Source organism: Kribbella solani (assembly GCF_014205295.1).
In the GTDB taxonomy this organism is placed as follows: Bacteria; Actinomycetota; Actinomycetes; order Propionibacteriales; family Kribbellaceae; genus Kribbella; species Kribbella solani.
Window position 1 is genome coordinate 171734 of the sequence record NZ_JACHNF010000001.1, and the last position, 228055, is coordinate 399788.

The 228055-nt window shown below is 68.6% G+C and carries 211 protein-coding genes, 2 tRNA genes and 1 pseudogene (2 of these 214 cut by a window edge); 136 read left to right on the top strand and 78 right to left on the bottom strand.

Going from position 1 to position 228055, the window contains the following annotated elements; genetic code table 11:
• The 8 genes and pseudogenes from pdxR to HDA44_RS00830 all read right to left on the bottom strand — a co-directional run.
• A protein-coding gene (gene pdxR / locus HDA44_RS00795; protein ID WP_184830477.1) for a MocR-like pyridoxine biosynthesis transcription factor PdxR crosses the window boundary here: on the bottom strand, window positions 1-618 show its 5' end (the start). The gene continues 762 nt to the left of window position 1, outside the view; only the first 618 of its 1380 coding nucleotides appear in the window; its start codon is at window positions 616-618; its stop codon lies beyond the left edge, outside the window.
• Window positions 619-679: 61 nt separating this feature from the next.
• Window positions 680-1621, bottom strand: coding sequence for an FAD-dependent oxidoreductase (locus HDA44_RS00800; protein ID WP_184830478.1), 942 nt, complete (start codon window positions 1619-1621; stop codon window positions 680-682).
• 215 nt (window positions 1622-1836) lie between these two features.
• A pseudogene (locus HDA44_RS37835) lies at window positions 1837-2282 on the bottom strand (M55 family metallopeptidase).
• Complete coding sequence (locus tag HDA44_RS00810) at window positions 2283-3767, bottom strand: enolase C-terminal domain-like protein (RefSeq protein ID WP_238352324.1); 1485 nt, start codon at window positions 3765-3767, stop codon at window positions 2283-2285.
• On the bottom strand, window positions 3764-4678 hold the full coding sequence (gene kdgD / locus HDA44_RS00815; RefSeq protein ID WP_184830479.1) for a 5-dehydro-4-deoxyglucarate dehydratase: 915 nt from the start codon (window positions 4676-4678) through the stop codon (window positions 3764-3766). Before kdgD ends, HDA44_RS00810 begins: the two co-directional genes overlap by 4 nt.
• Window positions 4679-4730: 52 nt before the next feature.
• Complete coding sequence (locus HDA44_RS00820) at window positions 4731-5609, bottom strand: LysR family transcriptional regulator (protein ID WP_184830480.1); 879 nt, start codon at window positions 5607-5609, stop codon at window positions 4731-4733.
• Between the two features lie 115 nt (window positions 5610-5724).
• Window positions 5725-6399 (bottom strand): FadR/GntR family transcriptional regulator, encoded by a 675-nt coding sequence (locus HDA44_RS00825; RefSeq protein ID WP_184830481.1) that lies wholly within the window; start codon window positions 6397-6399, stop codon window positions 5725-5727.
• On the bottom strand, window positions 6396-7511 hold the full coding sequence (locus HDA44_RS00830; protein WP_184830482.1) for an L-talarate/galactarate dehydratase: 1116 nt from the start codon (window positions 7509-7511) through the stop codon (window positions 6396-6398). The genes HDA44_RS00825 and HDA44_RS00830 overlap by 4 nt, the downstream gene beginning before the upstream one ends.
• Window positions 7512-7658: 147 nt before the next feature.
• Between HDA44_RS00830 and glsA the strand changes: the two genes are divergently transcribed.
• The gene (gene glsA, locus HDA44_RS00835; protein WP_184830483.1) at window positions 7659-9128 is read left to right on the top strand and encodes a glutaminase A; all 1470 of its coding nucleotides are present in this window, start codon (window positions 7659-7661) and stop codon (window positions 9126-9128) included.
• Between the two features lie 45 nt (window positions 9129-9173).
• Here glsA and HDA44_RS00840 read toward each other — a convergent pair whose 3' ends face one another.
• The 5 genes from HDA44_RS00840 to nucS form a co-directional block, all read right to left on the bottom strand.
• Window positions 9174-10397: an IS30 family transposase gene (locus HDA44_RS00840; protein ID WP_184830367.1), complete on the bottom strand. Its 1224-nt coding sequence runs from the start codon at window positions 10395-10397 to the stop codon at window positions 9174-9176.
• A gap of 96 nt (window positions 10398-10493) precedes the next feature.
• Complete coding sequence (locus tag HDA44_RS00845) at window positions 10494-11729, bottom strand: IS30 family transposase (RefSeq protein ID WP_184830484.1); 1236 nt, start codon at window positions 11727-11729, stop codon at window positions 10494-10496.
• Window positions 11730-11827: 98 nt separating this feature from the next.
• Window positions 11828-13648 (bottom strand): glutamine--fructose-6-phosphate transaminase (isomerizing), encoded by a 1821-nt coding sequence (gene glmS / locus HDA44_RS00850; protein WP_184830485.1) that lies wholly within the window; start codon window positions 13646-13648, stop codon window positions 11828-11830.
• Between the two features lie 30 nt (window positions 13649-13678).
• On the bottom strand, window positions 13679-13963 hold the full coding sequence (locus HDA44_RS00855) for a hypothetical protein (RefSeq protein ID WP_425553346.1): 285 nt from the start codon (window positions 13961-13963) through the stop codon (window positions 13679-13681).
• Window positions 13964-14074: 111 nt separating this feature from the next.
• Complete coding sequence (gene nucS, locus HDA44_RS00860) at window positions 14075-14734, bottom strand: endonuclease NucS (RefSeq protein ID WP_184830486.1); 660 nt, start codon at window positions 14732-14734, stop codon at window positions 14075-14077.
• Window positions 14735-14808: 74 nt separating this feature from the next.
• Here nucS and HDA44_RS00865 point away from each other — a divergent pair, with 74 nt between their 5' ends.
• The 5 genes from HDA44_RS00865 to HDA44_RS00885 all read left to right on the top strand — a co-directional run bounded on the left by HDA44_RS00865 (window position 14809) and on the right by HDA44_RS00885 (window position 19384).
• On the top strand, window positions 14809-15132 hold the full coding sequence (locus tag HDA44_RS00865) for a hypothetical protein (RefSeq protein WP_184830487.1): 324 nt from the start codon (window positions 14809-14811) through the stop codon (window positions 15130-15132).
• Window positions 15129-16019 carry a class I SAM-dependent methyltransferase gene (locus tag HDA44_RS00870; RefSeq protein ID WP_184830488.1) on the top strand — a complete coding sequence of 297 codons (891 nt, stop codon included), beginning with the start codon at window positions 15129-15131 and terminating at the stop codon, window positions 16017-16019. The genes HDA44_RS00865 and HDA44_RS00870 overlap by 4 nt, the downstream gene beginning before the upstream one ends.
• 72 nt (window positions 16020-16091) lie before the next feature.
• Window positions 16092-17867: a 3-hydroxyacyl-CoA dehydrogenase family protein gene (locus tag HDA44_RS00875; RefSeq protein ID WP_184830489.1), complete on the top strand. Its 1776-nt coding sequence runs from the start codon at window positions 16092-16094 to the stop codon at window positions 17865-17867.
• A gap of 48 nt (window positions 17868-17915) precedes the next feature.
• Complete coding sequence (locus HDA44_RS00880) at window positions 17916-18263, top strand: hypothetical protein (protein WP_184830490.1); 348 nt, start codon at window positions 17916-17918, stop codon at window positions 18261-18263.
• On the top strand, window positions 18260-19384 hold the full coding sequence (locus HDA44_RS00885) for a zeta toxin family protein (RefSeq protein WP_184830491.1): 1125 nt from the start codon (window positions 18260-18262) through the stop codon (window positions 19382-19384). Before HDA44_RS00880 ends, HDA44_RS00885 begins: the two co-directional genes overlap by 4 nt.
• A gap of 23 nt (window positions 19385-19407) precedes the next feature.
• Here the strand turns inward: HDA44_RS00885 and HDA44_RS00890 are convergent, their stop codons facing one another.
• Entirely contained in the window at window positions 19408-20190 is a 783-nt protein-coding gene (locus HDA44_RS00890; RefSeq protein ID WP_184830492.1) for a phytanoyl-CoA dioxygenase family protein, read from the bottom strand.
• A 50-nt stretch (window positions 20191-20240) separates the two neighbouring features.
• Here HDA44_RS00890 and HDA44_RS00895 point away from each other — a divergent pair, with 50 nt between their 5' ends.
• From HDA44_RS00895 to HDA44_RS00910, 4 genes are read left to right on the top strand one after another with little or no spacing between them, the layout of a single operon-like run.
• Window positions 20241-21038 carry a helix-turn-helix domain-containing protein gene (locus HDA44_RS00895; protein ID WP_184830493.1) on the top strand — a complete coding sequence of 266 codons (798 nt, stop codon included), beginning with the start codon at window positions 20241-20243 and terminating at the stop codon, window positions 21036-21038.
• Between the two features lie 10 nt (window positions 21039-21048).
• On the top strand, window positions 21049-21906 hold the full coding sequence (locus HDA44_RS00900; RefSeq protein WP_184830494.1) for an ABC transporter substrate-binding protein: 858 nt from the start codon (window positions 21049-21051) through the stop codon (window positions 21904-21906).
• Window positions 21903-22793, top strand: coding sequence for an amino acid ABC transporter permease (locus HDA44_RS00905; protein WP_337905572.1), 891 nt, complete (start codon window positions 21903-21905; stop codon window positions 22791-22793). The genes HDA44_RS00900 and HDA44_RS00905 overlap by 4 nt, the downstream gene beginning before the upstream one ends.
• Window positions 22790-23551, top strand: coding sequence for an amino acid ABC transporter ATP-binding protein (locus HDA44_RS00910; protein WP_184830495.1), 762 nt, complete (start codon window positions 22790-22792; stop codon window positions 23549-23551). Before HDA44_RS00905 ends, HDA44_RS00910 begins: the two co-directional genes overlap by 4 nt.
• A 1-nt stretch (window position 23552) precedes the next feature.
• On the opposite strand, the gene HDA44_RS00915 is transcribed toward HDA44_RS00910, so the two are convergent.
• Both HDA44_RS00915 and HDA44_RS00920 read right to left on the bottom strand, forming a co-directional pair.
• The gene (locus HDA44_RS00915; protein ID WP_184830496.1) at window positions 23553-24200 is read right to left on the bottom strand and encodes a LuxR C-terminal-related transcriptional regulator; all 648 of its coding nucleotides are present in this window, start codon (window positions 24198-24200) and stop codon (window positions 23553-23555) included.
• Window positions 24152-25450, bottom strand: a complete 1299-nt coding sequence (locus tag HDA44_RS00920) for a sensor histidine kinase (RefSeq protein ID WP_184830497.1) — start codon at window positions 25448-25450, stop codon at window positions 24152-24154. The genes HDA44_RS00915 and HDA44_RS00920 overlap by 49 nt, the downstream gene beginning before the upstream one ends.
• A 189-nt stretch (window positions 25451-25639) precedes the next feature.
• On the opposite strand from HDA44_RS00920, the gene HDA44_RS00925 reads away from it, so the two are divergent.
• From HDA44_RS00925 to HDA44_RS00975, 11 genes are all read left to right on the top strand, one after another.
• Window positions 25640-26665, top strand: coding sequence for a fatty acid desaturase family protein (locus HDA44_RS00925; RefSeq protein ID WP_184830498.1), 1026 nt, complete (start codon window positions 25640-25642; stop codon window positions 26663-26665).
• A 113-nt stretch (window positions 26666-26778) separates the two neighbouring features.
• Window positions 26779-28173 carry a M28 family peptidase gene (locus HDA44_RS00930; RefSeq protein WP_184830499.1) on the top strand — a complete coding sequence of 465 codons (1395 nt, stop codon included), beginning with the start codon at window positions 26779-26781 and terminating at the stop codon, window positions 28171-28173.
• 30 nt (window positions 28174-28203) lie between these two features.
• Window positions 28204-28497, top strand: coding sequence for a hypothetical protein (locus HDA44_RS00935; protein WP_184830500.1), 294 nt, complete (start codon window positions 28204-28206; stop codon window positions 28495-28497).
• A 23-nt stretch (window positions 28498-28520) separates the two neighbouring features.
• Window positions 28521-29312, top strand: a complete 792-nt coding sequence (locus HDA44_RS00940; RefSeq protein WP_184830501.1) for an alpha/beta fold hydrolase — start codon at window positions 28521-28523, stop codon at window positions 29310-29312.
• Window positions 29313-29443: 131 nt separating this feature from the next.
• Window positions 29444-30562 carry an exo-beta-N-acetylmuramidase NamZ family protein gene (locus HDA44_RS00945; protein ID WP_184830502.1) on the top strand — a complete coding sequence of 373 codons (1119 nt, stop codon included), beginning with the start codon at window positions 29444-29446 and terminating at the stop codon, window positions 30560-30562.
• Window positions 30562-31527, top strand: coding sequence for a GNAT family N-acetyltransferase (locus tag HDA44_RS00950; protein WP_184830503.1), 966 nt, complete (start codon window positions 30562-30564; stop codon window positions 31525-31527). Before HDA44_RS00945 ends, HDA44_RS00950 begins: the two co-directional genes overlap by 1 nt.
• A 1-nt stretch (window position 31528) precedes the next feature.
• Window positions 31529-32812 (top strand): ABC transporter substrate-binding protein, encoded by a 1284-nt coding sequence (locus HDA44_RS00955; protein WP_184830504.1) that lies wholly within the window; start codon window positions 31529-31531, stop codon window positions 32810-32812.
• The gene (locus HDA44_RS00960) at window positions 32809-33756 is read left to right on the top strand and encodes a carbohydrate ABC transporter permease (protein WP_184830505.1); all 948 of its coding nucleotides are present in this window, start codon (window positions 32809-32811) and stop codon (window positions 33754-33756) included. The genes HDA44_RS00955 and HDA44_RS00960 overlap by 4 nt, the downstream gene beginning before the upstream one ends.
• Window positions 33753-34631 carry a carbohydrate ABC transporter permease gene (locus tag HDA44_RS00965; RefSeq protein WP_319040256.1) on the top strand — a complete coding sequence of 293 codons (879 nt, stop codon included), beginning with the start codon at window positions 33753-33755 and terminating at the stop codon, window positions 34629-34631. The genes HDA44_RS00960 and HDA44_RS00965 overlap by 4 nt, the downstream gene beginning before the upstream one ends.
• Window positions 34632-34641: 10 nt before the next feature.
• Complete coding sequence (locus tag HDA44_RS00970) at window positions 34642-35388, top strand: PIG-L deacetylase family protein (protein WP_184830506.1); 747 nt, start codon at window positions 34642-34644, stop codon at window positions 35386-35388.
• Window positions 35389-35398: 10 nt separating this feature from the next.
• Window positions 35399-35833: a GNAT family N-acetyltransferase gene (locus HDA44_RS00975; RefSeq protein ID WP_184830507.1), complete on the top strand. Its 435-nt coding sequence runs from the start codon at window positions 35399-35401 to the stop codon at window positions 35831-35833.
• A gap of 813 nt (window positions 35834-36646) precedes the next feature.
• Here the strand turns inward: HDA44_RS00975 and HDA44_RS00980 are convergent.
• The 6 genes from HDA44_RS00980 to mce all read right to left on the bottom strand — a co-directional run bounded on the left by HDA44_RS00980 (window position 36647) and on the right by mce (window position 45975).
• Window positions 36647-38527 carry an HNH endonuclease signature motif containing protein gene (locus HDA44_RS00980; protein WP_184830508.1) on the bottom strand — a complete coding sequence of 627 codons (1881 nt, stop codon included), beginning with the start codon at window positions 38525-38527 and terminating at the stop codon, window positions 36647-36649.
• A gap of 941 nt (window positions 38528-39468) precedes the next feature.
• Window positions 39469-40926, bottom strand: coding sequence for an AI-2E family transporter (locus HDA44_RS00985; RefSeq protein WP_184830509.1), 1458 nt, complete (start codon window positions 40924-40926; stop codon window positions 39469-39471).
• A complete protein-coding gene (locus HDA44_RS36870) occupies window positions 40923-43004 on the bottom strand; it encodes a coiled-coil domain-containing protein (RefSeq protein WP_238352325.1) in 2082 nt (693 codons plus the stop codon). The genes HDA44_RS00985 and HDA44_RS36870 overlap by 4 nt, the downstream gene beginning before the upstream one ends.
• Window positions 43005-43100: 96 nt before the next feature.
• Window positions 43101-44432: a crotonyl-CoA carboxylase/reductase gene (gene ccrA, locus HDA44_RS00995; protein ID WP_184830510.1), complete on the bottom strand. Its 1332-nt coding sequence runs from the start codon at window positions 44430-44432 to the stop codon at window positions 43101-43103.
• A 159-nt stretch (window positions 44433-44591) separates the two neighbouring features.
• Window positions 44592-45491: an anti-sigma factor RsbA family regulatory protein gene (locus tag HDA44_RS01000; protein WP_184830511.1), complete on the bottom strand. Its 900-nt coding sequence runs from the start codon at window positions 45489-45491 to the stop codon at window positions 44592-44594.
• Window positions 45492-45543: 52 nt separating this feature from the next.
• Window positions 45544-45975 carry a methylmalonyl-CoA epimerase gene (gene mce / locus HDA44_RS01005; protein ID WP_184830512.1) on the bottom strand — a complete coding sequence of 144 codons (432 nt, stop codon included), beginning with the start codon at window positions 45973-45975 and terminating at the stop codon, window positions 45544-45546.
• A gap of 125 nt (window positions 45976-46100) precedes the next feature.
• Here mce and HDA44_RS01010 point away from each other — a divergent pair, with 125 nt between their 5' ends.
• From HDA44_RS01010 to HDA44_RS01025, 4 genes are all read left to right on the top strand, one after another.
• The gene (locus HDA44_RS01010) at window positions 46101-47303 is read left to right on the top strand and encodes an acetyl-CoA C-acetyltransferase (protein ID WP_184830513.1); all 1203 of its coding nucleotides are present in this window, start codon (window positions 46101-46103) and stop codon (window positions 47301-47303) included.
• 109 nt (window positions 47304-47412) lie between these two features.
• A complete protein-coding gene (meaB, locus tag HDA44_RS01015) occupies window positions 47413-48369 on the top strand; it encodes a methylmalonyl Co-A mutase-associated GTPase MeaB (RefSeq protein WP_184830514.1) in 957 nt (318 codons plus the stop codon).
• Between the two features lie 454 nt (window positions 48370-48823).
• Window positions 48824-48982 carry a hypothetical protein gene (locus HDA44_RS01020; protein WP_166678426.1) on the top strand — a complete coding sequence of 53 codons (159 nt, stop codon included), beginning with the start codon at window positions 48824-48826 and terminating at the stop codon, window positions 48980-48982.
• An 86-nt stretch (window positions 48983-49068) separates the two neighbouring features.
• Window positions 49069-49782, top strand: coding sequence for a PH domain-containing protein (locus tag HDA44_RS01025; protein ID WP_184830515.1), 714 nt, complete (start codon window positions 49069-49071; stop codon window positions 49780-49782).
• 90 nt (window positions 49783-49872) lie between these two features.
• Here HDA44_RS01025 and HDA44_RS01030 read toward each other — a convergent pair whose 3' ends face one another.
• The 3 genes from HDA44_RS01030 to HDA44_RS01040 all read right to left on the bottom strand — a co-directional run bounded on the left by HDA44_RS01030 (window position 49873) and on the right by HDA44_RS01040 (window position 52512).
• Complete coding sequence (locus tag HDA44_RS01030; protein WP_184830516.1) at window positions 49873-51192, bottom strand: sigma-70 family RNA polymerase sigma factor; 1320 nt, start codon at window positions 51190-51192, stop codon at window positions 49873-49875.
• A gap of 32 nt (window positions 51193-51224) precedes the next feature.
• The gene (locus HDA44_RS01035) at window positions 51225-51572 is read right to left on the bottom strand and encodes a YciI family protein (protein ID WP_184830517.1); all 348 of its coding nucleotides are present in this window, start codon (window positions 51570-51572) and stop codon (window positions 51225-51227) included.
• 76 nt (window positions 51573-51648) lie between these two features.
• Complete coding sequence (locus HDA44_RS01040) at window positions 51649-52512, bottom strand: maleylpyruvate isomerase family mycothiol-dependent enzyme (protein WP_184830518.1); 864 nt, start codon at window positions 52510-52512, stop codon at window positions 51649-51651.
• A gap of 72 nt (window positions 52513-52584) precedes the next feature.
• Between HDA44_RS01040 and HDA44_RS01045 the strand changes: the two genes are divergently transcribed.
• The 13 genes from HDA44_RS01045 to HDA44_RS01105 all read left to right on the top strand — a co-directional run bounded on the left by HDA44_RS01045 (window position 52585) and on the right by HDA44_RS01105 (window position 68578).
• Complete coding sequence (locus HDA44_RS01045; RefSeq protein ID WP_184830519.1) at window positions 52585-53088, top strand: MarR family winged helix-turn-helix transcriptional regulator; 504 nt, start codon at window positions 52585-52587, stop codon at window positions 53086-53088.
• 172 nt (window positions 53089-53260) lie between these two features.
• Window positions 53261-54847: a peptide ABC transporter substrate-binding protein gene (locus HDA44_RS01050; protein WP_184830520.1), complete on the top strand. Its 1587-nt coding sequence runs from the start codon at window positions 53261-53263 to the stop codon at window positions 54845-54847.
• Entirely contained in the window at window positions 54847-56235 is a 1389-nt protein-coding gene (locus tag HDA44_RS01055) for a M14 family zinc carboxypeptidase (protein WP_184830521.1), read from the top strand. The genes HDA44_RS01050 and HDA44_RS01055 overlap by 1 nt, the downstream gene beginning before the upstream one ends.
• Complete coding sequence (locus HDA44_RS01060) at window positions 56235-57161, top strand: ABC transporter permease (protein WP_184830522.1); 927 nt, start codon at window positions 56235-56237, stop codon at window positions 57159-57161. Before HDA44_RS01055 ends, HDA44_RS01060 begins: the two co-directional genes overlap by 1 nt.
• A complete protein-coding gene (locus tag HDA44_RS01065; RefSeq protein WP_184830523.1) occupies window positions 57154-58035 on the top strand; it encodes an ABC transporter permease in 882 nt (293 codons plus the stop codon). Before HDA44_RS01060 ends, HDA44_RS01065 begins: the two co-directional genes overlap by 8 nt.
• 39 nt (window positions 58036-58074) lie before the next feature.
• Complete coding sequence (locus HDA44_RS01070; RefSeq protein WP_184830524.1) at window positions 58075-59520, top strand: serine hydrolase domain-containing protein; 1446 nt, start codon at window positions 58075-58077, stop codon at window positions 59518-59520.
• The gene (locus tag HDA44_RS01075; protein ID WP_184830525.1) at window positions 59520-60038 is read left to right on the top strand and encodes a GbsR/MarR family transcriptional regulator; all 519 of its coding nucleotides are present in this window, start codon (window positions 59520-59522) and stop codon (window positions 60036-60038) included. The genes HDA44_RS01070 and HDA44_RS01075 overlap by 1 nt, the downstream gene beginning before the upstream one ends.
• Window positions 60035-61663, top strand: a complete 1629-nt coding sequence (locus HDA44_RS01080; protein WP_184830526.1) for a dipeptide ABC transporter ATP-binding protein — start codon at window positions 60035-60037, stop codon at window positions 61661-61663. Before HDA44_RS01075 ends, HDA44_RS01080 begins: the two co-directional genes overlap by 4 nt.
• Before the next feature lie 66 nt (window positions 61664-61729).
• Window positions 61730-63403, top strand: a complete 1674-nt coding sequence (locus HDA44_RS01085; protein ID WP_184830527.1) for a coenzyme B12-dependent isobutyryl-CoA mutase large subunit — start codon at window positions 61730-61732, stop codon at window positions 63401-63403.
• Entirely contained in the window at window positions 63324-65102 is a 1779-nt protein-coding gene (locus HDA44_RS38365) for an NAD-binding protein (RefSeq protein WP_184830528.1), read from the top strand. Before HDA44_RS01085 ends, HDA44_RS38365 begins: the two co-directional genes overlap by 80 nt.
• Before the next feature lie 50 nt (window positions 65103-65152).
• A complete protein-coding gene (locus HDA44_RS01095) occupies window positions 65153-66097 on the top strand; it encodes a tetratricopeptide repeat protein (protein ID WP_184830529.1) in 945 nt (314 codons plus the stop codon).
• A 103-nt stretch (window positions 66098-66200) separates the two neighbouring features.
• On the top strand, window positions 66201-67082 hold the full coding sequence (locus tag HDA44_RS01100; RefSeq protein ID WP_184830530.1) for a MurR/RpiR family transcriptional regulator: 882 nt from the start codon (window positions 66201-66203) through the stop codon (window positions 67080-67082).
• Window positions 67083-67114: 32 nt separating this feature from the next.
• Window positions 67115-68578 (top strand): hypothetical protein, encoded by a 1464-nt coding sequence (locus tag HDA44_RS01105; protein WP_238352326.1) that lies wholly within the window; start codon window positions 67115-67117, stop codon window positions 68576-68578.
• Here the strand turns inward: HDA44_RS01105 and HDA44_RS01110 are convergent.
• Window positions 68559-69974, bottom strand: coding sequence for a citrate/2-methylcitrate synthase (locus HDA44_RS01110; protein WP_184830531.1), 1416 nt, complete (start codon window positions 69972-69974; stop codon window positions 68559-68561). The two genes, HDA44_RS01105 and HDA44_RS01110, sit on opposite strands and share 20 nt — an antisense overlap.
• Before the next feature lie 74 nt (window positions 69975-70048).
• Here HDA44_RS01110 and HDA44_RS01115 point away from each other — a divergent pair, with 74 nt between their 5' ends.
• Window positions 70049-71236 carry a citrate/2-methylcitrate synthase gene (locus tag HDA44_RS01115; RefSeq protein ID WP_184830532.1) on the top strand — a complete coding sequence of 396 codons (1188 nt, stop codon included), beginning with the start codon at window positions 70049-70051 and terminating at the stop codon, window positions 71234-71236.
• Here HDA44_RS01115 and HDA44_RS01120 read toward each other — a convergent pair.
• Window positions 71229-72671 carry a flavin-containing monooxygenase gene (locus tag HDA44_RS01120; RefSeq protein ID WP_337905575.1) on the bottom strand — a complete coding sequence of 481 codons (1443 nt, stop codon included), beginning with the start codon at window positions 72669-72671 and terminating at the stop codon, window positions 71229-71231. The two genes, HDA44_RS01115 and HDA44_RS01120, sit on opposite strands and share 8 nt — an antisense overlap.
• 103 nt (window positions 72672-72774) lie before the next feature.
• Between HDA44_RS01120 and HDA44_RS01125 the strand changes: the two genes are divergently transcribed.
• Together HDA44_RS01125 and HDA44_RS01130 are read left to right on the top strand one after the other, a co-directional pair.
• Window positions 72775-73146 (top strand): YciI family protein, encoded by a 372-nt coding sequence (locus tag HDA44_RS01125; RefSeq protein WP_184830534.1) that lies wholly within the window; start codon window positions 72775-72777, stop codon window positions 73144-73146.
• Entirely contained in the window at window positions 73127-74434 is a 1308-nt protein-coding gene (locus HDA44_RS01130; protein WP_238352327.1) for an RNA polymerase sigma factor, read from the top strand. The genes HDA44_RS01125 and HDA44_RS01130 overlap by 20 nt, the downstream gene beginning before the upstream one ends.
• Here HDA44_RS01130 and HDA44_RS01135 read toward each other — a convergent pair.
• Window positions 74410-74826 (bottom strand): MerR family transcriptional regulator, encoded by a 417-nt coding sequence (locus tag HDA44_RS01135; protein ID WP_184830535.1) that lies wholly within the window; start codon window positions 74824-74826, stop codon window positions 74410-74412. The genes HDA44_RS01130 and HDA44_RS01135 overlap by 25 nt on opposite strands.
• Window positions 74827-74850: 24 nt before the next feature.
• On the opposite strand from HDA44_RS01135, the gene HDA44_RS01140 reads away from it, so the two are divergent.
• The 3 genes from HDA44_RS01140 to HDA44_RS01150 are packed head-to-tail and all read left to right on the top strand — an operon-like array spanning window position 74851 to window position 77526.
• Window positions 74851-76284, top strand: a complete 1434-nt coding sequence (locus tag HDA44_RS01140) for an MFS transporter (RefSeq protein WP_184830536.1) — start codon at window positions 74851-74853, stop codon at window positions 76282-76284.
• Between the two features lie 26 nt (window positions 76285-76310).
• Window positions 76311-76700 (top strand): DUF4870 domain-containing protein, encoded by a 390-nt coding sequence (locus HDA44_RS01145; protein WP_238352328.1) that lies wholly within the window; start codon window positions 76311-76313, stop codon window positions 76698-76700.
• Window positions 76701-76710: 10 nt separating this feature from the next.
• Window positions 76711-77526, top strand: a complete 816-nt coding sequence (locus tag HDA44_RS01150) for an aminoglycoside phosphotransferase family protein (RefSeq protein ID WP_184830537.1) — start codon at window positions 76711-76713, stop codon at window positions 77524-77526.
• Here HDA44_RS01150 and HDA44_RS01155 read toward each other — a convergent pair.
• From HDA44_RS01155 to arfA, 7 genes are all read right to left on the bottom strand, one after another.
• Window positions 77507-78421, bottom strand: a complete 915-nt coding sequence (locus HDA44_RS01155; protein WP_337905576.1) for an NUDIX hydrolase — start codon at window positions 78419-78421, stop codon at window positions 77507-77509. The two genes, HDA44_RS01150 and HDA44_RS01155, sit on opposite strands and share 20 nt — an antisense overlap.
• Before the next feature lie 10 nt (window positions 78422-78431).
• The gene (gene glgB, locus HDA44_RS01160; protein WP_184830538.1) at window positions 78432-80660 is read right to left on the bottom strand and encodes a 1,4-alpha-glucan branching protein GlgB; all 2229 of its coding nucleotides are present in this window, start codon (window positions 80658-80660) and stop codon (window positions 78432-78434) included.
• A gap of 13 nt (window positions 80661-80673) precedes the next feature.
• On the bottom strand, window positions 80674-82086 hold the full coding sequence (locus HDA44_RS01165) for a maltokinase N-terminal cap-like domain-containing protein (protein WP_184830539.1): 1413 nt from the start codon (window positions 82084-82086) through the stop codon (window positions 80674-80676).
• Window positions 82087-83808, bottom strand: a complete 1722-nt coding sequence (gene treS / locus HDA44_RS01170) for a maltose alpha-D-glucosyltransferase (protein WP_184830540.1) — start codon at window positions 83806-83808, stop codon at window positions 82087-82089. It lies immediately after the preceding gene.
• A 498-nt stretch (window positions 83809-84306) separates the two neighbouring features.
• Complete coding sequence (locus HDA44_RS01175; RefSeq protein ID WP_184830541.1) at window positions 84307-84516, bottom strand: hypothetical protein; 210 nt, start codon at window positions 84514-84516, stop codon at window positions 84307-84309.
• A gap of 88 nt (window positions 84517-84604) precedes the next feature.
• The gene (locus HDA44_RS38805) at window positions 84605-85144 is read right to left on the bottom strand and encodes a sunset domain-containing protein (protein ID WP_184830542.1); all 540 of its coding nucleotides are present in this window, start codon (window positions 85142-85144) and stop codon (window positions 84605-84607) included.
• 113 nt (window positions 85145-85257) lie between these two features.
• The gene (arfA, locus tag HDA44_RS01185) at window positions 85258-86394 is read right to left on the bottom strand and encodes a channel-forming protein ArfA/OmpATb (protein WP_337905577.1); all 1137 of its coding nucleotides are present in this window, start codon (window positions 86392-86394) and stop codon (window positions 85258-85260) included.
• A gap of 263 nt (window positions 86395-86657) precedes the next feature.
• Between arfA and HDA44_RS01190 the strand changes: the two genes are divergently transcribed.
• Window positions 86658-87215 (top strand): winged helix-turn-helix domain-containing protein, encoded by a 558-nt coding sequence (locus tag HDA44_RS01190; RefSeq protein WP_184830543.1) that lies wholly within the window; start codon window positions 86658-86660, stop codon window positions 87213-87215.
• 72 nt (window positions 87216-87287) lie between these two features.
• Here the strand turns inward: HDA44_RS01190 and HDA44_RS01195 are convergent, their stop codons facing one another.
• Window positions 87288-91652, bottom strand: coding sequence for a S8 family serine peptidase (locus HDA44_RS01195; RefSeq protein ID WP_238352329.1), 4365 nt, complete (start codon window positions 91650-91652; stop codon window positions 87288-87290).
• Between the two features lie 330 nt (window positions 91653-91982).
• On the opposite strand from HDA44_RS01195, the gene HDA44_RS01200 reads away from it, so the two are divergent.
• Window positions 91983-92594, top strand: a complete 612-nt coding sequence (locus tag HDA44_RS01200; RefSeq protein WP_184830545.1) for a winged helix-turn-helix domain-containing protein — start codon at window positions 91983-91985, stop codon at window positions 92592-92594.
• Window positions 92595-92719: 125 nt separating this feature from the next.
• Here the strand turns inward: HDA44_RS01200 and HDA44_RS01205 are convergent, their stop codons facing one another.
• The 3 genes from HDA44_RS01205 to HDA44_RS01215 form a co-directional block, all read right to left on the bottom strand.
• Complete coding sequence (locus HDA44_RS01205) at window positions 92720-93736, bottom strand: HNH endonuclease (protein WP_184830546.1); 1017 nt, start codon at window positions 93734-93736, stop codon at window positions 92720-92722.
• Window positions 93729-93953 (bottom strand): hypothetical protein, encoded by a 225-nt coding sequence (locus HDA44_RS01210; protein WP_184830547.1) that lies wholly within the window; start codon window positions 93951-93953, stop codon window positions 93729-93731. Before HDA44_RS01210 ends, HDA44_RS01205 begins: the two co-directional genes overlap by 8 nt.
• Before the next feature lie 251 nt (window positions 93954-94204).
• A complete protein-coding gene (locus tag HDA44_RS01215) occupies window positions 94205-96193 on the bottom strand; it encodes an alpha-1,4-glucan--maltose-1-phosphate maltosyltransferase (protein WP_184830548.1) in 1989 nt (662 codons plus the stop codon).
• 182 nt (window positions 96194-96375) lie between these two features.
• On the opposite strand from HDA44_RS01215, the gene glgP reads away from it, so the two are divergent.
• The gene (gene glgP, locus HDA44_RS01220; RefSeq protein WP_184830549.1) at window positions 96376-98967 is read left to right on the top strand and encodes an alpha-glucan family phosphorylase; all 2592 of its coding nucleotides are present in this window, start codon (window positions 96376-96378) and stop codon (window positions 98965-98967) included.
• Window positions 98968-99030: 63 nt separating this feature from the next.
• On the opposite strand, the gene HDA44_RS01225 is transcribed toward glgP, so the two are convergent.
• The 4 genes from HDA44_RS01225 to glgX all read right to left on the bottom strand — a co-directional run bounded on the left by HDA44_RS01225 (window position 99031) and on the right by glgX (window position 103671).
• Window positions 99031-99918, bottom strand: coding sequence for a transglutaminase-like domain-containing protein (locus tag HDA44_RS01225; protein ID WP_184830550.1), 888 nt, complete (start codon window positions 99916-99918; stop codon window positions 99031-99033).
• Between the two features lie 3 nt (window positions 99919-99921).
• Window positions 99922-100746, bottom strand: a complete 825-nt coding sequence (locus tag HDA44_RS01230) for a MerR family transcriptional regulator (RefSeq protein WP_184830551.1) — start codon at window positions 100744-100746, stop codon at window positions 99922-99924.
• Between the two features lie 40 nt (window positions 100747-100786).
• Complete coding sequence (locus HDA44_RS01235; RefSeq protein WP_184830552.1) at window positions 100787-101536, bottom strand: SGNH/GDSL hydrolase family protein; 750 nt, start codon at window positions 101534-101536, stop codon at window positions 100787-100789.
• Window positions 101537-101610: 74 nt separating this feature from the next.
• The gene (gene glgX, locus HDA44_RS01240) at window positions 101611-103671 is read right to left on the bottom strand and encodes a glycogen debranching protein GlgX (RefSeq protein WP_202887817.1); all 2061 of its coding nucleotides are present in this window, start codon (window positions 103669-103671) and stop codon (window positions 101611-101613) included.
• A gap of 167 nt (window positions 103672-103838) precedes the next feature.
• Here glgX and HDA44_RS01245 point away from each other — a divergent pair, with 167 nt between their 5' ends.
• From HDA44_RS01245 to HDA44_RS36880, 6 genes are all read left to right on the top strand, one after another.
• Complete coding sequence (locus HDA44_RS01245; protein ID WP_184830553.1) at window positions 103839-104861, top strand: Gfo/Idh/MocA family protein; 1023 nt, start codon at window positions 103839-103841, stop codon at window positions 104859-104861.
• On the top strand, window positions 104858-105901 hold the full coding sequence (locus HDA44_RS01250; protein WP_184830554.1) for a Gfo/Idh/MocA family protein: 1044 nt from the start codon (window positions 104858-104860) through the stop codon (window positions 105899-105901). The genes HDA44_RS01245 and HDA44_RS01250 overlap by 4 nt, the downstream gene beginning before the upstream one ends.
• 297 nt (window positions 105902-106198) lie before the next feature.
• Window positions 106199-106978 carry an enoyl-CoA hydratase/isomerase family protein gene (locus HDA44_RS01255; protein ID WP_184830555.1) on the top strand — a complete coding sequence of 260 codons (780 nt, stop codon included), beginning with the start codon at window positions 106199-106201 and terminating at the stop codon, window positions 106976-106978.
• Window positions 106978-107931 (top strand): class I SAM-dependent methyltransferase, encoded by a 954-nt coding sequence (locus HDA44_RS01260; RefSeq protein WP_184830556.1) that lies wholly within the window; start codon window positions 106978-106980, stop codon window positions 107929-107931. Before HDA44_RS01255 ends, HDA44_RS01260 begins: the two co-directional genes overlap by 1 nt.
• A 9-nt stretch (window positions 107932-107940) precedes the next feature.
• Window positions 107941-108792 carry an acyltransferase gene (locus HDA44_RS01265; protein ID WP_184830557.1) on the top strand — a complete coding sequence of 284 codons (852 nt, stop codon included), beginning with the start codon at window positions 107941-107943 and terminating at the stop codon, window positions 108790-108792.
• Window positions 108789-109880, top strand: coding sequence for a hypothetical protein (locus tag HDA44_RS36880; RefSeq protein WP_184830558.1), 1092 nt, complete (start codon window positions 108789-108791; stop codon window positions 109878-109880). The genes HDA44_RS01265 and HDA44_RS36880 overlap by 4 nt, the downstream gene beginning before the upstream one ends.
• On the opposite strand, the gene HDA44_RS01275 is transcribed toward HDA44_RS36880, so the two are convergent.
• On the bottom strand, window positions 109867-110601 hold the full coding sequence (locus tag HDA44_RS01275; protein ID WP_184830559.1) for a methyltransferase domain-containing protein: 735 nt from the start codon (window positions 110599-110601) through the stop codon (window positions 109867-109869). The two genes, HDA44_RS36880 and HDA44_RS01275, sit on opposite strands and share 14 nt — an antisense overlap.
• A gap of 128 nt (window positions 110602-110729) precedes the next feature.
• Between HDA44_RS01275 and HDA44_RS01280 the strand changes: the two genes are divergently transcribed.
• From HDA44_RS01280 to HDA44_RS01290, 3 genes are all read left to right on the top strand, one after another.
• Window positions 110730-111512: an electron transfer flavoprotein subunit beta/FixA family protein gene (locus tag HDA44_RS01280; RefSeq protein WP_184830561.1), complete on the top strand. Its 783-nt coding sequence runs from the start codon at window positions 110730-110732 to the stop codon at window positions 111510-111512.
• A 34-nt stretch (window positions 111513-111546) separates the two neighbouring features.
• Entirely contained in the window at window positions 111547-112566 is a 1020-nt protein-coding gene (locus HDA44_RS01285) for an electron transfer flavoprotein subunit alpha/FixB family protein (protein WP_184830563.1), read from the top strand.
• Window positions 112567-112735: 169 nt separating this feature from the next.
• Window positions 112736-113587: an NAD-dependent epimerase/dehydratase family protein gene (locus HDA44_RS01290; protein WP_184830565.1), complete on the top strand. Its 852-nt coding sequence runs from the start codon at window positions 112736-112738 to the stop codon at window positions 113585-113587.
• Window positions 113588-113660: 73 nt separating this feature from the next.
• Here HDA44_RS01290 and HDA44_RS01295 read toward each other — a convergent pair whose 3' ends face one another.
• A complete protein-coding gene (locus HDA44_RS01295) occupies window positions 113661-114143 on the bottom strand; it encodes a pyridoxamine 5'-phosphate oxidase family protein (RefSeq protein ID WP_184830567.1) in 483 nt (160 codons plus the stop codon).
• A gap of 57 nt (window positions 114144-114200) precedes the next feature.
• Here HDA44_RS01295 and HDA44_RS01300 point away from each other — a divergent pair, with 57 nt between their 5' ends.
• From HDA44_RS01300 to ligA, 4 genes are all read left to right on the top strand, one after another.
• Window positions 114201-115403, top strand: a complete 1203-nt coding sequence (locus HDA44_RS01300; RefSeq protein WP_184830569.1) for a cysteine desulfurase family protein — start codon at window positions 114201-114203, stop codon at window positions 115401-115403.
• Entirely contained in the window at window positions 115403-116494 is a 1092-nt protein-coding gene (gene mnmA, locus HDA44_RS01305; RefSeq protein WP_184830571.1) for a tRNA 2-thiouridine(34) synthase MnmA, read from the top strand. Before HDA44_RS01300 ends, mnmA begins: the two co-directional genes overlap by 1 nt.
• A complete protein-coding gene (locus HDA44_RS01310; protein ID WP_184830573.1) occupies window positions 116491-117468 on the top strand; it encodes a uroporphyrinogen decarboxylase/cobalamine-independent methonine synthase family protein in 978 nt (325 codons plus the stop codon). Before mnmA ends, HDA44_RS01310 begins: the two co-directional genes overlap by 4 nt.
• 89 nt (window positions 117469-117557) lie before the next feature.
• Entirely contained in the window at window positions 117558-119666 is a 2109-nt protein-coding gene (gene ligA / locus HDA44_RS01315) for an NAD-dependent DNA ligase LigA (RefSeq protein ID WP_184830575.1), read from the top strand.
• 303 nt (window positions 119667-119969) lie between these two features.
• Here ligA and HDA44_RS01320 read toward each other — a convergent pair whose 3' ends face one another.
• Window positions 119970-120374, bottom strand: coding sequence for a hypothetical protein (locus tag HDA44_RS01320; RefSeq protein WP_184844884.1), 405 nt, complete (start codon window positions 120372-120374; stop codon window positions 119970-119972).
• 114 nt (window positions 120375-120488) lie between these two features.
• On the opposite strand from HDA44_RS01320, the gene HDA44_RS01325 reads away from it, so the two are divergent.
• Window positions 120489-121472 (top strand): hypothetical protein, encoded by a 984-nt coding sequence (locus HDA44_RS01325; RefSeq protein ID WP_337905579.1) that lies wholly within the window; start codon window positions 120489-120491, stop codon window positions 121470-121472.
• A 41-nt stretch (window positions 121473-121513) separates the two neighbouring features.
• Window positions 121514-121738, top strand: coding sequence for a hypothetical protein (locus HDA44_RS01330; protein ID WP_184830577.1), 225 nt, complete (start codon window positions 121514-121516; stop codon window positions 121736-121738).
• A gap of 97 nt (window positions 121739-121835) precedes the next feature.
• Here HDA44_RS01330 and HDA44_RS01335 read toward each other — a convergent pair whose 3' ends face one another.
• Window positions 121836-122480 carry an ACT domain-containing protein gene (locus HDA44_RS01335; protein ID WP_184830579.1) on the bottom strand — a complete coding sequence of 215 codons (645 nt, stop codon included), beginning with the start codon at window positions 122478-122480 and terminating at the stop codon, window positions 121836-121838.
• A 224-nt stretch (window positions 122481-122704) separates the two neighbouring features.
• On the opposite strand from HDA44_RS01335, the gene gatC reads away from it, so the two are divergent.
• The 3 genes from gatC to gatB are packed head-to-tail and all read left to right on the top strand — an operon-like array spanning window position 122705 to window position 125999.
• Window positions 122705-123001 carry an Asp-tRNA(Asn)/Glu-tRNA(Gln) amidotransferase subunit GatC gene (gene gatC / locus HDA44_RS01340; protein ID WP_184830581.1) on the top strand — a complete coding sequence of 99 codons (297 nt, stop codon included), beginning with the start codon at window positions 122705-122707 and terminating at the stop codon, window positions 122999-123001.
• Entirely contained in the window at window positions 123001-124506 is a 1506-nt protein-coding gene (gene gatA, locus HDA44_RS01345; protein ID WP_184830583.1) for an Asp-tRNA(Asn)/Glu-tRNA(Gln) amidotransferase subunit GatA, read from the top strand. The genes gatC and gatA overlap by 1 nt, the downstream gene beginning before the upstream one ends.
• Complete coding sequence (gene gatB, locus HDA44_RS01350) at window positions 124503-125999, top strand: Asp-tRNA(Asn)/Glu-tRNA(Gln) amidotransferase subunit GatB (protein WP_184830585.1); 1497 nt, start codon at window positions 124503-124505, stop codon at window positions 125997-125999. The genes gatA and gatB overlap by 4 nt, the downstream gene beginning before the upstream one ends.
• A gap of 51 nt (window positions 126000-126050) precedes the next feature.
• Here the strand turns inward: gatB and HDA44_RS01355 are convergent, their stop codons facing one another.
• The 4 genes from HDA44_RS01355 to HDA44_RS01370 form a co-directional block, all read right to left on the bottom strand.
• Window positions 126051-126488 carry a hypothetical protein gene (locus HDA44_RS01355; protein WP_184830587.1) on the bottom strand — a complete coding sequence of 146 codons (438 nt, stop codon included), beginning with the start codon at window positions 126486-126488 and terminating at the stop codon, window positions 126051-126053.
• A gap of 175 nt (window positions 126489-126663) precedes the next feature.
• A complete protein-coding gene (locus tag HDA44_RS01360; protein WP_337905581.1) occupies window positions 126664-127662 on the bottom strand; it encodes a PQQ-dependent sugar dehydrogenase in 999 nt (332 codons plus the stop codon).
• Window positions 127663-127758: 96 nt separating this feature from the next.
• Window positions 127759-129045 (bottom strand): SAM-dependent methyltransferase, encoded by a 1287-nt coding sequence (locus HDA44_RS01365; protein WP_184830591.1) that lies wholly within the window; start codon window positions 129043-129045, stop codon window positions 127759-127761.
• On the bottom strand, window positions 129042-130421 hold the full coding sequence (locus HDA44_RS01370; RefSeq protein WP_184830593.1) for an FAD-binding protein: 1380 nt from the start codon (window positions 130419-130421) through the stop codon (window positions 129042-129044). The genes HDA44_RS01365 and HDA44_RS01370 overlap by 4 nt, the downstream gene beginning before the upstream one ends.
• Window positions 130422-130496: 75 nt before the next feature.
• On the opposite strand from HDA44_RS01370, the gene HDA44_RS01375 reads away from it, so the two are divergent.
• The 5 genes from HDA44_RS01375 to HDA44_RS01395 all read left to right on the top strand — a co-directional run bounded on the left by HDA44_RS01375 (window position 130497) and on the right by HDA44_RS01395 (window position 135936).
• Window positions 130497-131429 carry a 2-hydroxyacid dehydrogenase gene (locus tag HDA44_RS01375; protein ID WP_184830594.1) on the top strand — a complete coding sequence of 311 codons (933 nt, stop codon included), beginning with the start codon at window positions 130497-130499 and terminating at the stop codon, window positions 131427-131429.
• Window positions 131430-131439: 10 nt separating this feature from the next.
• Window positions 131440-132531, top strand: coding sequence for a WD40/YVTN/BNR-like repeat-containing protein (locus HDA44_RS01380; protein WP_184830596.1), 1092 nt, complete (start codon window positions 131440-131442; stop codon window positions 132529-132531).
• A 100-nt stretch (window positions 132532-132631) separates the two neighbouring features.
• Complete coding sequence (locus HDA44_RS01385) at window positions 132632-132982, top strand: MoaD/ThiS family protein (protein ID WP_337905582.1); 351 nt, start codon at window positions 132632-132634, stop codon at window positions 132980-132982.
• Between the two features lie 122 nt (window positions 132983-133104).
• A complete protein-coding gene (locus tag HDA44_RS01390; RefSeq protein WP_184830598.1) occupies window positions 133105-135357 on the top strand; it encodes an MMPL family transporter in 2253 nt (750 codons plus the stop codon).
• 39 nt (window positions 135358-135396) lie between these two features.
• On the top strand, window positions 135397-135936 hold the full coding sequence (locus HDA44_RS01395) for an AAA family ATPase (RefSeq protein ID WP_184830600.1): 540 nt from the start codon (window positions 135397-135399) through the stop codon (window positions 135934-135936).
• A 137-nt stretch (window positions 135937-136073) separates the two neighbouring features.
• Here HDA44_RS01395 and HDA44_RS01400 read toward each other — a convergent pair whose 3' ends face one another.
• Together HDA44_RS01400 and HDA44_RS01405 are read right to left on the bottom strand one after the other, a co-directional pair.
• A complete protein-coding gene (locus tag HDA44_RS01400; RefSeq protein WP_184830602.1) occupies window positions 136074-136799 on the bottom strand; it encodes a methyltransferase domain-containing protein in 726 nt (241 codons plus the stop codon).
• Window positions 136800-136887: 88 nt separating this feature from the next.
• On the bottom strand, window positions 136888-137445 hold the full coding sequence (locus HDA44_RS01405) for a CHAP domain-containing protein (RefSeq protein ID WP_184830604.1): 558 nt from the start codon (window positions 137443-137445) through the stop codon (window positions 136888-136890).
• Between the two features lie 415 nt (window positions 137446-137860).
• Here HDA44_RS01405 and HDA44_RS01410 point away from each other — a divergent pair, with 415 nt between their 5' ends.
• The 5 genes from HDA44_RS01410 to serA all read left to right on the top strand — a co-directional run bounded on the left by HDA44_RS01410 (window position 137861) and on the right by serA (window position 144347).
• Window positions 137861-139612: an acetolactate synthase large subunit gene (locus tag HDA44_RS01410; protein ID WP_184830606.1), complete on the top strand. Its 1752-nt coding sequence runs from the start codon at window positions 137861-137863 to the stop codon at window positions 139610-139612.
• Entirely contained in the window at window positions 139612-140265 is a 654-nt protein-coding gene (gene ilvN, locus HDA44_RS01415; RefSeq protein WP_184830608.1) for an acetolactate synthase small subunit, read from the top strand. The genes HDA44_RS01410 and ilvN overlap by 1 nt, the downstream gene beginning before the upstream one ends.
• Before the next feature lie 27 nt (window positions 140266-140292).
• On the top strand, window positions 140293-141312 hold the full coding sequence (ilvC, locus tag HDA44_RS01420; RefSeq protein ID WP_184842674.1) for a ketol-acid reductoisomerase: 1020 nt from the start codon (window positions 140293-140295) through the stop codon (window positions 141310-141312).
• Window positions 141313-141424: 112 nt separating this feature from the next.
• Window positions 141425-142621 (top strand): trypsin-like peptidase domain-containing protein, encoded by a 1197-nt coding sequence (locus HDA44_RS01425; protein WP_184830610.1) that lies wholly within the window; start codon window positions 141425-141427, stop codon window positions 142619-142621.
• A gap of 127 nt (window positions 142622-142748) precedes the next feature.
• Window positions 142749-144347 (top strand): phosphoglycerate dehydrogenase, encoded by a 1599-nt coding sequence (gene serA, locus HDA44_RS01430; protein WP_184830612.1) that lies wholly within the window; start codon window positions 142749-142751, stop codon window positions 144345-144347.
• A 193-nt stretch (window positions 144348-144540) separates the two neighbouring features.
• On the opposite strand, the gene HDA44_RS01435 is transcribed toward serA, so the two are convergent.
• Window positions 144541-145107: a class I SAM-dependent methyltransferase gene (locus HDA44_RS01435; protein ID WP_184830614.1), complete on the bottom strand. Its 567-nt coding sequence runs from the start codon at window positions 145105-145107 to the stop codon at window positions 144541-144543.
• Between the two features lie 146 nt (window positions 145108-145253).
• Here HDA44_RS01435 and HDA44_RS01440 point away from each other — a divergent pair, with 146 nt between their 5' ends.
• The 10 genes from HDA44_RS01440 to HDA44_RS01485 all read left to right on the top strand — a co-directional run bounded on the left by HDA44_RS01440 (window position 145254) and on the right by HDA44_RS01485 (window position 154773).
• Window positions 145254-145409 (top strand): hypothetical protein, encoded by a 156-nt coding sequence (locus tag HDA44_RS01440; RefSeq protein ID WP_184830616.1) that lies wholly within the window; start codon window positions 145254-145256, stop codon window positions 145407-145409.
• Entirely contained in the window at window positions 145406-146455 is a 1050-nt protein-coding gene (locus HDA44_RS01445; RefSeq protein WP_184830618.1) for a 3-isopropylmalate dehydrogenase, read from the top strand. The genes HDA44_RS01440 and HDA44_RS01445 overlap by 4 nt, the downstream gene beginning before the upstream one ends.
• A 132-nt stretch (window positions 146456-146587) precedes the next feature.
• Window positions 146588-147676 (top strand): branched-chain amino acid aminotransferase, encoded by a 1089-nt coding sequence (locus tag HDA44_RS01450; protein WP_184830620.1) that lies wholly within the window; start codon window positions 146588-146590, stop codon window positions 147674-147676.
• Window positions 147677-147800: 124 nt separating this feature from the next.
• Window positions 147801-148199 carry a hypothetical protein gene (locus tag HDA44_RS01455; protein WP_184830622.1) on the top strand — a complete coding sequence of 133 codons (399 nt, stop codon included), beginning with the start codon at window positions 147801-147803 and terminating at the stop codon, window positions 148197-148199.
• Window positions 148200-148435: 236 nt separating this feature from the next.
• On the top strand, window positions 148436-150025 hold the full coding sequence (gene cimA, locus HDA44_RS01460; protein ID WP_184830624.1) for a citramalate synthase: 1590 nt from the start codon (window positions 148436-148438) through the stop codon (window positions 150023-150025).
• A complete protein-coding gene (locus tag HDA44_RS01465; protein WP_184830626.1) occupies window positions 150022-150264 on the top strand; it encodes a hypothetical protein in 243 nt (80 codons plus the stop codon). Before cimA ends, HDA44_RS01465 begins: the two co-directional genes overlap by 4 nt.
• A 61-nt stretch (window positions 150265-150325) precedes the next feature.
• A complete protein-coding gene (locus HDA44_RS01470; RefSeq protein WP_202887049.1) occupies window positions 150326-150778 on the top strand; it encodes a MarR family winged helix-turn-helix transcriptional regulator in 453 nt (150 codons plus the stop codon).
• A 77-nt stretch (window positions 150779-150855) separates the two neighbouring features.
• On the top strand, window positions 150856-152166 hold the full coding sequence (locus tag HDA44_RS01475) for an MFS transporter (protein ID WP_184830628.1): 1311 nt from the start codon (window positions 150856-150858) through the stop codon (window positions 152164-152166).
• Between the two features lie 187 nt (window positions 152167-152353).
• Entirely contained in the window at window positions 152354-153442 is a 1089-nt protein-coding gene (locus HDA44_RS01480) for a hypothetical protein (protein ID WP_184830630.1), read from the top strand.
• Between the two features lie 116 nt (window positions 153443-153558).
• Entirely contained in the window at window positions 153559-154773 is a 1215-nt protein-coding gene (locus tag HDA44_RS01485) for a hypothetical protein (protein WP_184830632.1), read from the top strand.
• 59 nt (window positions 154774-154832) lie between these two features.
• Here HDA44_RS01485 and HDA44_RS01490 read toward each other — a convergent pair whose 3' ends face one another.
• From HDA44_RS01490 to HDA44_RS01505, 4 genes are all read right to left on the bottom strand, one after another.
• On the bottom strand, window positions 154833-155897 hold the full coding sequence (locus HDA44_RS01490) for a ribonucleotide-diphosphate reductase subunit beta (RefSeq protein ID WP_319037420.1): 1065 nt from the start codon (window positions 155895-155897) through the stop codon (window positions 154833-154835).
• A complete protein-coding gene (locus HDA44_RS01495; protein ID WP_184830634.1) occupies window positions 155894-158776 on the bottom strand; it encodes a ribonucleoside-diphosphate reductase subunit alpha in 2883 nt (960 codons plus the stop codon). Before HDA44_RS01495 ends, HDA44_RS01490 begins: the two co-directional genes overlap by 4 nt.
• A gap of 271 nt (window positions 158777-159047) precedes the next feature.
• Window positions 159048-159629 (bottom strand): DinB family protein, encoded by a 582-nt coding sequence (locus HDA44_RS01500; protein ID WP_184830636.1) that lies wholly within the window; start codon window positions 159627-159629, stop codon window positions 159048-159050.
• A gap of 78 nt (window positions 159630-159707) precedes the next feature.
• Window positions 159708-160976 (bottom strand): Fic family protein, encoded by a 1269-nt coding sequence (locus tag HDA44_RS01505; RefSeq protein WP_202887051.1) that lies wholly within the window; start codon window positions 160974-160976, stop codon window positions 159708-159710.
• 64 nt (window positions 160977-161040) lie between these two features.
• Between HDA44_RS01505 and HDA44_RS01510 the strand changes: the two genes are divergently transcribed.
• Window positions 161041-161865, top strand: coding sequence for a methyltransferase (locus tag HDA44_RS01510; RefSeq protein ID WP_184830638.1), 825 nt, complete (start codon window positions 161041-161043; stop codon window positions 161863-161865).
• Between the two features lie 5 nt (window positions 161866-161870).
• Here the strand turns inward: HDA44_RS01510 and HDA44_RS01515 are convergent, their stop codons facing one another.
• From HDA44_RS01515 to HDA44_RS01525, 3 genes are read right to left on the bottom strand one after another with little or no spacing between them, the layout of a single operon-like run.
• Entirely contained in the window at window positions 161871-162065 is a 195-nt protein-coding gene (locus tag HDA44_RS01515; RefSeq protein WP_184830640.1) for a hypothetical protein, read from the bottom strand.
• Window positions 162066-162074: 9 nt separating this feature from the next.
• Window positions 162075-162926 carry a 3-methyladenine DNA glycosylase gene (locus HDA44_RS01520; protein WP_184830642.1) on the bottom strand — a complete coding sequence of 284 codons (852 nt, stop codon included), beginning with the start codon at window positions 162924-162926 and terminating at the stop codon, window positions 162075-162077.
• On the bottom strand, window positions 162923-163405 hold the full coding sequence (locus tag HDA44_RS01525; RefSeq protein WP_184830644.1) for a GNAT family N-acetyltransferase: 483 nt from the start codon (window positions 163403-163405) through the stop codon (window positions 162923-162925). The genes HDA44_RS01520 and HDA44_RS01525 overlap by 4 nt, the downstream gene beginning before the upstream one ends.
• Window positions 163406-163446: 41 nt before the next feature.
• On the opposite strand from HDA44_RS01525, the gene HDA44_RS01530 reads away from it, so the two are divergent.
• The 10 genes from HDA44_RS01530 to HDA44_RS01575 all read left to right on the top strand — a co-directional run bounded on the left by HDA44_RS01530 (window position 163447) and on the right by HDA44_RS01575 (window position 172069).
• A complete protein-coding gene (locus HDA44_RS01530) occupies window positions 163447-164235 on the top strand; it encodes a fumarylacetoacetate hydrolase family protein (protein ID WP_184830646.1) in 789 nt (262 codons plus the stop codon).
• Window positions 164228-165745, top strand: a complete 1518-nt coding sequence (gene gltX, locus HDA44_RS01535) for a glutamate--tRNA ligase (RefSeq protein WP_337905583.1) — start codon at window positions 164228-164230, stop codon at window positions 165743-165745. The genes HDA44_RS01530 and gltX overlap by 8 nt, the downstream gene beginning before the upstream one ends.
• A complete protein-coding gene (locus HDA44_RS01540; RefSeq protein ID WP_184830648.1) occupies window positions 165742-166656 on the top strand; it encodes a CPBP family intramembrane glutamic endopeptidase in 915 nt (304 codons plus the stop codon). The genes gltX and HDA44_RS01540 overlap by 4 nt, the downstream gene beginning before the upstream one ends.
• A gap of 118 nt (window positions 166657-166774) precedes the next feature.
• A tRNA-Gln gene (locus tag HDA44_RS01545) sits at window positions 166775-166846 on the top strand.
• 78 nt (window positions 166847-166924) lie between these two features.
• Window positions 166925-167000: transfer RNA gene (locus HDA44_RS01550), tRNA-Glu, on the top strand.
• Between the two features lie 155 nt (window positions 167001-167155).
• Window positions 167156-168457: an extracellular solute-binding protein gene (locus HDA44_RS01555; protein WP_184830650.1), complete on the top strand. Its 1302-nt coding sequence runs from the start codon at window positions 167156-167158 to the stop codon at window positions 168455-168457.
• Window positions 168454-169332, top strand: coding sequence for an ABC transporter permease subunit (locus HDA44_RS01560; protein WP_202887053.1), 879 nt, complete (start codon window positions 168454-168456; stop codon window positions 169330-169332). The genes HDA44_RS01555 and HDA44_RS01560 overlap by 4 nt, the downstream gene beginning before the upstream one ends.
• Window positions 169329-170147, top strand: coding sequence for a carbohydrate ABC transporter permease (locus HDA44_RS36885; protein WP_184830651.1), 819 nt, complete (start codon window positions 169329-169331; stop codon window positions 170145-170147). Before HDA44_RS01560 ends, HDA44_RS36885 begins: the two co-directional genes overlap by 4 nt.
• Window positions 170148-170154: 7 nt before the next feature.
• Window positions 170155-171075 (top strand): nucleoside hydrolase, encoded by a 921-nt coding sequence (locus HDA44_RS01570; protein WP_184830652.1) that lies wholly within the window; start codon window positions 170155-170157, stop codon window positions 171073-171075.
• On the top strand, window positions 171047-172069 hold the full coding sequence (locus HDA44_RS01575) for a LacI family DNA-binding transcriptional regulator (protein WP_184830653.1): 1023 nt from the start codon (window positions 171047-171049) through the stop codon (window positions 172067-172069). The genes HDA44_RS01570 and HDA44_RS01575 overlap by 29 nt, the downstream gene beginning before the upstream one ends.
• Here the strand turns inward: HDA44_RS01575 and HDA44_RS01580 are convergent.
• Window positions 172036-172623 carry an HdeD family acid-resistance protein gene (locus HDA44_RS01580; protein WP_184830654.1) on the bottom strand — a complete coding sequence of 196 codons (588 nt, stop codon included), beginning with the start codon at window positions 172621-172623 and terminating at the stop codon, window positions 172036-172038. The genes HDA44_RS01575 and HDA44_RS01580 overlap by 34 nt on opposite strands.
• Window positions 172624-172799: 176 nt before the next feature.
• Window positions 172800-173519 carry an IclR family transcriptional regulator gene (locus HDA44_RS01585; protein WP_184830655.1) on the bottom strand — a complete coding sequence of 240 codons (720 nt, stop codon included), beginning with the start codon at window positions 173517-173519 and terminating at the stop codon, window positions 172800-172802.
• Window positions 173520-173627: 108 nt separating this feature from the next.
• Here HDA44_RS01585 and leuC point away from each other — a divergent pair, with 108 nt between their 5' ends.
• The 4 genes from leuC to HDA44_RS01605 all read left to right on the top strand — a co-directional run bounded on the left by leuC (window position 173628) and on the right by HDA44_RS01605 (window position 177852).
• Window positions 173628-175052, top strand: a complete 1425-nt coding sequence (leuC, locus tag HDA44_RS01590) for a 3-isopropylmalate dehydratase large subunit (RefSeq protein ID WP_184830656.1) — start codon at window positions 173628-173630, stop codon at window positions 175050-175052.
• Between the two features lie 14 nt (window positions 175053-175066).
• Window positions 175067-175666, top strand: coding sequence for a 3-isopropylmalate dehydratase small subunit (gene leuD, locus HDA44_RS01595; protein ID WP_184830658.1), 600 nt, complete (start codon window positions 175067-175069; stop codon window positions 175664-175666).
• Window positions 175667-175922: 256 nt separating this feature from the next.
• Window positions 175923-177113: a magnesium/cobalt transporter CorA gene (gene corA, locus HDA44_RS01600; protein ID WP_184830660.1), complete on the top strand. Its 1191-nt coding sequence runs from the start codon at window positions 175923-175925 to the stop codon at window positions 177111-177113.
• Window positions 177114-177282: 169 nt separating this feature from the next.
• On the top strand, window positions 177283-177852 hold the full coding sequence (locus HDA44_RS01605; RefSeq protein WP_184830662.1) for an HU family DNA-binding protein: 570 nt from the start codon (window positions 177283-177285) through the stop codon (window positions 177850-177852).
• An 88-nt stretch (window positions 177853-177940) separates the two neighbouring features.
• On the opposite strand, the gene HDA44_RS01610 is transcribed toward HDA44_RS01605, so the two are convergent.
• Together HDA44_RS01610 and cofC are read right to left on the bottom strand one after the other, a co-directional pair.
• Window positions 177941-178147: a hypothetical protein gene (locus HDA44_RS01610; protein ID WP_184830664.1), complete on the bottom strand. Its 207-nt coding sequence runs from the start codon at window positions 178145-178147 to the stop codon at window positions 177941-177943.
• Between the two features lies 1 nt (window position 178148).
• Window positions 178149-178820, bottom strand: a complete 672-nt coding sequence (cofC, locus tag HDA44_RS01615; protein ID WP_184830666.1) for a 2-phospho-L-lactate guanylyltransferase — start codon at window positions 178818-178820, stop codon at window positions 178149-178151.
• Window positions 178821-178836: 16 nt separating this feature from the next.
• On the opposite strand from cofC, the gene HDA44_RS01620 reads away from it, so the two are divergent.
• From HDA44_RS01620 to HDA44_RS01630, 3 genes are read left to right on the top strand one after another with little or no spacing between them, the layout of a single operon-like run.
• Window positions 178837-179625 carry a lysophospholipid acyltransferase family protein gene (locus tag HDA44_RS01620; protein WP_184830668.1) on the top strand — a complete coding sequence of 263 codons (789 nt, stop codon included), beginning with the start codon at window positions 178837-178839 and terminating at the stop codon, window positions 179623-179625.
• The gene (locus tag HDA44_RS01625) at window positions 179622-180623 is read left to right on the top strand and encodes an NAD(P)H-dependent glycerol-3-phosphate dehydrogenase (protein ID WP_184830670.1); all 1002 of its coding nucleotides are present in this window, start codon (window positions 179622-179624) and stop codon (window positions 180621-180623) included. The genes HDA44_RS01620 and HDA44_RS01625 overlap by 4 nt, the downstream gene beginning before the upstream one ends.
• A complete protein-coding gene (locus tag HDA44_RS01630) occupies window positions 180620-181564 on the top strand; it encodes an aminoglycoside phosphotransferase family protein (RefSeq protein ID WP_202887055.1) in 945 nt (314 codons plus the stop codon). The genes HDA44_RS01625 and HDA44_RS01630 overlap by 4 nt, the downstream gene beginning before the upstream one ends.
• A 51-nt stretch (window positions 181565-181615) precedes the next feature.
• Here the strand turns inward: HDA44_RS01630 and HDA44_RS01635 are convergent, their stop codons facing one another.
• Window positions 181616-182731 carry an ROK family transcriptional regulator gene (locus HDA44_RS01635; protein WP_184830672.1) on the bottom strand — a complete coding sequence of 372 codons (1116 nt, stop codon included), beginning with the start codon at window positions 182729-182731 and terminating at the stop codon, window positions 181616-181618.
• Window positions 182732-182806: 75 nt separating this feature from the next.
• Between HDA44_RS01635 and HDA44_RS01640 the strand changes: the two genes are divergently transcribed.
• Together HDA44_RS01640 and HDA44_RS01645 are read left to right on the top strand one after the other, a co-directional pair.
• Complete coding sequence (locus tag HDA44_RS01640; protein ID WP_184830674.1) at window positions 182807-183901, top strand: Gfo/Idh/MocA family oxidoreductase; 1095 nt, start codon at window positions 182807-182809, stop codon at window positions 183899-183901.
• A gap of 11 nt (window positions 183902-183912) precedes the next feature.
• Window positions 183913-184920, top strand: coding sequence for a sugar phosphate isomerase/epimerase family protein (locus HDA44_RS01645; protein WP_184830676.1), 1008 nt, complete (start codon window positions 183913-183915; stop codon window positions 184918-184920).
• Between the two features lie 57 nt (window positions 184921-184977).
• Here the strand turns inward: HDA44_RS01645 and HDA44_RS01650 are convergent, their stop codons facing one another.
• Window positions 184978-186183: a CynX/NimT family MFS transporter gene (locus HDA44_RS01650; RefSeq protein ID WP_202887057.1), complete on the bottom strand. Its 1206-nt coding sequence runs from the start codon at window positions 186181-186183 to the stop codon at window positions 184978-184980.
• Window positions 186184-186290: 107 nt separating this feature from the next.
• On the opposite strand from HDA44_RS01650, the gene HDA44_RS01655 reads away from it, so the two are divergent.
• On the top strand, window positions 186291-186989 hold the full coding sequence (locus HDA44_RS01655) for an FCD domain-containing protein (protein WP_184830680.1): 699 nt from the start codon (window positions 186291-186293) through the stop codon (window positions 186987-186989).
• A 93-nt stretch (window positions 186990-187082) separates the two neighbouring features.
• Here HDA44_RS01655 and HDA44_RS01660 read toward each other — a convergent pair whose 3' ends face one another.
• The gene (locus HDA44_RS01660; protein WP_202887059.1) at window positions 187083-187868 is read right to left on the bottom strand and encodes a MerR family transcriptional regulator; all 786 of its coding nucleotides are present in this window, start codon (window positions 187866-187868) and stop codon (window positions 187083-187085) included.
• A 9-nt stretch (window positions 187869-187877) separates the two neighbouring features.
• Between HDA44_RS01660 and HDA44_RS01665 the strand changes: the two genes are divergently transcribed.
• Window positions 187878-188129: a hypothetical protein gene (locus tag HDA44_RS01665; protein ID WP_184830682.1), complete on the top strand. Its 252-nt coding sequence runs from the start codon at window positions 187878-187880 to the stop codon at window positions 188127-188129.
• 119 nt (window positions 188130-188248) lie between these two features.
• Here HDA44_RS01665 and HDA44_RS01670 read toward each other — a convergent pair whose 3' ends face one another.
• Window positions 188249-189418 (bottom strand): MFS transporter, encoded by a 1170-nt coding sequence (locus HDA44_RS01670; protein ID WP_319037395.1) that lies wholly within the window; start codon window positions 189416-189418, stop codon window positions 188249-188251.
• 76 nt (window positions 189419-189494) lie between these two features.
• On the opposite strand from HDA44_RS01670, the gene HDA44_RS01675 reads away from it, so the two are divergent.
• Both HDA44_RS01675 and HDA44_RS01680 read left to right on the top strand, forming a co-directional pair.
• Window positions 189495-190232 carry a DeoR/GlpR family DNA-binding transcription regulator gene (locus HDA44_RS01675; RefSeq protein WP_238352332.1) on the top strand — a complete coding sequence of 246 codons (738 nt, stop codon included), beginning with the start codon at window positions 189495-189497 and terminating at the stop codon, window positions 190230-190232.
• Window positions 190229-191434, top strand: coding sequence for an MFS transporter (locus tag HDA44_RS01680; protein ID WP_238352333.1), 1206 nt, complete (start codon window positions 190229-190231; stop codon window positions 191432-191434). The genes HDA44_RS01675 and HDA44_RS01680 overlap by 4 nt, the downstream gene beginning before the upstream one ends.
• Before the next feature lie 10 nt (window positions 191435-191444).
• On the opposite strand, the gene HDA44_RS01685 is transcribed toward HDA44_RS01680, so the two are convergent.
• Entirely contained in the window at window positions 191445-192557 is a 1113-nt protein-coding gene (locus HDA44_RS01685) for a trans-sulfuration enzyme family protein (RefSeq protein WP_184830688.1), read from the bottom strand.
• A gap of 115 nt (window positions 192558-192672) precedes the next feature.
• Window positions 192673-193284: a TetR/AcrR family transcriptional regulator gene (locus HDA44_RS01690; RefSeq protein ID WP_184830690.1), complete on the bottom strand. Its 612-nt coding sequence runs from the start codon at window positions 193282-193284 to the stop codon at window positions 192673-192675.
• A 145-nt stretch (window positions 193285-193429) separates the two neighbouring features.
• Here HDA44_RS01690 and HDA44_RS01695 point away from each other — a divergent pair, with 145 nt between their 5' ends.
• Genes HDA44_RS01695 through HDA44_RS01705 form a run of 3 tightly spaced genes read left to right on the top strand, consistent with a single transcriptional unit; the run spans window position 193430 to window position 197386 of the window.
• The gene (locus tag HDA44_RS01695) at window positions 193430-194635 is read left to right on the top strand and encodes a cytochrome P450 (RefSeq protein ID WP_184830692.1); all 1206 of its coding nucleotides are present in this window, start codon (window positions 193430-193432) and stop codon (window positions 194633-194635) included.
• 58 nt (window positions 194636-194693) lie between these two features.
• Entirely contained in the window at window positions 194694-195824 is a 1131-nt protein-coding gene (locus tag HDA44_RS01700) for a D-alanine--D-alanine ligase family protein (protein WP_184830693.1), read from the top strand.
• A gap of 44 nt (window positions 195825-195868) precedes the next feature.
• Window positions 195869-197386 (top strand): carboxylesterase/lipase family protein, encoded by a 1518-nt coding sequence (locus HDA44_RS01705; RefSeq protein WP_184830694.1) that lies wholly within the window; start codon window positions 195869-195871, stop codon window positions 197384-197386.
• A 944-nt stretch (window positions 197387-198330) separates the two neighbouring features.
• Here HDA44_RS01705 and HDA44_RS01710 read toward each other — a convergent pair.
• The 4 genes from HDA44_RS01710 to HDA44_RS01725 all read right to left on the bottom strand — a co-directional run bounded on the left by HDA44_RS01710 (window position 198331) and on the right by HDA44_RS01725 (window position 200817).
• Complete coding sequence (locus tag HDA44_RS01710; RefSeq protein ID WP_184830695.1) at window positions 198331-199530, bottom strand: RNA polymerase sigma factor; 1200 nt, start codon at window positions 199528-199530, stop codon at window positions 198331-198333.
• A gap of 5 nt (window positions 199531-199535) precedes the next feature.
• On the bottom strand, window positions 199536-199952 hold the full coding sequence (locus tag HDA44_RS01715; RefSeq protein WP_184830696.1) for a YciI family protein: 417 nt from the start codon (window positions 199950-199952) through the stop codon (window positions 199536-199538).
• A gap of 140 nt (window positions 199953-200092) precedes the next feature.
• Window positions 200093-200548 carry a DUF3515 domain-containing protein gene (locus HDA44_RS01720; protein ID WP_184830697.1) on the bottom strand — a complete coding sequence of 152 codons (456 nt, stop codon included), beginning with the start codon at window positions 200546-200548 and terminating at the stop codon, window positions 200093-200095.
• A gap of 32 nt (window positions 200549-200580) precedes the next feature.
• Window positions 200581-200817, bottom strand: a complete 237-nt coding sequence (locus HDA44_RS01725) for an Lrp/AsnC family transcriptional regulator (RefSeq protein WP_170990044.1) — start codon at window positions 200815-200817, stop codon at window positions 200581-200583.
• 159 nt (window positions 200818-200976) lie between these two features.
• On the opposite strand from HDA44_RS01725, the gene HDA44_RS01730 reads away from it, so the two are divergent.
• From HDA44_RS01730 to HDA44_RS01740, 3 genes are read left to right on the top strand one after another with little or no spacing between them, the layout of a single operon-like run.
• Window positions 200977-201939, top strand: coding sequence for a thiamine-phosphate kinase (locus HDA44_RS01730; RefSeq protein ID WP_184830698.1), 963 nt, complete (start codon window positions 200977-200979; stop codon window positions 201937-201939).
• A gap of 2 nt (window positions 201940-201941) precedes the next feature.
• Window positions 201942-202748, top strand: coding sequence for a bifunctional hydroxymethylpyrimidine kinase/phosphomethylpyrimidine kinase (gene thiD / locus HDA44_RS01735; protein ID WP_184830700.1), 807 nt, complete (start codon window positions 201942-201944; stop codon window positions 202746-202748).
• Window positions 202745-203425, top strand: coding sequence for a DinB family protein (locus tag HDA44_RS01740; RefSeq protein ID WP_238352334.1), 681 nt, complete (start codon window positions 202745-202747; stop codon window positions 203423-203425). Before thiD ends, HDA44_RS01740 begins: the two co-directional genes overlap by 4 nt.
• Here the strand turns inward: HDA44_RS01740 and HDA44_RS01745 are convergent.
• Window positions 203422-204573 carry an ROK family transcriptional regulator gene (locus HDA44_RS01745; RefSeq protein ID WP_184830704.1) on the bottom strand — a complete coding sequence of 384 codons (1152 nt, stop codon included), beginning with the start codon at window positions 204571-204573 and terminating at the stop codon, window positions 203422-203424. The two genes, HDA44_RS01740 and HDA44_RS01745, sit on opposite strands and share 4 nt — an antisense overlap.
• Window positions 204574-204620: 47 nt before the next feature.
• On the opposite strand from HDA44_RS01745, the gene HDA44_RS01750 reads away from it, so the two are divergent.
• From HDA44_RS01750 to HDA44_RS01765, 4 genes are all read left to right on the top strand, one after another.
• Window positions 204621-205241 carry an HAD-IA family hydrolase gene (locus tag HDA44_RS01750; RefSeq protein ID WP_184830706.1) on the top strand — a complete coding sequence of 207 codons (621 nt, stop codon included), beginning with the start codon at window positions 204621-204623 and terminating at the stop codon, window positions 205239-205241.
• Window positions 205238-206437, top strand: a complete 1200-nt coding sequence (locus HDA44_RS01755) for an MFS transporter (protein ID WP_184830707.1) — start codon at window positions 205238-205240, stop codon at window positions 206435-206437. Before HDA44_RS01750 ends, HDA44_RS01755 begins: the two co-directional genes overlap by 4 nt.
• 35 nt (window positions 206438-206472) lie before the next feature.
• Window positions 206473-207306 (top strand): SMP-30/gluconolactonase/LRE family protein, encoded by an 834-nt coding sequence (locus tag HDA44_RS01760; protein ID WP_184830709.1) that lies wholly within the window; start codon window positions 206473-206475, stop codon window positions 207304-207306.
• 217 nt (window positions 207307-207523) lie between these two features.
• Window positions 207524-208006, top strand: coding sequence for a GNAT family N-acetyltransferase (locus HDA44_RS01765; protein ID WP_184830711.1), 483 nt, complete (start codon window positions 207524-207526; stop codon window positions 208004-208006).
• 13 nt (window positions 208007-208019) lie between these two features.
• Here the strand turns inward: HDA44_RS01765 and HDA44_RS01770 are convergent, their stop codons facing one another.
• Window positions 208020-208625, bottom strand: coding sequence for an HAD family hydrolase (locus HDA44_RS01770; RefSeq protein ID WP_184830713.1), 606 nt, complete (start codon window positions 208623-208625; stop codon window positions 208020-208022).
• 118 nt (window positions 208626-208743) lie between these two features.
• On the opposite strand from HDA44_RS01770, the gene HDA44_RS01775 reads away from it, so the two are divergent.
• The 5 genes from HDA44_RS01775 to rpmB all read left to right on the top strand — a co-directional run bounded on the left by HDA44_RS01775 (window position 208744) and on the right by rpmB (window position 214191).
• Window positions 208744-210018, top strand: coding sequence for an ABC transporter substrate-binding protein (locus HDA44_RS01775; protein WP_184830715.1), 1275 nt, complete (start codon window positions 208744-208746; stop codon window positions 210016-210018).
• Window position 210019: 1 nt separating this feature from the next.
• Window positions 210020-211051, top strand: a complete 1032-nt coding sequence (locus HDA44_RS01780; protein WP_184830717.1) for a carbohydrate ABC transporter permease — start codon at window positions 210020-210022, stop codon at window positions 211049-211051.
• The gene (locus tag HDA44_RS01785) at window positions 211041-211868 is read left to right on the top strand and encodes a carbohydrate ABC transporter permease (protein WP_184830719.1); all 828 of its coding nucleotides are present in this window, start codon (window positions 211041-211043) and stop codon (window positions 211866-211868) included. The genes HDA44_RS01780 and HDA44_RS01785 overlap by 11 nt, the downstream gene beginning before the upstream one ends.
• A 28-nt stretch (window positions 211869-211896) precedes the next feature.
• Entirely contained in the window at window positions 211897-213885 is a 1989-nt protein-coding gene (locus tag HDA44_RS01790) for an aldo/keto reductase (protein ID WP_184830721.1), read from the top strand.
• An 84-nt stretch (window positions 213886-213969) separates the two neighbouring features.
• The gene (gene rpmB, locus HDA44_RS01795; protein ID WP_184830723.1) at window positions 213970-214191 is read left to right on the top strand and encodes a 50S ribosomal protein L28; all 222 of its coding nucleotides are present in this window, start codon (window positions 213970-213972) and stop codon (window positions 214189-214191) included.
• A gap of 151 nt (window positions 214192-214342) precedes the next feature.
• Here rpmB and HDA44_RS01800 read toward each other — a convergent pair whose 3' ends face one another.
• Window positions 214343-215347: an SAM-dependent methyltransferase gene (locus HDA44_RS01800; RefSeq protein WP_184830725.1), complete on the bottom strand. Its 1005-nt coding sequence runs from the start codon at window positions 215345-215347 to the stop codon at window positions 214343-214345.
• Window positions 215348-215382: 35 nt separating this feature from the next.
• Between HDA44_RS01800 and HDA44_RS01805 the strand changes: the two genes are divergently transcribed.
• The 12 genes from HDA44_RS01805 to HDA44_RS01860 form a co-directional block, all read left to right on the top strand.
• Window positions 215383-216981 (top strand): DAK2 domain-containing protein, encoded by a 1599-nt coding sequence (locus HDA44_RS01805; protein WP_337905584.1) that lies wholly within the window; start codon window positions 215383-215385, stop codon window positions 216979-216981.
• A 38-nt stretch (window positions 216982-217019) separates the two neighbouring features.
• On the top strand, window positions 217020-219257 hold the full coding sequence (recG, locus tag HDA44_RS01810; RefSeq protein WP_184830729.1) for an ATP-dependent DNA helicase RecG: 2238 nt from the start codon (window positions 217020-217022) through the stop codon (window positions 219255-219257).
• Window positions 219254-219835 (top strand): 16S rRNA (guanine(966)-N(2))-methyltransferase RsmD, encoded by a 582-nt coding sequence (gene rsmD, locus HDA44_RS01815; RefSeq protein ID WP_184830731.1) that lies wholly within the window; start codon window positions 219254-219256, stop codon window positions 219833-219835. Before recG ends, rsmD begins: the two co-directional genes overlap by 4 nt.
• The gene (gene coaD / locus HDA44_RS01820) at window positions 219832-220302 is read left to right on the top strand and encodes a pantetheine-phosphate adenylyltransferase (protein WP_184830733.1); all 471 of its coding nucleotides are present in this window, start codon (window positions 219832-219834) and stop codon (window positions 220300-220302) included. The genes rsmD and coaD overlap by 4 nt, the downstream gene beginning before the upstream one ends.
• A 161-nt stretch (window positions 220303-220463) precedes the next feature.
• Window positions 220464-220979: a YceD family protein gene (locus tag HDA44_RS01825; protein ID WP_184830735.1), complete on the top strand. Its 516-nt coding sequence runs from the start codon at window positions 220464-220466 to the stop codon at window positions 220977-220979.
• Between the two features lie 52 nt (window positions 220980-221031).
• Window positions 221032-221223 (top strand): 50S ribosomal protein L32, encoded by a 192-nt coding sequence (gene rpmF, locus HDA44_RS01830; protein WP_130387616.1) that lies wholly within the window; start codon window positions 221032-221034, stop codon window positions 221221-221223.
• A 15-nt stretch (window positions 221224-221238) separates the two neighbouring features.
• A complete protein-coding gene (gene rnc, locus HDA44_RS01835; RefSeq protein WP_184830737.1) occupies window positions 221239-221970 on the top strand; it encodes a ribonuclease III in 732 nt (243 codons plus the stop codon).
• Window positions 221971-222825 (top strand): bifunctional DNA-formamidopyrimidine glycosylase/DNA-(apurinic or apyrimidinic site) lyase, encoded by an 855-nt coding sequence (gene mutM / locus HDA44_RS01840; RefSeq protein ID WP_184830739.1) that lies wholly within the window; start codon window positions 221971-221973, stop codon window positions 222823-222825.
• A gap of 200 nt (window positions 222826-223025) precedes the next feature.
• A complete protein-coding gene (locus HDA44_RS01845; RefSeq protein WP_233715190.1) occupies window positions 223026-223181 on the top strand; it encodes a hypothetical protein in 156 nt (51 codons plus the stop codon).
• A 258-nt stretch (window positions 223182-223439) separates the two neighbouring features.
• The gene (smc, locus tag HDA44_RS01850; protein WP_184842703.1) at window positions 223440-226997 is read left to right on the top strand and encodes a chromosome segregation protein SMC; all 3558 of its coding nucleotides are present in this window, start codon (window positions 223440-223442) and stop codon (window positions 226995-226997) included.
• Window positions 226998-227066: 69 nt separating this feature from the next.
• Window positions 227067-227591: a COG4315 family predicted lipoprotein gene (locus tag HDA44_RS01855; RefSeq protein ID WP_184830741.1), complete on the top strand. Its 525-nt coding sequence runs from the start codon at window positions 227067-227069 to the stop codon at window positions 227589-227591.
• Window positions 227592-227658: 67 nt separating this feature from the next.
• Window positions 227659-228055, top strand: the 5' portion of a protein-coding gene (locus HDA44_RS01860; protein ID WP_337905585.1) for a sigma-70 family RNA polymerase sigma factor. It continues 134 nt past the right edge of the window; the window shows 397 of its 531 coding nt (coding positions 1-397); its start codon is at window positions 227659-227661; its stop codon lies off the right edge, out of view.

A 228055-nucleotide genomic window follows, 5' to 3' on the forward strand; every position in this document is an offset into this window, starting at 1 on the left:
GTGCAGCCCGTACCCGAATTCCTCGACCGCCATCGTCGTCCCGCCGAGGGTTTTGATCACTTCGCTCAGCAAACTCAGCGCCTGCACGTACCCGGAACAGATCAGAATCCGCTCCGGATCAGCGCGTACGCCGCGCGCTCGCGCCAGGTAGTCGGCCAGCATCCGCCGCAGCTCGATCCGGCCGCGCGGATCGCCCAGCCCGAACGCCTCGTTCGGCGCCGCGGTCAGCGCCTTCCGCGTTGCTGCCAGCCACTCGGTTCGCGGGAAGGTGGCCAGATCCGGGGCACCGGGCGTCAGGTCATACCGGAAACTGCGGGCCTCCGGCAACGAAACCGCCGGCGCGGGCGGCACGGCGGCGCGATTCGCGACCACCGTCCCGGAGCCCTGCCGCGCGGTCAGCCAGCCTTCCGCGACCAGTTGCCCGTACGCGTCGGCGACCGTGTTCCGCGCGATTCCGAGGTCCTTCGCGAGCGACCGCGACGACGGCAACCGCGTACCGGCGGTGAGCCGACCGCTACGGATCGACGCGTGCAACGCCTGCACGAGATCGCCCCGCCCGCGCGTCGCGGAGAGCTCCAGGTGCAGGTCCGCGCCCGCCGAAGTCGGTCGATCCTCCATGGAACTGGACCTTATGCCCTTTCGACCCGAAGCGACGGTCGGTGAGCGGTTTCGCCGAACGTTACGGGGTGTCCGCCGCGACCGTGCCGACCAGCTGGAAGACCTCGTCGGCGCAGCCCCAGGAGAGCGTCACGCCGGAGCCGCCGTGGCCGTAGCAGTGGATGATGGGGTGGCCGGTTCGGGTGCGGACCAGTTCGCAGCGGATCGTGGGACGCGCGGGGCGGAGGCCGACGCGTTGGCGGATGATCTTGGCCTTCCGCAGTTGCGGTACGAGCTCCGCCGCGCGGGTGAGGATCTGGCGGCTGGTTTCGGGGTCGACGGCCAGGTTCCAATCGCCGGGCTGACTGGTGCCGCCGACGATCACATCGTGCTCGCGCGGCACCACGTACGTCAGCTCGTCCGGTGAACGGTCCGCGAGCAACCATTCGCTCAGGCCGCACGGTTCGACGCTCATCACCTGGCCGCGTACCGGTGTGACCGTCGGGTCGCCCGCGGTCAGACGGGCGCCCAGGCCGGTGCAGTTCACCACCAGGTCGGCGCCGGTCGGCAGCGCGGACAGGGCCGCGCGGGTGAGCGTACCGCCGGCCTGTTCGAGGCGTTTCACCAACGCCGGCAGGTACATCGGCATGTCGATCACCGGCGAGGTGAACGACCAGCCGTCCACGAAGCCGGCCGGCGGTGACCCGACGCGGGTGAGGTCGGGGAGTACGTCCGCCCAGCGCGGGTCCGGCGTACGCTCCGTCAGGAACTCGCGCCCGTGCCGCAGCCGCACCGACGGCTCGTGCTCGGCCAGTTTCGCGAACTCCTCGTACGTCGACCGCGACCAGGCGGCGACGCGATCCTCGGGCGCGGACAGGTACGGATACCAGACCGCTGCCGCTACCGAGGACGTCGTCTCCAGGGGCAGATCGCGGGCGAGCACCGCGACGTCGTACCCGCCTTCGGCGAGCCGGATGGCGCAGCTCAGCCCGATCACGCCTGCACCCACCACGATCACGCGCATTCACACAGTGTTACCCACCACCCCCGATCACGCCAGCAGAGGGGGTGGCGCGGGCCGGCAAACGGGGTGGCGCGTGGATGTCATTCGGTCACGCCGCGGCTGAGTAGCACCAGGGCGATGAAGGTTTGGTATACCACCAGCGGGTCATCATTGCGCAAGGCAACGACCTTCTCCTCCCGGCGTTCGACGCCGCGCAGCCGGCAGGCCAGTTCGGCCTACGCCCCGTTGCGGAACCGGACCGTCAGTTCGGCCGGGAGGGCGATACTCGGCGGCCGGATGCCGGTCAGCCGGACCTCCGCGATCGCGCGCGGGTTGTACGTGTGGTGCAGCACCGACGACGTCGAGCCGGCCGAACCGTGGTACGACACGAAGAACACCGCGTCGTACGAGGCGTCGAGGCCCTGCATCATGTACATCGGCTTGTGCTTGCCGGACAGGTAACTCGCGCGGCCGTGCAGTTCGTCCGGGCGCAGGTTCTGCATCGTCGAGTGCGAGTCGTTGACCAGGAACTCGGTCCCGCCAGCGCGCCGTCGATCGCCGCGTTCACCTCGGCCTGCAGCTGGCCGCGGTAGTACTCGTACTCGACGCTCGGCCCGCGACACTGACTCCAGTCGACGACGCCCGCCGTACCTTCCATGTCGGTGGACAAGAAGACCTTCATTCACCGCACCATACAAGGCCGCTTCGGGTCGAACTCCCAGTCCTCGATCAGGTACCGCATCGCGATCGCGTCGTTCCGCGCGCCGAGCCCGTGCTCCAGATAGAGCTCGTGCGCCGCGGCCAGCGCGTCCCGGTCCAGCTCGACGCCGAGCCCGGGCCGATCCGGTACGGCGATCGCGCCGTCAGTGATCCGGAGTGGATTCCTGGTCAGCGCCTGCCCGTCCTGCCAGATCCAGTGCGTGTCGAGCGCCGTGATCTCGCCGGGCGCGGCCGCGCCGACGTGCGTGAACATCGCCAGCGAGATGTCGAAGTGGTTGTTCGAGTGCGAACCCCAGGTCAGCCCGAAGTCGTGACACAACTGGGCGACCCGGACCGAACCGGCCATCGTCCAGAAGTGCGGATCGGCGAGCGGGATGTCGACCGCGTTCGACCGGATCGCGTGCGCCAGCTCGCGCCAGTCGGTCGCGATCATGTTCGTCGCCGTCCGCAGGCCGGTATACCGTTTGAACTCGGCCATCGTCTCGCGGCCGGAGAACCCGGGCTCGGCACCACACGGATCCTCGACGTACGCGAGTACGTCGTCCAGGCCCGAGCAGACCGCGACGGCTTCGCGGACCAGCCAGGCGCCGTTCGGATCGACGGTGATCCGCGCCGACGGGAACCGCTCGTGCAACGCCCGGACCGTGTCGATCTCGACGTGCGGATCGAAGACGCCGCCCTTGAGCTTGAAATCCGTGAACCCGTACCGGTCCTGCGCCGCCTCGGCCAGCGCGACAACCGCCTCGGCCGTCAGCGCCGGTTTCCGCCTGAGCCGCGTCCATCGGTCGTCGTCGCGCGACGACCTGGCGTCGCCGGCATCCAGCACGTACGGCAGGTCGGTGCGTGCCGGATCGCCCACATAGAAGAGATAACCGAGGACGGGAACCGCGGCACGTTGTTGCCCTTCGCCCAGCAACTCGGCGACTGGTATACCAAAATGCCGGCCGAGCAGATCGAGCATCGCCGACTCGAGCCCGGTGACGGCATGCACCGTCGTCCGTAGGTCGAACGTCTGCAGACCACGCCCACCGGCGTCCCGACCGGCGAACCTGGTGGCGATGGATCGGAGCAGACTTCGGTACCGGCTGAGTGGTTGACCGACGAGGAACGGCGCGGCGTCACGGATGGTGGCCGCGATCTTCTCGCCGCCGGGCACCTCGCCGAGACCGGTGTTCCCCGCGCTGTCGGTCATGATCACGACGTTCCGCGTGAAGAACGGACCATGCGCGCCGCTCAGATTGAGCAGCATGCTGTCGTACCCGGCAACCGGCACGACCTCCACAGCCTCGACGGTCGGAACAGCCCCTGCAGTCCCGGCAGTCCCGGCGACTCCGGCAGCTCCGGCGACCCCGGCGACCCCGGCAGCCCCGGCGGCTCCGACGGCCCCGGCGCGGGCGGTGGACGCGGCGGCCCCGGTGCGGGCGGCGGGTCCGGTGGGCGGGGTCATTGGAGCTTTCCGATCAGGGTGGCCAGTTCGGTTCGTTCGTCGGGAGTGAGGTCCTGCAGTGGTGGCCGGACCGGTCCGGCGTCGGGTCCGATCGCGGTCACCCCCGCCTTCACGATCGAAACGGCATACCCTTTCACCCGGTCGCGAAGGTCCAGGTACGGCAGCACGAACTCGTTCAACTTTTGGTATACCACCGCCCGGTCCTGCGCCAGCACGTCCGCGTAGAAGCCGAGCGCGAACTCCGGCACGAAATTGAAGATCGCCGACGAGTACGTGCTGTACCCGAGCTGCAGCAGCGGGAGCGCGAACGTCTCCGCGGTCGGCAGCCCGCCGATGTACGTGAGCCGGTCGCCGACCCGGGCGTACGTCCGGGTCATCATCTCGATGTTGCCGACGCCGTCCTTGAGGCAGACCAGGTTCGGGTTCCGGTCGGCCACCTCGGCGACCGTGACGTCGGTCAGGATCGCGTTCGCGCGGCTGTACACGGTCACGCCGAGGCTCGTGCTTCGGCATACCGCCGAGATGTGCTCGGCCAGCCCACGTTGCCCGGCCTCGGTCAGATACGGCGGCAGCAGCAGGACTCCGTCCGCGCCGGCGGCCTCGGCCGCTTGCGCACCGGCGATCGCCGACGCGGTCCCGCCGGTGGCCGGCGCGATCACCGGGACCCGCCCGTTCACCTCGCCGACGGCCGCGCGGACCACGGCGCCGATCTCGTCCGGGGTGAGCGAGAACCCCTCGCCGGTACCGCCCGCGGCGAACAGCCCGGCCACGTCGTACTGGCTGAGCCAGGACAAGTGCTCGCGGTACCCGGCCTCGTTGAAGCTGAGATCCGGGTGAAAATGCGTGACGGGGAACGAAAGCAGCCCGGTCTTGAGGTGCGCGGCCAGCTCGGTGGGGGAGTAGTTGGTCACGCTGGTCAGCGTAAGAACGCCGATGGATACCTGTCCAAGATCGTTTTTGGATCTAGTGATGCTCTGGGAGCATCGTGAGCACCCGCTGCAGGACCGGACTGGTCGAGTCCCGGCGCCAGATCGCGTGCAGCTCGACCGGTTCGCCGGCGCCGTCCAGTTCGCAGTACGTGACGCCGTCGACGCCGAAGCCGCGCGCCGACGCCGGCACCAGGGCGACGCCGCGCCCGGCCGCGACGAGCAGGATCACCGTCAGGATCTGCTGCACCCGCTGCTCGATCCGTGGATGCGCGTCGGCCAGGAACCGGACGGTCAGCTCGTGGAAGTACCGGGCCTGGGTCGGTGCGTAGCTGATCACCGGTTCGTCCGCGAAGTCGGCGGCTCGCAGTGGCCGGTCCAGGGTGCCGAGCCGATGGTTGCCGGCGACAACGGCACACAGCGGCTCTTGGTATACCACCCGGGAGTCGAGGGCGGCGGTGTCGAACGGCGGGCGGCCGAGGCCGAGATCCAGCTCGCCACGCAGCAGTCCGTCGATCTGCGCCGGGGTGACCCGCTCGTGCAGGATCACGTCGACGTCGGGCAACTCGACGGCCAGCCGCTGGAGCAACGGCCCGAGGGTACGGATCGCCGACGTCGCGGTGAAGCCGAGTCGCAGGGTTCCCGCGGCGCCCTGGTCCACTCGGCGGGCGAGGTCGCCGGCGGTCTCGACCAGCGCGAGCAGCCGGCGCGCTTCGGTGAGGAACGCCCGCCCGGCCTCGGTCAGCTCGACCTTGCGGTTGTCGCGGTCCAGCAGCCGCGCGCCGACGGCCCGCTCCAGCTTCTGCACCTGGCGGCTCAGTGGTGGTTGGGTCATGTTCAGCCGTTCCGCGGCGCGGCCGAAGTGCAGTTCCTCGGCGACCGCGACGAACGCGCTCAACTGATCGAGCGAAAACATGATTCCCGAAAGGTATCACTCGATGCCCAATCAGGACCGAACGGGCATCATCGCTCCTCCCAGCGCCTGCCTGTCCAGCGCGTCACGCCCGGCAACTGCCCCAGCGATTGAGGGGTCAGTTGCTGGTGAGGCGGTGGCGGGTGTTCGAGAGGTGGACGCGGGTTGCGGATCGGGCGGTCTCGGGGTCGGAGCGGGCGATGGCGGCGTGGATGTTCTCGTGTTCGTGGACGACGCGGGTGAGGTGGTCCGGATCGTCCATTTGGTATACCGGGTTCAGCCGGGTCCGGGGCAGCATGATCATCATCGGGCCCAGGTCGGTGATCAGGTCAGTGTAGAAACGGTTGCCTGAGGCAACGGCGACTTTGAGGTGGAAGGTGAAGTCGGCTGCCACCGAACGCGCCGGGTCGGCGCCGACGCGGCGGAAGTCGTCGAGTGCCCGTTCGATCCCCTTCAGCTGGTGGGCGGTCCGGCGGCTCGCGGCCAGGGCGGCCGCTTCGCTTTCCACGCCGATCCGGAAGTCCATCAGCTCCAGTACGTCCCGATGCGAGCGCACTTCGCGCAGTCCGGGCGTACGCTCCGGGAGTTCGAGGACGTACGAGCCACGGCCCTGGAATGTCTCGACCAGGCCGGCGGCCTGCAATTGGGATACCGCTTCGCGGACGACGGTCCGGCTGACCCCGAACTCCTCGACCAGGCTGAACTCCGTCGGCAGCTTCGCGCCAGGCTCGATCGCGCCGCTGAGGATTCGTTGCTTCAGCTCCTCGACAATTTGGTATGCCAAACCGCTCATCGGAACTCGCAGCGGTCGACGGTCCAGCGCGCGCACTGCTCACTGGTGGTGAAGCCGAGGCCAGGCCGGTCGGGTACGAGCATCCGGCCGTCGACTGTTTCCAGGCGCTCGTTGAACAACGGGTTCAGCCATTCGAAGTGTTCGACCCACGGCTCGCGCGGGTACGCGGCGGCGAGGTGCAGGTGGATCTCCATCGCGAAGTGCGGTGCCAACTGCAGACCGTTGTGGTCGGCAAGCGTCGCCAGTTTCAGGAACGGGGTGATGCCGCCGATCCGCGGCGCGTCCGGCTGGATGATGTCCGCCGCCCGTGCATCGATCAGCCGCACGTGTTCGCCGACACTGGACAGCATTTCGCCGGTCGCGATCGGGGTGTCGAGGGCCGCTGCCAATTGAGCGTGGCCCTCCGCGTCGTACGCGTCCAGTGGCTCCTCGATCCAGACCAGGTCGAACTGTTCGAGCACGCGCCCGAAGCGCAGTGCCGTCGGACGGTCCCATTGCTGGTTCGCGTCGACCATGAGCGGTACGTCGGGCCCGAGGTGTTCGCGGACGGCCTGTACGCGCGCCAGGTCGATGCTCGTGTCCGGCTGGCCGACCTTGATCTTGATCCCGCCGATCCCGGCCGCGAGCGACTTCGACGCGCGTTCCTTGACCTCCTCGATCGGCGCGTGCAGAAACCCGCCGGAGGTGTTGTACGCGCGGACCGAATCGCGGTGCGCGCCGAGAAGCTTGGCGAGCGGGAGCTCGGCGCGCTTGGCCTTCAGATCCCACAACGCGATGTCGATCGCTGCGATCGCCTGGGTCGCGACACCCGAACGGCCGACGGACGCCCCGGCCCAGAGGAGCTTGTCGTAGATCTTCGCGATGTCGGACGGATCCTCGCCGATCAGGTTCGCGGCCACTTCCTTGGCATGCGCGTACTGGGCTGGTCCGCCGGCGCGTTTGGAGTAGCTGAACCCGATTCCGTGCTGGTCGTCCGCGGTGTCCACCGAGGCGAACAGGAAGACGATCTCGGTCATCGGCCGCTGCCGGCCGGTCAGCACCTTGGCGTCGCTGATCGGCTGATCAAGCGGCAGAACAACTGACGAAAGCCGCACGCGGCGGATGCGATCCATGCGAAGTGATCGTACAAGTAGACATGTTGTCCGACAATAGAGCGAACATGCTGACGAAGCAGTTGACGCCGACGTAACAGGGGGGTACCTGCTCGGTAACACCAGTTTGGCAGACTGCGGCCGCCAGATCTGGGGAAAGGGAAATCGTTGACGGAATTGGCGGAGTTGGCCGAGACGCGGTTGCGGTTGTTTGCGGAGTTGGACAAGGACGGTGATGGGCGGGTTTGGCTCTGGGACTTGCTCGCCCGGCTTGGGCAGGCGGGGATTCTGCCGGAAGATCCGCGGGTACTCGCCGCGCTCGAGGGGGTTCGGGACTCGTCCGGGCGGCCCGCGATGGCGCCCGGAGCGCGGCCGGTGCAGATCGACGTGCACGCGTTCGCGGGCATCGCGCAGTACGGCGACCGGATCGTGGAGCGGGCGCTGAGTGGTGAGCTGGCGGTACCCGCGGACGAGTTCCGGGAGTTCGCGCGCGGGGTCGAGGCGGCGTACGACGAGCTGCTGGCGAATGCGGACGGGCACGTCGCGGACTACATTCCGACGTTGCGGGACGCCGATCCGGACAAGTTCGGGATCGCGATCTGTACGGCTGACGGGCAGCTGTTCTCGATCGGGGACGCGAAGGCCGGGTTCAGCGTGCAGTCGACGTCGAAGCCGTTCAACTACGCGATGGCGCTCGAGGAGTTCGGGGCCGAGGAGGTGCATCGGTGGGTCGGGCAGGAGCAGAGCGGCGGTACGTTCAACGATCCGCGGCTTTCACTGGATCATGACGGGAAACCGCAGAACCCGATGATCAACGCCGGCGCGATGGCGACGCTCGCGCTGGTCGAGCCGGGGTTGTCCGAGGACGGCCGGCAAGTGGCGATCGATCACACCTGGACGCGGATGATGGGCGCGGAGCCGGGACACGACCACGCGACCTTTCTGGCCGAGCGGGACACCGGGCACGGGAACCGCGGGCTGGCCGGGCTGATGGCGGCCAAGGGGATGCTGCGGGTCGATCCGCGGGATCGTGACGCGCCGCAGAAGGCGGCCGAGTTCTACTTCGGGGTCTGCTCGATGCAGGTCGATGCGGAGCGGCTCGCTGCCGCGGGCGCGACGTTGGCGAGCGGGGGCATCGCGCCGTACTCGGGAGAGCGGGTGTTCGGGCAGGAGACGGTCGGGCGGGTGCTTTCGGTGATGGGGCACAGCGGCATGTACAACGACTCCGGGCGGTTCTCCGAACAGGTCGGGCTGCCCGCGAAGAGCGGCGTGTCCGGGAACGTGATGATGGTGGTGCCGTCGAAGCAGCTTGCGGTGGTGGTGTTCTCGCCGCGGCTGGACGAGGCGGGGAACTCGGTGCGCGGTGTGGAGGTGTGCCGGCGGCTGGTGAACGAGTTCGGCCTGCATCCGTACAAGGGCCTGGGCGCCGACCGGGGTCGCGTGGCCGGCGCGGTGAGCCGGCCCGCGGTGGGTCTGGGCCCGGCGGACCGTAAGGCGGAGACCGCGGGCGCGATGCAGCACGCCCTCGACGGCGTGAGCGGCCCCGTGGCCAGCGGTCCCGCCACCAGCACCACGGCAACCCAAAGCACCACCCCGTCCACCGAACGCACCACCTCACGTCCGGGCCACCAGCTCTAACCAGCCGGGGTTCTCCATCCGTGTTGGGGGGCGGGGTCCAGTGGTCTAAGCAACGAGTAGTTCGGCCAGTGCTTGGGCTGGGGTTTTGAGGTTGAGTGTAGGGCGGGGTCGTTGGTTGAGGGTGGTGGCGATCTGGTCGAGGCTGGCGGCGGTGTGGGTGGACAGGTCTGTGCCTTTGGTGAGCCAGAACCGCAGGAGCCGGTTGGTGTTCTCGTTGGTGCCGCGTTGCCAGGGGGAGTGGGGGTCGCAGAAGTAGACAGGCATGTTCAGATCGAGCTGGATGCGCCGGTAGGCGGCTAGTTCGCGTCCGCGGTCCCAGGTCAGGGAGCGGCGCAGGTGGTCGGGCAGGGTGCGCATCTGGGTGATCATGGTCTCGGCCACGGTGTCGGCGTCGTGCTGGCCGGGCAGGTGCAGCAAGATGGTGAACCGGGTGGTGCGCTCGACGAGTGTGCCGACCGCGGAGCGGTTGCCGGTGCCGATGATCAGGTCGCCTTCCCAATGTCCGGGCACGGCACGGTCGGTGGCCTCGGCGGGGCGTTGACTGATCGTGAACGCTTCCCGGTACGGGTTTCGGGCCTGGCGATGGTCGCCGCCGCGGGGTTTGCGGGCCGTGCGGCGCAGGCTCAACTGCCGGTGCAGGTCTTGTCGCAGCTGGCCGCGGGTCTGCACATACAGCGCTTGGTAGATGGTTTCGTGCGACACACGAGCCATCCTCTCCTGCGCGCTGTCGCCGGGGTGATCACGGCGCAGTACTGCCGCGATCAGGCCCGGGGACCAGCCGGTGTCCATCCAGCCGGTGATCCGGGCGCACAGCCCCGGATCGGCGGCCAGCTTGAACTCCTTGGGCCGGCGCCGCCGCTCATGAGCGGCACGGTGAGCCACCGGCGCCCAATAGGACCCGTCCCGGCCGCGATTGCGGGCCACCTCACGCCAGATCACCGACTTGTCCCGCCCGATCGCCTCACCGATCCCGGCATACGACAACCCCTGCCGTAACAGCACAGCGATCACCGCCCGGTCCTCACTGGTCAACGGCCGCCGAGCTCGCGTCCCCGCGACCCCACCCGGGACTGCTGCTGGCACGCTGCCCGGCAACCCACCAGCTCTGTTCTGCCGCAACGATGGCTCCACAAGCCCCGATGTTCGCCACCACAACGAACCCGTATCCCACGACACGCCGACCGCCGACGCCGCTGACTGCACCGACCACCCACCACCCACCAGCGCGAAAAACTCATCCCGCACTCCGTACGGATACCTCATCGGCATACACAACACCTTCCATCAGGCGTTGCTTCGACCACTGGACCCCGCCGGGGTTCTCCACCGGTACACGGGTGGAGAACCCCGGCGGGGTCCAGTGGTCTAAGCAACGAGTAGTTCGGCCAGTGCTTGGGCTGGGGTTTTGAGGTTGAGTGTAGGGCGGGGTCGTTGGTTGAGGGTGGTGGCGATCTGGTCGAGGCTGGCGGCGGTGTGGGTGGACAGGTCTGTGCCTTTGGTGAGCCAGAACCGCAGGAGCCGGTTGGTGTTCTCGTTGGTGCCGCGTTGCCAGGGGGAGTGGGGGTCGCAGAAGTAGACAGGCATGTTCAGATCGAGCTGGATGCGCCGGTAGGCGGCTAGTTCGCGTCCGCGGTCCCAGGTCAGGGAGCGGCGCAGGTGGTCGGGCAGGGTGCGCATCTGGGTGATCATGGTCTCGGCCACGGTGTCGGCGTCGTGCTGGCCGGGCAGGTGCAGCAAGATGGTGAACCGGGTGGTGCGCTCGACGAGCGTGCCGACCGCGGAGCGGTTGCCGGTGCCGATGATCAGGTCGCCTTCCCAATGTCCGGGCACGGCACGGTCGGTGGCCTCGGCGGGGCGTTGACTGATCGTGAACGCTTCCCGGTACGGGTTTCGGGCCTGGCGATGGTCGCCGCCGCGGGGTTTGCGGGCCGTGCGGCGCAGGCTCAACTGCCGGTGCAGGTCTTGTCGCAGCTGGCCGCGGGTCTGCACATACAGCGCTTGGTAGATGGTTTCGTGCGACACACGAGCCATCCTCTCCTGCGCGCTGTCGCCGGGGTGATCACGGCGCAGTACTGCCGCGATCAGGCCCGGGGACCAGCCGGTGTCCATCCAGCCGGTGATCCGGGCGCACAGCCCCGGATCGGCGGCCAGCTTGAACTCCTTGGGCCGGCGCCGCCGCTCATGAGCGGCACGGTGAGCCACCGGCGCCCAATAGGACCCGTCCCGGCCGCGATTGCGGGCCACCTCACGCCAGATCACCGACTTGTCCCGCCCGATCGCCTCACCGATCCCGGCATACGACAACCCCTGCCGTAACAGCACAGCGATCACCGCCCGGTCCTCACTGGTCAACGGCCGCCGAGCTCGCGTCCCCGCGACCCCACCCGCGACCCCACCCGGGACTGCTGCCGGCACGCTGCCCGGCAACCCACCAGCTCTGTTCTGCCGCAACGATGGCTCCACAAGCCCCGATGTTCGCCACCACAACGAACCCGTATCCCACGACACGCCGACCGCCGACGCCGCTGACTGCACCGACCACCCACCACCCACCAGCGCGAAAAACTCATCCCGCACTCCGTACGGATACCTCATCGGCATACACAACACCCTCCATCAGGCGTTGCTTCGACCGGTGGACTCCGCCCCCCAACAGGAGTGGATATCCACTCCTGTTCGAAGGCGGGGGCGACAGGGCTCTACTCGACGGTTACCGACTTGGCCAGGTTGCGGGGCTTGTCGACGTCGTGGCCGAGAGCGACGGCCGCGTAGTACGCGATGATCTGCAGCGGGATGGTCAGCAGGATCGGGTCCAGTTCGGCTTCGTTCTTCGGGACCACGATCTTGGCCGCGACGCCGTCCGGGACGTCCACGCCCCGGTGCGTGACCACGTACAGCGGCCCGGACCGCGCGCCGATCTCGTGCAGCGCGCCGATGTTGCGGTCCAGCAGTTCGTCGTCCGGCACGATCGCCACGCTCGGTACGTCCGGCGAGATCAGCGCCAGCGGACCGTGCTTCAGCTCGGACGTCTGGTACGCCTCCGCGTGCCGGTACGAGATCTCCTTCAGCTTCTGCGCGCCCTCCCGCGCCACCGGGTAACCGCGGGTACGGCCAACGAAGAAGAGCGACTCGTGCTGGGCGAGCCGGCCGGCGATCTTGGCCAGTTCCTCTTCCTGGGCGACGATCGCGGCGATGTCCTCGGGCAGCTTCTTCAGGCCGTCGATCAGCCGCCGGCCGTCGGCGGGGGAGACGTCCCGGATCCGGCCGAGGTGGATGCCGAGCATCGCGAACCCGACCGCCATGTTGGTCAGCGCCTTGGTGGACGCGACCGAAACCTCCGGTCCGGCGTGCAGGTACACGCCGCCGTCGACCTCGCGGGCGATGCTGGAGCCGACCGCGTTCACCAGGCCGATCACCCGGCCGCCCTTGCGCTTCAGCTCCTGTACCGCGACCAGCGTGTCGAGGGTTTCGCCGGACTGCGACACCGCCACGTACAGCGTGTCCCGCTCGACCACCGGGTTGCGGTACCGGAACTCCGACGCCGGCTCGGCGTCGGCGGGAATCCGGGCCACTTCCTCGATGAACTGCGCGCCCATCTGGCCCGCGTAGTACGCCGAGCCGCAGCCGAGGATCTTGACCCGCTTGATCTCCCGCGCCTCACGGGCGTCCATGTTCAGGCCGCCGAGGTGCACGGTGTGGAAGCGTTCGTCCAGCCGGCCGCGGATGGCCCGGCCGACGGCGTCCGGCTGCTCGTGGATCTCCTTCATCATGAAGTGCTCGTGCAGGCCGCGCTCGTACTCGTCGGCCTCCCACTCGACCGTCTTCGCGGTCTTGGTGGTCGGCGACGCGTCCTGGGTGAAGGTGCGATACCCGTCGGCGCGTACGGTGGCCAGCTCGCCGTCGTCCAGGTACACGACCTGACGGGTGTACCGGATCAGCGCGGCCGCGTCCGACGCGACGTGCATCTCGCCGTCACCGATGCCGAGGATCAGCGGGCTGCCGTTGCGGGCGACGACGATCCGGTCCGGGAACTCCAGATCGATCACCGCGATCCCGTACGTGCCGTCGATCCGGCGCAGGCTGGCCAGCACCTTCTCCTCGAGGGTGTCGCCGGCGGCCTGCTCGATCAGGTGCGCGAGCACCTCGGTGTCGGTGTCCGAGCGGAGCTTCACGCCGGACTCCTCGAGCTGCGAACGCAGCGCGCCGGCGTTGTCGAAGATGCCGTTGTGGACGACCGCGATCCGCTCGTTGCCGCTCATGTGCGGGTGCGCGTTGTCCTTGCTCGGACCGCCGTGGGTGGCCCAGCGGGTGTGGCCGATGCCGAGCTTGCCGCCGAACCGCTTCGGCAGCGAGGCTTCCAGCTCACGGACCCGGCCGGCGTCCTTGTGCACCTTGAGCTCGCTGGCGCCGAGAACCGCGACGCCCGCCGAGTCGTAGCCCCGGTACTCGAGGCGGGCCAGTCCGTCCACCAGGATGGGCGCGGCCGGCTTGGGGCCGACGTACCCGACGATTCCGCACATGTAATGGTGCCTTTCGGAAGGTTGTGGAGGTCAGCCGTAGACGATCCGTCGTAGCTGCCGGGCGGAGAGTTCGGGCGAGCGGACCGGCCAGTGCCGGAGCTCGGTGCCGAGCCGGGCGAAGATCTCGTCGTTGCGGGCGCCGTAGGTCTGCAGCTCACGGTGCCGGCGCCGGACGTACTCCTCGGTCGTCTCGGTGAAATAGGCAAGGACGTCGGCGACCACGCGTCGCGACACGTCCGCCGACAGGCCGGTCGTCCGGCTGACCTGCTCGGCCAGTTCGTCCACCGGCTCGACGGCCGCTGCCTCACTGATCACCCGTCAACTCTGCAGGTTCCAGCGGTCCAAGACAAAGGATCTGCCCGAAATCGGGCAAATTCCCTGCTTTGTCAGGAGTTGAACGGCCGTTTAGAACAGCCCCAGTACTTCTTAGAACAGGCGCAGGACGTCCGACTCCATCCCGCGGAGCGCGTCGTAGTCCACGGTCAGGCACTCCAGCCCGCGATCCGTGGCCAGGAACTGTGCCTGCGGCTTGATCAGCTGCGCCGCGAAGATCCCGCGGACCGGCGCCAGCAGCGGGTCGCGGTTGAGCAGTTCCACGTACCGGGTCAGCTGCTCGACGCCGTCGATCTCGCCGCGGCGCTTGATCTCCACCGCGACATGCTTGCCGTCGGCATCACGCAGCAGCAGGTCGACCGGCCCGATCGCGGTCGGGTACTCACGGCGTACCAGCGTCCAGCCGTCGCCGAACGTGTGTACGTGCTCCGCGAGCAGCTCCTGCAGGTGCGCCTCGACCCCGTCCTTGATCAGACCAGGGTCCGTACCCAACTCGTACACGGTGTCGCCGTGCACCTCCTGGAGCGTGATCCGCAGCTCCTCACCGGCCTTGTTGGTGACGCTCCAGACGCCGTCCTCCTCGGTGAGTTTGCACGGCGGCGACATCCAGTTCAGCGGTTTGTACGACCCGCCGTCGGCGTGGATCAGGACCGACCCGTCCGCCTTCACCATCAGCAGCCTCGGCGCCATCGGCAGATGAGCCGTCAGCCGCCCCGAATAGTCGACAGAACACGTAGCAATGACCAAGCGCACGAGAAAGCACCGTAGTGCACATCGTGGCCGGAACCTATGTCGCCCGGCCGGGGTGAGGTGGCAGGGTGGTGATCATGATGCCGAAGGTGAGCGAGGCGGCGATCGCCGAGTACGACCTGGTCGCGGCCGGGCTGGCGGCCGCCGGGGTGGTGCGCGGCTCGATGATGGGGATGCCGTGCCTGAAGATCGGCCGGAAGATGCTCGCCGGGATGTTCGGTGACGCGATGACGTTCAAGCTGCCACCGGAGCCGCGGGCGCGGGCGCTCGCGCTGCCCGGCGCGGAGTTGTTCGACCCGGGGATGGGCAGGCAGATGAAGGAGTGGGTAGTGATCCCGCTCGCGGAGTCCGGCGTCTGGCCCGAGTACGCGGAGGCCGCCTTGGAGTACGTGGCGCCATGAACCTGATGTGCCCGGCCCGGATTCTGCTGCTGCCCGGTGACATCCAGGACGCGACGATCGGTGAGCGGGTCGCGCAGGTGTACGCCGGGCCGTTCGAGGCGGCGGCGGGATCGCGGCTGGCGGACGTGCTCGGCGTCAAGCTGACCGTCGTACCCGAGCTGACCCAGCGGCCCGACGCCGAGCTGCAGGCGATCGCTGACCTGCACCGCGGCGAGACGGTGGTGGTGCTCGGGCTGGATCTCGGCCTCAAACTCCCCGCCACCGTCGAACACACCGGCGACGGCTGGAGCCGCGTACCCACCGACAACGAGCTGACCCTCGCCTCGTACGAGCAGGCGGCGACCAAGTTCCGCGACTCGATCCCGAAGCAGCCGAGCCCGGCGCTCGCGCACCTGATGGACCTGCTCGCCGAACGGGCCGGCGCGGGCGCGCGGGTGCTCGAGCTCGGCAGCGGCACCGGCGCCGGCGCACTCGAACTGGAGCGGCGTGGTCTACAGGTACGACGTACCGATGCCGCCGCGTCGTTCGTCGACATGATGCACGCCGATGGTCAGGCCGCGGATCGGCTGGACGCACTCGCGGACGAGTTGGGCGGTCCGTACGCGGCCGTGTACGCGAGCGCGGTCTTCCTGCATTTCGATCGCGCGCAGCTGGCCGGCGTACTGAAGAAGGCCGTGCGGGCGGCGCCGATCCTGGCGTTCACGACCCGCGAGGGCACCGGCGAGGAGTGGTCGAACCGCGTCCTGGACCTGCCGCGGCACTTCGTTCTGTGGCAGGAGGAGCCGCTGCGCGCGCTGCTCGCCGAGACCGGCTGGCGGGTCGACCACCTGACCCGGGCGGACGGCAGCCGCGGTACCTGGTTCCAGGTACTGGCGGTCCGTGGTTGATGGGTGTGAGGTTGGCCTCGGCGGTGACACAGCTCATGGGCGGACCACCGCCCGGACTGGCATAGTGCGAGCATGGCTCGGGAACTGACGACGGTGGGTGTGGTGGGTCTCGGCACGATGGGCGCCGGGATCGCCGAGGTGTTCGCGCGGCACGGGCTGACCGTGGTCGGCGTCGAGCGGGACGAGGAAGCCGTGGCCCGCGGCCGCGGACACATCCAGCACTCGACCGACCGGGCGGTGAAGCGCGGCAAGCTGTCGGTCGAGGACCAGGACGCGCTGTTCGGCCGGGTCACGTTCGCGACCTCGATGGAGGCGCTCGCGGACTGCGACCTGGTGATCGAGGCGGTGGTCGAGCGGCTCGAGCTGAAGCGCGAGATCTTCGGCGCGCTGGACAAGATCGTCCGCGCGGACGCGATCCTGGCCACGAACACGTCGTCGTTGTCGGTGACCGAGATCTCGGTCGCCACGCAGCGGCCGCGGCGCGTGGTCGGCATGCACTTCTTCAACCCGGCTCCGGTGCAGGAGTTCGTCGAGGTGATCAAGACCGTCGTCACCGAGCCGGACGTGGTCGACGACGTCCAGGCGCTGGCGCGCCGGCTCGACAAGGTACCGGTGGTGGCCGCCGACCGGGCCGGGTTCATCGCGAACGCGCTGCTCTTCGGGTACCTGAACCACGCGGTGTCGATGGTCGAGTCCCGGTACGCCACCCGCGAGGACGTCGACGCGGCGATGCGGCTCGGCTGTGGGTACCCGATGGGTCCGTTGGCGTTGCTCGACCTGATCGGGCTGGACACGACGTACGAGATCCTGGACACGATGTACAAGCAGGGCCGGAACCGGTTGCACGCGCCGGCGCCGATCCTCAAGCAGATGGTCACCGCGGGGCTGCTCGGGCGGAAGACCGGTCGCGGCTTCTACACGTACGAAGCGCCGGATTCGCCGGTCGTGGTGGACGACGAGAACACGCCGTCGGTACCGGCCGAGGCGCCGGCCGTACGCCCGGTCAAGCAGGTCGGCGTGGTCGGCTCCGGGACGATGGCGGTCGGCATCGTCGAGGTGTGCGCGAAGGCCGGGTACGACGTGCTGTACGTTGCCCGCGGCACCGAGAAGGTGGATCGGGTCCGGGCCACGCTGGAGCGCTCGCTGGAGAAGGGCGTACAGCGCGGCAAGCTGTCCAGCGAGGAGCGGGACGCCGCGCTGCGCCGCGTGACCGGTACGGCCAAACTGGACGATCTTGCCTCCGTCGACCTGGTGATCGAGGCCGTGGTCGAGGAGCTGAGCGTCAAGCAGGCGCTGTTCGAGAGCTTCGACGAGATCTGCAAGCCGGGCGCGATTCTGGCCACGACCACTTCGTCGTTGCCGGTGATCGACCTGGCGATGGCGACGAAGCGGCCGGCCGACGTGATCGGGCTGCACTTCTTCAACCCGGCGCCGGTGATGCAGCTGGTCGAGGTGGTCAGTACGGTCGCCACCGCGCCGGACGTCGCGGACACCGCCGCTGCCGTGGCAGTTGCCGCAGGCAAGCATCCGGTACGGTGCGGGGACCGGGCCGGGTTCATCGTGAACGCGCTGCTGTTCCCGTACCTGAACGACGCGGTCCGGATGCTGGAGGCGCACTACGCCGGGGTCGACGACATCGACGCCGCGATGAAGCTCGGTTGCCGGCTGCCGATGGGTCCGTTCGAGCTGCTGGACGTGGTCGGGCTGGACGTGTCGCTCGCGATCCAGCGCACCCTGTACCTGGAGTTCCGCGAGCCCGGTTTCGCGCCCGCGCCGCTCCTCGAGCATCTCGTCACCGCCGGCTACCTGGGTCGCAAGACCAGCAGAGGCTTCCGCGACTACGCCTGATCCAGGTAGGTTTTGCTGCTCACTCAGTAACATTGGGAGGGAGCGGCGTTGCCTGGTGACGCGGAGGGGCGCAAGCACATCACGGCGGCGCTCGGTGGGCGGGCACTCGCGCCGCTGAGCGCCGAGGAACGGATCGAGCGGGAACAGGTCCGCGACCTGATCCAGGCCGTTGCCTCCTGCTACAACAGTCTGGTCAGCCGGGCCGCCGGCCGCGAAGTGACGAATCCGGACGCCGAGGGCGCCGGGGACCGGGACGATGAGGCGCTGGCGGCGCGGCTCGCGTTCTACGACGGCGAGTTCCGGCGCCGGGACTCGATGACCGCGTTCGAGCGAGCCGAGGTGATCCGCCGCTACCCGGACCTGCTGGCCGAACTGCGCGCCGAGCTGGACCGATGAGCGCCGGACCTTCGGGCCGAAGCTCCGGAACAGGCCACGATCCAGCCCTGACCCTGGCCGAGGAGGCGGCGGTCCGTAACCGGCGGCTCAGCCAGATCACCCCACGGGTGGTGCCGATCCGGCTGCCCGGGCAGCGCCCGTTCCTGCTCGTGATCGGCGGTCAGCCGGCGGCCGGCAAGTCGACCATCCAGGAGCTGATCCAGGCCGCGCTGGGCAGCGACCGGGTGGCGGTGTACGACCGCGACGACGATCCGCCGGCGCATCCACGCTTCGACGCGAACATGCGCGCGAACGGGCTCGGCGGCAATCTCGTGATCGCGCAGAGCCTGCCGGAGGACCTGCGCGACCACCTGCTGGACAATCTTCGGGCCCAGCAGTGCGACGTGATCGCCAGCAGTCCGCTGCAGTCGGAAGCGGCCACCGACTTCTGGGTGGACGGCTTCCGCCCGCACGGGTACCGGATGGCGGCCGTGTTCATCGCCACCAACGAGGCCAACAGCCTGCTCGGGATGGCGGACCGGTATCAGCGGTCGAAGGACACGGTCGGGTTCGGGCGGTGGCTGGCGAAGCAACTTCATGACAACGCCTTCGCCGGGATGCCCGACGCGGCACACGCGGCCGAGATCTTCGCCAAGTTCGACGACATCTACGTGGTCGACCGCGACGGCAACGTGCTGTACGAGAACCATCGCGACGACCTCGGCCTGATGCCGCCACCGCACGGTGCCCGGCAGACGATCCTCGACGAACGCGACCGCCCACCGACGCCCGCCGAGAACGAGTACTTCCTCAGCACCGCCACGCCGCTGCTCAACCGCACCGATCTGGAACCTCCGGTGCGGCACGTGGTCGAGACCGCGATGCGGTTGCACAGTGCCCGGCCGGCGCCGCAAACCCTGAACCGGGGGCAGGAGAACCGGCTTGATCGCCGCCTGATGGAGCTGCACCGGATGACCAATTCGGGGCTGCTCGTCCCGACCAGCATCCCGCGCCAACCGAACCCGAACAGCCCCGGCAGCACTGGTCAGGCGCCAGGCCCGGACGGCGGGCGCACCCGCCCGGTGCCGGGCAATGAGTCGCAGGTCCGGGGGACGCCGGGCCACGAGCCCCGGGGTCGCTGACGCGAGCCTTCGGCTGCCGGTGGTTACGGCTCCATTTGTGCGTAGTCGCCGCAGGGGCCGCCGCCGATGGCTTCGGGGAGGACGGTTTCGCGGCGGTCGGGGCGGATCAGGGGGTTGTAGAAGGCGGCGATCTCGACGCTGTCCTCGGGGATGTAGTGGAAGATCAGGGCGCGGCGGAAGCGGTCCGCGGTGGTGTTCGGGCGGGAGCCGTGGACGACGCTGCCGTGGAAGAACAGCACGTCGCCGGCCTTCATCTTGGTCTGCACCCGGCTCAGGCCGGCCGGTACCGGGACCTCCGCGTTGGTGAAGGACTCAGTCAGGTCGGCCGGCTCCGGGCAGAGCAGGTCGGTGCGGTGCGAGCCGGGTACGACCGCGAGCCCGCCGTTGTCCGCGTCCACGTCGTCGACGGCGATCCACGCCGCCAGGCAGGTCTCGGGATCGGCGCGCAGGAACGTGTTGTCCTGGTGCAGCGCCTGGCCGCGGGCGCCCGGCGGCTTGAAGTAGAACATCGACTGGGCCCCGAGCGCGGGCCCGATCAGGGCCTGGACGACATCGAGGATCCGGCTGTCGAGCATCAGCTCCAGCGCGACCTTCCCGGCGTCGGTGTCGGTCCGCCGGTGCGGGTGTACGAACCGCGGGTACTTGGCCAGCGGATCGTCGTCGGGTACGCCGTCGTCGATCGCGAGCGAATGGTCCACCGCGACCTGCTCCATGAAGACGGTCCGGACCCGCTCGACCTCGGCCGGATCGAGCAGCTGGGGAACCTGGACGATGCCGTCCTGCTGGTAAACGTCGACAACTGTCATGCCTTCAGGATGCGGCGTACCGCGGCCGGCGAACGATAGTCTATCGAGCTGTGAACCTTCGATATCCTGCTGAGTCGCCACACCCGGCCGTACGCCGGCTGGTGACCGGTGAGTTCGACGAAGGGCCTGAGTACGCGACCTATCGGCACCGCGGTACGACCGACTGGCTGCTCGTTCACACGCTCGCCGGACAGGGAAGATTCGGTCAGATCCCCGCGCCGCCCGGCAGCGTCACGCTGACCCGTCCGGGCGTTCTGCACGACTACGCCACGGTCGGTGACCGCTGGCAGTTCCTGTACGCGCATGTGAACCCGAAACCGGACTGGCTGCCACTGCTGGACTGGCCGGAAGTTGCTCCGGGCATCGTTCAACTGCATCCGGCCAGGCCCACTTTCGATCGCATCACCGAGCACCTGCGCGACGCCGTACGCCACCAGCACAGCGTGCTCCCGCAGGCCGAGCAGCTGAGCGCGAACTCGCTCGAGGCCGCGCTGCTCTGGTGCGACACGCAGAACCCGAAGGCGGTCCAGATCGACGACCGGCTGTTGCGGGCGATCGAGCTGATCGACCAGGACCTGACCGCGACGCTGGACGTCCCGCGGCTGGCCCGCGCGGTCAATCTCTCCGTCTCCCGGTTCGCGCACCTGTTCCGCGAGCAGCTCGGCGTGGGCCCGCAGCAGTTCGTCGAACGCCGCCGCCTCGACGCCGCCGCCCGCCTACTGGAACTCACGAGCCGCTCAGTCGCCTCAGTCGCCACTGCCGTCGGGTACGCCGATCCGCTGTACTTCTCGACGCGCTTCCGTCTGCACACTGGATCGAGCCCCACCGCGTACCGGCGGAGGACTTAGCATTCTCCGCATGAGAACGCGTGCGGTGGTGGGCCTGGCGGTGGTGGCTCTGGTGGGGTTGGGTGCGTGCGCACCGGAGGAAAGCTCGTCCGGTTCGGCGGCGACGCCTTCGGGCGCGGCGGATTGTGCCAAGGACAAGCTGGCGGTCAAGACGGCCGGGGCGTTGACGGTCGGAACCGACAAGCCGGCGTACGAGCCGTGGTTCAGCGGGAATGACCCGAGTAACGGCAAGGGGTACGAGTCGGCCGTCACCTATGCGGTGGCGAAGAAGCTCGGGTTCGAGGCGGCCGACGTGAAGTGGCTGACGGTCCAGTTCAACACTGCCTTCGCGCCTGGACCGAAGGCGTTCGACCTGGACGTGAACCAGGTCTCGATCTCGGCGGATCGGGGCAAGGCGGTCGACTTCTCGTCCGGGTACTACGACGTCCGCCAGACCGTGATCACCACCGCGGGCAGCAAGATCGCGAACGCCAAGACCGTGGCCGAGCTGGCGGACGCGAAACTCGGTGCTCAGGTGGGTACGACGAGTTACACCGATCTTCGTGACATCGTGAAGCCGAAGCAGACCCCGGCCGTTTTCGACACCAACGACCTGGCCGTGCAGGCGCTGAAGAACAAGCAGATCGACGGCATCGTGGTGGACCTGCCGACCGCGTTCTACATGACCGGGGCGCAGCTCGACAACGGCAAGATCGTCGGCCAGCTGCCGTCCAGCGGTAAGGCGGAGCAGTTCGGCTTCGTGCTGGCGAAGGGCTCGAAGCTGACCGGTTGTGTTTCGCAGGCGGTCGACGCGCTGAAGTCGGACGGCACGCTGGCCAACCTGCAGAAGCAGTACCTGACCGGGTCCGGCGCACCCGAACTCTCGTGACCGAGCAAACGAGGCCGGCCAAGCAAACCGGGCCAAGCAGCGAGTGGCAACCGTCGGCGCTTCAGCGGGAGCGGATCGCGTACCGCGGCCGGCAGGCGCGGCGATCGACCCTGATCGCCGCGGTCAGCTCGGTGATCCTGCTCGCGCTGGTCGTCGTCGGCGTCACCTCGACGCCCGGCTGGCCACGGGTCCGGGAGACGTTCTTCGACGTCCATCGCGGCTGGGAAGCACTCCCGGTAGTTGCCCAGGGCCTCTGGCTGAACGTCCGGGTGATGCTGGTCTGCGCGGTCCTGATCGTGGTGATCGGGATGACGCTGGCCATCATGCGTACGCTGCGCGGCCCGATCTTCTTCCCGCTGCGGGTGTTCGCGGCGGCGTACACGGATGTGTTTCGCGGCCTGCCGCTCTTGCTGGTGATCTTCCTGCTCGGTTTCGGCGTACCGGCACTGCAGTTGCGGGGGCTGCCCAACCAGGCGGTGATCTGGGGCGGCGCGGCGCTCGTGCTGACGTACTCCTCGTACGTCGCCGAGGTGTTCCGGGCCGGGATCGAGTCGGTGCATCCGTCCCAACGGGCCGCGGCGCGCTCACTCGGCCTGACGTACCGGCAGACCCTGCGCTTCGTCGTCCTGCCGCAGGCCGTACGCCGGGTACTTCCGCCGCTACTGAACGATTTCGTCAGCCTGCAAAAGGACTCCGGCCTGATCGCCGTACTGGGCGTGATCGACGCGATCCGGGCGGCCCAGCTGGAAACGGCGATCGACTTCAACTTCACACCGTACGTAGTGGCCGGACTGCTCTTTGTCGCGCTGACGATCCCGTTGACGCGACTGACCGATTACGTGGCCCGCAAACAAGGCTGGTACGGCGGGGGAGGCGGACCGGTATGACCAACTTGCTGAGCATCCGCGGCGTACGCAAGGCGTACGGCGACAACCTGGTTCTTGACGGTTTCGACCTGGAAGTCGCGGCGGGGGAGTGCGTCGTCCTGATCGGGGCGTCCGGCTCCGGGAAGTCGACGCTGTTGCGCTGCGTGAACCTGCTCGAAACCGTCGACGACGGCGTGGTCGAGCTGGCCGGCGACGACATCACCGATCCGCGCGTCGACGCGGACAAGGTACGGTCCGGGATCGGGATCGTCTTCCAGTCGTACAACCTGTTTCCGCATCTGAGTGTGCTGGACAACATCACGCTGGCTCCGATCCGCGTACACAAGGTGCCGCGGGACACCGCACGGGCCCGCGCGCTGCAGATGCTGGAGCGGGTCGGCCTCGCGAACAAGGCGGCGGCGCGGCCGGACGAGTTGTCCGGCGGTCAGCAGCAGCGGGCCGCGATCGCCCGCGCGATGGTCAACTCACCGCAGCTGTTGCTGCTCGACGAGGTCACCTCGGCGCTCGACCCGGAGCTCGTCGGCGAGGTGCTCGATCTGCTCCGCGAGCTGAAGTCCGAGGGGATGACGATGCTCGTCTGTACCCACGAGATGGGCTTCGCCCGCGACGTCGCCGATCAGGTCTGCTTCCTGCACCGCGGCCGCCCGCTGGAAATCGGTCCGCCCGCGCAGGTCCTGGAGAACCCACGCGAGCCGCGGACCCGCGAGTTCCTGAGCCGGATCCGGACCGGCACCTTCGCGCGGCGCGACGACAGGTAGGTCAGCGGGACGACAGGTAGGTAAGGACCGCCATCACGCGGCGGTTGTCGTCCTCGGACGGCGGCAGGTCGAGCTTGGCGAAGATGTTGTTGGTGTGCTTGCTGACCGCCTTCTCGGTGACGAACAGCGCGGCGGCGATGGCCGCGTTCGACCTGCCTTCGGCCATCAGGCCGAGCACCTCGGACTCGCGTGGCGTGAGCCGGCTGACCGGTGAGTCCTTGGTGTTGCGGGCGAGCAGCTGACCGATCACGTCCGGGTCCATCGCGGTACCACCACCGGCGACGCGGCGGACGGCGTCCAGGAACTCGGCGACGTTCGAGACCCGGTCCTTGAGCAGGTACCCGACGCCGCCACCGCCGCCGGTGAGCAACTCCCGGGCGTACAGCTGCTCGACGTACTGGGAAAGGACCAGGATCGGCAGGCCGGGGACCTGGCCGCGGGCGTCGATGGCGGCCCGCAGGCCCTCGTCGGTGAACGTCGGTGGCAGCCGGACGTCCACCACCGCGACGTCCGGCCGGTGCTCCACCAGCGCGGGCACCAGCCGGGGTCCGTTGTCGACCGCCTCGACGACCTCGAAGTCGTGCGCCTCCAGCAGGCGGATCAGGCCGTCCCGGAGGAGGGCGTGGTCTTCAGCGATGAGGACTCGCAAGGCAGCTCCATGATCACGGTGGTCGGCCCGGCGTTCGGGCTCACCACGGTCAACGTACCGTCGAAGGCGGCCAGCCGCCGTTCGATACCGTACAGACCGCCACCGGGCTTGATCGAGGCACCTCCCACGCCGTCGTCGCCGACGATCATGTGCAGCTTCTCGTCCTCGTGCGTGATCTGGATCCAGGCGTTCGTCGCGGCCGAGTACTTGACCGCGTTCGCGAGGCATTCGGCGACCGCGAAGTACGCCGCCGACTCGACCGGAGCGGCCGGCCGGCCGGGTACGTCGAAGGTGACGTCGACCTTGAACGGGCAGGTCAGCGCGAGCGCCTTGACCGCACCCTCGAGCCCGCGGTCGGCGAGCACCGGCGGGTGGATGCCGCGGACCAGGTCACGCAGCTCGGACAGCGCTGTGCTGGCCGACTCCCGCGCCTCGGTCAGCAGCGCCGCCGCCTGGGCCGGGTCGCGGGCCACCATCTCCTCGGCCATCCCGAGGTTCATGCTCAGGGCCGCCAGCCGGGCCTGGGCGCCGTCGTGCAGGTCCCGCTCGATCCGGCGCAGCTCGGCCGCCTGGGTGTCGACCGTCTCGGCCCGGGACTCGGCCAGCTCCTGGACCCGCATCGCCAGCTTGGCGCTCTCGGTCGGGCCGAGCAGCGAGCGGGCCATGAACGCGTTCGCCTTCAGCAGCCGCTCGCCGGCCGCCTGCCAGATCAGGAACGCGAGGAGCGCCACCGGCATCAGCAGGAAGCTGGTGCCGAAGTTCACCGTGAACAGGCCGCCGAACGGCTCGGTGAACACGCCCTCCGGGGTGACCCCGACCAGCAGCGGGTAGACCAGGTAGAACAGCGTGGCCAGGAACAGCACCGCGCTCAGCAGGCAGAGCGTGAAGCCGAAGACCGCGTTCACCAGTAGCCAGATCAGGTCCCGCCAGGTCTGCGGGTCGGTCATGATGGTCCGGATCCGCATCAGCATGCCGGGCATCGGTGGCTGCTTGTACGGCCGCGGGATCCGCTCGCCGAGGAAGCCGGCCAGCATCGTCCGGTGGCAGTTCGCGTACCAGCGGGTGGTCGGCACGACCACGAGCAGTAGCGGGATGCCGACCCAGACCGCGATCAGCGGCACGGACACCACGCCGAGCACGAACAGCGCGATCCCGAGCTCGGCCAGGATGGCGAGGAACAGCGCGATCCAGGGCTGCGCGAGCCGCGGGTACCGCATCGGCGGTGCCTCGGTGAGGGCGACGGTTGTCATGCCTCCATCATGACCCAGGGCCGTCCCGGGCTCAGGGGAGTTAACTCCACCGCGGCCCGGGCCTCAGCTCCCCGATCACTCCGGGTAGTAGCACTCATGTAATCGACGGTTATGGCGACGAGGCTTGATGCCGTACGCTGGCCGCGGCTGTACGCCTAGGCCCCCCACCGAACCCGAGACGAGGACCTGATGGCTCAGCCACCTGTGTTAGCTCCCCCTGCCCGCGGCAGTGATTTCTCGCCGCTGCTGCGCGAGATCAAGTCAGCCGGTTTGCTGGAGCGACGCACGGCCGCGTACGCGATGGCGATCGGGATCAACGTCGCCCTGATGGCTCTCACCTGGGCCGGGATCGCCGCGATCGGCGCCTCCTGGTGGGTACTGCTGCTCGCGCTTCCGCTGGGTGTCCTGACCACCCGCGCGGCGTTCTTCGGGCACGACGCGGGGCACCAGCAGATCGCCAGCTCGCGCAAGCTGCACGACTGGATCGGGATGCTGCATGGCAACCTGGTACTGGGCATGAGCTACGCCTGGTGGAACGACAAGCACAACCGGCACCACGCCAACCCGAACCACACCGACAAGGACCCGGACGTCGGCGAGGGCGTACTGGTCTGGACCCTTGAGCAGGCGTCCGGCCGGAAGGGCCTGGAGGGCTGGCTGACCCGGAACCAGGCGCGGATCTTCTTCCCGCTGCTGACCTTGGAGGGTTTCAACCTGAAGGTGTCGAGCATCCGCTTCCTGCTGGCCCGCAAGCGTGAGCAGAAGGTCGAGCTCGGGCTGATGGCGGCGCACTTGGTGCTGTACTTCACCGCGCTGTTCCTGATCCTGTCGCCGGCCCAGGCGCTGGTGTTCGCGCTGGTCCACCACATGATCTTCGGGCTGCACCTCGGCAGCGTGTTCGCGCCGAACCACAAGGGCATGGAGATGCCGGCCGACGACGTCAACTGGGGTCACCTGGAGAAGCAGGTGCTGACGTCCCGGAACGTGAACGGCGGTCTGGTGATCGACTGGATGATGGGCGGGCTGAACTACCAGATCGAGCACCACCTGTTCCCGAGCATGCCGCGGGCCAACCTGCGGTTCGCCCAGCCGATGGTCAAGGCGTACTGCGAGAAGATCGGAATGCCCTATCTTTCAACGGGTTTGATCGATTCGTACCGAATGGGGTTGCGCCACATGCACGAGGTCGGCGCCGAACTTCGCGCCCAGGCGTAGCAATTACCGGGTAACCCCTCGCAATCATGGGTTACCCCTAGGCGACTCAGTCGCACGTCGGTTACGGTCTGGGCCTCTCGGGGCCCGCCTACCTCTCTTGTGAGGAGACCTACATGACCGAACGATCCGGTCTGAGTCGCCGGGGACTGCTCGGCGCTGCCGCCGGCGTCACCGCCGCCACCGCACTGACCGCCGCCACGCCTGCCTGGGGTGTCGACGACCTTCGGCCCGGGGCGGTGAACAAGCCGAAGCTGGACAGGTACGACCGGGAGATCGTGTCCGGCCTGTCCTCCGACCGCGCGCTGCAGCACCTCCAGGTACTGTCCGAGCGGATCGGCCCGCGGATCGGCGGTACGGCGAGCGAGAAGCGCGCCGCCGACTACATCGCCGGGCAGCTGGACAAGTTCGGGTACCGGACCCGGCTCGAACCGTTCCCGGTGGCCGACAAGTTCCTGGCCCAGATCACCGACGTCCGCGGCATGCTGCCGGACGACATCTGCTGGCAGGCCGGCGCCGCGCCCGGCGGCAAGCTGGACGTGACCGTGGAAGGGCCGGTACGGGACGCCGGCCCGGCGAGCGCCCCGGTCTGGCCGGCCGACGTACGTGGCGCGATCGTGATCGCGGACGACACCGCGGCCGCGCGGCCGGCGTTCGTCGCGGACGCGGCCGCGCGTGGTGCGGTCGGCGTGATCCTGCTGCCGGCCGACCAGGTGTACCCGCGGCGCGCGTCGGCGTTCTCGCCGGCCGGGCTGACCGACGCGCCGATCCCGGTGATCGGCGTCGCGCAGGTGCAGAAGCGCCTGATCCGCGAGGCACTCGCCGTCGTCACCTCGCTGCCGTTGAAGATCAGTACCGCGGCGCACCGTGGCCTGATCTCGAACAACGTGATCGGCGAGCGGCGCGGCAAGTCGGGTACGAACGGCCCGATCGTGATGGTGAGCGGCCACTACGACTCGGTGATCGGCGCGCCGGGCGCGAACGACGACGGTTCCGGCACCGTGCTGACGATGGAACTGGCCCGCGTGTTCAGCCGCATCCCGACGAACGCGACGCTGCGGTTCGCGCTCTGGGGTTCGGAGGAGCAAGGCCTGATCGGCTCGCGGTATCACGTGGCGCAGCTCGCCCAGGACCAGCGCGACCGGTACCGGGCGGTGTTCCAGAACGACATGGTCGCGACCAGCTGGGACCCCGCGGTGACGTACTGGCTGCTGTCCTTCACCGGCCTCGCCAACGCCGCGACCGACTCGGTTCGGGGCGCCGGGCAACGACTCGGGTACGACGCGCAGCTGGTCGGCCCGGTGCAGCGTGGCGCGTCCGACCACCAGTCCTTCCAGGAGGTCGGGATCGCGTCGGCGAACTTCTCCTGGCGGGGCGAGATCGCGCCGTCGTACCTGGAACCGCCGTACCACTCGCCGGAGGACACGATCGCGAAGAACGTCAGCCTGGAACGTCTCCAGGTGTCGATGGAGCTGATCGGATGCGCCGCGTACGCGGTCGCCCGGCAGTGAGTTAACCGGTGCGGCTAGCCTTGAGGGGCTATGTCGCGCCGAAAGCCTTCCAAGTGGCAGCGGCCGGTCAGTGACCGGCCGCTGCTCGGTGGTACCCAGAACCGGGAGCGGAAGGCCGGTGGCGAGTGGATCGTCCGCCGCGTCTCCGGATCGGCGTCGGCGAAGTCGTACCGCTGTCCGGGATGTGACCAGCAGATCCTGCCCGGTACGCCGCATGTGGTGGTGTGGCCGGAGAACCCGAGTCTGCTCGGCGCGATCTCCGGCGGTCAGTCGCTGGACGAGCGCCGGCACTGGCATTCGGCTTGCTGGCAACGTAGTCACTGACTCGGTACTTGGAAGGTGTTTGGATGAAGCTCCCGGTGACTTCGTACGGCGAGTCCGGTACGCCGGTCGTGGTGATGCACGGCCTGTTCGGCTCCGGCCGGAACTGGATGACGGCCGCTCGCCGGCTCGCGGACCAGCACCGGGTGTACGCGTTCGACCTGCGTAATCACGGCGGTTCACCACACGTACCGACGATGAGTTACCCGGAGCTCGCCGACGATGTCCGCGAGACGATCGAGTCACTCGGTACCGGGCCGGTCGCGCTGGTCGGGCATTCGATGGGCGGCAAGACAGCGATGTACACGGCGCTGCGGTACCCGGCCGTGGTCGAGCGCTTGATCGTGGTCGACGCGGCACCGGTCGCGTACCCGCCGGCGTTCGTCGAGTACGCGAAGGCGATGCGCGCTGCGGACCTGTCCTCGGTCACTCGGCGCGCCGATGTCGACGCGCAGCTGGTCGAGGCCGTGCCGACGCCTGGTACGCGGGCGTTTCTGCTGCAGAACCTGATCATGGATGCCGACGGCGCGCGCTGGCGGCCGAACCTGCCGGTGATCGAATCGGCACTGCCAGCGATCTCCGGCTGGCCGGCCGAGGCGGCCGGGCTGACGTACGCCGGGCCGACGTTGTTCATCTACGGCGGCAAGTCGGACTACGTACGGCCGGTGCATCGTGCAACGATCGCCGAGTACTTCCCGAACGTCACGTACGCGGAGGTGCCGGAGGCCGGTCATTGGGTGCATGCGGAACGGCTTGATGACTTTCTTGCGGCGCTGAGACCCTTCCTCCCACGAAGTGGACAAGACAGCCTTCCATGATGTGGACAACGATGTCTTCCAGGACTTGGGCCAAACCGTGACCGTAATCCATTGACCTTCTGCCGATCGCGTCGGTAAGTTTTCAACCTAGTTCCTGCACGATCCTTGAACTGGGTTGGTTGGTGGTAGCAATGATGGTCCGGACCGGCGCACAGCGTCTGGCCGAGGACCGGGGGCTGGTGCCCGACGGGCGCCTCGGACTGATCACGAACTTCACCGGCGTACTGCCGGATCTCACCCCGACGCCGGTGGCGTTGCGGGCGGCCGGTCTGCCGTTGACCGCGCTGTTCGGCCCCGAGCACGGTCTGCGCGGCACCGCGCAGGCGGGGGCGAGTGAAGCCGAAGGGATCGATCCCGACACCGGCCTCCCGGTGTTCGACACGTACTTGAAAGAAGGACAGCAGCTCGACGAGCTGTTCGCGGACGTGGACGTGCTGCTGTTCGACATCCAGGACATCGGTGCGCGGTTCTACACCTACGTCTGGACGATGTACGACTGTCAGCAGGCGGCGGCGCGGCTCGGCAAGCCGTTCGTCGTGCTGGACCGGCCGAACCCGCTCGGCGGGATGAAGGTCGAAGGGCCGCTGCTGCAGCCCGGGTTCGAGAGCTTCGTCGGCCGGGCGCCGATCCCGCTCCGGCACGGGCTGACCGTCGGCGAGCTGGCCCGGCAGTTGGGTGAGGCAACGGTCGTCACGGTCGACGGCTGGCAGCGGGAGTCGACCGGCACCGGGTTGCCGTGGGTGCCGCCGTCGCCGAACATGCCGACGCCGGACACCGCGCTGGTCTATCCCGGTACCGGGCTGTTCGAAGGCACGAACCTGAGCGAAGGACGCGGTACGACGCGGCCGTTCGAGACGATCGGCGCGCCGTACGTGGACGACCGTTTCGTCCCGGCGCTGCAGGCCTGCGACCTGCCGGGCGTGATCTTCCGGCGGACCTGGTTCGAGCCGGTGTTCAGCAAACACGCCGGTACGCCGGTGTCCGGGGTCCAGTTGCACCTGGTCGATCGCGAGGCGTTCGAGCCGGTACGGACCGCGCTGGTGATGCTCCGGGTACTGAACGAGCTGTATCCGGATGACTTCGGGCTGTTGCCGTCGTTGGACAAGCTGTGGGGATCGGACTCGCTGACCAAGGCACTCGAGGCCGGCGACGACCCCCTCGATCTCTTGCCTTCGGCAACCACACCGGCGGACTGGGTCCGGCCCGGCGTGTTGCTCTACGAAGGATTGCTCGATGAAGGGACCGTGTGATGATCCGTTCGTTCCAGGTCGGTGACGGGCCGGCGCTGGCGGCTGCCTGGACGGCAGCGGCACCGGCCGATCCGATCGGCTACCAGCGGCTCCGCGACCTGTTCCTGCTGGACCGGAACTTCGACCCGGCCGGCCTTCAGGTTGCCGTGATCAATGATCAGATCGTCGGCGCGGCGCTGGCGATCCGGCGGCTGATCGCGGTCGACGCCGACGACCTCGAACCGGCCTCGGGCTGGATTCCGTTCTTCTTCGTGCACCCGGACCACCAGGGCCAGGGGATCGGCCGGGAGCTGCTGACCGCGGCGACCGACTGGCTCCGCTCGCACGGGCGGACCGAGGTGTTCTTCTCCTCGTACACGCCGAACTACTTCCTCCCCGGCCTGGACGCCGCGCGCTACCCGGCCGCGGCGAAGCTGCTGGCCGGCCTCGGGTTCGCGAAGCAGTACGACGCGGTCGCGATGGACCGGAGCCTGGTCGGGTACGCCATCCCGGACGATGTCCGCAAGCGCATCGACGCCCTGATCGCGGACGGGTACACGTTTGGTACACCATCCGGTGACGAGCTGACCGAGCTGATCTCGATCGCCGGCGGCGAGTTCAACCCGGACTGGTCGCGGGCGATCCGCGAAGGTGTCGTGTCCGGTCTGCCGCTGGAACGGATCGTGGTGGCCCGCGAACCCGGTGGCCGGATTCTCGGCTGGGCGATGCACGGCACGTACGAGAGTGTGATCGACCGGTTCGGGCCGTTCGGGGTGCTGCCGGCATCCCGCGGCACCGGGCTCGGCAAGGTGCTGCTGCACCTGACGCTGGAACGGATGGTTGCCGCGGGGGCACATTCCGCCTGGTTCCTGTGGACCGGCGAGAAGTCGGCGGCCGGACAGCTCTATCTGAAGACGGGTTTCGACATCACCCGCACGTTCACCATCCTCCGGGCGCAGCTGCTCCCGGCCGACGGGAAGGAATGAGATGCGCATCTCGAGAGGACTGGGTCTTGCCGTTGCTGCCGGGTTACTGGCGACGGTCGCGGCCTGTGGCGGCGGCTCCAGCAGCGGCGGTGGTGGTGACAAGGTCGAGCTGACCCTGCTCAGCCACTACAGCGACGGGCCGTCCAAGGAAGGCCTGGACAAGATGATCCAGGAGTGGAACAAGGACAACCCGAAGATCCAGGTGAAGGCACAGGTGGTCAAGTTCGACGACCTGCTCACCACGATGACCGTCCGGCAGACCGGCGGCCGGGGCGCGGACATCGTCAGCGCGTACGGGCTGTGGGGCGGCCAGCTGATGAAGGCGAACGTGGTCGCGAAGGTACCCGACGACATCGCCAAGAAGATCAAGGCCGAGTACAGCCCGGCCGCGCTCGGCGCGGTCACCACCGGCGACACCCTGCTCGGGTACCCGACCGAGCTGAACACGTACGTGTTGTTCTACAACAAGAAGATCCTCGCCGCGGCCGGTATCACCAAGCCGCCGACCACCTGGGCCGAGCTCGCCGACGCCGCCAAGAAGACGGTCAAGCGTGATGCCAAGGGCAACATCCAGGTCGAGGGCCTGAGCCTGATCCAGGACGGCGACAACAAGTCCGTACACCCGTTCCTGTCGCTGCTGAACTCGGCCGGCGGCAAGTTCCTCGGTCCGGACGGGTCGCCGCAGTTCGACAACGACCAGGGCAAGGCGGCGCTCAAGTTCGAGGCCGACCTGGCGGCGGCGAAGGCGACCAACCCGTCGATCTCGCCGACCAAGCAGTTCCGCAGCGGCGGCGTCGCGATGGCGATCCAGGCCGGCTGGTGGATCGGCAGCCTGAAGACCCAGATGAAGGACAAGTACGGCACCGATGTCGGCGTGGCCGCGATCCCCGGCCCGACCCCGGGCAGCAAGGGCTCGCTGGCGTACGGCTTCTTCATGGGCGTGAACGAGCGCAGCAAGCACGCCGCCGAGGCGTGGAAGTTCCTCACCTGGATGAACGAGCACAAGGCCTCCAGCGGCAACGTCACGGAGACCGGCAAGTGGCTCGCCGACCAGGGCCTGATCCCGCCGCGGACCGCGGACCAGGAGGAGTACAAGAAGTCGCTGGCCGACCCGAACATGGCGCCGATCTACGAGGCCGCCACGTACGCGATGGCCGAGCCGAACCAGCCCGGCGCGTACGAGGCGAAGACGGCACTGCACAACGCGATCATGGGCGTACTGACCAACGGTGCCAGCCCCGATGACGCGCTGGCGCAGGCGGCGAAGGCGGTCAAGCCGCAATGACGACCGCGGTCAGCAAGGCCGGCGCCGGCCACACCGTGGCGGCGCCGGTCTCGCGGCCCGGCAAGCTGCACCGGGAAGGGCGCGCGGCGTACCTGTTCCTGTCGCCGGCGCTGCTCTTCTTCTGCATCTTCCTGATCCTGCCGTTCATGTTCGCGATCGTGCTCGCGTTCTCGAACTGGGGCGGCTTCGACCTGGGCACGATGAAGTGGTCCGGGATCGCGAACTTCAAGGAAGTGCTCAGCTTCGACGGCACCTTCGTGAAGCCGATCCTGGTGAACACGCTGCTGTTCGCGTTCGGCGCGGTGTTCATGGCCACCTTCGGTTCCGTACTGGTTGCCTACTGCATCGACCGGCTGTCCTTCCAGGGCTTCTGGCGGGTGCTGTACTTCCTGCCGGTGGTCGCCACGGTGGTTGCCATCGGCAACGTCTGGAAGATGATGTACCAGCCGGCCGGGCTGATCAACGCGGTGCTGAACAAGCTCGGCGTGAACAGCGTCGGCTTCCTGTCCGACGCGTCGTACGCGCTGCCGTCGGTGACCGTCGTCCACGCCTGGGCGTCGATCGGCGGCGCGGTACTGATCCTGACCGCCGGCCTGAAGGCGATCCCGGACATGTACTACGAGGCGGCCGAGATGGACGGTGCCAACTCGTGGCACATGTTCTGGTCGATCACGCTGCCGTTGCTGCGGCCGGCGCTGCTGTTCGTACTGATCACGCAGTTCATCGGCGGGTTGCAGTCGTTCGCGCTGATCATCGTGATGACCGGTGACGGCGGACCGGTGAACGCCACCAACGTGGCCGCGTTCGAGATGTACCAGCGCGCGTTCAAGTACGGCGCGTGGGGTACGGCGAGCGCGATGGCGATGGTGCTGTTCGTGATCATCCTGGCGATCACGCTGCTGCAGCTGTGGGTGGCCCGGCGGCGTGGAGAGGAGACGTCGTGAAACGGCGGCGCGGCAAGTTCCCGTGGTTCGCGTACCTGGTGGTGATCCTCGGCGCGGTGGCGATGGTGATGCCGTTCCTGGACATGGTGATGAGCTCGTTCAAGGGCGCGGGCGAGTACGGCGTGATCCCGTACAAACTGCTGCCCGAGTCGTTCAACCTGGACAACTACAAGGAGGCGTTCTCCCAGCTGGAGCTGCCCCGGTTGTTCAAGAACAGCGTGATCGTCACGGTCAGCGTCACCATTTCCGTACTGGTGACGTCGTCGATGGCCGGGTACGCGCTGGCGAAGCTGCGGTTCCGCGGCCGGGCAGTGATCTTCCGGTTCATCCTGGCGACGATGATGCTGCCGCCGTTCCTGCTGCTGATCCCGACCTTCCTGATCATGCTGAACTGGCCGCTCGCCGGCGGCAACGACATCCTCGGCCGCGGCGGCGACGGCGGGCTGACCACCAGCCTGATCTCGCTGATCCTGCCGTTCACGGTGTCCGGCTTCGGGATCTTCCTGATGCGGCAGTTCATGGTGTCGCTGCCGGACGAGATGCTCGAGGCGGCCAAGATCGACGGCGCCAACCAGTGGCAGACCTGGCGGCTGATCGTGCTCCCGCAGACCAAACCGGTGGCGATCACGCTCGGGCTGATCACCTTCATCGGCACCTGGAACGAGTACATCTGGACGCTGCTGATCTCGTCCTCCGACCCCGACCTGCAGACGCTGCCCGTCGGCATCCAGCTGCTGCAGAGCTTCCTCGACCCGGACCGGACGATGCCCATCGTGATGGCCGGCCTGGTGATCAGCACGCTGCCGGTGCTGGTCGTGTTCCTGATCTTCCAGAAGTACTACGTGCGCGGCGTCGTACTCAGTGGCCTGAAATGAGGAGTTACCTATGAGCAACAGCGTGCTCGCCATCGGCGGACACATCGGCGACATGGACCTGACCGCCGGACCGACGCTCGCCAAGCTCGTGCTGGAGGGCGCGTCGGCGACGATCGTCGCGCTCACCCCCGGCGAGCGCGGTCACCCGCGGCTGTCGCCGGCCGAGTACAAGAAGCAGAAGATCTCCGAGGGCAGCGCGTTCGCGGAGGCGATCGGCGCCGACTTCCAGGTGCTCGACAACAGCGACGGTTTCCTGCCCGACACCGACGACGTGGCGCTGCAGCTGGCCCGGATCATCCGCGAGAAGCAGCCGGACACGATCATCACGCACTGGAAGCACTCGATTCACCGCGACCACGAGCACACCGCCGTACTCGCCGAACGGGCCCGCTTCCTGGCCGGCCTCCCGGTCGTACCCGAGGACGACTTCGCGGCGATCTCGCCGTACCCCGAGCTGGCCGCGAAGCTCGCCGAACTCCCGCGGCACGGCGTCCGCTCCTTCCTGCACGCCGAGAACTGGGAGGACATGGAAGGCTTCACCCCCTCCCTGTACGTCCCCATCCCCGAGGAGGCCTTCTACCGCTGGGTCTCCGCCATCCGCCACCAGGCCTTCGCCCGCGGCGAAACCTACGGCTTCCGCTACATCGACTACTACACCGCCCTGATGACCACCCGAGGCTGCCTCGCCTCGTACCCCCGAGCCTGCGCCTTCCAAACCAACCAATCCCCCGAGGTCACCAAACTCGCCGGCCCGTAATCTGTCCGCCATGCTCACCATTGGCCGGTTGGACGGTACTGATCGCGGTGCCTGGCAGGAATTGTTTGCCGGGTACAACGAGTTTTACGGGCGCACGATGCCGGACGAGTTCTTCGCCCAGGCCTGGGAACGGTTCGGGCGGGACGAGGAAGTGCATGCGTTGGGGGCGCGGCTGGACGGACAGCTGGTCGGGATCGCGCATTTCCTGACGCATGCCAGTACGACCGCGCCGGACGCCTGTTACCTGCAGGACCTGTTCACGGCGCCGGAGGCCCGCGGGCAGGGGGTGGCGCGCGCCTTGCTCGAAGCCGTCACCGCCTGGGCACGGGAGCGTGAATGCGGCCGGGTGTACTGGTCCACCCACGAATCCAACACCACCGCCCGCCGCCTCTACGACCAGGTAGCCGAAAACCGCGGCTTCATCCTCTACGTGATCCCACTCTGAAGAGCAGACACATCTGAAGAGCAGGGCACACCTGAAGCGCAGGGCACATCTGAAGAGCAGGGCAGCGAACCGGCTTCGTCGGCGGCCACTCGGTGAGCCCGCCGAAACCACGCCCGAGCACCTCCGGCAGCCGGACGATCCGCGACGATGGACACCGCCGGGCAGGACGTCCGCGCGCGATCGTCGAGAAGACGGTCGCGGCCGGGCAGTACCGCGATCTCGCCCCAGGTGAAAACCTTGAGATACCGGCCAGCCGGCGCAACTCGGGCCGGACACCCGCGTCGGCCGCGGCGGCTCTCAGCAGATGCTGCTGCCACGGGTGCGATCCCGGAGCGGGATGCAGGTCAGGCCGACGCGGGGGTACAGGCAGCGCCTTCTTGATCCGCCGGGCCCTGGATGTCATCTCACACCGGCCTCGGCTGGGCGCTTCGGTGGCTCAGATGGTTGCGAAGGATGGCGGGCCGGTTGCGGGCTCGGTGGGCGTGCGGTGACCCCAGACAGCGAACCGGACCGCCGCGGTGGAAGCGGACCGCCGCGGTGAGGGTCGCTTCGTCGACCTTCCAGCAACTGGTTCGCGGGACGGCCCGGTCCAGGTAGCCCCGCGGGCCAGGCGCCGGGGTGTGGCGGGGACGGGCAGGTCCAGGTGGCCCGACGGGTCAGGCGCCGAGGGCGTCGCCGGGAGGAGCGGGTCGAGGTGGCCCGGCGGGGTGAAGTGCCGGAGGCGTGGCGGGGACGGGCGGGTCCAGGTCGCCCGACGGGTCAGGCGCCCAGGGGTACAGGCAGCTCGGTCTTGATCCTCCGGGCTTCGGTGGCTCAGATGGTTGCGAAGGACGGCGGTCCGGTTGCGGGCTCAGTGCGCGTGCGGTGACCCCAGACAGCGAACCGGACCGCCGCGGTGAGGGTCGCTTCGTCCGCCTTCCAGCGGCTGGCTCGCGGGACGGGCGGGACCAGGTGGCTCCACGGGTCAGGCGCCGAGGGCGTGGCCGGGACAGACGGGTCTAGGTGGCCCGACGGGTCGGGCGACGGGGGTGTGGTCGGGACGGGTGGGTCCGGGTGGCTCCACGGGTCAGGTGCCGGGGGTGTGGCGGGGATGCCTTCGGGATGGTGGGTTCTTACGCCGGCCTGGTTGAGCGCATGCTGATCAGGGCGGGCAGGGGTGGTGCCTGAAAGCACGGGTGTGGGCACCTTGTCGCGCTCGGTTGGGCGCCGGCGGGGACGGCCCCCCTCGGCCTCTGGGGACGTGATCCGCCGGTTGCCGCGCAGCTGGTCCGCGCCCGGTGGTGTGGTCCAGCTGGGGCGGTTGACCGGGCGCCGGCGGGGACGCCCCGGGCCTGGTGGAGTGGCCCAGTTGGGGCGGGTGACGTTGGGTATGCCGTTGGTGATGGTCACGTGCCAGCGGCCGGCGTGGAGGTCTACGTGGTGGCGGCGGCAGAGCAACGCGAGGTTGTCGACCGTCGTCGCGCCACCGTCGAGCCAGGAGATCAGGTGATGGGCGTCGCACCTGAGTGGAGGAGCCGCGCAGACGACGCAGCCACGGTCGCGGGCGTTCAGGGCGCGGCGGATGGATTTGGTGACGAGACGTTCACGGCGGCCGACATCCAGCGGCTCTGAGTTGGAGCCCAGGACCAGTGGGATGACGTTCGCATCGCAGGCCAGGCGGCGGATGGTGGTCGCGGACAGTTCGTCGCCGTAGGCCGTCTGACCAGTGGCGTTCGCGGTGGCTGACCTGAGGTCGTCCAGGTCGATCGTCACGGTGATGTTCGCCTTGGCCCCGTACCCCGGCACTGGTGCACCAGGCGTACGTATGCCGGTGTCCTTGGCGCCCCAGGCGTTGGTGGTCGTGTCCCGGCCGTTGGCGTTGGTGTGCCAGGTTTTGGCGGTCGTGTCCCGGGCGTTGGCGTTGGTGTCCCAGGTGTTGGCGGCGACGGTCAGGGCGGTGCTGAGGGCGTCGGCCTGGCGCTTGTCGCGGGCGCGGGGATCGAGCTCGCCGTCGGCGGTCTTGTGCGGGCGGGCACCGGCGTGGATGACCGCACGCAGGAGTTCGGCGTTCTCGTTGGCGAGGTACCCCTTGAACTTGACGCCGTTATCGGCAGTCGTGAGGGTCAGGGACTCGCGGTCGTAGGCCCGCTGTTCCTCGGGCTCGGGCCCGTCGGAGTCGAGGAGGTTGCAGAGCTGTTTCGCCGCGGCGCGGAGCTCACCCGGAGCAAGATGGGCGGCGAGCAACACCAGCTGGTTCTCGGCGACATCGAGGTCTTCCACCGGGACCCGGGTCCGAACTCGTTCGAGCTCGGAGACGATCGCAGCCGCGTGGGCGGTCTGCATCGCCCGGAACGTGCCATCGGAGTCGCCGTCCTGGGAGCTGCCGCCTTCGATCCCGTCGGAGTCGCTGGCTTGGGTGCTGCCGACCTTGATCCCGTCGGCGAGGGCGGCGTCTACGGCCGCGTACCTCGGCAATGCCCGCGCCAGCCGGACGTCTCGCCAGACCTCTGACCGGTCTCGGCGGTGCCGGAAGGCGAGCAGATCGACGGTGTCGCGCGCGCCGAGCTCCTGGGCGTAGCCCGTTTCCTCCATCCGCGCGACGACCTGCAAACGCAGCCCTTGCAGCCGGATGATCTCGGCGTCCAGCTCGTCGAGCACGGGCAGGAGCTCATGGTTGCCCAACGCAACAACCGAGCGCCCACCGAGAACATCCATGCCGATAACTATACCCTCCGGCTCGGACAGTTCTTCGCGAAATCCCCTTATTTTTCAGGGCATTTCGACGACCTTCACCCCTGCCGACGTACCACTCTCGACCGACCGTCGCCGTCGAGACCAGCCACTCGTCCGATGTGCCGAACGAGCTCACCCGGGACGTAGCCGCGTGGCTTATCGACGCGACCGCTCCAGTGCGGGATATGAGCAGCGTGCTCGCGCTCCGGTGCGGGACGTGAGTAGCGTGCTCGCGCTCCCGGCGCGGGACGTGAGTTGCGGAGCTGTCTCCGGGCGTACGCCGCCTGATCGGCGTGCTCGCGCTCCGGTCCCGGGAGAGAGCCTGGAGCTCGGCGTATCCCACCAGCGGGTTCCAGTGAGCCCGCGAAGCCCTGACCAAGATGTGTACGTTGCCTTGGCTGTCAGCGATGCGGTCAGGGTGCCTGGTACGGCCTGCGCAGCGACAGCCGCACCGCCCGGTTGAACACGATCCACGTTTCTGCCGGTGGCGAGGAGGGGCCGTCGGCCGAGGCGATGCGACGAGCGCGCAAGGAGTTCGCATCGGATCTCGTCATCCACCTGGACGACGGACGACCACCACAACTGGTCGACGTTCCCCACACGAAGGCCCGCAACCGCGAGCAGGTTCATCCACCCGGTACGAGCTTGAGCCCGTCAGCGCAAGCCACACCCCGAGCCCGAGGCGCCAAGCGAGCCAACGCCCGCGCCACCCCCAGATAGCAGCCGGTCTAGCACCGGCCCAATCGTCGGCCTAGCGCCGACTCACCGGTCGACGCGATGGACGGGCGGTCGGTCCGGCGGATCGCATGTCCCTGAGGCGCTGAGTGGGCCAGCGTCCGCGTTGGCTCAAGTGTCGGTTTGGCTTGGGCGTGAGTGTCGGCTCAAGTGCGGGCTTGAGGGTTGGTCTGGGGTGGGTGGGGTTGTCAGGAGGCGTCGGCTTTGCGGACCCAGACTTCTCGGATGATCAGGAGGATGGCGGCGGCGGAGGGGATGGCGAGGAGGGCGCCTACTACGCCGAGGAGGGCGCCGCCGAGGAGGGCGGCGATGACGGTGACGGCGCCGGGGATGTCCACGGCGCGGCGCATGATGCGGGGCGCGATGATGTAGTTCTCGATCTGCTGGTAGATGACGCCGTAGATCAGGCAGGCGACACCCGTCCAGAGACCGCCGGTGAAGCCGATCAGAGAGACCGCGACGACCCCGATCAGGCCGCCGACCATCGGGATGAAGCCGCAGAACATCACCACGATCGCCAGCGCCACCGCGTAGTCACGGATGCCGACGATCTCCAGGAAGATGAACATCGACGTACCGGCGCAGAGCGCGACCATGAACTGACCGCTGACGTACCCGCCGACCCGGCCGAGTACCTCGTCGCCGAGGATCGCGACGCGGCGCCGGCGGGTCTTCGGGACCAGGCTGTACGCGGCCCGCTTCACCGACGGCAGCGACGCCAGGAAGTACAACGTCAGGATCATGATCGTGAACGTGTTGAACAGCGCGTTCGCGACCACCTTGCCGACGCCGAGGATGCCGCCGAACGCGCGCTGGGCGAGCGCCGGGTCCTGGATGTACTCCTGGGCCTTCTGGATGAAGTGGTACTTGTCGTTCAGGTTCGTCAGGGTCTTCGACTTCTCCAGCAGATCGAGGTACCCCGGGGCGTTCTTGATCAGACTGTCGATCTGGTCGGTGACGACCGGAACGATCGCGAACCCGACGCCGACGACCGCGAGAATCATCAGCAGGAACACCACACCGACCGACAGCCCACGTTTCAGGCCACGGCGCATGAACCACTCGACCAGCGGGTTCAGCCCGACCGCGATGAAGATCGAAACCAGGAGCAGGATCAGTACGGAGCGGGCCTGGCCGAGCGCGTTCCACAGTCCCCAGGCGAAAAGTACACCGAGCGCCGCGAAGAAGCCGAAGGTGAACGGGTTGCCCCGGCGCAGCGGCGGGCCGGGCAGACCCATCCCTTCACTCGGATGCCGCGCGTCCATCAACAACTCGCCGGCAATGTCCACATCCTCATCCACCACTCGCGCAGCCGCCCCCACCTCAGCAGCCTCTGCTTTTACCTCAGCAGCGTCCGCTTTTACCTCAGCTGCGTCCGCTTTCGCCTCAGCCGCGTCGGCCTTCGCGTTCGTCGCAGCCGTACCCGCCTCGGCGGCAGCCGCATCCGCTTCAGCCGCCGAGCGAGCAGCCTCGTCAGCGGACGTACGTGCGGTGTCGGCTGACGTGTTTGCAGAGCCTGCCGGGGTTTTTGCGGTGTCGGTGGGGTGGGCTGCTGCCTTGGCCTCGGTGGGTTGGGTTTCGTCGGAGGCTTCGGTGCGGTCCGCGTCGGTGGTTGTCGTGGAGGTGTCGTCGCCGGCTGGCGTCACATCTTGTCCTTCGGGGGTCGCGCGGTCGAGGAGGCCGCGTCGGCGTCCTTGCCGTCCACCCGAGTCTGCTCGGTCGTGAGGTCATTCAGCCGGAACTCGTCAACCATCGTCGAATCCTTCGGCTCGTCCTCATCCGAACCAGCACCCCGGCCGGTCGCGGACACACCCGCACCCGCCGATCCACCGGAAGCCGACCCGCCGGAGCGCGCGGCGCCGGGGGAGTCGGTGCCGGTGGAGCTCGAGGTGCCGGAGGTGCCGGTGGTGGTGTTGCCGAAGCTGGAGGTGGTGGACGGGGAGGTGGTGGGGCCGCCTGCGGTTTTGCTGGGGGTGTACGAAGTCGGGTCGGGGGTTTTGCCGGCGAGGGTGCTGGTGTCCTTCGCGTCGACGCGGAGGTTGGTGTCGATGCGGGTTTCGTCGACGCGGGCGTCACCAGCGGCGGAACCCACGAACGGGCTGGCGCCGGTGAACGGTCCGCCGTCATCCCCGGACGAGCTGCCCTTCGCACCGGTCGACCCCGAGCCGGTACCGCTCGAGCCCGCACCGGTCGACCCGAGGCCCGCGGAGGAGCCCGCGGCCGCGGAGGAGCCTGCGCCGGTGGAACCGAGGCCCGGGGAGGTACCCGCGCCCGCGCCAGTCGCCCCGGCGCCTGTGGAGGAGCCGGTGCCTGTGGAGCCGGTGCCTGCGGAGTCGATGCCGCTGGTTCCGCTGGTGCTGGTGCTGGTGCCTGTGGAGATATTGCTGGCGGAGGTGGTGCTGGTGGGGGTGGGGGTTGTGGCGAAGGGGCTGGCTGGGGTGGGGGAGAACGGGCTGGTAGATGCCGGGCGTGGGCTGCCGTGGCGGTCTGTTGGTGACGCGGTGCCGGTCAGCCCGGACGCGCCGCTCACGCCGGACCCACCACTCAGGCCGGACCCACCACTCAGGCCGGACGCGCCGCTCACGCCGGACCCGCTGCTTGCTTCCGGGCTGACACCGGGGCCGGGGCCGGTGTCAGGTTTGGCGAAAGGGTTCGTGTAGGGACCTGCTGCCGTTTCGGAGTCGAGTTCGCCGGCTTGGCGGGCGATGTTGCTGGCGATTTCGTTGAGGCCGGCGATCTGGGTGAGGATGCCGTCGCGGCGCTTGGCCAGGCGTTCGGTTTCGCGGGCGACGACGGTACGGGAGCGCTCGGCCTCGTCGGCGGAGTTGGCGAGCTCGGCCTCGGCGCGGGTACGGGCGGTGGTGAGCAGCTGCTCGGCCTCGCGGCGGGCGCGGGACAGGGTCCGCTCGGCGGATTCCTCGGCCTCGGCGCGGATCTTGCGGGCCTGTTCGGTCGCCTCTGCCACCCGGCGCTCGGATGCCTCGGCGGCCTCCTTCATCTGGGTGGTCAGGCTGTCGGTGTCGGCGGCGATCTGCTGGTGCTTGTCGGCCAGCTCCTTGGCTTGCTGCTCGCGCTCGTCGGCGAGCCGGGCCCGGAGCGCCGCGGACTCGCGCTGGATCGCGGTCCGGATCTTCTCCGCCTCGTGCAGCGCGCCGTTCTTCAGCGTGCTCGCCTGCGACTCGGCGGTCAGCTGCAGCTGCTCCGCCTTCCGCTGGGCGGCCTGCAGCACCTCGGCCGCCTCGGTGTCGGCGGTCCGGCGCGACTCGGCCGCGTCGCCCTCGGCGGTCCGGCGCATGCTGTCCGCCTCGTTCAGCGCGACGGTGCGGATGTCCTCGGCCTCGCGGTCGCCGGTGGCACGCGCGGCGGCGGCTTCCTTGGCCGCGTTGGTACGCAGCTCGTCGGCTTCCCGCTTGGCCTCCTCGAGCGCCTCGGACGCCTGGTCCTGGGCGAGCCGGAGGATCTGCGCGGCCCGGTCGCCGAGCCCGGCGTACGACGGGTTGGCGCTGGCTTCGAGCTGGCGCCGGGTCTCCTCCAGCTGGAGCTGCATCGGCGCGACGCTCTGCTGCAGCTGCTCGGCGTGGTTGCGGGTCTCGGCCAGCTGCATTTCCAGCGCGCGGACGTAGTCGTCCACCGCCTGCTTGTCGTACCCACGACGACTGACCGGGAAGCCCCCGGCCGCAGTCGCCGTACGGTCGAAGAACGGCAGGCTCGACTCGTCAGGCATTACCGGATGTCCCTTCTGGCGGCTCAGCGGGTGAATTCCCCACGATAAGCCTGTCAGAACCCACCACAAACCGGCGAATCGGCTACCTGTGCACAACTACCTGTCGCGGAAGCGGTTGATCGCGCTCAAATGCTGCTCCCGCAAGGCGGTGTCACGGACCCCGAGGCCCTCGCCCGGCGCGAGCGTGAGGACGCCGACCTTCCCCTGGTGCAGATTGCGGTGTACGTCGTACGCCGCCTGCGCGGTCGCCTCCAGCGGGTACACCTTGCTGACCGTGGGATGGACCATGCCCTTCGCGATCAGCCGGTTCGCCTCCCACGCCTCGCGGTAGTTGGCGAAATGGGAGCCGATGATCCGTTTCAGGTTCATCCACAGGTACCGGTTGTCGTACTCGTGCATGAATCCGGAGGTCGAGGCGCAGGTGACGATCGTGCCGCCGCGCCGGGCGACGTACACCGAGGCGCCGAAGGTCTCCCGGCCCGGATGCTCGAACACGATGTCCGGGTCGTCACCGCCGGTCAGTTCGCGAATCCGCGCCCCGAACCGCTTCCACTCCTTCGGGTCCTGGGTCACCGGGTCCTTCCAGAACCGGTACCCCTCGGCCGACCGATCGATGATCAGCGACGCGCCCATCGCCCGGCAGATCTCGGCCTTCTCCGGCGAGGACACCACACAGACCGGAATCGCGCCGCCGTTCAGCGCGAACTGGGTCGCGTACGACCCGAGTCCACCGGACGCGCCCCACACCAGTACGACGTCGCCCTGCTTCATGTTCGCGCCGTTGGCCGACACCAGCTGCCGGTACGCCGTGCTGTTCACCAGCCCAGGGGATGCCGCTTCCTCCCAGGTGAGATGGGCCGGCTTGGGCATCAACTGGTTCGATTTCACCAGCGCCAGCTCGGCGAGACCGCCGAAGTTCGTCTCGAAACCCCAGATCCGCTGCTCGGAGTCGAGCATCGTGTCGTTGTGGCCGTCCGGTGACTCCAGCTCGACCGACAGGCAGTGCGCGACCACCTCGTCGCCCGGTTTCCACGCGTTCACGCCCGGCCCGGTGCGCAGTACGACGCCGGCCAGATCGGAGCCGACCACGTGGTACGGCAGGTCGTGCCGCGCGGTCAGCGGCGACAACTTCCCGTACCGCTTGAGGAACGAGAACGTCGACACCGGCTCGAAGATCGACGTCCAGACGGTGTTGTAGTTGATCGCGCTCGCCATCACCGCGACCAGCGCCTCACCCGGCCCGAGCTCAGGCGTTGGTACGTCGTCCAGGTGCAGGCTCTTCCGTGGGTCCTTGTCCTTGCTGTCCAGCCCGTCGAACATCGTCGCGTCGTCGGCGTGCACGGTGATCCCGCGATAGTGCTCCGGTACGTCGAGCCCGCCGACGGCGGCGTTGTCGCCGGAGAGGATCGCTTCGAGGATCTGCTTCACGGAAGTACCTCCTGCAGAGGCGGTTCTGGGTGAGCGGAACTTACCGCTGAGTATGCGCTCCTGGCTGTGCCTTGTGACACAGCGAGGGACGGTTGAGACGACCGTCACTTTTGCAGTCCACCGTTGTCAGTGGTCTTATCCGATCGCCAGTGCTTCCGGTCAGCGCAGGCGGGTGTGCAGCCTGACCTGGGTGAAGTCGTCGCCGGACCGCAGCTGGGCCAGGTCGCACAGCTGGTTCGCCAGCCAGACGCCGCGGCCACCGAGCCCGTCCAGCGGCGGCAGCACCCGGCCGACCAGCAGGTTGTCGATCCGGCCGCGGTCGGTCACGTCGCAGATCAGCGCGCCGGATGCGATCCAAACCGCGAGCGTGCCGCGACCACCGCCGAAGCGGATGCTGTTCGTGCAGACCTCGTGCAGGGCCAGCGACAGGTCCTCCAGCCGGTCCCGGGAAACGCCGTGCGACGACGCCTGACCGCTCAGCCACTGCCGCACCTGGGACAGCTCGCCGGGCCCGAACTCCCACCGCTCGGCCCGGTCCGGTACGTCGTCCAGCGCGGTCCGGAACGCCTTCTCCGCAAGGGCTTCCGCGCCCGCGTGGGTGGCAGTCGGATCGATCCCGACCGACGCTTCGTACACGCATTGCAGCCGGAACGACGGGTCGGTTGCGAAAGCGATGTCGGAGAGCGCCTCGTGCAGCTCGACCTCGGCGTACTCGGCGTCGCTCCGGCCCGCGTACGCCGCCTCGCTGAGCGCGCGGACCGGCCGCGCCGCCTGCTCCAGAACGGCACGCCAGAACGGGATCAGTCGCGCCGGGTTGCCTCCGGCAACGGTCATGTCGGCGAAGCGCACCTGGTCCTGGTCCGGACCGAGCGCGTCCCGCAGGTCCGCGGTCCGCCCGGGTGACAGCACGGCCACGATCTCTTCCCCCGCCGCCAGACCCACCCGTACGAACGTCGCCGCGCGCCGCACGAACTCCTCGTCCGACCCGTGGACGAAGGCGTCGTGCTCGAACCCGGCCGGCGCTCCGTACAAGGAATCGGTGGCGCTGTCCTTCAGCACTCGAACAGAGTAGACCGCCGCAAGGTACTCCGGAGAGTCCTTTCGCGCGCCGTCACCCGGTGTGGGAGGCCGATGGCTCCACGAGTTCGACCAGTACGCCGCCGGCCGACTTCGGGTGCACGAAATTGACCCGGGAGCCGGCGGTACCGCGTTTCGGCTCGTCGTACAGCAACCGGGCGCCGCGTTCGCGCAAGGTGGCGCAGACCGCGTCCAGATCGCGCACCCGGTACGCGAGCTGCTGGATGCCGGGACCGCGCTGGTCCAGGAACTTGGCGATCGGCGACGCGTCCGACAGCGGCGCCAGCAACTGGATCGACGAACCCGAGTCGCCGACCGACAGCATCGCCTCGCGGACACCCTGCTCGGTGTTGATCTCCTCATGCGCCACGGTCATGCCGAACATGTCGGCGTAGTACTGGACGGCTTCGTCGAAGTCGGCGACCGCGATGCCGACGTGGTCGATCGCGTCGAAGAGTTGATCCATCTCGTCAGCCTGGCGCAGACCTCCCGCGGAGGCCATCGAAAGTGGCTCAGCTGACATGATCCGTGTGACCGGTCTGACGTGCGCGAGCAGCGGCGTACCAGTGTCCTCGCAGGTATCGTGACAGCATGGCTGACACGCGAAACCGAAGCGTCATCGTCGCCGGTGCGCGGACCCCGATCGGGCGGCTGCTGGGTGGCCTCAAAGGCTTCACCGGCGCCGAACTCGGTGGGTTCGCGATCCAGGGCGCACTGCGGAAGGCCGGCGTCGCGCCGGACCAGGTCGAGTACGTGATCATGGGCCAGGTGCTGCAGGCCGGCGGCGGTCAGATCACCGCTCGCCAGGCCGCGGTCAAGGGCGGCATCCCGATGGACGTGCCGGCGATCACGATCAACAAGGTCTGCCTGTCCGGGCTGAACGCGATCGCGCTCGCCGACCAGCTGATCCGCGCCGGTGAGTACGACATCGTCGTGGCCGGCGGGATGGAGTCGATGACGAACGCGCCGCACCTGCTGCCCAAATCGCGCGAGGGCTTCAAGTACGGCGACACCACGCTGGTCGACTCGATGGCGTACGACGGGTTGTGGGACGCGTTCACCGACCAGGCGATGGGCGCGCTGACCGATCAGGCCAACAACAGCGGGCTGAAGCTGAGCCGTGAAGAGCAGGACGAGTTCAGCGCTCGTTCGCACCAGCGGGCCGCGGAGGCGTGGAAGAACGGCGTGTTCGCCGACGAGGTGGTTCCGGTCGAAGTGCCGCAGCGCAAGGGCGATCCGCTCGTCGTCGACAGTGACGAAGGCGTCCGCGGTGACACGTCGGTGGAGGCGCTTGCCAAGTTGCGGCCGGCGTTCGGCAAGGACGGGACGATCACCGCGGGGTCGGCGTCGCAGATCTCCGACGGTGGCTGCGCGGTCGTGGTGATGAGCCAGGCGAAGGCCGAGGAGCTCGGGCTTTCGTGGATCGCCGAGATCGGCGCGCACGGGTCGGTCGCCGGGCCGGACTCGACGCTGCAGAGCCAGCCGGCGAACGCGATCGCCAAGGCGTGTACGAAGGAAGGCATCGCGCCGGCCGAGCTCGACCTGGTGGAGATCAACGAGGCGTTCGCGGCGGTCGGGATCGCGTCCGCGCGCGAGCTGAAGCTCGGCGACGACAAGGTGAACGTGAACGGCGGCGCGATCGCGGTCGGGCACCCGATCGGGATGTCCGGCGCGCGGCTCGTACTGCACCTCGCCCTCGAACTCGGCCGCCGCGGCGGCGGTGTCGGTGCCGCGGCTCTCTGCGGAGGCGGCGGCCAGGGCGACGCCCTCATCATCCGAGTCCCGAAGCCCTGATGCCAACCCCACCCACCCCCGCGGCCCCACCCGCCACCCCGCGCCCGCACACCGCACAACACTCGCGTGTTGTGGACCGGGTGGCGAGTGTGTTGGGGCGGGTGGGGTGATGGGGCGTCGGACCGCGCCGGTGGGGGAGTTGGTGGCGAAGGCTCGCGAGGGGGACTCGCGGGCGGTGGCTCGGCTGATTTCGCTGGTGGAGGACGAGTCGCCGTTGCTCCGGGAGGTGATGGCGGCGCTCGCGCCGCATGCGGGGCACGCGCACATCGTCGGCATCACCGGATCACCCGGCGTCGGGAAATCCACCTCGACCTCGGCGCTGGTTTCCGCGTACCGCGAGACCGGTAAACGGGTCGGCGTACTCGCGGTCGACCCGTCCTCCCCGTTCTCCGGCGGCGCACTGCTCGGCGACCGGGTACGCATGCAGGACCACGCGACCGACCGCGGCGTGTTCATCCGGTCGATGGCGTCCCGCGGGCATCTCGGCGGACTCTCCTGGTCGACCCCGCAGGCGCTGCGGGTCCTGGACGCGGCCGGGTTCGACGTCGTCCTGGTCGAGACGGTCGGCGTCGGGCAGTCCGAGGTGGAGATCGCCGGGATGGCGGACACCACCCTCGTACTGCTCGCTCCCGGCATGGGTGACGGCATCCAGGCGGCCAAGGCCGGCATTCTTGAGGTCGGCGACATCTACGTGGTGAACAAGGCCGACCGGGACGGCGTCCAGACCGTCACCCGGGACCTGCGGGCGATGCTCGCGCTGGCCGACCGGGCCGAGGGCGCCTGGCTGCCGCCGATCCTGAAGACGGTCGCGTCCCGCGCCGAAGGGGTCGCCGAGGTGGTGCAGGCGATCGAGGACCGGCTGACCTGGATGCGCGGCAACGGCGTACTCACCGAGCGCCGCCGAACGCGTGCCCGGGACGAGATCGAGGCGATCGCGACGACGGCGCTGCGGGCCCGATTCGCGCACCTGCACGGCGACGCCCGCCTGGACGTCCTCGCGGCCAAGGTCGCGGACGGCGGCACCGACCCGTACGCGGCAGCAGACGAGCTGATCGCCGCGCTGTGAATCGGCAGCTCGACAGGAGGTGTCCAGCCGGTTCAACCGGTCGCACGCGTGAACCACCCGCCAAATGCCCGGCCGGGCCGGACACCTCCTGCCGAGCTGCCGATAATCACCGCCTTGGCGAAAGAGCGGCTTGGTGAGGGTTGTTCGGATTGTGATACTGGTCTCGCTCGTGGAACATTCGACCACGTAGTGTCACAGGAAATCTTCGCCTGGTGTTCGGGAAAAGTTGTTCCGGAATCGGGCAAAGTCCGCGGGATTTACCGGGTTCGGAGCGACGTACGTCTCATGGCGGCGCGCCGATGGGTGCCGTGCCCCCGAATCCGTTACAGAATGGGGCTTGTAGCTGGTGAGCATTGTGCGGTGGGCTGTGTTCAGTCAGTGACAATTGGTGACGGTCCGTGATACAAACTCAAACACAGTCGACCGAGTGGGTTAGGAACAAGGGAGTGGCGACATGCCGAAGAAGCTGCTGATCTGGTCGCTCATCGCCTTTGCCGGCTTCTATCTGTTCACTCAGCCGGCGAACGCCGCGAACGCCGTCGGAGGCGCGTTCTCGGCGGTCGGCGACGCGTTCGGAAGTGTGATCACCTTCTTGACCGCGCTGTTCAGCTGATCTGCCGCCGGGTGTCCCGTCGCGAGGCATCGTGCGGGACACTTGGACGTACGGGGTCACAACAGGCGTGACAGGGGAGTGAGTGGATGGCCGGCATTGGCCTGTTCCGGATCTTCGACCCGAAGGTCCGGCGGCATTTGATCTCGGACGAGGGCGAAGTCGTCATCGACGAGGTGCGGCACCACTGGATCGTGTTCGCGGTGCCGATGCTGGAGATCCTGCTCGCCACCGTGCTGCTGGTCGTGATGGTGCTGACCAAGCTCGGGGCGAACGTGGACCTGGTGCTGCTGGTGCTGGTCTTCGTACTGCTCGCGCATGCGTTCTGGAAGTTCCTGACCGAGCACCGGGACCGGTTCGTGGTCACCAACATGCGGGTGATGCGGATCCGCGGCGTGTTCTCGCAGACCGTCGCGACCACCCCGATCGCGCGGATTCTTGACATCACGCTGGCCCGGCCGTGGCTGGGCCGGATTCTCGGCTACGGCCACTTCATCTTCGAGTCCGCCGCTCAGGACCAGGGTTTCCGGGAGATCAAGTTCGTCAGCCGGGCCTCCGACCGGGACCTGACCATCCAGCGCGTCATCCAGCGCACCGGGCTGCGGGCGTCCGCGAGCGTCGACGTGGTCCAGGGCGACGAGGACACCGACGACGACGGCACCGGCCCGATCGGCATGGACTCGACGCAGGAAGTGACCATCTCCACCCCCGCGCCGTCCTCTGCCCCCGGCGCCCACCAGTCCCGTCCCGCCGCCTCCAAGTCGATCTTCAACAGCGACCGCGGCAACTGGACCGACGACTGACCGAACGCGCTGACCGAGGTTGCCCCCTCAGTCACCGGGTTGCCCCCTGAAAATACGACGGGGCAACCCCGCGCTTGAGGGGATGCCCCCTCAGCTGGAGGGTTCGGCCGGCGCGCCGGGCGGACGGGGGTGGGTTGGGGGGTGGGTGATGGATAGGTGTTGGAAGTGGGATTGGCGGTGTTCTCGGTGGGGGCGTTCGGGGTGGTTGAGGGGGGACGTGGCCAGGGCTTTGGTTAGTTCTGTGACGGCTTCGGGGTAGCGGGATTGGCGAGCGAGTAGTTCGGCGCGGATTGCGTGCCAGCGGGAGTTCTTGGGGATCTCGGTCAGCAGGTCTAGGGCTGTGGTGACCTGGCCGGTTTCGGCGATGGCTACGACTCGGGCCAGTTCGGCGGCGGGGTTGGGGGAGACCTCCAGCAGCAGGTCGTACAGCCGGACGATCTCGCGCCAGTCGGTCGCCGGGTAGCTCGGGACGCGGGCGTGTTCGGCGGCGATCGCGGCCTGCAGCTGGTACGCGTCGGCCTGCCGATCAGACCGTTCCAGCGAGTCGTTGAGCAGCGCCACGCCACGGGCGATCAGCTCCTGATCCCACCGCGAACGGTCCTGCCGATCGAGCGTCACCACCGCACCCGCCGCGTCGACCCGGGCCGGCCGCCGCGCCTCGGTCAGCAGCAGCAGTGCGAGCACCGCGGTCGGCGTCGCCTGATCAGGCAGCAGCGTATGCAGAAGCTCAGCTAGCCGAATCGCCTCAGTACAAAGATCGAGGTCGTACGCCGCGGAGCCCTCCGCCGGCGCATGCCCCGCCGTGTACAGACTGTGGATCACCGCGCACACCGCCGGCAGCCGATCGGGCAACTCAGGCTCGGCGGGCACCCGGTACGGGATCCGTGCGGCCGCGATCTTCTGCCGGGCACGCACCAGTCGTTTGGTGGTGGCGACCTCGGTACTCAGCAGAACGCCGGCGATCTGCGCCGGCGAGAGCCCACACAGCGTACGAAGCGCCAGCGCGACCCGGGTCGGCGGTGACAGTGACGGATGGCAGCAGGTGAAGATCAGCCGGAGCAGGTCGTCCTGCACCACTTCCTCGGGCTCGACGACGCGCTCGAGGATGGCGTCCTGGTCGAGCTCCCGGCGGTTGAGTTCGAGCAGCTCGGAGCCGTCCCGTTCCTTGTCGGTACGGCGCTGCTCGCGGCGGATGATGTCGATCGCCTTCCGGCGGGCCGTGACGGTCAGCCAGGCGCGCGGCTCCGGCGGTACGCCGGTGACCGGCCAGGCGCCGAGCGCCGCCAGCGCGGCTTCCTGGACGGCGTCCTCGGCGAGCTGGACGTCGCCGACGGTCCGGATCAGGGTGGCGAGAATCCGCGTTCCCTCGATCCGGATCGTCTCGGCGATCACGTCGTAGCGCTGATCCACCGGTCCGCTACTCCATCGACCTCGTCCGCCCGCTACTTGGCCAGAATCACTGGGCGCACCTCGACGGCACCGCCCCAGGCCGCCGGGATCTCGGCCGCGATCTTCACCGCTGCCTCCAGGTCATCGGCCTCGATCAGGTAGTAGCCGGTCAGCGCTTCCTTGGTCTCGGCGTACGGGCCGTCGGTGGTCACCACCGGCCCGCCGCGGGCGCCCTCCACCCGGACGACGGTCGCCGTCGCGGTCGGGTGCAGGACGGCGCTCGCCTTGACCTGTTCGGCGTACTCCACGCCGAACCGCCGGTACTCGGCGAGCTCGTCGGCCTGCTCGGGCGCCCACCAGTCGACGTCGGCGGTGTAGGTCAGTGCAAGGTACTGCGCCATCGGAATCCTCCTTCGCGATGAAACCACTGTGGTCTCTCGGGAAAGGAACGAACAGCCGGACGCGCGGAGGACATCGTCACTGGGTCGCCTCCGAAACCCGGCCACGGAAGGCGCGGAGGACGTCGAGGTCGCCGCTTGCTTGAACCACTTCGTCCCCGGCCCGCCCCCACAACCAGAGATAAACCTGCGCAGGCTCCCCAAAAACCACCACCGCGGCATCACCGGCAACCACCGGATCGCCGGTTGTGGATGGATGGTGGGGAGACGCGGCATCGCCGGTAGTGGGTGGTTGGTGGGTTGGTGCGGCATCACCGGTCGGGGATGGGTGGTGGGGAGGGGCTGAGGTGGGTGGGGTTAGCTGGCTGGGGGTGTCTTGTTGCACGGTGATGGTGGTTGCGGTGGCTTGGAGGGTCCAGGCGTGGGTGGGGGTGGTGATGCGGACAGTGGCGTCGACCGGGAACTTGGTGTCGCCTTCTTCCCACCATGGGCCGGCGACGGTGGGGTAGAGCACCTCGTCGATCCCGTCCAGGGCCAGCTCCGGGTCGATCGGGGTGACCGCGTCGTGTGCCTGCTCGACGTCGATCCGATGGATCACCGTCTCGTGTGCCATCCGCCGGTACCAGAACCCCGACGTACTGTCGCGCGGGCTGAACGTCCAGGTCGGCAGCTCCGTACCGGCCTGTTCGAGCGCGGCGACGATCGCGGCGCGGGTCTCGTCGTACCACTCCATGGTCTTCAGGCCGGAGAAGTCCAGCGGCCACGGATCCGGGAGCGCGCCGTGTTTCAGCACCTCGATCTTGTGTACGTAAACCTGCGCCACGTGCCGGACCGCGTCGTCGACCGTCCACCCCGGACAGCTGGGCACCGGCGCGTCCAGCCCGCGCCGCGCCACCGCGCCCAGCCGCGCGCTGTCGGCGCGAACATGCTCCAGATAATCCATCTCCGCACCCTCGCAGAGCCCACCGACAGTTTCTCCCGCCCGGCGGATGGCGCAACGGCTAATGTTCCGCACATGGTGAGGAAGAGGGCGTTGCCGTTCGATCCGATCGACGAGGCGTCGCGGCAGTGGGGGCGGCGGTGGGGCGCGGTCGAGCAGATGCGGGCCGTGACGTCGCTGATGCGCGCGCAGCAGATCGTGATCAACGAACTGGACGACATCCTCCGCAAGCACGGGCTGACCTTCGCGCGGTTCGAGGCGCTGGTACTGCTCACGTTCTCCCGGCGCGGGTCGTTGCCGCTGGGGAAGATGGGCGAGCGGCTGCAGGTACATCCCACGTCCGTGACGTCGATCGTCCGCCGGCTGGAGGCGGCCGGCCTGGTCACTCGTACGCCGCACCCGGACGACGGCCGCGCCATTCTCTGCGAGATCACCCCGGACGGCCGCGAGCTGGTCGAGCGCGCCACCGCCGACCTGGTCGCCGCCGACTTCGCCCTCCGCGGCCTCAGCGACGACCAGCTGGCCATGCTCTGGTCGGTCCTGGAACCCCTCCGGCACAACGCCGGCGACTTCACCTGACCCACCCACGACCCCGTTCCCGGCCGGGTTCGGGTGTTACGCGCGTGCTAAAAGTTCATTTCCTACTGAAACTTCCCAAGTTTCGCTATTGACCTGCATCGGGCCAGCCCTCAAGATCGGGGATCAAAGCCGGCCCGCCCCCTGCTGGGCCGGGATTCAGTTGGAGGACCTCATGAAGCGTGCCGCGGCCGTTCTCCTCGCCGGTGCCCTCGCTCTGACCGGCTGTTCCGGTGGTGGTTCCGGGTCGTCGGACGCCGGCGGGACGAAGTCGGTCTCGTTCGCCGTGTCCGATCCGGTGACCCTCAACCCGGGCCGCCAGACGGTGGCGTTCACGCAGGTCAAGGAGCTGTTCGCGAGCCTGACGTTCGTGAAGGCCGACGGGTCCGTGACCTACCTGAACGCCGAGTCGGTGAAGTCGTCCGACGCCGTGCACTGGACCGTGAAGCTGCGCCCGGGCTGGACCTTCCACAACGGCGAGAAGGTGACCGCCGAGAGCTACGTGCGGGCGTGGAACACGGTCGCGTACGGCCCGAACGCCTGGGAGAACAGCGGTCAGCTGGTGAACATCGCCGGGTACGACGCGCTGAACCCGGCGAAGGGCAAGCCGGCCACCACGCAAATGTCCGGCCTGAAGGTGGTCGACGACCTGACCTTCACGGTGACGCTGAAGAGCCCGGACGGTCAGTTCCCGGTGCAGTTGTCGCAGGCGCAGTCCGGGTTCTTCGCGCTGCCCGAGGTGGCGTACAAGGACTTCGACGCGTTCGCGAAGCAGCCGGTCGGCAACGGCCCGTTCGAGATGGTCGGCAGTTACACCGAGAACGAGCCGATGACGGTCAAGCGGTTCGGCGCGTACCAGGGCCCGAAGCCGACCGTCGACGAGATCGTGTTCAAGCCGTACACCGACATGACGACCGCGTACACCGACGTCCAGGCGGGAAACACCGACATCCTGTTTGTACCGGCGGCCCGGATGGCGCAGGTGAAGAAGGACTTCGGCGACCGGGCGTACGTGTTCCAGGGCCTCGGGATGAACTATCTCGGGCTGCCGCTGTGGGACAAGCGCTACCAGGACGTACGGGTTCGGCAGGCGATCTCGATGGCGATCGACCGGCAGGCCGTCAGCAACGTGATCTACGGCGGCATCTGGGAGCCGGCCACCGCGCTGACCCCGCCGGGTGAGCCGGGTACGCCGAAGGGGCTGTGCGGCGAGCTCTGCACGTTCAACCCGGCGAAGGCGAAGCAGTTGCTGGCCGAGGCCGGTGGGTTCGATGGCAAGATGGAGATCCGGTACCCGGGTGGTTCCGGCCTGGACGATCTCTACAACGCGTACGCGAACCAGCTTCGGCAGAATCTCGGCATCAAGGACGTGACCGCGACGCCGACCACCGACTTCCCCGAGTTCCAGAAGCTGCGCAACGAGCGGAAGCTGAGCGGCCCGTACTTCTCCCGCTGGGGCGCCCTGTACGCGAGCCAGCAGAACACGCTGCGCTCCTTCTACACGAAGTCCGGCGGCTGCGTGAACTGCATCCCGCACTACACCCCGCAGATCGACCAGCTGCTGGCGAAGGCGGACGGCCAGGTCGACCCGCAGAAGGCGATCGAGGGGTACGTCGACGTGCAGAAGGCGATCATGAAGGACTTCCCGGCGCCGCCGATGTTCTTCGAGAAGTACACGTACGCGACCTCGGACCGGGTCGCCAAGCTGGTCGAGGGCGCCGGCGCCTTCGAACTCGAGAACACCGTCATGGCGGACAACTGATGCCTGCTGTTCCCAATGTTCCCGCCGGTGCCCCGCTCCAGGTCATCCTGGAGCGGGCGCACCGCGTCCCGGACCTCGACCACTTCCCGGGCGTCGACGAGATCAACACCCGCCTCGACGCGCTCGCCGCGAAACACCCCGACCTGGTCACCAGGCGACGGATCGGTACGTCCCGGCTGGGCGACCCGATCACGATGTACTCGATCGGCGACGGCCCCGACCAGGCGCTGATGTACGCCGGGGTGCACCCGAACGAGCCGATCGGTTTCTGGACCGCGATCCATCTCGCGGAGGAGCTCTGCGCCGACCCGGACCTGCGTGCGTCCTGCCGGTGGAACATCATCGGCTGTATCGACCCGGACGGCACCCGCCTGAACGAAGGCTGGTTCGACGGCCCGTTCAACCGGGTGCACTACAGCGCGCACTTCCACCGCCCGGCGCCCGCGGAGCAGGTCGAGTGGTCGTTCCCGTTCCAGTACAAGGACGCGTACTTCGACCGCGTGATGCCGGAGACGCTCGCCCTGATGCGGGTGATCGACGAGCTGAAGCCGGTGGTCGCGGTCTCGCTGCACAACACCGAGCTCGGCGGCGTGTACTACTACGTCACCGCCGAGCTCGACGGCTTCGTCGAGGAACTACACGCGATCGCCGCGTCGTTCGGGCTGCCGCTCGACTTGGGCGAGGCGGAGACCCCGGCCGTACGGCAGCTCGGTCCGGCCGTCTTCGAGATGATCTCGGCCCAGGCGAACTACGACTACGCCGAGAAGCTCGGCGTGCCGACCCCGGATCAGTCCGGCGACTCGTCGGCCGCGTACGCGGGACGGCACGGCACGATCAGCCTGGTCGCCGAGTTGCCGTACTGGACGCACCCCTCGGCGGACGACCAGTCCGAGACGGACGCGTCGTACGGCAAGCTGCTGGACGATGCCGCCGATGAGCTCGACGGCAATCTCCAGGCGATGAACGAGATCTTCGAGCAGGCCCGCCCGTACCTGTCGGACGATTCCCAGCTGGTCCGCGGGATCGCCGCCTTCCTGCCGTACCTGCTCCGCCGCCCGGAGCGGGACCGGCGGCGGGCGGCCGAGGTCGACGCGAACCGGCCGGCCACCGTCGCGGAGGCGTTCGGTCTGCCCGACACGAACCGCATGTACCGGCTCCGCTTCGGCGGGATGCTGCTGCGCGCTATCGAGGGTGAGATCGCCCGCGGCAGCGCGTCGGCCGCGCTGCATCCGCCCGCCCGGCGGATGCGTGCGCTGTACAGCGATTGGCAGGACGAGGCCGCGACGCTGGACGCCCAGCTGCGCACGATCCCGATCAAGGACCTGGTCGGAGTGCAGTACGCCGCGGCGCTCGCGTTGCTGGATGCCGTCCGGAGAAGGGCGGACTGATGCTGCGCTTCACCATCCGGCGTTTGATCGAGCTCGTGCTGGTGTTCTTCGGGGTCACGTTCGCCATCTACGCGGCGGTGTTCGCGCTGCCTGGTGACCCGATCTCCAGTCTGGGCGGCGATCAGCCGCTGTCCCCGGCCGTGGTCGAACGCATCCGGGACCTGTACCACTTGAACGATCCGCTCTGGTCGCAGTACCTGCGCTATCTCGGCAATCTGGTCACCGGCGACCTCGGCGTCGACTTCCGCGGCCGCTCGGTGGCCGAGCGGCTGGCGACGCGCTGGCCGGTGACGATCCGGCTGGCGCTGACGGCGTGGGTGATCCAGGTCGTGATCGGTGTCGGCCTCGGCCTGGTCGCCGGGCTGCGGAAGAACACCTGGATCGACCGTGGCGTGCTGATCCTGACCATCCTGATCGCGTCCGTGCCGATCTTCGTGATGGCGGTGACGGCGCAGCTGGTGTTCGGCGTGAAGCTGTCGATCCTGCCGATCGCGGGCGTGAGCGACGGCTGGCCGACGTCTTACTTGCTGCCGGCAACGGTTCTGGCGATCTACGGTCTGGCCGCGGTCGCCCGGCTGACGCGGGGGAGCGTGGTCGACACGATGAGCTCCGACTTCGTCCGCGCGCTGTGGGCCAAGGGCCTGTCCCGGCGCCGGGTGATCGGCGTGCACGTACTGCGCAACTCCTCGATCCCGGTGCTGACCTATCTCGCGATCGACCTCGGCGCGCTGCTCGGCGGCGCCGTCGTGACGGAAGGCATCTTCAACCTGCCCGGCGTCGGTCAGCTGCTGTTCGAGTCGATCCGGGTACACGAGGGGCCGACCGTGGTCGGCATCGCGACAGCGCTGATCCTGATCTTCCTGCTGACGAGCGTGGTCGTCGACCTGCTCAACTCCCTCCTCGACCCGAGGATTCGCCATGACTGATCAGGTGCTCGCGCAATCCGTCGAGGACGACGTACTCGCGCGCCGCGGCGTCTGGGCAACCGTGCGCCGGCGCGTACTGTTCTGGCTGCCGCTCGGCGTACTCGCCGTCCTGGTCGTGATGGCGGTCTTCCCGCAACTGTTCACCAGCGTCGATCCACGCGCCTGCGACATCTCCGCCAGCGCGCGGTCGTCCTCGTCAGGTCATCCGTTCGGCCAGGATCTGCAGGGCTGCGACGTGTACTCGAGCGTCGTCCACGGCGCCCGCGCCTCGTTGTCCGTCGGCCTGGTGTGTACGTTGATCGCGCTCGTCATCGCCGTCCTGGTCGGCACGATCGCCGGGTACGTCGGCGGCTGGGCCGATTCCGTACTGGCCCGGTTGACCGACGTCTTCCTCGGCTTCCCGTTCCTGCTGGGCGCGATCGTCGTACTGAACAGTCTCGGCGAACGTTCGGTGCTGTCGGTGTCGCTCGTACTCGCAGTGTTCTCCTGGCCGGCGCTCGCCCGGATGGTGCGTACGACGGTCCGCTCGACCCGGGACGCGGAGTACGTGCAGGCCGCGAAGGCGATGGGCTTCCCGACCACGCGCATCCTCACGCACTACGTCCTGCCGAACTCGATCGGCCCGGTTCTGGCCGTCGCGACGTTGACCGTCGGCGGCGTGATCGTGGCCGAGTCGACGCTGACCTTCCTCGGCCTCGGCCTGCGGGCGCCGTCGATCTCCTGGGGCCTGCAGCTCGCCACCGCGCAGTCACGCTTCCAGCAAGCGCCGCACACTTTGATCTACCCCGGTGCTTTCCTCGCCGCGACCGTACTGAGCCTGATCACCCTCGGCGACGTACTCCGTGACGCGGTGAACCCGAAGGGACGCTCCTGAATGACCACCCACGTCAGCCCCTACAGAACGGATGCCGTCATGTCTCCCGCTACCCGCCCCGCCGCCCCGGCCGGGTTCGACGTCAGCATCGCCCTGGAAGCCGTTCCGGCGATCGAGCGCTGGCTGGAGTACCAGCGCCGCTATCTGCGTACGCCCGGGGTGCAGGTGGCGATCCGGGTGGGCGAGGAGCTGGTCTGGTCGGCCGCGCTCGGGTACAGCGACGAGGTGGCCGGCACACCGCTGCGTACTGATCACCTGTTCCGGATCGCCTCGCACAGCAAGACGTTCACCGCGACCGCGATCCTGCAGCTGGTCGAGCAGGGCAAGGTGCGGCTGGACGATCCCGTCGACCAGTACGTGCCTGAGCTCGCCGGGACCACGCTGGCCGCGATCACGGTGCGGGAGCTGCTCGGTCACCAGGGTGGCGTGATCCGCGATGGCGTGGACAAGGACTACTGGCAGTTGATGGACCCGTTCCCGGACCGGGACGCGTTGATCGAGTTGTGCCAGTCGGACGGTCAGGTGTTCGAGCGCAACGAGTACTTCAAGTACACGAACATCGGGTACTCGCTGCTCGGCCTGGTGATCGAGTCCGCGAGTGGATCGTCGTACGGCGAGTACGTCGGAACGCACATCGTGGACCGGTTGGGTCTGAAGAAGACCGGTGCGGAACTGGATGTACGCCGAGCCGACGAGTACGCGGGCGGTCACACCGGACTGCTGGACGGGAGCGACGTACGCGAGCTGATCCCGCACGTCGACACGCGCGCGATGGCCGCCGCGACCGGGTTCTACTCGACCGCGGAGGACCTGACCGTGTACGGCGCCGCGCACTTCTTCGGTGACGACCAACTGGTCAGCGACGTGAGCAAGCGGCTGATGCAGCGCGACGAAAGCGTGGTCGTCACGCACGGCCGCGAGGCGGGCCGGTACGGGCTGGGCATGATCATCTCGAAGGTCGGCGAGCGGCGGCTGGTCGGTCACAGCGGTGGGTACCCGGGCCACATCACCCGGACGTTCATCGACCCGGTCGATCAGTTGGTGGTGTCGGTACTGACCAACTGCGTCGGTGGCCCGGCCGAGTCGCTGGCGACCGGTGTGGTGAAGCTGCTCAACCTGGCCGCGGACGCGCCGGCCGGGACGCAGGTGCCGAGTGACATCGATGCTCAGCGGTTCTGCGGTAACTTCGCGAACCTGATGGGTGTGTTGAGCATTTCGCTGCTCGGCGGGCGGCTGGTCGCGTACTTCCCGGCGGCGCCGGACCCGGCCGACAGCTACGAAGAGCTGCAGGTGATCGACGAGAACACGCTGGCGATCGTGCCGGCCGCCGGGTACGGGTCGATCGGCGAGAAGGTCGAGTACACCTGGGACGCGGACGGCCAGCCGTCCCTGGTCCGCTACGGCGGCAGCTCCCGCTGGCCGGTCGAAACCTTCCGGGCCCGCCGCACCCAGCAGATCACGGACGCAGCCCTGGAGCGCCCCTGATGCCGGAAGAAAACACGATCGATGACGATGCGTGGGAGGACGACCCGCGGCGGGTCGAGTTCGTCGAGCAGTTCGCGCTGATCCGGGAGCTGGCCGGGTCGGCGCGAATGGAGGGCCGGGTGCTGGGCTATCTGATGGTGTGCAACCGGCCGTACGTGTCGTCGGCCGAGCTGGCCCGGGCACTGTCCGCGAGCGCCGGGTCGATCTCCAGCACGACCCGGCGGCTGATCGACCTCGGCTTCATCGCGCGGCACGCCGTACCCGGCGACCGCAACCACTACTTCAAGGTCGACGACGACGTCTGGGGCAGTTTCCTGGCCGGCGAGCGGCGCTCGCTGAACAAACAGCAGCAGATCTTCGAGCAGATGCTCGCGGAGCTGCCGGAAGGCATGCCCGGTCCGGCCAAGCGGCTCCGGAACGCGCGCAACTACTTCGAGTGGCTGGCGTCCTACCACCGGAAGATGCTGGCCGACTGGCAGGAGTACCGCGACAAGCTCGACAAGGAGGACGGCGAGTGAGCGATGAGGTGCTGCGGTTCGAAGAGCTGACCATCGACTTCTCCGTCGGCGGCAGCACCCAGCGCGCGGTGGATCAGGTCAGCTTCGCGGTTCGCGCCGGCGAGGTGCTCGCGGTCGTGGGCGAGTCCGGCTCCGGCAAGAGTGTCACCGCCCTGGCCGCGCTCGGCCTGCTGCCGGACAACGCCCGCGCCGGTGGCCGGATCATGTTCGGCGGTACGGACGTCCTGGCGATGTCCCGCGCCGAGCTGACCGCGCTTCGCGGCCGGCGGATCGCGATGATCTTCCAGGACCCGTCCGGCGCGCTGGATCCGGTGTTCACGATCGGCGCGCAACTGGTCGAGATGATCCGTACGCATCGGCCGGAGCTGTCCCGGAGCGCGGCCCGCGAGCGCGCGGTCGAGCTGCTGAGGATGGTCGAGTTGCCCGAGGGCCGGCTGAAGTACTACCCGCATCAGCTGTCCGGCGGGCAGTGCCAGCGCGTGATGATCGCGATCGCGCTCGCCTGCGATCCGGAGCTCCTGATCGCGGACGAGCCGACCACGGCGCTCGACGTGACCGTGCAGCAGGAGGTCCTCGACGTACTGCTCGCGCTCCGGACCCGGATCTCCGGCGCGATCATGATCATCACCCACGACATGGGCGTGGTCGCGGACGTGGCCGACCGGGTCGTGGTGATGCGCAAGGGCTCCGTGGTCGAGACGGCCGAAGTGCATGAGCTGTTCGATCACCCCACCCAGGAGTACACGAAGGCGCTGCTGGACGCGGTGCCGCGCGGTGGTCTGCGGGAGTCCGCGGAGATCCCGGCCGGTCCGGACGAGGCGGCGTTGCGGATCGACGAGCTCGTGGTCGAGTACCGCGGCCGCCGGGGCCGGACGGTCCGCGCGGTCGACAACGTGAGCCTCGTACTGCGGGACGGCGAAATCACCGGTCTGGTCGGGGAGTCCGGTTCCGGCAAGTCCACGATCGGCAAGGCCGTACTCGGTCTCGCACCGATCACGTCCGGCCAGGTACACGTCGCCGGGCAGGCGCTCACCAGCGCGTCGTCGTCGGTGCTCCGGCAGACCCGGTCGCGGATCGGTGTCGTGTTCCAGAACCCGGCCGGTTCGCTGAACCCGCGAGCCACAATCGGCCAGTCCGTCGGCGAACCACTCGCGGTCCATCGGGGCGTACGCGGAACCGAGTTGCGCCGACGGGTGGAGGAACTGCTGGAGAGCGTCGAGCTTCCGCGGGCCTGGGCCGGCCGGTACCCGCACGAGCTGTCCGGCGGTCAGCGTCAGCGGGTGTCGATCGCGCGGGCGATCTCGCTCGATCCCGGATTGCTGATCGCGGACGAGCCCACGTCCGCGCTGGACGTTTCGGTGCAGGCGACCGTACTCGAGCTGCTTCGCGCGTTGCAGGACCGCCTGCACTTCGCCTGCCTGTTCATCAGCCACGACCTCGCCGTGGTTGATCAGGTGTGCGACCAGGTGGCGGTGCTCAGCGGCGGCAAGCTGGTCGAGTACGGCGATCGCGAATCGGTGTTGCGCGGTCCGCAGGACCCGTACACGATCCGTCTGCTTGCCGCCGCGCCCGTCCCCGACCCGCGTGAGCAGACCCGGCGGCGGGAGGCCCGGCTCGCTGGTTAGCCAGTCCAGGTGGAATTTAGTTGGACGTCCTAGTACTTTGGGAGCAGTCCCGAGGAGGTCTGACTGATGGATGCCGAGCAGATCGCGGCCGGCCGGAGCCGGTGGCAGCAGCGCTACGACGCGGCCCGGAAGCGGGAGGCGGACTTCAGCACGCTGTCCGGCACCGAGGTCGCCCCGGTGTACGGGCCGCCGGACGGGGTCGACGACCCGCGGATGGAGCGGATCGGCTGGCCGGGCGAGTTCCCGTTCACCCGCGGGCTGTACGCGACCGGGTACCGCGGCCGGACCTGGACGATCCGGCAGTTCGCCGGGTTCGGGAACGCCGAGCAGACCAACGAGCGGTACAAGATGATCCTGAACGGCGGTGGCGGCGGCCTGTCGGTCGCGTTCGACATGCCGACGCTGATGGGCCGCGACTCCGACGAACCGAAGTCGCTCGGCGAGGTCGGGCACTGCGGCGTCGCGATCGACTCGGCCGTCGACATGGACCGGCTGTTCAAGGACATCCCGCTGCAGGACGTCACCACCTCGATGACGATCTCCGGCCCGGCGGTGCCGGCCTTCTGCATGTACCTGGTCGCCGCCGAGCGGCAGGGCGCGGACATCTCCAAGCTGAACGGGACGCTGCAGACCGACATCTTCAAGGAGTACATCGCCCAGAAGGAGTGGCTGTTCCCGCCGGAGCCACATCTGCGCCTGATCGGCGACCTGATGGAGTACTGCGCGACCAAGATCCCCGCGTACAAGCCGCTCAGCGTCTCCGGGTACCACATCCGTGAGGCCGGATCGACGGCGGCGCAGGAGCTCGCGTACACGCTCGCCGACGGATTCGGGTACGTGGAGCTCGGGCTGTCCCGCGGCCTGGACGTGGACGTGTTCGCGCCCGGACTGTCGTTCTTCTTCGACAGCCACCTGGACTTCTTCGAGGAGATCGCCAAGTTCCGCGCGGCCCGCCGGATCTGGGCCCGCTGGCTGCGCGACGTGTACGGCGCGAAGACCGAGAAGGCGCAGTGGCTGCGGTTCCACACCCAGACCGCCGGCGTTTCACTGACCGCGCAGCAGCCGTACAACAACGTCGTACGCACCGCGGTCGAGGCGCTGGCCGCGATCCTCGGCGGGACGAACTCGCTGCACACGAACGCGCTCGACGAGACGCTCGCGCTGCCGAGCGAGGAATCGGCCGAGATCGCGCTCCGGACCCAGTCGGTACTGATGGAGGAGATCGGCGTCACCAACGTCGCCGACCCGCTCGGCGGCTCCTGGTACCTGGAGGCACTCACCGACGAGATCGAGGCGGAAGCCGAGCAGATCTTCGCGCGGATCAAGGAGATGAGCCCGGACGAGTCGATCACCGGCGGGATTCTGCGCGGAATCGAGGACGGCTGGTTCATGGCCGAGATCGCCGACGCCGCGTTCGAGTACCAGCAGAAACTGGAGAAGGGCGAGAAGAAGATCGTCGGGGTGAACACCCTCACCGACACGGTGTCCGGCGAGCTGGAGATCCTCCGGGTCTCGCACGAGGTCGAGATCGAGCAGTGCCGGGTGCTCGCGGAACGCAAGGCGCACCGCGACGAGGACCTGGTCCGGCGTACGCTGTCGGCTCTGGTGGAGGCGGCCAGCGGCACTGGCAACCTGATCGAGCCCATGCTGGAGGCAGTGCGTGCGGAGGCCACGATGGGGGAAATCTGTCACGTTCTTCGGGAACAGTGGGGCGAGTACCGGGAGCCCGCCCGCTTCTGAGGAACTCTTACCGGCGGCAGCGGGCCGGGAAGCCGGGCGGCGGGTGGTGGTCTGCGGTTCGGACCGGACGATGCTGCGGGTGGTCACCGAGCTGGTGAGCTCCGGCGAGCGGGTGACCGCGATCGTGAACCCTGCTTCCCGGCACTACGACCGGATCGGCGAGCTGGGCGCGACCGTCATGGGCGCGCGGGTGGTCAGCGAGTCGCTGCTGCGCCGCGCGGGTGTCGACGCCGACGACGACGGGACGCCGTCGACCGCGCGGGCACTCGTGCTGCTGGACAACGACGACGTCCACAACGTGCACACCGCGCTGACCGCTCGCGACATGGACCCCGACCTGCGGATCATCGTCCAGATGGTGAACCCGCGGCTGGGCAAGCAGCTGATCAGCCTGCTCGGCGACTGCGTGGTGATCAACGGTCCCTGGCTGGCCGCGCCGGCGTTCGTGTCGGACGCGCTGGAGGACGACGAGCTGACTTGGCTCGATCTCGGTGGCCGGCGGCTGGTCGTCGGCCAGGCCGATCTGATCGCCGAACCACATCTGACCGTGCTCGCGGACACCACCTCGTCGGCGACGCCCGAGTTGTTGCCGGTGACAAGCGCCGACCCGGAGGGCGACATCGTGCTCGGCACCGGCGTACGTACGCTGTGGCGGGCGCGGGACGTCCGCCCGGCTGGGTGGCTGATGGCGATGCGGGACATCTTCGACAGCCGGGTCCGCAAGATCGCCGCCGTGATGGCGTTCCTGGTCGCGGCCGGTACGGGCGTGGTGCACTTCTTCGGGAACATCGAGTGGTGGCGCGCGCTGTACCTGGCCGCCGGGGTGGTGACGTCGGCGGGGATCGACGACGACAAGTTCAACGACGCCGCGCCGTGGGTGAAGGTCAGCGCGGTACTGGTCCAGCTGACCGGGATCGTGCTGATGGCGCTGCTGACCGCGGTCGTGGTCGACTCGCTGGTGGGTGCCCGGCTCTCCCGGATCATCGGCGGCGTCCGCGGGCGGCCGCGCAATCACGTCGTCGTCTGCGGGCTCGGTACGGTCGGCGCGCGCGTACTGGAGATCCTGACCGAGCGTGGTGTCGCGGTGGTCGGGGTCGACCAGGACGAGGACGCGCCGGGCGTACAGGTCGCGCACCGGTTGAAGATCCCGGTCGTGATCGGGGACAGCAGCAACGAGGAAACGCTGCGCTCGGCCGGTGTCCAGCGGTGTCAGTCGGTGCTCGCGATCACCGACGGGGACATCACCAACCTGGAGTCGGCGATGGTGGCCGGGGACCTGAACCCGGAGGCCCGGATCACGATGCGGATGTTCGACCACGACCTGGCCCAGCGGGTCGAGCGACGGCTCGGCCTCGGCCACAGCCGGTCGGTGTCGATGCTGGTCGCGCCGGCGATCGCCGCCGCGGTCGCGAACCGGCGCAGCCAGGTGACCGTACCGGCCGGTCGGCGGGTGCTGCTGCTGACCGAGGTGACCGTCGAGGACGGCTCGGTCGCGGTCGGCCGGCGGCTCGGCGAACTGGACGAAGCCGGCGGTCTGCGGGTGCTCGCCCGGCAGGACCTGGGCGGCTCGTGGGACTGGACCCCGGCGTACGAACGGCCGCTCCGCGCGGGCGACCGGCTGGCGGTCGCCGGCACCCGCAGCGGCCTGGCCCGCCTCCTGATGACGACCCGGCCGCAACAGACCCCAGCCGCGTCGTAGAAGATGGACCCTGTGAACGTTCGTAGCACGTACGGAATGCGAGGACAGTGGTGAGCCAGTCCAACTTCTCCCGTCCCGGGGCGATCGACTTGTCGTCCCTGCGCAAGCCGGCCGGTGCACCCGCCGGCGCGGGCGCGCCAGGTGGTGCCGCGCCCGGTGACCCGGCGGCCGCCGGCGCGTACGTGCTGAACGTGTCCGAGCCGACCTTCCAGAGCGACGTGATCGAGCGTTCGCTGCAGGTCCCGGTCGTGGTCGAGTTCTGGTCGCCGCGATCGCAGGCGTCGGTCGCGCTCGGGCCGATGCTGGCCAAGCTGTCCACCGAGTACGCCGGGAAGTTCCTGCTGGCCCGGATCGACATCGACGCGAACCCGCAGCTGGCGCAGGCCGTCGGCGTGCAGACGATTCCGCTGGTGATCGCGGTGCTGCGCGGTCAGGTGGTCCCGCTGTTCCAGGGGCCGGTCGGCGAGCCGGAGGCCAGGCAGTTCCTGGACCAGCTGCTCACCGTCGCGGTCGCGAACGGCATCACCGGGCGCGCGGAGCCCGTCGGTGCGCCGGCGCCCACGGAGGAGGTCGAAGAGGACGCGCCGAACCCGCGGTACGAGAAGGCCGAGAACGCCGTCGGCGCGGGCGATCTCGACGGCGCGATCGCGGCGTACGAGGAACTGCTCAAGGAAACGCCGAACGACGCCGAGGCGAAGTCCGGGCTGGCCCGGGTGCAGCTGGTGAAGCGTACTCAGGAGGTGCCGGCGGACATCCGGACGCGGGCGGCGGACAACCCGGCCGACGTCGAGGCGCAGCTGCTGGTCGCCGACGTGGACCTGATGGGCGGGCACGTCGACGACGCGTTCGCGCGGCTGATCAGCACGGTCCAGACCACCGCGGGCGACGAGCGGAACGCGGTCCGGCTGCATCTGCTGGAGCTGTTCGAGGTCGTCGGCGCGGATGACGAGCGGGTGATCAAGGCGCGGCGGCGGTTGATGTCGGCGCTGTTCTGATCTGGTTCTGCTCCGGTTTTGGGTGGGCCCGGTTTCGGGGTGACCGGATCCGGTCACTGTGAATTGTTGTAAATGACGGTGTGGTGCTCTGAGAATTTCTAACATGAGCGCTGCTGCCGAGACCCCGCCGCCGAGTCTGGAGGCGCGAATCCACGGTCTGCTGCCGGTGCTGAGCCCGGCACAGACCCGGATCGCCGCCGAGGTACTGCGCGACCCGGCGGCGGTGGCGGGATCGACGATCGGTCAGCTCGCGGTCCGGTGCGGTACGTCGCTGCCGAGTGTCACGCGGTTCTGCATCGCGCTCGGGTTGTCCGGGTACGCCGAGCTGCGGCTGACGCTGGCGGCCGAGAGCGGCCGGAACAGTCCGGGCTGGGTACGGGGGAGCGGTGCCTCGGTGCAGCCGGACGACTCGCTGGACGACATCCTCCAGACGTTGTTGCGGGCCGATTCGCTCGCGTTGGAGGACACGGTCGCGGCGCTCGACGTACGCGAGCTGAGCCGTGCGGTGCACGCGATCTCCGACGCACGGCGGATCGATCTGTACGCGGTCGCGGGGTCGGCGTCCGTCGCGGAGGACCTGCGATTGCGGCTGCACCGGATCGGGCGCGGGGCGAGCACCTGGAACGACGTACACACCGCGCTGGCCAGCTCCGTGCTGCTCGGTGCCGGGGATGTGGCAGTCGGGATCTCGCACAGCGGCGAGACCGTCGAGGTGGTCGAACCGCTGACGCGAGCCGGGCTGCAGGGCGCGACGACTGTTGCCGTCACCAACTATCCACGCTCGCCGCTCGCGGAGATCGCTGATGTCGTACTGGTCACCGCGGCGCGGGACATCACGTTCCGTACCGGAGGACTGTCCGGCCGGCACGCCCAGCTGATCGTGCTCGACGCCCTGTACCTGGGCGTCGCCCAACGCGACTACACCCTCGCCGAACAGTCCTTCAACGCCACCGCCGACGCAGTAGCCCACCACCGAACCCGCTAGCCCTTCTCTCCACCCGCCCGAAGGAGCAAGCCATGAAAACCCCACACCAGTCCCTCAACCAGGCGGCCTCCGCCCCCGCCTCCGCCGCCGGCACCGCTGGCCAGGCGGGCGCCGCTCCCGGCGACTCCGGTCGGCCGAGTCGGCGGAGTTTGCTTGTCGGTGCGGGTGCTACCGCACTCACCGGCGCGACCGCCCTCTCCGCGGCAACTGCCGCGTCTGCCGGTGCGACCTCCGCTGTCTCCGCGGCGCCGGCTGATGTTGTCGTGCCGTCGCCCGATCAGCTGCCGCTGACTGGTGGACCTGAGTTTCCGGTGGGTTTGTTCTGGCCGCCACACCCCTACGCCAGCACCAAGGAGCGGTTCGCCGAGATCAAGGGTGCCGGGTTCGACTTCGTCATCTCCGGCAACTACGCCGGCGACGGCAACATCTTCAAGTACCAGCTCGGCCTCGCCCGCGACACCGGCCTGCAACTGCTGATCTCCGACGACATCCAGATCCGCAACATGTCCCGCTGGTTCTCGATCTCCGACACCCCCACCGACTTCCTCAGCATCACCCCGGCCGAGGCCCGCGCTCTGTACACCCGCGCCCGAAACGCCTACGGCCCGTACTCCTCCCTGGCCGGATTCAACCTCTACGACGAACCAGGCGCCGGCTGGTTCACCACTCTCGCGAAAGCGCTGGCGATCTCCCGCGAACTGGCACCCCAGCTCCTCCCGTACGTCAACCTCCTCCCGTCCGACGACCCGGCGTACTACCGCAACTTCGTCGACACCGTGAAACCGTCGCTGATCTCGTTCGACCGTTACCCCCTGCTGTCCGCGGGCCGCGAGGACGCGAACTACTTCCACAACTGGGCGATCGTCCGCGACGCCGCGCTCCGTGGTGACGTACCGGCCTGGGTGTTCATCCAGACCCTTGCCTACAACAACCATCGCGAACCGACCGCGGCCGAGTTGCGCTGGCAGATCAACGTCAGCCTCGCGTACGGCGCGAAGGGCATCCAGTACTTCACGTACTGGACGCCGGAACCGGCGCGCGGCGAAGGCTTCGGCCCGGCGCTGATCACGGTCGAGGGGCGGCGTACGTCGCGGTACTACGCCGCCCAGCAGATCAACAACGGCTGGCTGCACCCGGTCGGGCGCGAGCTGAAACCGCTGGTGTCGGAGAGCGTGGTGCACGCGAACGAGACCCCACTGCCGAACGGCGCGGTCGGGTTCACGCCGACCGATCTGGTGCCCGGGATCTCCGGAAGCCCGGTCGTGGTCGGTACGTTCCGCTCCCGCGACGCGGCCTCGGGGGACCGGTGGTTGCTGGTCGCGAACCGGTCCCACAGCGCGCCGGCGAAGGCGGTCGTCGCGGTCGATCAGCAGAAGGTGGGTTCGGTCGGCGTGTTCCAGGCTGGGCGGCAGAAGTACCTACCGCAGCGCGTCGGGCCGGTGCGCGTCTCGCTGGCTCCGGGCGCGGCGACGCTGATCAAGCTTGGGGTGAAGTAGGGCCGGTGTAGACGCCGAGCGCCCGGAACCGAAGGGCCGGGGCCGCGTACTCCTCGAGGGCGTGCGCGGTCCAGCCGATCATCCGCGCGAGCGCGAACAGGGCTTCGCCCGCGTCAGGGCGGAAGTTGTACGCGTGCGTGATCGCGGCGATGGCGAGATCGCTGTTCGGGAAGGACGTTGTCCGGTCGGCGATCGCGGTCACGGTCTCCATGATCGGGTGGTCGCCGAGCATGCCGAGCAGGACTTCGGCGCGGGGATCGCGCTGCTGGTAGATCTTGTGACCAAAGCCGGGGATGGGTTCACCGGAGCGGAGCTGGTCCGAGAGTGCCTTCAGCGGGTCCTGCCGGGCTCGCCTCAGGAACTCGTACGCAAGGGTCGGCGCGGCGCCGTGGTACTGGCCGTCCAGCGCGCCGAGGCCCGCGGAGATCACCGCGTACAGGTTGGCGCGCGCACTCGCGGCCACCCGGGCCGCGATCGTCGACACGGCCAGCCCATGATCGGCCAGCAAGATGAGCGCCGCATCCAACACCTCCGGCCGCGGCGCATCCAACACCTCCGGCCGCGGCGCATCCAACACCTCCGGCCGCGGCGCATCCAACACCTCCGGCCGCGGTGCGTCTGCGCTCGCGGCGGTGTTCGGGTGAGTGCCGGCCACGGTGTTGGGGTGGGTGGTTCGGGACGGTGGGTTGTTGGCCAGTTTGGGCCAGAGCCGGCCGCCCAGCGTCGTATTGATGGCGATCGGGCCGGGGAGCGCCGCGATCAAGTTCCCGATCAGCTGTCCCGCGGCTCCGGTCACCGAACCCGTCGACAAATCGAACCGCAACGGATCAGCCGCCCCCAGCACAGCCACTCCCACCCGCAACAAATCAGTCAACCGCCCGTCCGCCACCACCTCCATCCCACCCCGAGCCAACCCCACCCGCCCGCGATCCCCCCCAAACACCCGCACGCCACCAGCACCGTGCGCCCCCGTGGGAGCGTGCAGTCCGGGGGCACCCAGCGCCCCCGCGCTAGGCTGGGGTCCCTGCCCCATTGCGCCCGCCCCCTCAGGTGCAGCTTGGTTCGGGGGTTCGCCGGTCCAGAGGAGGTGGGCGACTTCTTCAACTGTGTTGGTGGTGGCGAGGCGTCGGGCTGGGTGGCCTCGGTAGTAGAGCTCGTCGTCCTGGAGCAGCGTGAGTTGGGACTCGATCCGTTCGACGACCCCGGCGTGCTCAACCGATCGACCTGCCAACCGCTCCACCTCGGCCGCCGCGAACAGGCTCCCGCGCCGCCCCCGGGCCCGCACGCTGGTCAGCATCCCGCGGCTGACATACGCGTACACAGTGGCCGGCTTCACTTGCAGCCGCCGCGCCACCTCCGCGGTGGTCAGGTAATTCTCGTCACCTTCACCGGCCATCGCACGCTCACCACACCCTTCATATTGACTGGATCAATATTGACAATAGTTGATTGCCTGTCAACTCTGAATCTATGTCAACCACGATCACTGTCCCGCCTGGTCTCCGCAACGTCGTCGTCACCGAGACGACCCTCGGCGACGTCCGCGGCGATGAAGGGTTCTACCACTACCGCCAGTACTCGGCGATCGAGCTCGCCAAGTCGAAGACGCTCGAAGACGTCTGGTACCTGATGTTCGAGGGCCACCTGCCGACCCCCGCCGAACGGGACCGCTTCATCGCCGAACTGGCACCGCTGCGAGTACTACCGGCGGAGGTCCGCGCGGTCCTACCCGCCATCGCAACCGCCGGCGCGACCTCCAACCCACTCGCCGGCGCCGAGTCCAACCCGGTCGCCGGCGCGGCCTTCAACCCGCTTGCTGGGCTGCGTACCGCGCTGTCGTTGCTGGCTGCGGTCCGCGGTCTCCCGCCGTTGTGGGACGCAGACCCGGCCCGCCGTAAGGCCGACGCCATGCTCGTCTGCGCGGCGACCCCGACCATCCTCGCGGCCCTCTACCGCCTCCGCGAAGGCCAAGAACCGCTGGAGCCGCGCGCCGACCTCTCCGCCGCCGCGAACTGGCTGTACCTGATCACCGGCGCCGAGCCCAGCGCCGTACACGCGACCGCGATCGAGCACTATCTGGTCTCGACCGTCGACCACGGCTTCAACGCGTCCACGTTCACCGCCCGGGTGATCGCCTCCACCGGCGCCGATGTCGTCTCGGCGGTCGCGGGCGCGATCGGCGCGTTCTCGGGTCCGCTGCACGGCGGTGCCCCGGACCGCGCGCTGGCCAGCCTTGACGAGATCGGTACGCCGGACCGGATCGACGCCTGGGTCCGCGCGAAGGTGTCGGCCGGGGATCGGATCATGGGCTTCGGCCACGCCGTGTACCGCACCGAGGATCCGCGTTCGCTGATGCTGCGTGACCTCGCCCGCGGGATCGGTGGCGAGCTGGTCGACTTCGCCACCACCGTCGAGCAGCGCATCGTCGACGTACTCGCCGAGCTCAAACCAGGCCGCAACCTGTTCGCGAACGTCGAGTTCTACGCCGGCGTGGTGATGGAGCTGTGCGGTGTCCCGAGAGCGATGTTCACCCCGACGTTCGCCGTCAGCCGCATCATCGGCTGGTCCGCGAACATCCTCGAACAAGCCACCGACCCCAAAATCATCCGCCCGATCGCCACGTACGTCGGCCCACGGCCGCCAGCTCCCATCAGCTGAAGTGGAGGGTGCCGTCGGCTACTGGGGTGTAGCGGAGGGTGAGGAGGTCTCGGGGGTAGTTCTGGCGGAGGCGCCAGGGGCCTTGGGTGCCTTGGTGGGGGAGGATGGCGGCGGCGCGGCGGATGTAGCCGGAGGTCAGGTCGACGACCGGGCGGGGTGGGGCGGTGTACTCGGCGGGGTCGATCTCGGGGACGCAGGTCCTGGTGCCGGTGGTGGTGAGGTGGTTGAGGATCCGGGTGACGTACTGCGACGTGAGGTCGGAGCGCAACGTCCAGGAGTTGTTGGTGTACCCGATGCACCAGGCGAGGTTCGGTACGCCGCTGAGCATCATGCCCTTGTACACAAAGGTGTCGTGCGGCTGGACGGAGCGCCCGTCGACCGTCAGCGCGATGTTGCCGAGCGCAACCATTCGCAGGCCGGTCGCGGTGACGACCAGGTCGGCGTCCAGCTCGCGGCCGGACCGTAGTCGCAGGCCGGTCGGGGTGAACCGGTCGATCTCGTCGGTGACCACGGACGCCGACCCGTCGCGCAGTACCTTGAACAGGTCGGCGTCCGGCACCAGGCAGATCCGCTGGTCCCACGGCTTGTACCGCGGGGTGAAATGCGGATCGACCGGGATCGAATCCGGGAGCTGCTTCGCCACGGTGCTGTTGAGCAACCACGCCGCATGCGCCGGCCACCTGCGAAACGCGCTGTAGATCGCAGTACTGGCAACAACGTTCTTGCCACGGATCACCCGATGTGCAAGCCGCTCCGGCAGCACGGCACGTAGCCGGTCCGACAGAGCATCGCGCGCCGGGCGGGACGCCACGTAGCTGGGTGACCGCTGCAGCATCGTCACCTGTGCCGCCGCACCAGCCATGGCAGGTACTAGTGTCACGGCGGTTGCTCCGCTGCCGATGACCACCACCCGCTGGCCCGTGTAGTCCAGATCGTCAGGCCAGTGCTGCGGATGCACGATCCGCCCGGTGAAGTCGCTCTGCCCTGGGAAGTCGACCACGTACCCCGAGTCGTAGTCGTAATACCCGCTGCAGACGTACAAGAACGAGCAGGTGTACGAGGCGTTGGCCGTCTCAACTGTCCACATCGCATCAGCGGAGGACCAGGACGCGCTGGCGACCCGCTGGCCGTACCGGATGTGCTTGTCGATCCCGTACACCGATGCTGTCTCGTGCAGGTAGTCCAGGATCGCCGGTCCGTCCGCGATCGCCTTCGCCGCCTTCCACGGGTGGAACGGGAAGCCCAGCGTGAACATGTCCGAGTCGGAGCGCACCCCTGGGTACCGGAACAGGTCCCAGGTACCGCCGAGCGCGTCGCGGCTCTCCAGGATCGCGTACGTACGCTCCGGGCAGCGCGTCTGCAACCGGTACGCCGCACCGATCCCGGACAGGCCCGCACCGACGATCAGTACGTCGAAATGCTCCACTCCGGCCACGTACTCAACAGTAATGAAGATTGCTCGCCTGTGTTGTCGATTCCGTGTGGCGCCGTTCGTCAGCAAGATGTTCAGAGCAGTACCCAACCGAGGGAGCGTTGACATGGCGCAGTACTTGTTCCTGCTGTACGACACGGAAGACTGGTACGACAACCTGACCGCGGAGTCTTTCGAGGCGGCAATGAAGTTGCACGGGGAGTTCTCGGCGGCGGTGGAGAAGGCCGGCGCGCGAATTCTCGGTGGGGAGGCGCTGGAGCGGACCACCACGGCCAGTACGGTCCGGCAGCGCGAGGGGGCGGAACCGATGGTCACCGACGGTCCGTTCATCGAGACCAAGGAGGCACTGGGTGGGTACTACGTCATCGACGCCCGTGACCTGGACCAGGCGCTGGAGCTGGCGAAGCTCTGCCCGTCGGCCAATGTCGAGGTGCGACCGGTGATGGACACCTCATCGGATGCCACGCCGCCGGCCTGACATGTCCTCCGACCAGCCGGGTGCGCCCGCGGACAGCTGTCCGCCGGAGCACCCGGCTGCGGCGGTAGAGGTCGCGCGGGTAGTCGAACAGGCGCACCGGGAGAGCTGGTCGACCGTACTGGCCTCGGTGGTCCGTCTGACCCGTGACCTCGACCTGGCCGAAGACTGTACGCAGGATGCGTTCGTTCAGGCGCTCCGGACCTGGCCGGATGGCATCCCGGCCAATCCGGGTGGCTGGTTGAGCACAGTGGCCCGACGGGTCGCGCTGGACCGGCTCCGGCGGGAGACGACGCTGCGGCGCAAGCTGCCACTGCTGGTAGAGGAGTCCGGCGCGGAGGAGGAGCAGCCGACCGACCTGCTCCGACTGGTGTTCACGTGCTGCCACCCGGCCCTCGCACGGGACTCGCAGGTCGCGCTGACCCTGCGCCTGATCTGTGGGCTGACCACACGGGAGGTGGCCGCGGTTCTGTTGGTCAGTGAGCCAACAGCGGCCGCGCGGATCACCAGAGCCAAGAAGAAGATCGCGGCGGCAGGCATCCCGTACCGCATCCCGGCTGACCAGGAGCTGGCGGCACGCCTGGATGCGGTGCTGACCGTCGTGCACCTGGCGTACACGGCTGGGCACGTCGCGGCCGGTACGGAGCTGACGCGAACCGATCTGACCGGTAGGGCTGTCCAGCTGGCGCGGATGCTGGTGCGGCTGATGCCACGCGAGGCGGAGCCACAGGCGCTGCTGGGGCTGTTGCTGATGACTGAGGCGCGTGGTGACGCGCGAGTGAGTGCGGACGGCGAGCTGGTTCTGCTGGCTGACCAGGACCGGTCCCGGTGGGACTCAGCACTGCTCGCGGAAGGCGTGTCGCGGGCCACGCTCGCGCTGGAGCATGGCCAGGGCCGGTTCGCGCTGCAGGCGGCAGTGGCCGGGCTACACATGACCGCACCGTCCTGGGAGAAGACGAACTGGGTCCAGGTGGTACGGATGTACGACGCGATGCTGATCAGCTGGCCGACTCCGATCGTCGCGCTGAACCGCGCAGCGGCACACAGTCTCGTACCGGGCGCCGACCTGGTCGCCGTACTCGAAGAACTGGATGCCCTCACCAAAGAGACCGCACTGACCAGCTACGCGTACCTACCAGCGACCCGCGCCGACGTACTGACCCGGCTGAGCCGCCACGCGCAGGCGGCCGAGGCGTACGAGCAGGCGATCGCACTGACCGCGAACGAGACCGAGCGGCGCTTCCTGAGCAACCGGCTGGCGGAGCTTCAGGCCCGCGGCGCCCAGAGCTGATCCGCGTCCCCGGCCTCGAGCCGGCCCCGGTACACGTCGATCTTGTGGTCGATCAGCTCCAGGCTCTCCTGAAGCTCTGCTAGCTGCGTGAGCACGTCGGACCGGTGCGACTCGAGCAGCTCCAGCCGGTCCTTCTCGTTGCCACGCCCGGCCCTCACCAGCTCGGCGTACTGGCGGATGGTCCGGATCGGCATCCCGGTCGCCCGGAACCGCGTACAGATCCGGATCCAGTCCAGGTCGAGCTGCTGGTACCGGCGGCGGCCGCCCGCGGTCCGGTCGACGGTGGTGACGACGAGCCCGGCGCGTTCGTAGTACCGCAGCGTGTGGACGCTGACGCCGGTGCGTTCGGCGGCTTCGGCGATGCTGATCCCGCGATGATTGACTTCGAGCACGCTCTAAATCCTAGCGTTGCCGGTATGACCCTTCCAGCGCTCGAGATCGGCACCCCCGGCCCGACCAGCTCCCGGCGGTACGCGGTGCTGGCGATCTGCTGCGCGAGCATCCTGATCTCGGTGATGGACATCTCGATCGTCAACATGGCGCTGCCCGCGATCCGGGACGGTCTGGGCGCGTCGACGGCCGGCCTGCAATGGACGGTCGACGCGTACACGCTGGTGCTGGCGAGCTTCCTGCTGCTGGCCGGGTCCACCGCCGACCGGTACGGGCGGAAGCGGATGTTCCGGCTCGGGCTGATCGTGTTCGGCCTTGGCTCCTTGTGCTGCAGCCTGGCGCCGGGGATCGGCTGGCTGATCGCGGCGCGCGCCCTGCAGGCGGTCGGCGGCACGATGCTGAACCCGGTGGCGATGGCGATCGTGGTGACGGTGTTCCCGGATCGCGCCGAGCGGGCGCGGGCGATCGGCATCTTCGGAGCGACCGCCGGCCTGTCGCTGGTCCTCGGCCCGATCCTCGGCGGCGCGCTCGTCGACGGTCTCGGCTGGCGATCGATCTTCTGGGTGAACCTGCCGATCGTGGTCCTCGCGGTCGTCTTCACCAGCGTGTATGTGCCGGAGTCCCGCGCCGCGCACGGTCGCCGGTTCGACCCGGTCGGTCAGCTGCTGGTCATCCTCGTACTGGGTGGGGTCGTGTCGGCGATCATCGAGTCCGCGAAACACGGTTGGCGTACGCCGCTGGTTCTTGGCCTGCTCGCCCTTGCCGCGGTCGCTGCGGTCACACTGATCGGGTACGAACGACGTCGGCGGGAACCGCTTCTTGAGCTGCGGTTGTTCCGCAGTGTGCCGTTCAGTTCGGCCGTGCTGATCGCGATGTTCGCCTACACCGGATTCGGCGCGTTCCTGTTCATCACGACGCTCTACCTGCAAAGTGTGCGCAAGCTGTCCGCGCTCGACGCCGGCCTGTGCCTGCTGCCGGTCGGCTTGCTGATCTGCGTCCTGTCGCCGCTCACCGGCCGGGCGGTCGGCTCGCGCGGCCCACGCCTCCCACTGGTCGTCGCCGGCACGGCACTCACGGCCGGCGCGGCCGCGTCGATCACGATCAAGGCGGCCACGCCACTCCCGGTTGTCCTGGCGATCTTCCTGCTCTTCGGCGTCTTCCTCGGCACGATCAACCCGCCGATCGCGAATTCGGCGGTCGCCGGGATGCCCGCGTCGATGGCCGGCCTGGCCGCGTCCCTGGCCTCAGTGGGACGGCAGACCGGTACGTCGCTCGGCGTCGCGGTCGCCGGCTCGATCGTCGGCGCGACCGCGACCACCGATCCGGAACGCTTCGTCCGCGCCGAACACCTGGTCTGGTGGCCGACCGTCGCGATGGGGCTAGTCGTCCTCGCGCTGGCCCTGGTGAGCACGAGCCGTCGGTCCCGCCTCACAGCGCAGGAGATAGACCGAACCGCGTAACCAGCCCCGGCGTGCTTGACTGGAGTATGGCTAGCTCGGAATCCGGTTCCGGGGTGCCGTTGTCGGCCTCGGAGGAGCGTACGTGGGCGATGGTCGCGCACGTGGGGGTGTTCGTCGCGGCCTGGTTCGCGATGGGTTTCCTGTGTCCGTTGATCGTCTGGCTGGTGTTCCGGGGACGTTCGGAGTTCGTCCGCCGGCATGCGGTCGAGTCACTGAACTTCCAGATCTCGCTGCTGATCTACACCGCGGTCGCGGTCCTGCTGATCCTGATCACCTTCGGTCTCGGGGTGCTGGTGATCGTGCCGCTGATCCTGATCGGCGCGGTCGCCGCGGTGGTGGTGATCGTCCTCGCGACGGTCGCCGCGTCCGACGGCCGCGAGTACACCTATCCGCTGACCATCCGCCTGGTGCACTAGGGTCGGCTCGGTGGAGCTGATCGGGCAGGGGATGGAAGGCGCCGTCTACGACCTCGGTGACGGCACGGTGCGGAAAGTCTGGTTCGACCGGCGGCCGGAGGACGTCCGTCCGCTGCAGGAGTTCCTCGACGAGCTGCCGGAGTTGCCGTTCCGGACGCCACGGATCCGTTCGATCAGCGCCGGTGAGAACGGTCTGGCAGTCAGCGTGGAGGACAAGCTGACCGGCGTGCCACTGCACGAGGCCGGGTTGCCCGAAGAGCAGGCGCTCGACGCGTTCGTAGCAGTAGTAGAAGCACTGCGAACCGTACGACCAGGTGTCGCGAGCAAAGCCCTCCCAATGGTCGGTCAGCCGTTCTGGACAGAGTCCTGGGGCCAGAGCCTCGCCAGTCTGGTACGGCAGCGTGCCGCGACCTCAAAGGTGCATTTCGAACGTGACGTACCTGCCTTCGCCGAGCTACTCGACAATGTGGTCAGTCAGCTCACCGCACTGCCAACAGCCGACCTCAGTGTGGTGCACGGCGACGTGTGCCCGCCCAACCTCCTGATGGACGGCCACCAGGTTGCTGCCGTCCTGGACTGGGGATTCACGTCCGCGGCCGGCGACAACACCTTCGAGGCATCGCTGGCCGCCGGCTTCTTCGACATGTACGGGCCGGATGCCCGGCGGCTGGACGACCTCCTGCTCGACCGGTTCGTCCAACTGGGCCACGACCGCGAGCGCATGCACCTGTACCGGCAGGCGTACGCGATCATCACCGCCACCATCTACGACGAGAACGCCGGCGACGGCCACTACACCTGGTGCGTCAACCAGCTGACGAGGTGATCGGCGAACCGTTGCTCAGGTTGTGCAGCTGATCCGGCGTGGCCAGGATCATCGGCAACCGACGGGCATTCAGCGGCGACACCAGCGCGGCCAGCTCATCCGGTGCATGCCAACGTACGTCCTTGATCTCAAAGCCATCCGGTTGCAGCTGGTCGATCAGCGACGGGTCGTGCACCCCACCGTCGTACAGGATCTCGACTGCGTCACCCCAGCCCTCCCAGCGGGGCAGCCAGTCGATGGCCAGTACGCCCAGCAGCGGCAGCGCCGTACCGAGCTCTTCTTCCATCTCCCGGGTCGCACCGGTTGCCGGGTCCTCATCCGGCTCGACCACACCACCCGGTAGCTCCAGATCCTTCTTGTAGCTCACCTGGCAGAGCAGTACGCGGCCGCCGGTGTCTCGTACGACCACGTGGGCGATCACGCGCTTCTTTGGCAACACTGAGTCCATCAGTGCGGTCCAGCCGGTCACTGTGTCCGGGCGCGGGTCGCCGGGGCGCATTCCGTACACCGCCACGTCGCGGCGCTCGCCGTCCACCAGCGCGGCGCCGCGCAGTACACCCTCCCGGCGGAAACCGGACCGGATCGCCACACGGGCGGACGAGTGCAGCTCCGGGTCCACTTCTACCTGCAGCCGCTCCAGGCCGAGCTGACCGAACGCGTACTCCGCTACCAGCCGCAGTGCTTGCTGGGCGGCCCCTGGACCGCCCTCGAGCGCCCAGGTGACCAGCCCGGTACCGGGCGACGTCCGGCGTACCTCAACCGTGCCGATCGACTCGCGTAGCCCAGTCGAGTCGACCACCTCGTGGTGCTCCACGGAGAAGCTCGTCACTTGCCCGTTCGGCTGCGAAGGCTGCAGCGTCAGTTCACCATCTGACAGCGGTTGTGCGGCGGTCACGCCGTGAACGCTACCCGGTGAAGCGCAGGTACACCGTCGCCAGGGGTGGCACGGACAACTCGGCACTGGTCTCCATGCCGTGCCACGCCGGTCCGTCAGCCTCCACGGCGCCGTAGTTGCCCACCCCGGAGCCGCCGTACGTGTCGGCGTCGGTGTTGACCGCCTCCTCCCAGCTTCCCGCGTACGGCAGGCCGAGCCGGTAGCCGTGGTGGGGGAGCGCGGAGAAGTTCGTGACGCAGGCGACGGCCGGTGCGCCGTCGTCGCCGTACCGGACGAAGGAGAACACGTTGTTGCCGGCGTCGTTCGCGTCGATCCAGCTGAACTTGTCCGCGTCGTGATCAGTACGCCAGAACGCCGGATTGTCCTTGTAGACCGTGTTCAGGTCGCGGACCAGCTGCTGCAGACCCTGGTGGTCGCTGTGGTCCAGCAGCCACCAGTCCAGCTCGCCCTTCTCCGACCACTCCGACTCCTGGCCGAACTCACAGCCCATGAACAGCAGCTGCTTACCCGGATGCGCCCACATCATCGCCAGGTAGGCACGCAGGTTCGCCAGCTGCTGCCAGCGGTCACCGGGCATCTTGCGCAGCAGTGAGCCCTTGCCGTGCACCACCTCGTCATGCGACAGCGGCAGCACGAAGTTCTCCGAGTACGCGTACATCATCGAGAACGTCAGCTCGTGGTGGTGGAACTGCCGATGCACCGGCTCGTGCTCCAAATAGCGGAGCGAGTCGTTCATCCAGCCCATGTTCCACTTGAAGCCGAAGCCGAGACCGCCCAGATGCGTGGCCCGGGTGACGCCCGGCCAGGACGTCGACTCCTCGGCCACCGTGATCACGCCCGGGACGCGCTTGTAGAGCGTCGCGTTCATCTCCTGCAGGAACGAGACGGCCTCCAGGTTCTCCCGGCCGCCGTACTGGTTCGGCACCCACTGGCCGTCCGGACGGGAGTAGTCCAGGTACAGCATCGAGGCGACCGCGTCCACGCGCAGACCGTCGATGTGGAACTCCTCGGCCCAGTAGATCGCGTTCGCGACCAGGAAGTTCCGCACCTGCGGACGGCCGAAGTCGAACACCAGCGTGCCCCAGTCCGGCTGCTCGCCGCGGCGCGGGTCCGGGTGCTCGTACAGCGGGGTGCCGTCGAAGCGGGCCAGCGCCCAGGCGTCCTTCGGGAAGTGCGCCGGCACCCAGTCGACGATCACGCCGATCCCGGCCTGGTGCAGCCGGTCGACCAGGTACCGGAAGTCGTCCGGGTCGCCGAAGCGGGACGTCGGCGCGAAGTACGACGTCACCTGGTACCCCCAGGAGCCGCCGAACGGGTGCTCCATCACCGGCATCAGCTCGACGTGCGTGAAGCCAAGATCGTTGACGTACGCAACGAGTTCGCCGGCCAGCTCGCGATAGGTCCGGCCCTTCCGCCAGGACCCGAGATGCACTTCGTACACGCTCATCGGTTCGGCGTACGCCTGCGCCTCGGCCCGGTGCTCCAGCCAGGCGGCGTCGTCCCACGCGTACGTGGACTCGTGCACCACCGAAGCGTTCGCCGGGGGAGTCTCCGCCAGGTTGGCCATCGGGTCGGCCTTCTGCCGCCAGACGCCGTCCCGGCCGCAGATGTCGAACTTGTACCGGGTTCCCGGCCCGACGCCGGGCACGAACAGCTCCCACACGCCGGAGCCGCCGAGCGAACGCATCGGATGCGCGCGGCCGTCCCAGAAGTTGAAGTCGGCGGTCAGCCGGATACCCTGCGCGTTCGGCGCCCAGACCGCGAACGACGTCCCGGTGACGAGGCCGGCCGGGCCGTCGTAACGCCGCACGTGCGCGCCGAGCACGGTCCACAGCTGCTCGTGCCGGCCCTCGCCGATCAGGTGCAGGTCGACCTCGCCGAGGGACGGAAGATAGCGGTACGGGTCGTCGAGCTCGGCCGCCGGCCCGTCGGTGTACGTCACCTCGAGGCGATAGTCGGGCACCTTGTCGAGGTCCAGCACACCGACCCAGACACCCTCGTACTCGTGCCGCAGGTCCAGCCGGCCACCGTCGTACAGCACCGTGACCGACTTCGCGAACGGCCGCAGCACCCGCACCGTCACGCCGTGCTCGCCCAGATGCGGCCCGAGCACCTGGTGCGGATCGTGGAACGTGCCGGCCACCAACCGCTCCAGCGCCGTCCGGTCCACCGGGACCGCGGTCACCACCGGCTCGTCGGCGGGCACCGGCGGCGCCTCGAAAGCTTCGCGCTCACCCATCGAAAACCTCCTGCTACTGCTCGGCCAGCTGTGCGGCGGCGGACAGCGGAATCGGTAGCCAACTGGGCCGGTTGCGGGCCTCGTACAGCACCTCGTAGATCACCTTGTCGGCAAGGAACGCGTTCATCAGTACCTGCTGCCGCCGCGGATCGCTGCCCGCGACCTCGGCGTACCCGTCCAGGAACGCACGCTGATTGCGGGCCGCCCACTCGGCCGCGCGGTAGGCGATCTGCTGATCGCCCAGGTGATCCGCGAGCAGTGACCGGGCCGCGTAGTCGAACGACCGGAGCATGCCGGCCAGGTCCTTCACCGGGGTGTCCAGCGCGCGCCGCTCGATCAGCGGCTTGGCCGGCTCACCCTCGAAGTCGATCAGCTTCCAGCCTTCGATCGTGCGCAGCACCTGACCGAGGTGGAAGTCACCGTGAATCCGCTGCACCGTGACCGGCTGCCCGTACCCGGCGAGCGCGTCGAACGCCCGCGCCAGCCCGGCCGCGTACGGACCGAGCTCCGGGATCGCGGCCGACGCGGCGTCGAGCCGGCGGCGCATCGCGTTCGCGTGCTCGACCAGCTTGGCCGGCTCCCAGATGTCGGTACCGAGTGCCTTCGCCAGCTCCGAGTGCACCTGCGCGGTGCTCGCGCCCAGCCGGTGCGACTCGGCGGCGAAATCACCGCCGACCTCCTCGGCATGCAGATCCGCCTCGGCGTACAGGTCACGTACCGAAGAAGTGGCGAACGACCAGCCGTCGGTCGCGTTCCGCTGAAAGGCGGTGAGCATCGCCAGCTCGCCCTGATCGGTGCCACCGCCCGCGCGCGGCCACCTGCCGCGCGCGGAACCCAGCACCTCCGGGACCAGCTCGGACCCCGCCTCGGTGAGCGCCGACTCGATCTCGACCCCCGGGTTGCTCCCGGGCTCGAGCCGGCGGAACACCTTGAGCAGCGCCACGTCGCCGAACACCAGCGACGTGTTGCTCTGCTCGACCGTCAGCACCAGGGACTGCGCGTCCTCCGGTACCTCGACGGACCGATCCGGCGCCTGGACCGGCTGGAACTCCAGCCCGTCCAGCTGCCGGCCGTTCGTGATCGCGTCCAGCCAGTACGGCGTCGCTTCCTTGTCGTGCAGCGCGTCGTACACCCAGACCTCGGTGTCGCCGAGGTCCGGTTCGATCCATTCGCCGACCAGCGCGTGGCCGAGGTTTTCGACCGGCGCGCGGTGGTAGCTGATCGGCAGTTGGTACACCCGGATCGGGGAATCCGCCCCGGGTGGACCCGAACAGTAGACGAACCCGATCCGGACCGCCGGCCAGGCGTCCGCGTCCGACAGCCACACCGAGGTGGCCACCGCTTCGACGTGGACGTCGTGTCCCTTCTCCCCGAACCACCTCTGGCTCGCGCAGAAGGACTGGACCTGGTCCAGATGGGAAGTCACTTAAATGCTCTCCTCGTGGTCTTCCGGCTTCGCCACCGGGAGCCGGAACCAGTAGAAACCGTGGGCGCCGAGGGTCAGAAGGTAGGGCAACTCACCGATGGTGGGGAAGTGCACGCCGCCGAGCAGTTCGACCGGCTCGACGCCCTGCCACTGCCGCAGATCCAGCTCGATCGGCTGCGGGAAGCGGGACAGGTTGTTGACGCACAGCACCACGTCGTCGCCGAACTCACGGACGTACGACAGGACGCTCGGGTTGGAGCCGCCCAGATCGGTGAAGGTGCCCATCCCGAAGCAGGGGTGCTGCTTGCGGGTCTGGATCATCCGCCGGGTCCAGTGCAGCAACGACGAGGCGTTCTCCATCTCGGCCTCGACATTGACCGCCTGGTACCCGTACACCGGGTCCATGATCACCGGCAGGCTGAGCTTGCCGGGGGTGGCGGTCGAGAACGACGCGTTCCGGTCCGGCGACCACTGCATCGGCGTCCGGACCCCGTCCCGGTCACCGAGCCAGATGTTGTCGCCCATTCCGATCTCGTCGCCGTAGTACAGGATCGGGGAGCCGGGCAGGCTGAGCAGCAGCGCGGTGAACAGCTCCATCTTGTTCACGTCGTTGTCCAGCAGCGGTGCCAGCCGGCGGCGGATGCCGATGTTCGCCTTCATCCGCGGGTCCTGCGCGTACTCGCCCCACATGTAGTCGCGGTCCTCGTCGCTGACCATCTCGAGGGTGAGCTCGTCGTGGTTGCGCAGGAAGATGCCCCACTGACAGGTGTCCGGGATCGCCGGGGTCTGGGCCAGGATCTCCGAGATCGGGAAGCGCGACTCCCGGCGGACGCCCATGAAGATGCGCGGCATCACCGGGAAGTGGAACGCCATCTGGCACTCGTCACCACCGGAGTCGCGGTCGCCGAAGTACTCGACCACGTCGGCCGGCCACTGGTTCGCCTCGCAGAGCAGGACGCGGTCCTCGTAGTTCGCGTCCACCTCCTTGCGGACCCGCTTCAGGAACTCGTGCGTCCGCGGCAGGTTCTCGCAGTTCGTCCCGTCGGTCTCGAACAGGTACGGGACCGCGTCCAGCCGGAAACCGTCCACGCCGAGATCCAGCCAGAACTTCAGCGCCTCGACGATCGCGTCGCCGACGGCCGGGTTCTCGAAGTTCAGGTCCGGCTGGTTGGAGTAGAACCGGTGCCAGAAGTACTGACCGCGAACCGGATCCCAGGTCCAGTTCGAGGCCTCGGTGTCGACGAAGATGATCCGGGCGTCGGAGTACTGGTCGTCGGTGTCGGACCAGACGTAGAAGTCGCCGTACGGCCCCTCGGGATCTTCCCGGGACGCCTGGAACCAGGGGTGCTGGTCGGACGTGTGGTTCATCACGAAGTCGACGATGATCCGGATGCCACGCGCGTGCGCGGCTTCCATCAGCGCGGCGAAGTCGGCGATCGTGCCGACCTCGGTCATCACGCCGGTGTAGTCGGAGATGTCGTAGCCACCGTCACGCAGCGGTGACGGCTGGAACGGCGGCAACCAGAGGCAGTCGACCCCCAGCCACTCGAGATAGTCGAGTTTCTCCGTCAGGCCTTGCAGGTCGCCGATGCCGTCGGCGTTCGAGTCCTTGAAGGACCGCACGAGGACCTCGTAGAAGACGGCCCGCTTGAACCACAGCGGGTCACTCTTCGTCAGTCCGTGGTGCTGCTCCGGCAGCATGTCGGTCACGCTCACCTCCATCGGTGTCTCCAAACCTAGCGGTACTGCGGCTTGTTCAACGGCTCGCCGCCACGACGTGACGACGGGTGGGATGGACCCGCCGGACCCCTGCGGCTTCAGGTACCCCGTTGCGGCGTACTCAAAAGAAGCCCGGGCCGGCCCGATCGGCTCCGGTACGTGATGACGCCGTGCGATGGACGGTCCGCGACGGCGTTCGGACAAAGTGTGACGGGACTTCACCTGTACAAGCAAATAGGGGCCGGATCGCCCTATCCGGCAGGGGTCACGGGGCAGTCACCGGCGCGTTCGCTCGTCTCTGTCCCGGCTCGGTTGTTGTCCGTTCGTGCGTCTTCCACCGGCGCGTCGCCTGGCCCTGCGCGGATCGACCGCTCCTCTGGCATCAGCTTGGCCGGCGGTCACCTCTTTCGGGGTGAGTTCCTTCGGCACCTCGTTCGCCGGGATGATCCGGTCCGGTACCAGGGGCTTCGGGTCGCCCTGCTCGTCGTCGGTGGCCACGGTTTACGGGGCCTCGACGGTGACCACGAGCTGTTCCGGCACGCCCACCTCGGCCGCGAGGGTGACGATCGCGGCGCGCAGGTCCTCGAGCGCGGCCTCGCGGGTCTCGCCCTCGCCGTTGGCGAAGGCGTCCGGGGTGAGGGCCGCCTCGGCGGTCCAGACGCCGTCCTCGTCCTGCTCGACGAGGAAGGGAACATGAATCTCGCGTCGCACTCCGCCTCCGGGTGTTTGCGTCGGTCCCGCGATCGTAGAACCCGGACTGGGTCATCACCGTGGCCCGACCACGGGATGGACCAGGGATCTAGTCGCGCGGGTTCGCGGACTTGCGCGGGCGGCGGGTGTACTTGGTGAAACCGGCGCGTTCGGCGTCGGCCTCGGTGCGGAACCAGACCTCGGGTTTGGTCCGGCCGTAGTACGGCGAGTCGGGGGTGTGGAACAGCATCGACTGCGCGTTGCCCTTGATGGTGAAGCCGTCCGGCGGTCCCTGATGCGGCACCGCGTCGGCCGAGCCCTCACCGTACCGTCCAGGCGGCACCGCGGCCGGTACCTCCACCTCACTGCGTGGCGGTGTCGCGTCCCCGTCGTACTCGAACAGCGTCGGCTCGACCGCGTCCGTTCTGACGTCCATCACCCGCGAGAACACCGGACCAGGTTCCGCCGGGTGTTCATGGTGTTGTTCGGTAGTGCCGGCGCCTACCAGTACTGGCTCGCGTACTTCTTCTTCCACCGGCGGTGCAGCGAGTGCCGGGCGGCGGCGGTCCAGCAAGAACCACGTGATCGCCGCGCCGAGTGCGAAGGCGAGCAGGGACCACGGCCAGTTGTTTCGTAGCAGCCAGCTCATCAGCGCGCTCCTCCCGGCGTCCGTACGAGTCTGTGTACCAGCCACGCGGCCGCACTGCCCAGCACGAACGCGGCGAGCAGCAGAATCCAGGTCTGGGCGATCAGCCAGCTCATTCAGTTCCCCTGCACTACTCGGAGCTCGGCGCGGCGGTTGGCGATCCGCCCGGCGCCGGTGTCGTTGGTTGCGATCGGGAACGACTCGCCGTACCCGTGTGGGAGGAGCCGGTTCGCGCCGACCCCCAGCCGGACCAGCTCCGCCTTCACCGCGGCGGCTCGGCGTTCGGACAGCGGCAGGCTGGTAGCCGGTGAACCGAGGTCATCGGTGTGACCGGCGATCTCGACCCGTACTGTCCCGCATGACTTCAGCAACGCGGCGGCCTTCACTACGGCCGGTTTCGACGCCTCGTTCACGATCGACGTACCGGACAGGAAGTTGATCTTGTACTCCCGGCCGAACGTGGCCAGCCGGCTCTGGAACGTACGGCACGGTTCGCTCACCGCCGTCTTGGCCGGCGCGGGCAGTTGCAGCTCGTCCGCGAGGACAGCGCCCGGCACCGCCTTCGCCGCGGCCCGGCCGACGGTCGCCTTGGTGGCCTGGTCGGGTACCTGACCGGACAGCGTCACGGTGTCGCCGTCGTACCGCACCGAGGCGTCGCCGCCGCCGATCGCGAGCGCCCGCAGCAGCGCGGACAGCGTGGTCGCGTCGGTGAGACCGTTGGCCGGGTCGATCGTGGTGCGGTCGTCGTACTCGCGGTCCGGACCGAGTACGCCGTCGACCTCCGCGGCGAGCGCGTCCTTCACCGCCTGACTCCGCACCGGCACCTGCACCCGGATGGCCCGATCGGTCCGCCCGACCTCGAACCCAGGAACCCCGGACCCGGCCGGCGCCGTGCTGCCTGTGGTCGCTTCGGCGGTCGGTGTCGGTGTGACCCCGGCTGTCGGCGTGCCAGTTGCTGTTGCGACGACTCCGCCGTCGATCTGCACTGATCGCACCCCGTCGACGCCGGTGACGATCGACCGGACAGTGCCTTCGTCCACACCCGCCGGGACGACGATCCGCGCGTCGCGCCCGTCGAAGTCGATCCGATTGGTCTCGATACCCCGGGCCTTCAACGCGGCCGCGGTCCGGTCACGCAGATCGTCCTCGGTGGTACCCGCGCGCGCCGGGATCAGCACGGCAGTCAGTAGTACTGGCACCGCGACGACCGCGAGTAGCCAGACGACGAGCGGCCGCCGTACGAGACCGGGCACTGTTCCTCCGTGGATGCGGGCCAGAGGTATCCGGCCAGAGTGACCGTGCGCGAGGAGACTACTCCGCTTCGCACGCGGAGCGCACGCTCGGCGGGGGAGCGTCGCCAGGTTCAGGCAGGATTTCCTGTCCGGTTCCGCTGTCCGGTCTCGGACAGGACGCACATGTGCCAGCCCGCTCCGCGTGGAATCCCTTGACTTAGTCGGGGCCGTGAACCGTACTTGTGGCTGGCCGGTTCAACTGGGAGGGGCTTGCCATGATGTCGATGGAGAGGGTGTCCGACTCGTCGCTGATCATCGGCGTGGCCGCGTCCGCGGCTGAACGAGTACAGCTCGCGCGGTTGCTCGGTACCGCGGACGCACTGCTACTGGTGTCCAGTGCTGATCAGGCCCGCGCGTTTCTGGCCCACGCGTTTCTGGAAGGCACGGGCGTCACGTCGTCGTCGGTCGCCGTACCGGAGGTCGCTCCGGCCGTACGGGTGGTGCAGGCTGCCGCCCAGATCGCCGCGGTACCGCAGCAGGCACCAGCTCCGGTAGCTGGTCTGCACCTCGACGTGGATCGCCGCGTGATGCGCTGGAAGGACCGTGAGCTGCCGCTGACCCGGTTGGAGCATGACTTCCTGCACTGCCTGGTAGAGGAACCCGGTCGGGTCTGGACGTACCAGCGGCTGCACCACGCTGTCTGGGGCAACGAGCACCTCGGTCACGGCTCGCACATCCACTCGGTGGTGAAACGCCTCCGCCAGAAGCTGGTCAACCTTGGCGCCAGTGTCACCATCCAGGCGGTCCGCGGCGTCGGCTTCCACTTACTACCCACCAGCTGACTACTACCCAACCAGCTGCCAAGGGCTCGGCCCCGGACCGGTGTGGTCCGGGGCCGAGCTGTCAGTACCTGACTACTTGATCGACTTCAGCGCGAAGTCCTCGGTGACCGGCGTGCCGGCGACCAGCTTGGTGGTACGGGTCTGTGGCTTGTAGCCGTCCTTGGCGGCGATCAGGGTGAGCGGGTTGTTCCGGCGGTCCAGCCAGTACGCGTAGTTGCCGGACTGGTCGGTGATGAAGGTGTACGACTGCGCCCACGAGTCCACCTGGACGATGGCACCCGGCAGCGGAGCGGACGCGCCGGACGAGCTGACGCCCGTGACCGTGCCCATCAGCTTGCTCCAGGTGGTGGGCGGGGTGACGTTCATCGTCACCGCGACCGGAGCCACCGTGTACGGGGTGTTCTCGCCGATCGTCACGGCGCCGCTGAAGGTACCGGGCTGGTCGACACTCGCGGTGAGCGTGACCTTGACCGTCGTCGACGCGCCCGGGGCCAGCGTGGCCTCGGTCTTGTCCAGCGACAGCCAGCTCACGTCCGCCGACGACTCGGTGCAGTCGCCGAGACCGGGCAGCGACTCACTGTCCGCGGTGGCGTTGAAGCCACCGGACGAGCCACCGACCTTGTAGAAGCCGCAAGCCGCGCCACCGCGGTACCGCGGCAGGTTGGCGTTCGGCAGCGCGGACCAGGCCTCGGTGGCCGGGTCGTACGCGAATCCGGCGTTGGTGACCGCACCGGCCTGGACACCGCCGACGACCAGCAGCTTGCCACCGGCGACGGCGTAGGACGCCGCCCAGTGGTCCGCCGGAGCGTCCGCGATCGCGGTCCAGGAGTCAGCTCCCGGGTCGTACACGTACGCCTTCTTGAGTGAGTTCGTGCCGTCGTTACCGCCGGCGCAGTACAGCTTGCCGTCGATCGCACCGCAGGACGCGAACGCGACCGACTGCGGGTAGTTCGCCAGCGTCTGCCAGGTGTTCGCACCGGCGTCGTAGCGCACCACGGTGTTGCTCATCGGGGTGCAGTTGGCGGTAGTGCAGCCACCGACGGCGTACAGCTTGCCGTCCAGTACTGCCTGACCAGCCGCGGCCCGGGGCGCCGGGTTGGCCGCTACCGCTGTCCAGGCGTTGGTGGCCGGGTCGTACGACCAGGTGTCCGCCGCCGGGCCGGACGATCCCCAGCCGGAGCTGGCGATGATCTTGCCGCCGGTGACCCCCACGGTGATGGCGTTGCGGGCACCCGGCAGCGGGGCGATCGCGGTCCAGGCGAGCGTCGCCGGGTCGTACACGTAGCTGTTCGCGGTGGAGGCGCTGCCGTCACCACCGGCGATCGAGTACGTCTTGCCCTCCAGGCTGACGACCCGGTTGTCCATCACCGTCGACGGGTAGTCGGCGATGTCGGTCCACGGCGCCGCCTGCGGCTTCGCGGCCACCGGCGCGGCATCGGTCTTACCGGACAGCATCCGGGCGAACGAGGTGCTGACGGCGATCCGCTGCAGCGGGGCGCCGGCGCTGTTCTCGACCTGTGCCTTGGTGGTCTTGGTGCCGTTCGCGTTCTGCAGGACGAAACCGCCGTCCTTCTCACCGAACTTCACGTCGACCGGTGCACCGCCGGTGTTCTTGACGGTGAACGACTTGGTCACCTTGCCGGTCGGCAGCTTCAGGTTGCCGGTGATCGCACCCGGCGTGACGGACAGCTGCCCGGCCTGCAGGGTGTAGTCAGCGGTAGTGGCCCAGTCGGCCTCGACCGGTACGGTCGCGGTCGAGCTGACGTAGTTGCCGGCCTTGGCGGTGAAGCCCTGGTCGCCGTCGGCCGAGGAGTACAGCCAGTAGAAGCCGTCGTTCAGACCGGTGTCCTCCGGCGTTGCCACCGTCGTACCGGACTCGCCGCTGCCGTCACGGGTGACGACCGCGCCGTTCACGAACCCGTTGGTGTTGCCGTCCTTGACGTTGCCGACGACGATGCCGCCGCCGGTCGGCTGACAGGTGATCTGGCTGCCGATCAGGACGTTGTCGACCTGCCACCACCAGGCGTACTTCGCCTCGTAGTAGTGGAACCGCACCTGCACGTTGGCCTTACCGGCCGCCTGCGGGATCGCGATCTCCTTCAGACCGCTGACAGTGGCCGTCTGCTGCAGCACGTTGGTCCAGGTGGCACCACCGTCGATGGACAGGTCCACGTCGGCCTTGTCGCTCAGTCGCTTGTAGTTCTGGTTGAACCGGATCACCGGAGCAGTGACCGAGCTCAGGTCCACAACCGGGCTGACCAGTGCGGTGTTCTGCGTACCGCCACTGCCGTACTTGTCGCTGTCGACGGTCGCGAACTTGCCAGTACCGCCGGTCTGGTTGCCCCGGTTGCCCGGGTCGTCGAACTTCCACACCTGGCCGTTGCCGGCGTTGTCGACCACGGTCCAGCCATTCGGTACGGCGCCGCCGTCGAACGTCTCGTACACGCCGTCGGAGCCCCACGTGTAACCAGGAGCAGTCGCACAGCTGTCCGTACGCACCGGAACCGCGACGTTCTTCGTCAGGTTGCCGCTGCCGACCGTGATCGGCTGGCTTACCGTCTGGTAGCCCGGGTACTGCGACTCGATCTTGAGTGAGTACGCCGCACCGGCCGGGACCTTCAGGCTGTAGCGGCCGTTGCTGGGCGTGGTGTAGTCGAACACTCCACCCGGGCCCTCGACGCTCACCTTCGCGTACAGCGGCCAGCCGTGACCGGAGCCGTCCGAGATGGTGCCGCCCACACTCACCTGCGGTGAGCTGACCAGAGCGAAGTCCTTGGTGGTTGTCTGACCAGTGGTGATGTCAGCAGTGGTGGTCTGCGTCTTGTAGCCAAAGGACGCGATGGTGAGGCTGTAGCTACCAGCAGGCAGAACAGACGAGTAAGTTCCGTTGCTGCCGGTGGTCAGTACCTTGTCCGGCGTACCGTCCTGGTGCACGGTGACGCTTGCGCCAGCCAGCGCGGCACCACCGGTGGCTGCAGTGACCTTGCCGGCCAGCGTGCCGGTGTCACCGATCGGCGCGGCAGCTACCAGAGCCAGCGCGTCCAAGCGGCCCTGACCGAACACGTTGTTGTTGTCAGCAGTGCCACCGCACTGGCTGTCCGGTGTGTCGATCGCGGTCTGGTTCAGCAGCGCGCGTGTAGCGGCCACATCGCCCTTCAGTGCCGGCGAGGCGGCCCACAGCAGTGCGATCGCAGCCGTCAGGTGCGGTGTCGCCATCGACGTTCCGTTGTACGAGCCGTACGCGTTGCCGGGCAGGCTGGAACGGACATTGACACCCGGAGCCGAGATGTTCGGCTTGATGGTGCCGTTCTGACCCACGCCACGACCGGAGAAGGACGCCGGGTTGTTGTTGATGTCGTACGCGCCTGATGAGTAGTTGCTGGTCAGGCTGCCCGGGGAGCCGCTGCTGTTGCAGCCCAGGTCGCCGCTGTTGCCGTTGGCGAACGTGCCGAAGATCCCGGACGCCGTCCAGGCCAGGCTGATGTCCTCCATGAACGGGTCGTTCGACGGCAGCGTCGAACCCCAGGAGTTGTTGATCACGTTCGGCCGCTTGCTCGCGTCCGGGTTCTGCCCGGCGAGGTCGGTCGGCTCCAGCATCCACTGGCCGGAGGAGATCAGCGCCTCGTCACTCGGGCAGCAGCCGTTCGCGGCGATCCACTTCACGCCCGGCGCGACGCCGATCTGGTTGCCGGCGCCGTCGTCGCCGACCATGGTGCCCATCGTGTGGGTGCCGTGGCCGTTGCCGTCGGACGGCTTGGTCGGCGAGGTGCCGGCCGCGTCGAACCAGTTGTAGTTGTGGTTGAAGGTGCCGTCGCCGTTGTTGCCGCGGTACTGCTTCACCAGCGCCGGGTGGTCGTACTGCACCCCGGTGTCGATGCTCGCGACGACGATGCCCTCACCCTTGTCGCCGTACTGCGACCAGACCTGGTTGGCCTTGATGTTGGCGATACCCCACTCGACCGCCTGCACCTCTTTCTCGGCCTGGCCGGCGGTGACCTTCGGTACCTCCACCTGGGTCGGCGCGTACAGGCCCTGCACCTCCGCGTACGCGGCCAGGTTCTGCGCCAGGGCGAGTGATCCGTTCTCGATCCGGATCGCGTTCGTACCCCAGAACGACCGGTACTTCACGTGCTGCGCGTCCAGCTCGGCGCGGACCTTCGCCTGGCTGTCCGCCGCGGCCTTCTTCAGCGCGGCGGCCACGGCGGTACCGCGCTCGTTCCAGTTGGTGATCTTGCTCGCGGCGGACAGGTCGGCCTTCGTACCGAACCGGACCCAGTAGTCCGTCGCGGCCTTGGCGTCCTTCCCGTCCAGCTTCGCCAGCAGCTCCGGCTTGATCTTGGCGGCGGGCGATGGCGTGGCCTCCGGCTTCGTCGGCGCTGACGCCTGGGCCTGGCCGGCGGCGGCCATCCCGGTCGCGACGACGGCCAGCGCCGCCAAGGTACTGACGAGCGACCTGGCCAGTGATCTGGCCGGCCCCCTTCGTGGTTGATGTGACATCTCTGCAGCCCCTCACTTGGAACGACCCCGAGTCGACTCCCCCGAGTCATCTGCTGCTTGGAGGCCCGAACACGCTGCGTGCCTCCCGGGCCGCGGCATGTGACACCGCAAGCTTGACGTGGACCTTATGTGTCAGAACAACGTGGTAACAAGCACACTTCGTGAGCAACATGTGACTAGCCGTCGCGCCGATCGGAGCAACCCTGAGCAATCTGGGCAAACGTTGTCATTCCGTTGACGATCCAAGGCAGCTATTGACATCGTGATCAGATGGTCACCGCCCGTGTCCCCGCCCCAGTGGACGTCGACCTGACCAGCACCGAACCCGAGCCGTTCCCGCTCCTGATCGCGGTCGCGGCATCACCAGAACAGCGGGTCCGGCTGGCTGAACTCGTCGACGACGTCGCACCGCTGCTCCTCGTCTCCAGCCTCGACGAGCTACGCAAGCTGCTCGTACCCGCCCAGCAGCCACCACCGGCCGCACCCGAAAATCCCGAACCACCCGAACCCGACGCCGCCGACACGTACCCCGACGCCACCCCCGGCCGGAACGACGGCACCGACGACGTACTCACCATCGACCGAACCCGCGCCGTAGCCCGCTGGCGCGGCCGCGAAATCCAACTGACCGAACTCGAACGCGACCTGCTCACCCAACTGATGTCATCGCCGCTACGGGTCTGGTCGTACAAGTCGCTGCACCAAACCGTCTGGCGAGCCCGAAACGTCCGCGGCACCGCCGACGTCCACTCGGTCGTCAAACGCCTGCGCCGAAAACTCGACGCCCTCGGAACAACCGTAACCATCGACGCCGTCCGCGGAATCGGCTTCCGCCTGACCGACCACCAACGCCCCACCATCACAGACCTCCGAGCCGGCTGAACCGCCACCCGGGGGAGTGGTCGTCGTGCTCCGCGCGGCTGTCCGTACGAACTCGGCTTTGAGAACTCACCGCGCATTTCCGGGCAATGAGGATGCGCGGTGACTTCTCAAAGTCGTGGTCGGCTTCAGTAGTCGATCCAGGTTTTCAGTTCGTTGTAGGTCAGCGTGGGTTCGCCGACGATGATCTCCACGTCGCCGTCGCTGGGATCCCATTCGGCCGGGAAGCTGAACTCGCCGTCGGCGAACGCCTCGCCGGCCCCCTCCTCAAGCGTGCCCGGGTCCACCGAGTCATGGAGCAGAGTGACCGGGAACTGCCCCTGGAACGTCCCCTCGAACGTGAACTCGAAGTACGTCCCACTGCGATCAAGCGACACCGACCGGACGGCGACGTCGAGCCAACCAGACTCGACCGACCCGGGGTACGCCGCACCGCCGGGAATGTGCTTGTTCTCGAAAGCACTGAAGACATCCTTGTGGAGGATTCTCTCGAGCGCGATCACCGGCTCTTCAAGTACAGCCGGCAACTCCCCGCCGCAAGCATCTTCGAGTACGCCCAATGCCCGCCGGCTGACCGCGCCGAGCGTGACCTCGACCTCGAGTGGTCCGTCCTCACCGCGCTCGACGTCGACGACGGAGTACGCGGAGTAGTCCAGGTCGACGCCGGCGTTCGCCATCGCCTGGATGAACCCGGGCGCGTGCTCGTTCAGCGTTCGCCGGGCATCCGCATCCGACAGATCCGCCGCCTTCGCCCGCAGCAACGCCGCCGCGATGGCCTTTGTGTCGTGGAATGTGCGGACGAGGCGGATGACCCGCGGCCGGAGATTCTCCGCCTTGCGCAGCTTGCTGACGATTCGTGGGACCTTCGTGAAATCAGTGCTGGCCTTCTCCTTGTTGCAGCCCGGGCAGATCGGACCGAGGTTCCTCGGGTCATGAACGTCGAAGTCGCCGTCGAGCCCCAGCTCCTGAGCAAGCTCGGCCACTCGTTCAGGCGACGCGGACCTGGGCAGCAGATGATCGATCTCCGCGTCCGGGAACGGCATCGCCCGGCCGCACCACCAACACTTGCCCTTGTAGGCGTCATAAAGCGCCGACGACAAGACGTTGTTGTCCTTACCTTCCTGATAACGCACAGGTTCAGTCACGGTCCGCTCCGGTAGGTCCGGCTTGGTGGATCAACAGCAGCGAGTCCAGGAGGTTTGCCGTCGCAGTTGGATCGGTCGTGTGGTGCACGGTCCGGATGCCGAGCACCTCAGCAGGTACGAGGTTGGCGGCCCGCTCGAACGCCTCACCGTTCAACCGCATCCGCGTGGTCAGCACCCCACCGAAGTCCAGAATCAACCCACGGTACGAGCCCGCCAACGTCCCTCCCACACACAATGCATCCCGGCGTACCCACGCGCGGTACGTCCGAAGCCGAGTAGTGCAGTAAGCGTGACCCGCACGTTCACCACCCGCAACTCAAACCGCCGGCCCACCGCACGGAACCGGACGCGCCGAGCAGCCGAACCCCCCCGTTTGAAGGGTCATCCCCGCAAGCGGAGGGTTGCCCCCTCGAATTTTCAGGGGCAACCCTCCACCCAAGCAGGCAAGCCCCAGAACGACTGATGTACCTAGGCCTGCCCTCGGCGTACGGCGAGGATGTGGGCGGGTTCGCCGTTGGGGTCGAGTTTGATGTAGTTCTGTTGGCCCCAGCGCCAGGTCGCGCCGGTGATTTCGTCGTAGACGGTGAAGGTGTCTTCGGGGCGCATGCCGAGGGCGGCCATGTCGAGGTGGACCATGGATTCGCGGACGGAGTGCGGGTCGGTGTTCACCACGACGATGATCGTGTCGCTGTGGCCGTCGGGGGCGGTGGAGCGTTTCGAGAAGCACATGATGGCTTCGTCGTCGACGGAGTGCAGGGACAGGTTACGGAGTTGCTGCAGTGACGGGTGCCGCCGCCGGATGTTGTTGAGCAGCGTCAGGTACGGCGCCAGCGAACGGCCTTCGGCCTCGGCGGTTGCCCAGTCCCGCGGCCGGAGCTGGAACTTCTCGGTGTCGAGGTACTCCTCGGAGCCGGGCCGCAGCGCGACGTGTTCGAAGAGTTCGTACCCGGCGTACACGCCCCAGGCGGGTGATGAGGTCGCCGCGATCGCCGCGCGGATCTTGAACGCGCCCGGCCCGCCGTACTGCAGGTAGGCGGTCAGGATGTCCGGGGTGTTGACGAAGAAGTTCGGCCGCAGGAAATGCCCGGTCTCCGAGGTCAGCTCGGTCAGGTACTCCTCCAGCTCCCACTTCTCGTTGCGCCAGGTGAAGTACGTGTACGACTGGTGGAAACCGACCTTCGCGAGCTCCTGCATCATCGGCCGCCGGGTGAACGCCTCGGACAGGAACACCACGTCCGGGTCGGTCTTGCGGATCTCGCCGAGCAGGTACTCCCAGAAGTTGACCGGCTTGGTGTGCGGGTTGTCGACCCGGAACACCGTGACGCCCTTGGCGATCCACAGCCGCACGATCCGCAGTACTTCGGCGTAGATGCCTTCGGGGTCGTTGTCGAAGTTGATCGGGTAGATGTCCTGGTACTTCTTCGGCGGGTTCTCGGCGTACGCGATGGAGCCGTCGGCGCGAATCGAGAACCACTTCGGGTGGTCCTTCACCCACGGGTGGTCCGGCGAGGCCTGCAGGGCCAGGTCGATCGCGACTTCGAGGCCGACCTCGCGGGCGCGGCCGACGAAGTACTCGAAGTCCTCGAAGGTGCCGAGTTCGGGGTGGATGGCGTCGTGGCCGCCGTCCTCGGAGCCGATCGCCCACGGCGAACCCGGGTCGCCGGGTTTCGGGTCGAGGGTGTTGTTCGGGCCTTTGCGGAACGAGTGGCCGACCGGGTGGATCGGCGGTACGTACAGGATGTCGAAGCCCATCTTGGCGACCGCTTCGAGGCGTTGCGCGGCGGTCCGGAACGTACCCGACTTCCAGGTGTCGGTCGCGTCGTCGTACGTCGCGCCCTCGGAGCGCGGGAAGAACTCGTACCAGCTGCCGTACAACGCGCGGGTCCGGTCCACCCACACCGGGTACGTCTCGGAGGACGTGATCAGTTCGCGCACCGGATACCGGCCGAGGGCGGCGCGAACCTGCGGGGAGGTGCCGGCCGCGAGCCGTGCTTCCGGTGGCAGTGCGCCGTTCGCCAGCGCGTGCGCGGCGTCGCTCAGGGTGCCGCGATCGGCCCGGACCGCGGGCGGTACGCCGGCCGCGGCGCGGTCGAAGAAGGCAGCGCCCTCGGCGAACATCAGGTCGACGTCGAGCCCGGCCGGGACCTTGATCTCGGCGTTGTGCCGCCACGTCCCGTACGGGTCGCTCCAGCCTTCGACCGCGAACGTCCACGCGCCCTGCTCCTGCAGCGTCACGTCGACGGTCCAGCGGTCGCTGCCCTGGCCGGCGGGCGTCATCAGCATCCGTCTGGTCTGTCCCGACGGCGAGGTCAGAACGACGTTCGCGTTCACCGCGTCATGGCCTTCGCGGAAGACCGTGGCCGCGATGGTGAAGGTCTCACCGACCGAGGCCTTCGCCGGATAGGCGCCGGCGTCGACGGTCGGCGTGACATCGGTGATCGGGATGCGCCCAGTCATGGCGTAGACGAACCTTCGCTTTCCGAAGTAGGAGATCCTGCAACCACGTAGTTCCTGCAACACTGACCGTATCGGTTCCCGGTACCCACCGGTGACACGCGGACCTGCAAAATCTTGCTCGCGTTGCAAGATCGATGCATGCCGAGGGTGTTCTCCGCCCCTTTGGCCGGTACGGTGTCCCGGTGCGAGCGATACGACGATTCTCCGTCCGCCCTGTCCTGCCCGAGCCGTTGACCGGCCTGGGCACCCTGGTGAACAACCTCCGCTGGGCCTGGCACCCGGAGACGCAGGACGTCTTCGAGGCCGTCGACCCGCAGTTGTGGCGGAGCACCGGCGGTGACCCGGTCAAACTGCTCGGTGAGGTACCGGCGGCCCGGCTCGACGAGCTGGCCAACGACCACGCTTTCCTGCGCCGGCTGGAACTGGCAGTCACCGACCTGGACGGCTACGTAACCGACGGCAAGTGGTTCCAGACCTCCGGGCAGCCGCTCAGCGCGGTCGCCTACTTCTCCCCGGAGTTCGGCATCACGCACGTGCTGCCGCAGTACTCCGGCGGTCTCGGCATCCTCGCCGGTGACCACCTGAAGGCGGCCAGCGACCTGGGCGTACCGCTGATCGGTGTCGGCCTGCTGTACCGGCACGGTTACTTCGCGCAGTCGCTGAACCGTGAGGGCTGGCAGCAGGAGCGGTACCCGCTGGTCGACCCGGACGGGCTGCCGATCAGCCTGCTCCGCGACGGCGACGCGCCGGCCACGGTCACCCTGACCCTGCCCGGCAACCGCGAGCTGCACGCGCAGATCTGGGTCGCCCAGGTCGGCCGGGTGCCGCTGCTGATGCTCGACTCCGACATCGAGGAGAACGAGCCGTCCGAGCGCGAGGTGACCGACCGGCTGTACGGCGGTTCGACCGAGCACCGGTTGCTGCAGGAGCTGCTGCTCGGCGTCGGCGGTGTCCGCGCCGTGCGGACGTACTGCCGGATCACCGGGCACGCGGCGCCGGAGGTGTTCCACACCAACGAGGGCCACGCCGGATTCCTCGGCATCGAGCGGATCCGCGAGCTGGCCACCGAGAAGGACCTGGACTTCGACACCGCGCTCGAGGTCAACCGTGGCGGCACCGTGTTCACCACGCACACGCCGGTCCCGGCCGGTATCGACCGGTTCCCGGTCGAGCTGATCCAGCAGCACTTCTCCGCCGACGTGTTCGGCCCGGAGGTCCCGATCGAGCGCATCCTCGAGCTCGGTGCCGAGGACTTCGAGGGCGGCGACCCGGCGCTGTTCAACATGGCGATCATGGGGCTGCGGCTGGCCCAGCGCGCGAACGGCGTGTCCAAGCTGCACGGCGTGGTCAGCCGGGGGATGTTCTCCGGGCTGTGGCCGAGCTTCGACCCGGTCGACGTGCCGATCACCTCGATCACCAACGGTGTCCACGCGCCGACCTGGGTCGCCCGTGAGGTGCACGACCTGACCTACGCGACGTACACGGCCGAGGGTGACTCGGTGTTCGAGGGACTGGACAAGTCCACCGACGCGCAGATCTGGGAGACGAAGCGACTCCTCCGGCAGCGCTTCATCGACGACACCCGCGCCCGGGTCCGCCAGTCCTGGCTGAACCGCGGCGCCAGCGACGCCGAGCTCGGCTGGGTCGACTCGATCCTGGACCCGGACGTACTGACGATGGGCTTCGCGCGGCGGGTCCCGTCGTACAAGCGGCTGACCCTGATGCTGCGTGACCCGGAGCGGCTGAAGTCGATGCTGCTGCACCCGGAGCGTCCGGTGCAGATCGTCATCGCCGGCAAGGCACACCCGCACGACGAGGGTGGCAAGAAGCTGATCCAGGAGATGGTCCGCTTCGCCGACGACCCGGAGGTACGGCACCGGATCGTGTTCGTGCCGGACTACGACATCGCGCTGGCGCAGCCGATGTACCCCGGGTGTGACGTCTGGCTGAACAACCCGCTCCGCCCGTACGAGGCGTGTGGCACGTCCGGGATGAAGGCGGCGCTGAACGGCGCGCTGAACCTGTCCATCCGGGACGGCTGGTGGGACGAGTGGTACGACGACGAGTTCGGCTGGGCGATCCCGTCCGCCGAAGGGATCGAGGACACCGACCGGCGTGACGACCTCGAGGCGCACGCGCTGTACGACCTGATCGAGAAGCAGGTCGCGCCGCGGTTCTACGACGGCGAGGTGCCGGGCCGCTGGATCGAGATGCTCCGGCACACGATCAAGGAGCTCGGCCCGAAGGTGCTCGCCACCCGGATGGTGCGGGACTACGTCGAGCAGCTGTACGTACCGGCGGCGCGGTCGTCGCGTTCGCTGAACTCGACGTACGACGGCGCCCGCGAGCTGGCCGCCTGGAAGCAGAAGGTCCGCGCCGCGTGGCCGTCGATCCGCGTCGACCACGTGGAGCTGCAGGGCCTCGGCGACGTACCGCAGCTGGGGACCACGGTCGGTATCCGGGCGTTCGCCGCGATCGGTGACCTGACTCCGTCGGACCTCTGCGTAGAGGTTCTGCACGGCCGGGTCGACGCCAACGACGAGATCACCGACCCGGTCCGGGCGGTGCTGTCGCTGGCGGAGACGTACGAGGGCAACCGGCACCGCTACGAGGGTGAGCTGAAGCTGGACCGCACCGGCCCGTTCGGCTACACCGTCCGCGTGGTCCCGAACCACACCGGTCTGGCCAGCGTCGCCGAGCTCGGCCTGGCCGCCGGCCCGTCCGACCCGGAGGACCCCGAAACCCCGGACCTCCCCGCCGGCTCGGAGTTCTGAGCCAACCACCACAAAAGACACGACCCCGCCTGCCTCACCAGGCGGGGTCGTTTTGGTGCCGGGCTAGACCTCGATCAGCCGGTACGGTCCGCCGGCGGGTGAGGTGATGAAGGAGCGGCCCGCGAAGGTGAGGGCCGGGTTGGTGCGGTAGAGGTTGTTGACCTGCTTGGTGGCCGCGGCGTCACCGTTGCCGGAGGCAAGCAACAGATCGGCGACCTGGTCGGTCAGGGCGAGGTCGGCGCCTTCGAGAGTGTCGGACATGTCACCCCAGTTGTCCCAGAGCAGAAGCTCGTCGCCGTTCAGGTGGGCGAGTTCGTAGTGCACGTAGTTGCGGACGAACCAGCCGCCGCCGATCGGCTGACCGGGACCGATGCCGTAGTTGTCCGGGTCGAGGTCGCCGGCGCGGACGCCCAGCCAGACCTCCGCGGCCGACGGGAACGGGCCGGCAGGCATGTCCTGGACGTCGAACGAGCGTTCGCCCGGCTCCAGCTCGGCGTCGATCATCACCCAGCGATCACCGTTCCAGTACTCGGCGACCACGTGGTCGTGGTTGTACCCAGGGGTGAAGTAGTCGGCGAATCCGATCCGGCTGCGGGCCGGAACGCCCTGGTGGCGCAGGATCGAGACGAACAGCAACGTGTAGTCACGGCAGCAGCCGACGATCCGGTCGAACGGTTCGCGCGGCTCGGCCAGCGGCCGTCCGTTGCGTTTCTGGTCGGTGCTGAGCATCGCGGACACCGACCGGTGGTCGATCTCGGCCAGCCGCTCGCCGGTGAACTCGATCCCGCCGCCGCGGTAGTGCACCAGCAGATTACGAACCACGGCCGCGATCCCGGGTACGTCGGTCGGCAGCGCGTCGTACAGTCCGGCATGGGCACCGGGGTCGCTGAACCAGGTCTGGATCGCGTAGTCCGCGGGGGACAGGTACGTCGGTGCATCGTTCTTGTTCATCGGTCAGGGCTTTCTGTTGTGAACGGGCAGAGCGATGTCGACGGCCGGTTCGTCACGGGGGATCGACTGGCAGTTCGCGAAGTACACCTCGCGCGGCGGTCCCGCGTCGGGGATGCCGTTGGCCCGGACCCAGTCGAAGACGAGGTCGTACGCGAGCATGATCCGCGGGTACGCGCACTCGTCCATCGTGATCGTGCAGTACGCCTCGTGGTGCGCCGGTTCGACCCGGATACCGATCCGGCCGTCCGGGTCGACCAGACCGCCGAACGGTACGCACACCTCGACGGTCGCCTGCGCGTCCGGTGTCACCGCGCCGTGGTAGATCACCCACGACCCCGCGGTCACGGTCGCGCCTGCCTTGTGCAGGTACGTCATGATCTCGTCGGTGCACGACACGATCACCCCGATCAGCTGTTGCTGGTCGGTCTCGGCCCGGATCGACGCGATCTTGGTCGCGGGCACGTCCCGGGTGTGTACCGGGCGTGGTGTCAGCCCGGACGTACCGGTCCGGGCCAGCCGGTCCCGCAGGTACTGCAGCGTCGCCCGGCGCGCGGCCGTGGTCGCCTCCTCGGCGGCCCACCACCGGTCCAGCCGGATCAGCGCCTCCTCGTCGGTCCCCGCCAGTACTTCGGTGATCGTCGCGAGCGGCATGTCCAACTGCCGCAACACACTGATCCGCCGAGCACGCTCCAACTGCTCCTCGGTGTACCAGCGGTACCCGTTGGCCGGGTCCACCTGAGCCGGCGTAAGCAGCCCAGACACGTCGTACAGCCGCAAGGCCTTGTGCGACAGCCCGGTCCGCCGCCCGAACTCACTGATCGTCAACACACCATCATCAAACCCTCTGCCCCAGGGGCAAGGTAAACCCTCACATCTGTTTGGGCGTTAGGACGTGGGTCGGTAGTGCGGCGAGTAGGGCGTCTGCGTGGCGGCGGTAGCCCAGGTTGTTGGGGTGGAACGCGTCTGGTGCGAGCATGCCGCGCCACGGTGGACGTGCGTGCCGGGAGACCTCGGCAACCGGCAGGCCGCGGGAGCCGGCCGTGCTGCTGATCCACTGGTTGATTCCGGACACGTACGGGCTGACTGCTCCGCCGACGCGCCACAGCCGGTCCGGAACGGTCAGGTCCATCACGACCGACGACGACGGGAGCCGGTCGATCACCTGGCGTAGGTGGTCGCGGAAGCGCTTTGGTGGGGTAGCGAGGATGTCGTTGTTGCCGATGCCACAGGTGACCAGTGCGGGATTCAGTCCGTCCAGCAAGGGCAGCTGGTCTTCCAGTACGTGCCGGGTCTGCGCACCGGATCTGGACAGGTTCAGTACGCGCCAGGGTGTTCCCTTGCGGCGTAGTGCGTTGAGGACTTGGCCGACGTACCCGTGCAGTGGTGACGACGCACCCAGTCCTTGTGCGGTCGAGTCGCCCAGTACGACCCAGAGCGGACCGTTGGCTGTCAGTACATCCGCGTTCTGTCTGGTCCAGTAGTCCGCGTACGTGCGCGCCTGCACGTCTACGTACGCCACGCCGTCCAGCCACCGCTGGATGGTCAGCCGCGAGCTGGTCCGCTCCGCCTCCCCCCAGCGCATGATGGCGCGGTGCAGCGCACCGATCGGTGTGGTCAACGTCGGTCCCCCAGAGGTGAACAACAGGTGACCGACGAATGTACAGGCGGAAGGTTAACGACCCCGTCGACCGCTCAGAGCGCGCGCAGCAGCACCAGACAGCGCGGTGCGAGCGGCACCGTCGCACCGGCTTCCACCTCGGTCACCATGCTGTTGCTGGTGTCCAGCACGACCTCGTACGCCGGTGCCCAGGACGCGTCCGGTACGACGACGTTCTGTGTCTCCGGTGTCGCGTTGAGAGCCATCAGGAACGAGCTGTCGGTCAGCGCGTTGCCCTCCGCGTCGGTCGCGCGCAACGCATCACCCGCCAGGAACATCCCGATGGTCCGCAGGTTGCCGTCCGACCAGTCCGCGTCCGTCATCTCACCACCGTGCGGCGCGATCCAGGACAGGTCCTTCCGGCCACCGGAGACGACCGGTTGTCCGGAGAAGTAGTGCCACTGCCGCAGCGCGGGGTGTGCGGCCCGAAGCGCCAGCAGCTTCTTCGTCAGTGCGAGGTGATCGGACCAGCTCTCCGGCAGCGACCAGTCGAACCAGGAGATCTCGCTGTCCTGGCAGTACGCGTTGTTGTTGCCGTGCTGCGTCCGGCCGCACTCGTCGCCGGCAGTGATCATCGGCACACCGGTGGACAGGATCAGCGTGGCCATCAGGTTCGCCATCTGGCGTTTGCGCAGCACGGTCACGCGCCAGTCGTCGGTCTCGCCTTCGACGCCGCAGTTCCAGGAGCGGTTGTCGTCGGTGCCGTCGCGGTTGTCCTCGTGGTTCGCCTCGTTGTGCTTCTGCTCGTAGCTGACCAGGTCGCGCAGGGTGAACCCGTCATGCGCGGTGACGAAGTTGATCGACGCGTACGGGTAGCGGCCGTCGTCGCCGTACAGATCACTGGAGCCGGACAGCCGGTACGCGAGGTCCTTCACGCCGTCGGACGTGTTCCGCCAGACGTCCCGGACACTGTCGCGGAACTTACCGTTCCACTCCGACCACGGCGGCCCGAAGTTGCCCACCTGGTACCCGAACGGGCCGACGTCCCACGGCTCGGCGATCAGCTTCACCCGGCCGAGCACCGGATCGGCCGCGACCTCGGCCAGGAACGGGTGACCGGGGATGTCGACCTCGTGCCGCTCGTTACGGACCAGCGTCACGGCCAGGTCGAACCGGAACCCGTCGACGCCCATCTCCTCGACCCAGTAGCGCAGCGAGTCCATCACCAGTCGGCGTACCTGCGGGTGTGACGTGTCGACCGAGTTGCCGGTGCCGGTCACGTCGTACATCGCCGCGCCCTGACCGAGCCGGTAGTACGCCCGGTTGTCGATGCCGCGGAAGCTCAGCGTCGGTCCGTCGAAACCGCCCTCCGCGGTGTGGTTGTAGACCACGTCCAGGATCACTTCGATGCCGGCGGCATGGAACGCGGCGACCATCGACTTGAACTCGGCCACCTGCTCGCCGAGCGACCCGGACGACGAGTACGGCGCGTGCGGCGCGAAGAACCCGAGCGTGTTGTAACCCCAGTAGTTCGGCAGGCCGCGGGCCGCGATCGACGGCTCGGTGAGGAAGTGGTGGATCGGCAGCAGCTCGACCGACGTCACACCGAGATCGGTCAGGTACCGGATCACGGACGGATGCGCCAGCCCGGCGTACGTACCGCGCTGATGCTCCGGAACGTCCGGATGCAGTTTGGTGAAGCCATTGGTGTGCAGCTCGTAGACGACCGTCTCGCCCCAGTGCACCGGCTTGCTGATCGGTGGCGGCGGCGGGGAGTCCGCGACGACGACGCCGACCGGCACATGCCCGGCCGAGTCGCCCTCGGAGGAGTCGTAGATCCGCGGGCTGTCGTAGTCGAGCTCGCCGTCGACGGCCCGCGCGTACGGGTCGAGGAGCAGCTTCGACGGGTCGAACCGCAGCCCGTGCGACGGGTCGAACGGGCCGTGCACCCGGTACCCGTACCGCTGGCCGGCACCGACGCCCGGTACGAAACCGGTCCAGAACTCACCGGTATGGGCCAGATCGAGATTCCGCTGGCTGCCGTCGGCGTCGATCAGGGCCAGCTCGACCCGCTCGGCGGCCGGCGCCCAGAGCGTGAAGGTGGTGCCATCGGTCTGGACCACCGCGCCCGGACGCGGTCCGGTGCCGACGGACAGGCCGGGAGCACTCGGGGCATCGGTCGCTTCTTTCACCGGCACATTCTGCACAAGCCGTCCGACATTCACGATAGTGAGGTGGTTGTGTTCGTGAGACGGTAGTTGCGAACGGCTCTGCGCAATGATACGCAAGGACCGTTATTAATTCACCCACCCCAGGGGAACACATGTCGGAACAGCTTGCCGGTCTGACCGTGGGTCTGATCGGCGCGGGCAACATCGCCCACATCCACGCCCAGTCGTGGCAGGGCCTCGGGGCCCGCGTCCTGGTGTACTCCGTCGACGGCGCGCAGGAGCTGGCGGAGCGGTACGGGCTGGAGGTCGCCCCGTCGCTGGACGGTCTGCTGGCCGAAGCCGAGTTCGTCGACATCGTCACGCCGTCGGCGACGCACAAGGAGATCACGCTGGCCGCGATCAAGGCCGGCAAGAACGTGATCTGCGAGAAGCCGCTGACGCTCACCGCGGCCGACTCGCACGAGGTGATCGACGCGGCCCAGGCGGCCGGCGTCCGGCTGTACCCGGCGCACGTGGTCCGGTACTTCCCGGCGTACAAGGCGGCGTACGACGCGATCCAGGCCGGCCGGATCGGCGACGTCGCGGTGGCGCGGTTCTACCGGCAGGCGTCGTCGCCGGCCGGCGCCGGGTGGTACCGGGACGTGGCCCGGTCCGGCGGCGTGATCATGGACCTGATGGTGCACGACCTGGACCAGGCCCGCTGGCTGTGCGGCGAGGTCAGCACCGTGTACGCGGTGCAGAACCCGCCGACCGTCGACGGAGTCAGCCCGGTCAACGTGGCGGCCCATGTCACCCTCACGCACGAGAGCGGCGCGATCAGCCACTGCCGTGCGACCTGGGGCGCGACCGGTACTACGTTCCAGACCGGCTTCCAGGTGGCCGGTTCGGCCGGAGTACTGAAGTTCAGTTCGGACGGCGACACCGGGTACAAGGAAGAGCTGCAGGACGGTACGTCCGGTGGTGACCTGCTGATCCCCGCGTCAGCGCTGGGGGAGAGCCCGTACCTGGTGCAGCTGCGGGAGCTGGCGATCGGTCTGCGCGGCGGACCGGAGCCGCGGGTGCTCGCGTCCGACGGCGCGACCGCGGTGTACCTGGCCGAGGCCGCGCGGGCGTCGATGGAGTCCGGTCAGCCGATCGACATGAAGAGCTTTGTCTCGACGGGAGCAGTGGCATGACGCTGAAGGTCGCGATCGCTTCGTTCGCGCACGTGCACGCCGGCGGGTACGCGCATCTGCTTGCGTCGATGCCGGAGATCGAGTTGCTGGCCGCCGACCCGGACGGCGCCGCCGCGCCGGACGCCGGTCCGCGGGGAGCAGAGTTCGCCGCGCAGTTCGGGATCCGGCACGTCGACACGTACGACGAACTGTTCGCCTGGGGACCGGATGCAGTCGTCGTCACCTCGGAGAACGCCGGCCACCGCGCACTGGTCGAGCGGGCCGCCGCGGTTGGCGCGCACGTACTGTGCGAGAAGCCGTTGGCCACCGAGGTTGCCGATGGTGAGGCGATGCTGGCTGCTTGTGAGGCGGCCGGGACGATTCTGATGGTCGCGTACCCGGTGCGGTTCGCGCCGTCGTACGCGCGGCTGCGGGCGAACGTCGAGGCGGGGCGGCTCGGCGAGGTGTTCGCGATCCTGGGGACCAACAACGGGAAGATCCCGTACGACGCGCGCCAGTGGTTCACCGACGCCAAGCAGGCCGGTGGGGGCGCGCTGGTCGACCACACCGTGCACTGCGCGGACCTGATCGACGGGTTGACCGGCGGGGCGAACGCTACCCGCGTGTACGCCGCGGCGAACCGGATTCTGCACCAGGACAAGGATGTCGAGGTGGAGACCGGCGGGCTGGTCACAATCAACTACGACAACGGGTTGCTCGCCACGATCGACTGCTCGTGGAGCGTGCCGGACAACAGCGCGACCTGGGGCGGGGTGTCGCTGCAGGTGACCGGTACCAACGGTTCGGTGGAGATCGAGCCGTTCGTGGAGCACGTCGGCGGTACGGACCGGTCCGGCGAGGTGTTCCTGGGCATCGGCGGCAACCTGGACGAGTCCCTGCTCGACACGTTCCTGGACGCCGTCCGCACCACCGGCCCAGCCAAGCCAGGCCAGCCGCCCGCGGTAGTCCCCCAACCCGACGGCGCGGTCGGCCTCCGTACCCTCCGCATAGTCGACGCCGCCCGCCGCTCAGCCGCATCTGGCCGAGCAGTAGACGTCTAAACCGCCCACCGGGTGCGCCCCCAGCGCACCCGCCAGTGCGTGGACGCTCAGTCGCTGCACGGTGGGTAGCCACCACCGGCCACCACCACCGGCGACCGGCCGACACCACGACCGGCCGACACCACGACCGGCCGACACCACGACCGGTCGCTGCGGCGGTCGGCTCCGCCGGTGCTGGTTGGCTCTTCTTCTCTCGCCGCCTCCGCTGCCGTCAGGCAGCGGAGGCGGCGTGCGTTTGGTTGCTGCGGTCCGGTACCGTTCCCGGGAATGTGACCGGCGGGTAAAGGAGCTTCGGGTATGGGCGAGTTCGTCAATCTCTCGGTGCGTGACGGTGTCGGCACCATCCGGCTGGATCGGCCGAAGATGAACGCGCTGAACATCCAGGTCCAGGAGGAGATCCGGACCGCCGCCCTGGAGGCGGCCGCGAACGACGACGTCCGCGCGGTGGTCATCTACGGCGGCGAGCGCGTCTTCGCGGCCGGCGCGGACATCAAGGAAATGGCGGACATGTCGTACGCCGACATGGTGAAACGCTCCGGCCCGCTGCAGTCCTCGCTGTCCGCCGTCGCCGCCATCCCGAAACCGACGGTCGCCGCCATCACCGGGTATGCGCTCGGTGGCGGTTGTGAGCTCGCGCTCTGCGCCGACTACCGGATCGCCGCCGACGACGCCAAGCTCGGTCAGCCCGAAATCCTGCTCGGCATCATCCCCGGCGCCGGCGGTACGCAGCGACTGTCCCGCCTGGTCGGCCCGTCCAAGGCGAAGGACCTGATCTACACCGGCCGCTTCGTCGACGCCGAGGAGTCACTCGCGATCGGCCTGGTCGACAAGGTAGTCCCGCCCGCCGAGGTGTACGACGCCGCGGTCGCCTGGGCGTCGCGGTTCTCCCGCGGCGCGGCGATGGCACTGCGCGCGGCGAAGGAATCGATCGACTCCGGTCTCGGCGTCGACCTGGCCACCGGGCTGGAGATCGAGCGGCAGCAGTTCGCCGCCCTGTTCGCCACCGAGGACCGCACGACCGGGATGAAGTCCTTCGTCGAGAACGGCCCCGGAAAAGCCGAATTCGAGGGAAAGTGATGTCTGCAACCGAGAAGCCGGCCGCTACTGCCGAAGAGGTCGAGGCGGCCTGGAACGACAACAAACTCGCCCAGGTCCTGTACCACGACTGGGAAGCCTCGACGTACGACGAGAAGTGGTCGATCTCGTACGACGAACGCTGCGTGGAGTACGCCCGCGACCGGTTCACCGCGGTCGCCGGAACGGACGGCTGGCCGTACGGCAAGAGCCTTGAGATCGGCGCCGGCACCGGCTTCTTCACGCTGAACCTCAAGCTGGCCGGCGTACTCGACGAGGCGCATGTCACGGACCTTTCGCCGGGCATGGTCGAGGCGGCGAAGAAGAACGCGAAGACGCTCGGGTTCGCGGTCGAGGGCAAGGTCGCGGACGCCGAGCAGTTGCCGTACGACGACGACACCTTCGACCTGGTGATCGGGCACGCGGTCATTCATCACATCCCGGACGTCGAGCTGGCGTTCCGCGAGATGCTCCGCGTACTCAAGCCCGGCGGCCGGTTCGTGATCTGCGGCGAGCCGACCCGGTACGGCGACTTCGTGGCCCGGCGGCTGTCCCGGTTCACCTGGTGGGCGACCACGAACGTGACCAAGCTGCCGGCGCTCACGCACTGGCGGCGCCCGCAGGAGGAGCTGGACGAGTCCTCCCGCGCGGCCGCGCTGGAAGCAGTCGTGGACCTGCACACGTTCGACCCGGACACGCTGGCGCGGATGGCGTCCCGTGCCGGCGCGGTCGACGTCAGCACAGTCACCGAGGAACTGCTCGCCGCGTGGCTCGGCTGGCCGATCCGTACGTTCGAGGCGGCCGTACCGGAGCAGAAACTCGGGTTCGGCTGGCGGATGTTCGCGTACAAGTCGTGGCTGCAGCTGTCCAAGGTGGACAAGGCCCTGTCCTCGATCGTCCCGGACGAGCTGTACTACAACGTCTCGATCACCGGTGTGGCTCCCGTGCGGCAGTAAGGTGTGTTGATGCGCTTGCTGTCCGTGCCGAATCTGCGCTGGGTGGTACGCCATCGGGCGTGGTCGCCGTACTATCTGAAGCGGTACTGGCGGTTCGCCTGGTTCAAGCTGCGCCACCCGCAGGTGATCACCGAGGGGTTCGTGTTCCTCGGAAAGCACCTGGAGATCGTGGCGCGGCCCGGGCACGGCCGGATCGTTCTCGGCAAGTGGGTGCATCTCGGTGACGAGACCCGGCTGCGCGCGCACGAGGGCACGCTGCGGATCGGTGACAAGGTCGTGTTCGCCCGCGACGTCACCGTGAACTGCTACCTGGACATCGAGATCGGCGCGTCCACACTGATCGCGGACTGGACGTACATCTGCGACTTCGACCACAAGACCGAGGATCTGGACCTGCCGATCAAGGACCAGGGCCTGGTGAAATCACCGGTCCGGATCGGGCCGGACTGCTGGCTGGCCACCAAAGTCACGATCACCCGCGGTACCGACATCGGCCGTGGTGCGGTGATCGGCGCCAACAGCGTTGCCCGCGGCAACATCCCCGCGTACGCGATCGCGGCCGGCGTCCCCGCCAAGGTGCTGGCCGATCGGGCCACCCGGTATGAGGCGAACGCCGAACGGCGAAAGTACCTCTCCGACCTGACTGAGACGAACGACCGAACCACCAGTCTTCTCCACGCCGGCAGCACTCCGACGCCCGCGCCGGTGGAAGTTCCGGGCACCCGGAGCGTGGTGCCGACGGATGCGGCTGGTGATGGGGTAGAAGCAGATGGTGAAAAAGAGAACCCTGAGGGGTTCTCAAGTTACTCACCAGTCGGGCACTATGGCCCACAGAAACGAACGAATCAGACTTGGGCGTGAACACCAGCGTGAAGCCAGAAGCCGTGAACTTGGAAGCCGCGAAGCCGGAGAGCGCGCTCGGCGCCGAACCGGACGGCAGCGGGACGGACAGCAGTGCGGTGGCTCCGGTCGCGGGTGCGCGGCGCCGGCTGTCACCGCGGCCGGTCCCGGTCAGCCGGCGCCGGAGGCCGCCGGCTGAGCAGGAGCAGCTGACCGGCGCGGTCACGGACGAGGAACGGACCCCGGCTGAGGAGATGGACGACGTGGGTACGCAGGACGAGAAGGCGACGGCCGCCGAAGCCGCCGGCACCACCCCGAACACCGACCCGGCCACCGAGTCCGGAGTCGGCGCTGCTGGTACTGCTGGTGCCGGGGCGGCCGCTGGTAGTGGGACTGGCGCTGGTGCTGGGGACGCGGCTGGCGCTGGGGCGACGACGGCGACCAGGGCCGGGCGTCCGAAGACTGCCGCGGAGATTGTCGCCGAGCAGCGTGCCCGGGAGCAGGCGGCGGAGAACGCGGCGTCGGATGCGGCCGTCTCGGAGGATGCCGCATCCGCTCAGCCGCCCGCCGCTAACGATGCCACCGGCAACAATCACGCCACGGGTGGTGCCGGCAATTCCGGGTCCGGTGGGAACGCTGGTGGTGCCGGGAACGCCGGTGCCGGTGGGAATGCCGGTGGGGCCGGGGATGCTGGTGGTTCGGGCAAGGTGGGTGCGGTCGCGCGGGCGAAGGCGGCTGGCGGGAGTGGTGCCGGAGGCAACAAAACCACCGGGTCGCGCGGCGGGTCCGGCAAGGGTAAGCAGGCGCTGGGCTCGGTCGGCTCCGGCGTTCGCAAGGTGCGGAACCTGATCGCCTCACTGGTTTGGCTGATCGCGGTGCTCGCGGCGGCCGTGCTTGCGCTGGGCGCTCTGTTCACCGCGCTCGACCAGACCAACCAGAGCAACGAGATCGTGCGCTGGATTCTGGAGCGCGGACACGATCTGGTCGGCCCGTTCAAGGACCTGTTCCGGCTGCAGACCGCGAAGAACACTCTCCTGGTGAACTGGGGTATCGCCGCCCTCGTCTACCTGATCGCCGGCAAGCTCGTCGAGCGCATCATCCGCCCGTAGGCGTCGCCACCAGCAGCAGATCGAGAGATTCGTCCAGGTCGCCTGGGCGGATCTCGAAGTCCGTGTACGTCGTGCCGCGCACCAGGTCGGCCAGCTCGTCATCCCAGTCGGCGTACCCGGTCGCCAACTGTGCATCCACGCACGACCCGTACCGCTCCTCCCACGACGTCAGCCGTACGCCGTGATGCAGCCCGAGTGTGTACGTGATCTCGAAATGTGGTTCGAGCAGCTCGGCGAACTCGGCGCCGGTGAGTTCGCGGGTGTGGTACCAGTTCCCGCTCGGGAAGGTCAGCCGATTGGGCGTACTGACCGCGAGCGTCCCGCCCGGCCGGAGGATCCGCGCGCACTCGGATACGAAGCGCGGCTGCTCCCACAGGTGCTCGATCGTCTGCAAGGACGTGACCATCGTGAACGCGTCGTCGGCGAACGGCGTCTGCACCAGATTGCCCCGGACCGTATTGGTCTGTGGATAAACCCGGCGGACGTGCCGCAACGTCGTATCTTCATAGTCGAGACCGGTCACGGAGCTCGCCCCCGCCAGGCGCAGCAGCTCCGCGCCGTACCCCTCGCCGCAGCCGGCGTCGAGGATCCGGCCGGTTCGTTCGATCGGTAGTTGGGCCGTGATCCAGCGATAGGCAGCCTCGTGGCGCGCGAACCAGTAGTTCTCGTGCCAGATCCCGGGCGCGGTCCTCTCGCCGGTCAGCGGTAACGTCTCGGTCACCTGAGTCAGCCTAGTCAGACCTACGGTGCCCGGGACTGTGATGGGACTCGCACGCCACTCATGTTTCTCGCGAGTAACATCCATGCAAGGCTTGGAGCGACCGTTAACCAGAAGGGGTCTCACACGCTATGAAGATCGTCGTCTGCGCGAAGTTCGTGCCGGATGCTACCGCGGATCGTCGTTTCCGTTCGGAGGACAACACGGTGGATCGTGCTGGTGTTGACGGGTTGTTGTCGGAGTTGGACGAGTATGCCGTCGAGACCGCGTTGACTGTGAAGGAGGCCGGGGATGCGGAGGTGACGGTGCTCACGGTGGGCCCGGAGCAGGCCGCGGATGCGGTGAAGAAGGGTCTGCAGATGGGCGCGGACGCGGGTGTTCATGTGGTGGATGAGGCGATTCATGGGTCGGATGCGGTGGCGACGTCGCTGATTTTGGCGAAGGCGCTGGGCCGGCTTGAGGCTGATCTGGTGGTGTTCGGGATGGGTTCGACCGATGGCGGGATGGGGGTTGTGCCGGCGATGGTGTCGGAGCGGCTCGGTCTGCCGGCGGTGACGTTGGGTTCGGAGGTGTCGGTGGACGGGCAGACGGTCCGGATTCGGCGTGATGGTGACACGGCGAGTGACACGGTGGAGGGCACGTTGCCGTTGGTGCTGAGTGTTTCGGATCAGGCGAACGAGCCGCGGTATCCGTCGTTCAAGGGCATCATGGCGGCGAAGAAGAAGCCGGTCGAGTCGTGGTCGCTGGCCGACCTCGGGCTGACCGCTGAGCAGGTCGGTGGTTCGGGTGCGTGGACCGAGGTGGTCGAGGTGACCGCCCGTCCGGCCCGCACGGCCGGCACGATCGTCACCGACGAGGATGGCAGTGGTGCTGCCGAGCTGGTCGGGTTCCTGTCCACGAACAAGTTCCTCTGAGACCTGAGAAGGGACAGCTGAAGTTATGTCTGGGATGTCGAAGGTTCTGGTTCTGGTTGACCACTCCGCGGGTGTGGTCCGTAAGACGACCGCCGAGCTCCTCACCATCGCCCGCCGGCTCGGCGACCCGGTCGCCGTGTTCATCAGCGACAGCGCCGCCGACAGCGCCACGCAGGTGCAGGGGGCGCTGCCGGTGTTGGGGCAGTACGGCGCGACCAAGGTGATCGCGCTGACCAACCCCGACCTCACGCAGTACCTGGTGGCTCCGAAGGCCGAGGCGTTGCAGCAGGTCGCGGCCAAGGTCGAACCGGCCGCGATCCTGATCTCCTCCAACGCCGAGGGCAAAGAGATCGCGGCCCGGCTCGCGATCAAGCTGGACTCGGGCCTGATCACCGACGCCGTCGACGTCCAACCAGCCGACGCCGGTGACGCTAGTGGTGCTGGTGCTGGTGCTGGTGGTGCTGGTGGTGCGGTGGCGACGCAGTCGGTGTTCGCGGGGAACTTCACCGTCCGGTCGAAGGTCACCCACGGCACCGCGATCATCACCGTCAAACCCAACGCCGCGACCCCGGAAGCCGCCGAGACGTCACCGGAGGTGGAGGAGTTCGACGTGACGATCTCCGACACCGCGAAGACCGCGCGGATCACCGACTCCAAACCACGCGAGGCCACCGGCCGGCCCGAACTGACCGAGGCCGCGATCATCGTGTCCGGCGGCCGCGGCACCGGTGGTGACTTCGCCCCGATCGAGGCCTTCGCGGACTCGCTCGGCGCCGCGGTCGGCGCCTCCCGCGCCGCCGTCGACTCCGGCTGGTACCCGCACGCCTACCAAGTCGGCCAAACCGGCAAAACCGTATCACCGCAGCTGTACGTCGCGGCCGGTATCTCCGGCGCGATCCAGCACCGCGCCGGCATGCAAACCTCCAAAACCATCATCGCGGTCAACAAAGACCCCGAAGCCCCCATCTTCGAACTCGTCGACTTCGGCGTCGTCGGCGACCTCCACAAAGTCCTCCCCACCGCCACCGAAGAAGTCACCAAACGCAAGTCCTAACCCAGCCAACCGGACCCGGCAATCCACGCCGGCCGCGTAGTTCCCACCCGGCAGCCCGACCCGATCCACGATCGGGCCGGGCTGCCTTTCCACCTCCCAGTGCGCGCGACACTCGGCTCAGTGCGCGTGCCGCTCGGCGGTGGGTGAGGTGGGCACTAGCATGCGGTGGGTGCGGATTTGGGTGAGTGGGGCGCGGGGGAAGTTGGGGGCGGAGGTGTGCCGGCAGCTGGTGGCTGCCGGGCATCAGGTGGTCGAGGCGGACCGCATCGGGCCCGACCCGGTCGACCTGATGGACCGTGAAGCGGTCGCCCGCTCGATGGCCGGATCAGCAGCTGAGTCGACCACTGGGGCGATGGCTGAGCCTGCTGTGGATGCAGTTGTGCATTGTGCGGGGGTTGCCAGTCCGGAGGGCATCGAGCCGGTTGAGTTGTTCGAGGCGAATGGGATCAGTACGTTCAACGCGCTTGAGGAAGCGTGGAAGCTGGGTGTGCGGACGGTGGTGCTCGCGTCCAGTGGTTCGATCTACGGGACCGCGTGGTCGCCCGAGGAGATCGGTACGCCGTCGGTGCCGGTCGACGAGGACACTGAGCTGCGGTACGTCGACCCGTACGCGCTGACCAAGGATGTGCTCGAACGGATGGGCCAGATGTACGCGCGTCGTGGCGTGCAGGTCACCGCGTTGCGCTTCCACTGGATTCTCACGCCGGCCGAAGTCCGTGAGTACATCGCCGACGCGCCGCCGGAGGAGAACCGCCGCAACCTCTGGGGGTACGTCGACCTCGCCGAGGCAGCCCGGGCGTGTGTGCTGTCGCTCCAGCCGCGTACCCACGCCCGCTACGCCGCGCTCCTGATCGCCGCCGAGGACACCGGCCGCCACGAGCCGACCCTCGAACTCCTGGCCCGCCACGCACCCGAAACCCAACTCCGCACCGATCTCCCCGCCCACGCCTCCCTCTACAACTGCACCCAAGCCGCCAAAACCATCACCTGGACCCACCACTCCACCTGGCGCCACCCCTAACGCCCATCCCACTGCGGCTGGCGGGTTGTTTCACCACTGGCGTGTTGCAACCTGCCAGCGATCACATAACCCGTCAGCCGCGGGGCCAGACTGGGTGGCGGGAGTCGGTGCCGGTGCCGTAGTCGGGGTCGCTGCCGCGGACCATCAGCCAGTGTTCGGTGGGCTTGGCCTGGTACAGGCGGAGTTCTGACGCGCCGGACAGTTCGGCCGCCGTATACGAGCGCAGTTCCGGGAAGCGTGCCGCGAAGACCGAGGCGCATCGCTCCAGTTCGTCCGCCGGTACTTCGGTCGCGTACGCCCTGAAGTAGACGGCTGATCCGCCGCCGATCGGCACGCTGGAGTCGAAGATCGCGATGCTGACGTCAGGCCGCGCGGTCAGGTTGCGTGAGTGGGCGGCGTCCGGCGACGACGCCCAGTAGAACGCGTCGTGCCCGTCGGGGGTGAAGTACACCGGTGTCACCCACGGGAGGCCGGCCGCGTCGACCGTACCGAGGGTGAGGTACTTGTTGGCTTCGATGACTGCCGCGGCGCGCTGGTCGAGGATTTCCTGTGTCATCCGCCCAGCATCCCCGACTGCGGGAACATCCGGGCCGGACATACCCTTGAAACCGTTATGACTTCCTCTGACCGTCGCCCGGTGTACCTGGACCATGCCGCGACGACGCCGATGCTCCCGGCCGCGATCGAGGCGATGACTCGTCACCTCGGCCGGACCGGCAACGCGTCGTCCCTGCACGGTTCCGGCCGGGCGGCCCGGCGGACCGTCGAGGAAGCACGCGAGTCGATCGCCGCGGCGCTGGGGGCGCAGCCGAGCGAGGTCGTGTTCACCTCCGGGGGTACGGAGGCGGACAACCTAGCGCTGAAGGGCCTGTGGTGGTCCCGGCTGGCCGAGGACCCGCGCCGCCGCCGGATTCTGCTCAGCGGCATCGAGCACCACGCGGTCCTGGACCCGGCGGTCTGGCTGGCGGGGCATGAGCAGGCCGAGCTGGAGTGGCTTCCGGTCGACGAGCTCGGGCGCGTACGTCCGGACGACGTCCGCCGGGCGATCGAGAGCGACCCGGAGAGCGTGTCATTCGTCACACTCATGATGGCGAACAACGAGGTAGGTACGCTCCAGCCGGTCCGCGAGGTGGCTGCGATCGCGGCCGAGTACGCGATCCCTGTGCACACCGACGCGGTCCAGGCGGTCGGGCAGGTGCCGGTGGACTTCGGTGCGCTCGGGGTGGACGCGATGACGGTGTCGGCGCACAAGGTCGGCGGCCCGTACGGCATCGGCGCGCTGGTCGTCCACAAGGAGACGAAGCTGACGCCGATCCTGCACGGCGGGGGACAGGAGCGCGACGTCCGCTCCGGCACTCTGGACGCACCGGCGACGGCTGGGTTCGCTGTGGCCGTGGAGCATGCGGTGAAGCATCAGGAGGACGAGGGGCGCCGGCTGGCCGAGCTGCGGGACAGCCTGATCAGCGGCATCATCAGTACGGTCCCAGGCGCCAAGCTGTCGGGCGATCCGGTCGGGCGCTTGCCTGGTAACGCACACTTGTCCTTCAGCGGCTGTGAGGGCGACTCACTGCTGCTGTTGCTTGACGCACGGTGCATCGAGGTCTCGACCGGGTCAGCGTGCAACGCGGGAGTCGCCGAGCCGAGCCATGTCCTGCTGGCGATGGGCTACGACGACCAGCGGGCGCGTGGCTCGTTGCGGTTCAGCCTCGGGCACACGAGTACGCGCGCGGACATCGACGCCGTACTGGACAGCATCGGATCGGTAGTGGAGCGGGCGAAGTCCGCCGGTTTGCAGAACGTAGGAAGGAACAGCTGATGCGGGTACTCGCAGCCATGTCCGGTGGAGTGGACTCTGCCGTGGCGGCCGCGCGGATGGCCGAGGCCGGGCACGACGTGACCGGAGTGCACCTGGCACTCAGCCGGAACCCGCAGTCGTACCGTAGCGGCGCACGTGGCTGCTGCACGATCGAGGACTCCCGGGACGCGCGCCGGGCGGCGGACGTGATCGGCATCCCGTTCTACATCTGGGACCTGGCCGAGCGGTTCCACGCCGATGTGGTCGAGGACTTCGTCAGCGAGTACGCGGCCGGGCGTACGCCGAACCCGTGTCTGCGCTGCAACGAGAAGGTCAAGTTCAGTGCCGTACTGGAGCGGGCGCTGGCGCTCGGTTTCGACGCGGTCGCGACCGGGCACTACGCGCGCATCGTGGACACCCCGTCAGGTACGCGTGAGTTGCACCGGGCGGTGGACCCGGCGAAGGACCAGTCGTACGTACTCGGGGTGCTGACGCAGGAGCAGCTGGCGCACGCCTACTTCCCGCTCGGCGACACGGTGAAGACGGAGATCCGGGCGGAGGCCGAGCGGCGCGGGCTGTCGGTGGCTGCCAAGCCGGACAGTCACGACATCTGCTTCATTGCCGACGGCAACACGCCGGGGTTCCTCAGCGAGCAGCTGGGCGAGGCGCCGGGTGACATCGTCGACGCGCAGGGCAACAAGCTCGGTGAGCACCAGGGCACGCATGGGTTCACCATTGGGCAGCGGAAGGGCCTGCGGATCGGTACGCCGGCTGCGGATGGCAAGCCGCGGTTCGTGCTGGACATCAGCCCGGTGGATCGTACGGTGACGGTCGGTTCGCGTGCTGAGCTTGCAGTGGAGCGGTTGACCGCGTCGAAGCCGCGCTGGTGCGGTCCGGCGCCGACAGGCCGGCTGGACGCCAAGGCGCAGCTGCGTGCGCACGGTGATGAAGTGTCGGTGGCTGCTTGGCTGGATGGCGATCTGGTGCAGGTGGAGTTTACGGAGCCGACGTCGGCGGTCGCGCCCGGGCAGGCGGTCGTGCTGTACGACGGCACGCGTGTGGTGGGCTCCGCCACGATTGACTCGGTTCAGCGCGTTACTGCTGCCGTATGACGACCACTGGTCTTGGGTCCGTTCCTGGCGATGACATCCGGGAGTGGATGCGCGCCGTACTCGAGTTGGTGGACATCCCCTTCCTCCCGGAGCTGCCGGCGCGCCCGTACGGGGACATGCTGAGTCGGAGCGTTGCTGTGCTCACTGAGCTGGCGGCTGACCTGCAGCCGGTTGGGTGGCGGCTGACCGGTGGTGGTGATGCACGGGCGAGTCTGGACCAGCGGCGGGCTCGGGCGTTGCTCAAGGAAGACCTGGATGTACTGGAGGAGTACTGCGACGGGTACGAGGGGCCGCTGAAGGTACAGGTCGCTGGTCCGTGGACGCTGGCTGCGACGGTGGAGCGGCCGCGTGGCGACAAGGTGCTGGCTGATCACGGTGCGCGGCGTGACCTGGCGCAGGCGTTGGCGGCTGGGGTGGAAGAGCATCTGGCTGAGGTACGCAAGCGCGTACCGGGTGCTGAGGTGCTGTTGCAGGTGGATGAGCCTGCACTGCCCGCTGTACTTGCTGGTGCGGTGCCGACTGCATCTGGGTGGAGTAAGCATCGGTCCGTTGATGGGCCTGGTGCGGTGGAGCTGTTGAGTCTGTTGACGTCTGCTGCGCCTACTGTCGTGCACTGCTGTGCTGCTCGGCCGCCGATCGAGGTGTTCACCAAGGCTGGTGCCGGTGGGGTTGCAGTGGATGTTTCGTTGCTCAACAACGCGGCGTGGGATCAGATAGCTGTTGCTGTTGAGGCTGGGACGACGGTCTATGCCGGGCTGGTTGCTACGACTGGTGCGGTGCCTGACAAAGAACAGGCGGCTCGGCCACTCATTCAGCGTTGGCGGGAGCTCGGGCTGGACCCTGAGCTGATGAAACAGGTAGTAATCACCCCCGCCTGCGGCCTGGCCGCCGCTCCGTCACCCCGCGATGCCAGAACCCGCCTGAACCTCCTCCGCGCCGTCGCGGACGTCATCGGCGACGCCGCCGAAGCCTGAACCGCGCACGAGCGGCACCCGCCACTCCCGCCGCCGTAGGCGGCGTTCTGTTCGTCGGAAATGTCGGTGGGCGGCGGTAAGTTCTTCCTATGAGTACGGAGGAAACCGCGGGTGCGCCGCCGGAGGTGCGGGAGCGCCACGCCGCGCTGAGCCAGGAGATCGAGGACCACCGCGCGCGGTACTACCTGTCGACTCCGATCATCTCGGACGCCGACTTCGACGCGCTGATGCACGAACTGCAGGGCCTCGAAGAGCAGTACCCGGAGCTTCGTACGCCCGACTCGCCGACGCAGAAGGTCGGCGCGCCGATCTCCACCCTGTTCACGCCGGTGCAGCACCCGATGCGGATGGAGAGCCTCGGGAACGCGTTCTCCGCCGAGCAGATGGAGGCCTGGGCGAAGCGCCTGGAGCGTGAAGTCACCGTCCAGCAGATCCACGACAGCGGCTTCCTCTGCGAGCTCAAGGTGGACGGCCTGGCGCTCGACCTGGTGTACGAGAACGGCAAGCTGGTCAGCGGCGCGACCCGTGGTGACGGCCGGACCGGCGAGGACGTCACGCCGAACGTCCGCACGATCAAAAGCATCCCGAACGAGCTGACCGGCACCGATCTCCCGGCATTCCTTGAGGTACGCGGCGAGGTGTACTTCCGGGTCGAGGACTTCGAGGAGCTGAACGCCCAGCTGGTCGAGGCCGGCAAGGACGTCTTCTCGAACCCGCGGAACAGCGCCGCCGGATCCCTGCGCCAGAAAGATCCACGCGTGTCGGCCGGCCGCCCGTTGCGCTTCGTCGTGCACGGGCTCGGCAAGGTCGAGGGTCACCAGCTCGGCCGGCTCTCCGCGGCGTACGACCAGCTGAAGGCCTGGGGCCTGCCGGTCAGCGACCGCGCCCGCCGGGTCGGCACGCTCGACGAGGTGAACGAGTTCATCGCGTACTACGGCGAGAACCGGCATTCGGTGGATCACGAGATCGACGGCGTCGTGGTGAAGGTCGACGAGGTCGATCTGCAGCGGGCGCTCGGTTCGACGTCGAGCGCGCCGCGCTGGGCGATCGCGTACAAGTACCCGCCGGAAGAGGTGAACACCAAGCTGATCGAGATCGAGGTGAACGTCGGCCGGACCGGCCGGGTCACCCCGTTCGCGCATCTGGAGCCGGTCCGAGTGGCCGGGTCCACGGTCGAGTACGCGACGCTCCACAACGCCAAGGAAGTCGCCCGCAAGGATGTCCGCCCGGGCGACACCGTGGTGCTGCGGAAGGCGGGCGACGTCATCCCCGAAGTGCTCGGCCCGGTGGTCGACCTGCGGCCGGAAGGGCTGCCGGCCTGGGAGATGCCGACGCGCTGCCCGTGGTGCGACACGCGGCTCGCGCCCGCGAAGGAGTCCGATGTCGACATCCGCTGCCCGAACTCGCAGTACTGCCAGGGTCAGCTGCGGGAGCGGTTGTTCTACCTGGCCGGGCGGTCCGCGTTCGACATCGAAGGGCTCGGGTTCAAGGCGGCCGACGCGCTGATCCGGGACGGGCTGATCGCCGACGAGGGCGACCTGTTCGCGCTGACGGAGGAGCAACTGGCCGGGAGCGCGTTCTTCACCACCAAGGCCGGTGCTCTGTCCGCGAACGCGCGGAAGCTGGTGGCGAACCTCGAAGAAGCCAAGGCCAAACCATTGTCGCGGGCGCTGGTGGCGCTCTCGATCCGGCATGTCGGGCCGACCGCGGCGATCGCGCTGACCGAGGCGTACGGCAACATCGACGACGTCCGGGCGGCAAGCGAGGAGCAGCTGGCCGAGATCGAAGGCGTCGGGCCGACCATCGCGCAGGCGATAATCGAGTGGTTCCAGGTGCCGTGGCATCAGGCGATCGTGGACAAGTGGCAGGCGTCCGGGGTGGTGATGCGCGAGGAGCGTACCGGGCCGACGCTGCCGCAGACCCTGGTCGGGCAGTCGGTGGTGGTGACCGGGACCGTCGAGGGATTCAGCCGGGACGAGGCGACCGAGGCGATCGTCGGGCGTGGCGGGAAGGTAGCCGGGTCGGTGTCGAAGAAGACGTCGTTCGTGGTGGTCGGTGACTCGCCAGGGTCGAAGTACGACAAGGCGGTGCAGCTCGGCGTACCGATCCTGGATGCCGCCGGATTCCGGGTGCTGCTGGCGGACGGGCCGGAGGCGGCGGCCGCGGTGGCGACCACGCCGGCGGCCGGTGACGCCTGACGAATTCGGGGCCGACTTGGGGCTGGACGGATCCGGCGGCAACCCTGAGCCGTCGGACTGTTAACTTTTGCACGTCGAGACGTGGGTCAGAAGGAGCAAGCTATGACGACGCCGCCGCAGGGACCATGGGGTCCTGGGCAGCCGGGGGGCCAGCCAGGCGGGCAGCACGGGGGACAGGGCGGCCAGCCGCCCCAAGGCGGTGGACAATCGCCTGAAGCCGGTAGCCAGTCACCGCAAGCCGGTGGGCAGCCCCCTCAGGGTGGGCAGCCCCCTCAGGGTGGGCAGTCACCGCAGGGCGGGCACTCACCCCAGGGCGGCGGGCAGCCGGCTCAGGGCGGGCAGCCGCCTCACGGTGGTGGGCAGCCGCAGCAGGGTGGGCAGGCGCCGCAGCAGGGTGGGTGGCAGCAGCCGCCGGCTCAGGGTGGGTGGGGACAGCCGCCGCAGCAGGGGCAGCCTCAGCACGGGCAGCCGTCGCATGGGCAGCCGCAGCAGCAGGGCGGTTGGGGGCAGCCGTCGCCTACCCAGGACCAGCCGAGCCAGCAGGGCTACCAGCCCGGTCAGTCCGGCCAGCCGGGTCAGCATGGCCAGCCTGGTCAGCAGCAGCCCGGTCAGCAGGGTGGGCAGCAGGGTGGTTGGGGGCAGCCGCCGCAGGGTGGTGCGTACCAGCAGCAGGGCTGGGGTCAGCGTCAGCAGCAGAGCGGTTGGCATCAGCAGCAGGGTCAGCCCAGCCAGCAGCCTTGGCAGCAGGCCGGCCTCGGCGGTCCAGGCGGTCCGGGCGGCTCCAAGGGCCCCGGCGGCATCCCCAAGGACAAGCTCCCGCTGGTGATCGGCGGTGGCGTCGCGGGCATCGTGGTGATCGCACTCCTGGTCTTCCTCGGCATCCGCGCGTTCGGCGGTGACGACACCCCGACCTCCGGGCCGAGCACCACCACGACCGCTCAGCCGACGGACGGCCCGTCCAGCAGTGGCGGCGGTCAGAACGGCGAGCTCGGCAACGCGACCGGTCAGGCCAAGACCGCGACCGAGAAGCTGCAGAGCAACGGCTTCGGCTGTAGTGACCTGTTCAACACGAGTCAGGGCGCGCACCGCGGCTGTTTCAAGTACGACAACAGCACGAAGGCCGAGGCGGTCTTCCAGTTCCAGTCCGACGGCACCATTCTCGCGATCCGGTTCGAGTCGCAGAACGCCGACAACATCAACAACGCCCAGGTCGTCTTCGACCAGATCCTGCAGGCGGTCGGCAACGACACGTTCGGCGGGGATCAGGTGAAGAAGGTCCAGGACGCGGTGAAGTCCGGCCAGAAGTCGGAGAAGGTCGGCAGTACCTGGGGCGAGTTCGAGCTCCGGAACGACGGCGACACGGTCCGGCTGTCGGGGGCGAAGTCCGGTGAGGACTCGCTGGACATCCCGCCGAAGCAGTTCGACACCCAGAAGCCGCAGCTGGTCGCGGCCCTGAAGGGCAAGGGGTACGTCTGTACGAGCTCCTGCACCAAGGAGACGGGCGACTCGAACTACCAGCGGGTGTACTTCTACGCCAGCGACGGCCAGGGCATCAAGGTGCTGCAGATGAGCGCGTCGGGTAGCCCGGGTGACGTGAAGCGGGCGATGCCGACGGTGATGAACGACGCGTTCGGGGCGCTCAAGGGCGGTGACGTCGCGGCGCTGAAGTCGTACATCCAGGCGCACGGTGACGGGAAGTCGTACGCTTCTTACGTGGCCGGCTGGCGGGTCGAGATCCGCGGCAACAACTCGGACAGCTACTCGTCGCAGCAGATCGAGATCACGTACGAGTCGTTCTACGTCTGACCGGTACGGTGACAGGTACGGGCGCAGGGACGGAGGACCGGATGAAGTTCCCCCGGGAGAAGCGGGAGCAGCGGACGGTGGTGACGCCACCGCCCGAGGCGGTCCAGCGCGTCGACGGTGGTGGGGCCTGGGGCCCCACCCAGTTCGACCTCCCGGATCAGAACGGCAGCAACAGCCAGGCGATCCTGATCGTCGTGCTGGTCGGCGTCGTGGTGCTGCTGATCATCGCCGCGCTGTGGGCGTTCGCCTACTTCCAGTTCACCTGATCACGAACAGCCAAGGCCCCCGCTCGATCGACGCGATCGGACGGGGGCTCGCTGTTTTCAGCCAAGCAACCGGTCAGCCAGGCAACCGGTTGAGCTGTCAGGCGGTGGCGCGGATGGTGACCGCGAGTGAGGCCAGGTACGAAAGCCGGGCCACCTCGGAGCCGAGGAATTCGGGTCCACCGCGGCGGCCGATGACCAGGATGCGTTGGTCGGAATCGAGCGGCGCGGCGACCAGTACCGACTCGGAGAGACCCTTGTGCTCGGGCGCTTCCAGCGTGCTCGCCTTCTGCATCGGTATCCACCGGCCGGCCACATCGCCGAACTCAGGTGTCGCGCTGGTCTCGAGCGCGACCTTCACCTCGCTGCCGGTCCCGTCGAGCAAGGCGGCCCAGTCCGCGTGCAGTACGGCGGGTGACTGCTCGACCAGGATGTCGATCGCGTCCGCGGGAGCCGATGTCATCTGCTCGACGGCTTCCAGGTCCATGTGCAGTCCGCCGCCGGCGCCGTACCGGGAGAACCAGATGACCTCGACGTCGTCCACCCCGTTGCAGGCGGAGACGAGCCGGTCGGGCAGTACGCCGGGTGGCAGGTCGACCACGATGTCGTCGACGGCGGTGCCGTTCTCTCGCCGGTGTTCGACGATTTCGATCGCGTGGATGTCGGCATTCACCTCACCGAGGGCGGTGGCGACCGTACCCAGCGATCCGGGCCGGTCCGGGATGATCAAGCGCAGCAGGAACACCGAACGATCATCTCCCAGCCGATCACCTTGCGCGTAACGCCCTGTCGCCGCCCATGTTACAGAGCGGTAGGGACAGACACGCCCGCCCATCTCATCGGGTAGTTGTCCACAGCTTCGGGGACGGGAAATACAGCTGTCACATCCGGCCCACTAAGCTGACGTGCATCACACCGAGAACCTCTTGGTGTTTGCGCTTCCAGCTACTGCACGCATTGGATCAGTTCATGCCATCGATTACCCGCGAAGAGGTCGCGCACCTGGCGCGACTGGCGCGGATCGAGCTCTCCGACTCCGAGCTCGACCACCTCGCGCCGCAGCTCGACCAGATCATCTCCCTGGTCGGGCAGGTCAGCCAGGTGGCGGCGGACGACATTCCGCCGACCTCGCACGCCCTGCCGCTGACCAACGTGATGCGCGCGGACGAGAACGTCCCGTGCCTCAGCCCCGAGCAGGCGCTCTCCGGCGCGCCGGCCGCGGAGGAGCAGCGTTTCCGGGTGCCGCGGATCCTGGAGGAGGACTGATGACCGACCTGACCAGGAAGACCGCCGCCGAGCTGGCGGAGCTGATGACGTCCGGGCAGGCCAGTTCGGTCGAGGTGACCCAGGCCCACCTGGACCGGATCGCCGCCGTCGACGGTGACGTCCACGCGTTCCTGCACGTGGATTCCGAAGGCGCGCTGGCGCAGGCGAAGGCCGTCGACGCGAAGCGGGCGGCCGGCGAGCAGCTGGCGCCGCTGGCCGGGGTGCCGCTGGCGCTGAAGGACGTGCTGACCCAGGAGGGCGTGCCGACCACGGCCGGCTCGAAGATCCTCGAGGGCTGGAAACCGCCGTACGACTCGACGGTCGTCAAGCGGCTGAAGGCGGCCGGGATCGTCATCCTCGGCAAGACCAACATGGACGAGTTCGCGATGGGCTCCTCCACCGAGAACTCGGCGTACGGCACCACGCACAACCCGTGGGACCTGGGCCGCATCCCCGGCGGTTCCGGCGGCGGTTCGTCGGCGGCGATCGCGGCGTACGAGGCACCGCTCGCGATCGGCACCGACACCGGCGGCTCGATCCGTCAGCCGGGGGCCTTCACCGGCACCGTCGGCGTCAAGCCGACGTACGGCGGCACCTCGCGGTACGGACTGATCGCGCTGGCGTCCTCGCTGGACACGCCGGGCCCGTGCGCGCGGACGACGCTCGACGCGGCGCTGCTGCACGAGGCGATCGCCGGGTACGACCCGATGGACTCCACGTCGATCAATCAGGACGTCCCGCCGGTGGTCGCGGCGGCCCGCAACGGTGACGTCGCCGGGCTGCGGATCGGCGTCGTCAAGGAGCTCGGCGGTGAGGGGTACCAGCCGGGTGTCGAGGCCCGTTTCCACGAAGCGGTCGAGCTGCTCACCAAGCTCGGCGCCGAAGTGGTCGAGGTCTCCTGCCCCCACTTCGAGTACGCCCTGCCGGCGTACTACCTGATCCTGCCGAGCGAGGCGTCGTCCAACCTGGCCAAGTTCGACGCGATGCGGTACGGGCTGCGGGTCGGCGACGACGGCGAGAACAGTGCGGAGCGGGTGACCAGCCTGAGCCGCGAAGCCGGGTTCGGCGCCGAGGTGAAGCGCCGCATCATCCTCGGTACGCACGCCCTCTCCAGCGGGTACTACGACGCGTACTACGGTCAGGCCCAGAAGGTCCGTACGCTGATCGCCCGCGATTTCGCGAACGCGTACGAGCAGGTCGACGTGCTCGTGTCGCCGGCCACGCCGACGACCGCGTTCCCGATCGGTGACCGGATCAACGACCCGATCGCCATGTACAAGAACGACCTGTGCACGATCCCGTCCAACCTGGCCGGTAACGCGGCCGCGTCGTTCCCGTGCGGCCTCGCCGACGAGGACGGTCTGCCGGTCGGCTTCCACGTGATGGCGCCGGTGCTGCGCGACGACCTGTGCTACCAGGTCGGTGCCGCGCTCGAGTCGGCGCTGGCCGACCAGTGGGGCGGCGTGCTGATGACCAAGGCTCCGGAGCTGGGGGTGACCCGATGACTGCTGCTGTACTCGAAATCGATGACGCGCTGGCCACCTACGACCCGGTGCTGGGGCTCGAGGTGCACGTCGAGCTGAACACCAGGTCGAAGATGTTCTGCGGCTGCCCGACCGAGTTCGGCGCGCCGCCGAACACCCAGACCTGCCCGGTCTGCCTCGGTCTGCCCGGCGCGCTGCCGGTGGTGAACGCGCGCGCGGTCGAGTCCGCGATCAAGATCGGCCTCGCGCTGAACTGCGAGATCGCCGAGTGGTGCCGGTTCGCCCGGAAGAACTACTTCTACCCGGACATGCCGAAGAACTTCCAGACCTCGCAGTACGACGAGCCGATCGCGTACAACGGCTGGACCGAGGTCGTCGTCGACGGTGAGACGTACCGGATCGAGATCGAGCGCGCGCACATGGAGGAGGACACCGGCAAGTCCACCCACATCGGTGGCGCGACCGGCCGGATCCACGGCGCCTCGCACTCGCTGGTCGACTACAACCGGGCCGGGATCCCGCTGATCGAGATCGTCACCAAGACGATCGAGGTCCCGGGGGAGAAGGCCGCGGCGGTCGCCCGGGCGTACGTGAGCATGCTCCGCGACCTGCTGTTCTCGCTCGGCGTCTCCGACGTCCGGATGGACCAGGGGTCGCTGCGCTGCGACGCGAACGTTTCGCTGAAGCCGAGTGGTTCGACGACTCTTGGTACCCGGACCGAGACGAAGAACGTGAACTCGTTCCGCTCGGTCGAGCGCGCGGTGACGTACGAGATCACCCGGCAGGCGGCGGTGCTGTCGTCCGGCGGCAAGGTTCTGCAGGAGACCCGGCACTGGCACGAGGATACCGGCATCACCACGTCCGGCCGGGAGAAGTCCGACGCCGACGACTACCGGTACTTCCCGGAGCCCGACCTGGTGCCGGTGGCGCCGTCGCGGGAGTGGGTCGAGGAAGTGCGCGCGACCCTGCCCGAGGCGCCGTCGCTGCGACGAGCGCGACTGCAGCAGGAGTGGGGTTTCACCGACCTCGAGATGCGTGACGTGGTGAACGGCAACGCGCTCGAGCCGATCGTCGCGACCGTCGAGCTCGGGGTGACGGCGGCCGCCGCGAAGAAGTGGTGGCTGGGTGAGCTGGCCCGCGCGGCGAACGAGTCCGGTCAGGAGCTGGACGCGCTCGGGGTCGGCGCGGCCGAGGTCGCCGAGGTACAGAAGCTGGTCGACGAAGGCACGCTGAACGACAAGCTCGCGCGGCAGGTGTTCGAGGGTCTGCTCGCCGGTGAGGGTACGCCGGCGGAGATCATCGAGAAGCGCGGGCTGGCGCTGGTGTCGGACGACTCGGCGCTGATCGCGGCGATCGAGCGCGCGATCGCGGCGAACCCGGACGTCGTCGAGAAGGTCAATTCCGGCAAGCCGGCCGCGGCCGGCGCGCTGATCGGCGCGGTGATGAAAGACATGCGCGGCCAGGCCGACGCCGCCAAGGTCCGCCAACTCCTGAACGAAAAACTCGGGATCTGACGTTTGATCTGTTGAGATGCCGGCCCTCGTCTGAGGGCCGGCATCTTCTGTTCAGGCGGCTTTGCGGTGGTCAGCCTCGGGATCGGGGTGTGGGGCGTCGGCTATGACCGTGCGTTCTACCCGGCCGTCGTCCACGTCGGCGGCGTCCGCGAGGAGGGTTTGGGCTACTGAGAGTTCGTCGGCGGGGCAGCGGACCTCGTAGTACGTGGGGACGGTTTCGGTGCTGAACAGTTCCGGGCGGTTGCGGTTCAGGCCGCGGAACAGGCTCCAGAGCGTGCCGACGATGGCCCCGTACACGAACCCCCACAGCAGGACCGCGAAGCTGGTCAAGGTGGTCGCGGCGACCAGCGTGACAAAGACCGCCGCGAGTACGCCGATCAGCGCGCCTTGCAGTGCACCGACGGCCGTGAGCCGCACCACCGGAACAACCCTGCGTCTGCTGGCCTGCCGGAGTCCGGCGCCGACGATGTCCAGGCTCGTCGCGTCCATCCCGTAGCTCCTCAAATACTCAACTGTTCGCTCAGCATCGGGGTAGCTGTTCACTGCTGCGATCACGCTGCTGGGGACGCCAGACGCCTGGCCGGTCGGCATACCGATCTCCTCCTTGGGTCGTGGGGTTCCTTCCACATGTACCAGACGACCGAAGTCCCGAAACGGTTGACTGTCAGGAGGTGCTGAGTGTCACGCGCAGAATCCGGTCGTCGCCGGTCCGCGGCTGACCGCGCCCGTCGGTGTTCGACGTGGTCACCCACAACGAGCCGTCCGGTGCGGGTTCGACCGTCCGCAACCGCCCGTACTGGTTCGCGAAAAACGACCGCGGCTCACCAATTCGCTTGCCATTGGCAACGGGTATCACCCACAGCCGCTGACCGCGCAACGCCGCCATCACGACGTACCCCTTGCTGATCGCGATCCCGGACGGCGACGCGTCGGCGGTCTTCCACTGCGCGATCGGGTCGGTCATCCCGTCCAGGTGGCTGATCCCTTCGGCGGCCGGCCAGCCGTAGTTCGCGCCCGGAGTGATCGCGTTCAGTTCGTCCCAGGTGCTCTGGCCGAACTCCGCCGCGTACAACTGACTCCCGTCGAACGCCAGCCCTTGCACGTTCCGGTGGCCCTTGGTGATCCACACCCGCCCGTCCGGGTTCCCCGGCGCGGCCTTCCCGTCGGTGGTGATGCGCAGGATCTTCCCACCGAGCGACCCGTCATCCTGCGAGTTCGGCCGCTCGGCGCCGTCACCCGTACCCGCGTACAGATATCCGTCCGGCCCGAACCGCAGTCGCCCACCGTTGTGAATCGCCGCCGCTGGAATCCCGTCCAGTATCACCTGCTGATCCGACAGTTTCCCGTCCTGGTACGTGATCCGCGCGATCCGGTTGGCATCCGATCCCGAGTAGTACACATACACGTACGGCCGCTTCGGGTACCCCGGATCCACCGCCAGCCCCAGCAAGCCACCTTCCGACGAGGTCTTCACCCCGTCGACCTTCCCCACCTCACTGGCTCGCCCGCCGACGACCCGCAGCACCCGCGCCGAGTCCCGCTCAGTCACCAGCGCGCTCTTGTCCGGCAAGAACCCAAGCCCCCAAGGCACCTGCAGCCCCGAAACCACCGTCCCTGCCACCGCCAACGTCACGTCCCGAGCCGGCGTAGCGACAGTCGACACGCCCGGCGAAGGCTCTGAACCACGAGGGGTCGCTTCCGAGCAGCCACTCACCAACGCCAACGCCGTCACCACGACCGCCGCACGTCCCTTGGCCATTCAGCTGCCCCAGGTCGGGCGGAGGGGGAAGTGGGAGTCGCCGCGGGCGTCGGGTTTGGTGGCCAGGACCTGGTGTAGCTGGATGGTGTTGTGTTCGAAGCCGGCTCGGCTGGCGGAGAGGTAGAGGCCCCAGATCTTGGCGGTCGGGTGGCCCACTTCGGCGACCGCTTCGTCCCAGTGGGCGACCAGGTTCTCGTTCCAGGCGGCCAGGGTGAGGGCGTAGTGTTCGCGCAGGTTCTCCTCGTGGCGGACCTCGAAGCCGGCGTCCTGGGCTTCGGTGATGATGCGCCCGGAGCCGATCAGTTCGCCGTCGGGGAAGATGTAGCGGTCGATGAAGGCGCCGGTGTTGCGGAACCGGTTGTCCGGGCGGGTGATGCAGTGGTTGAGCAGTCGGCCACCGGGTTTCAGCCGGTCGTGCAGGAAGCCGAAGTACGCCGGGTAGTTGCGTACGCCGATGTGTTCGGTCAGGCCGATCGAGCTGATCGCGTCGAAATCGCGTTCGGGTACGTCGCGGTAGTCCAGGTAGCGCACTTCGGCGAGATCTTGGAGGCCTTCGCGTTTGATCGCCGCCGTGGCCCATTCGGCCTGCGCCGCGGACAGTGTCACGCCGAGCGCGGTCACGCCGTACTCGCGAGCCGCATGCCGGACCATGCCACCCCAGCCGCAGCCGACGTCGAGCAGCCGCATCCCCGGTTTCAGGTCGAGCTTCCGCGCGACCAGGTCGTACTTCTCGAACTGCGCCTCCTCCAGCGACGCGCCGGCGTGCGGATAGACCGCGCAGGTGTACGTCATCGACGGCCCGAGCACCCACTCGTAGAACGTGTTCGACACGTCGTAGTGGTGGTGGATCGCGGATTTGTCCCGGGCCTTCGAGTGCCGCAGTCCTTCGAACGTACGCCGCCATTTCGGCAGGTGCTCCTGCGGCGGCGGTGGCGGCGGCTTCAGGTGGTTCCAGCCGAGGCCGCGGATGATCCGCAGCGCCTCGGCCGCGCGCGGCCGGTGGAAATGGAACTGGTCCAGGATCAGCCGCATCAGCTCGTACGGGTTGCCGGGGTGGACGCCGGTGATCTCCAGATCACCCATCACGTACGCGCGCACCATGCCGAGATCGCCCGGCGCGGTCAGGACGTACGACAGGCCGCGCTCGGAGGCCAGATGCATATGGATCGCCGAATCTTCCGGTCCGGCCGCACTGCCGTCGTACGCCGTGAATCGAAACGGCAGACCGTCCGGAAGCACGGTCGTCAGAGCTTCGGCAATTGATACCTGAGTCGCCAGCGTCGTCATCGGCGCGTTACCGCCTTTTCGTAGAGCCCGGTCAGCCGGGTGTTTGGGTCGTAGCGTTGTTTTACCGCGGTCAGAGCCGGGACGTTGTAGAGGCGGTCGAAGGTTCCGCGGTCGTAGTACGCGTCGGAGTAGAGCGACTTGTGGCCGCCGAACTCCGCTACCGCCGCCTCGATCCGTCGGTTCACGTCTCCGTCCGCCGCTCCGGGGGCGATCGGTACGGTGCCCCAGAAGCCGACGTTCACGTAGGTTTCGCCGGGCGCCAGCGGGTACAGCGGCCACGACTCGGCGCCGCGCAGCCGCAGCGGGCAGAGCCAGACCGGGCGCATCCCGACGTCGGTGTCGAACCAGCGCAGGAAGTCCGCCAGCCGGCCGACCGGGATTTCCACATCCTGGACGACGCGTTCACGATCCGGCCGGCCACGGCGGCGGTTCAGCCGGGCCGCGTACTGGTGCCGGTTCTCGAAGCCGACGATCTTGTGGAAGACATCGCTGCGCCGCCACCGGCTCGGCCACAGCCTGCGGACCAGCGGCTGCTGCGCGCCGAACGCGGCCGAGCACCAGAACCAGTCGGTGTCCCAGCGCCAGAGATAGTCGTGCGCGGTGAGGAAGTCCCGCGGCCGTTGCTGGATCGACCGGTAGTAGATCTGCTGACCCGTGTACTTGCTGGTCCGCACGGCGGCGTCACTGTTCCGGCCGAGCGTCAGGTACGCCTCCGAAGGGCTGAACGCGACGCCGTCGACGAAGTGCACCGGCTCACCGTCGTACGTGCCGTCGGCAACGATCGTGTCGATGGCGGGCGCCAGCTCGTCCAGTCCGAGGCGTACGTGCCGCAACGCCACGTACGGCGAGATCTTGTCCAGCTCGATCCGCAGCCGGGTCGCGTACCCGAGGGTGCCGTACGAGTTGGGGAACATCCGGAACAGATCGGCGTACTCGCCGGTCGGCCGCGCCGTGACCAGCTCACCGGCGCCGGTGAGGATGTCGAGCTCCAGAACCGACTCGTGCGGCAGTCCGGCGCGGAACGAGGACGATTCGATGCCGAGACCGGTCACCGCGCCGCCGAGCGTGATCGTCTTCAGTTGCGGCACGACCATCGGGGTCAGCCCGTACGGCAGGGTGGCGGCGACCAGGTCCTCGTACGTGCACATGCCCTGCACGTCGGCGGTCCGCGCGACCGGGTCGACGGCGATCACGCCGGTCAGCCCCGACACGTCCAGGCCCGGGGTGTCGACGGCCGCGCGTGGACGGAACAGGTTCGAGCTGCGCTTCGCGAGCCGTACGGGGGCACCTGGCGGGATGCGCTGATACGACTCCCGCAGCCGGCCGACGGCCTGATCGTGGGCGAGCGTGGCCGCAACATCCGATGTCGAAGGCACCGATCCAGAGTACGACGGTGCTCACGGTCTGGCACGGGAGTTCAAACTGTCGGAGCGGCCGAGTAGGTTCGTTTCATGGCTGATGTGGTGAAGGCATGGCTCCCCTGGGCGGACCCGGACGGGTTCCTCGGCGGCGTCCCCGCGGGTTTCGACGTGGACGTGTACTCGGGCGCCGAGCGGCCGAAGTCGCTCGCCGAAGTGGAGTTCTACGTGCCCAGCTACATGGGTGGCGGTGACGTGTTCGACATCGTCCGGGAGATGCCCGCGCTGAAGGTCGTCCAGCTGCAGACGGCCGGGTACGAGAACGTTCAGTCCCGGGTCGCCGAGGATGTGACGCTGTGCAACGCGCGGGGCGTCCACGACGCGTCCACCGCTGAGCTGGCGGTCGGGCTGATCCTCGCCTCGTACCGGCGGCTCCCGCGGGCCGTCCGCGACCAGGAGCGACAGGTCTGGCCGGGGTCGTACGACCAGGTCGACGACTCGCTGGCGGACCGGACGGTGCTGATCCTCGGGTACGGCGCGATCGGCGAAGCGCTCGAGCGCCGGCTGACCGGGTTCGAGTGCGAGGTGATCCGGGTCGCGCGGCGGGCGCGGGACGGCGTACACCCCTTCACCGAGCTGCCGGAGCTGCTGCCGCGGGCGGACGTGGTGGTGCTGCTGACCCCGGCGACACCGGAGACGACGCGGATGGTCGACGCGAAGTTCCTGGCCCAGCTGAAGGACGGCGCGCTGCTGGTGAACGTCGCGCGCGGTGTCGTCGTGGACACGCAGGCGTTGCTGGCCGAGCTGGGTACCGGACGGATCAGCGCCGCGCTGGACGTGACCGATCCCGAGCCGTTGCCGACCGGACATCCGCTGTGGTCTGCTCCGAACGTACTGATCAATCCGCATCGCGGTGGTGCCTCGACGGCGTTCGCGCCGCGGGTGGCACGGCTGGTGCGAGCGCAGCTGGCGCGGTACGCGTCGGGGGAACCGTTGATCAATGTAGTCGCCGGGCCGCCAAGGTAGGAGGACAAAGATGTCCGAGGCAGTGTTGCTGATCGGGACCAAGAAGGGCCTGTGGATCGGCCGGAGCGATGCCGGCCGCCGGGACTGGCGGCTGGACGGGCCGGTGCCGGAGTTCGAGATGCAGGGTGTGTACGCGGTCGGCGTCGACACCCGCGGCGAGCGACCACGGCTGTTCGTCGGCGGCACGAGTGAGCACTGGGGGCCGGCGGTCTTCCACTCCGACGACCTCGGCGCGACCTGGGCCGAGCCGCCGGAGGGCTCGATCGGCTTCCCGGCCGACGCCGGCGCGTCCCTCGAGCGAGTCTGGCAGATCCAGCCCGCGCCGGCCGACCAGCCAGGCGTCGTGTACGCCGGGTCGCAGCCGTCCGCGTTGTGGAAATCCACCGACGGGGGAGTGACGTTCGAGCTGGTCCGCGGGCTGTGGGACCACCCGCACCGGACCGAATGGGACGCCGGTTTCGGTGGGCAGGCCGTACACACCGTGCTACCGCATGCGACCGATCCGCACCGGATCAGCGTGGCGATGTCGACCGGTGGCGTCTACCAGACCAGCGACGGCGGTGCGACCTGGTCACCGGCGAACCATGGCATCAAGGCGTACTTCATGCCCGACCCGGACCCGGAGTTCGGCCAGTGCGTGCACAAGCTGGCGGGGCATCCGGACGTACCCGAACGGATGTTCGCGCAGAACCACCACGGCGTGTACCGGTCGGACGACGGCGGGGCGATCTGGAAGTCGATCGCGGACGGGCTGCCGTCGGACTTCGGGTTCCCGATCGTCGTACATCCGCACGAGCCCGAGACCGTGTACGTGTTCCCGCTGATCGCGGACGGGAATCGGATCCCGGCCGGCGCCCAGTGCCGGGTGTACCGGTCGCGGGACGCCGGTTCGACCTGGGAGCCGTTGACGTCCGGGCTGCCCGACGTTTCGTACGTGCCGGTGTTGCGGGATGCGATGACTACGGACACTGCTGATCCGGCGGGGGTGTACGTGGGGACGCGGGACGGCTGCGTGTACGCGAGCGCGAACGCCGGCGACACGTGGACCGAGGTCGCGCGACACCTACCCGACATCCTCACCGTCCGCTCCGCGGTCGTGTGATGACGGTCGTTGGATGGCGGTCGCGTGATGACGGCGGCGGTGTGACGGCGGCGGTGGCGGTGGTGCGGGTGGTGTGGCGGTGGTGGTCTGGTGATGGTGGGTGGCTGATGGGAGTGGCGTGATGGGTGTGGAGCGGGCGGCGCCGCGGGTGGTGGTGCGGCTGCCTACCGTGCTGCGGCCGTTCGCGGGCGGCGTGGAGCAGGTTGAGGTCGAGGTCCCGGGTGATGGTCGCGGTGACGGTGCGAGTGGGGTGACTGTTGCCGGGGTGTTCGCGGCGTTGGAGTTGCAGCATCCGGCCTTGCGGCGGCGGCTGACCGATGAGCAGGGTGCGGTCCGGCGGCATGTGAACATCTACCTCGGCAACGACAACATCCGCGACCTGTCCGGCCTACAGACCCCGCTGTCGGAAGGCGACGAGCTCCTCATCCTCCCGAGCGTGGCCGGCGGCTGACAACACAGAGCGGCGGCCGGACTGAGGGGTTGTCGGCTGGGGGTGGCGGTCTTACCGTCGTGGGGAAGGGGGCCGGCGGCTGGGCGCCGTCGCCTGGGGGGTGCCCGGGGGAGGGGCACCCTATGCACGCGTTTCTGGAACGGCTCGGGCGGGCGGCGGCGCGGCGGCACTGGTATGTGATCGCCGGCTGGCTGGTGATCGTGGTCGGGTTGTTCGTGCTGCGGTCCGCGTTCGGCGGCACGTTCGTGAACAACTACACGGTCCCGGGCAGTGAATCGTCCGCCGGTGTGAACATCCTGAACAAGGACTTCGCGAGCGCCGGCGGGTACTCGGGCTCGATCGTCTTCCACGCCCAGTCCGGCACCGTCGCCGAGCACGCGGACGTGGTCAAGTCGACGATGGACGCCGTCGGGAAGCTGCCTGACGTGGTCACGGCCGTCGACCCGCTGACCACGTCACAGAGCGCGTACATCTCGAAGGACGGCACGATCGTCAACGCGCCGGTCTCGTTCTCGGTGGTGCCGGCGTCGCTCGACAAGTCGTACGTCGGCAAGCTGGACGCGGCGGTCCAGCCGGCCCGGGCAGCCGGGCTGCAGGTCGAGTACGGCGGCGGCGCGGGACAGATCGGCAAGCAGGCGAACGACGGCCCGTCGGAGGCGATCGGGCTCGCGCTCGCGTTGCTGCTGCTGTTTCTGATGTTCCGGTCCGTGGTCGCGTCCGGTCTGCCGCTGGTGGCGGCGGTCTTCAGTGTCGGCGGTGGGCTGGCGATCCTCGGCCTGCTCGCCGCGGTCAAGGACTTCCCGGTATCGGCGCCGACCGTGGCGACGCTGCTCGGTCTCGGCGTCGCGATCGACTACGGGCTCTTCCTGGTCTCGCGGCACCGGGAGCAACTGGACGACGGGATGGACGTCGAACAGTCCGCCGGGCATGCCGAATCGACGTCCGGCGCGGCGATCCTGGTCGCGGGCGGCACCGTGGTGATCGCGATCCTCGGGCTGTACGTGTCCGGCGTACCGTTCGTCGGCGCGCTCGGGTTGTCGTCGGCGATCGTGGTCGCGGTCACCGTACTCGCGGCGCTGACGCTGATCCCGGCCTTGCTCGGTCTCGCGAAACTGACCGTGCTGAACCGCAACGATCGCAACCACCTCGTACACGAACGTGAGCTCGAGGCGGAGCTCACGGACGACGCGGCCGTCGCGGCGCATCGCGCGCAGGAGCGGGAGCGGCGGGACAGCAAACACGAACAGAGCGCGTTCGCGCGGTGGGGCCGCAAAGTGAGCGACCGCCCGTGGCCGTACGGTATCGCCGCGACGCTGGTGCTTCTCGTACTCGCTATCCCGTTGCTGTCGATGACGCTCGGGCAGTTGGACGCGGGTACCGATCCGGCGAAAGACTCCAGCCGGAAGGCGTACGACCTGGTGGCGCAGGGATTCGGTCCGGGCGCGAACGGTCCGTTGACGGTCGTCGTCCAACTCCAGTCGGTGAGTCAGGGCGATCGGCAGTCCGTACTGAACGGGCTCGCGTCCACGTTGCAGAAGACATCCGGCGTGGCGGCGGTGCAGCCGCCGAGTACGAACAGCGCGGGGACGACCGCGATCATCAACGTGATCCCGACGACCTCGCCGTCGGCGGCCGCGACCGAGGACCTGGTGAACCGCGTCCGCTCCGACGTGCTCGCGGGGCAGAAAGAGCCGACGTACGTGGTCGGGACCACCGCGGGGTACGTGGACTTCACCGAGAAGGTCGGCAGCCGGATGCCGTGGCTGATCGGCGCGGTCGTGCTGCTCGCGTTCCTGCTGCTCACCGTCGCGTTCCGGTCGCTGCTGATCGGCGTGAAGGCGGCGGTGCTGAACCTGTTGTCGGTCGGCGCCGCGTACGGCGTGATCGTCGCGGTCTTCCAGTGGGGCTGGGGATCGTCGCTGGTAGGGATCGACGAGAAGGTGCCGATCCCGTCGTTCGTGCCGATGCTGATGTTCGCGATCGTGTTCGGGCTGTCGATGGACTACGAGGTGTTCCTGCTGTCGCGCGTGCACGAGGCCTGGATCGCGACCCGCGACAGTCACCGCGCCGTCGCGATCGGGATCGGCGCGACGGCTCGGGTGATCACCACCGCGGCCGCGATCATGATCGTCGTCTTCCTCAGCTTCGTCCTCGACGACGACCCGACGGTGAAGATGCTCGCGGTCGGGATGGCGGTCGCGGTACTGATCGACGCCAGCATCGTCCGGATGATCCTGGTGCCGTCGGTGATGACACTGCTCGGCGAACACGCCTGGTGGCTGCCGCGCTGGCTCGACCGCGTCATCCCGAACATCCAGCTCGAAGGCGGTACGCCTCCGGCGCCGCGGGAGAAGGTTCTCACCGGCAACAAATAGGGGTGTGATCCGGAGCCGGCCCGGCTAGCGTCTGGTCACATGAGTGACGTGCTGCTGCTGACTGGTCCGTCCGGTTCCGGAAAGACGACCGTGGGCCGGCTGCTGGCGACCGGGGCAGCGCGGCCGACGGTACACGTGACCACGGACGAGTTCTTCCGCGCGATCCGCACCGGTTTCGTGGAGCCGTACCTCCCGGGCGCCGAGCGTCAGAACGAGATCGTCGTCGATGCGATCGTCGCGGCCGTCGCGGTGTACGCACGCGGCGGGTACGACGTGGTCGTCGACGGTGTCATCGGCCCGTGGTTCCTCGCCCCCTACCGCCGCGCGGCCGCCGAAGGCCAGTGGACGATGTCGTACGTCGTACTCCGCCCCGACCTGGCCACCACCCTCCACCGCGGCCAGGCCCGCGGCGGCGTCGAACTGACAGACGCCGAAGCACTCACCGGCCTCCACGGCCAGTTCGCCGACCTCGGCCCACTCGAGCCGCACGCCTTCGACACCACCACACAAGACGCCCCCCAAACCGCCGCAACCCTCCGCAAAGAGGTTGCCTCAGGCGCCTACCTCCTCAAGCCCTGACCGCGCCAACCCCTCAATGCCTGAAATGATGTACGAGGGCTCGCCCGCGAGCACCTTTGAACGGGGGACTGTCGACGGGTGCGAAGGAAGCAGCTTGATGGGGATTCTTCTGGGGGCTACCGCAGCCGATCGGGTGGTTACTTCTGGGCGCGTATGACCAGGAGGGGGGACTTGGCTGTCGGTGGTTGGTTGTGCCAGTCGCCGTGGATTGTGATGTTTCGGAAGCCGGCGTGCTGGAGGTCGGCGGTTATTTCGGCGGGGGAGCGGAAGTGCAGGACGTTGCGGTAGACGGCGTCGGTGCCATCAGGGAAGACGTTATGGGCGTCGAAGACCACCCGGCCGTCGGCGGCCTCGATCAGGTCGATCCATTCGCGGAGTCGCCCGACCGACGTGTCGCGTTCGCCGTACGTTGCCTCTCGGGTCCACTGTTCCCACGCCCGCGCAGCCGGGTTCCGCGTCTCGAAGGCGATCGTCCCGCCGGACCGCAGCGCCCCCGCAAGCGCGCTCAGCGCCGGTACATGGTCCGCGTCACTCACATGCATCATCGTGTTCCCGCTACTGACGACCAGATCCGCATCCCCGGACGGCTCGATCGCGCGATAGTCACCGTCGATCCAGCGGACCGCATCCGCGCCCGGCTGGCGACGCGCGTACCCGAGCATCGTCGGGCTCGGATCAACCCCGACCACCACCCGCCCGGGCGCCACCAGCGAACGCGTCAGCAGTCCAGTGCCACACCCGAAGTCGAGAACCTTCCGCGTACCAACCGCGAGCGCCCGGTAGTACGCATGGTCCTCCCCATCAGGGTTGTCCAAGTCATACAGCTCAACCAGCCGCTCATCACCGTACGGGTCCGTGCTCACGCCTGAACCCTATGCCGGGGAATGAGCGGGCATGGGTGAGCCGATGTGGGCGGGGCGAGTGCCCACATCGGCTCGGTGGATGGATGGGTCAGAGGGCGGAGACCCAGCCGTAGATGTTGCCGGGGCGGCCGGCGTTCTTGGCTCGCTTGGGGTCGAACGGGCCGTACTTCGAGACCTGGTTGTTCGCGTTGCCTTCGACCGTGGTGATGTTGCCGTTGGACGCGACGGCGACGACTACGCCGGTGTGGACGCTGGTGTCGGTGTTCTGCGGACCGGTGCCGTACAGGACGATGTCGCCGGGCTGCATGCCGGTGTTGGTGGAGTGGGCGCGGCCGCGGGCCTGGCCCCAGGTGTAGATGTCGCCGGTGAAGCCGTAGTTCGGGATGTTGATGCCGGCCTGGCGCCAGGTCCAGGTGGCGAAGTGCGCGCACCAGGGCTCGCACGGGCCGTACGGGTTGCAGTTGCTGCCGGGCGGCGTTTCCTGCTGACCGACCTCGCCGTTGGCGGCGTTGACGATCGTGGTCCGGGTGTCCGCGGCGCTGGCGGTCAGCGTCATGGAACCGAGCAGGGCGATCAGTACGGCGGCGAGCAGCAGCCGTAGTGACAACAGGGACGGACGGGGGCGGGAGAACTTGAGCAGTCGCATGGGTCACTCCGATCCGGAGAGGGGGCGGTATAAAATTTTCAAGCGATCTCTCCAAACCAGTATGTGACTAACAAACGACGAACCACCATCACAGTGGTATTAATTCGCCGAGCCCTCACCCGTAAGACAGTGGTCTCAAAGTACGAGACGCTGAGCCGCTGAACTTGACCAGATCGCCGTCCGTCGGCGAATAATGCCTACATGCGATCGATTCTTCTCGTACTTGTGCGGCGCGCCGACTGACGCGACCACTGAGTCGAGCGCGCCCCTTCAGCCAACCCGGCGGAAGGGGTTTTTTGTTGCCAATGCGACTATCTGAGACCCAGTAGCGCGGCGGGAACGGCCACAGGCGAGGATGGATCGGTCGCGAAAAAGCCATAAGGCCACATCGTGACAGGACTGAGGGAAGGCACTCATGAGTGAGCAGCTGACCGGGGCACAGGCTCTGATCCGCGCACTGGAACATGCCGGAGTCGACACCGTCTTCGGCATCCCGGGTGGCGCGATCCTCCCGGCGTACGACCCGATGCTCGACTCGACCCAGATCCGCCACATCCTGGTACGTCACGAGCAGGGCGCCGGTCACGCCGCCCAGGGGTACGCCGCCGCGTCCGGCAAGGTCGGCGTCTGCATGGCGACCTCGGGCCCGGGCGCGACGAACCTGGTGACGCCGATCGCGGACGCGTACATGGACTCGGTGCCGATGGTCGCGATCACCGGACAGGTGGCCGGTGCCGCGATCGGTACCGACGCCTTCCAGGAGGCGGACATCCGCGGCATCACGATGCCGATCACCAAGCACAACTTCCTGGTCACCGACCCGAACGAGATCGCCACCACGATCGCCGAGGCGTTCCACATCGCCTCCACCGGCCGGCCCGGCCCGGTGCTGGTGGACGTGACCAAGGACGCGATGCAGACCACGGGCGTCGACTTCCAGTGGCCGACCGAGCTGTCGCTGCCGGGGTACCGGCCGGTGACCCGCCCACACCCGAAGCAGGTGCGCGAGGCGGCCCGGCTGATCGCCGCGGCCGAGAAGCCGGTGCTGTACATCGGCGGTGGCGTGATCCGGGCGCGGGCCAGCGCCGAGCTGAAGGAACTCGCGGAGCTGCTCGGCATCCCCGTCGTCACCACCTTGATGGCCCGCGGCGCGCTGCCGGACACGCACGAGCTGCACTTCGGGATGCCCGGCATGCACGGCTCGGTGTCCGCGGTCGGCGCGCTGCAGCGTTCCGATCTGCTGATCACGCTGGGCGCGCGGTTCGACGACCGGGTGACCGGCAAGCTCGACTCGTTCGCGCCCGAGGCGAAGGTCATCCACGCCGACATCGACCCGGCGGAGATCGGCAAGAACCGGGCCGCCGACGTGCCGATCGTGGGTGACTGCAAGGAGGTCATCACCGACCTGATCGCCGCGCTCCGGACCGAGATCGCGAACGCCGGCCACACCCCGTCGTACGAGGCCTGGCGCAAGCAGCTCGAAGGCGTCCGCGCCCGGTACCCGCTCGGCTTCGACGAGCCGGAGGACGGCACGCTGTCACCGCAGCACGTGATCCAGCGGATCGGCCAGATCGCCGGCCCGGACGCCGTGTACACCGCGGGCGTCGGCCAGCACCAGATGTGGTCCGCGCACTTCCTGCCGTTCGAGAAGCCGGGTCACTGGCTGAACTCCGGCGGCCTCGGCACGATGGGGTACTCGGTGCCGGCCGCGATGGGCGCGAAGGTCGCCCGCCCGGACAAGACGGTCTGGGCGATCGACGGCGACGGCTGCTTCCAGATGACGAACCAGGAGCTCGTCACCTGCGCGCTGGAGGGCATCCCGATCAAGGTTGCCGTGATCAACAACCAGTCGCTGGGCATGGTCCGGCAGTGGCAGACGCTGTTCTACGACAAGCGGTACTCGAACACCGACCTGCACTCGACCCGGATTCCGGACTTCGCCAAGCTGGCCGAGGCGATGGGCGGCGTCGGGCTGCGCTGCTCGGACAAGGACTCGCTGGACGCGACGATCGAGAAGGCGATGGCGGTCACCGACGCGCCGGTCGTGGTCGACTTCGTCGTGCACCGGGACGCGATGGTGTGGCCGATGGTCGCGGCCGGCGTCAGCAACGACGAGATCCAGATCGCCCGCGACATGGCACCCGCGTGGGAAGGCGAGGAACTCTGATGAGCAAACACACGCTCAGCATTCTGGTCGAGAACAAGCACGGTGTACTCGCCCGGGTGGCGGCGCTGATCTCGCGGCGCGGGTTCAACATCGACTCGCTCGCGGTCGGTCCGACCGAGCACCCCGAGGTGTCCCGGATGACGATCGCGGTCACCGTTGACGAGCAGCCGCTGGAGCAGATCACCAAGCAGCTGAACAAGCTGGTGAACGTGATCAAGATCGTCGAGCTCGAACCGACCCAGACCGTACAGCGGGAGCTGTTGCTGGTGAAGGTGAAGGCGGACACCCTGACCCGCGGGCAGGTGCTGGAGACCGTCCAGCTGTTCCGTGCCAAGGTGGTCGACGTGGCCCCGGACGCGATCACGATCGAGGCGACCGGCAATCCGGAGAAGCTCGAGGCGATGCTCCGGGTGCTGGAACCCTTCGGTGTCCGCGAGCTGGTGCAGTCCGGGATGGTGGCGATCGGGCGGGGCAGCCGCTCGATCTCCGACCGGAACCTGCGGCCGGTCCCGGTGCCGCCGCCGCACGTCGCGTCCGGTCCGCCGAACGTCCAGGCCCGGCCGCCGGCCGAGCGCCCGCATCCGCAACCGCATCATCCGGTTCCGGCGCCGCCGCCGGGCCGGACCGCTGCCGCCGTACCGAATCAACACTAAGGAGAAGTGCCCGAAGTGGCTGCTGAAATGTTCTACGACGACAACGCCGACCTGTCGGTGATCCAGGGCCGCCACGTGGCCGTTCTCGGCTACGGCTCGCAGGGCCACGCGCACGCGCTGTCGCTGCGCGACTCCGGCGTCGACGTCCGGGTCGGGCTGCCCGAGGGCTCGAAGAGCCGGGCCAAGGCCGAGGCCCAGGGCCTGCGGGTCGTCACCCCGGCCGAGGCCTGCGAGGAGGCCGACGTGATCGTCGTCCTCGCTCCGGACCCGGCGCAGCGCAAGCTGTACAAGGAGGCCATCGAGCCGAACCTGGTCGACGGCGACGCGCTGGTCTTCGGGCACGGCTTCAACATCCGGTTCGGCTACATCAAGCCGCCGGCCGGCGTGGACGTCTTCATGGTCGCGCCGAAGGGCCCGGGACACCTGGTCCGGCGCGAGTACTCCGAGGGCCGCGGCGTACCGGTGCTGGTGGCCGTCGAGCAGGACGCGACCGGCAAGGCGTGGGACCTCGCGCTCGCGTACGCGAAGGGGATCGGCGGCCTCCGCGCCGGCGGTATCAAGACCACCTTCACCGAGGAGACCGAGACCGACCTGTTCGGTGAGCAGGCGGTTCTCTGTGGTGGCGTGTCGGCGCTGATCCAGGCCGGGTTCGAGACGCTGACCGAGGCCGGGTACCAGCCCGAGGTCGCGTACTTCGAGTGCCTGCACGAGCTGAAGCTGATCGTCGACCTGATCTACGAAGGCGGCATCGCCAAGCAGCGCTGGTCGGTCTCCGACACGGCCGAGTACGGCGACTACGTGTCCGGCCCGCGGATCATCGACGCGTCGGTGAAGGCGCGGATGAAGGAGGTCCTCGGTGACATCACCGACGGCACCTTCGCGGCCCGCTTCATCGCCGACCAGGACGCCGGCGCGCCGGAGTTCGCCGAGTTCCGCAAGCAGAGCGAGGTACACCCGATCGAGGCGGTCGGCAAGGACCTCCGCGGCCTGATGGCCTGGGTGAAGTCCCACGACGAGGACTACGTCGAGGGCAGCGCCGCGCGCTGACCCCGCACTCCCAACCGGACCCCGGACAGGCTCTGCTTGTCCGGGGTCCGGTTTTGTCACCAGGGTTTGACACAATGTGTTGCGGTCTGGACTGGTGAGCTGGGGGTGAGCGGTGGTGGAGGACGGTGGTGGGGGACTGCCGCGGCCGCCGCGGCGTGTCCCCGCGGGGGCTGGGGCGCTGACTCAGCTGGAGGCGCCGGCCCGCTCGTCCGGTGCGCCGCCGCCGCGCGGGCCGTGGATCTTCGGGCGGTTCCTGGCCGGCCTGGTCGTCCTTCTGGTTGTCGTCGCGGGCGGCGCGGGCGCGGGCTGGTACGTCCGGGCGCAGACGTTGCGGATCGACACCAGTCAGGTACTGAAGAACGTGCGGCCGGCCGTCGTACGCGTCCTGGCGACCACCTGCGCGGGGACCGGCGAAGGCTCCGGCGTACTCATCGACGGCGGCCGCGTCCTGACCGCGACGTCCGCGATCAATCAGCCGTTGTCGATCGTGGTGATCAGCCCGGACGGCCGGATTCACCGGGCGAACCTGCTCGGTACGAGCGCCGACGGCGTCGCCGTACTGCAGCCGATCGGGCAGTTCGACGGTACGCCGGTGCAGCTCGCGCCGGCCGATCCCGAACCGAAGGCGGAGCGCGCGCTGATCGGGTACACCGCCGCAGGCAAGGCGACGATCCAGTCGATCGGATCGGCCGCCGAGCCGAAGGCGCTCGAATCGGTGCTGAACGCCGCCAAACTCGGCGGGCCGGTCGTGGACAAGTCCGGTCGCCTGGCCGGCCTGGTCGTCGGCGACACCGTGCAGACCAGCACGATCGTCCCGCTCGGCACCCTGCGTGGGTACGCGGCGACCGTGCCGACCGGGATCAGCGCGGCGGCCGGTGGATCGTGCGACCGGTCCCGCGGCCCGCAGAGCGCGGTCGCGCCGGAGCTCCAGGTCGCGCGTACCGGACTGGCCACGGAAGCGCAGCGCCTGCTCGGCAACTACCTGACCCTGGAGAACCAGCACGACTTCGCCGGCCTGCAGTCGCTGTACTCGGACCGGCTGGCCAAGACCCTGACCGAGGCCCGCGACCGGCAGAGCCACCAGACGTCGTACTTCTTCGGCCCCAATCTCACCGAGGTGAGCGCCGACGGCGACGGCGCGTACGCGCGACTGGCCTACAACGTGCTGTTCTCGCCGACGGCGGCGGGCGCCAGCGGGCGGACCTGCAACCGGCTGGACGTGCGCTACAAGCTGGTCCGGGCGGACGGGAAACTCGTCATCGACGAGGCCCGGCAGATGACCGACCCGGTCGCCTGCGACAGCCGATGAACAGCCGGTGACCGGATGGTGGGTCCACCCGCGCGCCGAAATCCGGACGGGGTACCATCGACTCAGCGGGCACAGCGCGGTGCTCTGAAAATCATGAGCCCCTACCGCTTCTGCAGGAGATTCCTCCATGACTGACGTAACCCGGCCCGTCGTCCTGATCGCCGAAGAGCTCAGCCCGGCCACCGTCGAGGCGCTCGGCCCCGACTTCGAGATCCGCCACGCCAACGGCGCCGACCGCGCCGAACTGATCCCGGCCATCGCCGACGTCGACGCCATCCTGATCCGCAGCGCCACCAAGGTGGACGCCGAGGCGCTCGCCGCCGCGAAGAAGCTGAAGGTCGTCGCCCGCGCCGGCGTCGGCCTGGACAACGTGGACGTGAAGGCCGCCACCCAGGCCGGGGTGATGGTCGTGAACGCGCCGACCTCCAACATCACCAGCGCCGCCGAGCTCGCCGTCGCCCTGCTGCTCGCCTCCGCGCGGCGAGTCCCGGCCGCGAACGAGTCGCTCAAGAAGGGCGAGTGGAAGCGCAGCAAGTACTCCGGTGTCGAGCTGTTCGAGAAGACCGTCGGCATCGTCGGCCTCGGCAAGATCGGCGTACTGGTCGCGCAGCGGCTGGCCGCTTTCGGCATGAACGTGATCGCCTACGACCCGTACGTACAGGCCGGCCGGGCCGCGCAGATGGGTGTCCGGCTCGCCTCGCTGGACGAGCTGCTGGCGGCCAGTGACTTCATCTCGGTGCACCTGCCGAAGACCCCGGAGACCATCGGCCTGATCGGTGACGAGCAGCTGCACAAGGTCAAGCCCGAGGTCATCATCGTGAACGCGGCCCGCGGCGGCATCGTCGACGAGCAGGCGCTGTACAGCGCGCTCAAGGAGGGCCGGGTGGCCGGCGCCGGGCTGGACGTGTTCGCGTCCGAGCCGTGCACCGACTCGCCGCTGTTCGAGTTCGAGAACGTCGTCGTCACGCCGCACCTCGGCGCGTCCACCGACGAGGCGCAGGAGAAGGCGGGCATCGCGGTCGCGAAGTCGGTCCGGCTGGCGCTGTCGGGTGAGCTCGTACCGGACGCGGTGAACGTCCAGGGTGGCGTGATCGCCGAGGACGTCCGCCCGGGTATCGGGCTGACCGAGAAGCTGGGCCGGATCTTCACCGCGCTCGCCGGTGGCGTCGCGCAGCAGCTCGACGTCGAGGTCCGCGGCGAGATCACCCAGTACGACGTGAAGGTGCTCGAACTTGCCGCCCTCAAGGGTGTCTTCGCGGACGTGGTCGAGGACAACGTCTCGTACGTGAACGCGCCGCTGCTGGCGGCCGAGCGGGGCCTCGAAGTACGCCTCGTCACCGACCACGACAGCCCCGAGCACCGGAACCTGATCACCCTGCGCGGCACGCTCGCCGACGGCGTACAGGTGTCGGTGTCGGGCACGCTGGTCGGCGTCCGGCAGTCGGAGCGGCTGGTCGAGATCGACGGGTTCGACGTCGAGATCGAGCTCGCCGCGCACCTCGCGTTCCTCACCTACGAGGACCGGCCGGGCGCGGTCGGTCAGATCGGCCGGATTCTCGGTGACGCCGACGTGAACATCGCCGGCATGCAGGTCAGCCGGGACCGCAAGGGCGGCAAGGCGCTGGTGGCGCTCTCGGTCGACTCGAAGATCGAGCCGGCGGTGCTGGACGACATCACCGGCGCGGTGCAGGCGGCGACCGCCCGTACGGTGGACCTCGAGGCCTGACGCGATCGAACAACTGCTTTACTGAAAGCGGTCTGCCGCCCGCAGGCGCATGGCGGCAGACAAGGGCCCGAGCTCAATAGCTCGGGCCCGCTTTCTTTCCACCCCATTTCAGTGGTTAACGTCTGAGATGGGCCCTTCGCCAGCAGCATGCGTAGCAGTAACGGGCTGTTTCGGACGTTCACCACTCAAATGGTCAGCGGCGGGTGGCCAGGAGGACGGCGGCGTCGGGGGCGACCATTACCTCGGCGGTGGTGAAGCGGTTGTCCATCAGCCATTCCTGGCGAAGCGTGTCGACCCGGCCCTCGTACATGGGTGGCCAGACCGCCGACGGGGTGAAGTCGTCGAGGACCACGAACCCGCCGGGCTCGACGACGTCGGCGATCACGTCGCGGGCGGACAGCTTCGCCTCGCGCGCGTCCACGAACAGCAGCGCGAACGGCCCGCGCTCGATCAGCGCCGTCCAGTCCGCCGAGACGACCTCGATCCGCTCGTCGTCGGCGAACAGTTCCGCGACCGCCTTCGCCAGCTGCGGGTCGCTCTCCGCGGTGACGATGGTGGTCCGGTCGCCGGCGCCGCTGCGCAGCCAGGCCGAGCCGACGCCGCAGCCGGTGCCGAGCTCGCCGAGCAGGCCGGTCTTGGACGCGGCCAGGGTGGCCAGCAGGCGGCCGGTTTCGTTCCGGGTGGAGCTGACGAAGCCGCGCCGGCCGGACAGGCTGAGGGCCGCGGAGACCAGCGGCGGCAGTTCTGGAGGAGCACTCACGGGCTGAGACTGGCACAGGTCGGGGCCGGTACCAGCACTGTCATCTCACATGATGGGATGTCGTGCCCGCATTGTGGTGAAATAGTCGGACGCCAGAGTAAATTCGTGCGCACCCTGCCGCCCACGTCGTCTTTGGGAGGAGCAGCATGTACGACATGTATCCAGCCAACTGGCCGGCGATCGACGCCCGCGAACGGAAGGCGACCCGCCGTCGCCGGACCGCGCGCCCGGCGAGCGACGAGGTCAGGGCTGTCCAAGAGGCCATGAACCGCCGTGACAATGGGGGAGAACCCAAGAAGTGAGCGAGACGAAGAACTTCACGCTGGCAGTCGTCCCGGGTGACGGGATCGGGCCCGAGGTGACCACCGAGGCGCTCAAGGTCCTGGACGCGGTAGCGGCACGGCACGGCGTGACGTTCGACCGGACCGAGTACGGCCTGGGCGCGAAGCGCTGGCACGCCACCGGCGAGACGCTGCCGGACGCGGAGCTGGCCGAGATCCGCAAGCACGACGCGATCCTGCTCGGCGCGGTCGGTGACCCGAGCGTCCCGTCCGGCGTCCTCGAGCGCGGTCTGCTGCTCAAGCTCCGGTTCACCCTCGACCACTACGTGAACCTGCGGCCGTCGAAGATCTACCCGTCGGTCGGCTCCCCGCTGGCGAACCCGGGCACCGTCGACTTCGTCGTCGTCCGCGAAGGCACCGAGGGCCCGTACGTCGGCAACGGCGGCGCGCTCCGGGTCGGTACGCCGGCCGAGATCGCCACCGAGGTGTCGGTGAACACCGCGTACGGCGTCGAGCGCGTCGTCCGCGATGCGTTCGCCCGGGCGCAGGCACGGCCGCGGAAGAAGCTCACCCTCGTACACAAGAACAACGTGCTGGTGCATGCCGGCCACCTGTGGAAGCGGACCGTCGACGCGGTCGCGACCGAGTTCCCGGAGATCACCGTCGACTACCTGCACGTGGACGCGGCGACGATCTTCCTGGTCACCGACCCGGCCCGGTTCGACGTGATCGTCACCGACAACCTGTTCGGCGACATCATCACCGACCTGGCCGCGGCGATCAGCGGCGGGATCGGGCTGGCCGCGAGCGGGAACATCAACCCGGACCGGACCGCGCCGAGCATGTTCGAGCCGGTGCACGGCTCCGCGCCGGACATCGCCGGCCAGCAGAAGGCCGACCCGACCGCGGCGATCCTGTCCGCAGGCCTGCTCTGCGAGCACCTCGGCCTGACCGAGGCGGCCCGGGCGATCGAGGCGGCCGTCGAGGCCGACATCGAGGAGCGCACCGGCAGCATCCGGAGCACCGCCGAGATCGGTGACGCGATCACCAAGCGCGCGGCGGGCTGACCCGATGCCGAACGGTGTGCCTACGGATGACGCCGCCGGAAGTTCTGTCAGGGGCGCTGCCGGCCCTGGCGGCAGGTGTGCCGCCCGCCGGCACGCTCGCCTGACCAGTTGGTCGAGAGGTACGGTGCGGCTATGAGCAGCGAGCTGCAGTTCACCGTTGAGCCAACCACCCATCCGGCCAGCGACGACCAGCGCGCCCAGATCCTGGCGAACCCGGGATTCGGGCAGTACTTCTCCGACCACATGGCGATCGCCACCTGGACGGCCGAGAAGGGCTGGCACGACGCTCGGATCACCGCCTTCGGGCCGCTGGAGCTGTCTCCGGCGACCTCGGTGTTCCACTACGCCCAGACCATTTTCGAAGGGATGAAGGCGTACCGGCATCCCGACGACTCGATCCACCTGTTCCGCCCGGAGGCGAACGCGGCCCGGTTCCAGCGGTCCGCGCACCGGCTCGCGCTGCCGGAGTTGCCGACCGAGGTGTTCGTCGACTCCCTGCACAAGCTGGTGGAGCTCGACAAGGCCTGGGTGCCCGGCGGTGGCGAGACCTCGCTGTACCTGCGTCCGTTCATGTTCGGTTCGGACCCGTTCCTCGGCGTCCGCCCGTCGGCCCACGTCACGTACTGCGTGATCGCGTCGCCGGCCGGCTCGTACTTCGCCAAGGGCGTGAAGCCGGTCCGGATCTGGCTGAGCGAGGAGTACACGCGCGCTGCCCCCGGCGGCACCGGCGCGGCGAAGACCGGCGGCAACTACGCCTCCTCGCTGCTCGCGCAGGCCGAGGCGATCGAGCAGGGCTGCGACCAGGTCGCGTTCCTGGACGCGGTCGAGAAGAAGTGGGTCGAAGAGCTCGGCGGCATGAACCTGTACTTCGTCCTGGACGACAACTCGGTGGTCACGCCGGAGCTGTCCGGCACGATCCTCGAGGGCGTCACCCGGGACTCGATCCTGAAGCTGGTCACCGACCTCGGCTACCACGTCACCGAGCGGAAGGTCTCGGTCGACGAGTGGCGCGAGGGTGCCGCCTCCGGCAAGGTGCGTGAGGTCTTCGCGTGCGGTACGGCCGCGGTGGTGACCCCGGTCGCCTCGCTGAAGGCGAAGGACGGCGAGGTCCAGATCGGCGACGGCAACGGCGGCCCGGTCACGGCGGCTGTCCGTAGCGCGTTGCTGGACGTGCAGTACGGCCGTACGCCCGACCCGCATGGCTGGATGACCAAGATCTGACCGCGTAATGCGCAACGGCCCGGCGGCTCCCCGCCGGGCCTTGTTGTTTCACAGCATCTTTTCAGGTCCTGGGTGTGGACGGATGGTCGCTGACTGTCGCTGTGACCCGATAGGGTCGGGCGCCATGAGCAGCTTCCCGGACGAGGTCGAGGGCTACTACGCGGAGCTGGCAGAGCGGCGTGGCTGGCCGGCCGAAACCGTCGCGGCGATCCGGTCCACGGTCGAGCTGATCCGCGACCTGGACCGCGGCACCGCCTCCCGGACGTACGGCGCGGCCGTCGACGACTACGGCACGGACTGGCTGTACGAGGCGGTCTGGCACGAGCGTGAGTGGGTGGTCATCCGCCAGCTCGGCGTCGGCGAGGACGGCGAGCTGACCCGGTACTGGTGGCAGCGGCTCGAGGACGACGAGGGCATCCTCACCGACCAGGCCCTGGACCGCGAGAACTGGGGCCTTCGGCCCCTGTCCCGCGAAGACTTCTACACCGCCTGGGACGACCCGGGCTGGTCCCTCACCGCATGACGGCGGTCTGAACTCCAGTACGGGTCGGCGTACTGAATGTTCGTGATGCGAGACGTCCGCGTCATCGGGCGGACATTGTGTGGCAGACTGCAAAACGTCATGAAGCACTATCGGGTGATTATTACCTAAGCGCGCTCAGCATGCCGTACCTGAGCGCGCAGACCTCTCGCACCTTGCGGGAGGTTTTTTGTTTGCCTCAAATTTCTGCACCGCACCCCTCCGGAAGGCCGACCCCCATGACTATCTCGGACGAGTTCCACGTCTACGACACGACTCTGCGCGATGGCGCGCAGCAGGAGGGTCTGGCGCTGTCGGTGGCCGACAAGATCGCCATCGCGCAGTACCTGGACGAGTTGGGGGTCGGCTTCATCGAGGGTGGCTGGCCGGGCGCGGTACCCAAGGACACCGAGTTCTTCGAGCGGGCGAAGACCGAGCTGCACCTGCGGAACGCGACCTTCGCGGCCTTCGGCGCGACCTGCAAGCCGGGTAGGGCGGCCGCGGACGATCCGCAGGTCGCCGCCTTGCGGGAGTCCGGCGCCGACGTCGTCACACTGGTTGCCAAGAGCCACGATGCGCATGTGGAGCGAGCGCTCCGGACCAGCCTGGACGAGAACCTGCGGATGGTCACGGACACCGTTTCGCATCTGCGCGCGAACGGGCAGCGGGTGTTCCTGGACACCGAGCACTTCTTCGACGGGTACCGCGGGAATCGCGCGTACGCGCTCGAGGTCGTCCGAGCAGCGGCCGAGGCGGGCGCGGACGTGGTCGCGTTGTGCGACACGAACGGCGGGACGCTGCCGCGGGAACTTCAGGAGATCGTCCGGGACGTACTCGAATCCACCGGGGCCCGGCTCGGCATCCACTGTCACAACGACGCCGGCTGCGCGGTGGCGAACTCGATCGCCGCCGTCGAAGCCGGCGTCACGCATGTTCAGGGCACGGTCAACGGGTACGGCGAACGTACCGGCAACGCCGATCTGCTGGCGATCGTCGCCAACCTGGAGCTGAAGCGCGGCCTGAAACTGCTGCCGCCGGGCAACCTGGCCGAGTCGTTCCGGACCGCGCACGCGATCGCCGAGGTCACGAACGTGCCGCCGTCGGCGCGGCAGCCGTACGTCGGGGTGTCCGCGTTCGCGCACAAGGCCGGGCTGCACGCCAGCGCGATCAAGGTCGACCCCGATCTGTACCAGCACACCGATCCGGGTCTGGTCGGCAACGACATGCGGATGCTGGTGTCGGAGATGGCCGGCCGGGCGAGCATCGAGCTGAAGGGCCGCGAGCTCGGCTTCGACCTCGGCAACGACCGCGAACTGGTCAGCCGGGTCGCGGACCGGGTGAAGGAGCTGGAGGCGCGCGGGTACACGTTCGAGGCGGCGGACGCGTCGTTCGAGCTGCTGCTGACCGAGGAGGTCGAGGGCAAGCGGCCGTGCTACTTCGACGTCGAGTCGTGGCGGGTGATCACCGAGTCGCGCGCCGACGGTGAGGCGGTCTCGGAGTCGACCGTGAAACTGGTCGCGGGCGGCGAGCGGGAGATCGTCACCGGCGAGGGCAACGGCCCGGTGAACGCGCTGGACCACGCGCTGCGGGTCGCGATCGAGCGCGCGTACCCGGTGGTGAACAAGTTCGATCTGGTCGACTACAAGGTCCGCATCCTCGACCAGGGCCACGGCACCGACGCCGTGATCAGAGTGCTGATCGAGACCGCTGACGGCGAAGGCTCCTGGGTGACGGTCGGCGTCGGGCACAACATCGTCGAGGCTTCGTGGGAGGCGCTGGTCGACGGTTTCACCTTCGGTCTGCTGCGCCACAAGGAGGTCGTGCGATGAGCCTCCTCGCCGTCGAACGCACGCTGACCGTTTTCACTGCCCGGGTCGTGGAAGTGGACGGGCTGCTGGCGCGGGTCGCCGTACTGCTCAACCCGTACGACGTCCGTGAACTGGAAGTCTCGCTGGACCGCGGCGAACTCCGGGTAGCCGTCGAAGGCAACGGCTTCGACGCCGGCCGGGTAGCAGCCCGCTTGGCAAAGGTGATCGGCGTCCTGGACGTGACCGTCGGCTCGAATTGATCAGCTAAGACTGATCAGTTGGGGCTGGACAGTTTGGGCTGTCTGGTTTTACGCTCGGGTGGTGAGCGAACGGTTGTCGGCGTCGGCGGGGCAGGCGGCGTCGCAGGTGCGTGTGGTGTTCGGGCGGGTCAAGCGGCGGTTGAACGAACTGGCCGAGACCGATGACCTGACGCCGTCGCAGTCGTCGGTGCTGAGCCGGATCGACAAGGACGGGCCCGCGTCCGCGAGTGAACTGGCCGCGGCGGAGCGGATCCGGCCGCAGTCGATCGCGGCGATCCTGACCGCGCTACGGGAGGCCGATCTGATTCAACGGCATCCTGATCCGGCGGACGGTCGCCGGCAGGTCGTGTCCCTCACGACCAGCGGCCGCCGTCGCCTGCAGGGCGACCGCAAGGTCCGCCAGGAGTGGCTGACCCGAACCCTCCAAGACCACTGCACCGAAGCCGAACGCCAAACAATCATCAAGGCGCTGGCCCTTCTGGACCACGCCATCGAGGCGGCAACTCCGCGGTGATCCACTGCCGCGAAGCTCGCCATCACCGACGGGTGGTGACGGAGGTGGGGCGGTTTGATCGGCGGTTGATTGCGCCGATGCTGTTTGGGTCGGTGCTGAATCCGATCAACTCGTCGATGCTTGCGGTGGCGTTGATCCCGATCGGAGCGGCGTTCGGCGTACCTCCTTCGCGGACCGCCTGGCTGGTCACCGGGCTGTACCTGGCGACCGCGGTCGGACAGCCGGTGATGGGTCGATTGGTAGACCTGTTCGGTCCGCGACCCCTCTATCTGATCGCCGCCTCACTAGTCGGCATCGCCGGCCTGCTCGGCGCGCTGGCACCGAACCTCGGCGTACTGATCGCCTCGCGAGTCCTCCTAGGCTTCGGCACCTCAGCGGCGTACCCAGCGGCAATGTCCTTGATCCGCAGCGAAGCCGACCGCACCGGAATGGACACGCCGGCGGTGATCCTCGGCAGCCTCTCGATCGCGAACCAGGTGATCGCGGTGATCGGCCCAACCCTCGGCGGTCTGCTGATCGGCCTCGGCGGCTGGCACCTCATCTTCACCATCAACGTGCCACTCTCGATCATCTGCGTAATCCTCGGGTCACTCTGGCTGCCCCGCACCGCGCGCGTACGCGGGACTGGCCGTTCGGATCGGCTGGACTATCCAGGCGCCGCCCTCTTCGCCGCCACGCTGGTCTCACTGATGCTCTTCCTGATGCGACCACAGCTGTCGACGTGGTACCTGCTCGTACTCGCGCTCGCGCTCGGTGTCGCGTTCGTGATCACCCAACTGCGCGTCGCCGAGCCGTTCATCGACCTCCGCGTACTGGGCGGCAACCGGCCGCTGATACTCACGTACGCCCGCCAAGTGCTCGCTTACGTCGGCGCGTACTCGTTCCTCTACGGTTTCACCCAATGGCTGGAGGAGTCGCGCGGTCTGAACGCATCCTCGGCCGGCTTGCTACTGCTGCCGCTGTCCCTCGCAGCTGTGTTGGTTACCGCATTGACCGGGCGGAGTGCACTGATCCGCGGCAAGCTACTGGCGGGCTGCCTGTTCCTGGTGATGGCTGCTGCGGCGCAACTGCTGGTTGGTCCGAGTACGCCGATCTGGTTGCTGGCTGTTGTCGGTGTGATCGCAGGCGTTCCGCAGGGCTTGAACAACCTCGCGAACCAGACCGCCTTGTACCAGCAGGCCGATCCGGCGCGGATCGGTTCGTCCGCCGGACTGCTACGTACCTGCGTGTACGTCGGCGCGCTCATCTCCGCCGCGGCGAACGCCCACTTCTTCCAGCACGGCGCGACAACAGCCGGCCTGCACGCCATGGCGATCTTCCTGCTCGTCGTATCCGGCCTGCTCGTGCTGGTGGTGGTTGGTAGCATCGAGCATGGGTGGACCGCGTGAGGGTGTTGACCCGGCTGAGGCGGGGTGGCGGGGGAGCGGTGCCGGCGTTGACTGGCTCGACGCGACGGCTCGGTCTACGGGAGTTGCCGGGGTTGAGCGGGTTCACCTGGAGGCGGCTCGGTTGGTTGCCGGGCGCACGGGGAGTCCGGCGCCTGCGGAGTCACCGGGGCCGGTTGCGGCGGATCGGTTGTTCGAGCTTCGGGCGGGCGAGCAGCCGTTTGCCGGGCTGGAGCTGAACTTCCGGGCCCGAGGCAACGAGCAGCTTGTGTACACGGCCGATCAGTACCCGGGTGTGGCCGTCAAGGTGCACTGGTTCGACACGAAGCTGATCCTTGAGAGCCTCGGCGCCGAGGCAGCCGCGCACTGGCTCGACGGGACGATCGGCGCCGCCGGCCGGGGCGCCTTGCGGTCGCACGGCGCGGACATGTCCCGGCGGCTCGACAATCTGCGGGCCGCGTTCGGCGACGGGCATTCGATCCCGCGGAGCTGCGGCACGATCGACTTCCCGTTCCCCGGCCGCGTACTGCGTGAACTGGGGTTCCCCGAGGCGATCGACTCCGAGGCGACGTACGTCATCCCGGCTCCGGTCACCGTCCAGGACTGGCGATCCCTGACGGGCGGCCGCGATCTCGCGATCGGCAAGGCACTCCCGGACCGGCCGTCCGCAGCCGACGTCACCCGGATGGGGCAGCAATGGCTAGAACATTCGCTGCCACCAGGTTTCGAGCCCGAGCTGCTGACTCGGCTGTCTCCGGACAGCACAGTGCCCGAGTTCATCACCGCGACCCGGGATCACCCTGAGCTGGCGGCGTCCACGCGGGCGTTCATCGACTCGGCCCGCCAGTACACCCACGACACCGGCGAACTGTTCGCGCTCCGAGGCCGTGACAACCTGTACTTCGACGCGGCCGGCGAATTCCACCTGATCGACACCCTGGGTCGCCCGGCCTGGCAGCTGTCGATCGGCCATGTCCAGGACAAGCTGGAGTGGATCAAAGACCACGGCGAGCCACCGCCCGGTCCCGGCTCGTTGGCGCCGATCGTCACCACCATCGCCTCGCTGAACGCCCTCGCCGACGAGGTGGGCACCGAACCGTACTGGGAACTGCCCACCGACCTCCGCCCCTACCCGTGGGACACGTACCACGCCTGCATCAACTGGCAAACCGACGGCCTGCCGCACGAACAACAAACCCAGGCCCAACGCCAAGCCATCGCCGAAGCCACCCGAGCCCGCCCCACCAACCCCCACCGAGGCAACAACCGCTCCATCTAGCCCCAGTTGGCGACCGAGCTGCGTTGGTAGCATCCGGCATGGATCGAACGAGTTCGGGTGACCGCACGGTTGGAGTGGGTGGGCTGGGAGCTGGCGCGGGCGTCGAGTGGAGTGCCGTGGATACGGCTCGGTGGGCGAGCGCGGTCGGGGTAGACCGGGTTCATGTGGAGGCGGCCCGGGTGGTTGCCGGGCGGACGAGTCCAGCGCCGGCGGAGCTACCGGCGCCGGTGGCGGCGGATCGCTTGTTCGAGCTGCGGGAAGGGGAGCAGCCGTTCGCCGGGATGCGGCTGACCTTCCGGGGGCGCGGCAACGAACAACTCGTGTACACGGCGGATGAGTACCCGGGTGTGGCTTTCAAAGTGCGCTGGGAGAACGTGAAATTCGTACTGGAAGGCCTGGGTGTCGATGCCTTGCCGCACTGGGCGAACGGGACGATCGCCGAGGCCGGCCGTGCTCAACTGGCCGCACACTCGATCTCGACCACGGGGCGGCTGGAGCGGATGCGGTCGATGTTCGGCGCCGGCCATTCGGTCCCACGCGGCTGCGGTGTGGTCGAGTTCCCTTTTCCCGGCCGGGTGCTGCGCGAACTCGGGTTCCCGGAGGTGATCGATCCCGAGGCGCGGTACGCGATGACGACGCCCGTCGCGGTGCAGGAGTGGAGGACCCTCGAGGGTGGTCTTGACCTCGCCACCGGGGTACAGCGACCGGGCCAGGTGTCTGTGGCCGGCGTCACTCGGATGGGGCAGAAGTGGGTCGAGCGGTCGCTGCCGCCGGGTTTCGAGCCGGAACTGCTGACCGCGATGGCCCCGGACAGCACCGTGCCGGCGTTCATCGACGCGGTGCGTAGCCGCCCGGAGCTGGCCGCCTCCGCACGGGAATTTCTTGATTCGGCCCGCGAGTACACCCGGAGTACCGGCGAGCTTCTCGCGCTCCGGGGCCGGAAGAACCTGTACTTCGACGCCGAGGGGACCTTCCACCTGATCGACACGCTCGGGGTTCACGCCCGGCTGAACTCGATCACGAAGGTGGAGGACAAGTTGCGGCAGATCCGGGACACCGGCCAACGGCCACCTGGCATCGCGACGCTGGGACCGACCGTCACCACGATCGCCTCGATGAACGCGCTGGCCGACGAAGTGGGTACGGAGCCGTACTGGGAATTGCCCGAACAGCTCAAGCCGTACCCGTGGGACACCTACTTCGGCTGTATCGACTGGCAGTCCGACGGCCAGCGGCACGAACCACAGCCGGTCGAGAAGCAGCAGGTGGTTGACGAGACGCTCCGCGCCCGCCCGGGCGCTCCGGGCCGTTCCGAAGGGTTGACAAAGTAGACCGGGTAGGTGGAAGGCCCGCGCTGCGGCGAGTTGCGGCGCGGGCCTTCCGGATCGGGTCAGTCCCAGGTCAGGCCGCCGGCGGACTGGTACTCGATCACGCGGGTCTCGAAGAAGTTCTTCTCCTTCTTGAGATCCATTACCTCTGACATCCATCCGAAGGGGTTCCGCGTTTCACCGAAAATCGGATTCAGACCAATTTGTTCCGCTCTGCGGTCGGTGATGAAGTGCATGTACTGCTCGCAGAGGTCGGCGGTCAGGCCGAGCATGCCGTTCGGCAGGGTGGCGCGGCCGTACGCGACCTCGAGCTCGCAGGCCTCGGTCAGCATCTGCCGGACCTCGGCCTGGAACTCGGTGGTCCACAGGTGCGGGTTCTCCTGCTTGATCTGGTTGATGCAGTCGATGCCGAAGTTCAGATGGATCGACTCGTCGCGCAGGATGTACTGGTACTGCTCGGCGATGCCGACCATCTTGTTCCGCCGGCCGAGCGACAGGATCTGGGCGAAACCGGTATAGAACCACATCCCCTCGAACACCACGTAGAACGCGATCAGGTCGCGCAGGAACGCGGTGTCGGTCTCCGGCGTGCCGGTGCGGAAGTCCGGGTCCTCTAGGTGCTGGGTGTACTTCAACGCCCACGCGTCCTTGTCGGAGATCGACGGCACCTCGCGGTACATGTTGAACAGCTCGCCCTCGTCCAGCCCGAGCGAGGTGCAGATGTACTGGAAGGTGTGCGTGTGCACCGCCTCCTCGAACGCCTGGCGGAGCAGGTACTGCCGGCATTCGGGGTTGCTGAGCTGGCGGTACACCGCGAGCACGATGTTGTTCGCGACCAGGGACTCGGCGGTGGCGAAGAAGCCGAGGTTGCGCTTCAGCATCAGCCGCTCATCGTCGGTCAGCCCGTCGCGAGCCCCTGATGGACGCCGCCACAGCGAGATGTCGGCCTGCATGGACACCTCGGTCGGCATCCAGTGGTTGTTGCAGGCGGCCAGGTACTTCTCCCAGGCCCAGGTGTACTTCAGCGGCAGCAGCTGGTTCACGTCCGCGCGTGAGTTGATCATCGCCTTGTCGGTGACCTGGACGCGGGATGCGCCGACGTTGATCTCGTTCAGTCCGGTGGTCACTGGCAGGCCTCGCAGTCGGGATCGTCGATGGAGCAGACCGCTCCGGTGGGTTCGGGCAGCGGCAGGTCATCAGGTACGGGCACCGGCGCTGGCATCGCGGCCGCCGGGGCCGTGACGGCGACCGCGTTCAGCCGGCCGTCGGTGCCCTTCAGCGTGGACTTCTCCACATGGGTCGCTGACTGGGAACGCAGGTAGTACGTCGTCTTGAGGCCGTACCGCCAGGCTGACCGGTACAGCTCGTCAAGCGCGCGACCGGACGGCTTCGCCATGTACAGGTTCAGCGACTGCGCCTGGTCGATCCACTTCTGCCGGCGCGACGCCGCCTTCACCAGCCACCGCGGGTCGATCTCGAAGGCGGTCGCGTACTGCTCACGGACGTCCGCCGGGATGCGCTCGATACCGGCCAGGACGCCGTCGTGGTACTTCAGGTCGGACACCATCACCTGGTCCCACAACCCGCGGGCCTTCAGCTCGGCGACCAGGTACGGGTTGGCGACGGTGAACTCACCGGACATGTTCGACTTCACGAACAGGTTGCTGTACGTCGGCTCGATCGACTGGCTGACGCCACAGATGTTGGAGATCGTCGCGGTCGGAGCGATCGCCATCACGTTCGAGTTCCGCATGCCGTCGCGCTGGACCTTGACGCGCAGGGCGTCCCAGTCCAGCCGCGTCGTCCGGTCGATGATCACGTCACCGTCGCGCGCGGCGTGCAGCAGCTCGAGCGAGTCGATCGGCAGGATCCCCTGGCTCCAGAGCGATCCCTCGTACGTCGAGTAGGGCCCGCGCTCGGCGGCGAGCTCACTGGATGCTTCGATCGCGTGGTAGCTGATCTGCTCCATCGACGTGTCCGCGAACTCGACCGCGGCATCCGACGCGTACGGGATCCGCAGCGCGGACAGCGCGTCCGCGAACCCCATCAGCCCGAGGCCGACCGGGCGGTGCCGCTGGTTCGCGCGCTCGGACTCCGGGGTGGTGTAGAAGTTCACGTCGATGACGTTGTCGAGCATCCGGATCGCGGTCTGCACCGTGTCCCGGAGCAGCTCGGCGTCCAGGCCGTCGGCGGTGAGGTGCGCGACCAGGTTGACCGAGCCGAGGTTGCAGACGGCGGTCTCGTCGACGGTCGTGTTCAGCGTGATCTCGGTGCACAGGTTCGACGAGTGGACAACGCCGTCGTGCTGCTGCGGCGAACGCAGGTTGCAGGCGTCCTTGAAGGTGATCCATGGATGCCCGGTCTCGAACAGCACGGTCAGCATCCGCCGCCAGAGCTCAACGGCCTTGATCCGCTTGAACACCTTGATCTCACCACGATCAGCCGCCGCCTCGTACCCGGCATACGCCGCCGCGAACGCCGCGCCGTACAGGTCATGCAGCTCCGGCACCTCGTCCGGCGAGAACAACGTCCAGTCACCACCGGCCTCGACCCGCTGCAGGAACAGGTCGGGCACCCAGTTCGCCGTGTTCATGTCATGCGTACGCCGCCGCTCGTCCCCGGTGTTCTTCCGCAGCTCAAGGAACTCCTCGACGTCGATGTGCCACGTCTCCAAGTACGCACAAACCGCGCCCTTCCGCCGGCCACCCTGATTGACCGCGACGGCGGTGTCGTTGGCCACCTTCAGGAAGGGGACGACGCCTTGGGATTCGCCGTTGGTGCCGTGGATTTTGGCGCCGATGCCGCGGACGGGGGTCCAGTCGTTGCCTAGGCCGCCGGAGTACTTGGCTAGGAGGGCGTTGTTACGGATGCCGGTGAAGATGCCGGAGAGGTCGTCCTGGACGGTGGTGAGGAAGCAGGACGACAGCTGTGGGCGGGTGGTGCCGGCGTTGAACAGGGTGGGGGTGGAGGACATGAAGCGGAACGAGCTGAGCAACTCGTAGAACTGGATTGCTCGGGCCTCGCGGTCGTCCTCACGTAGGGCCATCCCCATCGCGACTCGGAGGAAGAACGCCTGCGGCAGCTCGTAGCGAACCTTGTCCAGGTGCAGCAGATAACGGTCGTAGAGGGTCTGCAGGCCGAGGAAGGTGAAGTTCAGGTCGGCGTCGGGGTTGATCGCGGCGGCCAGCCGATCCAGGTCGAACGCGGCCAGCTCGGGGTCGAGCTGCCCGGCGTCGATCCCGGTCCGGATGTACGCCGGGAAATAGGTCCGGTACGCCTCGGTCATGTCGGCCTGGCTGGCCTGCCGGGGCTCGCCGTGGACGCGGCCGAGTGCCTCGCGGCGGATCTGGTCCAGCAGCAGCCGGGACGCGGCGAAGCTGTACTGCGGCTCGGTCTCGACGTACGACCGGGCGGCCATCACCAGCGCCAGCTCGACCTCGTGCTGGGCGATGCCGTCGTAGCAGGCGCCGAGCGTCTCGTTCAGGATCAGCTCCGGGTCGACCGCGTCCAGCCCGGCGGCCGCCTCCGCGACCACCACCCGGAGGCGGTCGACATCCAGCGGTGACCGGCTGCCGTCCGCGGCGCGTACGGTCAGCACCGGCGCATCGGTGACACCGCCAGGATCAGCAGGCGTACGGGCCTTGGTGCGCTCTTCGCGATACAGCACGTACGCCCGGGCGACCTGGTGTTCGCCGGCTCGCATCAGCGCCAGCTCGACCTGGTCCTGGATGTCCTCGACCTGGACGCTCCGCCGGGCGGTGTGGTGACGGCCGCGGCTGGTCAGCGCATCGACGACCCGGCCGGTCAGGTCGGTGACCAGGTCGCGGACCCGGTGGGTGGCGCCGGCCTCGGCGCCCTCGACGGCGAGGAACGCCTTGGTCACGGCGACGGAGATCTTGGTGGCGTCGAACGGCGTGCTGCTGCCGTCCCGACGGATGACGGTGAGCTCGGTCGGCTGGTCGGTCGGCACGGACGACGACGCAGCCGGTGAGGAAGCAAGTGTCACAGGTGTGCTCTCCACGGGAGTTCGGAGGGCCGGGACCACGCGCGTGGGCGCATGACGGGACCGGGCAGCACCGGCCGGGAACACTGCCGTCACGCCCTGCGATCCACGCCGCGAGGTCTCGAACCGCGTGCACCGGCGGTACACGCGCCGGTGGCAGGAATCCCACATCTTGTGGTGTAGGCCGCTTCGAACCACCAGCATCAGCGATGCTAGGCGTCGAGAACTAGATCTTGTGGTAGCGCCACGCCGCACGTCATACATGTTGTGATCCTCACGCCGCGACCGCATAGAGATCTTGGAGCGTCATGATCTCGGAGCCGTGGTGGATCAGCTCGCGGTTCAGCCGCAGCACGACGTGGCCGAACGGTTCGCTCGCGTCCAGCTCGTTCGCCTGGCTGAGCCCGACGGTCATCGCCTCGTCCTCGTCCAGGGCGGCGATCGCCTGTTGCCAGGTCTCGACCCAGTACGTCAGCCAGGCGACCGCGTCCTGCGCGTTGCCGTGCAGGGTGATGTCGCCGCGGCCCTGCCGGCTCGGGCCGAAGGTCCACTCCCAGCGCTCGAAGAAGGTTTCGGTCAGGTGAGCGATCAGCCAGGCGATCGTCCGTGGACCGCGATGATCCGGCTCGTCCGGCCACTGCGCGACCCATTCGCCGGAGCCGAGCGACCGGAACCGCCCGGTGTAGTGCCGCCGGACCACGGTCAGGGCTTCGCTGCTCGGTCGCCAGAAGTACTGCTCGTCGGTCAACCGGGCGAGCCGGCCGGACAGCACCATCCAGCTGAACCCGAGCTGGCCACGGACCATCGCCATCGCCGACGGCCGGTGCAGGATGTCCCAGTCGAACGCCTCCGACATCACAAACTCCCCTGTACGATCGAACATGTGTTCGAATCATTGCTCGCGCCAGGGCGGAAAGTCAAACCAAGATTCGAGCTATCCGCGTGTCGGTCCTGGCCTTGCCGGAACAGGTCTGATAGGCGGCGAAATCCGGGTATCGGCGGCCGGGCTCGCGAAGCGGCGTTCGAGCAAGGTGAAGGCATCGATCAGCTCGGGTGCCTCGTACACCCGATTACGGCGGCCGTCGGTGACCTCGCGGAGGACGCGGGCTTCGACCAGGCGGGTGAGGGCCTGGTTCGCGGCCTGCTGCGAGCGGTCGATCAGGCGCGCCGCGGCGGCCAAGGTGAGCACGGGCGCGGCCGGCAGCGCCTCGATCAGCCGCTCGGTCGCCGAGCCCGCGCGGACCGGGTCGGCGCGCTCCCGCCAGGCCTCCTTGAGCTCGGTCGCGTTCTGTTCGAAGCGGGCCGCCTCGGCGGTCGCCTGCGTGCACGCCATCGCGAACATCCGCAGCCACGGGTTGGCCGCCGCGCGCGCCTTCGCCGTCGTCGCGCGGCCGACGTACCGGAAGGTGGTCAGCGCGTTCACGTACTCCGCGGCGTGAGTCGCGAGCGCGAGCGACACTGGCGGCACGGTCCGGGAGACCAGGCCTTCGGCGCGCAGGATCAGGTGGATCAGCGCCCGCCCGGTCCGCCCGTTCCCGTCGGCGAAGGGATGGATGGTCTCGAACTGCGCGTGCGCGATCGCCGTCTTGGCCAGCACGGGCAGCGGCGACTCGCGGACGAACGTCATCAGATCGGCGAGCAGTTCGGGCACGAGTTGCGCGGGCGGCGGCACGTAGTACGCCTCGGCGGGGGAGCGGCCGCCGATCCAGTTCTGCAGGTAGCGGATCTCGCCGCCGTACTCCGGGTTCGGCGACTGCGCCATCAGTTGCCGGTGCGCCTCGAGTACGTGGCCGACCTCCAGTTTGTCGCCGGCCTGGACGGATTCGGTCACCCAGGTCATCGCGTCGACCGCGCCGAGCACTTCCTCGGCGGTGACGTCGCGGGCCCGATCGCGGAGTACGTCGGCCTTCAGCAACCGTCGCGCGCCGACGACGAGCCCTTCGATGTGCGACGACCCGACCGCCTCGGCCCGGAGCAGGGGGCGGGCCAGCGCCTCGCTGTTCGTCAGTACGGCCGCCGTCGCGTCCAGGCGGGCGAGATCTCCGGCGGCGTCCTCCAGTACGGCGAGCACGTCGTCGCTCAGGTCGAACGCGCGGCCGGTCAACGGGTCGGGAAAGTACAGCTCGTACGACCCGCCGAGCCGCTCCGCGCGAGTGAACCCGTCCGGATGCCCGGGCCACCGGTGCAACTCAACACGCGCCATACCTATATTCAAGCTTATCCACAAACCTTGAACAAGGGTCGTGCGTACGGGCAGACTGTTGTACGTGAGCCTGGACGAGCAGACACTGCAGCAAGTAGCCGCCAACGAAGCCGACTGGAACGCCCGGGCACCACTGCATGCGGCGAGCGACTTCTACGACCGCCCGGCCGAGTACTGGTTCGCCGACTACGAGTGGACCGATCTCGGCGAGCTCGACGGTCGCGACGTACTGCATCTGCAATGTCATCTCGGCACGGAGACGATCGCCTTCGCGGAGCGCGGCGCGCGGACCACCGGGCTCGACCTGTCCGCCGCGTCCCTGGCGGAGGCACGGCGGATCGCTGCCGACGCGAAGGTGGCCATCGAGTACGTACACGCCAATGTGTACGACGCGGTGGATGTGCTTCCGGGCAAGCAGTTCGACGTCGTGTACACGGGCAAGGGCGCACTGTGCTACCTGCCGGATCTGCAGCAGTGGGCCGAGGTCGTACGCGACCTGCTCAAGCCCGGCGGGATGCTCTACATCGTGGAGTTCCACCCGTTGCTGAACGCGCTCCGCGAGGTGTCACTGCCCGGTGAGACCGACGAGTTGATCCTCCGCGCCGACTACCTGGAAGGGCGCGGACCGATCGCGCACGAGTCCACTGTCACGTACACCGGCGACGAGGTCCCCGGCCGCCAGACCAGCTACGAGTGGCGGCACGGCCTGGGCGAACTCACCACCACACTGGCGGCCGCCGGTCTCCAGATCACCAGCTTGCGTGAGTCTGAAGTCCTCCCGTGGCCGCGTTGGTCCAGCATGCGGCAGACCCCCGACGGCTGGTGGCGCCTGCCCGACGAGGCCCCGCGAATCCCACTTCTGTTCGCGCTGAAAGCCCAGAAGCAGTAGTACCTTCAGCGTTTCTTCGGCCCCCGGAACGCCACATAGATCAGCGCCACCCCGAACGCCGCCACGATCGGCCCGACCGTCGCCCACAGGGTGCTGCCGGTCATCGAGCTGCCCTTGAGATACCCCAACCCCTGGAACGTCCAGACGCCACCGATCGCGATCAGCAGCGCGGCAAAAGCGATGGCGACGATCTTTCCCATACCGAAAGGCTAGCCGAGAAGGTGATCGCAGAGTTCCACGAGTTGCCGGCGTAGTGGTCGGGCGCGGTCGGCGAACCCACGCTGCGCCGCCGTGTACTCTGCCTTGCCCTCAACAGTCTCGATCCGCACCGGCGCGTACCCCAGGTCCGCGAGGTCGTACGGCGACGCGCGCATGTCCAGCGTACGGATGTCTCGCGCGAGCTCGAAGCAGTCCAGCAGCAACGCGCTGGGGGTGAACGGCATCAGCTTGCCGGCCCACTTGTAGAGGTCCATGTTCGCGTGCAAACAGCCGCCCTGCTCAAGTTGCGGCTGTGATCCCCGCGTCGGCTGCAGTGTGTTGCGAGGGCGCGCCGCGTCCGTGAAGAAGCGGAACGCGTCGAAGTGCGAGCAGCCGATCTTGTGCGACTCGACTACCTGATCGGTGCCTTCGGCTCCCAACCGCAACGGCCAGGCGGCGTGGCGTACGTCAGGCGTGCGGTAAACCATCGCCCATTCGTGCAAACCGAAACAGCCGAACTGTGGTTGCCGATCGAGCGTGGCAGCGAGCAGTCGTCGAATCCACGTGATGCTGTCGGTACGACGGGTGATCTCCGCACTGTCCAGTGCCGCAACGCCATCGACCACCTGGTAGCCGCGCCGCTCCGAGTAGGACGCCGCGTCGAGCAGCCGTACGCCCGGACCGGGATGCCAGACGCGCAGCTGGTTCGGGCGGATCGGGTAGTAGGTGAACAGGAAGTCCTCGACCGGATGAGCTTCCCGGCGACGCCGGCGCTCCAGATGACCGGACAGCAAGGCGTCCACACGGGCAGTGTGCGAGGCGGCGTACGACGACCACTCGCCCGACGTGAGAGTGATGGTCATAGCTCGAGAGTGAACGCGTACAGGTTGAGACCTGGAATCGGGGACCAGTCGCGTTCTGGCAGGCGCGTGAAGCCGAGGCGTTCGTACAGGCGGTGGGCGGTGGTCATGTACTCGGCGCTGCACATCACGATCCGGTGCTGCCCGAGTTCCCGCGTACGCGCGATGCAGCGCTCGGTCAGCGCCGTACCGATGCCGAGTCCACGCGCGCGGCCGGCCACGCCGAGCATCCGGAACTCGCCCTCGTCGTCGCGCCCGATCTCGCGGTAGACGGAGCCGGCCGGACAGTAAGTAACAGTGCCCAGCAGCCCGGACTTGTCGGCCGCGACCCACAGCTCTGCTTTGGCAGCACGATCAGCGGCGGCACGCAGCGTCAGCACGTAGTCACCACGAACGAAACCGTCATGGGCGTACGCGTCGACGGTCAGCTCACCGACGGCGTCGTACTCGGCCGCAAGCGCCAAGCGGATCTCATACGTCACCGCACAACTGTCTCATCACCTACCACCGGTAGGCTCGGCCCGTGCGTATCGCCAGATTCTCCGTGGACGACGAGCCCAAGTACGGCGTCGTCGAGACCGACGACCCCGAGGGACTCGTCGGTACAGTCAACGTTCTCGACTCGGACCCGCTCTACCGGTCGGCGCAGTTCACCGGGGAGAAGCTGCAGCTCGCGGACGTGCGGCTGCTCGCGCCGGTGATCCCGCGCAGCAAGGTGGTCTGCGTCGGCCGGAACTACGCGGCCCATGCCGCCGAGCTGGGCAACGACGTGCCGGACCAGCCGATGATCTTCCTGAAGCCGAACACCAGCGTGATCGGCCCGCGGGACGGCATCGTGTACCCGGAGCAGACGAACGACCTGCACTTCGAGGGCGAGCTGGCGATCGTGATCGGCCGGATCTGCCGGGACCTGCCCAAGGAGCGGGTGAACGAGGTGATCTTCGGTTACACGATCGCGAACGACGTGACCGCGCGCGACCTGCAGAAGTCCGACGGGCAATGGGCCCGGGCCAAGGGGTACGACACGTTCTGCCCGCTCGGCCCGTGGATCAGCACCGAGCTGGACGTGTCCGACCTGCGGGTCAGCACCGAGCTGAACGGTGAGCCCAAGCAGGACGGGCGGACGTCGCAGTTCATCTTCGACATCCCCGAGGTGCTCGCCTACATCACCTCCTTCACCACGCTGCTGCCCGGCGACGTGGTGCTCACCGGTACGCCGGCGGGGGTCGGCCCGATGTTGCCCGGTGACGAGGTGTCGGTCAGCGTCGAAGGAATCGGAACTCTGACGAACAAGGTGATCGTGCGTGACTGACCGCGCCGGCAGCGAGGTGCTGGGCGAGCTGGAGCCGAGCCAGGTCCGGGTGCGGTTCCCACCGTCGCCGACCGGCCTGCTGACCGTCGGCAACATCCGCAGCGCGCTGTTCAACTGGGCGTTCGCACGGCACTACGGCGGCAAGCTGGTGCTGCGGATCGAGGACACCGACACCGCACGCAACACCGAAGAGAGCTACCGCTACACGTACGACGCGCTGCGCTGGCTCGGCCTGAACTGGGACGAAGGACCGGAGGTCGGCGGCGACCTCGGGCCGTACCTGCAGTCCGAGCGGATGGACATCTACACGGACATCGTGACGAAGCTGCTCGCGGCCGGCAAGGCGTACCACTGCTACTGCTCGCAGGAGGAGCTGGACCAGCGCCGCGAGGCAGCCCGTACGGCCGGTCAGCACAGTGGGTACGACGGGCATTGCCGCGATCTTCCACCCGAGCAACTCCAGGCGTACGTCGACGAGGGCCGGCGTCCCGTGGTCCGGCTGCGGATGCCTGACCATCCGATCGTCTTCGACGACCTCGTGCGCGGCGAGATCACCTTCCTGCCGGAGAACCTCGGCGACTACGTACTCGTGCGCGCGAACGGCTACCCGCTGTACCCGCTGGTGAACCCGGTCGACGATGCGCTGATGGAGATCACCCACGTACTGCGTGGTGAGGACCTGTTGTCGTCGACGCCGCGGCAGATCGCCCTGTACGAGGCGCTCGCCGAGATCGGTGTCGGCAGCGGCCGGACGCCGCGGTTCGGCCATCTGCCGTTCGTGATGGGCGAGGGCAACAAGCGGCTGTCGAAGCGTGACAAGGGTTCCGGCCTGACCGAGTACGTCGAGCGTGGTTTTCTGCCCGAGGGTCTGCTGAACTACCTGGCTCTGCTCGGCTGGTCGATCGCCGAGGACCGGGACGTGTTCACGATGGCGGAGATGGTCGAGGCGTTCGACATCCGCAAGGTGAACTCGAATTCGGCCCGGTTCGATCCGAAGAAGTGCGAGGCGATCAACGCGGCGCACATGCGGATGCTGCCGCGGGACGAGTTCGCCGAGCGGACGATCCCGTTCCTGGTGGGCGCCGGCCTGTTGCCGGAGCAGCCGGCGGAAGCACAGCTGGCCGTACTGCATGCCGCCGTCCCGCTGGTGCAGGAGCGGATGAACATGCTGTCCGAGTCGGTCGGCATGCTCGGTTTCCTGTTCGTCGACGATGCCGCGTTCACGATCGATCCGGACGCGGCCGCGAAGGTGCTGACCGGGGACGCGGGCACTGTCCTGGACGCGTCCGCCAAGGCGCTCGCGGGCGTCGAGTGGACCACCGAAGCGATCGAGGCCGCGTTACGGGCCGCGCTGATCGAAGGGCTCGGCCTGAAACCGAAGAACGCGTTCGGTCCGGTCCGGGTGGCGATCTCGGGCCGCCGGATCTCGCCGCCGCTGTTCGAGTCGATGGAGCTGCTCGGCCGGGAGAAATCCCTGCACCGGCTCGAGCTGGCACGGCGTACGTCATGACGATGCCGACGCCGGAGAAGGCCCGCGACGTCACCCCGGGCCGGACGCGCTACCAGGACCTGCTCCGGGTACCGGAGGCGCCGCGCGGGTACGTGGTGCTCGGCGCGCTGACGATCCTGGTCGGCTGGATGCTCGCGAGCGTCGTCATCCTGACCATCCAGGTGTCGATCAAGAAGGACCCGGAGGGCACGATCTCCTGGTTCGGGCTGCTGGCCACGAACCTGACGCTGATCGTGCTGATCCCGCTCAGCATGCTGGTCGCCCAGAAGCTGAACCGCCAGCGACCGGGGCTGCTGTCCTCGGTGGTCGGCAGCCTGCGCTGGAAGCCGCTGGCCTGGTTCGCGCTGGCCGCGATCGTGATCGAGCTGCTGGCGCTGCTGGTCGTCCAGCTCGGTGACATCGAGCTCGCGACCGGTGAACGGCACGGCGGCGGCATGGCGCCGGACGTGATCGCGGTGATCGTCGTCACGCTGCTCACCTCGACGTTCCAGGCAGCGGGGGAGGAGTACTACTTCCGCGGCTACATGCTGCAGGCGATGGGCGCGCTGGTCCGGAGCACGGTCGTCGTCGTACTGACGACCTCGATCCTGTTCACGATGGCGCACGGGATCTGGCCGTGGCAGAGTCCGGCTTTGTTCGTCGACCGGCTCGCGTTCGGCCTGGTCGCCGCGATCCTGGTCGTCCGGACCGGCGGGCTGGAGGCCGGCATCGCCGGGCACGCGGCGAACAACGTGGTCACGTTCGTGTTCGCGGCGCTGACGAACACCGTCGGCGCGAGCCTCGGCGTGAAGGACGCGCCGTGGTCGCTGGTGACCGTCGACGTGCTGAAGTTCGCCGCCTTCGGCGCCGCCGCGCTGTGGATCGCGGGCCGGCTGAACCTGACCGCGACGGGGGTCAGGAGTCAGGTGTGACGGGAGTGACAACTCGCGGGCGGGGGCCCGTTTTGCTCCTCGGTCCCTGCCTCGGGTAAGCTCTCCGAGCCGGGTTGATGAGGGCGGAAACAAACTCCCAGCACGGTGAAAATGCCTTTGGGGTATGGGGTAATTGGCAGCCCGTCTGATTCTGGTTCAGTTAGTCTAGGTTCGAGTCCTAGTACCCCAGCGGATTGGACCGCACCGGTGAAAATCGGTAGAGTTCAACCTCGTTGCCCGGGCCGAAAAGCCCGGTTGACACACCTCTGGCCCCGTTGTGTAGCGGCCTAGCACGCCGCCCTCTCAAGGCGGTAGCGCGGGTTCGAATCCCGTCGGGGCTACCAGAGAAGAAGACCCTCGTCCTTCTGGACGGGGGTCTTCGTGCGTTTCGGCACGGGTTGGTAACGGCTGCTGGACACCTTCTTGTCTAAGCGCTTAGAGTCTAACCGCTTAGACCTTCGAGGCCGGCTCTCCGGCCGTTCGTGGAAAGGGGAGCGCCGTGCGGCGAAACCTCTTTGCTGTACCGGCCGCCCTGGTGGCCACCGCGCTGCTGGTGGCCGGATGTGGTGGCTCGTCCGAGACCCCGGCCGCGACCGACTCCGGTCCGGCCACCGGGACCGTCAACTTCGCCGGCACCGACAACGCCGAGACGTACCAGCCGGTGATCAAGGCCTTCGAGGCGAAGAACCCCGGGATCACGGTCAACTACACCCAGATCCCGTTCGACCAGTTCAACGCGACCATGCAGCAGCGGCTGAGCGCGAAGGACACCGGCATCGACGTGTACACGGTCGACGAGCCGCGGGTGTCCCAGCTGGCCGCGAAGGGGTTCCTGGTCGATCTCAGTGAGCTCGACGCGAAGGTGAAGTCGTCGTTCAGCGCGGCGGCGTACAAGACCAACCACTTCCGCGACAAGCTCTGGTCGCTGCCGATGTGGAACTCCACCCAGTACCTCTTCTACAACAAGACCGCGCTGGCCAAGGCGAAGGTGACGCCGCCGACCGCCGACCCACAGCAGCGCTGGACCTGGGAGCAGGTCGAGGCCGCCGGTCGCAAGGCGATGCAGTCCGGTGGCACCAAGTACGGCCTGTTCATGGAGCAGCCGGAGGCGTACTACCAGCTGCAGCCGCTGGCCGAGTCGCTCGGCGGCGGATCGGGTATCGAGGGCGACGACGCGCTCACCCCGGCGGTCGAGACGGACGGCTGGAAGAAGGCCATGCAGTGGTACGGCAACACGTACGCGAGCGGACTGTCGCCGCGCGGGATCGGCGGCTTCCAGACCGGACCGGTGTTCGCGAACGGTGGCGTCGCGTTCTTCGTCGGCGGTCCGTGGGACCTGAAGATCTTCGGCAGCTCGAAGGTCGACTGGGGCGTCGCTCCGCTGCCGTACTTCCAGGGCGGCAAGCCGGTCAGCCCGACCGGGTCCTGGTCGCTCGGTCTGAACCCGGCGTCCAAGCAGCTGGGGATGGCCCGCAAGTTCCTCGAGTTCGCCACCCTCGATCCGGCCGGCAACCTGGCCACCACGAGCGCGACGACGATCATTCCGGCGAACCTGGACGCGCGGAAGCAGTACACCCCGAAGATGGACAGCTTCTCCGGCGCGAAGACGGTCGGCGCCGCGGCGATCACGACGTACGAGAGTGAGCACACCGCGGTGTCGCGGCCGGTGAGCGTCGGGTACATCCAGTTCGAGGAAGTGATGGGCAAGGCGTTCGCGGACATCCGCAACGGCAGCAACCCGGACGCGCGGTTGCAGGAGGCGACCCGGCAGCTGACCGAGGCCTGGAAGTCGATCAAGTGAGCAGTCGCCAGGAACGCAAGGGCCGGCAGGGGCTGATCGCCCTTGCCTTCCTGGCGCCCGCGTTGCTCTGCCTCGCGGTGCTGCGGATCGTGCCGGCGATCTCGGCAGTGGTCGAGAGCTTCTACTCCGAGAGCCTGCTGCGCGGTGGCCGGGTGTTCGCCGGGCTGAGCAACTACGGCGACCTGCTGGCCAGCAAGGACTTCCGGCAGTCGGTCGGCGTCACCCTGCTCTTCACCGTGCTGGTCAACCCGATCCAGGTCGTGGTGTCGTTCCTGCTGGCTGTTCTGTTCACGCAGAAGGCAGCCGGGTCGCGTCTCTGGCGTACGTTGGTGATCCTGCCGATCGCCACCCCACCTGCTGTCTCCGCGGTGATCTGGAGTGTCATCTACCGACCGGACGGCCTGGCGAACGGCGTACTCGACCGGCTCGGCATCTCCGCCCAGCCGTTCCTCACGTCGCCGAGTCAGGTACTGCCGTCGCTGATCGTCCTGCTGTCGTGGATCGGCGTCGGGTACTGGATGCTCTTCCTGATCGCGGGCATCCAGGAAGTACCGGAAGAGGTACGCGAAGCCGCACTGCTCGACGGTGCAGGTGCCTGGCGCCGGATGATCTCAGTCACCCTGCCGCTCGTACGCCGCCCACTGGCCTTCGTACTGGTAGCCGACACCGTCTCGAACCTGCTGGTGTTCGCACCGGTCCAGATCCTCACCAAGGGCGGACCGAACGGAAACAGCAACCTCCTGATGTACGACGTGTACAACCGGGCGTACGCGCTTGGTGACATCCATGTCGCGCAGGCCGAGGTGGTCATCCTGGTCGCGCTCACGCTGGCGATCGTCGCCGGCCAGTTCCGGCTGTTGCGAGGTGACCAGTGAGGCGCGTCAGCCTGTCGGTGCTCGGCGGTGTCGTCGGCATCCTGTTCTTCCTGCCGCTGCTCTGGGTTGTCACCAACTCACTGCGCCCGGGCTCGGAGACGTTCGCACACCTCAACCCGCTGTCCTGGTCGACGTTCTTCGAGCTGCGGCCGACACTGCGGAACTACTCGGCCCTGCTGAGCAGTGAGATCGGCCGCGCGACGCTCAACTCGATCCTGGTCAGTGTCGCGACGGTAGCGATCGGCCTGGCGGTCTGTGCGTCAGCTGCCTTCGGACTGTCCGCGTTCCAGTTCCGGGGGCGCGGGCTGGTGTTCGGCGTGGTGGTGCTGAGCTTCCTGGTGCCGTTCGACGCGATCGCTATCCCGCTGTCGACCATGTTCCGGGACTGGCACCTCACCAACACGTTCACCGGCCTGGTACTACCCGGGATCGGCAACGGGATGGCGATCTTCCTGCTCCGGCAGTTCTTCCTCGGCATCCCGACCGAGCTGGTAGAAGCGGGTCGGCTGGACGGGCTGAACTGGTTCGGTGTCTTCCGCTGGATCTATCTGCCGTTGTCGAAGCCGGCACTGATCGGCGCCGGGCTGATGCTGTTCCTGTTCCAGTGGCAGTCGTACGTCTGGCCGCTGCTGATCGGCACCGACGCCAAGCACATCCTCGGTCCGGTCGCGCTGTCCAACCTGCAGGGCCAGAACTTCGCCGACTACGGTCTCGTCTTCGCGGGTGCCGTCGTCCTCACCGTCATCCCGCTGGTGGTCATCGCCGGTTTCCAGCGGTACTTCGTCCAGTCCGTGTCGAGTAGCGGACTCAAGTAGGGAGACCATGCGATCCATCATTCTGGACACCGATATCGGTTCCGACGTCGACGACGCGATGGCGCTCGCCCAGCTGATGGGCAGCCCGGAGCTCGAGCTCGTCGAGGTGCACACGGTGTACGGCGACACCCGCCTGCGCGCCCAGCTGGCCCGCCGGTACGCCGCACTCGCCGGGCGTGACGTGGACGTCGTACCGGGCGTGGTGGAGCCGATCTCCGGACGTGAGGTCTGGTGGGCCGGGCACGAGGGCACGCTGCACGCTGACCTGGACGCCGAGACCATCAGCGCGGACAGCGCGCCGGAGCGGCTCGTCGCCCGGCTGCGCGCGCGGCCGGGGGGGCTCGACGTGGCAGCGATCGGGCCGCTGACCAACCTGGCGGCCGCGTTCGCCCTCGAACCGCAAGCGGCCGGCTGGATTCGGCACCTGTGGGTTATGGGCGGCGGGTTCGGTGCTGCCGAGGACGCGGAGCACAACTTCAGGTCCGATGACGTCGCGGCCCAGGCCGTACTGAACGCGGGGGTTCCGACCACGATCACCGGCCTGGAGATCACCCGTCAGGTCACCATCGAGGCCGCGCGGCTGGAACGCATCCGCGCCGCCGGTCCGCTCGGTGCCGCGCTCGGGGCGGACATCGAGCAGTGGTGGGCGTTCTGGAACGAGACCTGGAACGTGCCGCACGACCCAGTTGCCCTGCTCGCGCTGAGCCGGCCGGAGCTGTTCACCTTCTCCGAGACCGGACGGGTGACGATCGCCATCGGTGGTGAGGCCGCCGGGCACAGCACCTTCACGCCGGACCCCACCGGCAGCGTGCGGATCGTCACCGGCGTCGACGGCGAGCAGGTGGCCGAGGAAATCACCAGCCGCATCGTGACAGCCGGGACGGCTTACCCTGCTCGCCATGAGGGGATCGATGACGACCGCGCGTGACGTCGCGGAGCGGGCCGGTACGTCCACCGCGGTAGTCAGCTACGTCTTCAACAACGGCCCGCGGCCAGTGTCGGCGGAGACCCGCCGGCGGGTGCTGGAGGCCGCGGCGGAGCTGGACTACCGGCCGAACATTCTCGCCCGCGCGCTCAGTGCCGGGCGTACGTACTCGCTCGGGTTGCTGATCCCGCAGATCCGCAACCCGTACTTCGCGACCCTGGCCGAGCACCTGGAGAGTTTCGCCCGGCAGCACGACCATCTGCTGCTGATCGGTGACTCGGCCGGTGATCCGGAGCAGGAGTCGGCGCACATCGGCTCGTTCATCGAGCGGAAGGTCGACGGCGTCGTACTCGTCTCGCTGCTGGTGGAACCGGCGATCCAGCGCTTCGCGGCGGCCAACGTACCGGTCGTCGCGCTGCATCCGGTGCCGGACGGGGTAACTGTCTCCACGTTGTCGATCGACTACGTCGCGGCGGCCGCGGCGTCGACCGAGCACCTGCTGTCGCACGGCTACCGCACGATCGGCGTCGTCACCGGGCCGGCGGATTCACCGGGTACGGCGGAGCACCGGCGCGGTATCGAGCAGGCACTGGAAGCACACCCGCGGGCCTCGGCGCGCTACGTCGCGTCGCCGGTTTCGCGGTTCGCGGCGCGGGACGCCGTACGCCCGTGGTTCCGGCAGAAGCGCCCACCGCGGGCGATCTACTGCTCCACCGACGAGCAGGCGTTCGGCGTCCTGTACGCGGCCTGGGAAGCCGGATTGCGCGTACCGGACGATGTCGCGGTGATGGGATTCGACGGCACCAGCGAATGCACGGTGACTGTGCCTCCGTTGGCCAGCGTGCGGCAACCGATCGAGGACACCGCACGCCAAGCAGTCGAACTCCTGCTGGACCGCTCGAACCGCACGGCGACGCGCCATGTCCTCGACTACGGGTTGGTTCCCAGCGCCTCGTGCGGCTGTCAGGCCGGTGACGGGCTACCGGTGTCGGACTGAGCCGGGCCGGACGCGGCGCGCCGTACCGACAGGCCGACACCGATGAGTACGGCACCCCAGATCAATGCGGTGATGCCGAGCAGTACGGCGATCTTGACCGCACTGGGACCGGGCCGGGCCGCGAACAGGATGCCGAGGAGCAGCGACAGTACGCCGTTCAGCACCAGCAGCCAGCGCGGTACGAAGAGCTGGCTGCTGAACGCGCCGGCCAGCTCGAAGATGCCGCGGACGATCAGCCAGATGCCGAGGATCCAGGTCAGTGTCACCGCCGTCATGCCCGGGTGGACGATCGCGAAGAACCCCGCCAGCAGCGCGATCACGCCGAGCACGATCAGGTAGACCCGGCTACCGCCGCGCGTCTCGGGCTGGAACGCCTGGGCGAGCGAGCCGATCCCGTCGGTGAGCGCCCAGATGCCCCAGAGCACCGCGAGCGCGATCGCCGTGGAGATCGGCCAGGCGATCGCCATGATTCCGAACACGATGCCGATCGCGCCCCGGACGAGCAGCATCTTCCAACCGAGTGTCAGCCAGTCCCGCTCCATGCCAGACCACATGCCAGACCTCCTCGAGGGATGTACTCCTCATGGTGATCTCAGCAACGCTGTGTGACAACAACCGACGCGATCCCGCCTCCCCAAACCGGTTTGGGGAGCGTGACTGCCCGATTTGGGTGGGTAGCGCTCCCCGAACCGGTTTGGGGCGGGCCGGGGTGGGGGAGCGGAGTGAGGGGTTATTCCGAAGCGCGTCGCAATGCCTCGGACAAACGCTCCGCGGCGGCCATCACGGCCGGGGCGTGCATCCGGCCGGGCTGGCGGGACAGTCGCTCGATCGGGCCGGAGACCGACACGGCGGCGATCACTTTGCCGCTGGGGGAGCGGACCGGCGCGGACACCGACGCGACGCCCTGCTCGCGTTCGCCGACCGAGTGCGCCCAGCCACGGCGGCGTACGCCGGCCAGCGCGGCCGCGTTGAAGGTGGAGCTGTGCAGACCGCGGTGCATCCGCTCCGGGTCCTCCCAGGCGAGCAGGATCTGCGCGGCGGACCCGGCCGCCATGGTCAGCTGGCTGCCGACCGGAACCGTGTCCCGGAGGCCGGACGGACGCTCGGCGGCGGCGACACAGACCCGGTACTCACCCTGGCGCCGGAACAGCTGTGCCGACTCGCCGGTGATGTCGCGCAGTCGCGCCAGCACGGGGCCGGCCGTCGCGAGCAACCGGTCCTCACCGGCGGCGGAGGCCAACTCACTGAGTCGCGGGCCGAGCACGAAGCGTCCCTGCATGTCGCGACCGACCAGCCGGTGGTGCTCGAGCGCGACCGCCAGCCGGTGGGCCGTCGGGCGGGCCAGCCCCGTGGCCGCCACCAGACCGGCCAGGGTCGCCGGCCCGGACTCGAGGGCGGACAGAACGAGAGCTGCTTTGTCGAGAACGCCGACTCCGCTAGAGTTGTCCATGGGACGATATTGCCGTCTCGAATCGTGGAACGCAAGTGGCTTCCGTGACCTGTACCGGAGCACTGTGAGCGAGAGCACTCAACTGTACGTATCTCAAAGGAGAGTCTGATGGGCAGGACGTTGTCGGAAAAGGTCTGGGATGCGCACGTCGTGCGCCATGCCGACGGAGAACCCGACCTCCTTTACATCGACCTCCACCTGGTCCACGAGGTGACCAGCCCGCAGGCCTTCGACGGCCTCCGGCTGGCCGGCCGCGCGGTCCGGCGCCCGGAGCTGACCATCGCCACCGAGGACCACAACGTCCCGACCTTCGACGTGGACAAGCCGATCGCCGACCCGGTGTCGCGGACCCAGGTGGACACGCTGCGGAAGAACGCCGAGGAGTTCGGCATCCGGATCCACACCCTCGGCGACCCGGACCAGGGCGTCGTGCACGTGATCGGCCCGCAGCTCGGCCTGACCCAGCCCGGGATGACCGTGGTCTGCGGTGACAGCCACACCTCCACCCACGGCGCGTTCGGGGCGATTGCCTTCGGCATCGGTACCAGCGAGGTCGAGCACGTGCTGGCCACCCAGACGCTGATGCAGGCCCGGCCGAAGACGATGGCCGTCACCGTCGACGGCGTCCTGCCGGACGGCGTCTCGGCCAAGGACCTGGTGCTGGCACTGATCGCCAAGGTCGGTACCGGCGGTGGCCAGGGGTACATCGTCGAGTACCGCGGCGAAGCGATCCGGGCGCTCAGCATGGAAGCCCGGATGACGATCTGCAACATGTCGATCGAGTGGGGCGCGAAGGCCGGCCTGATCGCGCCGGACGAGACCACCTTCGAGTACCTGAAGGGCAAGCCGCACGCGCCCGAGGGTGTCGACTGGGAAGCCGCGGTCGAGTACTGGAAGAGCCTGGCCACCGACGCGGACGCGACCTTCGACCGTGAGGTCGTGCTGCGCGCCGAGGACATCACGCCGTTCGTCACCTGGGGTACGAACCCCGGCCAGGGCGTGCCGCTGGCGGCCACCGTGCCGTCGCCGGACGACTTCGACAACGAGAACGACAAGGTCGCCGCCGAGCGCGCGCTGGAGTACATGGGCCTCACCGCGGGTACGCCGCTGCGCGAGATCCACGTCGACACGGTGTTCCTGGGCTCCTGCACCAACGGCCGGATCGAGGACCTGCGGGCCGCGGCCGGCGTGCTGGCCGGGCGGAAGGTTGCCGAGGGCACCCGGATGCTGGTGGTGCCGGGTTCCGGCCGGGTCCGGCTGCAGGCCGAGGCCGAGGGGCTGGACGCGATCTTCAAGGACGCCGGCGCCGAGTGGCGGGGCGCCGGGTGCTCGATGTGCCTGGGGATGAACCCGGACCAGCTGGCTCCGGGGGAGCGCAGCGCCTCCACCTCGAACCGGAACTTCGAAGGCCGGCAGGGCAAGGGCGGACGGACCCACCTGGTGTCGCCGCTGGTCGCCGCCGCCACCGCGGTGACCGGAACCCTGGCCGCGCCGGCCGACCTGCCGCCCGTCGCCGTCCCCGCGAACGCCTGAGGAGCAAGGGAATCATGGAAGCCTTCACCCAGCACATCGGTACCGCGGCCCCGCTGCGCCGCAGCAACGTCGACACCGACCAGATCATCCCGGCCGTGTACCTGAAGCGGGTCACCCGGACCGGCTTCGAGGACGGGCTGTTCGCGGCCTGGCGCAACGATTCTTCCTTCGTCCTCAACCAGCCCGAGTACGAGGGCGTCTCGGTACTGGTCGCCGGACCGGACTTCGGCACCGGATCGTCGCGTGAGCACGCGGTCTGGGCCCTGCTCGACTACGGGTTCCGGGTCGTCGTGTCGTCGCGGTTCGGCGACATCTTCCGTGGCAACTCCGGCAAGGCCGGTCTGCTCGCGGCGCTGGTCACCCAGGATGTCGTCGAGCAGCTGTGGTCCACGATCGAGTCCGACCCGGGGACGAAGGTCACGGTCGACCTGGAGAACAAGACGATCTCGGCCGGTGACCTCTCGGCGCCGTTCGAGATCGACGACTACACCCGCTACCGGTTGCTGAACGGCCTCGACGACGTCGGCATCACCCTGTCGCACGCCGACGACATCACCGCGTACGAAGCAACCCGGCCGTCCTTCAAGCCCGCCACGCTACCGGCGAAGGCCTGAAACTCCCACCAGAGTTATCGCTGCCGTAACGCTCCGGGCGGCGGCAACGATAACTCTGGTGTTACCCTCTACGGGTTGTCAGAACAAGGCTTGCGAGACCGAGGAGGTGAGGCGCTGATGAACAGCGATCCCTCCAGACATACCGGTCTCGCTCGACCTTCGAAGGGCTGACTCTCTCTCAGCTTTCCTTCAGCAGTTGCGGGTCGGGCAGACGTGCGTCCATCACTCACCCTGTTCCACCGCATCTGGAGGACTCATGTCCGACCTGCGCCTTCGCTCGTTCCGGGCGTTCAGCCGTACCCCGTCCCTGCGCGCCGCCGCCCGTAAGAGCGCCGCTGCCCGCAAGCACGCGGCCGCCGCCGCTGCCGCCACCGGCGCGCTCGAGCCGGCCGAGAAGCAGGGCCGCGATCCGCAGAAACCCAAGGGGCACAGCGTCGTCGACAGCGCGATCTACTGCGACGGCCGCCGGGTCTCGTCGCCGGTGTCGCTCGCGGAGACGTACGGCGCGCTGCACGAAGCGCCGCACAGCCTGGCCTGGATCGGCCTGTACCGGCCGGACCGGCGCGAGCTGGCCTCGCTGGCGGACGAGTTCGACCTGCACGAGCTGGCGATCGAGGACGCGAACGAAGCGCATCAGCGGCCGAAGCTGGAGCGCTACGGCGACACGTTGTTCGTGGTGCTGAAGGCCGCGCGGTACCGGGACGCGACCGAGCAGGTCGAGTTCGGTGAGGTGCACGTGTTCGTCGGACCGGACTTCGTGGTCACCGTCCGGCACGCCGAAGCGCCCAACCTGGCAGCGGTTCGGCGCCGGGTCGAACGCGATCCGGAGCTGCTCAGCCGCGGCGCCGAAGCTGTTCTGTACGCGATCATGGACAAGGTCGTCGACGGGTACGCGCCGGTGGTGGCCGGCCTGGAGAACGACATCGACGAGATCGAGACCGAGGTGTTCCGCGGCGACCCGAAGGTGTCCCGGCGGATCTACGAACTGTCCCGCGAGGTGATCGAGTTCCAGCGCGCCACCCGGCCGTTGATCGGCATCCTGGAGCAACTCCGCGGCGGCTTCGAGAAGTACGGCGTGGACGAGGAACTGCAACGTTCACTGCGGGACGTGGCCGACCACGTCACCGAAGTGGTGGAGAAGGTGGACGGCTTCCGCGAACTGCTCCGCGACATCCTGACCGTGAACGCGACCCTGGTGGCCCAGCAGCAGAACGAGGAGATGAAGAGCCTCACCATCGCCAGCAGTGAGCAGAACGAAGAGGTGAAGCGGATCTCTGCCTGGGCGGCGATCCTGTTCGCGCCGACCCTGATCGGCACCGTCTACGGGATGAACTTCGACAACATGCCGGAGCTGCACTGGCAGCTCGGATACCCGTTCGCGATCGGCCTGATGGCCTTGGTGTGTGTCGGTCTGCACCAGATCTTCAAACGCCGCGGCTGGCTCTGAAACTGCCGTCACAGCCCCGAATCGGGGCGATTCGGCCCGATTTGTGGGCCGAATCGCCTAAAACAAGGCCAAATTGCCGCGTTGGTGTTTGTGCACGGCCGTGTGAGTCCATAACGTTCCTGTGAGATCGAGCGCTGTGCTCGACGCCTAGTGTTCACGGAGGGAAGCAGTGAACAAGAGCCAGTTGGTCGAAGCGCTCGCAGTGCACTTCGACGGAAACCGCCGCCAGGCCCAGCACGCGTTGGAATCGGTGATCGACACCGTCCAGCGTGAGCTGACCAAAAAGGGTGGCAAGGTCGCCATCACCGGTTTCGGTGCCTTCGAGGCCATCGAGCGTGGCGCGCGCATCGTGCGCAACCCGCGGACCGGTGAGACCAAGCGCGCCAAGAAGACCACGGTGCCGAAGTTCCGCGCGGGTGCGGAGCTGAAGGCCGTCGTCTCCGGCGCGAAGAAGCTGCCGAAGCTGGTGGCCCCGAAGCCGGCCGCGACCGCCACCAAGGCGGCTGCCCCGGCGAAGAAGGCCGCGCCGGCCAAGGCCGCCGCGACCAAGACCGCCGCAGCGAAGAAGACGGTCGCCAAGAAGGCCCCGGCCAAGGCGGTAGCCAAGAAGGCGCCGGCCAAGACCGTTGCCAAGAAGGCCCCGGCGAAGAAGGCCCCGGCCAAGAAGGTCGTCGCGAAGAAGGCGCCGGCCAAGAAGGCCCCCGCCAAGAAGACCGCGGCGAAGCGTACCGCGCGCTGACTTCAGGCACTGCGGCACCAGTAGTACAGCGAAGGCCGGTCACCCCACACCAGGGTTGACCGGCCTTCGCCGTTGTTGCTGACGGCAGCTACAGGTGGGTACCGAACTCGACCTTGGTGACCGTTGCCGTCGCGCCGGAACCGGTCGTCTCGATCCTTACCCGCTGGCCGACGCGCAGGTGCCGGACAGGAGTGTCGGCGACCGCGTGCACGGTGAACGGAAGCTCGATCCCGGTATCGGTCAGCACCGCACCGGAGAACGTCTCGGTGTCGTACGCGCTCACGGTTGCCTGCATGTCAGCAGGCTAGCCCTTCGGTACCCGTCGCGGCACCGAGTACGAGAGACATCACGTCCGCGGTGGCCGGGCCGACGCCGAGCTGTACCGCGTGGGCGAGATCGGCGGCCGTGTCGACATCGCGACGTACCGACTCGATGCCGGTCAGCTCGATCGGTGCCGCGCCGGACGCCTGATGCGCGAGCGCGGAACCTACGCCGAAACGCGGATCCAGCGGTACGCCAGGGGCTGCCGCGAGCAACGTCGTCCCGGTGCCGGGAAGATCGATGACGAACGAACGTGGTGCCGTACACGCCGCCAGGACCGCGGTCAGCTCGGCCGGCCGCAGTGCGGGCAGATCCGCCGACAGGGCAGCGACGCCGTGTGCCGGGGACTCCGCGGCGGCCACGGTCGCGCCGTGCAGGAGGGCCTCGTTCAGCCCGGTGGCCGGGAGATCCGGGACCACCAGCGCACCGGCCGCGGTGACGTCGGCGGCCACCAGCGGATCGTCGGTGACGACCAGAACGGCACGCACCAGCGGGGAGGCGAGGGCGGCCGCAGTAGTGTCGACAGCGAAGGCCCGGGCGAGCTCAGGGCGGTGCTGAGGGTAGGCCGGAGCAAGCCGGCTCTTCGCGATCGCCGTACGCTTCACCGGGATCACCAGGGTCCAGGGAGCGACCTGTAGGTCTGCCATCAGGCAGGATTCTCCCATGACGGATGGCCGGAACGAGCACCAGGAGGCAGCTGTGGACGCGAGGCAGGCGGATCCACGGCCGCCGCGTGGATTCTGGTTCGGGGTGATCGTCGCGATCGTCAAACCGTTCATGATCGTGTTCACCAAGTGCCGGTTCACCGGCCGCGAGAACATGCCCCGGACCGGCGGCGTGGTGTACGTACCGAATCACCTCTCGCACTTCGACCCGGTGCTGCTCGGGTACTTCATCTGGGAATGCCGGCGGATTCCGCGCTTCCTGGGGAAGGCGTCGCTGTTCAAGCTGCCGGTGCTCGGCAAGATCATCACCAGCGCCGGGCAGATCCCCGTGTACCGGGATTCCACCCAGGCCGCGGACGCGTTCCGGGACGCGGTGGCAGCGGTCGAACGCGGTGAGTGCGTGGGCGTTTACCCAGAGGGCACGATCACCCGCGACCCGGAGATGTGGCCGATGACCGGCAAGACAGGCGCGGCCCGGATCGCGTTGATGACCGGCTGCCCGGTGGTCCCGGTGGCGAACTGGGGTGCCCAGGAGATCATCAAGTCGTACTCCGGCAAGCGGATCCGGATTCGGTTGCTGCCACGCAAGACCCTGCTGGTACGCGCCGGCGCGCCGGTCGACCTGAGCGCGTTCGCGGGCAAGCCGCTGACCAACGAGCTGTTGCACGAGGCAACCGAGGTGATCATGACCCGGCTCGCCGAAACCCTCGGCGAGCTCCGCGGCGAGACCCCGCCGAAGGAACTCTACGATCTCCGCAAGGCCCGCAAAGGTGAGGACAAAGCATGACGAAGGTAGCCGTCTTCGGTGCCGGTTCGTGGGGTACGGCGTTCGCGATGGTGCTGGCGAACGCCGGGAACCAGGTGTCGGTGTGGGCGCGGCGCGAGTCGCTGTGCGAGGTGATCAACAGCGAGCATGCGAACCCGGACTACCTGCCCGGGCTGCGGTTGCCGGATGCGATCAGCGCGACCCACGACCCGGCGGCCGCCGCTGACGGAGCGGAGGCGATCGTACTCGCGGTGCCATCGCAGTCGTTGCGGGCGAACCTGACCGAGTGGGCCGGCGTACTGCCGAACGCGGTACCGCTGGTCAGCCTGATGAAGGGCGTCGAGCTCGGTACCACGAAGCGGATGAGCGAGGTGATCGCCGAGCTCACCGGCGCCGGACCGGAACGGATCGCGGTCGTCTCCGGGCCGAACCTGGCGCGCGAGATCGCCGAAGGACAGCCGGCCGCGGCCGTGGTCGCGTGTACGGACGAAGGCACTGCGGCGCGGTTGCAGAAGTTGTGTCATTCGCCGACGTTCCGCCCGTACACGAACACCGACGTGATCGGGTGCGAGGTCGGTGGCGCCTGCAAGAACGTGATCGGGCTCGCGGTCGGGATGGCGGTCGGGCTCGGGTTCGGCGACAACGCCCGCGCCTCGGTCATCACCCGCGGGCTGGTCGAGATCGCCCGGCTGGGCCGGGCGCTCGGCGCGGACGAGCACACGTTCTCCGGGCTGGCCGGGCTGGGCGATCTGGTCGCGACCTGTTCGTCGCCGCTGTCGCGGAACCGGACGTTCGGCGAGAAGCTCGGTCAGGGCTTGTCGGTCGCGGAGATCTCCGGCGGGACGCGACAGGTCGCCGAGGGCGTGAAGTCGTGCGAGTCGGTCACCCAGCTGGCCCATCAGCACGACGTGGAGATGCCGATCGCCGAACACGTCACGAAGGTGGTGGCGGGCGAGATGACGCCGAAGGACATGCTGTTCGGGCTGGTCTCCAGGTCAGCGAAGTCGGAACGCTGGTGATCCCGGCCGCCTTCGCGAAGGCGACCGTCGATCGGGAAGGCGCGGCGGGGGCGGCCTGGCTCGCGGAGCTGCCGTCGCTTGCCGGCGAGCTGCTGACGCGGTGGAAGTGCGAGCGTGACGGCGAGGTCATGCATGGTGAGGTCGGCGTGGTGGTGCCGGTCCAGGGCGCGGTACTGAAGGTGTCGTTCCCGCATCCGGGCAACATTCACGAGCCGGACGCGTTCGCGGCGTGGGGTGGTCGGGGTGCCGTCCATTTGTACGAGCGCGACGACACCTGCTTTGCCATGCTCCTGGAACGCACCCACTCCACCACCCTGGCTGCTCACGTCCCGACGCCCACCCCCGCCGCGAAAGCTGGTGACCTCGCGACGATCGCCGGGAATCTCCTCCGGCGGCTGATGGTTCCGGCGCCGGACGGGCTGCCCCGACTGTCGGATCAAGCTGAGTCGTGGTCCGAGAGTTTGCGTACGGACGCGGCCGAGCTTGACCACGCACTGCCTGCAGCGGTCGTGGACGAAGCACTCGCGGTCGTCGACGGCCTCTGCCGCCGGCAACCGGAGACCGTGCTGCACGGTGACTTCCATCCGCGCAACATCCTCCGCGCGGACCGCGAGCCCTGGCTGGCGGTCGATCCGAAGGGCTACGTCGGCGACCCGGCGTACGACGCCGCTATCTTCCTCCGCACCCGCGCCTACCACCTCCACGTCGGCGATGGCCTCACCGGCAACGACCTTCTGCAACGCCTGCACACCGAGCTCGCCAACTTCGCCGAAGCCGCCGGTCTCGACGCGGACCGTATCCGCCGCTGGACCCAGCTGATCGCCGTCCAGTCCGCCTTCGGCGTCCGCCGCCAGGGCGGTCACCATCGCGCCCGCGACAACGCGCAGCTGGTCCGGCTCCTCGACCTGATCGACCACCTGGCCGTCGCCCTCACCACCTAACCCGCTCGGCCGCAGGTCGACCGGTAGTGGCAGCCGGACAGCGGGTCTGGGCTAGCCGACGACCTGGTCGCAGACGAGTCGCGCGGCGCCGAGCAGGGCGGCGTCGCGGCCGGTTCGGGACGGTACGACGTGCAGGTGGGTCGTGGCCAGCGGCAACGATCGGGCGTAGACGGTTTCGCGCAGACCGGCCAGCAGACTGTCTCCTGCTTGCGCGAGAGAGCCGCCGACGACGATCACCGACGGGTTGAGCAGACTGACAGCGGCGGCGAGGACCGTACCGATCTCCCGGCCGGCCTGGCGGATCGCCGTGATCGCGTCGGTGTTCCCGGCGCGGACGAGTTCGACGATGTCCTGGCTGGTCCCGACCTCCAGCCTGGACGCGAGTGCCGCCGCGGAGGCGATCGTCTCCAGGCAACCACGGTTCCCGCAGCGGCACAGTTCCGTACGCCCGAGCACCTGGATGTGGCCGATGTCGCCGGCCGCGCCCTGCGCGCCGCGATGCAGCCGGCCGCCGCTGATCACGCCGGCGCCGATGCCGGTGGCAACCTTCACGAACAGCAGATGCTCGACCTGCGGGTACGCGGTCGCGTGCTCGCCGAGGGCCATGATGTTCACGTCGTTGTCGACCAGTACCGGACCGGGCAGATCGCGGCCGAGCCGGCCGGCCACGTCGTACGCGTCCCAGCCCGGCATGATCGGCGGATGGTTCGGCCGCCCGGTGCTGTGCTCCACCGGGCCGGGCAGCCCGACGCCCGTACCGGCCAGGTCCGTGGGGGAGCGGTCCGCTTCGCGCAGCAACGCATGCCCCGCGCCGACGAGCGCGTCGAGCACGACCTCGGGTCCTTCGTCGATCCGTAGCTGGGTAGTGGATCGGTGCAGGATCTCGCCGGTCAGGTCGGTGAGCGCGACCGACAAGTGCGTCGCGCCGACGTCCGCTGCCAGTACGAGCCGCGCGGTCGGGTTGAACCGGAACCGCGCCGGCGGCCGGCCACCGGTCGACGCGGCCTCGCCGGACGGTACGACCAGACCGGACGCGAGCAGCGCCTCGATCCGCCCGTTCACGGTCGACCGGGCCAGGCCACTGCGGTCGATCAGCTCGGCGCGGGTCTGCGGCTGGCCGTCGAGCAGCAGCCGCAACACCACATCCGCCGTACCCAGATCGCTCATGCACCGGACTTTCGTCGTACCGAACGCGGACTTTTGCTTGACAGGGTTCAAAAGCCTGCCATAGCGTCCTTCGACGTGTCCACCAGCGCGCGCAAGCTCAAGGTAGGGATCGTCGGCGGCGGCTTCATGGGCCGCGTACACGGCCGGGCGGCGCTGGTCTCCGGCGCGACCGTCGCCGGAGCGGTCGGCTCGTCGCCCGAACGCGCGGAGGCAGCCGCCGAAGCGGCCGGCGCCGAGCGCGGGTACGCCACCCTGGACGAGCTGCTCGCCGCGGACGTCGACATCATCCATGTCTGCACCCCGAACAACACCCACCGCGACGTGACCCTGCGAGCGCTCGAAGCCGGCAAGCACGTCGTCTGCGAGAAGCCGCTGGCCACCTCGGTACAGGATGCGACCGGGCTGCAGGCCGCGGCCACCGAAGCGGGCCTGGTCGGCGCCGTCCCGTTCGTGTACCGCTACCACCCGATGGTCCGTGAGTTGCGGACCCGGATCGCGGCCGGGGACGCCGGCGTCATCACCAGCCTGCACGGCTCGTACCTGCAGGACTGGCTCGCGGGTGCCGACGACCAGAACTGGCGCGTCGACGACAGCACCGGCGGTCCGTCGCGCACCTTCGCCGACATCGGTTCGCACTGGTGCGACCTGACCGAGTTCGTCACCGGTGACCGGATCGCCGCGATCAGCGCCCAGTTGCGTACGGTGCGGGCGCGGCGCGGCGGAGCCGACGTACGGACCGAGGACCTTGCTACCGCGCAGTTCCGGACCGAGGCGGGTGTGGTCGGCACGATCGTGGTCAGCCAGGTCGCGGCCGGCCGGAAGAACCGCCTGTACCTGGAGGTGTCCGGGACGGAGTCGAGCTTCGGCTTCGACCAGGAGGACCCGGATCGCCTGTGGGTCGGTCACCGGGCCGGCAGTCAGCTGCTGACCCGTGACCCGGACACGCTCAGCCCGCCGGCCGCGCGAGTGAACCGGCTGCCGGCCGGGCACGCGCAGGGGTACCAGGACGCGTTCGACTCGTTCGTCGCCGACAGCTACGCCGCCGTCCTGGGTGACCACCCGGACGGCCTGCCCGATTTCGCCGCCGGAGCGCGGTCCGCCCGGCTGATCGACGCGGTACTGCGATCGGCCGCGAGCGACTCCGCCTGGATCACCGTCGACAACTCTTAGGAGCCCGTGAGATGCCTCGTCCGATCACTCTCTTCACCGGCCAGTGGGCCGATCTCCCGTTCGAAGAGGTTTGCCAGTTCGCGTCCGAGGCCGGGTACGACGGTGTCGAGATCGCCTGCTCCGGCGACCACTTCGACGTCCAGCAGGCGGTCGACGACGACTCGTACGTACAGGGCCGCAAGGACATCCTGGAGAAGTACAACCTGCAGGTGTTCGCGATCTCCAACCACCTGGTCGGGCAGTCGGTCTGCGACGACCCGATCGACTTCCGGCACCAGGCGATCGTGCCGTCCCGGATCTGGGGTGACGGCGACGCCGAGGGGGTCCGGCAGCGGGCCGCCGAGGACCTGAAGAACACCGCCCGGGCCGCGAAGAAGCTCGGCGTGAACACCGTCATCGGCTTCACCGGTTCGTCGATCTGGCAGTACGTGGCGATGTTCCCGCCGGTGCCCGCGGAGCGGATCGAGGCCGGCTACCGGGACTTCGCCGACCGCTGGAACCCGATCCTGGACGTGTTCGACGAGGAGGGTGTCCGGTTCGCGCACGAAGTACACCCGTCCGAGATCGCGTACGACTACTGGACCACCACGCTCACCCTGGAGGCGATCGGCCACCGGGAGGCGTTCGGGCTGAACTGGGATCCGTCGCACATGGTCTGGCAGGACATCGACCCGGTCGCGTTCCTGTGGGACTTCAAGGACCGGATCTACCACGTGGACTGCAAGGACACCCGGATGCGGGTCGGCGGCGGCCGGAACGGGCGGCTCGGTTCGCACCTGCCGTGGGGCGACCCGCGGCGCGGCTGGGACTTCTACTCCACCGGGCACGGCGACGTGCAGTGGGAAGACTGCTTCCGGGTCCTCAACTCGATCGGCTACGACGGCCCGATCTCGGTCGAGTGGGAGGACGCCGGGATGGAGCGCAAGGTCGGCGCGGCGGAGGCGGTCAACGTCATCCGCGCCCTCGCCTTCGACAAGCCCGCCGCCGCCTTTGACGCGGCGTTCGCCACGGACAAGTAGCAACCCCGGACCTCCGGCACTCACCAACCTCCGCGATCGGCGCCGGCCCGGCAGTCCTCAGGCGGCAGCGCCGCTCGGGGCCGGCTTTTGGTGAGTGCTGGGGGTCCGCCTGTCCACGCCACCCACGAACCCCACGGTCACCTGCAGCGCGGCCAGCGTCGCGAACACGATCAGCGTGACGGTCCAGCCGCCGGTCGCCTGGGTCAGGTAGCCGGCCAGCACCGGGCCGGACGCGGCCAGCGCGTAGCCGACTGCCTGTGCCATCCCGGACAGCTGGGTGGTCTCGTGGTGACCGCGGCCGCGGATGCTGATCAGTGAGAGCGCGGCGACCAGCCCGGCGCCCTGGCCGAGCCCCCCGATGACGGCCCAGACGATCGCCAGGTGCGGCGCCAGCAGCAGGCCGAGGAGCGCGATCAGGATCGGCGTACTCGCGGTCATCAAACCGGCGCGCTGGTTGGTCGGATGCTTCAGCAGGAACGGGATGCTGAGCCCGCCGATCAGCCCGAACACCTGGAACACGAACAGGTGTACGCCGGTGGACCGCTCCGAGACGCCGCCGGTCGTGATCTCGATCGTGGGCAGCCAGTTCACGACCAGGTAGAAGCTGGTCGACTGCAACCCCATGAATCCGGTCACCAGCCAGGCCATCGGCTGCCGCCAGACGCTCACCGGGGGAGTCTCGTCCTCGGTCCGGGGCGCGGGCATCGGCTCCGGCGCCAACGTACGCGGCAGCCAGACGATCGCCACCAGTACGGCCAGACCGCCCCAGACCGCGAGGGACAGCCGCCAGTCGACCGCGTCCGCGATCGGTACCGCGAGGATCGATGCGACCGCGGCACCGCCGGTGATGAACGCCGTGTAGACACCGGTCGCGCGGGACACGTGCGCGGAGTAGTCACGTTTGATGATCACGGGCACCAGTACGTTGCCGACCGCGATCGCGGCGCCGACCACGGCCGTACCGATCCAGAGCCCGGCCTGACCCGTGTACGGGCGGAGCGCGCTGCTCGCCGCGAGCACCAGCAGCGAGACGAACACCGCCCGCTCCATCCCGAACCGGCGGGAGGCGAGGTGCACCAGCGGTGAGGCGACCGCGAACGCGAGCAGCGGGAGGGTACCGAGCAGGCCCTGCGCGGCCTCACCGAGTTGCAGGTCCTGACCGATTCGCGGCAGCACCGGACCGACCGCGGTCAGCGCCGGCCGCAGGCTCAGCGCCACCACGAAAGCGGTCGCGGTGATCAGCGCCGACCGCTCTCGAGTCATTGGATCGGTCATGACCGCCACAACACACCTCTCTCCCCGGGAGTTCACAGCTTCTTTGCAGATGTCCTACATTTACACTGTACGCTCCTGGTGCGAGGAGGTCGTTGGTGGTGTCACTTGATGGACCGGTGCGGCAGGTGCCGCTCGTACTGCAGGTGTCCGAGCAGTTCCGGGCGCTGATCGAGTCGGGGGCGTGGCCGCGCGGGTCGCGGATCCCGGGCGAGAACCAGCTCGCGGCCGAGCTGGGGGTCAGTCGCGGTACGGTGCGGGAGGCGCTGCGGTCGCTCAGCCTGACCGGGCTGCTGGAGCCGCGCGTCGGCGACGGCACCTATGTACGCGCTACGAACGAGATCAGCGGCGTGCTGGTCCGGGACGAACTGTCCGCGTCGTTGACCGATGTCCTGGACGCGCGAGCCGGGATCGAGGCCGCGGCGGCACGGCTGGCCGCGCTGCGTCAGGACGAGGAGAGTTTGGCGGCGTTGGCGGCTGCGTTCGAGGCGCGAGGGCCGGCCGTCGACGGGGGTGACATGGACGAGTTCGTCGCTGTGGATGCCGCGTTCCACCGCCAGGTGGTGGTCGCCAGCGGGAACCCGCTGCTGCTGCGGTTGTTCGACGCGATCGCCGAGGTACTCACCGAGTCCATCCACCAGACCGCGACGATCCCCGAGGACCACCGAATCCCGGACGCGCACCGCGTCGTCGTCGAGGCGATCCGCTCCGGCGACCCCGAGGCGGCAAGCCGCGCGTCGTACGCCCTGATCGAAACCGTCAAACAAGCCCCGCGGGATCAGGCCAGTAATACCTGATCGCGGCGGTGTTCTGCTCGAGCACCCAGAGGAAGATGCCTTCGTCGTGGACGATCTGCGCGGTCAGACCGAGTAGCCGGCCACGGGGCGGGCTCAGAGGCCGGTCATGCCGTGGTGGCCCAGCCGGGCGCGGATCAGCGTGTCGAGGCGCTGCCAGGCCGGGGAGGATGCGTTCACGGTGGCTTGGAGGAGTTGGTGGATGGTGGGGTCGGCCGACGACATGCCGGGTGGTTCGGTGCCGTACCGCTTGATGCTGGCGGCAACGATCTGGTCGGCGAGGGCATCCAGTTCGGGGTCGGTCGGGTCGAGGTCGTGGGCTCGGTCGGAGGCCAGGTAGAGCATTCGGAGCGCGGGATCGGTCAGGGTTTGGGTCTGGTCACGGAAGAACGTGTCGGCGAGATCGGGCTGGGTCGCGTACAGGACGATCCAGAGTTCGCGTTCCATCGCGATCCAGCGGTCGCTGAAGCCGAGCGCGGGTAGTCCGTCGAGGTGGGCGTCGACTTCCGGCGGCAGGAAGCGGAGCTCGCCGCGGGCCAGCTCGCGGAGGCGGGTACGGGTGGCGCGGAGCTGTTTGATCCGGGCGGCCAGATCGGCGTCGATCTGGTCCAGTGCGGTGCTGAGGTTGCCGGGTGTCTTGTCCAGGTCGCGGATTCGGGCCAGGGGGACGCCCGCGTCGGCCAGGGTACGGATCCGGAGCAGGTCCACGACGGCTTGGGCCGGGTACCTGCGGTAGCCGGACGCGTCTCGTTCCGGCTCGGGCAGCAGGCCCTTCGCGTGGTAGACGCGGACGGTTTTGGTGGATACCCCGACGTACCGGGCGAGCTGTCCGATGGTGAGCACGGGACCATTGTTGACCTTGCCCTTAGGGCAAGGTCGCATGATCGGATCATGACCGACTGGGACACGTTGCGGGCGCTCGCCGACGAAGGCAACGAGAAGGCGCTGGACCGGCTCGCGGAGCTCGCCGACGAGCGCGACGACACCGCCGCGCTGAACGAACTGCTCGACGAGGGCTGCCAGCGGGCAGGCGAACACCTGACCCGCCGAGCAGCCGCCGCCAAAGACCTGCTCGAACTCCAACGCATCCGCGACGCCGGTTACGACGAAGCAGGCGAGATCCTCGACCAGCTACTCACCTGACCATTTGAGTGGTTAACCCGTGCGCACGCCCCTTCGCAAGCCGCATCCCGGCTGTGAACGGGCAAACCCGCGGGTTAACCACTCAAATGGCCGGGGGCTGGGGCTTGCTCGGGTGGTGGCTATTTGGCGGCTGCGGTGGTGGTGGGGCGGGTGGCTAGGACGCGGGCGAAGATGGCCAGGCCTGCGGCGAGTGCTGTGACGACTATGAAGGACGTGGTCAGGCTGCTGGCCTGGGCGATGCCGCCGATGATGGACGGGGCGACCAAGCCGGAGGCGTACGTGATGGTGGCGACGCCCGCGATCGCCTGACTGGCATTCGCGCCGGTGTGACCCGCGGCCGCGAACGCCAGCGGTACGACGACCGCGATGCCGATGCCGATCAGCCCGAAGCCGACCATCGCCACGATCGGGTGCGACGCGATCACCACGAGCAGACCGCCGAGCATCGCGATCACCCCGCTGCAGCGCACGGTGCGTACGGCGCCGAACCGGTCGACCACGGCGTCGCCGGTGAGCCGGGCGATCGCCATCGTCAGCGCGAAGCCCGTGGTCGCACCGGCCGCGACACCGGCCGAACTGTCCAGGATGTCCCGCAGGTACACGGCCGACCAGTCCAGGCTCGCCCCTTCCGCGAACACCGCGCAGAACCCGACCGCGCCGATCAGCAGCGCCGACTTCGGCGGCAGCGCGAACCGGGCCGGCGGCTCGGTGTCCTCTTCCGGGTGCAGGTTCAGCACGAAGTGGCAGAGCACCGCGCCGATCAGCGTCAGCACGACAGCGGCCACGGCATGGTGCAGTCGCGCGCTCACGTTCGCATGCGCGGCGAGCGTGCCGACCGCCGAGCCGAGCAGCGCGCCCGTACTCCACATGCCGTGCAGGCCGGACATGATCGACTTCTTCAGCCGGTGCTCGACCTCGATACCGAGCGCGTTCATCGCGACATCGGCCATCCCGGACGTGCCGCCGTACACGAACAGGGCCGCGCACAGGGTGAGCAGGCCGGGGGCGAGCGACGGCAGGATCAGGGCGAGGGTCCAGAGCGCGAGCAGGCCGCGGAGCGCGGCCCGGGTCCCGAACCGGTGGCTGACCCGGGCGGCCAGCGGCATCATCACCGCCGCGCCGAGCGCCGGGAACGCGAGCGCCAGCCCGAGCTGACCGGCCGACACCCCCGCATGCTCCTGGATCCAGGGCACCCGGGTCGCGAACGACCCGGTGACCGATCCGTGGACGCAGAAAACGGCGGCGACGGCGTACCGCGACCGCTTGACCAGGGCGGTGTCATTAGTCACAAGCAAACATACTATCTGTTTGAACGATCAGGCGGATGGTAGTTTTCTGCGCATGAGAAGTGCGGAACGGCACCAAATGATCGTAGATCGCCTACGTGCCGCCGACCGAGTCACCGTCCATGAACTGGTCGAGGTGACCGCCGCGTCGGACATGACGGTGCGCCGCGACCTGGATTTCCTGGCCGCGCAGGGCGTGCTGAAACGCGTCCACGGCGGCGCGGTGTCGGCGATGCCGTCCGGTCTGGAGCCGCCGTACTCGCTGCGCGTCCAGGCGGCGCTCGCGGCCAAGCAGGCGATCGCCCAGGCGGCGGCCGCGCACATCCGCGACGGCGAGACGATCGTGCTGGACAGCGGCACGACGGCGCTCGAGACCGCGAAGCTGCTGCACGACCGAGCGCTGACGGTGATGCCGCTCTCGCTGCACATCGCGCACGAACTGTCCGACGCGCCCCGAATCCGGCTGCTGGTGCCTGGCGGCGAAGCTCGTAAGGGTGAGCTGTCGCTGGTCGGTCCGCTGACCATCGCTTCGTTGCGGGCGCTGCGGTTCGACACCGCCGTACTCAGCCCGTGTGCGTTCAGCCTGGACGCCGGGCTGACCGCGTTCGACCTCGGCGACGCGGAGGTCAAGCAGGAGGCGATGAACGTCGCCGCCCGCACCATCGTGCTCGCCGACGGCGCCAAGTGGGACCGCGCCGCGCTCGCGTACGTCTGCCCGGCCGACCGCCCGGACCTGCTGATCACCGACAAGTCAGCTCCTGAAGATCAACGCACAATGCTCGCCCAGCGCGGCGTACTCGTAGAGGTGGCTCCTTGACTGCAACAGATGTCCGTGTGGCCCCGCCGAAAGCTGCTCGGGTCGCCACCTGGATGTACTTCGGGTTGAACGGGTTCGCGATCGGGATGTGGGTGGTGCACATCCCGAGCATCGAGCACACCACCGGGATCACGCACAGCACGCTCGGGCTGCTCCTGCTGGTGCTCGGCGCGGCCGCGTTCACCGGCATGCAGGTGGCGGGTCCGCTGGTCGACAAGATCGGGCAGCGGCGGCTCGTACCGGCGGCCGGGATCGTGCTCGGCATCTCGCTGGCCGGGCCCGGCCTGGCGACGAACTGGTGGACGCTCGGGCTCGCGCTGATCCTGGTCGGCTTCGGCAACGGCGCGATCGACGTCGGGATGAACGCGCAGGCCGTCGTGGTCGAGCGCGGTTATCCACGGCCGATCATGGCCGCGTTCCACGCCATGTGGTCGATCGGCGGCGCGATCGCGGCCGTCGTCGGCGCGGCGACGTTGCGGGCCGACGTACCCACCGAGCTGACGCTCGCGCTGGCCGGCGTGCTCTGCATCGTGCTGTCCCTGATCGCCAGCAGGTTCTTGCTGGAGGCAACCATCGAGGAAGAGGACAGCCCGGAGGGCGAGCGGACCAAGCCGCCGGCCAAGCTGGTCTGGGCGCTCGGCGGACTCGCCTTCGGGCTGATGCTGTCCGAGGGGGTTGCCAACGACTGGGCCGCGCTGCACTTCCGCGACATCCTCGGCACCACGGTCAGTACGGCGGCGTTCGCGTACGGCGCGTTCGCGGTCGCGATGACCGTCGGGCGGTTCCTCACCGACCGGGTCGCCGCCGCGGTCGGTCCGGCGGCGATCGTGCGCTGGGGCGCGGCGATGGCGGCGGTCGGGCTGACCGTGGTGATCGTGGTGCCGTGGGTTCCGGTCGCGCTGGTCGGCTGGGCGGTGTTCGGCCTCGGCCTGGCCGGCGGCGTACCGCAGCTGTTCACCGCCGCCGGCAACCTCGACCCGCGATCGTCCGGCGCGCTGATGGCCCGCGTCGTCGGCCTCGGGTACGTCGGGTTGCTGGCCGGCCCCGCGCTGATCGGTGGCCTGGCGCACTGGATGCCGTTGAACATCGCGTTCATCCTGCCGGTCGTCCTGTGCGTACTGACCTTCTTCGGCGGCCCGATCCTGAAGTCGAAGGACCCGGTCGCCAGGTCGGAGGAGCCGGCGGTCAGGTCAGCGAAATAGGGCCTGGTCGTCAGGTCAGCGAAGTAAGGGCCTGGTCGAGGTCGGTCCAGAGGTCCTCTGGGTGCTCGATGCCGACCGAGAGACGGATCAGGTCTTCAGGGATGGTCGGCACCTCGATCGCCCAGCGGCGGCGGCGTTCGAGCAGTGACTCGACGCCGCCGAGGCTGGTCGCGTGCACCCAGAGCTTCGTCCGCTCGCACACCTGCTGGGCTCCTTCGGCGTCGCCGCCGAGCTCGATCGAGAGGATCGCGCCGAAGCCGGACATCTGCGCGGCGGCCCGCGCGTGGCCGGGGTCGTCGGGCAGGCCGGGGTAGCGGACGCGGCTGATCCGCGGGTGCCGGCGGAGGCGCTCGGCCAGGTACGCGGCGTTCGACTGGGCCCGGTCCAGACGGAGCGCGAGCGTACGCAGGCCGCGGAGGGCGAGCCAGGCGTCCATCGAACCGGGGATCGCGCCTAGGCTGCGGCGGCGGAGCTCGATCGCCGACCAGAGGTTGTCGTCGGCGGTGATGACCGCGCCGAGGATGACGTCGGAGTGGCCGGCGATGAACTTGGTGGCCGAGTGCATGACGACGTCCGCGCCGAGTGCGAGCGGTTGCTGGAGCAGCGGGGTGGCGAAGGTGTTGTCGACGACGACGGTCGCGCCGGCGGCGTGCCCGGCCGCGGCGAGTGCGGGGATGTCGGCTACTTCCATCGCGGGGTTGGTCGGTGACTCGATCCAGAGCAGGGCGGCGCCGTCGAGGGTTTGGACTACTGATTCGGTGTTCGCGATGTCTACTCGGTCGACGGTGAGCCGGCTGGTTTCGGCTTGCTGGTCGAGGAGCGCGAGGACGCCGGAGTACGCGTGTTGTGGTGCGACGACGCGGCCACCGACCGGGACGAGGTCGATGACGGCGGCTGCGGCTGCCATGCCGGAGGCGAACGTCAGGGCGCGACCGCCTTCGAGCTGGCCGAGCGTGTCCTCGAGTGCGGTCCAGGCGTCGTTGCCGAAGCGTCCGTAGCCACGGTCACCACCGGCTACGTACGTCGAGCTGAACACCGGTGATCCGCCGACGGGAGCGTTCGGTACGCGCTCCGGCCGGCCGGCGTGGACGACGACGGTGGACGGGTCGAGGTCAGGAGTCATAGCCGGATTGTCGCCGCTCGGCCGGCACCGGGAATCGGCGGGTGGGGTCGGGCAGCGGGCGGCGACGGAGCTGAGTTCAGCGGGTGGTGGGAAGTGGGCGGCAGCCGTGCCGGGGTCAGTGGGTGGTGGGGGAGCTGGGGAGGGGGAGGGCGCGGGTGGTGAGGAGGTGCATGGCTTGGCGGGCCAGGGTCTGGGCCTCGACGGTGCCGGGGTGGTCGACCCAGACGCGGACGACGCTCTCGATCACGTTCATGGTGATACCTGCGGACAGCGCGGCGATGAACTCTGCCCGTTGCGGATCATCGGCCCGCAACCGCCGTACCAGCGCGTCGGCGAGGTCGTCGCGGAAGCGCCAGATCAGATCGTTCAGATGCGCGCTGACCGAACCGTTCTGCTCGGCCAGGTCGAACACCGCGCGGACCCGGTCCGGGTTGCTCTCGAGCTGCTGAAGAACCTGCTCGATCACCGCCCGCAGACCGTCCGGCAGGTCCAGCTCCGGCTGGCCGCGGAACCACGTCACCGCGTCGGCGAGGCAGTCCTCGACGAACTCGAGGACCAGGGTCTCCTTGGTCGGGAAGTACCGGTACAGCGTGCTCGGGCCGACCTCCGCCGCCGCCGCGATCTGCTCGACCGTGGTCCGGCCGAAGCCGTGGTCGCTGAACAGCTCGAACGCCTTGTCCGCGATCAGCCGGCGGGTCCGCTCCCGTTTCAGCTCGCGCAGTCCCATCAGTACCTCCATCAACACCGCCCCGCCGGCATCTCCGCGGGCAGCGTAACGCCTTCGCCACGCCGAAGCCGGTTCCAAATCGGAAGGATGAGCCATATGGTAGTCACTGCCAAATTCTCCCACGGTCCTGTCCAGGAGGTACGCGATGACCGAGAGCTTCCCCGTCGGCCGCCCGTCCGGCTGCCCGTTCGATCCGGCCCGGGAGTACGCCGCGTACCGCCAGACCGACGGGCTGACGAAGGTGTCGACCCCGGCCGGCGTGGACGCGTACGTAGCGAGCCGGTACGACGAGGTGCGCACGCTGCTCCGGGACAACCGGCTGAGCTCCCGGTTCGCGCCGTCGGACCACGTCGTACCGAACGCGGACCTCAGCCAGGAGGCGGAGCCGGGATCGCTTCTGCAGGCGGACGGCGCGGAGCACAAGCGGCTCCGGCGGCTGCTGGCGACCGAGTTCGCGGTGAAGCGGATGGAGGCGCTGCGGCCGCGGGTCGCGGCGATGATCGACGAACGGCTGGACGCGATGCTGGCCGCCGGTAGCCCGGTCGATCTGGTGCAGGAGTTCGCGTTGCCGATTCCGTCGCTGGTGATCTGCGAGCTGCTCGGCGTGCCGTACGCGGACCGGGACGAGTTCCAGGCGCGGGGCGCTCAACTTGTCCGCGTCGATGGCTGGACCGAGGAGTCACAGCGGGCGAGCGACGAGCTGAACGAGTACATCGTCGGGCTGGTGCTGGCGAAGCAGGCTCGGCCTGAGGACGACATCCTGTCGCGGCTGATCACCCGCGGCCAGGAGCTGGGTACGCCTTTGACGGTGGAGGAGCTGGTCTCGGTCGGCGTCACGCTGTTGATCGCCGGCCATGAGACGACCGCGAACATGATCGCGCTCAGCACGCTCGCTCTCCTGCGGCACCCGGAGCAGCTCGCGGACCTGCGCTCCGATCCGTCGAAGGTTCCGGCCGCGGTGGAGGAGCTGCTGCGGTACCTGTCGGTGGTGCACTACGGCCTGTTCCGGTACGCGACCGACAAGGTGCCGGTCGGATTGTCGACGATCGACGCCGGGGAGTACCTGATCGCCGCGTTGTCCTCGGCGAACCGGGACGAGAGCGTGTTCCCCGATCCGGACCGGCTGGACCTGGAGCGGGACGCGACCGCGCATGTCGCCTTCGGGTTCGGTCCGCATCAGTGCGTCGGGCAGCAGCTCGCGCGACTGGAACTGCAGGAAGTGCTGACCCGGCTGTACGCGCGGATGCCGACGCTGCGGCTGGCCGTACCGTTCGAGCAGATCGACTACCGGGTGAACACACTCGTGTACGGGGTGAAAGTGCTGCCGGTCACCTGGGACGCCCCGATCTGAAGACTTCTTAACCGAACCCCGATCGGATCCCGATCTCCGGACCGCTACAGTCGAGCCGGTGAGTGAGTTCTCCGAAGTTCAGCGCAAACCCCGCGTCGCCGTCGTGTTCGGTGGCCGGTCGAGCGAGCACGCCATCTCCTGTGTGACCGCGGCGAACGTGCTGCAGGTGATCGACCGCGACAAGTACGACGTGGTTCCGGTCGGCATCAGCACCAGCGGCCACTGGGTACTGGAAAGCGGCGACCCGGAGCGGCTGTCGATCACCGACGGCAAGCTCCCGGAGGTCGACGTGACCGCGCTGCCGGTGCTCTTCGGCGCGAACCGTGAGCTCGTGATCAGCGAACCCGAGCAGGTGCCGAGCACGCTCGGCCAGGTCGACGTGGTGTTCCCGCTGCTGCACGGCCCGTGGGGCGAGGACGGCACCATCCAGGGCCTGCTCGAGATGTCGGACATCCGGTACGTCGGTTCCGGGGTGCTCGCCAGCGCGGTCGGGATGGACAAGCACCACATGAAGGTCGTCTTCCAGGGCGCCGGGCTGGACGTCACGCCGTACGTGCTGATCCGCGACCGGGACTGGATTCGCGACCCGGAGGCGTGCCGGACGGCCGTCGACGCGCTCGGGTACCCGGTGTTCGTGAAGCCGTGCCGCGGCGGGTCGAGCCTCGGGATCAGCAAGGTGAACAGCCTGGCCGAGCTCGACGACGCGATCGTGGAGGCGCGCGCGCACGACCCGAAGGTGATCGTCGAGGCGGCGGCGAAGGACCCGCGCGAGATCGAGGTCGGGGTCCTCGGTGGGCTGGACGGCGGGTTGCCGGAGGTCAGCGTGTGCGGCGAGATCGCGATCTCCGGTGGTGGGCATGACTTCTACGACTTCGAGACCAAGTACCTGCCGGAGGGCGAGGAGTACACCGCGCTGTCGGTGCCGGCCGAGCTGCCTGAGGAGCTCGCGGCGGAGGTACGGGCGAAGGCGCTGGTCGCGTTCGACGCGATCGACGGCGAAGGGCTGGCGCGGGTCGACTTCTTCGTCGATGCCGACGGCAAGGTGATCATCAACGAGATCAACACGATGCCGGGGTTCACGCCGACCAGTATGTTCCCGCGGCTGTGGGCCGCGTCGGGGAAGGACTACCCGGCGTTGGTGGAGCATCTGCTGACGCTGGCGATGACCCGCAAGACCGGACTCCGCTGACGAGCTGAGATGACGCCGGCAACCACCCGATCCGGGCCACCCGCATGACGCTGGCGAACACGCGGTACGGCCCGGTTCGAGGAACAACCGTCGACCCAGACGACAGAACCGAACCGAACAGCTCGCCCGGCGGATCGGTTGGGGCTGAGGTGCTGGTGTTCAAGGGGGTGCCGTATGCGGCGGCGCCGGTGGGGGTGGATCGGTTTGAGCCGCCGCGGGCGCCGGAGCCGTGGACGCGGCCTTTGGATGCGACCGACTACGGGCCGACCGCGCCGCAGAGCCGCGCCGAGGGTGACCTGGCCGACTTCGCGCCGCGGATGGTCATCCCGGGCGACGACTACCTGAACCTCAACATCTGGACCCCGGGCCTGACCGGCAACGCGCCGGTGATGGTCTTCATCCACGGCGGCTCCTTCACCAGCGGCTCCGGCGCACTGTCCGTGTACGACGGCACGCACTTCGCACGGGACGGCGTCGTCCTGGTCACCATCAACTACCGGCTCGGCGCGGACGGGTTCCTGTGGTTCGGCGACGGCACCCCGAACCTCGGCCTGCTCGATCAAATCGCCGCCCTCACCTGGGTCCGCGACAACATCGCCGGCTTCGGCGGCAACCCGGACAACGTGACCGTCTTCGGCGAATCCGCCGGCGCGATGAGCGTGTGCACCCTGCTCGCCATGCCCGCCGCCGAAGGACTCTTCCACCGCGCGATCGCCCAGTCCGGCGCCGCCGGCAACACGATCAGCCCGGAGACGGCTCGGATCGTCGCCAACCGCCTCGCCGACGTACTCGGAACCGCACCCACCCGCGAGGCAATCGCCGCGGTACCGATGGATCGCCTGATCGCCGCCCAGGAACAACTCAGCCAGCAAGCCGCCGCGAAACCCCGCGCCAAAGTCTGGGGCGATGTCGCTCGTACGTTGCTGCCGTTCAGCCCGGTCGTCGACGGTGACGTACTACCCGCGCCACCACTCGACCGCATCCGCGCCGGCGCCGGCGCGAACATCGACCTACTGGTGGGCAGCAACAGCGAGGAAGCACGCCTGTTCCTCGTACCGACCGGTGTAGGTGCCCGCATCAACCTCCCGCTCCTGTACCTCGGTGCCGCGCTCCGCTTCGGCTTACCCGCGCGTGGCGTACGCAAGTACCGCGCGAACCGCCCTGACGCCACGCCTGGCGATGTGCTGGCCGCGATCATGACCGACTCGTACTACCGCATCCCTGCCCTTCGTCTCGCCGAGGCGCACCCCGGTACGTACGTCTATGAATTCGCCTGGCGGTCACCGGCCTGCAAGGGTCGACTCGGCGCCAGCCACGTCGTTGAACTTCCTTTCGTCTTCGACAACCTCGACGACCCGGCCACGGCAACCATGCTCGGCCTCGCGCCGCCGCAACACCTGGCCGATCTTGTCCACAAGGCCTGGATCGACTTCGCAACCACCGGCGACCCCGGCTGGCCGGCCTACACCTCCACCAACCGCATCAGCCGCCACTTCGCGAGCGCCTCCGGCACCACCACAGATGATCGCCCGACCGAACGCCGTCTCTGGGCCAACCGCTAACGCGGCGCGTAGCACTCGGTACCTCGTCGGCACCCGCCGAGGTGGTGCCCACGACCGACGAAGCGATCCCGCTGACGGCCTACAGGACCACTGACGCTCTGCAACACGCCATCGGCCACACAACCCGCCATCGGCCACCCCGCCAGCCGTACCCACCCACCCGACGATCGCGGACGTTGGTTGGCGGTGGGTGGGGTGTCTGGGGAGCCGTGCCTACCCAAAACGGGCAGCGCAACTCCCCGCTCCGGGTAGTGCCGCTCCCCAAACCGGTTTGGGGAGCGCTCGACCGGCCCGGCGTCCGACCGGTCCGGCGTCCGACCGGCCCGGCGTCCGACCGGTCCGGCGTCCGACCGGCCCGGCCACGCGTACGGCAGTTCGCGCCCGCCGCGCCAGGTCGGTGCACCCCTCAAAGTCAGGTCGCCGTACACTCCGGCCCCGCATGGGCGAACGCCGCCTTGGCATGGGCGGGGGAGCCCGCCAACGCGCGGTGTCTCCACCGGTGTTGGGGGGATAACGCCGGGTCTGCTCGTCGCGAGCCGGAGCCTGGGGGCGGCGTGATCGGTGTCGGGTCGGGTGGGGGCGCGTGGTTAGGGGACGGGTTCCGTGTTGGGCTGGTCGCACTTGTTGGTGGGGCGGTGTACGTGAGAGCGGGTCGTGGTTGGGTGGCTGCCGGTGGAGTTGAGCGTGGATAGGTCGGTGGGGGCGTTGCGTTGGGGTGCACTACCCGTTCTTCGGCACGCCGGTTTGCCCGGGCAGGACCTGTCAATTACGTCGGCCGGTAGCCAAAAACAGCTGATGTGTCAACGCGGAGAGGGCCGCGTCGGTGAGCGGGCGGGCGGAGAGGTGCCGTGTCGGCGAACAGGGCTGGGTGATGTACGGGGTGGGGACGGCGACCCGTTGGGCCGCAGTACGCCGAGGCGCCGCGCTGCGCGCGGTTGGTGGCGTCATAGGCGGCTGGCCCGGGTGTGGAGGTAGCGCTGTTGAGGGAGGCTGGTCGTGCGGCTTGCGGCCTGTTCGTAGGCGGTGCGGGCGGCGGCGCGGTCACCGGACATTTCGAGCAGGTGTGCCCGGACCGCCGGGACCCGGTGGTCCTTGGCGATTCTGTCGTCGTTTTCCAGCGAATCGAGTAACGCGAGGCCCTCGGCCGGACCGCGAGACATCGCCACGGCCACGACGTGGTTGAGGGCAATCATCGGGTTGTCGGTCAACTGCAGCAGCACTTCGTAGAGGGCGACGATCTGGGGCCAGTCGGTTTCCTCGGCGGACGGAGATTCGTCATGTACGGCAGCGATCGCGGCCTGCAGCTGGTATGGGCCGATCGGTCCGTGCGGCAGCGTGGCGGTGATCAGATCTACTCCTTCCTTGATCAGCTCGGGAATCCACCGGGCGCGGTCCTGCTCTGCCATCGGAACCAGCTCACCGTGAGGTCCGGTCCGCGCGGGCCGGCGGGCATCGGTGAGCAGGAGCAACGCCAGCAGACCGGAGACTTCGGGATCGTCCGGCAACAGGCGATGCAGCAGCCGAGCCAGCCGGATCGCCTCGGCGGCCAGCTCGACCCGTTGCAGGCTCGGGCCCGTGGTCGTCGTGTAACCCTCGTTGAAGATCAGATACACCACGTGCAGCACCGCGCCCAGCCGCTCCTCGCGGTCGGCCGGCAGGGTGAACCGGGAGCCGTCTTCCCGCACTGCTGTCTTGGCCCGGGTGATCCGCCGGGTCATCGTTGCCTCCGGCACCAGAAAGGCGCGGGCGATCTCCGTGGTGGTGAGACCGCCCACCGCCCGCAACGTCAACGCGATCTGTGATGCCGGCGACAGCGCCGGATGACAGCACATGAACAGCAGGACCAAGGTGTCGTCGGTGTCCGCGACCGGCTCGCCCTGCAACGCCCACCGCGCGACCCGCTCCTCCCGCCGCTGCCGTGACTGCTCCCGCCGCAGCAGATCCGTCAGCCGGCGGGAAGCCACCGTGATCAACCAACCCCGTGGGCTCTCCGGCACGCCGTCGGTTGGCCACTGCTGAGCCGCCGCCAGCAACGCCTCCTGCACCGCGTCCTCAGCCGTGTCGAAATGCCCGTACCGCCGGACCAGCGCACCGAGCACTCGCGGCGCCAACTCCCGCAGCTGGTCCTCGAGAGCGCTGGTCATCGCGATCAGCCCACCAGCTCGTCGCGACCCTCGACGAGCGGGCGGATGTCCGCGTACGCCGTCGCGCGGACAGCCTCCGGTGCCGGCGTGTCCGCCAGCCCGGCCGCGATCTCGGTGGCCCGGTCGAAGGACTCGCACTCGACGATCCAGTACCCCGCGAGCACTTCCTGGGTCTCCGCGTACGGCCCGTCGGTGACCACCGACTGCCCGTTCTTCGACCCGAACCGCCGGGTCAGGACAGGCGCGGCCAGCGCACGCGTCTCCACCAGCTCGCCGGACTCGATCAGGTCGTTGTTGAACTTCTCCATGAACGCGCCCATCGCCGCGAAGTCCTCCGGCTGCCAGGCCGGCTTTCCGGAGTCCTTCCCCGCCATGCCGTCGTAGTCCTGCTGCGACGCGTACGTCAGGATCATGTACTTCATCGGTCACTCCCGTCGTTCGGGCATCCCCTCCAGGATGCCTCCACCCGAAACGTCGACCCCGCCGCCCGGAACCGGACACGATCAGCACCGGATTCGGATCAGCGGACGATTTTTCGTTCTCGCCAGGGAGTATGCAGTCGTCAGGTGCAGGGAGTGACGAGTTTGTCGTGACTGTGGACAACTTCCGCGACGTCGGTCAGCGCGTTCGCCTCGGGGGAGTACTTGTCCGGGACGGCGAGCTCGACGTACAGCGCCCGCCCGATGGTGGTGAAGATGTACCCGTTCTCGACCTGCTTGGCGAACCAGCCGACGCCGTTCACCTCGAAGCACTGCGACTGGGCCTCGGCCATCCCGGCCGGTGGGGCGACCCCGCAGGTCACCTCGATCGGCGGATCGCCGTACGCGGCGGTGAGCGGGCTCTCCGGGCTGGTGTCGCGGCGCTTCGCGTCCAGGATCTTCGCCGGCAGCGCCTTGACCAGTCCCGCGCAGGCGGCAGCGACGTCGGGCGCGGGGGAGGGGACCGGCACCGGCGCGGCGCCGGGGCTGCACCCGGCGAGCAGGATCAGGCCGAGCGCGGCGAACAGGATTCTGGGCATACCGAAAACCGGACCGGTCCCCGTCCCGGCGCTCAGATGTGGACGACGGGGCAGGTCAGCGTACGGGTGATACCGGGAACGTTCTGGACCCGGGCGACCACCAGTTTGCCCAGCTCGTCGACATTGCGGGCCTCGGCGCGGACGATCACGTCGTACGGACCGGTGACGTCCTCGGCCAGGGTGACGCCCTGCACCTCGGCGATCTGCGCGGCGACGTCGGCCGCCCGGCCGACCTCGGTCTGGATCAGGATGTAGGCCTGGACCACCACGTCGTTCTCCACTCAGTCGTCCTCAGCTGGCTCCGGCCGTGCCGCGCTTGCGGTCCCAGCGGATACTGGGAGCGTACTGCGGACCGGCCGGGCGTACTCTTCGTTGCCTGGTCACGGTACCGCCTAGACTCCCGGTGGGTACATGGGAGGTCTGTTGACGTGACAGAGACGTTGGGGAGCACGGGTGAGTTCGGCCTGATCGCGGCCGTCACCAAGGGGCTGTCCACAAGTGCGGACGTCCTGGTCGGGCCTGGTGACGACGCTGCCGTGATGGCGGTGCCGGACGGCCGGATGGTGATCACCACCGACCTGCTGATCGAGGGCCGGCACTTCCGCCAGGACTGGTCGTCGGCGTACGACGTGGGCCGCAAGGCCGCCGCGCAGAACCTGTCCGACGTGGCCGCGATGGGCGCCCGTCCGACGGCGCTCGTGGTCGGTTTCGGCGCGCCCGCCGAGCTGCCGACCGCCTGGGCGCTGGAGCTGAACCAGGGTCTGGTCGACGAGTGCGAGCTGGTCGGCGCGAGCATCATCGGCGGCGACACGGTCCAGGCGGACAAGATCGTCGTGTCGGTCACCGCGTTCGGTTCGCTGGACGGCCGGGCACCGGTGCTGCGGTCCGGCGCCCGCCCAGGCGACGAGGTCGCGTACGCCGGACGGCTCGGTTGGGCCGAAGCGGGCTGGACGGTGCTCGCCCGTGGATTCCGCTCGCCGCGGGCCGTCGTCGAGGCACACCGCCGCCCGCAGCCGCCGTACGCGGAAGGGCCGCGGGCCGCGCTCGCCGGAGCGTCCTCGATGTGCGACGTCAGCGACGGCCTGCTGTCCGACCTCGGTCACATCGCGGCGGCGAGTCAGGTGATCATCGACATCCACACCAAGGCGCTGACGGTGCCGGAGCCGTTGCAGGCGGTGGCCGCCGCGACCGGTGTGGAAGCGCTGAAGTTCGTCCTCACCGGCGGCGAGGACCACGCGCTGGTCGGTACGTTCGAGCCGGCCGACGTGCCGGAGGGCTGGACCGTCATCGGCTCGGTTGCCGAGGGCAACGAGGAACGCCCGGCCGGGACCGTGACCGTGGACGGCGCGCCGTATGCTGCGGACACCGGACACGCCCATTTCAGGAGTTGAGGATGCCGCCGCCAAGAGTGCTGACGATCGCCGGTTCCGACTCCGGTGGCGGAGCCGGAATCCAGGCGGACCTGAAGGCGATGCTCGCCAACGGCGTCCACGGCATGAGTGTGCTGACCGCGATCACCGCGCAGAACAGCCGCGGCGTACAGGGTGCCTGGGAGCTGCCCGCGGAGCAGGTGCGGGCGCAGTTCCACAGCGTCGTCGACGACATCGGGGTCGACGCGGTGAAGACGGGCATGCTGGCGTCGGAGTCGATGGTCCGCGTGGTGGCCGAGCTGCTGCGGACGCTGCCGGACGACGTACCGGTCGTGGTTGATCCGGTGTCGGTGTCCAAGCACGGCGACGCGCTGCTCGCCGCTGACGCGATGGACGCCGTGCGGTCCGAGATCGTTCCGTTGGCCACTGTGTTGACGCCGAACCTCACTGAGCTCGGCCCGGTGTCCGGGGTGGAGCTGGAGACGCTGGAAGACCGGGAGACCGCGGCAAAGGTGCTGATGGACGCCGGTGCGACCTGGGTACTGGTGAAAGGCGGCCACGACGTCGGTACGGCGGCCGTGGACGTGCTGCACGGTCCGGGCGTACGCCGGTCGTACAGTGCGGTCCGCGCCGACAACAGGCACACGCACGGCACTGGCTGCACGCTGGCCAGCGCCATCGCGTCGTACCTGGCTCGTGGGTACGACGTACCGGGAGCTGTCGGTGCCGCGAAGGAGTATGTGACCGGAGCGATCGCGGCCGGGTTCGCGCTCGGCGACGGCATCGGTCCGGTTGATCACGCATGGAGATTTCGAGGGAGTGGCAGTTGAGCGAGCGGCCCCCGGTCGACGGGCACTGCGAGCAGTGTGGCTTCGACTACGGCACCGGTGATCTGCAGGGGACCGTGACCCTGCTGATCCGCCAGTCGGCCGACTGCAGCATGGCACTGACCAAGGCAGCCGCCGGACCGGACCCGAAGGTCGTCCGGCTGCGGCCGGAGCCGGAGGTGTGGTCGGCGATCGAGTACGCGTGCCACGTGCGGGACGTACTCGAGGTGCAGCGGCTCCGGATCGCGCAGTGCCTGGCGGAGGACCGCCCGGTGTACGCGCCGATGGACCGGACCGGTCGGGTGAAGCAGGAGAAGTACGAGGACCAGGACCCGATGGAGGTCGCGGCCGCGCTGATGCGGATGGCGCGGGAGTTCGGCGCGGCGGCGCGGGTGCTGCAGCCGCACGAGCTGGGGAAGCTGGGGCTGTACAACTACCCGGTCCGGGCACCGCGCACGCTGGGCTGGATCATCCGGCACACCGCGCACGAGATCCAGCACCACCGCCACGACATCATCGAGATCCTGGCGAAGGTGGAGCCCCCGATCATCCCCAAACCCAAACCGGCCCCGGAAGACACACCAGAGGAAGCCTCAGCGGGAGAAGCTGCGGCAGACGGCGCGCCGGAGAGCGGGGCGGGCGGCTCAGGAGGTAGCACCGCCGAGGTTTCTGCCGACTAGTGGTGGGTGGCCCAGGCGGCGATGGACGGCTCGCTGGTGAGCTGGTCCAGGGCCAGCGCGGCCGCTCCACGGAGCGGTCCGTCCACCTGATGCGTCGCGGCCAGCACCGGCGGCGGCGCACCGCGGTGGAACGTCATCAACCCACCCCGGTACGCCTCGTCGAACACCTCCGGCGCGGCATCCCGCAACGGGATCGCCAGCCCACCGATCGTCACGACGTCAGGGTCGTGCGCATTGACCAGACCCGCGATCCCCGAAGCCAGCGCCGACACCACGTGGGCAATTGCCGCCCGAGCAGCCCGGTCAGTACGCCGCAGCACCGCCTCGGTGTAGCTGACCGGATCATCCGGAGTCGGCTCACCAAGCCGCCGAGCCAACGCGCGCCCGTCGATCTCCAGATCCCAGCATCCACGCGCGCCACACGGACAAGCACGCCCGCGCTCCCCGAACGGCATATGCCCGTACTCACCGCCCGCACCAGATGCGCCGTGCGCCGGGACACCGTCGATGAGTAATGTCCCGCCGATCCCTACCTCGATGATGAGATGCACCGCCGTACCAGCTCCAGCTGCCGCGCCGGTCCGCGCTTCGGCCACCCCACTCAGCGTCGCGTCGTTGCCGGCGAGGAGTGGAAGCTCGCCGGCAACAGCGGTCAGGTCCAGCTCGGTCCACTCCAGTGTCGGCGCCTGCAGCAGGTGGTTGTCGCGGACAGTGCCTGGTACGGCCAAACTCACCATCTGGAGCCGTACGCCGTACTGCTCTTGTGTCTGCTCCACCTGTCGGCGCAGGTTGTTCAGTACCACCTGAGCGCGCCGACTCCGATGCCGCTTGTACTGGTGGTCCGCCAGCGACCCGTCCAATGCCACGACGGCACTCCGCCAGTTGCTCTGTCGCAGGTCGAGCGCGAGCACCACAGGTCCTTCCGGATGCGCCCGCAGCAACGTAGTCGGCCGACCACGCCCACGACTCGGAGCAGGTTCCTCAGTAAGCAGTTGTACGTCGCGTAGCCGGGCAGTCACCTCCGTGGCCGACCCGGTGCTCAACCGCAGCGCCCGCGCCACACCAGCCCGCGTGATCCCCGGCTGGCGGGCAACCTGAGCCAGGACCTCAGCAGCCGTCTGCCACTGCCCCCGCCGCACTGGAGTCATCGCCACCTTCCCCTTATGCTCGGAGAACGAGTTTAACGGGAGGGTTGATGGAGATCCGGGACATCCGCGCGGTGCTGTTCGACATGGATGGGACGTTGGTCGACTCCGATGCGGTCGTCGACCGGAGTTGGAGTCGGTGGGCGGGTGAGTACGGGCTGTCCGCGGCGGAGGTGGTGGCGGTCGCGCACGGTAACCCGGGGGCGGCGACGATCGCGCGGTTCCTGCCGGACGCGACGCCGGCCGAGCGGGCCGCGGCGTGGGCGCGGGTGTTCGACTTGGAGGTCAGTGACGTCGAGGGTGTGGTGGCGACGCCGGGCGCGGTGGAGCTGATCGGGACGCTCGAACGGATCGGCCTGCCGTGGGCCGTCTACACGAGTGCGCCGGCGCAGCTCGCGAAGATCCGGCTGACCGCCGCCGGGATCGCGCCGCCGGTCCTCGTCACCATCGACGACGTCGACCACGGAAAGCCCGATCCGGAGGGCTACCTGGGGGCCGCGGGCATTCTCGGCGTACCGGCGGAGCGCTGCCTGGTGGTCGAGGACACCGTCGTCGGTCAGACCGCCGGGCAGGCGGCCGGCGCGCTGACGGCCGGGCTCAAGGGCATCGCGGCCGACCTCGAACTGCCCGACCTGCGCCAGCTCGATGGGCTCTTCAAAGGTCTGGAATGACCGCCGGCTCGGCGGCCGCGGTGGACGCCGGGGCCCGCGGGGACGAGGTACGGATCGGAATCGCGCTGTCCGCGATGGGTTTCGTCCTGGCCGGGCTCGGCGCGTGCGTGGCGATCCTCGCCCGCGATCTGAACGAGCCGACCAGCCGGCTCACGCTGCTGTCATCGGGGTTCGCGATCGGGCTGATGCTGGTGGCGTTCGCCGGCCCGTGGTTGCTACGGAGGTGGCCGGTCACCACTGTCCTCGGGTTCGGGTCGGTTATCTGTGCGGTCGGTGCGGTGCTGATCGCAGTCGGTCCTACGTACGCCGCGGTGATCGGTGGCGGGCTGTTGGTCGGGTTGGGCGGTGCATTACTCGTGCTGGTTGCACCGCTGATGCTGAACGGTCCGATGGCTGACAAGCGGCTCAGCCGTGTCAACGCAGTCGCCAGTGGAGTCGGCATCCTCGCACCGGTCACCATCGGCGTACTGGACGGGCTGGGTCCATCCGGTCGGCTTGCAATGCTGCTTGCCGCGCCACCACTTCTGTACCTAGCTCTGCGCACCCGCCGACGACAAACAGCTCAGCCAGCAACCGCGCAGGACCCGGTCCCGGTGCTGATCGACTCCGCCCCAGCCGTAGGGCTGGGCCGGAAGTGGCGGCGCGTCGGACGGCGGGTAGTCGTGGATGTCGGAGTCGGGTGGCTGCGGGTGGTGCTGGCCGTCGCAGTCGAGTTCTGCTTCGTGGTCTGGGCAGTAGCGCGACTGGTGGCCTCCGGGCTGCCAACTGCCACAGCTGCGCTGCTCGGAAGCTCGTTCCCGATCGGCATGGCGGTTGGCCGGGCAGTAGGCCCGATCCGTTGGCGTGGCTGGTCGCCGGTGATGCCGTCTGGCGCGCTGGCAGCGTGCGGCACGCTGCTGGTCAGTCTGTTCGACTCCCCGGCCGTGGTCGCGCTCGGTCTGGTCGTGGCGGGCCTTGGCGTCGCTCCGCTCTACCCGGTGACGGTGGCGGCTCTGGTCGCTCTTCCAGGTCTCAGCTCAGCCCGCCTAGCCGCCATCGGCGCGCTGGCGTCGGGTACGGCGATCCTGCTCGCCCCCGCGGCCCTGGCCGTACTAGCCCGCGTACTGGACCTCCGACTGGCGTACCTGGTGACGCTCCCGCTGATCGCTGTTCTTTTCGTCCTCAGCCGTCGATCCGGTCGTTCCTCGTTCGTGTAGTGGGTGACAGCCCCCGAAACGAACGAGGTGACAAAATGAAGGTCCTCCTGGACGGCCTGGGGATTCCCGAGTCGGCACGCTGGCACGACGGCCGGCTGTGGTTCGCCAACTGGATCGACCAGCAGGTGGTGACTGTCGACGCCGGCGGCAAGGTGGAGTACGCCGATGCGCCGGCCGGACGCCTGATGGGCTGGTCGATCGACTGGTTGCCGGACGGCCGGATGCTCATGACCGGCGACAAGCTGCGCCGCTTCGAGCCCGACGGGACGGTCACGGTGCTCGCCGAGCAAGGGGCGAACGAACTCGTGGTGGATGCCCAGGGCAACATCTATCTGAACGGCGCCGACTTCGACTTCGCCGGTGGTGAAGCGCCGAAGCCCGGGTGGATCAAGCTGGTCACGCCCGACGGGCGGGTCCGGCAGGTCGCGGACGACATCCAGTTCCCGAACGGGATGGTACTCACGCCGGACGGCCGTACCTTGGTGATCGCCGAGTCGTTCGCCGGCCGGCTGACCGCGTTCGACGTCGCGCCGGACGGCGGCCTGTCGAACCGCCGGGCGTACGCCGAGAACCTCGGCCCGGACGGGATCTGCCTGGATGCCGAGGGCGCGATCTGGGTGCAGACCGGCGGTACGGCGGTCGTCCGGGTGGCCGCCGGCGGCGAGATCCTGGACCGCGTCGAGTTGTCCGAGGACCGGGCGCCGTTCGCGCTCACACTGGCCGACTTCGACGGCCCGACGCTCTGCATCCTCACCGCCGAGTGGCGAACGAACGACGGCATCACCGACAACCTCACCCGCCTCACCACCGGCCCCCGCACCGGCCAGGTCCTCACCACCCCAGCCCCCGCCCCACCAGCCGCCCGCTGAGGCGCGCACCCGGCATCCGTCGGCCGCCGACCGGCATCCGTCGGCCGCTGACCGGGCATCCGGCGACCAGCCGTGTCCGGGCGCTAAGATCAGGTCCCATGGAGTGCTTCGCCGCCGAGCGTACCCGGCGCTGACCCCGGCCCACGACCCGTGCCTGCGCGCGGGTGGGCCGGTCGCGCCTGCCCGGATTCTCCTTCACTCGCGAGAGGCACTCCGCATGGACATTCGTCCGTACGCCAGCACCGACCTGAACCAGCTCATCGACCTGACCATCGCCACGTTCGGCCCGTTCTACGAGGATTCCTTCCGGCCGCTGGTCGGTGACCTGATCTTCACCCGCCAGCACGGCGACTGGCGCGGGGACTACCGCAAGCAGCTCCCCGGATTGCACGACCCCGAGCAGCACAAGTACGTCGCCGTGGCCGAGCAGGGCGGTGTACTAGCCGGGTACGTCGCCTGGCACGTCGACCTGAGTCGCGAGCACGGCACGATCGAGCTGCTCGCGGTCGGTAGCGAGCAGCGCCGGTCGAACCTCGCCACCAGTCTCTGTGAGCACGCCTTCGCGGCGCTGCGTGCCGAGGGCGCTCGGTACGTCGAGATCAGCACCGGCGGGGACGCGTTCCACGCCCCGGCCCGTGCGTTCTACGAGAGCCTCGGCTGCATCAAGCTCCCCGTGGCCGTGTACTTCAGAGAGCTTTAGCCTTCCGGGAGCTCTAAACCGGAAGGTCGTACCGGCGGAGGAGGTCCCGCAGCGCGGGGACGCCGGCGGACAGGTCGTACGCCTCGGCGCGGAGGCCTACGGTCGCGGCGGCGGCCACGTTCGCCTGGCTGTCGTCGATGAACAGGACCTCCGACGCCGGTACGTCGATGGTGCTCAGGATCGCGCGGAAGTACGCCGGATCCGGCTTGGCCAGGCCCAGGTCGCAGGAGTAGAACGTCTGGTCGAACCAGGCCCCGTACCCGCGCTCGTCCTGCATGATCGCCCGCCGGTACGCGTGCTGGTTGGTGGCCAGATGGCACTGCACGCCGGCGGTACGCAGCGTGCCGACCAGCTCGATCGCCGCGGGCTCCGCGGCGAACCAGGTCCACGGCTCGAACGCCTCGTCGACGGTCGACGCCGAGTTCCAGCGGCGGAGTACGTCGCCGAGCGCCTCCCGGAAGTCACCCTTCCCGACCAGCGCCGGCCGCTCCGCCGCCATCAGATCGGCGATGAACGCCTCGGAGTCGGCGGGTACGAGCGAGCCCAGCCGGGCGAACCAGTCGAAGGTGGCGCGCTGGAGCACACCGTCGGCATCGAACAGGACAGCAACAGGGGTCATGCGCCTCATCTTGTCATCGGAGCCTTGACCGGTTCAGTGGTATGCGCTTACCTAATGGCTACGTAAACATCGGTGCACACCTTCCGGCGAAATCCAACAGAAAGCGCCAGGTGAGGCAATGACCCTGAGCAGAAGGAAGTTCCTCGCGGCCGGCACCGCCCTGGCCGCCGCGGGTCTCACTGGCTGCGGCTCGCGCAGTTCGCTGGGCGGATCGAACGAACTCAGCATGTGGACCTGGACCGGGTCGGTGAACGACGGCCTGATCGGGCAGGCGGAGAAGGCGATCCCCGGGGCCGACGGGATGAAGCTCGCGATGACCCGGATCGGCTCGAACTACAAGACCAAGGTGCTGACCGCGCTGGCCGGCAAGTCGCTGGTCCCGGACATCGTCGCGATCAACGACGACGTCGCCACCTACTTCCCGAACGCCGACCAGTTCCACGACCTGTACGAGCTCGGTGCCAAGGAGCTCGAGAAGGACTTCCTGCCCTGGAAGTGGAAGTGGGGCGTCACGCCGGCCGGCAAGATGCTCGGGTACCCGATGGACACCGGCCCGACGGCGCTGTTCTACCGCACGGACATCTTCCAGAAGGCCGGGATCGACGTCGACCCGGGCGCGGTCGCCCAACTCGCGCCGGACTGGGACACCTACATCGCGCTCGGGAAGAAGCTCAAGCAGGCCGTACCCGGTTCCGCGATCACCGACAACATCAGCGGCATCTACTCGTACCGGATGGCTCAGCAGCCGAAGCGGTACATGACGCCGGACGGGAAGTACATCGGCGATCAGGACCATGTCCGGCAGGCGTTCGACCTGGCCGTGCGCGTGATCAAGGAAGGGCTGTCGGCGAACGCGCAGAACTCGACCGACAAGAACGCCGTGGTCACCAACGGGAAGCTGGTCGCGTACAACGCCGCCGTCTGGTGGGCGCAGCTCGGCCCGAAGAATGCCGCGCCGAAGACCAAGGGACTGTGGAAGGTGACGGCGGCTCCCGGTGGCGCCGGCAACCGTGGTGGTTCGTTCCTCGGGATCACCAAGTACTGCAAGAACCCGAAGGCCGCGTTCGCGTTCATCAGCTGGCTGGAGTCGGCGAAGAACCAGGCCGAGGCGTTCCTCGATCCCGTACTCTTCCCGTCCACCCCGGCCAGCTACACCGACTCCCGGCTGTCGGCGCCCGATCCGTTCTTCGGTGGGCAGCGGATCGTCGACGTGTTCGCGGATTCCGCCAAGAAGTACCCCGGCGCGTTCTTCTCGCCGTACGACTCGATCATCGACACGCCGATCGGCGCCGAACTGGTGAACGTCGAAGCGGCCGGCAAGAACCCCGACCAGGCCTGGGCGGACGCTCAGCACCAGATCGAGCGCGAGCTCACCAGGGCGGGGGCGATCTGAGATGGCCGTGACCAGCAAGGCCGTACCGGCATCACTCGGTGCCACGACCGAGTCCACTGACAAGCGGCCGAACAAGTACCGGCAGGCACTGCCGCAGTACACCGCCGTCGCGCCGTTCTTCATCCTGTTCGCGATCTTCGGCGCGTTCCCGGTGCTGTTCTCGATCTGGATCTCGTTCCACTCCTGGGACGGGATCGGCCCGATGAAATGGGTCGGCCTCGCGCAGTACCAGTACCTGCTCACCGATGCCACGTTCTGGAAGACGATCGGCAACACCCTGATCATCTGGGTACTGTCGACCGTACCGATGCTGCTGCTCGCACTGGTGATCGCGAACGCGCTGCACAACGCCACCCGGCTCCGGACCTTCTACCGGATCGCGTACTTCATCCCGAACATCACCTCGGTGGTCGCGATCACCCTGGTGTTCGGCTCGATCTTCAGCAACAACTTCGGCCTGCTGAACGCGTTCCTGCAGTCGATCGGCCTCGGCCAGGTCGACTGGCTGACGCAGCCGTGGGGGATCAAGATCGCGATCGCCACCATCGTCACCTGGCGCTGGGTCGGCTACAACGCGATCATCTACCTGGCCGGCCTGCAGGCGATCTCGGCCGACGTGTACGAGGCCGCGAAGATGGACGGCGCGAGTCCACGGCAGACGTTCTGGCGGATCACCGTACCGATGATGCGGCCGGTGATCCTGTTCACCGCGGTCACCTCGACGATCGGCGGCCTGCAGATCTTCACCGAGTCCCGGGTGCTGTTCGGCGACACCAGCAGCATCGGCGGACCGGGCGACGCCGGCCTGACCATCGTCTCGTACCTGTACCAGAGCGCGTTCATCAAGAACCAGTTCGGGTACGGGGCCGCCGTCGGCTGGGCGCTGTTCATCCTGATCGTGCTGTTCAGCATCATCAACTGGCGGCTGATCGGCGGCCGGGACGAGGAGCGGCTGACCCGACGCGCCGCTCGGCGGGTGGAACGCAAGATCGCAGCCCAGAATGCCAAGAGGGAGGCCGCAGATGTCCATTGAGCGAATCCGCACCGCCGTGGGTCACGTCGTGCTGATGCTCGGTGTGCTCGTCTCGCTGTTCCCGTTCTACTGGATGGTGGTGATGGCCTCCAACACCACCCCGGACATCTTCAGTTACCCGCCAAAACTCTGGATCGGTTCGCACCTGTTCGAGAACATGGGCAAGGTGCTCGACAACATCGACTTCTTCGGCTCGATGCTGCTCACCCTGATCGCGTCGCTCGGCGTCACCGTGCTGGTGCTGTTCTTCGACTCGCTGGCCGCGTTCGCGTTCGCCAAGTACCGGTTCCCGGGCCGGAATTTCCTGTTCGCGCTGCTGCTCGCGACCTTCATGATCCCGAGCCAGCTGTCGCTGGTACCGCAGTTCGTCACGCTCGCCGAGTTCGGCTGGATCGGGTCGCTGAAGGCGCTGATCATCCCGGGCGCGGCGAACGCGTTCGGGATCTTCTGGATGCGCCAGTACGCCAGCGGCGCGATCCCGGACGAGCTGATCGCGGCCGCCAAGGTGGACGGCGCCGGGTTCTTCCGGCAGTACCTGACCGTCGGCCTGCCGGTGCTCCGGCCCGGCCTGGCGTTCCTCGGCATCTTCACCTTCATCAACGTCTGGAACGACTACCTCTGGCCGCTGATCGTGATGACGGACCCGAACCGGCTCACCCTGCAGGTCGCGCTGGACCAGCTGAACGGCGTGTACGGCACCGACTACTCGATGGTGATGGCCGGTGCGCTGATGAGCGTCATCCCCCTGATCGGCGTCTTCCTGATCGGCGGCCGGCACTTCATCGCCGACCTCGCGGCAGGCGCCATGAAGTTCTGACCTGACCACAACGACAACGGGACACCTTTTGACTGACACCAAGCTCCGCTGGGGCATCCTCGGCACCGGCAACATCGCATCCCGGTTCGCCTCGCAGGTGCCGACGTCGAAGACCAACGAGGTCGTCGCCGTCGGCAGCCGGTCGCAGGAGTCGGCGCACACCTTTGCCGATAAATGGGACATCGCCAACCGGCACGGCTCGTACGCCGGGCTGCTCGCCGACGAGGCCGTCGACGCGGTCTACATCGCCACCCCGCACCCGATGCACGTCGAGTGGGCGATCAAGGCGGCCGAAGCCGGCAAGCACCTACTGTGCGAGAAACCGCTGGCGATCAACCGGGCCTGGTCCGAGGCGATGATCGAGGCAGCGGTCCGCAACGACGTCTTCCTGATGGAGGCGTACATGTACCGGTGCCTGCCGCAGACCAAGCTGATCGCCCAGCTGGTCCGCGACGGTGAGCTCGGCACCGTGCACCAGATCCAGGCCACGTTCGCGTTCGCCGCCGGGTACCGGCCGGAGAGCCGGATCTTCGCCGACGACCTGGCCGGCGGCGGCATCCTCGACGTCGGCGGGTACCCGGTGTCGATGGCGCGCCTGATCGCCGGCGCGAACGTCGGTCAGCCGTTCCTGGATCCGGCCGCGGTCACCGCGGTCGGCCACGTCGGCGACACCGGCGTGGACGAGTGGACGGTGGCGACGCTGTTCTTCGACAGTGGCGTGACCGCCCAGGTCAGCACCGGCGTACGCCTCGCCGATCAGAACCAGGTCCGGATCTTCGGCAGCGAGGGGTATCTCGTGGTCGAGGACCCGTGGTTCGGCGGCGACGGCAAGCCGACGCACGTCACCCTGCACAAGGTGGGGGAGGAGCCGCGGGAGATCTCCGCGGAGCCGGCGCTGATCTACGCGGCCGAGGCCGAGGCGGTACAGGCGGCGATCCAGTCCGGGGCGAAGCAGGCGCCGGAGATGAGCTGGGCGGACACGTTCGGCAACCTGACCGTGCAGGACCAGTGGCGGGCGGCGATCGGCCAGCAGTACGCGAGCGAGCGGGAGGACGTACAGGTCCCGACCGCGACCGGTCGGCCGCTGACCCGGCGCGCCGACGCCCCGATGACGTACGGAAAGGTGCCTGGCCTGGACAAGCAGGTGTCGCGCCTCGTCATGGGCGTGGACAACCAGCAGACGCTGCCGCACGCGGCGGTGGTGTTCGACGACTTCGTCGAGCGCGGCGGGACCACGTTCGACACCGCGTACATCTACGGCGGCGGGCGCGGTGAGAAACTGCTCGGCCAGTGGATGGCGTCGCGCGGCAATCGCGACGAGGTGGTTGTCATCGGCAAGGGCGCGCACACGCCGCACTGCGACCCGGAGTCGATCACCCGGCAGCTCGAGGAGAGCCTCGAACGGCTGCAGACCGACCACGTCGACCTGTACCTGATGCACCGGGACAACGAGGAGATCGCGGTCTCGGAGTTCGTCGACGTCCTGGACGAGCATTTCAAGGCCGGCCGGATCAAGGCGTACGGCGGATCGAACTGGACCACCGCGCGCTTCGACGAGGCGAACGCGTACGCCGAGGCGAACAGCAAGCAGCCGTTCACGCTGCTGAGCAACCACCTCAGCCTCGCGCGGGCGTACGACGTGCCGTGGGCCGGCTGCCGGCATGTGGCCGACGACGAGTCGCAGGCGTGGTTGCGGGAGCGGCAGGTCGCGCTGTTCCCGTGGTCGAGCCAGGCGCGCGGGTTCTTCACCGGGCGGGCCAAGCCGGAGGACACCTCGGACCAGGAACTGGTGCGCTGTTTCTACTCCGGCGAGAACTTCCGTAGACTCGACCGGGCCCGGGAACTCGCGGCCGCGAAGGGCGTCGAGCCGACCGCGATCGCACTGGCCTGGTTGCTGCACCAGCCGTACCCGGTGTTCCCGCTGATCGGGCCGCGGCACGTCAGCGAGACCCGGACCTCGACACCTGGTCTTTCGGTCACGCTGACGGACGAGGAAGTGGCCTACCTCACTGCCTGACAGGCCCTGGACCGACGAATTGGTCGTGTGCTGACAGCCATGTAACATGATCTGTCGGAGTCACGACCCTGAACACGGAGAATCATGTCTAAGAAGTGCGATGTCTGCGGCAAGCAGCCGACGTTCGGCAACAGCGTTGCCCGTCTGGGTAAGGGCGCGATGATCCGCCGGGTCAAGGCTCGTACGCCGCGGCGGTTCAACCCCAACATCCAGCCGGTCCGGGCCATCATCAAGGGCACCCCGACCCGGATGAAGGTCTGCACGTCCTGCATCAAGGCCGGCAAGGTCCAGCGCGTCGTCGGCTGACCCTCAGCTCTCCTCCGTGTAGGTCCTGCCAATAGGCGCCCGGGTTTTCCCCGGGCGCCTATTCACGTTTGCTCCCGGCTCGCGGTTCTTCACCGCTGGCAGGTTGTTTCACCGCTGGCGTGTTGTAGGCCGCCAGCGGTGAAACAACCCGTCAGTCGGCTCGTCGGGCGACGACGGTGAGCTCGTTGCGGTTGTGGTGGAGTTGGCGGGCGTGGTGGATGGTGTAGGTGGCGCGCAGGGTTTGCAGGGCGTGGCGGGTGGCGTCCAGGGGGTTCTGGCCGCCGCCTTTCAGGGTGATGACCGCCAGGCCGCGCGGGCGCAGGTGGGCGGCGGCGTCGAGCATCATCCGGGCGCTGGTCTGCTGATCCATCCGCATGTCGTTCACGACCACGTCGAAACGGACGCGGTTGGCGGCGAAGAACCGGCCGGCCGTGGTCTGTTCGTGGTGGATCCGGCGGTCGGAGCGCAGCCGCGGGTCGAGCGAGCCGGGGTCGACCGACCACACCTCCTGACCGTGCTGCCGCAGAATCCGCGTCCAGCCGCCCGGGGAGGCGCCGAGGTCGAGCGCCTTTCCACCCTTCGGCAGCTCCAGACCGAAGGTCGCGATCGCCTCTTCCAGCTTGAACTCCGACCGGGACACCCGGTCCTTGCCGCGCGCGAGCCGCATCTGCCCGCCTGGCCAGTCCGACAGGCTGTCCGCGAGCCGGTTCACGCCGAGCAGCAGCTGCTTGCCCGCGACCACGGCGGACACCACCACCTCTTGGCCGGAGCGTTCGCTCGTCACCCCGCGGGTCGCCAGCGCGTCGGCGATCAGCCGCCGGTACGTCCCGCCCGTACCCCCGTCGTCGATCCACGCCTGGACCGCGACCGTACGACCGGTGAGCTCGTCGAGCAGCGTCGTCGCCAGCTCCGGCTCGGTCGGAAGATCATCGAGCGCGTACCCGGCGATCTCCCGGGTCAGGTGCCGGACGAACATGATGCGGCCTTCGTCACACGCCGTGGCCACCTGCTCTACCGGGACGGTGCTGTCCGCGAGCCGCGCGACCTCCGCGCCGAGCCGCTCGAACCGGTGTTCGCCGGGAAATGCCTCCCGGATCTCCCGCACCGCGTACCGGTAACTGTCGGACGCGAACGAGAACAAGATCGAGCAAGGCACAACACATGGTAAGCGGACGGGTTAGCCTTCCGGGCGTGGAGGAACTGACCGTCGACGTGTTGCGGGCGTGGGCCCGGACCGCGCTGGCCGAGCTGGCCCGGGCGCGGACCGAGATCGACGAGCTGAACGTGTACCCGGTGCCGGACGGTGACACCGGGACCAACCTCTACCTGACCTGGGAGGCGGCCTGTGACGCGCTGCCGAAGGGAAAGCTGACTTTCGGCGAGGCGATCGAGGCGTTCGGTCGCGGCGCGCTGCTCGGCGCGCGCGGCAACTCCGGCGTGATCACCTCCCAGCTGATCCGCGCCTGCGGCCAGCGGCTGAACCAGAACCTCCCGGGCGACGGCGGGGATCGATCGATGAGCGAGGCGGCCGCGTTCGCGGACGCGCTCACGTACGCCGCCGACGCCGCGTACGGGGCGGTCGCGCAGCCGGTCGAGGGCACGATGCTGACCGTCGCCCGGGTGGCCGCGGCCGCCGCGACGACCGCCGCGAACGACGGCAAGTCGCTCGCCGACGTGTGCCTCGCCGCGGTCGCGTCCGCGCGGCAGGCACTCACCAGGACCACCGAACAGCTCGACGTACTGCGGCGCGCGGGCGTTGTCGACGCCGGGGGAGCGGGTCTGGTCGTGATCCTCGGCGCGATGGAGTCGGTGCTGACCGGGCGGCACGTCCACGTCACCGTACCGGCGCGGGTCGAGCCGCGCGGCGAAGACAGCGCCGGCGTCGACGGACCGGCGTACGAGGTGATGTACCTGCTCGATGCGCCCGACGACACCATCGGCGACTTCCGGCGTACGCTCGCCAGGCTCGGTGACTCGGTCGTGGTCGTCGGCGGCGACGGGCTCTGGAACGTGCACGTCCACACCGATGACGTCGGCGCGGCGATCGAGACCGGGATCGGGATCGGCCGCCCGCACCGGATTAGGGTCACGCACTTCGCGGATCAGGTACACCAGCACGAGCCCACGCCCGGCCGCGCGGTGATCGCGGTGGTGGCCGGCGACGGGCTGGCCGCGCTGTTCGGCGCGGCCGGCGCCCGGGTGATCCGCGGCGGTCCCGGCCGGCGGTGCTCGACCGGCGAGCTGCTGCAGGCGATCGAGGTGTCGAAGGCGGCCGAGATCGTGATCCTGCCGAACGACCACGACTCGATCGCGGTCGCCGAGGCCGCCGCCACCGCGGCCCGCCAGGACGGCATCAGGGTCGCGGTGATCCCGACCCGGGCCCAGGTACAGGGCCTGGCCGCGATCGCGGTGCACGACCCGGACCGCAGCTTCGACGACGAGGTCGTCCATCTGTCGGCCGCCGCCGGGCAGACCCGGCACGGCGCGGTCACGATCGCGGTCAAGGACGCGTGGACGATGGCCGGCCGGTGCCGGCCCGGCGACGCGCTCGGCGTGGTGGACGGCGATTTCGCGTTGATCACCGAGGATCTGGAGGCGGCCGCGATCGGCGTCGTCGACCGGCTGCTCGGCGGTGGTGGTGAGTTGCTCACCATCGTCACCGGCCGGGACGCCGACCCGGCGCTGGCCGCGGCGGTCGAGCGGCATGTCCGCCGGGACCGCAAAGATGTCGACGTGATGGTGTACGACGGAGGCCAGGACAGGTACCCGTTGCTGATCGGGGTGGAATGAGGTTTCCGGAATGAAGGTGCTGGGATGAAGGTGCTGGTATGAAGGCGGACATGGACCGGAAGCTCCGCGACTTCCTCGGCGCCAAGACGGCCAAGACCTTCTCGGAGGTGCTCGCGATCGAGACCGTCGGCGAGCTGCTGCGGCACTACCCGCGGCGGTACCTGAAGAAGGGCGAGCTGACGCCGTTCGACGAGCTGGAGGTCGGCGACCAGGCGACCGTGAACGGCCGGGTGAAGAAGGTGTCGGCCCGCGCGCTCGACACCAAGATCGAGATCCGGCCGGACGAGGTACACAAGTTCCGGAAGAAGCGGACCATCACCAAGGTCGTCGTCACCGACGGGCGCAACGACCTGGAGGCGGCGTTCTTCAACCAGCCCTGGCTGCTGACGAAGCTGACACCCGGCACCTCGGCCCTGTTCTGGGGCGAGGTGACGATGTTCCGCGACATCATGCAGCTGAAGAACCCGGGTACCGAGGTTCTTGACGAGGAAGATCTGACCGAGGCCGAGATCGAGCGCCGGGCCCGGCCGTACCGGCCGCTCTACCCGGCCACCTCGAAGTTGCCGACCGCAACGATCGAGCGGTCGGTGAAGATCGTGCTGGACAGCCTGGACGACCGGATCGACGACCCGGTCCCGGAGTTGATCCAGCGGAACGAGAAGCTGCTCGGGCTGCGGGACGCCTTGCAGAAGGTGCATCTGCCGGATACCGAGAAAGATATTCACGACGCGCAGCAGCGGTTCCGGTTCGAGGAAGCGCTGGTGATGCAAACGATCCTGGCCCAGCGGCGCGCGGTGACCGACGCGCTGAACGCCGTGCCGAGGCCACGGGTCGCGGGCGGTCTGCTGGACGAGTTCGACCAGCGGCTGCCGTTCGAGCTGACTGAAGGGCAGGGTGAGGTCGGCGAGGAGATCTTCGCCGATCTGGCCCGGCCGCATCCGATGCACCGGCTGTTGCAGGGCGAGGTCGGTTCCGGCAAGACGGTCGTCGCGCTGCGGGCGATGCTGTCGGTGGTCGACAACGGCGGGCAGGCCGCGCTGCTCGCGCCGACCGAGGTGCTGGCCGTTCAGCACCACAAGACGCTGACGAAGATGCTCGGCGACCTGGCCGAGGAGGGCATGCTCGGCGGCGCTGAGCACGCGACCAAGATCGGCCTGCTGACCGGCTCGCTGAACGCGGCCGGCCGGCGGACGGCGATGCTGGACGCGGCCAGTGGCGCCGCCGGGATCGTGGTCGGTACGCACGCGCTGCTCGAGGACAAGGTGCAGTTCGCCGATCTCGGGCTGGTGGTGGTCGACGAGCAGCACCGGTTCGGCGTCGAGCAGCGGGCCGCGCTGAGCGCGAAGTCCGGCGAGAATACGCCGCACGTGCTGGTGATGACCGCGACCCCGATCCCGCGGACCGTGGCGATGACGGTGTTCGGCGACCTCGCCGTCTCGACCCTTACCCAGCTGCCGGCCGGGCGCTCGCCGATCCAGTCGTCGGTGGTCCCGGCGAAGGAGAAGCCGGAGTGGCTGCAGCGGGCCTGGATCCGGGTCCGCGAGGAGGTCGGCAAGGGGCATCAGGTGTACGTGGTGTGCCCGCGGATCGGCGACGACGTGAAGAACGCCAAGGACGAGGAAGGCGAACTGCTTGAAGCCGACGAAGGCGGCAAGAAGCAGGCCCGGCCGCCGATCTCGGTGCTGCAGGTGTCCGAGGCGCTTGCGGAGATCCTGCACGGCCTGCGGATGGAGGTGCTGCACGGGCGGTTGCCGGCTGACGAGAAGGACGCGGTGATGACCCGGTTCGCGGCCGGCGAGGTGGACGTACTGATCGCGACGACCGTGATCGAGGTCGGGGTCGACGTACCGAACGCGTCGACGATGGTGATCATGGACGCCGACCGGTTCGGGATCTCGCAGTTGCACCAGTTGCGCGGCCGGGTCGGGCGGGGGAAGGTGCCCGGGCTGTGCCTGCTGGTGACGGACCTGTGGGCCGGGTCCAAGTCGTACGGTCGGCTGGACGCGGTCGCATCGACGACCGACGGGTTCGAGCTGTCCCGGATCGACCTGGAGACGCGGCGCGAGGGCGACGTACTCGGAGTGGCCCAGTCGGGCCGGCGCAGCAGCCTGAAACTCCTCAGCGTGCTCCGCGACGAGGACGTCATCTTCGCCGCTCGCCACGTCGCCCAGTCCATCGTCTCGGTCGACGCCGACCTGACCGACTACCCAGCGCTACGCTCGTCCGTACGCACCGCCCTGGAGTCCGAGACCACCGAGTACCTGGAGAAAACGTGACGCGCATCGTCGGCGGAGCGGCCGGTGGGCGGCGGATCGCGGTGCCGGCGGGGAGTGGGACGCGGCCGACGGCGGATCGGGTTCGGGAGGCGTTGTTCTCCTCGCTGGAGTCGGAGTTCGGGAGCTTCGACGGGCTGGCGGTACTCGATCTGTACGCCGGGTCGGGCGCGATCGGGCTGGAGGCGCTGTCCCGGGGTGCCGCGCGAGTGGTGCTGGTCGAGTCGGACCGGCGGGCCGCGGAGGTGGTCGCGGCGAACCTCAAAACCGTCGGGCTTCCGGGCGCGACCCTGTTGACCCGACCGGTGGAGAAGGTGGCCGCGGGCGATCCGCCGGCGGTATTCGATCTCGTTTTCGCGGACCCGCCGTACAAGCTGGAGACGGCCGAGCTGCAGGACGTACTCACCGGCCTCGCCGCGAACGGCTGGCTGGCCGCCGACGCGGTGGTCGTGGTCGAGCGCGGCAAGCGGGAGCCGTGGGACTGGCCGGCCGGCTTCGCCGCGCTTCGGGATCGCAAGTACGGCGAGGCCCGGCTTTGGTACGGTCACCGCCATGGCGAGAGCAGCGAGGCCCCGGCATGAGTAAGGCCGTTTTCCCGGGCACCTTCGACCCGCCGACGGTCGGGCATCTGGACATCGTCACCCGCGCCGCTGCCGCGTTCGGCGAGCTGATCGTCGCGACCGGGGTGAACCAGTCGAAGAACCGGTTGTTCGGGCCGCAGGAGCGGATCGAGATGCTGACCGAGCTGGTCGCGCCGTTCCCGAACGCCCGGGTCGGTACGTTCGACGGCCTGCTGGTCGACTACTGCCGGGCCGAGGGCGCCGGCGTGATCGTGAAGGGCCTGCGCTCGGCCGCCGACTACGACTACGAGCTGCAGATGGCGCAGCTGAACCGGCGGATGACCGGGGTGGACACGGTGTTCCTGCCGACCGCTCCGGAAAACGCTTTCATCTCCTCCAGCTGGGTCAAGGAGATCGCCCGGCTGGGCGGCGACGTCAGCACGTTCGTGACCCCGGCAGTTCACGCACGGTTACTCGCCAAGCTCTGACGATCCACCAGTGCCCTGCGCCGGAGCACTAGGATCACCCCGGATTGGGCGGTACGCCGGGGAGTTGGTAGTCTTGACAACCGGTCTCGACGAGACCGAGATCATGCCTGCCCACGCCTGAAAGGTTTGCCCTGAGCGTCTTGGACCCGCGGTCCCCACTCGTGATCGATACCCACGAGCTGACACGCCGTGCCGGGTTCCAGCGCGAGGTCACCTTCACGGCGGCGGCGCCGGTCGATCTCGGAATCGACGTGATCGGCGTACCCGAAGGGGATCCGATCCAGTTCGATCTACGGCTGGAATCGGTCGTCGAAGGGGTGCTCGTGACCGGAACGGCCAGTGGCCGCCTGGTCGGGGAGTGCGCGCGGTGCCTGGTCGACATCGAGGACGAGTTCCTCGCCGACGTCCAGGAGCTGTACGTCTACCCGGAGAGCGACGCCGAGCCCGACGAGGCCAGCCGGATGGAGGGCGATCTGATCGACCTCGAGCCGGTGCTGAGGGACCAGGTGGTGCTCGCGCTGCCGTTCCAGCCGTTGTGTACGGACGACTGTCCGGGACTGTGCCCCGAGTGTGGGGTGCGCCTGGCGGACGAGCCCGGGCACACGCACCAGGAGCGGACCGACCCACGCTGGGCCGCGCTTGACGGGTTGCTCCGGCAGGACGACCAGAAAAACTAGATAGACCAACCAAGCGGGCCGATCACCCGCACTGATCGAGGAGTCGTTAACCGTGGCCGTTCCGAAGCGGAAGATGTCGCGCAGCAACACCCGGAGCCGCCGGGCGCAGTGGAAGACGACTGCCCCGTCGCTGGTGACCTGCGTGAACCCCGCCTGCCGCGCGAAGCACCTGCAGCACACCGTTTGCCCGAACTGCGGCCAGTACGGTGCCAAGGGCGAGCGCCGCCAGGTCGTCGAGAGCTAAACGGCACCAGTCACAGTGAATTCGGTCAACGAAACGGGGCTCTACGCCGAGCTGAATCAGCGGCTCGGCGTATCGCTGGCTGACAATTTGCTGGAGCACGCCTTCACCCACCGCTCGTACGCGTACGAGAACGGCGGGTTGCCGACGAACGAGCGGCTGGAGTTCCTCGGGGACTCCGTGCTCGGCGTCATCGTCACGGAGTCGCTGTTCCGAAACCACCCGGACCTGAGCGAAGGCCGCCTGGCCAAGCTGCGGGCCGCGGTGGTCAACATGCGTGCGCTCGCGGGGGTCGCCCGCGAGCTCAAGCTCGGCAAGTACCTGCGCCTCGGCCGTGGTGAGGAAGCCACCGGCGGCCGGGACAAGTCGTCGATCTTGGCCGACTGCGTCGAGGCGCTGATCGGTGCCGTCTACCTGGACCGCGGCTTCGAGGTCGCGGGCGGGGTGGTGCACCGGCTGTTCGACGACCTGATGGAGTCGTCGGCCCGCCTGGGCGCCGGCCTGGACTGGAAGACCTCGCTGCAGGAGCTGGTCGCCCAGCTCGGCGTGGGCGTGCCGGAGTACGTGATCGCGGAGTCCGGTCCGGACCACGCGAAGACGTTCGAGGCCCGGGTCCGGATCGGGTCCGACACGTACGGGCACGGCATCGGCCGGAGCAAGAAGGAAGCCGAGCAGCAGGCCGCCGAGACCGCCTGGAAGGCTCTGCGCGCCGCGCACCCGGACAGCGTGGACCCCTCGCAGCAGCCGTAGGTGCCCGAGCTTCCGGAAGTAGAAGTCGTTCGACGGGGACTGGCCGAGTTCACCACCGGCCGGACCATCGACACCGTCGAGGTGCTGCACCCTCGCCCGGTGCGGCGCCATCTCGCCGGCCCGGAGGATTTCGCCTCCCGGCTGAAGGGCCAGGTGCTCGCCGAGCCGGCCCGCCGCGGCAAGTACCTGTGGCTGCCGCTGACCTCCGGTGACGCGGTGCTCGCCCATCTCGGCATGAGCGGCCAGTTCCGGGTCCAGCCGTCCGGCGCGCCGGACGAACCGCACCTGCGGGTCCGGTTCCGGTTCGCCGACGGCGGCGGAGAGGTCCGGTTTGTGGACCAGCGGATGTTCGGTGGTCTGTCCTACGCCGAGGGCGGCGCCGAGCTGCCGGCCGAGATCGCGCACATCGCCCGCGACCCGTTCGATCCGCTGTTCGATCCGGACTCCGCGGTGGCGAAACTGCGCCGCCGCCGGACCGGCCTGAAGCGGGCGCTGCTGGACCAGACGGTGGTCAGCGGGATCGGCAACATCTATGCCGACGAGGCACTCTGGCGGGCCAAGCTGCACTACGCGCGGGCGACCGAAACGATGAAACCCTTTCAGGCAAAGGAGATCCTCGCGCAGGCGTACGCGGTGATGTCCGAGGCGCTGATCGTTGGTGGTACCAGCTTCGACGCCCTGTACGTCAACGTGAACGGGGAATCCGGCTACTTCGAGCGCGGCCTGAACGTGTACGGGCAGGAGGGATCGCCGTGCCCGCGGGACGGCCGGCCGATCCGTCGCGAGCCGTTCATGAACCGTTCGTCCTACCGCTGCCCGAGATGTCAGCCGGTTCCCCGGCATGTCCGCTGGTGAGGCGAGGTATCGTTAACAAATGTGGCCCAGGTTGACCCGTCGCCCTCGCCGGTGTCACCCTGAAAGACGGCACACACTTTCGGCGCTCCCTCGTGGCTCCTTTGTGACCAGGAAGGCGAGCGCACCCGGCCAGAACCCTTCCGGAGGACAGCACAATGGCCAAGGCTCTTCTAGGGCATCTTGGAGGCACTGACCCGCGCATGCTCGAGCAGGTTCGTCTGCTCAACCGGCGTGTCGCAGATCTGGAGGCGCACGTGATGCGGCTCCAGGCCGAGAACGACCACCTGGTGGCTCAGATCCACGAGGGTCGGCTGCTCACCGTCGACGAGGCGCTGCGCGCTCCCGCCTCGGTCTGACACCTCGGTTCGTAACCCCGTCCGCTTTACCTTCCGTACGGCGGTGGCCCCCGTCCGGGCCTCCGCCGGTTGTACGTTCACCCGATGTTGTACTCCCAGACCTATCGCCGGCCGATCGGCTCGGCCTCCGCTGAATCGCACGGATCTCTTTGTAGACTGCGAAGCGGAACACCTTCCCCCGGGTAGCGGCAGCGTGACGAACAGCTACGGCGGTTCCTTCGGTATCGTCTGTCCTTTCACGGGTTGGAGAGCTTCGCCTTGTACCTGAAGAGCATGACGCTCCGGGGCTTCAAGTCGTTCGCGTCCGCGACGACGATGAACTTCGAACCAGGCATCACCTGCATCGTCGGGCCGAACGGTTCCGGCAAGTCCAACGTGGTCGACGCGCTGGCCTGGGTGATGGGTGAGCAGGGTGCCAAGTCGCTGCGTGGCGGCAAGATGGAGGACGTCATCTTCGCCGGTACGTCCGGCCGGTCGCCGCTCGGCCGGGCCGAGGTCGTGCTGACCATCGACAACACCGACGGCGCGCTGCCGATCGAGTACGCCGAGGTGACGATCAGCCGGACGATGTTCCGCAACGGCGGGTCCGACTACCAGATCAACGGCCAGAACTGCCGCCTGCTGGACGTCCAGGAGCTGCTCAGCGACTCCGGTATCGGCCGCGAGATGCACGTCATCGTCGGCCAGGGCCAGCTGGACTCGATCCTGCGCGCCACGCCGGAAGGCCGCCGCGGCTTCGTCGAAGAGGCGGCCGGGGTGCTGAAGCACCGCAAACGCAAGGAAAAGGCGATCCGGAAGCTGGAGGCCACCGAGGGCAACCTGCACCGGCTCGGGGACCTGATCCAGGAGATCCGGCGCCAGTTGAAGCCGCTCGGGCGCCAGGCGGAGGTGGCGCGGCGGGCGGTGACGATCCAGGCCGAGGTCCGGGACGGCCGGGCCCGGCTGCTCGCCGACGACATCGTGCAGGCCCAGTCCGCGCTCGAGGCCGAGCTGCGGGACGAGGCCGCGCTGACCCAGCGCCGGACCGAGACCGAGGAGCAGCTGCGCGCGGCGCGGGAGCTGGAGGCCGAGCTCGAGGACGCGCTCCGCGAGGACGCGCCGGCGCTGCAGGCCGCGCAGGACACCTGGTACCAGCTGTCCGGCTTCGGCGAGAAGATCAAGGGCACGGCGCGGATCGCGGCGGACCGGATCCGCTCGCTGAACGACGAGGCCGAGGAGCCGCGGCCGGGCCGGGATCCGGAGGAGCTCGAGCTGGAGGCGGCCCGGGTCCGCGAGACCGAGGCGCAGATCGAGGCCGAGGTCGAGGCGCACTCCGAGCTGCTGGCCGAGTCGGTCGAGCGCCGCCAGCAGCTGGAGTCCCAGGAGGCCGAGGAGGAGCGCCGGATCTCGGCGCTGATCCGGGCCGCCGCCGACCGGCGCGAGGGCCTGGCCCGGCTGACCGGTCAGGTGAACGCGCTGAAGAGCCGCGCCGCCGCCGCCGAGTCCGAGATCGGCCGGTTGGCGAACAACCGGCGCGAGGCCGAGGAACGCGCCGCGAAGGCGCAGCACGACTTCACCGCGCTGGAGACCCAGGTCGCCGGGCTGGACGCCGGCGAGAAGGGCCTCGACGAGGAGTACGAGGGCGCCCAGGCCGTACTGGACGAGCTGGACGAGCGGCTGGCGAAGCTGCGGGCCGAGGAGCGCGACGCCGAGCGGGAGCGTACCGGTCTGGCTGCTCGTAAGGAGGCGCTCGAGCTCGGTCTGAACCGCAAGGACGGCGCCGGCGCGCTGCTGGCCGCGTCCGAGCAGATCAACGGGCTGATGGGTTCCGTCGCGGCACTGCTGAGCGTACGGACCGGGTACGAGACCGCGATCGCCGCGGCGCTGGGTGAGGCCGCGGACGCGGTCGCGGTGACGCACACGGACGCTGCGCTGCAGGCGGTCAGTCACCTCAAGGAGCACGATCTGGGCCGCGCGGGCATGTTGCTGGGCGATGCTCCGGCCGACGATTACGCGCTGTGGCCGGCGTTGCCGTACGGCGCTTCGTACGCGGTCGATGTCGTGGACTGCCCCGAGAACCTGCGGCCCGCGCTGCGGCGGCTGTTGCGCAAGGTCGCGGTGGTCGACGATGTGGACGCGGCGCGGTCGCTGCTGCGTAACCTGCCCGACCTGATGTGTACGACGCGGGTGGGCGATGTGCTCGGTGCACACTTCGCGTACGGCGGGTCGGATGCGGCGCCGAGCCTGATCGAGGTGCAGTCCGCGGTCGACGAGGCGGCGGAGAAGCTGACCGAGGCGACCGCGCGCAGCGAGCGGTTGCGGTTCGAGCTGCAGGGGCTGGAGGCCGAGCGGGCGCGGCAGAAGGAGTCCGTCGAGATCACGCTGGCCCGGCTGCACGAGTCGGACGCGTCGATGGCCGCCGTCGCGGAGCAGCTGGGGCACTTCGGGTCACTGGCGAAGGCGTCCCGCGGCGAGGCCGAGCGGATGGCCGAGGCGATCGCCGCGGCGGAGGCGGAACGCGACAAGAACCTGTCCGGGCTGGCCGAGCTCGAAGAGCGGCTGATGGACGCCGAGGCGTTCGACGACGACGGCGACGAGCCGGACACGTCGGAGCGCGACCGGCTCGCCGACGCGGCCAAGGCGGGACGTGCGGCCGAGATGGAGGCGCGGCTGGCGCTGCGGACCACCGAGGAGCGGGCCCGGGCGCTGTCCGGCCGGGCGGACTCGCTGGAACGTGCGGCTCGCCAGGAGCGCGAGGCGCGGGCACGGGCGATCGCACGGGCAGCTCGCCGGGCGCGGCAGGCCGAGGCAGCGCAGGCCGTACACCTGGCGGCCGGGCACGTGCTGGCGCGACTGGAGTCGTCGCTGCAGCTGGCGGCGGCCGAGCGGGCGACCATCCAGGCGCAGCGGGCCGACCGGGAGCAGGCGCTGGCGCAGGCCCGCTCCACGACCCGCAACCTGAGCTCCGAGCTGGAGCAGCTCACCAACACCGTGCACCGGGACGCGCTGGCCCGGGCCGAGCAGAAGATGCGGCTGGAGCAGCTGTACGAGAAGGCGCTCGGCGAGCTCGGTATCGAGGTCGACGCGCTGGTCACCGAGTACGGGCCGGATCAGCTGGTGCCGCCGGTGCCCACTCCGGGCGAGGAGCCGGAGCAGGCCGAAGGTGAGCCGTTCAACCGGACCAAGGTCGAGAAGCGGCTGAAGCAGGCCGAGCGGGCGCTGAACCAGCTCGGCAAGATCAACCCGCTCGCGCTCGAGGAGTTCGAGGCGATGGAGGAGCGGCACCGCTTCCTCTCCGAGCAGCTGGACGACCTGAAGAAGTCCAGGCGGGACCTGATGGACATCGTCAAGGAGGTCGACGATCGGGTCGAGCAGGTGTTCACGCAGGCGTACCAGGACGTCGAGGTCGCCTTCGAGCACGTGTTCAGCCGGCTGTTCCCGGGCGGTGAGGGCCGGCTGGTGCTGACCGACCCCGACAACATGCTGACGACCGGTATCGACGTCGAGGCCCGGCCGCCCGGCAAGAAGGTCAAGCGGCTGTCGCTGCTGTCCGGTGGCGAGCGCTCACTGGTCGCGGTCGCGTTCCTGGTCGCCCTGTTCAAGGCCCGCCCGTCGCCGTTCTACATCCTCGACGAGGTAGAGGCAGCCCTGGACGACACCAACCTCGGCCGCCTCCTGGAGATCTACGAAGAACTCCGTGAGAACAGCCAGCTCCTGGTCATCACCCACCAGAAACGCACCATGGAGGTAGCCGACGCCCTCTACGGCGTCACCATGCGCGGCGACGGCGTCTCCGCCGTAATCTCCCAACGAATCCGCGAACCCGAACCGGTCTGACGCGGTGGGCTGAACCGATTGTGGTTCTGGTCCGTGTGCAGGGTTGGAGAGCAACTCTGGAGGTCGGGCATGAAGCGGATGGGTTGGTTCGTCGGGGTGACGGCGCTTGGTCTTGCGGCGCTGACTGCCTGCAGTGGGAGTAACGGGTACGGGAGCTCCGGGTCCAGTTCCCCGTCTTCGGCCCCGTCTTCGGCGCCGGCCGCCGGGAGTGTGAAGCTGGGGACCGCGAGTGTCGGCGGTCTGGGGACGGTTGTTGTCGACGGCAACGGGCGGGCCGTGTACGTGTTCGACAAGGACACCAAGAACAAGTCGAACTGTGAGGGTGGCTGCCTGGCGCAGTGGCCGGCGGTGGCGGCGGGTACGGGTACGCCGCGGCTGACCGGGATCAGTCCGTCGCTCGTCGGCTCGATCACCCGGTCGGACGGCACCAAGCAGCTGACGATCAACGGGATGCCGATCTACCTGTTCGCGCGGGACACGCAGGCCGGTCAGGCCAACGGACAGGCGTTCGGTGGCATCTGGTGGGTCATCGGTCCGGACGGCAAGAAGATCACCACGAAGGCGTCCAGTTCGGGCAATGGCAACGGTTACTGAGACCGGACCTGAGGCTGCTGCTTCCGGGTTGGTGTGGGCGCCGACGGTTCCCGGTATCGTGCGAACGGTGGGTGACACCCCGGGGCCGCACGACGCCGAGACGCTGGTCCGCACGCTGTACGCCGAGCACGGCCGCAGCCTGCTGGCGTACGCGGTCCGCCTGACCGGTGATCGCGCCGCGGCGGAGGACGTCGTACAAGAGACCCTGCTGCGGGCCTGGAAGCACGCTGCCGACCTGTTGTCCGGCACCGGGTCGGTCCGGGGCTGGCTGCTCACGGTGGCGCGCAACATCGTCACCGACCGCGCCCGGGCGCGTGCGTCCCGTCCGGTCGAGGTGGCGGACGTAGCGGACAAGCCGCCGGTGGCAGGAGACCACTCCGAGTCCGTGGTGAACACCATGGTGGTGATGGATGCCTTGGACAAGCTTTCGCCGGAACACCGCGAGGTACTGGTGGAGCTGTACT

Excerpts from the sequence above, each read along its gene's own strand:
- HDA44_RS01695 (WP_184830692.1), top strand. The coding sequence starts at position 193,430 with ATGACCGAGAGCTTCCCCGTCGGCCGCCCGTCCGGCTGCCCGTTCGAT.
- ligA (WP_184830575.1), top strand. The coding sequence starts at position 117,558 with ATGAGTACGGAGGAAACCGCGGGTGCGCCGCCGGAGGTGCGGGAGCGC.
- HDA44_RS01190 (WP_184830543.1), top strand. The coding sequence starts at position 86,658 with ATGGAGAGGGTGTCCGACTCGTCGCTGATCATCGGCGTGGCCGCGTCC.
- HDA44_RS01540 (WP_184830648.1), top strand. The coding sequence starts at position 165,742 with ATGACGATGCCGACGCCGGAGAAGGCCCGCGACGTCACCCCGGGCCGG.
- HDA44_RS01405 (WP_184830604.1), bottom strand. The coding sequence starts at position 137,445 with ATGCGACTGCTCAAGTTCTCCCGCCCCCGTCCGTCCCTGTTGTCACTA.
- HDA44_RS01255 (WP_184830555.1), top strand. The coding sequence starts at position 106,199 with ATGGGCGAGTTCGTCAATCTCTCGGTGCGTGACGGTGTCGGCACCATC.
- HDA44_RS01625 (WP_184830670.1), top strand. The coding sequence starts at position 179,622 with ATGACGAAGGTAGCCGTCTTCGGTGCCGGTTCGTGGGGTACGGCGTTC.
- HDA44_RS01705 (WP_184830694.1), top strand. The coding sequence starts at position 195,869 with ATGACGCTGGCGAACACGCGGTACGGCCCGGTTCGAGGAACAACCGTC.
- HDA44_RS01765 (WP_184830711.1), top strand. The coding sequence starts at position 207,524 with ATGGACATTCGTCCGTACGCCAGCACCGACCTGAACCAGCTCATCGAC.
- HDA44_RS01660 (WP_202887059.1), bottom strand. The coding sequence starts at position 187,868 with ATGCGACCTTGCCCTAAGGGCAAGGTCAACAATGGTCCCGTGCTCACC.
- recG (WP_184830729.1), top strand. The coding sequence starts at position 217,020 with ATGAAGGCGGACATGGACCGGAAGCTCCGCGACTTCCTCGGCGCCAAG.
- HDA44_RS01085 (WP_184830527.1), top strand. The coding sequence starts at position 61,730 with ATGGATGCCGAGCAGATCGCGGCCGGCCGGAGCCGGTGGCAGCAGCGC.
- HDA44_RS01295 (WP_184830567.1), bottom strand. The coding sequence starts at position 114,143 with ATGACACAGGAAATCCTCGACCAGCGCGCCGCGGCAGTCATCGAAGCC.
- HDA44_RS01010 (WP_184830513.1), top strand. The coding sequence starts at position 46,101 with ATGGCTGACACGCGAAACCGAAGCGTCATCGTCGCCGGTGCGCGGACC.
- HDA44_RS01720 (WP_184830697.1), bottom strand. The coding sequence starts at position 200,548 with ATGCCCAGAATCCTGTTCGCCGCGCTCGGCCTGATCCTGCTCGCCGGG.
- HDA44_RS01645 (WP_184830676.1), top strand. The coding sequence starts at position 183,913 with ATGCCTCGTCCGATCACTCTCTTCACCGGCCAGTGGGCCGATCTCCCG.
- HDA44_RS00920 (WP_184830497.1), bottom strand. The coding sequence starts at position 25,450 with ATGACAACCGTCGCCCTCACCGAGGCACCGCCGATGCGGTACCCGCGG.
- HDA44_RS01145 (WP_238352328.1), top strand. The coding sequence starts at position 76,311 with ATGGCTAGCTCGGAATCCGGTTCCGGGGTGCCGTTGTCGGCCTCGGAG.
- cofC (WP_184830666.1), bottom strand. The coding sequence starts at position 178,820 with ATGGCAGACCTACAGGTCGCTCCCTGGACCCTGGTGATCCCGGTGAAG.
- HDA44_RS01635 (WP_184830672.1), bottom strand. The coding sequence starts at position 182,731 with ATGAGCGATCTGGGTACGGCGGATGTGGTGTTGCGGCTGCTGCTCGAC.
- HDA44_RS01675 (WP_238352332.1), top strand. The coding sequence starts at position 189,495 with ATGATCGTAGATCGCCTACGTGCCGCCGACCGAGTCACCGTCCATGAA.
- HDA44_RS38805 (WP_184830542.1), bottom strand. The coding sequence starts at position 85,144 with ATGAGCTGGCTGCTACGAAACAACTGGCCGTGGTCCCTGCTCGCCTTC.
- HDA44_RS00885 (WP_184830491.1), top strand. The coding sequence starts at position 18,260 with ATGAGCGCCGGACCTTCGGGCCGAAGCTCCGGAACAGGCCACGATCCA.
- HDA44_RS01475 (WP_184830628.1), top strand. The coding sequence starts at position 150,856 with ATGCTGTTTGGGTCGGTGCTGAATCCGATCAACTCGTCGATGCTTGCG.
- HDA44_RS00810 (WP_238352324.1), bottom strand. The coding sequence starts at position 3,767 with ATGACCCCGCCCACCGGACCCGCCGCCCGCACCGGGGCCGCCGCGTCC.
- HDA44_RS00960 (WP_184830505.1), top strand. The coding sequence starts at position 32,809 with ATGACGACCGCGGTCAGCAAGGCCGGCGCCGGCCACACCGTGGCGGCG.
- HDA44_RS00955 (WP_184830504.1), top strand. The coding sequence starts at position 31,529 with ATGCGCATCTCGAGAGGACTGGGTCTTGCCGTTGCTGCCGGGTTACTG.
- ilvC (WP_184842674.1), top strand. The coding sequence starts at position 140,293 with ATGTTCTACGACGACAACGCCGACCTGTCGGTGATCCAGGGCCGCCAC.
- HDA44_RS01075 (WP_184830525.1), top strand. The coding sequence starts at position 59,520 with ATGCCGGAAGAAAACACGATCGATGACGATGCGTGGGAGGACGACCCG.
- HDA44_RS01760 (WP_184830709.1), top strand. The coding sequence starts at position 206,473 with ATGAAGGTCCTCCTGGACGGCCTGGGGATTCCCGAGTCGGCACGCTGG.
- HDA44_RS01035 (WP_184830517.1), bottom strand. The coding sequence starts at position 51,572 with ATGGCGCAGTACCTTGCACTGACCTACACCGCCGACGTCGACTGGTGG.
- HDA44_RS00800 (WP_184830478.1), bottom strand. The coding sequence starts at position 1,621 with ATGCGCGTGATCGTGGTGGGTGCAGGCGTGATCGGGCTGAGCTGCGCC.
- mnmA (WP_184830571.1), top strand. The coding sequence starts at position 115,403 with ATGCGGGTACTCGCAGCCATGTCCGGTGGAGTGGACTCTGCCGTGGCG.
- treS (WP_184830540.1), bottom strand. The coding sequence starts at position 83,808 with ATGGAGGTGAGCGTGACCGACATGCTGCCGGAGCAGCACCACGGACTG.
- leuD (WP_184830658.1), top strand. The coding sequence starts at position 175,067 with ATGGAAGCCTTCACCCAGCACATCGGTACCGCGGCCCCGCTGCGCCGC.
- HDA44_RS01025 (WP_184830515.1), top strand. The coding sequence starts at position 49,069 with ATGGCCGGCATTGGCCTGTTCCGGATCTTCGACCCGAAGGTCCGGCGG.
- HDA44_RS00875 (WP_184830489.1), top strand. The coding sequence starts at position 16,092 with ATGGCTCGGGAACTGACGACGGTGGGTGTGGTGGGTCTCGGCACGATG.
- HDA44_RS00820 (WP_184830480.1), bottom strand. The coding sequence starts at position 5,609 with ATGTTTTCGCTCGATCAGTTGAGCGCGTTCGTCGCGGTCGCCGAGGAA.
- HDA44_RS01520 (WP_184830642.1), bottom strand. The coding sequence starts at position 162,926 with ATGACCATCACTCTCACGTCGGGCGAGTGGTCGTCGTACGCCGCCTCG.
- HDA44_RS01580 (WP_184830654.1), bottom strand. The coding sequence starts at position 172,623 with ATGTGGTCTGGCATGGAGCGGGACTGGCTGACACTCGGTTGGAAGATG.
- HDA44_RS01770 (WP_184830713.1), bottom strand. The coding sequence starts at position 208,625 with ATGACCCCTGTTGCTGTCCTGTTCGATGCCGACGGTGTGCTCCAGCGC.
- HDA44_RS01375 (WP_184830594.1), top strand. The coding sequence starts at position 130,497 with ATGGCTGATGTGGTGAAGGCATGGCTCCCCTGGGCGGACCCGGACGGG.
- meaB (WP_184830514.1), top strand. The coding sequence starts at position 47,413 with ATGGGGCGTCGGACCGCGCCGGTGGGGGAGTTGGTGGCGAAGGCTCGC.
- HDA44_RS01710 (WP_184830695.1), bottom strand. The coding sequence starts at position 199,530 with ATGACCAGCGCTCTCGAGGACCAGCTGCGGGAGTTGGCGCCGCGAGTG.
- thiD (WP_184830700.1), top strand. The coding sequence starts at position 201,942 with ATGCCGCCGCCAAGAGTGCTGACGATCGCCGGTTCCGACTCCGGTGGC.
- HDA44_RS01280 (WP_184830561.1), top strand. The coding sequence starts at position 110,730 with ATGAAGATCGTCGTCTGCGCGAAGTTCGTGCCGGATGCTACCGCGGAT.
- HDA44_RS00900 (WP_184830494.1), top strand. The coding sequence starts at position 21,049 with ATGAGAACGCGTGCGGTGGTGGGCCTGGCGGTGGTGGCTCTGGTGGGG.
- HDA44_RS01610 (WP_184830664.1), bottom strand. The coding sequence starts at position 178,147 with ATGCAGGCAACCGTGAGCGCGTACGACACCGAGACGTTCTCCGGTGCG.
- cimA (WP_184830624.1), top strand. The coding sequence starts at position 148,436 with ATGACTATCTCGGACGAGTTCCACGTCTACGACACGACTCTGCGCGAT.
- HDA44_RS01570 (WP_184830652.1), top strand. The coding sequence starts at position 170,155 with ATGCGATCCATCATTCTGGACACCGATATCGGTTCCGACGTCGACGAC.
- HDA44_RS01780 (WP_184830717.1), top strand. The coding sequence starts at position 210,020 with ATGGCCGTGACCAGCAAGGCCGTACCGGCATCACTCGGTGCCACGACC.
- serA (WP_184830612.1), top strand. The coding sequence starts at position 142,749 with ATGACTGACGTAACCCGGCCCGTCGTCCTGATCGCCGAAGAGCTCAGC.
- HDA44_RS01050 (WP_184830520.1), top strand. The coding sequence starts at position 53,261 with ATGAAGCGTGCCGCGGCCGTTCTCCTCGCCGGTGCCCTCGCTCTGACC.
- HDA44_RS01250 (WP_184830554.1), top strand. The coding sequence starts at position 104,858 with ATGACGCTGAAGGTCGCGATCGCTTCGTTCGCGCACGTGCACGCCGGC.
- HDA44_RS01260 (WP_184830556.1), top strand. The coding sequence starts at position 106,978 with ATGTCTGCAACCGAGAAGCCGGCCGCTACTGCCGAAGAGGTCGAGGCG.
- HDA44_RS01505 (WP_202887051.1), bottom strand. The coding sequence starts at position 160,976 with ATGGCGCGTGTTGAGTTGCACCGGTGGCCCGGGCATCCGGACGGGTTC.
- HDA44_RS01650 (WP_202887057.1), bottom strand. The coding sequence starts at position 186,183 with ATGACTCGAGAGCGGTCGGCGCTGATCACCGCGACCGCTTTCGTGGTG.
- HDA44_RS01300 (WP_184830569.1), top strand. The coding sequence starts at position 114,201 with ATGACTTCCTCTGACCGTCGCCCGGTGTACCTGGACCATGCCGCGACG.
- corA (WP_184830660.1), top strand. The coding sequence starts at position 175,923 with ATGTCCGACCTGCGCCTTCGCTCGTTCCGGGCGTTCAGCCGTACCCCG.
- HDA44_RS01100 (WP_184830530.1), top strand. The coding sequence starts at position 66,201 with ATGAGCGCTGCTGCCGAGACCCCGCCGCCGAGTCTGGAGGCGCGAATC.
- HDA44_RS00830 (WP_184830482.1), bottom strand. The coding sequence starts at position 7,511 with ATGGATCGCATCCGCCGCGTGCGGCTTTCGTCAGTTGTTCTGCCGCTT.
- HDA44_RS01130 (WP_238352327.1), top strand. The coding sequence starts at position 73,127 with ATGCCACGCCGCCGGCCTGACATGTCCTCCGACCAGCCGGGTGCGCCC.
- HDA44_RS01620 (WP_184830668.1), top strand. The coding sequence starts at position 178,837 with ATGACGGATGGCCGGAACGAGCACCAGGAGGCAGCTGTGGACGCGAGG.
- glgB (WP_184830538.1), bottom strand. The coding sequence starts at position 80,660 with ATGGGTGAGCGCGAAGCTTTCGAGGCGCCGCCGGTGCCCGCCGACGAG.
- HDA44_RS01065 (WP_184830523.1), top strand. The coding sequence starts at position 57,154 with ATGACTGATCAGGTGCTCGCGCAATCCGTCGAGGACGACGTACTCGCG.
- HDA44_RS01020 (WP_166678426.1), top strand. The coding sequence starts at position 48,824 with ATGCCGAAGAAGCTGCTGATCTGGTCGCTCATCGCCTTTGCCGGCTTC.
- HDA44_RS00930 (WP_184830499.1), top strand. The coding sequence starts at position 26,779 with ATGACCGAACGATCCGGTCTGAGTCGCCGGGGACTGCTCGGCGCTGCC.
- HDA44_RS01410 (WP_184830606.1), top strand. The coding sequence starts at position 137,861 with ATGAGTGAGCAGCTGACCGGGGCACAGGCTCTGATCCGCGCACTGGAA.
- HDA44_RS00940 (WP_184830501.1), top strand. The coding sequence starts at position 28,521 with ATGAAGCTCCCGGTGACTTCGTACGGCGAGTCCGGTACGCCGGTCGTG.
- rpmB (WP_184830723.1), top strand. The coding sequence starts at position 213,970 with ATGTCTAAGAAGTGCGATGTCTGCGGCAAGCAGCCGACGTTCGGCAAC.
- HDA44_RS01585 (WP_184830655.1), bottom strand. The coding sequence starts at position 173,519 with ATGGACAACTCTAGCGGAGTCGGCGTTCTCGACAAAGCAGCTCTCGTT.
- HDA44_RS00840 (WP_184830367.1), bottom strand. The coding sequence starts at position 10,397 with ATGCCGATGAGGTATCCGTACGGAGTGCGGGATGAGTTTTTCGCGCTG.
- gatA (WP_184830583.1), top strand. The coding sequence starts at position 123,001 with ATGACCGACCTGACCAGGAAGACCGCCGCCGAGCTGGCGGAGCTGATG.
- HDA44_RS01575 (WP_184830653.1), top strand. The coding sequence starts at position 171,047 with ATGAGGGGATCGATGACGACCGCGCGTGACGTCGCGGAGCGGGCCGGT.
- HDA44_RS01450 (WP_184830620.1), top strand. The coding sequence starts at position 146,588 with ATGAGCAGCGAGCTGCAGTTCACCGTTGAGCCAACCACCCATCCGGCC.
- HDA44_RS01045 (WP_184830519.1), top strand. The coding sequence starts at position 52,585 with ATGGTGAGGAAGAGGGCGTTGCCGTTCGATCCGATCGACGAGGCGTCG.
- HDA44_RS01380 (WP_184830596.1), top strand. The coding sequence starts at position 131,440 with ATGTCCGAGGCAGTGTTGCTGATCGGGACCAAGAAGGGCCTGTGGATC.
- HDA44_RS01125 (WP_184830534.1), top strand. The coding sequence starts at position 72,775 with ATGGCGCAGTACTTGTTCCTGCTGTACGACACGGAAGACTGGTACGAC.
- HDA44_RS01115 (WP_184830532.1), top strand. The coding sequence starts at position 70,049 with ATGTCAACCACGATCACTGTCCCGCCTGGTCTCCGCAACGTCGTCGTC.
- HDA44_RS01140 (WP_184830536.1), top strand. The coding sequence starts at position 74,851 with ATGACCCTTCCAGCGCTCGAGATCGGCACCCCCGGCCCGACCAGCTCC.
- glmS (WP_184830485.1), bottom strand. The coding sequence starts at position 13,648 with ATGTGCGGAATCGTCGGGTACGTCGGCCCCAAGCCGGCCGCGCCCATC.
- HDA44_RS00870 (WP_184830488.1), top strand. The coding sequence starts at position 15,129 with ATGAACCTGATGTGCCCGGCCCGGATTCTGCTGCTGCCCGGTGACATC.
- HDA44_RS36870 (WP_238352325.1), bottom strand. The coding sequence starts at position 43,004 with ATGCCTGACGAGTCGAGCCTGCCGTTCTTCGACCGTACGGCGACTGCG.
- HDA44_RS01285 (WP_184830563.1), top strand. The coding sequence starts at position 111,547 with ATGTCGAAGGTTCTGGTTCTGGTTGACCACTCCGCGGGTGTGGTCCGT.
- HDA44_RS01225 (WP_184830550.1), bottom strand. The coding sequence starts at position 99,918 with ATGAACAAGAACGATGCACCGACGTACCTGTCCCCCGCGGACTACGCG.
- HDA44_RS00825 (WP_184830481.1), bottom strand. The coding sequence starts at position 6,399 with ATGAGCGGTTTGGCATACCAAATTGTCGAGGAGCTGAAGCAACGAATC.
- HDA44_RS01265 (WP_184830557.1), top strand. The coding sequence starts at position 107,941 with ATGCGCTTGCTGTCCGTGCCGAATCTGCGCTGGGTGGTACGCCATCGG.
- HDA44_RS00970 (WP_184830506.1), top strand. The coding sequence starts at position 34,642 with ATGAGCAACAGCGTGCTCGCCATCGGCGGACACATCGGCGACATGGAC.
- HDA44_RS01215 (WP_184830548.1), bottom strand. The coding sequence starts at position 96,193 with ATGACTGGGCGCATCCCGATCACCGATGTCACGCCGACCGTCGACGCC.
- HDA44_RS01785 (WP_184830719.1), top strand. The coding sequence starts at position 211,041 with ATGTCCATTGAGCGAATCCGCACCGCCGTGGGTCACGTCGTGCTGATG.
- HDA44_RS01365 (WP_184830591.1), bottom strand. The coding sequence starts at position 129,045 with ATGACGACGCTGGCGACTCAGGTATCAATTGCCGAAGCTCTGACGACC.
- HDA44_RS01855 (WP_184830741.1), top strand. The coding sequence starts at position 227,067 with ATGAAGCGGATGGGTTGGTTCGTCGGGGTGACGGCGCTTGGTCTTGCG.
- HDA44_RS01110 (WP_184830531.1), bottom strand. The coding sequence starts at position 69,974 with ATGGCCGGTGAAGGTGACGAGAATTACCTGACCACCGCGGAGGTGGCG.
- gatC (WP_184830581.1), top strand. The coding sequence starts at position 122,705 with ATGCCATCGATTACCCGCGAAGAGGTCGCGCACCTGGCGCGACTGGCG.
- HDA44_RS01310 (WP_184830573.1), top strand. The coding sequence starts at position 116,491 with ATGACGACCACTGGTCTTGGGTCCGTTCCTGGCGATGACATCCGGGAG.
- HDA44_RS01390 (WP_184830598.1), top strand. The coding sequence starts at position 133,105 with ATGCACGCGTTTCTGGAACGGCTCGGGCGGGCGGCGGCGCGGCGGCAC.
- HDA44_RS01200 (WP_184830545.1), top strand. The coding sequence starts at position 91,983 with ATGGTCACCGCCCGTGTCCCCGCCCCAGTGGACGTCGACCTGACCAGC.
- HDA44_RS01040 (WP_184830518.1), bottom strand. The coding sequence starts at position 52,512 with ATGGATTATCTGGAGCATGTTCGCGCCGACAGCGCGCGGCTGGGCGCG.
- HDA44_RS00865 (WP_184830487.1), top strand. The coding sequence starts at position 14,809 with ATGATGCCGAAGGTGAGCGAGGCGGCGATCGCCGAGTACGACCTGGTC.
- HDA44_RS01845 (WP_233715190.1), top strand. The coding sequence starts at position 223,026 with ATGCTCGAGCAGGTTCGTCTGCTCAACCGGCGTGTCGCAGATCTGGAG.
- HDA44_RS00935 (WP_184830500.1), top strand. The coding sequence starts at position 28,204 with ATGTCGCGCCGAAAGCCTTCCAAGTGGCAGCGGCCGGTCAGTGACCGG.
- gatB (WP_184830585.1), top strand. The coding sequence starts at position 124,503 with ATGACTGCTGCTGTACTCGAAATCGATGACGCGCTGGCCACCTACGAC.
- HDA44_RS01690 (WP_184830690.1), bottom strand. The coding sequence starts at position 193,284 with ATGGGACTGCGCGAGCTGAAACGGGAGCGGACCCGCCGGCTGATCGCG.
- HDA44_RS00980 (WP_184830508.1), bottom strand. The coding sequence starts at position 38,527 with ATGGATGTTCTCGGTGGGCGCTCGGTTGTTGCGTTGGGCAACCATGAG.
- HDA44_RS00845 (WP_184830484.1), bottom strand. The coding sequence starts at position 11,729 with ATGCCGATGAGGTATCCGTACGGAGTGCGGGATGAGTTTTTCGCGCTG.
- HDA44_RS01685 (WP_184830688.1), bottom strand. The coding sequence starts at position 192,557 with ATGACTCCTGACCTCGACCCGTCCACCGTCGTCGTCCACGCCGGCCGG.
- HDA44_RS01330 (WP_184830577.1), top strand. The coding sequence starts at position 121,514 with ATGAAGTTCCCCCGGGAGAAGCGGGAGCAGCGGACGGTGGTGACGCCA.
- HDA44_RS00945 (WP_184830502.1), top strand. The coding sequence starts at position 29,444 with ATGATGGTCCGGACCGGCGCACAGCGTCTGGCCGAGGACCGGGGGCTG.
- HDA44_RS00975 (WP_184830507.1), top strand. The coding sequence starts at position 35,399 with ATGCTCACCATTGGCCGGTTGGACGGTACTGATCGCGGTGCCTGGCAG.
- HDA44_RS01395 (WP_184830600.1), top strand. The coding sequence starts at position 135,397 with ATGAGTGACGTGCTGCTGCTGACTGGTCCGTCCGGTTCCGGAAAGACG.
- ilvN (WP_184830608.1), top strand. The coding sequence starts at position 139,612 with ATGAGCAAACACACGCTCAGCATTCTGGTCGAGAACAAGCACGGTGTA.
- HDA44_RS01515 (WP_184830640.1), bottom strand. The coding sequence starts at position 162,065 with ATGGGAAAGATCGTCGCCATCGCTTTTGCCGCGCTGCTGATCGCGATC.
- coaD (WP_184830733.1), top strand. The coding sequence starts at position 219,832 with ATGAGTAAGGCCGTTTTCCCGGGCACCTTCGACCCGCCGACGGTCGGG.
- HDA44_RS01060 (WP_184830522.1), top strand. The coding sequence starts at position 56,235 with ATGCTGCGCTTCACCATCCGGCGTTTGATCGAGCTCGTGCTGGTGTTC.
- HDA44_RS01665 (WP_184830682.1), top strand. The coding sequence starts at position 187,878 with ATGACCGACTGGGACACGTTGCGGGCGCTCGCCGACGAAGGCAACGAG.
- HDA44_RS01715 (WP_184830696.1), bottom strand. The coding sequence starts at position 199,952 with ATGAAGTACATGATCCTGACGTACGCGTCGCAGCAGGACTACGACGGC.
- HDA44_RS01055 (WP_184830521.1), top strand. The coding sequence starts at position 54,847 with ATGCCTGCTGTTCCCAATGTTCCCGCCGGTGCCCCGCTCCAGGTCATC.
- HDA44_RS01320 (WP_184844884.1), bottom strand. The coding sequence starts at position 120,374 with ATGCCAACCGCTCTGCTGCTGACGCTGACCCCAGCCCTGCTGCTGGTA.
- HDA44_RS00925 (WP_184830498.1), top strand. The coding sequence starts at position 25,640 with ATGGCTCAGCCACCTGTGTTAGCTCCCCCTGCCCGCGGCAGTGATTTC.
- HDA44_RS01070 (WP_184830524.1), top strand. The coding sequence starts at position 58,075 with ATGTCTCCCGCTACCCGCCCCGCCGCCCCGGCCGGGTTCGACGTCAGC.
- HDA44_RS01750 (WP_184830706.1), top strand. The coding sequence starts at position 204,621 with ATGGAGATCCGGGACATCCGCGCGGTGCTGTTCGACATGGATGGGACG.
- leuC (WP_184830656.1), top strand. The coding sequence starts at position 173,628 with ATGGGCAGGACGTTGTCGGAAAAGGTCTGGGATGCGCACGTCGTGCGC.
- HDA44_RS01755 (WP_184830707.1), top strand. The coding sequence starts at position 205,238 with ATGACCGCCGGCTCGGCGGCCGCGGTGGACGCCGGGGCCCGCGGGGAC.
- HDA44_RS01245 (WP_184830553.1), top strand. The coding sequence starts at position 103,839 with ATGTCGGAACAGCTTGCCGGTCTGACCGTGGGTCTGATCGGCGCGGGC.
- HDA44_RS00910 (WP_184830495.1), top strand. The coding sequence starts at position 22,790 with ATGACCAACTTGCTGAGCATCCGCGGCGTACGCAAGGCGTACGGCGAC.
- HDA44_RS01105 (WP_238352326.1), top strand. The coding sequence starts at position 67,115 with ATGAAAACCCCACACCAGTCCCTCAACCAGGCGGCCTCCGCCCCCGCC.
- HDA44_RS01355 (WP_184830587.1), bottom strand. The coding sequence starts at position 126,488 with ATGGACGCGACGAGCCTGGACATCGTCGGCGCCGGACTCCGGCAGGCC.
- HDA44_RS01775 (WP_184830715.1), top strand. The coding sequence starts at position 208,744 with ATGACCCTGAGCAGAAGGAAGTTCCTCGCGGCCGGCACCGCCCTGGCC.
- HDA44_RS01455 (WP_184830622.1), top strand. The coding sequence starts at position 147,801 with ATGAGCAGCTTCCCGGACGAGGTCGAGGGCTACTACGCGGAGCTGGCA.
- HDA44_RS01500 (WP_184830636.1), bottom strand. The coding sequence starts at position 159,629 with ATGTCGGAGGCGTTCGACTGGGACATCCTGCACCGGCCGTCGGCGATG.
- HDA44_RS01440 (WP_184830616.1), top strand. The coding sequence starts at position 145,254 with ATGTACGACATGTATCCAGCCAACTGGCCGGCGATCGACGCCCGCGAA.
- HDA44_RS00890 (WP_184830492.1), bottom strand. The coding sequence starts at position 20,190 with ATGACAGTTGTCGACGTTTACCAGCAGGACGGCATCGTCCAGGTTCCC.
- mce (WP_184830512.1), bottom strand. The coding sequence starts at position 45,975 with ATGGATCAACTCTTCGACGCGATCGACCACGTCGGCATCGCGGTCGCC.
- HDA44_RS00950 (WP_184830503.1), top strand. The coding sequence starts at position 30,562 with ATGATCCGTTCGTTCCAGGTCGGTGACGGGCCGGCGCTGGCGGCTGCC.
- HDA44_RS01465 (WP_184830626.1), top strand. The coding sequence starts at position 150,022 with ATGAGCCTCCTCGCCGTCGAACGCACGCTGACCGTTTTCACTGCCCGG.
- HDA44_RS01745 (WP_184830704.1), bottom strand. The coding sequence starts at position 204,573 with ATGACTCCAGTGCGGCGGGGGCAGTGGCAGACGGCTGCTGAGGTCCTG.